The sequence below is a fragment of the Massilia frigida genome (genome assembly GCF_011682175.1).
Classification (GTDB): domain Bacteria; phylum Pseudomonadota; class Gammaproteobacteria; order Burkholderiales; family Burkholderiaceae_D; genus Telluria_A; species Telluria_A frigida.
This window is the reverse complement of record NZ_WHJG01000005.1, coordinates 1-229789: the sequence shown is the minus strand read 5'-3', so window position 1 is coordinate 229789 and position 229789 is coordinate 1. Positions and strand designations below refer to the sequence as shown.

205 protein-coding genes, 3 tRNA genes and 5 pseudogenes (1 of these 213 cut by a window edge) are annotated in these 229789 nt (G+C 63.5%); 79 read left to right on the top strand and 134 right to left on the bottom strand.

Annotated features, from left to right (window positions below; translation table 11 throughout):
- Both F2P44_RS07635 and F2P44_RS07630 read right to left on the bottom strand, forming a co-directional pair.
- Positions 1-2347 carry the 5' portion of a ligand-binding sensor domain-containing diguanylate cyclase gene (locus tag F2P44_RS07635; RefSeq protein WP_167086102.1) on the bottom strand. It extends 659 nt beyond the left edge of the window, so 2347 of the gene's 3006 nt are visible here — the first part of the coding sequence; its start codon is at positions 2345-2347; the stop codon falls past the left edge of the window.
- 239 nt (positions 2348-2586) lie between these two features.
- A complete protein-coding gene (locus tag F2P44_RS07630; RefSeq protein ID WP_167086101.1) occupies positions 2587-4452 on the bottom strand; it encodes a phosphoenolpyruvate carboxykinase (GTP) in 1866 nt (621 codons plus the stop codon).
- Between the two features lie 376 nt (positions 4453-4828).
- On the opposite strand from F2P44_RS07630, the gene F2P44_RS07625 reads away from it, so the two are divergent.
- Positions 4829-5821 (top strand): D-2-hydroxyacid dehydrogenase family protein, encoded by a 993-nt coding sequence (locus F2P44_RS07625; RefSeq protein WP_167086100.1) that lies wholly within the window; start codon positions 4829-4831, stop codon positions 5819-5821.
- Positions 5822-5927: 106 nt separating this feature from the next.
- Here the strand turns inward: F2P44_RS07625 and F2P44_RS07620 are convergent, their stop codons facing one another.
- On the bottom strand, positions 5928-6692 hold the full coding sequence (locus F2P44_RS07620; protein WP_167086099.1) for an L-asparaginase: 765 nt from the start codon (positions 6690-6692) through the stop codon (positions 5928-5930).
- A 151-nt stretch (positions 6693-6843) separates the two neighbouring features.
- On the opposite strand from F2P44_RS07620, the gene F2P44_RS07615 reads away from it, so the two are divergent.
- The gene (locus F2P44_RS07615) at positions 6844-7329 is read left to right on the top strand and encodes an asparaginase domain-containing protein (RefSeq protein WP_126074765.1); all 486 of its coding nucleotides are present in this window, start codon (positions 6844-6846) and stop codon (positions 7327-7329) included.
- A 45-nt stretch (positions 7330-7374) separates the two neighbouring features.
- Here the strand turns inward: F2P44_RS07615 and F2P44_RS07610 are convergent, their stop codons facing one another.
- The 3 genes from F2P44_RS07610 to F2P44_RS07600 form a co-directional block, all read right to left on the bottom strand.
- A complete protein-coding gene (locus tag F2P44_RS07610; RefSeq protein WP_167086098.1) occupies positions 7375-8271 on the bottom strand; it encodes a recombination-associated protein RdgC in 897 nt (298 codons plus the stop codon).
- 147 nt (positions 8272-8418) lie between these two features.
- Entirely contained in the window at positions 8419-9492 is a 1074-nt protein-coding gene (gene dinB, locus F2P44_RS07605) for a DNA polymerase IV (protein ID WP_167086097.1), read from the bottom strand.
- 244 nt (positions 9493-9736) lie between these two features.
- Positions 9737-10414, bottom strand: a complete 678-nt coding sequence (locus F2P44_RS07600) for a TetR/AcrR family transcriptional regulator (RefSeq protein ID WP_370662645.1) — start codon at positions 10412-10414, stop codon at positions 9737-9739.
- 298 nt (positions 10415-10712) lie between these two features.
- Here F2P44_RS07600 and F2P44_RS07595 point away from each other — a divergent pair, with 298 nt between their 5' ends.
- Together F2P44_RS07595 and F2P44_RS07590 are read left to right on the top strand one after the other, a co-directional pair.
- Positions 10713-11624 (top strand): lipase family alpha/beta hydrolase, encoded by a 912-nt coding sequence (locus F2P44_RS07595; protein WP_167086096.1) that lies wholly within the window; start codon positions 10713-10715, stop codon positions 11622-11624.
- Positions 11625-11634: 10 nt separating this feature from the next.
- On the top strand, positions 11635-12552 hold the full coding sequence (locus F2P44_RS07590) for a lipase secretion chaperone (RefSeq protein WP_167086095.1): 918 nt from the start codon (positions 11635-11637) through the stop codon (positions 12550-12552).
- Between the two features lie 109 nt (positions 12553-12661).
- Here the strand turns inward: F2P44_RS07590 and F2P44_RS07585 are convergent, their stop codons facing one another.
- The 5 genes from F2P44_RS07585 to F2P44_RS07565 form a co-directional block, all read right to left on the bottom strand.
- Positions 12662-14482, bottom strand: a complete 1821-nt coding sequence (locus tag F2P44_RS07585) for a S8 family peptidase (RefSeq protein ID WP_167086094.1) — start codon at positions 14480-14482, stop codon at positions 12662-12664.
- An 808-nt stretch (positions 14483-15290) separates the two neighbouring features.
- Positions 15291-17498 (bottom strand): TonB-dependent receptor, encoded by a 2208-nt coding sequence (locus F2P44_RS07580; protein ID WP_167086093.1) that lies wholly within the window; start codon positions 17496-17498, stop codon positions 15291-15293.
- A 208-nt stretch (positions 17499-17706) separates the two neighbouring features.
- Complete coding sequence (locus F2P44_RS07575) at positions 17707-18582, bottom strand: helix-turn-helix domain-containing protein (RefSeq protein ID WP_167086092.1); 876 nt, start codon at positions 18580-18582, stop codon at positions 17707-17709.
- Positions 18583-18730: 148 nt separating this feature from the next.
- Positions 18731-19567, bottom strand: a complete 837-nt coding sequence (locus F2P44_RS07570) for an alpha/beta fold hydrolase (protein WP_167086091.1) — start codon at positions 19565-19567, stop codon at positions 18731-18733.
- Positions 19568-19651: 84 nt separating this feature from the next.
- On the bottom strand, positions 19652-20932 hold the full coding sequence (locus F2P44_RS07565) for a glycerate kinase type-2 family protein (protein WP_229423433.1): 1281 nt from the start codon (positions 20930-20932) through the stop codon (positions 19652-19654).
- Positions 20933-21035: 103 nt separating this feature from the next.
- Between F2P44_RS07565 and F2P44_RS07560 the strand changes: the two genes are divergently transcribed.
- The 5 genes from F2P44_RS07560 (at position 21036) to F2P44_RS07540 (ending at position 25302) form a co-directional block, all read left to right on the top strand.
- Complete coding sequence (locus F2P44_RS07560) at positions 21036-23168, top strand: S9 family peptidase (protein ID WP_370662644.1); 2133 nt, start codon at positions 21036-21038, stop codon at positions 23166-23168.
- Positions 23169-23325: 157 nt separating this feature from the next.
- A tRNA-Val gene (locus F2P44_RS07555) sits at positions 23326-23401 on the top strand.
- A gap of 48 nt (positions 23402-23449) precedes the next feature.
- A tRNA-Asp gene (locus F2P44_RS07550) sits at positions 23450-23526 on the top strand.
- A 70-nt stretch (positions 23527-23596) separates the two neighbouring features.
- A complete protein-coding gene (locus F2P44_RS07545) occupies positions 23597-24682 on the top strand; it encodes a hypothetical protein (RefSeq protein ID WP_167086089.1) in 1086 nt (361 codons plus the stop codon).
- The gene (locus F2P44_RS07540; RefSeq protein WP_167086088.1) at positions 24673-25302 is read left to right on the top strand and encodes an ABC transporter ATP-binding protein; all 630 of its coding nucleotides are present in this window, start codon (positions 24673-24675) and stop codon (positions 25300-25302) included. Before F2P44_RS07545 ends, F2P44_RS07540 begins: the two co-directional genes overlap by 10 nt.
- A 37-nt stretch (positions 25303-25339) precedes the next feature.
- Here the strand turns inward: F2P44_RS07540 and F2P44_RS07535 are convergent, their stop codons facing one another.
- Complete coding sequence (locus tag F2P44_RS07535) at positions 25340-26509, bottom strand: GGDEF domain-containing protein (protein WP_167086087.1); 1170 nt, start codon at positions 26507-26509, stop codon at positions 25340-25342.
- A 258-nt stretch (positions 26510-26767) separates the two neighbouring features.
- Between F2P44_RS07535 and F2P44_RS07530 the strand changes: the two genes are divergently transcribed.
- On the top strand, positions 26768-27250 hold the full coding sequence (locus tag F2P44_RS07530; RefSeq protein ID WP_054265216.1) for a cyclic nucleotide-binding domain-containing protein: 483 nt from the start codon (positions 26768-26770) through the stop codon (positions 27248-27250).
- On the top strand, positions 27247-28365 hold the full coding sequence (locus F2P44_RS07525) for an AI-2E family transporter (RefSeq protein WP_167086086.1): 1119 nt from the start codon (positions 27247-27249) through the stop codon (positions 28363-28365). Before F2P44_RS07530 ends, F2P44_RS07525 begins: the two co-directional genes overlap by 4 nt.
- Here the strand turns inward: F2P44_RS07525 and F2P44_RS07520 are convergent.
- The 24 genes from F2P44_RS07520 to F2P44_RS07405 form a co-directional block, all read right to left on the bottom strand.
- Positions 28334-31198: an EAL domain-containing protein gene (locus F2P44_RS07520; RefSeq protein WP_187363260.1), complete on the bottom strand. Its 2865-nt coding sequence runs from the start codon at positions 31196-31198 to the stop codon at positions 28334-28336. The genes F2P44_RS07525 and F2P44_RS07520 overlap by 32 nt on opposite strands.
- A 217-nt stretch (positions 31199-31415) precedes the next feature.
- Positions 31416-33695, bottom strand: coding sequence for a YgiQ family radical SAM protein (locus F2P44_RS07515; RefSeq protein WP_167086085.1), 2280 nt, complete (start codon positions 33693-33695; stop codon positions 31416-31418).
- Positions 33696-33865: 170 nt separating this feature from the next.
- Positions 33866-34240 (bottom strand): DUF4404 family protein, encoded by a 375-nt coding sequence (locus tag F2P44_RS07510; protein WP_167086084.1) that lies wholly within the window; start codon positions 34238-34240, stop codon positions 33866-33868.
- A gap of 10 nt (positions 34241-34250) precedes the next feature.
- On the bottom strand, positions 34251-34463 hold the full coding sequence (locus F2P44_RS07505; protein WP_167086083.1) for a VF530 family protein: 213 nt from the start codon (positions 34461-34463) through the stop codon (positions 34251-34253).
- Positions 34464-34589: 126 nt separating this feature from the next.
- A complete protein-coding gene (locus F2P44_RS07500) occupies positions 34590-34973 on the bottom strand; it encodes a DUF2493 domain-containing protein (protein ID WP_167086082.1) in 384 nt (127 codons plus the stop codon).
- Complete coding sequence (locus F2P44_RS07495) at positions 34966-35457, bottom strand: DUF4279 domain-containing protein (RefSeq protein ID WP_167086081.1); 492 nt, start codon at positions 35455-35457, stop codon at positions 34966-34968. Before F2P44_RS07495 ends, F2P44_RS07500 begins: the two co-directional genes overlap by 8 nt.
- Before the next feature lie 22 nt (positions 35458-35479).
- A complete protein-coding gene (locus F2P44_RS07490; protein ID WP_167086080.1) occupies positions 35480-35965 on the bottom strand; it encodes a hypothetical protein in 486 nt (161 codons plus the stop codon).
- Positions 35966-36055: 90 nt separating this feature from the next.
- On the bottom strand, positions 36056-36331 hold the full coding sequence (locus F2P44_RS07485; protein ID WP_167086079.1) for a hypothetical protein: 276 nt from the start codon (positions 36329-36331) through the stop codon (positions 36056-36058).
- Positions 36332-36343: 12 nt separating this feature from the next.
- On the bottom strand, positions 36344-36991 hold the full coding sequence (locus tag F2P44_RS07480) for a hypothetical protein (RefSeq protein ID WP_167086078.1): 648 nt from the start codon (positions 36989-36991) through the stop codon (positions 36344-36346).
- A 169-nt stretch (positions 36992-37160) separates the two neighbouring features.
- Entirely contained in the window at positions 37161-37799 is a 639-nt protein-coding gene (locus F2P44_RS07475; RefSeq protein ID WP_167086077.1) for a hypothetical protein, read from the bottom strand.
- Positions 37796-38299 carry a hypothetical protein gene (locus F2P44_RS07470; RefSeq protein WP_167086076.1) on the bottom strand — a complete coding sequence of 168 codons (504 nt, stop codon included), beginning with the start codon at positions 38297-38299 and terminating at the stop codon, positions 37796-37798. Before F2P44_RS07470 ends, F2P44_RS07475 begins: the two co-directional genes overlap by 4 nt.
- Positions 38283-38861, bottom strand: coding sequence for a 2OG-Fe(II) oxygenase (locus tag F2P44_RS07465; RefSeq protein ID WP_167086075.1), 579 nt, complete (start codon positions 38859-38861; stop codon positions 38283-38285). Before F2P44_RS07465 ends, F2P44_RS07470 begins: the two co-directional genes overlap by 17 nt.
- A gap of 10 nt (positions 38862-38871) precedes the next feature.
- Positions 38872-40146 carry a tetratricopeptide repeat protein gene (locus F2P44_RS07460; protein ID WP_167086074.1) on the bottom strand — a complete coding sequence of 425 codons (1275 nt, stop codon included), beginning with the start codon at positions 40144-40146 and terminating at the stop codon, positions 38872-38874.
- Between the two features lie 33 nt (positions 40147-40179).
- Positions 40180-41415: a hypothetical protein gene (locus F2P44_RS07455; protein WP_167086073.1), complete on the bottom strand. Its 1236-nt coding sequence runs from the start codon at positions 41413-41415 to the stop codon at positions 40180-40182.
- Positions 41416-41539: 124 nt separating this feature from the next.
- A complete protein-coding gene (locus F2P44_RS07450) occupies positions 41540-43669 on the bottom strand; it encodes a M3 family metallopeptidase (RefSeq protein ID WP_167086072.1) in 2130 nt (709 codons plus the stop codon).
- 117 nt (positions 43670-43786) lie between these two features.
- Positions 43787-45922 (bottom strand): M3 family metallopeptidase, encoded by a 2136-nt coding sequence (locus F2P44_RS07445; protein WP_229423432.1) that lies wholly within the window; start codon positions 45920-45922, stop codon positions 43787-43789.
- A 145-nt stretch (positions 45923-46067) separates the two neighbouring features.
- Positions 46068-46271 (bottom strand): SlyX family protein, encoded by a 204-nt coding sequence (locus F2P44_RS07440; protein WP_167086071.1) that lies wholly within the window; start codon positions 46269-46271, stop codon positions 46068-46070.
- 28 nt (positions 46272-46299) lie between these two features.
- On the bottom strand, positions 46300-47169 hold the full coding sequence (locus F2P44_RS07435; protein WP_167086070.1) for a DUF4214 domain-containing protein: 870 nt from the start codon (positions 47167-47169) through the stop codon (positions 46300-46302).
- 46 nt (positions 47170-47215) lie between these two features.
- A complete protein-coding gene (locus tag F2P44_RS07430; RefSeq protein ID WP_167086069.1) occupies positions 47216-48850 on the bottom strand; it encodes a DUF4214 domain-containing protein in 1635 nt (544 codons plus the stop codon).
- A gap of 240 nt (positions 48851-49090) precedes the next feature.
- The gene (locus tag F2P44_RS07425) at positions 49091-51646 is read right to left on the bottom strand and encodes an Ig-like domain-containing protein (protein ID WP_167086068.1); all 2556 of its coding nucleotides are present in this window, start codon (positions 51644-51646) and stop codon (positions 49091-49093) included.
- 263 nt (positions 51647-51909) lie between these two features.
- Positions 51910-54357: an Ig-like domain-containing protein gene (locus F2P44_RS07420; protein ID WP_167086067.1), complete on the bottom strand. Its 2448-nt coding sequence runs from the start codon at positions 54355-54357 to the stop codon at positions 51910-51912.
- A 165-nt stretch (positions 54358-54522) separates the two neighbouring features.
- On the bottom strand, positions 54523-54996 hold the full coding sequence (locus F2P44_RS07415) for a cache domain-containing protein (RefSeq protein ID WP_229423431.1): 474 nt from the start codon (positions 54994-54996) through the stop codon (positions 54523-54525).
- 88 nt (positions 54997-55084) lie between these two features.
- Positions 55085-57145, bottom strand: a complete 2061-nt coding sequence (locus tag F2P44_RS07410; RefSeq protein ID WP_167086066.1) for a UvrD-helicase domain-containing protein — start codon at positions 57143-57145, stop codon at positions 55085-55087.
- A 96-nt stretch (positions 57146-57241) separates the two neighbouring features.
- Positions 57242-58234, bottom strand: a complete 993-nt coding sequence (locus F2P44_RS07405; RefSeq protein WP_167086065.1) for a zinc-binding alcohol dehydrogenase family protein — start codon at positions 58232-58234, stop codon at positions 57242-57244.
- 100 nt (positions 58235-58334) lie between these two features.
- On the opposite strand from F2P44_RS07405, the gene F2P44_RS07400 reads away from it, so the two are divergent.
- Positions 58335-59255, top strand: a complete 921-nt coding sequence (locus tag F2P44_RS07400; RefSeq protein ID WP_167086064.1) for a LysR family transcriptional regulator — start codon at positions 58335-58337, stop codon at positions 59253-59255.
- Here the strand turns inward: F2P44_RS07400 and F2P44_RS07395 are convergent.
- Entirely contained in the window at positions 59252-59788 is a 537-nt protein-coding gene (locus F2P44_RS07395) for a DUF1003 domain-containing protein (protein WP_167086063.1), read from the bottom strand. The two genes, F2P44_RS07400 and F2P44_RS07395, sit on opposite strands and share 4 nt — an antisense overlap.
- 144 nt (positions 59789-59932) lie before the next feature.
- Here F2P44_RS07395 and F2P44_RS07390 point away from each other — a divergent pair, with 144 nt between their 5' ends.
- Complete coding sequence (locus F2P44_RS07390) at positions 59933-60418, top strand: SRPBCC family protein (protein WP_167086062.1); 486 nt, start codon at positions 59933-59935, stop codon at positions 60416-60418.
- Between the two features lie 153 nt (positions 60419-60571).
- On the opposite strand, the gene F2P44_RS07385 is transcribed toward F2P44_RS07390, so the two are convergent.
- A complete protein-coding gene (locus F2P44_RS07385) occupies positions 60572-62014 on the bottom strand; it encodes a dihydrolipoyl dehydrogenase (RefSeq protein WP_167086061.1) in 1443 nt (480 codons plus the stop codon).
- 173 nt (positions 62015-62187) lie between these two features.
- Between F2P44_RS07385 and F2P44_RS07380 the strand changes: the two genes are divergently transcribed.
- Positions 62188-63099: an ArgP/LysG family DNA-binding transcriptional regulator gene (locus F2P44_RS07380; RefSeq protein ID WP_167086060.1), complete on the top strand. Its 912-nt coding sequence runs from the start codon at positions 62188-62190 to the stop codon at positions 63097-63099.
- 454 nt (positions 63100-63553) lie between these two features.
- Here F2P44_RS07380 and F2P44_RS07375 read toward each other — a convergent pair whose 3' ends face one another.
- Both F2P44_RS07375 and hemE read right to left on the bottom strand, forming a co-directional pair.
- Positions 63554-65575: a primosomal protein N' gene (locus tag F2P44_RS07375; RefSeq protein WP_167086059.1), complete on the bottom strand. Its 2022-nt coding sequence runs from the start codon at positions 65573-65575 to the stop codon at positions 63554-63556.
- A 752-nt stretch (positions 65576-66327) separates the two neighbouring features.
- Positions 66328-67413 carry a uroporphyrinogen decarboxylase gene (gene hemE, locus F2P44_RS07370; RefSeq protein ID WP_167086058.1) on the bottom strand — a complete coding sequence of 362 codons (1086 nt, stop codon included), beginning with the start codon at positions 67411-67413 and terminating at the stop codon, positions 66328-66330.
- A gap of 129 nt (positions 67414-67542) precedes the next feature.
- Between hemE and F2P44_RS07365 the strand changes: the two genes are divergently transcribed.
- From F2P44_RS07365 to F2P44_RS07340, 6 genes are all read left to right on the top strand, one after another.
- A complete protein-coding gene (locus F2P44_RS07365) occupies positions 67543-69492 on the top strand; it encodes a S9 family peptidase (protein ID WP_167086057.1) in 1950 nt (649 codons plus the stop codon).
- Positions 69489-73628, top strand: coding sequence for a DEAD/DEAH box helicase (locus tag F2P44_RS07360; protein ID WP_229423430.1), 4140 nt, complete (start codon positions 69489-69491; stop codon positions 73626-73628). The genes F2P44_RS07365 and F2P44_RS07360 overlap by 4 nt, the downstream gene beginning before the upstream one ends.
- A 79-nt stretch (positions 73629-73707) precedes the next feature.
- The gene (locus tag F2P44_RS07355) at positions 73708-74193 is read left to right on the top strand and encodes a hypothetical protein (protein ID WP_167086056.1); all 486 of its coding nucleotides are present in this window, start codon (positions 73708-73710) and stop codon (positions 74191-74193) included.
- Between the two features lie 115 nt (positions 74194-74308).
- A complete protein-coding gene (locus F2P44_RS07350) occupies positions 74309-76210 on the top strand; it encodes a DUF885 domain-containing protein (RefSeq protein WP_167086055.1) in 1902 nt (633 codons plus the stop codon).
- Between the two features lie 10 nt (positions 76211-76220).
- On the top strand, positions 76221-77009 hold the full coding sequence (locus F2P44_RS07345; RefSeq protein ID WP_167086054.1) for an alpha/beta hydrolase: 789 nt from the start codon (positions 76221-76223) through the stop codon (positions 77007-77009).
- Between the two features lie 128 nt (positions 77010-77137).
- On the top strand, positions 77138-77845 hold the full coding sequence (locus F2P44_RS07340) for a hypothetical protein (RefSeq protein ID WP_167086053.1): 708 nt from the start codon (positions 77138-77140) through the stop codon (positions 77843-77845).
- Here F2P44_RS07340 and F2P44_RS07335 read toward each other — a convergent pair.
- Both F2P44_RS07335 and F2P44_RS07330 read right to left on the bottom strand, forming a co-directional pair.
- Positions 77799-78362, bottom strand: a complete 564-nt coding sequence (locus F2P44_RS07335; RefSeq protein ID WP_167086052.1) for a DinB family protein — start codon at positions 78360-78362, stop codon at positions 77799-77801. The genes F2P44_RS07340 and F2P44_RS07335 overlap by 47 nt on opposite strands.
- A complete protein-coding gene (locus F2P44_RS07330) occupies positions 78355-78840 on the bottom strand; it encodes a hypothetical protein (RefSeq protein WP_167086051.1) in 486 nt (161 codons plus the stop codon). The genes F2P44_RS07335 and F2P44_RS07330 overlap by 8 nt, the downstream gene beginning before the upstream one ends.
- A gap of 296 nt (positions 78841-79136) precedes the next feature.
- Here F2P44_RS07330 and F2P44_RS07325 point away from each other — a divergent pair, with 296 nt between their 5' ends.
- A complete protein-coding gene (locus F2P44_RS07325; protein WP_167086050.1) occupies positions 79137-80870 on the top strand; it encodes an extracellular catalytic domain type 1 short-chain-length polyhydroxyalkanoate depolymerase in 1734 nt (577 codons plus the stop codon).
- A 12-nt stretch (positions 80871-80882) separates the two neighbouring features.
- On the opposite strand, the gene F2P44_RS07320 is transcribed toward F2P44_RS07325, so the two are convergent.
- Positions 80883-81827: a hypothetical protein gene (locus F2P44_RS07320; protein WP_167086049.1), complete on the bottom strand. Its 945-nt coding sequence runs from the start codon at positions 81825-81827 to the stop codon at positions 80883-80885.
- Positions 81828-82097: 270 nt separating this feature from the next.
- Here F2P44_RS07320 and F2P44_RS07315 point away from each other — a divergent pair, with 270 nt between their 5' ends.
- Positions 82098-82643: a hypothetical protein gene (locus tag F2P44_RS07315; protein ID WP_167086048.1), complete on the top strand. Its 546-nt coding sequence runs from the start codon at positions 82098-82100 to the stop codon at positions 82641-82643.
- A gap of 53 nt (positions 82644-82696) precedes the next feature.
- On the top strand, positions 82697-83344 hold the full coding sequence (locus F2P44_RS07310) for a hypothetical protein (RefSeq protein WP_167086047.1): 648 nt from the start codon (positions 82697-82699) through the stop codon (positions 83342-83344).
- Positions 83345-83381: 37 nt separating this feature from the next.
- Here F2P44_RS07310 and tatC read toward each other — a convergent pair whose 3' ends face one another.
- The 31 genes from tatC to F2P44_RS07155 all read right to left on the bottom strand — a co-directional run bounded on the left by tatC (position 83382) and on the right by F2P44_RS07155 (position 114341).
- The gene (tatC, locus tag F2P44_RS07305; protein WP_167086046.1) at positions 83382-84137 is read right to left on the bottom strand and encodes a twin-arginine translocase subunit TatC; all 756 of its coding nucleotides are present in this window, start codon (positions 84135-84137) and stop codon (positions 83382-83384) included.
- Positions 84138-84623 carry a Sec-independent protein translocase protein TatB gene (gene tatB / locus F2P44_RS07300; RefSeq protein WP_167086045.1) on the bottom strand — a complete coding sequence of 162 codons (486 nt, stop codon included), beginning with the start codon at positions 84621-84623 and terminating at the stop codon, positions 84138-84140. It lies immediately after the preceding gene.
- Positions 84624-84671: 48 nt separating this feature from the next.
- Positions 84672-84890, bottom strand: a complete 219-nt coding sequence (gene tatA / locus F2P44_RS07295) for a Sec-independent protein translocase subunit TatA (RefSeq protein WP_167086044.1) — start codon at positions 84888-84890, stop codon at positions 84672-84674.
- Between the two features lie 87 nt (positions 84891-84977).
- Complete coding sequence (locus F2P44_RS07290; RefSeq protein WP_167086043.1) at positions 84978-85349, bottom strand: histidine triad nucleotide-binding protein; 372 nt, start codon at positions 85347-85349, stop codon at positions 84978-84980.
- A 42-nt stretch (positions 85350-85391) separates the two neighbouring features.
- Entirely contained in the window at positions 85392-85730 is a 339-nt protein-coding gene (locus tag F2P44_RS07285) for a phosphoribosyl-ATP diphosphatase (RefSeq protein ID WP_167086042.1), read from the bottom strand.
- On the bottom strand, positions 85727-86170 hold the full coding sequence (gene hisI / locus F2P44_RS07280; protein WP_167086159.1) for a phosphoribosyl-AMP cyclohydrolase: 444 nt from the start codon (positions 86168-86170) through the stop codon (positions 85727-85729). Before hisI ends, F2P44_RS07285 begins: the two co-directional genes overlap by 4 nt.
- 12 nt (positions 86171-86182) lie before the next feature.
- Positions 86183-86944 (bottom strand): imidazole glycerol phosphate synthase subunit HisF, encoded by a 762-nt coding sequence (gene hisF / locus F2P44_RS07275; protein WP_167086041.1) that lies wholly within the window; start codon positions 86942-86944, stop codon positions 86183-86185.
- Positions 86945-86960: 16 nt separating this feature from the next.
- The gene (gene hisA / locus F2P44_RS07270; protein ID WP_167086040.1) at positions 86961-87737 is read right to left on the bottom strand and encodes a 1-(5-phosphoribosyl)-5-[(5-phosphoribosylamino)methylideneamino]imidazole-4-carboxamide isomerase; all 777 of its coding nucleotides are present in this window, start codon (positions 87735-87737) and stop codon (positions 86961-86963) included.
- Positions 87738-87777: 40 nt separating this feature from the next.
- Positions 87778-88416 carry an imidazole glycerol phosphate synthase subunit HisH gene (gene hisH / locus F2P44_RS07265; protein ID WP_167086039.1) on the bottom strand — a complete coding sequence of 213 codons (639 nt, stop codon included), beginning with the start codon at positions 88414-88416 and terminating at the stop codon, positions 87778-87780.
- Positions 88417-88493: 77 nt separating this feature from the next.
- Positions 88494-89084 (bottom strand): imidazoleglycerol-phosphate dehydratase HisB, encoded by a 591-nt coding sequence (gene hisB, locus F2P44_RS07260; protein WP_167086038.1) that lies wholly within the window; start codon positions 89082-89084, stop codon positions 88494-88496.
- 11 nt (positions 89085-89095) lie between these two features.
- On the bottom strand, positions 89096-90190 hold the full coding sequence (gene hisC, locus F2P44_RS07255; protein WP_167086037.1) for a histidinol-phosphate transaminase: 1095 nt from the start codon (positions 90188-90190) through the stop codon (positions 89096-89098).
- A gap of 148 nt (positions 90191-90338) precedes the next feature.
- Positions 90339-91154: a DNA-methyltransferase gene (locus tag F2P44_RS07250; RefSeq protein ID WP_167086036.1), complete on the bottom strand. Its 816-nt coding sequence runs from the start codon at positions 91152-91154 to the stop codon at positions 90339-90341.
- Entirely contained in the window at positions 91151-92473 is a 1323-nt protein-coding gene (gene hisD / locus F2P44_RS07245) for a histidinol dehydrogenase (RefSeq protein WP_167086035.1), read from the bottom strand. Before hisD ends, F2P44_RS07250 begins: the two co-directional genes overlap by 4 nt.
- Positions 92474-92484: 11 nt before the next feature.
- Positions 92485-93156, bottom strand: coding sequence for an ATP phosphoribosyltransferase (gene hisG / locus F2P44_RS07240; RefSeq protein WP_167086034.1), 672 nt, complete (start codon positions 93154-93156; stop codon positions 92485-92487).
- Positions 93157-93167: 11 nt separating this feature from the next.
- A complete protein-coding gene (gene murA / locus F2P44_RS07235; protein WP_167086033.1) occupies positions 93168-94418 on the bottom strand; it encodes a UDP-N-acetylglucosamine 1-carboxyvinyltransferase in 1251 nt (416 codons plus the stop codon).
- Between the two features lie 14 nt (positions 94419-94432).
- Positions 94433-94669, bottom strand: coding sequence for a BolA family protein (locus tag F2P44_RS07230; protein WP_167086032.1), 237 nt, complete (start codon positions 94667-94669; stop codon positions 94433-94435).
- 25 nt (positions 94670-94694) lie between these two features.
- Complete coding sequence (locus F2P44_RS07225; RefSeq protein ID WP_167086031.1) at positions 94695-95459, bottom strand: ABC transporter permease; 765 nt, start codon at positions 95457-95459, stop codon at positions 94695-94697.
- Positions 95456-96385, bottom strand: a complete 930-nt coding sequence (locus F2P44_RS07220) for an ABC transporter ATP-binding protein (protein WP_167086030.1) — start codon at positions 96383-96385, stop codon at positions 95456-95458. The genes F2P44_RS07225 and F2P44_RS07220 overlap by 4 nt, the downstream gene beginning before the upstream one ends.
- A gap of 150 nt (positions 96386-96535) precedes the next feature.
- Positions 96536-96832: an STAS domain-containing protein gene (locus tag F2P44_RS07215; protein WP_054265272.1), complete on the bottom strand. Its 297-nt coding sequence runs from the start codon at positions 96830-96832 to the stop codon at positions 96536-96538.
- 1 nt (position 96833) lies between these two features.
- Positions 96834-97472, bottom strand: coding sequence for an MlaC/ttg2D family ABC transporter substrate-binding protein (locus F2P44_RS07210; protein WP_167086029.1), 639 nt, complete (start codon positions 97470-97472; stop codon positions 96834-96836).
- Positions 97473-97541: 69 nt separating this feature from the next.
- A complete protein-coding gene (locus tag F2P44_RS07205) occupies positions 97542-98396 on the bottom strand; it encodes an MlaA family lipoprotein (protein WP_167086028.1) in 855 nt (284 codons plus the stop codon).
- Between the two features lie 4 nt (positions 98397-98400).
- Positions 98401-98868: an outer membrane lipid asymmetry maintenance protein MlaD gene (mlaD, locus tag F2P44_RS07200; protein WP_167086027.1), complete on the bottom strand. Its 468-nt coding sequence runs from the start codon at positions 98866-98868 to the stop codon at positions 98401-98403.
- A 50-nt stretch (positions 98869-98918) separates the two neighbouring features.
- Positions 98919-99698 (bottom strand): lipid asymmetry maintenance ABC transporter permease subunit MlaE, encoded by a 780-nt coding sequence (gene mlaE / locus F2P44_RS07195; RefSeq protein WP_167086026.1) that lies wholly within the window; start codon positions 99696-99698, stop codon positions 98919-98921.
- Entirely contained in the window at positions 99695-100498 is an 804-nt protein-coding gene (locus tag F2P44_RS07190; protein ID WP_167086025.1) for an ABC transporter ATP-binding protein, read from the bottom strand. Before F2P44_RS07190 ends, mlaE begins: the two co-directional genes overlap by 4 nt.
- Positions 100499-100869: 371 nt before the next feature.
- Complete coding sequence (locus tag F2P44_RS07185) at positions 100870-102333, bottom strand: glutamate synthase subunit beta (protein WP_167086024.1); 1464 nt, start codon at positions 102331-102333, stop codon at positions 100870-100872.
- Positions 102334-102387: 54 nt separating this feature from the next.
- Complete coding sequence (locus tag F2P44_RS07180; RefSeq protein WP_167086023.1) at positions 102388-107136, bottom strand: glutamate synthase-related protein; 4749 nt, start codon at positions 107134-107136, stop codon at positions 102388-102390.
- A 226-nt stretch (positions 107137-107362) separates the two neighbouring features.
- The gene (locus F2P44_RS07175; protein WP_167086022.1) at positions 107363-108064 is read right to left on the bottom strand and encodes a transposase; all 702 of its coding nucleotides are present in this window, start codon (positions 108062-108064) and stop codon (positions 107363-107365) included.
- Positions 108065-108244: 180 nt separating this feature from the next.
- Positions 108245-109165, bottom strand: coding sequence for an ADP-ribosylglycohydrolase family protein (locus F2P44_RS07170; RefSeq protein ID WP_167086021.1), 921 nt, complete (start codon positions 109163-109165; stop codon positions 108245-108247).
- A 63-nt stretch (positions 109166-109228) separates the two neighbouring features.
- Complete coding sequence (locus tag F2P44_RS07165; RefSeq protein ID WP_167086020.1) at positions 109229-109912, bottom strand: response regulator transcription factor; 684 nt, start codon at positions 109910-109912, stop codon at positions 109229-109231.
- Between the two features lie 44 nt (positions 109913-109956).
- Positions 109957-111144: a PAS domain-containing sensor histidine kinase gene (locus F2P44_RS07160; protein WP_229423429.1), complete on the bottom strand. Its 1188-nt coding sequence runs from the start codon at positions 111142-111144 to the stop codon at positions 109957-109959.
- Between the two features lie 89 nt (positions 111145-111233).
- Positions 111234-114341 (bottom strand): DEAD/DEAH box helicase, encoded by a 3108-nt coding sequence (locus F2P44_RS07155; RefSeq protein WP_167086019.1) that lies wholly within the window; start codon positions 114339-114341, stop codon positions 111234-111236.
- A 420-nt stretch (positions 114342-114761) separates the two neighbouring features.
- On the opposite strand from F2P44_RS07155, the gene F2P44_RS07150 reads away from it, so the two are divergent.
- The 4 genes from F2P44_RS07150 (at position 114762) to F2P44_RS07135 (ending at position 116980) form a co-directional block, all read left to right on the top strand.
- Positions 114762-115232: a YegJ family protein gene (locus F2P44_RS07150; RefSeq protein WP_167086018.1), complete on the top strand. Its 471-nt coding sequence runs from the start codon at positions 114762-114764 to the stop codon at positions 115230-115232.
- A gap of 93 nt (positions 115233-115325) precedes the next feature.
- Entirely contained in the window at positions 115326-115913 is a 588-nt protein-coding gene (locus F2P44_RS07145; RefSeq protein WP_167086017.1) for a hypothetical protein, read from the top strand.
- Positions 115914-115977: 64 nt separating this feature from the next.
- The gene (locus F2P44_RS07140) at positions 115978-116448 is read left to right on the top strand and encodes a hypothetical protein (RefSeq protein ID WP_167086016.1); all 471 of its coding nucleotides are present in this window, start codon (positions 115978-115980) and stop codon (positions 116446-116448) included.
- 106 nt (positions 116449-116554) lie between these two features.
- Positions 116555-116980 carry a Na+/H+ antiporter NhaC family protein gene (locus F2P44_RS07135; RefSeq protein ID WP_167086015.1) on the top strand — a complete coding sequence of 142 codons (426 nt, stop codon included), beginning with the start codon at positions 116555-116557 and terminating at the stop codon, positions 116978-116980.
- Between the two features lie 169 nt (positions 116981-117149).
- Here F2P44_RS07135 and F2P44_RS07130 read toward each other — a convergent pair whose 3' ends face one another.
- Positions 117150-118154: a serine hydrolase domain-containing protein gene (locus tag F2P44_RS07130; protein ID WP_167086014.1), complete on the bottom strand. Its 1005-nt coding sequence runs from the start codon at positions 118152-118154 to the stop codon at positions 117150-117152.
- Between the two features lie 163 nt (positions 118155-118317).
- On the opposite strand from F2P44_RS07130, the gene F2P44_RS07125 reads away from it, so the two are divergent.
- The 4 genes from F2P44_RS07125 to F2P44_RS07110 all read left to right on the top strand — a co-directional run bounded on the left by F2P44_RS07125 (position 118318) and on the right by F2P44_RS07110 (position 122184).
- Positions 118318-120669 (top strand): Tex family protein, encoded by a 2352-nt coding sequence (locus tag F2P44_RS07125; protein WP_167086013.1) that lies wholly within the window; start codon positions 118318-118320, stop codon positions 120667-120669.
- Positions 120670-120676: 7 nt separating this feature from the next.
- Complete coding sequence (locus F2P44_RS07120) at positions 120677-121135, top strand: GNAT family N-acetyltransferase (protein ID WP_167086012.1); 459 nt, start codon at positions 120677-120679, stop codon at positions 121133-121135.
- A 136-nt stretch (positions 121136-121271) separates the two neighbouring features.
- A complete protein-coding gene (gene grxD / locus F2P44_RS07115; protein WP_099873017.1) occupies positions 121272-121583 on the top strand; it encodes a Grx4 family monothiol glutaredoxin in 312 nt (103 codons plus the stop codon).
- A complete protein-coding gene (locus F2P44_RS07110) occupies positions 121576-122184 on the top strand; it encodes a UbiX family flavin prenyltransferase (RefSeq protein ID WP_167086011.1) in 609 nt (202 codons plus the stop codon). Before grxD ends, F2P44_RS07110 begins: the two co-directional genes overlap by 8 nt.
- Positions 122185-122239: 55 nt before the next feature.
- Here F2P44_RS07110 and F2P44_RS07105 read toward each other — a convergent pair whose 3' ends face one another.
- Together F2P44_RS07105 and F2P44_RS07100 are read right to left on the bottom strand one after the other, a co-directional pair.
- Entirely contained in the window at positions 122240-122410 is a 171-nt protein-coding gene (locus F2P44_RS07105; RefSeq protein ID WP_167086010.1) for a hypothetical protein, read from the bottom strand.
- Between the two features lie 335 nt (positions 122411-122745).
- Positions 122746-123153 (bottom strand): hypothetical protein, encoded by a 408-nt coding sequence (locus F2P44_RS07100; RefSeq protein WP_054265286.1) that lies wholly within the window; start codon positions 123151-123153, stop codon positions 122746-122748.
- A 480-nt stretch (positions 123154-123633) separates the two neighbouring features.
- Here F2P44_RS07100 and F2P44_RS07095 point away from each other — a divergent pair, with 480 nt between their 5' ends.
- The 10 genes from F2P44_RS07095 to F2P44_RS07050 all read left to right on the top strand — a co-directional run bounded on the left by F2P44_RS07095 (position 123634) and on the right by F2P44_RS07050 (position 134048).
- On the top strand, positions 123634-124032 hold the full coding sequence (locus tag F2P44_RS07095) for a MerR family transcriptional regulator (protein ID WP_054265287.1): 399 nt from the start codon (positions 123634-123636) through the stop codon (positions 124030-124032).
- Between the two features lie 93 nt (positions 124033-124125).
- Positions 124126-125310 carry an isovaleryl-CoA dehydrogenase gene (locus tag F2P44_RS07090; RefSeq protein WP_167086009.1) on the top strand — a complete coding sequence of 395 codons (1185 nt, stop codon included), beginning with the start codon at positions 124126-124128 and terminating at the stop codon, positions 125308-125310.
- A 209-nt stretch (positions 125311-125519) separates the two neighbouring features.
- Positions 125520-127346 carry a bifunctional isocitrate dehydrogenase kinase/phosphatase gene (gene aceK, locus F2P44_RS07085; protein ID WP_167086008.1) on the top strand — a complete coding sequence of 609 codons (1827 nt, stop codon included), beginning with the start codon at positions 125520-125522 and terminating at the stop codon, positions 127344-127346.
- Positions 127339-128538 carry an acetyl-CoA C-acyltransferase gene (locus tag F2P44_RS07080; protein ID WP_167086007.1) on the top strand — a complete coding sequence of 400 codons (1200 nt, stop codon included), beginning with the start codon at positions 127339-127341 and terminating at the stop codon, positions 128536-128538. The genes aceK and F2P44_RS07080 overlap by 8 nt, the downstream gene beginning before the upstream one ends.
- A gap of 92 nt (positions 128539-128630) precedes the next feature.
- Positions 128631-129299 carry an SDR family oxidoreductase gene (locus F2P44_RS07075; RefSeq protein ID WP_167086006.1) on the top strand — a complete coding sequence of 223 codons (669 nt, stop codon included), beginning with the start codon at positions 128631-128633 and terminating at the stop codon, positions 129297-129299.
- Between the two features lie 19 nt (positions 129300-129318).
- Positions 129319-130446, top strand: a complete 1128-nt coding sequence (locus tag F2P44_RS07070) for an acyl-CoA dehydrogenase family protein (RefSeq protein WP_167086005.1) — start codon at positions 129319-129321, stop codon at positions 130444-130446.
- 3 nt (positions 130447-130449) lie between these two features.
- Entirely contained in the window at positions 130450-131004 is a 555-nt protein-coding gene (locus F2P44_RS07065) for a GNAT family N-acetyltransferase (protein WP_167086004.1), read from the top strand.
- Positions 131005-131035: 31 nt separating this feature from the next.
- Positions 131036-131704 carry a hypothetical protein gene (locus F2P44_RS07060; protein ID WP_167086003.1) on the top strand — a complete coding sequence of 223 codons (669 nt, stop codon included), beginning with the start codon at positions 131036-131038 and terminating at the stop codon, positions 131702-131704.
- 125 nt (positions 131705-131829) lie between these two features.
- Positions 131830-132810 carry an MORN repeat-containing protein gene (locus F2P44_RS07055; RefSeq protein WP_167086002.1) on the top strand — a complete coding sequence of 327 codons (981 nt, stop codon included), beginning with the start codon at positions 131830-131832 and terminating at the stop codon, positions 132808-132810.
- Positions 132811-132998: 188 nt separating this feature from the next.
- The gene (locus F2P44_RS07050) at positions 132999-134048 is read left to right on the top strand and encodes a zinc-binding dehydrogenase (protein WP_187363266.1); all 1050 of its coding nucleotides are present in this window, start codon (positions 132999-133001) and stop codon (positions 134046-134048) included.
- A 50-nt stretch (positions 134049-134098) separates the two neighbouring features.
- On the opposite strand, the gene F2P44_RS07045 is transcribed toward F2P44_RS07050, so the two are convergent.
- Positions 134099-134626: a CPBP family intramembrane glutamic endopeptidase gene (locus F2P44_RS07045; RefSeq protein WP_223165008.1), complete on the bottom strand. Its 528-nt coding sequence runs from the start codon at positions 134624-134626 to the stop codon at positions 134099-134101.
- Between F2P44_RS07045 and F2P44_RS35055 the strand changes: the two genes are divergently transcribed.
- From F2P44_RS35055 to F2P44_RS07035, 3 genes are all read left to right on the top strand, one after another.
- Positions 134625-134972 (top strand): hypothetical protein, encoded by a 348-nt coding sequence (locus F2P44_RS35055; protein ID WP_223165007.1) that lies wholly within the window; start codon positions 134625-134627, stop codon positions 134970-134972. The genes F2P44_RS07045 and F2P44_RS35055 overlap by 2 nt on opposite strands.
- A 222-nt stretch (positions 134973-135194) precedes the next feature.
- Entirely contained in the window at positions 135195-136208 is a 1014-nt protein-coding gene (locus tag F2P44_RS07040) for an MORN repeat-containing protein (RefSeq protein WP_167086000.1), read from the top strand.
- A 13-nt stretch (positions 136209-136221) separates the two neighbouring features.
- Positions 136222-136743 (top strand): alpha-ketoglutarate-dependent dioxygenase AlkB, encoded by a 522-nt coding sequence (locus F2P44_RS07035; RefSeq protein ID WP_370662643.1) that lies wholly within the window; start codon positions 136222-136224, stop codon positions 136741-136743.
- 4 nt (positions 136744-136747) lie between these two features.
- Here the strand turns inward: F2P44_RS07035 and F2P44_RS07030 are convergent, their stop codons facing one another.
- The 11 genes from F2P44_RS07030 to F2P44_RS06980 all read right to left on the bottom strand — a co-directional run bounded on the left by F2P44_RS07030 (position 136748) and on the right by F2P44_RS06980 (position 148170).
- On the bottom strand, positions 136748-137302 hold the full coding sequence (locus F2P44_RS07030) for a type II secretion system protein (protein ID WP_187363258.1): 555 nt from the start codon (positions 137300-137302) through the stop codon (positions 136748-136750).
- A complete protein-coding gene (locus F2P44_RS07025; protein WP_370662642.1) occupies positions 137289-137672 on the bottom strand; it encodes a type IV pilin protein in 384 nt (127 codons plus the stop codon). Before F2P44_RS07025 ends, F2P44_RS07030 begins: the two co-directional genes overlap by 14 nt.
- A gap of 5 nt (positions 137673-137677) precedes the next feature.
- On the bottom strand, positions 137678-138148 hold the full coding sequence (locus F2P44_RS07020) for a type IV pilin protein (protein ID WP_370662641.1): 471 nt from the start codon (positions 138146-138148) through the stop codon (positions 137678-137680).
- Complete coding sequence (locus F2P44_RS07015) at positions 138145-140127, bottom strand: secretin GspD/PilQ domain-containing protein (protein ID WP_229423428.1); 1983 nt, start codon at positions 140125-140127, stop codon at positions 138145-138147. The genes F2P44_RS07020 and F2P44_RS07015 overlap by 4 nt, the downstream gene beginning before the upstream one ends.
- Positions 140124-140657 (bottom strand): flagellar biosynthesis protein FlhF, encoded by a 534-nt coding sequence (locus F2P44_RS07010; RefSeq protein ID WP_167085998.1) that lies wholly within the window; start codon positions 140655-140657, stop codon positions 140124-140126. The genes F2P44_RS07015 and F2P44_RS07010 overlap by 4 nt, the downstream gene beginning before the upstream one ends.
- On the bottom strand, positions 140654-141268 hold the full coding sequence (locus F2P44_RS07005; protein WP_167085997.1) for a type 4a pilus biogenesis protein PilO: 615 nt from the start codon (positions 141266-141268) through the stop codon (positions 140654-140656). Before F2P44_RS07005 ends, F2P44_RS07010 begins: the two co-directional genes overlap by 4 nt.
- A complete protein-coding gene (locus F2P44_RS07000) occupies positions 141256-141807 on the bottom strand; it encodes a hypothetical protein (protein WP_167085996.1) in 552 nt (183 codons plus the stop codon). Before F2P44_RS07000 ends, F2P44_RS07005 begins: the two co-directional genes overlap by 13 nt.
- Before the next feature lies 1 nt (position 141808).
- Positions 141809-142615, bottom strand: coding sequence for a hypothetical protein (locus F2P44_RS06995; RefSeq protein WP_167085995.1), 807 nt, complete (start codon positions 142613-142615; stop codon positions 141809-141811).
- Positions 142602-144299: a GspE/PulE family protein gene (locus F2P44_RS06990; RefSeq protein WP_167085994.1), complete on the bottom strand. Its 1698-nt coding sequence runs from the start codon at positions 144297-144299 to the stop codon at positions 142602-142604. The genes F2P44_RS06995 and F2P44_RS06990 overlap by 14 nt, the downstream gene beginning before the upstream one ends.
- Positions 144296-145486, bottom strand: a complete 1191-nt coding sequence (locus F2P44_RS06985; protein WP_167085993.1) for a type II secretion system F family protein — start codon at positions 145484-145486, stop codon at positions 144296-144298. The genes F2P44_RS06990 and F2P44_RS06985 overlap by 4 nt, the downstream gene beginning before the upstream one ends.
- Before the next feature lie 155 nt (positions 145487-145641).
- Positions 145642-148170, bottom strand: coding sequence for a M4 family metallopeptidase (locus tag F2P44_RS06980; protein WP_167085992.1), 2529 nt, complete (start codon positions 148168-148170; stop codon positions 145642-145644).
- Positions 148171-148920: 750 nt separating this feature from the next.
- Here F2P44_RS06980 and F2P44_RS06975 point away from each other — a divergent pair.
- Entirely contained in the window at positions 148921-149580 is a 660-nt protein-coding gene (locus F2P44_RS06975) for a hypothetical protein (RefSeq protein ID WP_167085991.1), read from the top strand.
- Positions 149581-149586: 6 nt separating this feature from the next.
- On the opposite strand, the gene F2P44_RS06970 is transcribed toward F2P44_RS06975, so the two are convergent.
- The 3 genes from F2P44_RS06970 to F2P44_RS06960 form a co-directional block, all read right to left on the bottom strand.
- Entirely contained in the window at positions 149587-150639 is a 1053-nt protein-coding gene (locus F2P44_RS06970) for a S66 peptidase family protein (protein WP_167085990.1), read from the bottom strand.
- A gap of 48 nt (positions 150640-150687) precedes the next feature.
- On the bottom strand, positions 150688-153516 hold the full coding sequence (locus F2P44_RS06965) for a TonB-dependent receptor domain-containing protein (RefSeq protein WP_167085989.1): 2829 nt from the start codon (positions 153514-153516) through the stop codon (positions 150688-150690).
- A gap of 125 nt (positions 153517-153641) precedes the next feature.
- Positions 153642-155363 carry an ABC transporter substrate-binding protein gene (locus F2P44_RS06960; protein ID WP_167085988.1) on the bottom strand — a complete coding sequence of 574 codons (1722 nt, stop codon included), beginning with the start codon at positions 155361-155363 and terminating at the stop codon, positions 153642-153644.
- A 151-nt stretch (positions 155364-155514) separates the two neighbouring features.
- Between F2P44_RS06960 and F2P44_RS06955 the strand changes: the two genes are divergently transcribed.
- From F2P44_RS06955 to F2P44_RS06945, 3 genes are all read left to right on the top strand, one after another.
- Positions 155515-156753, top strand: a complete 1239-nt coding sequence (locus F2P44_RS06955) for a spore maturation protein (RefSeq protein WP_167085987.1) — start codon at positions 155515-155517, stop codon at positions 156751-156753.
- A gap of 14 nt (positions 156754-156767) precedes the next feature.
- On the top strand, positions 156768-158225 hold the full coding sequence (gene dacB / locus F2P44_RS06950) for a D-alanyl-D-alanine carboxypeptidase/D-alanyl-D-alanine endopeptidase (protein ID WP_167085986.1): 1458 nt from the start codon (positions 156768-156770) through the stop codon (positions 158223-158225).
- A 165-nt stretch (positions 158226-158390) separates the two neighbouring features.
- A complete protein-coding gene (locus F2P44_RS06945) occupies positions 158391-159776 on the top strand; it encodes a Fic family protein (protein WP_229423427.1) in 1386 nt (461 codons plus the stop codon).
- Positions 159777-159826: 50 nt separating this feature from the next.
- Here F2P44_RS06945 and F2P44_RS06940 read toward each other — a convergent pair whose 3' ends face one another.
- The 19 genes and pseudogenes from F2P44_RS06940 to F2P44_RS06860 form a co-directional block, all read right to left on the bottom strand.
- Positions 159827-160228, bottom strand: coding sequence for a GNAT family N-acetyltransferase (locus F2P44_RS06940; protein ID WP_223165006.1), 402 nt, complete (start codon positions 160226-160228; stop codon positions 159827-159829).
- A gap of 75 nt (positions 160229-160303) precedes the next feature.
- Positions 160304-160915: a M15 family metallopeptidase gene (locus tag F2P44_RS06935; protein ID WP_167085985.1), complete on the bottom strand. Its 612-nt coding sequence runs from the start codon at positions 160913-160915 to the stop codon at positions 160304-160306.
- Positions 160916-160995: 80 nt separating this feature from the next.
- Positions 160996-161790, bottom strand: a complete 795-nt coding sequence (locus F2P44_RS06930; protein ID WP_167086152.1) for an N-acetylmuramoyl-L-alanine amidase — start codon at positions 161788-161790, stop codon at positions 160996-160998.
- 63 nt (positions 161791-161853) lie between these two features.
- On the bottom strand, positions 161854-162759 hold the full coding sequence (locus tag F2P44_RS06925) for an N-acetylglucosamine kinase (protein ID WP_167085984.1): 906 nt from the start codon (positions 162757-162759) through the stop codon (positions 161854-161856).
- Positions 162756-164318 (bottom strand): glycoside hydrolase family 10-like protein, encoded by a 1563-nt coding sequence (locus F2P44_RS06920; protein WP_229423426.1) that lies wholly within the window; start codon positions 164316-164318, stop codon positions 162756-162758. The genes F2P44_RS06925 and F2P44_RS06920 overlap by 4 nt, the downstream gene beginning before the upstream one ends.
- Before the next feature lie 85 nt (positions 164319-164403).
- Positions 164404-165528 carry an acyltransferase family protein gene (locus F2P44_RS06915; RefSeq protein ID WP_167085982.1) on the bottom strand — a complete coding sequence of 375 codons (1125 nt, stop codon included), beginning with the start codon at positions 165526-165528 and terminating at the stop codon, positions 164404-164406.
- A gap of 10 nt (positions 165529-165538) precedes the next feature.
- A complete protein-coding gene (locus F2P44_RS06910) occupies positions 165539-166813 on the bottom strand; it encodes an MFS transporter (RefSeq protein WP_167085981.1) in 1275 nt (424 codons plus the stop codon).
- Positions 166814-166879: 66 nt separating this feature from the next.
- Positions 166880-167761 carry an N-acetylmuramic acid 6-phosphate etherase gene (locus F2P44_RS06905; RefSeq protein ID WP_167085980.1) on the bottom strand — a complete coding sequence of 294 codons (882 nt, stop codon included), beginning with the start codon at positions 167759-167761 and terminating at the stop codon, positions 166880-166882.
- 24 nt (positions 167762-167785) lie between these two features.
- Entirely contained in the window at positions 167786-168874 is a 1089-nt protein-coding gene (locus tag F2P44_RS06900; protein ID WP_167086151.1) for an IS630 family transposase, read from the bottom strand.
- 230 nt (positions 168875-169104) lie between these two features.
- Complete coding sequence (locus F2P44_RS06895) at positions 169105-169620, bottom strand: hypothetical protein (protein ID WP_167085979.1); 516 nt, start codon at positions 169618-169620, stop codon at positions 169105-169107.
- Entirely contained in the window at positions 169617-171374 is a 1758-nt protein-coding gene (locus F2P44_RS06890) for a TIGR02594 family protein (RefSeq protein WP_167085978.1), read from the bottom strand. The genes F2P44_RS06895 and F2P44_RS06890 overlap by 4 nt, the downstream gene beginning before the upstream one ends.
- An 8-nt stretch (positions 171375-171382) precedes the next feature.
- The gene (locus F2P44_RS06885; protein WP_167085977.1) at positions 171383-171934 is read right to left on the bottom strand and encodes a hypothetical protein; all 552 of its coding nucleotides are present in this window, start codon (positions 171932-171934) and stop codon (positions 171383-171385) included.
- A 3-nt stretch (positions 171935-171937) separates the two neighbouring features.
- Entirely contained in the window at positions 171938-174769 is a 2832-nt protein-coding gene (locus F2P44_RS06880; RefSeq protein WP_167085976.1) for a type VI secretion system Vgr family protein, read from the bottom strand.
- Between the two features lie 93 nt (positions 174770-174862).
- Positions 174863-175258 carry a hypothetical protein gene (locus F2P44_RS06875; RefSeq protein WP_167085975.1) on the bottom strand — a complete coding sequence of 132 codons (396 nt, stop codon included), beginning with the start codon at positions 175256-175258 and terminating at the stop codon, positions 174863-174865.
- Positions 175246-176037 carry a polymorphic toxin type 44 domain-containing protein gene (locus F2P44_RS06870; RefSeq protein WP_167085974.1) on the bottom strand — a complete coding sequence of 264 codons (792 nt, stop codon included), beginning with the start codon at positions 176035-176037 and terminating at the stop codon, positions 175246-175248. The genes F2P44_RS06875 and F2P44_RS06870 overlap by 13 nt, the downstream gene beginning before the upstream one ends.
- On the bottom strand, positions 176034-176594 hold the full coding sequence (locus F2P44_RS06865; RefSeq protein WP_167085973.1) for a PAAR domain-containing protein: 561 nt from the start codon (positions 176592-176594) through the stop codon (positions 176034-176036). Before F2P44_RS06865 ends, F2P44_RS06870 begins: the two co-directional genes overlap by 4 nt.
- A gap of 273 nt (positions 176595-176867) precedes the next feature.
- Positions 176868-177004: pseudogene (locus F2P44_RS36805) on the bottom strand (IS630 family transposase); the annotation flags it as partial.
- 122 nt (positions 177005-177126) lie between these two features.
- Positions 177127-177261, bottom strand: a pseudogene (locus F2P44_RS36540) (IS630 family transposase); the annotation flags it as partial.
- A gap of 43 nt (positions 177262-177304) precedes the next feature.
- Positions 177305-178045, bottom strand: a complete 741-nt coding sequence (locus tag F2P44_RS06860) for a GntR family transcriptional regulator (protein WP_167085972.1) — start codon at positions 178043-178045, stop codon at positions 177305-177307.
- 339 nt (positions 178046-178384) lie between these two features.
- Between F2P44_RS06860 and F2P44_RS06855 the strand changes: the two genes are divergently transcribed.
- On the top strand, positions 178385-179623 hold the full coding sequence (locus tag F2P44_RS06855) for a D-amino acid dehydrogenase (protein WP_167085971.1): 1239 nt from the start codon (positions 178385-178387) through the stop codon (positions 179621-179623).
- On the opposite strand, the gene F2P44_RS06850 is transcribed toward F2P44_RS06855, so the two are convergent.
- The 3 genes from F2P44_RS06850 to F2P44_RS06840 form a co-directional block, all read right to left on the bottom strand.
- Entirely contained in the window at positions 179620-179931 is a 312-nt protein-coding gene (locus F2P44_RS06850) for a hypothetical protein (protein ID WP_167085970.1), read from the bottom strand. The genes F2P44_RS06855 and F2P44_RS06850 overlap by 4 nt on opposite strands.
- Entirely contained in the window at positions 179928-180512 is a 585-nt protein-coding gene (locus tag F2P44_RS06845) for a zeta toxin family protein (protein WP_167085969.1), read from the bottom strand. Before F2P44_RS06845 ends, F2P44_RS06850 begins: the two co-directional genes overlap by 4 nt.
- Positions 180513-180665: 153 nt before the next feature.
- Positions 180666-180881 (bottom strand): hypothetical protein, encoded by a 216-nt coding sequence (locus tag F2P44_RS06840; protein ID WP_167085968.1) that lies wholly within the window; start codon positions 180879-180881, stop codon positions 180666-180668.
- A gap of 150 nt (positions 180882-181031) precedes the next feature.
- Here F2P44_RS06840 and F2P44_RS06835 point away from each other — a divergent pair, with 150 nt between their 5' ends.
- From F2P44_RS06835 to F2P44_RS06790, 10 genes are read left to right on the top strand one after another with little or no spacing between them, the layout of a single operon-like run.
- Positions 181032-181457 (top strand): YchJ family protein, encoded by a 426-nt coding sequence (locus F2P44_RS06835; protein WP_167085967.1) that lies wholly within the window; start codon positions 181032-181034, stop codon positions 181455-181457.
- Between the two features lie 12 nt (positions 181458-181469).
- Entirely contained in the window at positions 181470-183077 is a 1608-nt protein-coding gene (locus F2P44_RS06830) for a carboxyl transferase domain-containing protein (protein WP_167085966.1), read from the top strand.
- Positions 183078-183086: 9 nt separating this feature from the next.
- Positions 183087-183872, top strand: coding sequence for an enoyl-CoA hydratase/isomerase family protein (locus F2P44_RS06825; protein WP_167085965.1), 786 nt, complete (start codon positions 183087-183089; stop codon positions 183870-183872).
- Between the two features lie 4 nt (positions 183873-183876).
- Complete coding sequence (gene bioA / locus F2P44_RS06820; RefSeq protein ID WP_167085964.1) at positions 183877-185226, top strand: adenosylmethionine--8-amino-7-oxononanoate transaminase; 1350 nt, start codon at positions 183877-183879, stop codon at positions 185224-185226.
- Between the two features lie 3 nt (positions 185227-185229).
- On the top strand, positions 185230-186411 hold the full coding sequence (gene bioF / locus F2P44_RS06815; RefSeq protein ID WP_167085963.1) for an 8-amino-7-oxononanoate synthase: 1182 nt from the start codon (positions 185230-185232) through the stop codon (positions 186409-186411).
- A 1-nt stretch (position 186412) separates the two neighbouring features.
- Positions 186413-187219 (top strand): dethiobiotin synthase, encoded by an 807-nt coding sequence (gene bioD / locus F2P44_RS06810; protein ID WP_167085962.1) that lies wholly within the window; start codon positions 186413-186415, stop codon positions 187217-187219.
- Between the two features lie 16 nt (positions 187220-187235).
- On the top strand, positions 187236-188270 hold the full coding sequence (gene bioB / locus F2P44_RS06805) for a biotin synthase BioB (RefSeq protein ID WP_167085961.1): 1035 nt from the start codon (positions 187236-187238) through the stop codon (positions 188268-188270).
- Between the two features lie 36 nt (positions 188271-188306).
- Entirely contained in the window at positions 188307-190349 is a 2043-nt protein-coding gene (locus tag F2P44_RS06800) for an acetyl/propionyl/methylcrotonyl-CoA carboxylase subunit alpha (RefSeq protein ID WP_167085960.1), read from the top strand.
- A 28-nt stretch (positions 190350-190377) separates the two neighbouring features.
- Entirely contained in the window at positions 190378-191307 is a 930-nt protein-coding gene (locus F2P44_RS06795; protein ID WP_167085959.1) for a 2-hydroxyacid dehydrogenase, read from the top strand.
- A 24-nt stretch (positions 191308-191331) separates the two neighbouring features.
- Entirely contained in the window at positions 191332-192243 is a 912-nt protein-coding gene (locus F2P44_RS06790; RefSeq protein ID WP_167085958.1) for a hydroxymethylglutaryl-CoA lyase, read from the top strand.
- A gap of 4 nt (positions 192244-192247) precedes the next feature.
- On the opposite strand, the gene F2P44_RS06785 is transcribed toward F2P44_RS06790, so the two are convergent.
- Positions 192248-193144, bottom strand: a complete 897-nt coding sequence (locus F2P44_RS06785; protein WP_167085957.1) for a LysR family transcriptional regulator — start codon at positions 193142-193144, stop codon at positions 192248-192250.
- Positions 193145-193255: 111 nt separating this feature from the next.
- Between F2P44_RS06785 and F2P44_RS06780 the strand changes: the two genes are divergently transcribed.
- On the top strand, positions 193256-193771 hold the full coding sequence (locus F2P44_RS06780) for a cupin domain-containing protein (protein WP_167085956.1): 516 nt from the start codon (positions 193256-193258) through the stop codon (positions 193769-193771).
- Between the two features lie 76 nt (positions 193772-193847).
- On the opposite strand, the gene F2P44_RS06775 is transcribed toward F2P44_RS06780, so the two are convergent.
- A tRNA-Pro gene (locus tag F2P44_RS06775) sits at positions 193848-193924 on the bottom strand.
- Positions 193925-194000: 76 nt separating this feature from the next.
- On the opposite strand from F2P44_RS06775, the gene F2P44_RS06770 reads away from it, so the two are divergent.
- On the top strand, positions 194001-194663 hold the full coding sequence (locus F2P44_RS06770; protein WP_167085955.1) for a hypothetical protein: 663 nt from the start codon (positions 194001-194003) through the stop codon (positions 194661-194663).
- Between the two features lie 126 nt (positions 194664-194789).
- Here F2P44_RS06770 and F2P44_RS06765 read toward each other — a convergent pair whose 3' ends face one another.
- The 4 genes from F2P44_RS06765 to rsmI all read right to left on the bottom strand — a co-directional run bounded on the left by F2P44_RS06765 (position 194790) and on the right by rsmI (position 198327).
- On the bottom strand, positions 194790-195794 hold the full coding sequence (locus F2P44_RS06765) for an alpha/beta hydrolase (RefSeq protein ID WP_167085954.1): 1005 nt from the start codon (positions 195792-195794) through the stop codon (positions 194790-194792).
- A 53-nt stretch (positions 195795-195847) separates the two neighbouring features.
- Entirely contained in the window at positions 195848-196645 is a 798-nt protein-coding gene (locus F2P44_RS06760; protein WP_167085953.1) for an alpha/beta fold hydrolase, read from the bottom strand.
- Positions 196646-196750: 105 nt separating this feature from the next.
- Positions 196751-197206: a MarR family winged helix-turn-helix transcriptional regulator gene (locus F2P44_RS06755; protein WP_167085952.1), complete on the bottom strand. Its 456-nt coding sequence runs from the start codon at positions 197204-197206 to the stop codon at positions 196751-196753.
- 215 nt (positions 197207-197421) lie between these two features.
- A complete protein-coding gene (gene rsmI, locus F2P44_RS06750; protein ID WP_167085951.1) occupies positions 197422-198327 on the bottom strand; it encodes a 16S rRNA (cytidine(1402)-2'-O)-methyltransferase in 906 nt (301 codons plus the stop codon).
- Positions 198328-198339: 12 nt separating this feature from the next.
- On the opposite strand from rsmI, the gene F2P44_RS06745 reads away from it, so the two are divergent.
- From F2P44_RS06745 to F2P44_RS06725, 5 genes are all read left to right on the top strand, one after another.
- The gene (locus F2P44_RS06745) at positions 198340-199659 is read left to right on the top strand and encodes a penicillin-binding protein activator (protein WP_229423425.1); all 1320 of its coding nucleotides are present in this window, start codon (positions 198340-198342) and stop codon (positions 199657-199659) included.
- A 1-nt stretch (position 199660) separates the two neighbouring features.
- Positions 199661-200020, top strand: a complete 360-nt coding sequence (locus F2P44_RS06740; RefSeq protein ID WP_167085950.1) for a YraN family protein — start codon at positions 199661-199663, stop codon at positions 200018-200020.
- 56 nt (positions 200021-200076) lie between these two features.
- A complete protein-coding gene (locus tag F2P44_RS06735) occupies positions 200077-200673 on the top strand; it encodes a phosphoheptose isomerase (protein WP_054265336.1) in 597 nt (198 codons plus the stop codon).
- On the top strand, positions 200666-201307 hold the full coding sequence (locus F2P44_RS06730) for a BON domain-containing protein (RefSeq protein ID WP_167085949.1): 642 nt from the start codon (positions 200666-200668) through the stop codon (positions 201305-201307). The genes F2P44_RS06735 and F2P44_RS06730 overlap by 8 nt, the downstream gene beginning before the upstream one ends.
- A 133-nt stretch (positions 201308-201440) precedes the next feature.
- Positions 201441-201965 carry a peroxiredoxin family protein gene (locus F2P44_RS06725; protein WP_167085948.1) on the top strand — a complete coding sequence of 175 codons (525 nt, stop codon included), beginning with the start codon at positions 201441-201443 and terminating at the stop codon, positions 201963-201965.
- 40 nt (positions 201966-202005) lie between these two features.
- On the opposite strand, the gene F2P44_RS06720 is transcribed toward F2P44_RS06725, so the two are convergent.
- A complete protein-coding gene (locus F2P44_RS06720; protein WP_229423435.1) occupies positions 202006-202854 on the bottom strand; it encodes a DUF3034 family protein in 849 nt (282 codons plus the stop codon).
- 236 nt (positions 202855-203090) lie between these two features.
- On the opposite strand from F2P44_RS06720, the gene F2P44_RS06715 reads away from it, so the two are divergent.
- A complete protein-coding gene (locus F2P44_RS06715; RefSeq protein WP_167085947.1) occupies positions 203091-203681 on the top strand; it encodes a sigma-70 family RNA polymerase sigma factor in 591 nt (196 codons plus the stop codon).
- Positions 203678-204382: an anti-sigma factor gene (locus F2P44_RS06710; protein WP_167085946.1), complete on the top strand. Its 705-nt coding sequence runs from the start codon at positions 203678-203680 to the stop codon at positions 204380-204382. Before F2P44_RS06715 ends, F2P44_RS06710 begins: the two co-directional genes overlap by 4 nt.
- Before the next feature lie 58 nt (positions 204383-204440).
- Here F2P44_RS06710 and F2P44_RS06705 read toward each other — a convergent pair whose 3' ends face one another.
- From F2P44_RS06705 to F2P44_RS06695, 3 genes are all read right to left on the bottom strand, one after another.
- A complete protein-coding gene (locus tag F2P44_RS06705; protein WP_167085945.1) occupies positions 204441-204872 on the bottom strand; it encodes a group I truncated hemoglobin in 432 nt (143 codons plus the stop codon).
- 84 nt (positions 204873-204956) lie between these two features.
- Positions 204957-207242 carry a PAS domain S-box protein gene (locus F2P44_RS06700; protein ID WP_167085944.1) on the bottom strand — a complete coding sequence of 762 codons (2286 nt, stop codon included), beginning with the start codon at positions 207240-207242 and terminating at the stop codon, positions 204957-204959.
- Positions 207243-207393: 151 nt separating this feature from the next.
- Positions 207394-207819 carry a PaaI family thioesterase gene (locus tag F2P44_RS06695; protein ID WP_167085943.1) on the bottom strand — a complete coding sequence of 142 codons (426 nt, stop codon included), beginning with the start codon at positions 207817-207819 and terminating at the stop codon, positions 207394-207396.
- Positions 207820-207893: 74 nt separating this feature from the next.
- Between F2P44_RS06695 and F2P44_RS06690 the strand changes: the two genes are divergently transcribed.
- Entirely contained in the window at positions 207894-208514 is a 621-nt protein-coding gene (locus tag F2P44_RS06690; RefSeq protein ID WP_223165005.1) for a DUF1287 domain-containing protein, read from the top strand.
- Here the strand turns inward: F2P44_RS06690 and F2P44_RS06685 are convergent.
- Positions 208498-210087: a mucoidy inhibitor MuiA family protein gene (locus F2P44_RS06685; RefSeq protein WP_167085942.1), complete on the bottom strand. Its 1590-nt coding sequence runs from the start codon at positions 210085-210087 to the stop codon at positions 208498-208500. The two genes, F2P44_RS06690 and F2P44_RS06685, sit on opposite strands and share 17 nt — an antisense overlap.
- Before the next feature lie 260 nt (positions 210088-210347).
- Here F2P44_RS06685 and F2P44_RS06680 point away from each other — a divergent pair, with 260 nt between their 5' ends.
- Complete coding sequence (locus tag F2P44_RS06680) at positions 210348-210749, top strand: hypothetical protein (RefSeq protein WP_167085941.1); 402 nt, start codon at positions 210348-210350, stop codon at positions 210747-210749.
- Positions 210750-210808: 59 nt separating this feature from the next.
- Here F2P44_RS06680 and F2P44_RS06675 read toward each other — a convergent pair whose 3' ends face one another.
- Positions 210809-211750: a LysR family transcriptional regulator gene (locus F2P44_RS06675; RefSeq protein WP_167085940.1), complete on the bottom strand. Its 942-nt coding sequence runs from the start codon at positions 211748-211750 to the stop codon at positions 210809-210811.
- Between the two features lie 126 nt (positions 211751-211876).
- Between F2P44_RS06675 and F2P44_RS06670 the strand changes: the two genes are divergently transcribed.
- Positions 211877-212845 carry an MBL fold metallo-hydrolase gene (locus F2P44_RS06670; protein ID WP_167085939.1) on the top strand — a complete coding sequence of 323 codons (969 nt, stop codon included), beginning with the start codon at positions 211877-211879 and terminating at the stop codon, positions 212843-212845.
- A gap of 68 nt (positions 212846-212913) precedes the next feature.
- Here F2P44_RS06670 and F2P44_RS06665 read toward each other — a convergent pair whose 3' ends face one another.
- Together F2P44_RS06665 and F2P44_RS06660 are read right to left on the bottom strand one after the other, a co-directional pair.
- Positions 212914-213186, bottom strand: coding sequence for a hypothetical protein (locus F2P44_RS06665; protein WP_167085938.1), 273 nt, complete (start codon positions 213184-213186; stop codon positions 212914-212916).
- Positions 213183-213887 (bottom strand): alpha/beta fold hydrolase, encoded by a 705-nt coding sequence (locus tag F2P44_RS06660; RefSeq protein WP_223165004.1) that lies wholly within the window; start codon positions 213885-213887, stop codon positions 213183-213185. Before F2P44_RS06660 ends, F2P44_RS06665 begins: the two co-directional genes overlap by 4 nt.
- Before the next feature lie 215 nt (positions 213888-214102).
- On the opposite strand from F2P44_RS06660, the gene F2P44_RS06655 reads away from it, so the two are divergent.
- Genes F2P44_RS06655 through F2P44_RS06635 form a run of 5 tightly spaced genes read left to right on the top strand, consistent with a single transcriptional unit; the run spans position 214103 to position 221050 of the window.
- Positions 214103-216517 (top strand): TOTE conflict system archaeo-eukaryotic primase domain-containing protein, encoded by a 2415-nt coding sequence (locus F2P44_RS06655; RefSeq protein ID WP_167085937.1) that lies wholly within the window; start codon positions 214103-214105, stop codon positions 216515-216517.
- 37 nt (positions 216518-216554) lie between these two features.
- The gene (locus tag F2P44_RS06650) at positions 216555-217217 is read left to right on the top strand and encodes a TnsA endonuclease N-terminal domain-containing protein (RefSeq protein ID WP_167085936.1); all 663 of its coding nucleotides are present in this window, start codon (positions 216555-216557) and stop codon (positions 217215-217217) included.
- A complete protein-coding gene (locus tag F2P44_RS06645) occupies positions 217214-219124 on the top strand; it encodes a TnsB C-terminal domain-containing protein (RefSeq protein ID WP_167085935.1) in 1911 nt (636 codons plus the stop codon). Before F2P44_RS06650 ends, F2P44_RS06645 begins: the two co-directional genes overlap by 4 nt.
- Positions 219117-220031 carry a TniB family NTP-binding protein gene (locus tag F2P44_RS06640; protein ID WP_167085934.1) on the top strand — a complete coding sequence of 305 codons (915 nt, stop codon included), beginning with the start codon at positions 219117-219119 and terminating at the stop codon, positions 220029-220031. The genes F2P44_RS06645 and F2P44_RS06640 overlap by 8 nt, the downstream gene beginning before the upstream one ends.
- Positions 219989-221050 (top strand): TniQ family protein, encoded by a 1062-nt coding sequence (locus F2P44_RS06635; protein ID WP_167085933.1) that lies wholly within the window; start codon positions 219989-219991, stop codon positions 221048-221050. Before F2P44_RS06640 ends, F2P44_RS06635 begins: the two co-directional genes overlap by 43 nt.
- A 48-nt stretch (positions 221051-221098) precedes the next feature.
- On the opposite strand, the gene F2P44_RS06630 is transcribed toward F2P44_RS06635, so the two are convergent.
- From F2P44_RS06630 to F2P44_RS06605, 6 genes are all read right to left on the bottom strand, one after another.
- A complete protein-coding gene (locus F2P44_RS06630) occupies positions 221099-222487 on the bottom strand; it encodes an ATP-binding protein (RefSeq protein ID WP_167085932.1) in 1389 nt (462 codons plus the stop codon).
- A gap of 665 nt (positions 222488-223152) precedes the next feature.
- Positions 223153-224841 (bottom strand): hypothetical protein, encoded by a 1689-nt coding sequence (locus F2P44_RS06625; protein WP_167085931.1) that lies wholly within the window; start codon positions 224839-224841, stop codon positions 223153-223155.
- 72 nt (positions 224842-224913) lie between these two features.
- On the bottom strand, positions 224914-225909 hold the full coding sequence (lipA, locus tag F2P44_RS06620; protein ID WP_167085930.1) for a lipoyl synthase: 996 nt from the start codon (positions 225907-225909) through the stop codon (positions 224914-224916).
- On the bottom strand, positions 225906-226652 hold the full coding sequence (lipB, locus tag F2P44_RS06615) for a lipoyl(octanoyl) transferase LipB (protein ID WP_167085929.1): 747 nt from the start codon (positions 226650-226652) through the stop codon (positions 225906-225908). Before lipB ends, lipA begins: the two co-directional genes overlap by 4 nt.
- Before the next feature lie 157 nt (positions 226653-226809).
- Positions 226810-227139, bottom strand: a complete 330-nt coding sequence (locus tag F2P44_RS06610) for a type II toxin-antitoxin system YafQ family toxin (RefSeq protein ID WP_167085928.1) — start codon at positions 227137-227139, stop codon at positions 226810-226812.
- Positions 227111-227395, bottom strand: a complete 285-nt coding sequence (locus F2P44_RS06605; protein WP_167085927.1) for a type II toxin-antitoxin system RelB/DinJ family antitoxin — start codon at positions 227393-227395, stop codon at positions 227111-227113. Before F2P44_RS06605 ends, F2P44_RS06610 begins: the two co-directional genes overlap by 29 nt.
- Before the next feature lie 257 nt (positions 227396-227652).
- Here F2P44_RS06605 and F2P44_RS06600 point away from each other — a divergent pair.
- The 3 pseudogenes from F2P44_RS06600 to F2P44_RS06590 form a co-directional block, all read left to right on the top strand.
- A pseudogene (locus F2P44_RS06600) lies at positions 227653-228521 on the top strand (TauD/TfdA dioxygenase family protein).
- Between the two features lie 24 nt (positions 228522-228545).
- A pseudogene (locus tag F2P44_RS06595) lies at positions 228546-229139 on the top strand (type 2 periplasmic-binding domain-containing protein); the annotation flags it as partial.
- Positions 229105-229661 (top strand): annotated as a pseudogene (locus F2P44_RS06590) (ABC transporter ATP-binding protein); the annotation flags it as partial. The pseudogenes F2P44_RS06595 and F2P44_RS06590, both read left to right, overlap by 35 nt.
- Positions 229662-229789: the final 128 nt, after the last annotated feature.

Here is a 229789-nt window from a genome sequence, read left to right as displayed (position 1 = left end):
CCAGATCCTGGTTCGCCTCGGCCAGTTGGGCCGTGCGCTTGGCCACTTCCGCCCTCAGTGCCGCCTTTTGCCGCATCAGGCGCCGCTCGCGCCGCTTTACCCATGCCGCGATGAGCATGCCGGCGGCGCCGAACAGCATGATCTTGAATAGCCAGGTCTCGCTGAAGTAAGGCGGCACGGTCAGTTCCAGCCTGGCGCCCGGCCCCCACTCCTGGGACAGGTAGCGCGCCTGCACTTCAAAGCGACACGTTCCGGGCGGCAGATTGGTATAGATCGCCGCGGCGCGCTGGCCGGCATCGATCCAGTCGGCATCGGGTCCGCAGACGCGATACCGGTAGCGCAGCAGCCTGGCCTGGCGGAAATCGATCGTGCCGAAATCGATGTCGAGATCGCGCACGCCCATGGGCAAGGCCATGCCGGCGCTGGCGCTGCCGGCACGGGCCAGGCGGATGGCCCGGATCGCCACCCGCGGTACGCGCTGCGGGCGTTCGCGCAGGTCGATGCGGGCCACGCCGTTGAGCGTCGCCAGCAGCAGGGTGTCGCCGAGGACCAGGGCCTTGCCATTGCCGCCATAATTACAGCAGCGCACCCTGGAGGACCCGAGCCGGTCGCCATGGTCCTGCAACAGGATTTCGATATGGCGCAGCTGGCCTCCCGCCAGCGTCGCGCTGGCCAGTTCTCGCAGCGGAAAGCGATACACGCCGTCGGCGTGGACCACCAGCAGCGAATCCCTGTGTTGCACCAGGATCGAGGCGCTATCGACCGGCAATCCCGGGCGCCGCTCGATATGACGCCAGATGCCGCCGACGCGAAAGAACATGCCCTGGTCCAGGCTGCCGACCGCCATCGTACCGTCGGATAACTGGGCGATGGACGTGATGAAGGTGGTGCCCAGGCCGCTGTCGCGCACGCGCGCGAAGCGGGCGCCATCCTGCCGGAACAAACCGTGTTCAGTGCCCACCCACAGGCGCGCGTCCCAATCGGCCAGCACGAAGCGCACCATCTGTTCATCCAGGCCCGACTGCGCGCCCACGGCGACCGCCTGGTCGTCCTCGATCCGGAACAGGCCGCCGGAACTGGCGACCCACACCACGCCGTCGGGGCTTTCCTCGATCCCGTTCACCTGCAAGCCGGCCAGGGCGGCAAACTCCACCCGGCCGCCGCCGTCGGCGTCGATCCGCACCAGGCCGCGAAAAGTGCCCAGCCAGCGGCGCTGGCGCGCGTCGATAAAGCCGGCATAGCCCTTGGGATCGGGCAAGGCGGCAGCGTCGGCGACGGGGGTGAAACGTTCGCCGGCGAGGTGGTCGAAGCCGCCGTTGTGCCCGACCAGCACGCCATCGGCCTGGGCCGCCAGGCTCCATACGCGCGCATCGCGCAAGCCCTCCTCGGTCGACAGGCGATCGACCCGGTCCGGCCACATATGGCGCAAGCCCTGCTGCTGGCTGCCCAGCCACAGGCTGCCGTCGGCACCGGTGCGCACGCTGATGATCGCCGCAAAACCGCCGGCCGTGCCGGCATCGAGGCGCTCGGCCGGCGCCCCGTCGCGCACCCTGAACAGCGCCTTGTCGCTGCCGAGCAGCAGCGCGCCGGCGGCGTCGACGGCCATGCTGGTCAGGTTCGGCGGCAGCGGATCGGACTGCAGCGGCTGCGCCTCCAGCACGCCGTCGCGCAGGCGGAATAATCCCTTGCTGCTGGCCAGCCACAGCGCACCGCGCGCCCAGACCATGGCGCCCACGACAGCCTCGTCCAGCTGGGCAAAATGAAAGTGCTGCAAGTGGCCGCCACTGTGGCGCGCCAGCACGCCATGGGCGCCGGCGATCCAGAGCGCGTCCCCCTCCGCGGCCAGGGCGGTGGCGGCGCCCGCCCACCCGGGCACCGGCAGCATGGCCTTGCCCCGCTCGTGCAGCAAGACGTCGCCGGCCAGCCACAAATGGCCGTCGGCGTCTTCCACCAGATCGCGCACCCGGCCCGGCGCGGCGCCGGTCATGGCTTGTTCGGTGAACTGCCCGGCTTCCCAGCGCAGCAGATTGCGGCGGGTGGCAATCCACAGGCGCTGTGATTTCCCACGGTAGAGCTTGCTAACCCAACGGCTCGCCATGGCCGGGGTGTTTTCGCGGTTGAAATTGTCGAAGCGGGTGCCATCGAAGCGCGCCAGGCCGTTTTCGGTGGCGACCCAGAGATAACCGTCGGCGTCATGCGCGACGTCGTACACCGAGACCTGCGGCAGGCCGGCCTCGGTGCTCCAGCTTTGGTATTGAAAGCGGCGCAGCGGCATCTCGCCGGCCACGGCCCGGGGTACTGTCCAGATCAAGCCCAGTGCTAGCAGGCTGCTCCATAACCATCGCATGATGTGTCCCGGCAGAAAAAACGTGCCGCATTGACAGTATTTCTATGAAGAAAATATAAAATCCCATCGGCAAATAAGTGTACTCCCGATCGGGTCGGTTTTCGCCTATTTGTCGGCCCGCGAGGCCGCACGACAACACCTCGCCGCGACGCAGCGGATCGATGGACGAAAAAAAGCGGAGGTGCCGCCCGCGTGATTCACGCGCGCGCCACCTCCGCCTTGGGACTACGCGGCCGCGCTCAGGCGGACAGGCGTTTTTCCAGCTCGGCCTTGGTCGCTACCAGTTCTTGCGGCAGGTGATAGGCCAGCTTCTCGAACAGCTCATCGTGCAGCTTGAGCTCTTCGTTGAAGGCGTCCTTGTCGATCGAGGTGATGGTATCGAACTGCGCTTGCGTGAAGTCGATGCCGTCCCAGTTCAGGTCACCGAAGTTCGGGGTGGTGCCGAACACGTTCTCGGTGCCGCCCGCCTTGCCTTCGATGCGTTCCAGCATCCACTTCAGCACGCGCATATTGTCGCCGAAGCCAGGCCAGACGAACTTGCCGTCGGCATCGGTACGGAACCAGTTCACGCAGTAGATCTTCGGCAGCGCGGCCGGGTTCATGGCTTCGATCTTCTTGCCCATGTTGAGCCAGTGCTGGAAGTAGTCGCTCATGTTGTAGCCGATGAAGGGCAGCATCGCGAACGGATCGCGGCGCACGATGCCCATCTGGCCGGCGGCGGCGGCGGTGGTTTCGGAACCCATGGTCGCGGCCATGTACACGCCTTCCACCCAGTTGCGCGCTTCGGTCACCAGCGGCACCGTGGTCGAACGGCGGCCACCGAAGATGAAGGCCGAAATCGGCACGCCCGCAGGGTCGTCCCAGGCCGCATCGATCACCGGGTTCTGGGTCGCGGCCACCGTGAAGCGCGCGTTCGGATGCGCGGCCTTGGCGCCGGACGCCGGGGTCCAGTCCTTGCCCTGCCAGTCGATCAGGTGCGACGGCGCTTCCTTGGTCAGGCCTTCCCACCAGACGTCGCCATCGTCGGTCAGCGCGACGTTGGTGAAGATGGTGTTCTCGTTCATCGAGGCCATGCAGTTCGAGTTGGTGCGGGTGTTGGTGCCCGGCGCCACGCCGAAGTAGCCGGCTTCCGGATTGATTGCGTACAGGCGGCCATCGGCGCCCGGCTTGATCCAGGCGATATCGTCGCCGATGGTGGTCACTTTCCAGCCGCCGAAGCTTGCCGGTGGAATCAGCATGGCGAAGTTGGTCTTGCCGCAAGCCGATGGGAAGGCTGCCGCGACGTAGTGCTTCTTGCCTTCGGGCGACTCGACGCCGAGGATCAGCATGTGTTCGGCCAGCCAGCCGGTGCCGCCGGCCTGGGCTTCCTGGTGGCCCATGTTCGAGGCGATACGCAGCGCGAAGCACTTCTTGCCCAGCAGCGCGTTGCCGCCGTAGCCGGAACCGTAGGACCAGATTTCGCGGGTTTCAGGGTAGTGCACGATGTACTTGGTCGGATTGCACGGCCATGCAACGTCTTTCTGGCCAGCCGCCAGCGGTGCGCCGACGGTATGCACGCACGGCACGAAGTCGCCGCTGGTGCCCAGCACGTCGTACACAGCCTTGCCCATGCGCGTCATGATGCGCATGTTGACCGCCACGTAAGGCGAATCGGACAGCTCGACGCCGATGTGGGCGATCGGCGAACCGAGCGGACCCATCGAGAACGGCACCACGTACAGGGTGCGCCCGGCCATGCAGCCATCGAACAGGCCGTTCAGGGTGGTGCGCATTTCCGCAGGGGCCATCCAGTTGTTGGTCGGGCCGGCCTGCTCTTTGGTTTCCGAGCAGATGTAAGTGCGGTCTTCCACGCGTGCCACGTCCGACGGATCGGAACAGGCCAGATAGGAATTCGGGCGCTTTTCAGGGTTCAGCTTTTTCATCGTGCCGGCGGCCACCATCTCGGCGCACAGGCGGTCGTACTCATCTTGCGAGCCATCGCACCAATAGATGCGGGCCGGCTTCGTCAGGGCAGCAATTTCGCTGACCCAGTTGATGAGCTTTTGATGTTTGATGTAAGCTGGGACGTTCAGTGTTGCAACGCCACCCATAAGGGGCTGATTCATAGTACCTCCAATGCCAATAAGAATTCTTTCTTGTCCCGGCACGGCAGGATCGTCGTCAGCGTTTCAGCTTGCGCTCAAGAATCCATTCCCTAAGAAAGGTTCGGCGATACGGCGGTCATGTCGACAACCTCGATGACAGCAAGGTTGGTGGAACGGTAGTGCGGGGACTTGAGACGCTCCGGGACTGGTCAAAACACGGTCCGGGGAGGGGGCAAATCCCGAATTTAGGGGGCGATTGTACACCTGCTATTACCTGTTTTAAATGCTCCAGGCTCAAAAATGTAGGAATAATAGTTGAGTAAAGTAGTAGGCTATTCCGAATATTCTGTATTGTGTTATTTACCTACGAAGATTTATTTAACTTCTGCCATCTCCCATGAAAATAGCTATTCTTGACGACTATCAGGACGCCGTCCGCCAGCTCGACTGTTTCAAACTTCTCGACGGTCACGATGTCAAAATTTTTAACAGTTCGGCCCGTGGTACAGGCCAGCTGGCCATCCGCCTGGCCCCTTTCGACGCGCTGGTGCTGATCCGCGAACGCACCGTGTTTCCGGCGGCATTGCTGGAAAAACTGCCCAATCTCAAGCTCATTTCGCAGACCGGCAAGCTGGCCGGCCACGTCGATGTGGCGGCCGCCACGGCGGGCGGCGTTGCCATCGCGGAAGGGATCGGCTCGCCGGTGGCCCCGGCCGAACTGACCTGGGCCCTGATCATGGCGGCCAGCCGCAAGATCGTGCCTTACGCGAGCAACCTCAAGGACGGGCTGTGGCAAACCGCCTCGGTCAACCCCGTGCTCAATGGCGTGGGCCGCACGCTCAAGGGCCGCACCCTGGCGATCTGGAGCTACGGCAAGATCGGCCGCATGATCGCCGGCTACGGCAAGGCCTTCGGGATGCAGGTGCTGGTCTGGGGCGGCGAGGCCAGCCGCGCGGCGGCGGTGGCCGACGGTGTCGAGGCGGCGCCAACGCGCGAAGCCTTGTTCGAGCGCGCCGACGTGCTCAGCCTGCATTTGCGGCTGGCCGACGCGACCCGCGGCATCGTCACCGCCGAGGACCTTGCGCGCATGAAGCCGGACGCGCTGTTCGTCAATACCAGCCGCGCCGAGCTGGTCGCAACGGACGCGCTGGAAGCGGCGCTGCGCCTGGGACGGCCGGGCAACGCGGCCATCGACGTGTTCACCAGCGAGCCGCTGGCACCGGATGCGCCGCTGCTGCGCATTCCGACCGTGCTGGCCACGCCGCACATCGGCTACGTGGAAAAGGATAGCTACGAGCTGTATTTCCGCACCGCGTTCGAGAATGTGCTGAACTTCGCGAACGGCGCGCCGTCTAATATTTTGAACCCGGAAGCGTTGCGGAAATTGTGATGCCGCCGCCGTTCCCGCCGAGTCCCGCCTTGGCGCGGGAAGTCGTTTCTGGCAATGCCAGGAACGACGGGGCAAATTCAATACATACTGCGTCGGCCCTGCCGTGTTACGACGGTTCGCGCAGCTTGCGCTCGCCGGTGATGTCGATCGGCGGCGCTGGCATGACATGCGCGCGCGTCCACAGGCCGGCCCAGCCGGGCGGCCAGCCCAGTGCCGGGCCTTCGTAGGCCGGCAGGCTGGCGCGCACGGCTACCACCGGCACGGGCGGGGCATCTTGCAGGCCGCCGGCGCCGGGGCGCTCCATGTTCAGGCTGTACATATAGCCTGGCAGCAAGAGTTTGCACGCGCCCTCGAACCATGCGCTGTGGTCTTCGTCGCGTCCGAGCGCCTGCGCCAGTCCATGCGGGTCGAAGCGCGCCAGCGCGGTGACCAGTTCGTCGGTGCTGGCGCCGGGCAAATCGCCCCAGCCCATCACCGGGTTGACGTTGTAGTCGGCGCCGGAGCCGTACCAGCCTTCGCGCCAGGGGCGTTGCATCCAGTCGCGCTGGCCGGTGAACAAATGCCAGCGCCAGTGCAGGCCCGATGGCTTGGGCCAGGAATAGAGATACAGTTTTTCGTAGCCGGCCTGGTGCAGGGCGCGCACCATGGCCATCAGGCGCGCGTGCGGCATGCGGTCGGGCGGAGCGCGGCGGAACAGGATCGCTTCGCCATCGGCGTGCTGCACATCGTCGGTGGACAGGTTCAGGTCGAGCGTGCGTGCTTCGCTGCCGAAACGCGCGGAGATCCAGCCGGTGAGCAGGTTGACGTGCGTGATGACGCCATAGCCACGATGGCGATGGAAAATAACAGTTCCTGGAGCAAGGGCTTTCATGGCTTCTTGGTGGACAAAAAAATGAATGGTCTCATGCACAGACAACGCTGCTAACGCAGCGGCAAGTGGCGCCGCCCGCTTTGCGCGCTTCGACATCGCCGACACTACACGTTATCATACGGCACCTTCTTCTTACGAATCCCAGATCATTATGAGCTTGCGCATCATCGCCACCGGCGGCACCTTCGATAAACATTATGATGAACTGACCGGTAAGCTCGGCTTTGCGGAAAGCCATCTGCCCGCAGTCCTGGCGCGCACGCGCATGACGGTACCGGTTGAACTGGAGCAGCTTCCCCTGCTCGACTCGCTCGACATGCAGGATGCCGACCGCGCGCGCGTACTGGCCAGTTGCCAGGCGGCGCCGGAAAAGGCGATTGTGATCGTGCACGGCACCGATACGATGCCGGAAACGGCGGCCGTGCTGGGCGCCGCCGCGCTCGGCAAGAGCATTGTCTTGACGGGCGCAATGATTCCGTACGAGATAGCGAATTCGGATGCGCTGTTCAACCTCGGCTGCGCCAGTGCCGCCGCGCAAATCTTGCCGCCGGGGGTGTACGTGGCGATGAACGGGCAAATTTTCACCTGGGATAACGTGACCAAGAATCGCGCGGCCGGGGTGTTCCAGCCGCTGTAGCCGGTCCCGATGGATGGGCCGCCGGGGCGGCCCGCCAGCAGCGCCTTACGCCTTCGCTTCGCCGCCCAGCGCTTCCACCACTTCGCTCATCAGCTTGGCCAGTTCACCGGTCATCAGCATCATGTCGTTGTCGAAGCGCTCTTCATCGTTACGCGTGCTCGTGTCGCTTTCCTTGATGACGTCCAGCGGCTTGATGCCCTTGATCGCCAGCGATTCGGTCAGCACGAAGGAAATCTTGTCGTCCCACGTCATCGCCAGGCGCGTGCACTGCTTGCCGGCCGCGATGTGACGGCGGATATCGTCCACTTCCAGGGCATGCTTCACATAACGCACGGCGGCCTTGCTCTCGCCGGTGGCGCGCAGTTCGGTATCCTGGTCGATCGTGAAGCCGACCGGCGCTTCGTCGGATTCCAGCCAGGCGGTCATCACGGCCACGGGCGAGCGCTGCACGCGCAGGCTTTCCAGCGGCATGCGGTCGACCGCCTTGAGCAGCAGCTTGATGACTTCGTCGGCCTTGGCCGGACTGGCGGCATCGACCACCAGCCAGCCGTTGACCGGGTCGATCCAGGTGAAGGTATTGCTGCGGATGCTGAAAGCGCGCGGCAACAGTTCATCGGCCACGCGTTCCTTGAGTTCCTTCATGGCTTTCTTGCCCGGAGCGAAGCCCTGGGCTTCTTCCAGCTCGGCCGCCTTGGCCTTGGCCACCTGGTTGATCACCGACGATGGCAGCAGCTTCTTTTCGGTGCCCAGCAAAATCAGCATCTGCTTGTTGACGGTGTGAACCAGCATGCCGTTGTTGCGCGGCGAATCCCAGCCCTGGCGCAGCAATTCGTTGCTGGTGGCCGGAACAAAACTCATGGGCGCCAGCGCCGCTTCGAGTTGCTCAGGAGTGAATGCCCACGGTGCGGGAAGGCGGTAAATCTGAAGATTCTTGAACCACATTGTGCTTTACCTTGTTTGAGTCAATATTTACAGCGGGATGAAGCAGGAAGGCGCGGCGAGCCGCTTTCACCTCCTGCGTAACGGCCTGCCCCGGGGGCAGGACTTGCGTCGTCCGCGACAAATCATCTGTGCGAAGGGAACGACATTTTACACGTCCGCATCGGCGAACAGGCTTAACTGTTCGAGGTTTTCGGCCTCGCCCAGGCGCACGCCGACGCCCAGCAAGCGCACAGGCTGCTTGCCGCGCGCATAGCCGGTTTCCATCAGTCTGGCGTATTGGCCCATGTGTGGCGCGGTGCCAACACATTCCACGGTGGTCTGGTGAAAATCGGCGAATTTGAGTTTAACGAACAGCTTTTGCACGCTTTTCTGGGCCCCGGCACGGGCAATGCGCGCGTTCAGGTTGTCGAACAGTTCCGGCAGCAGGCCGATGCAGGCCGTCAGGTCCGGCAAGTCCGGCGTGTAGGTTTCCTCGACGCTGACCGACTTGCGTTCGCGCTCGTTGCAGACGGCGCGGTTGTCGATGCCGCGGCACAAGTCGTGCAGCCGGGTACCGAAGCTGCCGAAATGGTGTTGCAGTTCGAGCAGGGTCCAGCTGCGCAGGTCGGCGCAGGTTTGCACGCCCAGCTTGTTGAGTTTGGCGGTGGTGACCTTGCCGACGCCGTGCAGTTTTTTGACCGGCAAGGCGGCGACGAAGGCGTCCACCTCGTCCGGGCGCACCAGCCACAGGCCGTCGGGCTTGTTCCAGTCGCTGGCGATCTTGGCCACGAACTTGTTGGGCGCCACGCCGGCCGAGGCGGTGATGCCGACGGTCTCGAAAATACGCTTGCGGATTTCCTGCGCGATCAGGGTGGCGCTGCCCTTGCAGTGGGGCGAGTCGGAGACGTCGAGGTAGGCTTCGTCGAGCGAGAGCGGCTCGACCAGGTCGGTGTAGTCGCCGTAGATGGCCAGGATCTGGCGCGAGGCGATACGGTATTTTTCCATGGCCGGCGGAATCACCACCAGCTCCGGGCACAGCTTGAGGGCCTGGGCGGTGGCCATGGCCGAGTGGATGCCATAGCGCCGCGCTTCGTAGTTGCAGGTCGCCACCACGCCGCGCTGGCCCGGCTGGCCGCCAACGGCCAGCGGCACCTCGCGCAGGGCGGGATTGTCGCGCATTTCGACGGCTGCGTAGAAGCAGTCGCAGTCGCAATGGATGATTTTTCGGGCTGGGGCGTTCACGCGGGCTGGTGTGCCCGTTGAGGGCAACTACTGTAATTGCATACAGTATTCACTGAAATGGGATTTGTTGCAAGTTGGAAGGATGCGCAGGCGCGCCAGCTCGGCGTTTGCGCTAGCTCGTCGCTCCCCCTAGCTCGTCGTTCCTGCCATTGGCGGGAACGACGGGGGCTACATTTGTGTTCCCGCCGACTGCACCCTTGGCCCGGGAAGTCGTTTCTGGCAATCCCGGAAACGACGGGGGAGCCTAACTCAGGTGGCTGCGGATCATCGCCAGCGTGCTATCGGCAAAATCATCCACATGCACCTTGGCCGCCCGGTACTTCCAGCGCTTGATATACCAGTCCTGGAACATGGCCACGATATGCGCCGCCAGCAAATCCGGCCGCCCGGCCGGCACCGGCGTGAGCTGGCCGATCATGTCGGCAATCTCGGCCTGGATCGACAGCTCGGAATTTTTCGCCATGCCGCGCTGCTCGAAACTGAGCACGCGCGAATCCATGTACACGAAGTAAAACCACGGCTGCAAGATCTCGGACAGGTAAATCGTCGCCCGCACCAGCGATTCGAGCCGTTCCAAGGGCGCCTGCACATGCTGGAACATGCGCGGCAATTCCTGGCTAGCATGGCGCACCACATCCTCGATCATTTCCGCCAGTTGATCCTTGCTCTCGATGTAGCCGTACAGCCCGCCCATCGACAAGCCCGTCTCGCGGCACAGGTCGCGCAAGCTCATCGCACGAAAGCCGACCTCGTTGGCGAGGCGGAACGTTGCGGCAAAGATTTTTTCCATGTTTTCCAGCGCCGGCTTGCGGCGCTTGACGCCGATTCGCTCGGCATGGCGGTCGATAATGTAGGCCCAGATGGTGTCGCCGTTGAGCGGCGTCATCTTTTCAAACTGGGCAAAGTCAAAGCGGGTGGACACCAGCGTTCCCATATGTGCATCTACCGCTAGAGTTGGTTTCGGGAATGATTATAGCTCGTTAAAACCACACATCAATTCAAAGCGCAAAACAAGCCCTCCAGATGCTGCACTGCGCGATGCTTTATCCAAAGGCCGGTGCTACATTAAAAAAACCGAGCGCTCGCTCTAATTCGTATTTTTCTCTTGCAACAGCCGCAGCAAGAGCGTGTGCCCGGTAGCCGGAGGAATGCCCAGCTCGCACTGTGCAACTCCTGTTCCAGTAGTCGACTTCAATCAAAAACCATTATGGAGACACAATATGAAGAATCGCTTTTGGAAGTGCCTGTCCGTTTTTCTCATCGCCATCCTCGTCGTTCCCACCCAGGCCCTGGCTGCGGGTTACACGCAAACCAAGTACCCCATCGTGCTCGTGCACGGCCTGTTCGGCTTTGAAAAGCTGGGGCCGATCGAATATTTCTACGGCATCCCGTCGGCGCTGCGCAGCGGCGGGGCCAAGGTCTATACCGTCACCGTCTCGGGCGCCAACAGCACCGAAGTACGCGGCGAACAATTACTCTCGCAAGTAAAGCAGATCATGGCCGCCACCGGCGCCGCCAAGGTCAATTTGATCGGCCATAGCCATGGCGGTCCGACCGTGCGCTACGTCGCCTCGGTGGCGCCCAACCTGGTCGCCTCGGTCAGCTCGGTGGCTGGCGTGAACAAGGGCTCGGCGATCGCCGACATCCTGACCGGCAACGCCCCCAACGTGGGCAATGCGCTGGCCAACGCGGTGGCCGCGGTGATGGACTTCCTGTCCGGCCGCTCGGGCTTGCCGCAGGATGGCGAAGCCGCGCTCAAATCGCTCACCACGGCCGGCTCGCTCGCCTTTAACACGCGCCACCCGCAGGGCGTGCCGACCACCGCGTGCGGCGAAGGCGCCAACCATGTCAACGGCGTGTATTACTTTTCGTGGAGCGGCGCCAAGCCCTACACCAATATGTTCGACGCGATCGACCCGTTCATGGCGCTCACCGGACTGGCTTTCGGCGGCAAGAACGATGGCCTGGTCAGCAGCTGCTCGAGCCGCCTCGGACGCGTGATCCGCGACGACTACGCCATGAACCACCTCGATGAAGTGAACCAGTTCATCGGCATCGTCAACCTGTTCGAAACCAGCCCGGTGACCGTGTTCCGCCAGCAAGCGAACCGCCTGCAGGCACTCGGCCTGTAAGGAGCCTGCCATGAGCGCACGCACGCAATGGAAAAGGTTGGGCGCCGGCGCCCTGGTGGCCGGCGCGCTGTACTACGCCTATCCGAAGCCGGAGGTGGCCGCCGTGGCGGCAACGGTGCCGCACGCCGACCCGTTCGCGTTCGTGCGCTCGATGGAAGGCACCAGGCCGGACGGCGCGGTGCGCCAGAGCGCCGAAGGCCAGCTGGTGGTCGATGCCGAACTGGGGCATCTGTTCGACTACTATCTGGCCGGCCTGGGCGAAAAGGATTTGCAGGCCATCCGCGCCGAGATCGAGCGCGAGCTGGACCGGCGCCTGGCGCCCGGCCCGGCGGCCCAGGCCAAGCGCTTGCTGGCCAGCTATCTCGATTACAAGCGCGCGCTGGCCGATGCGGAAAAGTCGCTCGCGCCCGTGGCCGACCTGGCCAAGGCGGCGCGCGCGCGGCTGGAACTCAAGCAGCGCCTGCGCCCGCAGTTTTTCAGCGCCAGCGAGGCGGCCGGCCTGTTCGGCGCCGGCGACACCTACGATGCCGATGCGCTGGCGCGCCTGGACCTCGACCAGAACGGGGCGCTCACGCCAGAGCAGCGCGCGCTGCAGCTGGCGGCGCTCGACCAGCGCATGCCGGCCGCGCTGCGTGAAGACCGCGAAGCGCCGACCAAGGTGATCCGGACCGAAGCGTCGGTGCAGAAGCTGCGCGAGCAGGGTGGCGGCGACGACGAGGTGTACCGGCTGCGGGCGGCGGCGTTTTCGCCGGAGGCGGCCGGCCGGCTGGCCGAGCTCGATCGGGAGGAAGGCGCATGGAAGGGACGCATCAAGGCCTACCTGGCGCAGCGGGCCACGCTGGGCGCGGTGCCGGAAGCGATGCTGCAAAAGGTGCGCGACCAGCATTTTTCGGCCGATGAGCAGCGCCGGCTTGGCGCGTACGAGTAAGCGGGAAGCCTCAGGCGCAGGACTTGGACGACCGATGTAAAAAGGGGACGAATGGCAAGCCAGTCGTCCCCTTTTTCATGCAGCGGCCAGGCCGCTGCATGCAGTTACATTACCACGACAGTTTCAGCGTGTAGGCGCCGCTGGTGGCACCCGTGCCGCCGCTGTAGTACTTCACGCGCACATAACGGGTGAGCGTGGTGGTACCGGTGTTGGTGGTGGTCAGGCTGTCGGCCACGCCGGCGCCGTTTTCGCTCATTGCCACCTGCGTCGTGCCCGTGCTGTTGTAGGCATACAGATCGTAGTCGGCGCTGCTGCTGCCGATGGTCATCGTTGCCGACAGCGTTTTTCCGGCTGGCAGTTGAACAGCGAAGTAGTCAGAGTCGGTGCTCGAACCCATGTTGCCCTTGACCACAGTGCCGCTGACCGTCACCGCATTGGCCGAACCATACGCGTTGTTGGATTCGGTTTCGTTGATGGTCGTGCCTGCCGGTGGCGTGGTGCCGCCAGCCGACTTCACGGCCGCCAGCGCATCGACGATACCCGTGCCGCAGCTATTGCAGGTGCCCGGGAAGGCGCGTGCGGTCGACTTCAGCTTGCTTTCGATGTCATCCGGGGTCAGGGCCGCATTTTTCGACAGCATCAGCGCGGCAACACCTGCCACGTGCGGGGTCGCCATCGAGGTACCGGCGTAGCCGGCATAGCTGTCTGCGCCTGGCGCGCCGCTGCCGGCGTTCAGGGTCGACAGGATCAGGGCGCCGGTGTCGCCACCAGGGGCCGCCACGTCGATCAGGTTGCCGTAGTTCGAGTACGAAGCACGTCCGCCCGCCTTGGTGGTGGCGGCAATCGCTACCACACCCGAGCAGTTCGCCGGGCTCGCGTTACTCACGTTCATGTTGTCGTTACCCGCTGCGACGATCACCACGGTGCCGCGCGCACGGGCGCCGTTGATGGCGTTCTGGGTCGTGGTGTCGCAAGCGCCACCGCCGCCGAGCGACATATTGATCACGCGCGCCTTGTTGGCATTGGCCGGCACGCCGGAGACGGTACCGCCCGAGGCCCAGGTGATCGCATCGGCGATGTCGGAGGTGTAGCCGCCGCATTTGCCCAGTACGCGCAGTGGCAGTACCTTGGCGTTGTAGGCGACACCGGCGACGCCGAGGCCATTGTTGGTCTTGGCGGCGATGGTGCCGGCCACGTGGGTGCCGTGCCAGCTCGAGGTCTGTGCCCGCAGCGGCTCGCCGTTGCCGCACGCGCCCGCGGCGACGGCGTCGCCCGGATCGCTGGCATCGCTGTCGCGGCCGTTACCGTCGTTCGAGATGGCGGTGTCGGTAATGAAGTCGTAGCCTTGCACGAACTGGCCGGCCAGGTCGGCGTGCGGACGGAAGCCGGTATCGATGACGGCGACGACGATGCCGGTGCCGGTGGCGAGATCCCAGGCTGCCGGCAGGCGCAGGCCGCCGGTGCTGTCACCGTAGTGCCACTGCTCCGAGTAACGCGGATCGTTCGGGGTGAACATGGGGTGCATGATGCGGTCCGGCTCAGCGTATTCGATGCTGGCATCGCGCTCCATCAAGTCCTTGGCGATGGCGGCCACATCCTTCACATCCATTTTCTTGTCGAGCTTGAGAATCTGGGCGCCGTTGGCGGTGGTGTGCAGCGCCTTCATGGTCAGGCCGAACTGCTGGCCGGAACGCTGGACGATTGCCAGACGGGCCTGGCTCGGACCTGCCATGAGGGCGGCGCCCGGCACGACAGGGCCGGTTTCCTTGTACTTGACGATCATGCGGTCGGTGCTCGTGGCTGCAGGCTGGGCCTTGGCAGTCATGTCCACATCACCCACGCTGGCGTGCGCGAAGACCGGGCCGGCCGTGATCACGGCGGCGACGCAAAATTTCAAAAAGGATGGGTACTTCGATTGCGAATGCTTCATTGTCGTTCCTTAAGTTTTCCGATGAACATTTTATAAAGGGATAAGTGGCAGCGATTAGCCGTCGCCTTCCCATTGTCTCCACGTTGTTCTGCAACGCAGCCCCGCCTTTGTTAGCGAGCGTTGTACATTACTTCGATTCATGACCAATTTTGGAAATTTCCAACAGGATTCGGCTGTTTCGCAACACAAAAAGCCAAAAATTTTTCCCGCGGCAAAGTTAATTTGGCAATGTTGGTCATTTTCCAAATGCAAGTTTGTTCATATTTGTTTATTTCTGAACATTCGACTGTAAATTGTCTAAAAATGAACAGTTTTTGACAAGCAATGAACGTTGTCATTCTCGGAAAAAGGACGAGATCGGATGTAGATTCAGAACAATTTCCTGTGCTACCGTGAATATGCTGTAGACAGTCGGAATCGTCTGAAAGTTCGGCTGGATGCCTATACAGGATGCGGTTTTTTTGCCGCGATCAGAACGCCGCTACGCAGGCGAAAAAAAGCCACGAGCATGCGTGGCAAAGTTTTTTTCACTTTGTATTCCCTCGTGCGGCAAGCCCTTGGCATGAAAAACGGGGACGTTCACGCACAAGCTCATCCTGCATGTCGGCGTCATGTCCGACATGCTGACCTGCCACCGGCCTACTTCAGCTCAACCTTCGAGCTGACAGCTGGGCAAGAAATCATCCTATCTAAGGTAAGTATTGTCTGAGGTGGCGGTCATATGTCTGGCCCACGAGCTCATCATGATGGGAGCCGCGGGCGAAAAAAAGCCGCGATCGCTCGCGGCTTTTTTACTGCCAGGCAGCTTTTAGAAGTTGCCCTTGAACTGCACGCCCCACAGGCGCGGCTCGTTGGTAAAGCCGGTCAGGTTGTTGAAGTCGATGCCGCCGACAATGCGCTCGGTACCGGTGATATTGCGGCCATACGCGGCCACTTCATACTTGCCGCCATCCCAGGTATAGCCCACGCGCAGGCCGCCTTCGACCAGCGGCTTGCCGGTGAATTCCTTCGCTTCGTACAGGAAGAAATTGATCTTGCTGCGGTACGCCCAGTCGGTGAACACGAACAGTTGGCCTTCGCCCACTTCCATCGAGTAGCGCGCGGTGCCGTTCACGATCCACTTCGGTGCCTGCGGCAATGGATTGCCGTCGATGACGACACGCCCGGCCGCATTGACCGGATTGGTGATCGTGCACTGCGCGCACTTGTTGACCGACAAGCTGCCGTCGCGGATTTCAGTGAAGTTATAGCTGCCGCCGGCCGATACCTTGAAGTTACTGGTGACAAAGCCCTCAAAATCGAGCTCGGCGCCACGGCCGTTGGTCTTGGCCGCGTTGATCAGGCGGTTGACGTTGGAGTTGCCGCCAACCACAGTGAGCTGCTGGTTCTTGACCCGGTAGTCGTACAGGCTGAAGGCCACGCGCGCGCGCCGGTTCAGCAAGTCGGCTTTCACGCCCGCTTCCACCGAGGTGATGGTCTCGGCGGCGGCCACGGTGATCGGCACCGATGCCGAGGCCGTTGCGATACTCGGCGCGCGGAAACCGGTGGCCATGCGGGCGTACACATTGACATCCTTGTTCAGCTTGTAGGTGCCGCTCAAGTCCCAGTTGGCCTTGTTGCTGCTCTCGCCGACCGCAGCCGGTCCGATCTGCGCCACATTGATCGCCGACACGGTATTGAAATCTTTCTTGTCGTTGGTGTAGCGCAAGCCGCCGCGTACCGTGAAGGCATCGCTGATGGCGTAGTTGACCGAACCGAAGGCCGCCCAGGCGGTATTCTTCTGGTGGCTGGCCAGGTGCGAAGTTTGCGCGCCGGTCGTGCTGTTGTAGTTGTTGCTGAAACCGTTGGCGTCTTCGTTGTAGTAGTACACGCCAGCCTGCCAGTTGATCGGACCGCTGTTCTTGGACTCGACCCGGAATTCCTGGCTGTATTGCTTGACATCGGCGATGCCGCCGGCGGTTTCAACCTGGAACGGGATCATGCCCGGGCCGGCCGGTACGCCGCCATCGATGTCGCCACGGCTCAGGTAGTGGTCCACGCCTTCGTAGCCCGTGATCGAGTACAGCTTGAGCGCGCCCAGGTCCCACGACAGGCGCACATTGGCGCCGTTGGTGCGCAGGGCCTGGAAGTTCAGGCCGTTGTTGGCGATCTGGTCGGCGTCGAAGCCGTCAACCAGCTGGTTCGTGCCTTTTTTGATGATATTGGCGCGGAACAAGCGCGAGCTGCCCGTGGTCGAGCGCTGGTGCACATTGAACAGGGCATTGAAGCCGGCGCCCGGGTTGTACAGCACTTGCAGGCGTTCGGCGTGCTCGTTGTAGCCTTCGAGCGCCTTGTCCTGGCCGGTGAAGGTGTTGTCGACGAAATCGTCGCGGTGCTGGCGCAGGGTCGAGAAGCGCGCTGCCCATTCTTTGCTCAGCGGAACGTTCACGGCGCCGTCGAGGTTGACCGTGTTGTGGGTCGCGACGGACGCGTTGTAGTAGCCGCCGAATTTATCGAGCTTCGGCTTTTCGGATTCAAACTTGACCACGCCAGCCGGGGTGTTGCGGCCGAACAGGGTGCCCTGCGGGCCACGCAGCACTTCCACGCCGGCCAGGTCGAAAATCGGGAAGCCTTTCAGGATCGGATTCTCTTGCACGACATCGTCGTAGATCAGCGACACCGGCTGCGATGCGAAGGTGTTGAAGTCGGTATTGCCGTAACCGCGGATGTAAAAGCGCGGGAAGGTGCGGCCGTTCGACGATTCCACGTTCAGGCTCGGCACTTTGCCGGCCAGCACGCGAATATCCTGGCCGCCGGAAACGATCACGTCGAGCTTCTCGTCCTTGAGCAGGCTGACGGAGACCGGCACTTCCTTGATATTCTCGGTACGGCGCTGGGCGGTCACGGTGACGGTTTGCAGTTCCGGAGCCGCCTGGGCCTGGGCCATGGCCGACGCGATCGGCAGCAGTGCGGTCAGGGCCAGCACGGCGCCGTGTGCGCCGATAACGCGCTTGTGCATCTTGGACATCTTGATCATTCGAGTTCCCTGGAAAAAGTTGATGAAGCGTACGACGAAGGTATTCTTGTCTCCTGCTCTACTCTTTTTCTGGACGTTCTCGCATGCAGCAAACGCGCGCGGCGATGGACGCCGTCGGCACTGCATCTTGTCGATGTCTATAGGTTGCCGACCTGGTATGTCTGAAGCCGGTATTTTCTGTCATCACCGCTGTGAATGGCAAGGAAGTTCAAGTCCTGAGTGACCTTAACGCAACATTTTTTGCAACAAACCACGCTTTGCTGGCTTCATCGGCGGGAAAGAACGATTCGATCCGCAATTCATGCACCGTGACATCGTGCGGCGTGCCCATGGTGGTGATGGTGGTAAACAGGTTCAGTTGCACCTCATCCTTGCGGATCGTCAGCGGCAGGAAGGGCAGCGCGCGCCGGTCGAGGTTGGGCGCGTGGGCGGCCGTGCCGATGGTATCGATACCGGGCAAGGCGGCCAGTTCGGCCAGCAGGGCGGCCGCTTCGCTGCCGGGGCCGTCGCCCATGGCTTCGCGCTGGATCCAGTGCAGCGCGTCGGCGCACACGGCTTCCCAGTTGACCAGATACTGGCGCAGGCCGGCCGGGTCGAGCATCAGCTTGAGCACGTTGACGGCGCCGTTGCCGGGAATGGCCTGGCCGGCGGGCAGGCCGAGCAGCCAGCCGAAGAGCGAGGCGGCGGGTTCGTTGTGGAGCTGGAGATGCCACAGGCGGTCGACCACCAGCGCCGGATACGGCGCCTGCTGCGCCAGCATGAAGTCGAGCGCTTGCCGCACCGGAGCCAGTTCGGGGTCGGACAGCGTACGTTCCTGATAGGCGGGAGCGAAGCCGGCGGCCAGCAGCATGATGTTGCGCTGCCTGAGCGGCACGTCGAGCGCGACGCCGAGCTTGAGGATCAGTTCCTTGCTGGGATGCGCGCGCCCGCTTTCGAGGAAGCTGATGTGGCGCTGCGAGACCTCGCTGACGGTGGACAGATGCAGCTGGCTGTAGCCACGCTTGCCGCGCCAGTAGCGCAGCGCCGCTGAAAAATCACCGAAGTACTGATCGCGCGAGGGGGTCGATTGGCTAGGTGTTGTCATGGCGTTTTCCTGTTCAGCCGCATTGAAATATCTCGCTAAAAGCCGTCGCTCCCCCCGCTCCGTCGTTCCCGCCTCCCGCCCCCGTCGGTTCTGGCAATGCCAGAGACGACGGGGGCGGGCGCGGGGGCGGGAACTACGGGACAGCAAATCAGCGCCCCGCAGCACCGATAAACCCCATCAAATCCGCATTCACCCGCTCCGCATGCGTCACGAACATCCCGTGCGCCGCGTCATCGTACACCGCCAGGCGCGCCCCATTTATCAAGGCCGCAGTGGGCTGCGCGGTCAGCGCCAGCGGCGCACTGACATCGAGCGCCCCCGCGATAATCAAGGCCGGTACCTCCACCCGCGCCAGCTCCGCGCGCATGTCCGCATGCTGAACCGCCACGTGGCAATCGTGCAGCGCCTTGTGCGAGCATGCCAGCGCCATCTGGCGCAGCCATCCGATCATTCCCTGCGAGGCATCCGGCGTCAGGAACGGCACCGCGTTCTCGTCGATCCAGCGCGGGAAATCGCGGTTCAGCTGCTGCTCGCGAAAACCCTCGAACAGCGCCCCATCGAGGCCCCCGGGATTATCGTCAGCGCGCATGATCATCGGCGTCATGGGTCCCATCAACACAATCCGCGCCACCCTTGCGCTGCCAAACCGGCTCAGATAGCGCACCACCTCATTGCAGCCCATTGAATGCGCGACCAGCGTCACGCCGCGCAGGTCGAGCGTGTCGATCACGGCGGCCAGGTCGCCGGCCAGGGTATCGAAGTCGTAGCCCTTGCCCGGATCGCTGGAACGGCCATGTCCGCGCCGGTCGAACGCAATGCAGCGCAGTCCTTGCCGTGACAACGCCATCATCTGGTAGTTCCATGCATCGGACGGCAGCGACCAGCCGCCCACGAACAGCACCGGCGCGCCAACGCCCCAGTCGCGGTAAAACAAGTCGACGGCATCGGTGGTGCGGATAAAGCCGGGGGCGGTGGAATGGGTCATGGCGGGTCTCCTTGGTTGGGCAGCGGGATACGTTGAAACCATTGTGGGCTGCCCGCGCCGGCGTGGCGATTACCTCCCAGGTAATCAATCCGCCGGCGCCCCGACCAGAATCGCGCGGAAGTCGTTGACGTTGGTGCGCGTCGGCCCGGTCACCACCAGGTCGCCCAGCGCCGCAAAAAAGCCGTAGCCATCGTTGTCAATCAGCCGCGCGTTCGCATCCACCCCGGCCAGCGCGGCGCGGGCCAGTGACTGCGGATCGAGCAGCGCCCCGGCGTTGTCTTCGGTGCCGTCGATGCCATCGGTATCGCACGCAATCGCATGCACGCCCGCCATGCCTTTGAGCGCGATTGCGAGCGCCAGCAAAAACTCCGCATTGCGCCCTCCCCGCCCGCCGCCGCGCAGCGTGACCGTGGTCTCGCCACCCGACAGGATCACGCACGGCGCGGGCAGCGGCTGCCCATACGCGGCCACCTGGCGCGCAATGCCGGCGTGGACGATGGCCACGTCGCGCGCCTCGCCCTCCATGCACCCGCTCAGGATCAGCGGCGTGTAGCCGGCCGCACGCGCCGCGCTGGCCGCCGCGTCGAGCGCATGCTGGGCGCCGGCGATGACGACCGCCCGGTTGCCGTGCAGGCGCGCATCGTCGATCGCCGGCGCGGCCAGCGCACCATCGTCCAGCACCGCGCGCACCGCGGGCGGGATGGCGATGCCGTATTTACCCAGCACCGCCAGCGCATCGGCGGCGCGGCTGCCATCGGGGATGGTGGGCCCGGACGCCACCACCGCCGGATCGTCGCCCGGCACGTCGGACACCACCAGCGTCACCACGCGCGCCGGATGGCAGGCCAGCGCCAGGCGTCCTCCCTTGATCGCGGACAGGTGGCGCCGCACGCAATTGATCTCGCCGATCGGCGCGCCGCTGGCCAGCAAACGGCGCGTCAGTTCGCGCTTGTCGTCGAGCGTGATGCCGGGCGCCGGCAGCGACAGCAGCGCCGAGCCGCCGCCGGACATGAGGCACAGCACCAGGTCGTCCTGGCCCAGGCCGCGCACCAGGGCCAGCATGCGCTGCGCGGCCGTGGTGCTGGCCTCGTCGGGCACCGGATGGCCCGCTTCGATCACCTCGATATGCCTGGTCGGCGCCCCGTGGCCGTAGCGCGTGACGACCAGGCCGGCGATCTCGCCCTGCCAGTGCTGCTCGACCGCCTGCGCCATGCGCGCGGCAGCCTTGCCGGCGCCGATGACGATGGTGCGTCCCTTGGGCGCGGGCGGCAGGTGGGGTGCCAGCACGGCAAGCGGATCGACCGCCGCCAGTGCGCTATGAAACAGGTGCAGGAGCAAGCCACGCTGGGCGTTGATATCGTTCATGAAGGTCCTCGGTGGGCCGGTCATAACACCGCATCGAAATCGCTATGTTTTTTGCGGTCGCCGGCCTATGATATTGACACAAAAGTATCTTTCAGGAGTGTTCGTGCCTTCCCAAAAAATCCCCGCCATCCTCACCGCACTGATGATCGCCCTGACCAGTACTCTCCCGGCCTTCGCCGCCGACAGCCCGGCGCCCCCCGTGGCAGCCACCGCCGCGTGGCAGGAAACGCGCCACGGCGAGGTCGTCACCGACGACTACCGCTGGCTGCAAAAGAAGGAAGACCCGAAGGTCATCGCCCACCTGAACGCCGAAAATGCCTACACCGAAGCGATGGCGGCCGATATCGCCCCGCTGTCGGACAAGCTGTTCGCCGAGATCAAGGGCCGCATGCAGGAAGTGGACCTGTCGGTCCCTGCGCGCGTCGGCAAATACTACTATTACAACCGCTTCGAAGCGGGCAAGCAGTATCCGGTCAACTGCCGCCGCCTGGCCGGCGCCAACCTGGCCTACGACGACAAAGCGCCCGAAGAAATCCTGCTCAACCAGAACGAGATGGCCGAAGGCCAGAAGTTCTTCGCCGTTGCCGGCAGCTTTGTCAGCCCGGACGCTTCGCTGCTGGTGTACACCACCGACACCACCGGCTACCGCCAGTTCGAGCTGCACGTCAAGGACCTCAAGACCGGCAAGCTGCTGGCCGACAGCGTGCCGCGCGTGACCTCGGTCGCGTGGGCGCTTGACAACAAGACCATTTTTTTCACCCAGGAAGACGCCACCACCAAGCGCTCCGACCGCCTGTTCCGCATGACGCTCGGCAGCCAGCCGGTCGAGGTGTACCACGAGCCGGTCGAGCAATTCAGCATGCAGGTGGAAGCCTCGCGCGACCGCAAGTTCATCGTGCTCGATATCGGCGCGACCGATACCAGCGAGGTGCGCCTGCTGCCGGCCGGCCAGCCAAAAGGCGAATTACGCTCGGTGCTGGGTCGCGAAAAAGGCCACCGTTACGGTGTCGAACACCGCAACGGCGAATTGTTCATCTCGACCAACAAGGATGCGAAAAACTTCCGCGTGGTGCGCGCGCCATTGGCCACGCCTGGCCCCAAGTTCTGGAAAGAGCTGGTCAAGCACGACCAGGCGGTCATGGTGCGCGAAGTCGACGCTTTCCGCGACTTCCTGGTGGTGATGGAAAAATCGAATGCGCTCAACCGCGCGCGCATCTACAGCTTCAAGACCAAATCGTGGAAGACGGTGCAGTTCGACGATCCGGTCTACATGGCCGCGCGCACGCGTACCGCTGCCTGGGACGCTACCAGCTACCGCATGGCGTACCAGTCGCCGGTGACGCCGCCGACCGTGCTCGATGTGGACATGGCCAGCGGCGCGCGCACCGTCCTCAAACGCGTCGAGGTGGTGGGCGGCTACGATCCGACCCTCTATGAAAGCAAACGCCTGTGGGTGACCGCGCGCGACGGCGTCAAGGTGCCGCTGTCGGCCGTCTACAAGAAGGGCGTCAAGTTCGACGGCAGCGCACCGCTGCTGCTGGGGTCCTACGGTTCGTACGGCATTCCGACGGATGCGAATTTTTCGATCAACCGTCTCAGCCTGCTCGATCGCGGCGTGATCTACGTGCAGGCGCACATCCGCGGCGGCACCGACATGGGCGAAACCTGGCACGACGACGGCATGCTGATGAAAAAGAAGAACACCTTCTACGACTTCATCGACGCCGCCGATTACCTGGTCAAGGAAAAATGGACCAGTCCGAACCGCCTGATCATCCAGGGCGGCAGCGCCGGCGGCCTGCTGATGGGCGCCGTGGTCAACATGCGCCCGGAGCTGTTCCACGGCGTGCACGCGGCCGTGCCGTTCGTCGACGTGATGAACACCATGATGGACGCCACCCTGCCCCTGACCACCGGCGAGTACCTCGAATGGGGCAACCCGACCGAGAAAGCCGCCTACGACTACATGCGCAGCTATTCGCCGTACGATAACATCGAGCGCAAGGCCTATCCGGCCATGCTGGTGACCACGGGCCTGAACGACAGCCAGGTGATGTACTGGGAGCCGGCCAAGTACGTCGCCAAGCTGCGCGCCTACAAGACCGACACCAATGCGCTGCTGCTCAAGACGAACATGGGCGCCGGCCACGGTGGCGCGTCCGGGCGTTACAACGCGGTCAAGGAAGGTGCCTTCAACATGGCGTGGATGCTGTCGCAGTGGGGCATCAAGGAGTAATCGGCCCGTAACCCGGGGTACGAGGCGCTGGCGATCTTGCTGGATTTTTTACTTTTTTCACAAAACCCCTTGCGCACTTTCCGAACTCTAGCTATGATTCGTGCCTCTTCAGACGTGGTGACAAACGTCGGATGCAGTCTCTGAGGTAAGCGAATTTGGGTGCTTAGCTCAGTTGGTAGAGCAGCGCCCTTACAAGGCGCGGGTCGGGAGTTCGAGCCTCTCAGCACCCACCACCATCAGAGACGGTGCATCATGATCAGCAGTACCGATCAGAGTAACACGGAGTGGTAGTTCAGTTGGTTAGAATACCGGCCTGTCACGTCGGGGGTCGCGGGTTCGAGTCCCGTCCGCTCCGCCAGCATCAAAGAAGGGCCCGATTCGTCGGGCCCTTTTTCTTTTCTCTTTTCTTGTTCACCTTCGGAACCGCCTTGGCCCACGCCTACGTCACGTTTCGCCGTCGCCTCGCCATCCACGCGTTCCAGCGTTTTGCCGCCAGCCTGAAAAGCTCGGCCGAGATCATGCTGCTGGTGTTCGCCCAGGTTCTCATCGGCCTGTTCGCACTGGTCGCCCTGCCCCCCATGTATGCCGCCTCCCAGAGCGCCCTGCAAGCGCTTGGCCTGCTCGTTGCGCACGGCCTGGCGATGGCCCTGCCGGCGGTCCTGCTGCGCAAGCGCGTGCTGCCGCTCGACGTGGTGTACTGGGTGCGCCGCCTGCCGGTGCCGCCGGCCACGCAACTGGCGGCGGACGCGCTGGTGGCCGGCATGATGGTCGGGCCGCTGGCGCTGCTGTACGCGGTGTCGGCGACGGTCTGGCTGTGGCAGCGGCCCGACTGGCTGCTGCCGGTGCGCGGCGTGCTCGGTACCCTGTTCTCGCTGATGCTGACCTATGCCTGCGCGGTGGCGGTGCTGTCGCTGCGCGCGCGCCGTGCCCCATCGAGCGCGCGCTGGCAGCGCCGCCTGGCAGCGCCGCCGGTGCGCTACCAGGCGCGCCACTGGCGTGCGCGCGTGCTCATGCTGTGGCATCGCTTGTTCTGGCTGCCCTTCTGGCGCAACGAGAACATGGTCGGGCGCCAGCAAACCCTGTTGCTGGCAGCGGCCGTGGGCGCGGCGCTGCCGTGGATGCAGGCGCCGCCCGGCATCGTGCGCGCGCTGCTGGCGCTGGCCACCAGCGCGCTGATGGTGCTGCTCACCGACCGTGGCGACAAGGCCGTGCGCGAGCAGCTCGCCGCGCTGCGCCCGCTCATGGCGGCCTGGCCGCTGCAAGAGCGTTCGCTGGCGCTGGCGGCGCGCGCGTTTGCGCTGCTGCCCGCACTGCTGGTGCTGGCGCTCGTGTTCGCCGGCGGCGCGCCGCATGGCCTGTGGGGACGGCCGGCCGGCCGCGCCTACCTGATCCTCGGCTGCGTGGCCCAGCTGCTGCTGGTGGCGATCCCGCGTTTTACAGCGCGCGGGCGGGTCGGCCTGGTGGCGGTTCAGATTCTGGTATTGACTGCGGTAGGGAGCGAATTATGGGAGTAGAACAGCAGCCGGTGCTGCGCATCGAGGGGCTGCATTTTCATTTCGATACGCGCCCGGTGTTCAGCGATTTTTCGGCGGCGATCGAGCCGGGCATCACCTGGCTGCGCGGCGCCAACGGCATGGGCAAGACCACCTTGCTCAAGCTGGTGGCCGGCACGCTCACGCCCAACCGCGGCAGCATCGGGCTGGGCGGCATCGATTGCGCGGCGCAGCCGCTGGCCTACCGGCTGGCGACGTTTTACTGCGGCGGCGACTTGCCGGACTTGCCGTGGCTGACCGTGCAGGAATTCCTCGACCTGCATCTGGCGCTGTATCCGGATGCCGAAGCGCGCCAGGTCGAGCGCCAGCTGGACGCGTTCGGGGTCACGGGCACGCTGGAACAGGCGCTGTCGACCTTGTCCCTGGGGCAGCACAAGAAGGTGCAGCTGTCGCTGGCGCTGGCCTTGCCGGTGCGCTTGCTGCTGCTCGACGAGCCGTTCAACGGACTCGATGCGGCGGCCGTGGAGTACTTGCGCGGGCAGCTGGGCGAACGCGGGGCACGGCAGGATGCGTGCGTGCTGCTGACCAGTCACCTGGAGCCGCTGGTGGAGGTGAAGCGGATGCTGGATCTGGATCGCTAGCCCCGTCGTTCCTGGCATTGCCAGAACCGACAGCGGGTCAGGCGCACTGCTGTATCGGCCGCACCGGCTGCCCCACCTCGACCCGGTTGCGTCCCGCGCTCTTGGCCACGTACAGCGCATGATCGGCGCGCGCCAGCGCCGCGTTGATATGCTCGCCCTGTTCGATCGATACCACCCCGATACTGACCGTCATCGCATACGCGTCTTCCAGGGATGGCAAGCGCGCCGCGAGCACCGCGAGGCGCAGCCGTTCGGCCGCCTGCAACGCGCCCGTCAGGCAGGTTCCCGGCATCACCAGCGCAAACTCCTCGCCACCGAGCCGGCCCATGATGTCATGCTCGCGCAAGGTGGACTGCGCGGTGGCGCTGAACACGCACAGCGCATCGTCGCCGGCGGCATGCCCGAAGCGGTCGTTCAGGCACTTGAAGTGATCCAGGTCGAGCATCATCAGCGCGACCGGGCTGCGAAGGCGCGCGGCGAGCAGGCGCGCACTCGCGGTCCGCTCGAAAAACGCGCGCCGGTTGACCAGCCCCGTGAGGCTGTCGATGGTGGCCAGCAGCGCCATCGCGCGGTCGTCCTTCTCCTTGCACAGCAGCAGAAAGCCGAAGCCGTTCACGATCATCAGGAGGTAGCCGGCGATGTACGCGACACTCTGCAGCACGCCCGGCGTACCGCCGCCGAGCACCATGCCGGCGGAACTGCAGCAGGCGCGCAGCGCCATCGCCACCGAGAACACCAGGTTGTTGGCGCCGATGATGCGCTGCAGGTCCGAGGCCGCGCGGCCCGGACGCAGCAGCGCGGCCGCCATCGCCCCGCTGAACAGGGCGATCATCAGCGACAGCATCACGCCCAGCTCGCGCGCGCCGGCGCCGCCCAGCGGCGCCAGATGGTACAGCAGCAGCGCCATGGCCGTGAACGGATACAGCAGGCGCCGCCAGCGCTGGTAGCCCAGGAAATCGCAATAGGCGGCCGCTTCGACCGCTATGCCCAGCATCAGCACCGTGGACACGCCCATGCCCATCCACAGCGGCGCACCGTCGGTCTGCAAGTAGGCCAGCAGGTTGGCCGCACCCTGCACCAGCTTGGCCCACTTCCACTTGCGCATGGCCGGATGGACTGTACCGGAACGCGCGTAACCTGCCATCAGCATGGCGAAGGCAATATTGCCCACGGCCATGACCAACGTGAAGGTTTTGATATCGATCACAGCGCTTTTCCTCGTGGATAAAACACGGCCGCCGCCGCAGGCGACGCATCAGCAGGCCCGCACGACAGAGAGTACGTATTGAAATGTTAAGTTGTATTACTGCAAGGCATCATATTACACTAGTTATCGCTGCGGTTCTTGCTGTGGCAAAATTATGGTAAACACGGACGACAGCAGTCCCGGCGGCAAATCTGCTGCACACGCCAGTTGCATGGCGCATAATCGAGCTCGTGCGTGTTATCCCCCTCTGGAGTTAATTTGATCTTTGGTTTTCTGAAATCGCCGCCGCTGTCGCCCCGCCTGCACCGCCTCAAGAGTTCGGTCCTGTTCAATTCCCTGACCCCGCTCGAACTGAAGATCGTCGATGGCCTGATGCATGAGCGGCGCTACCTGACCGACGAAATCGTGTTCGACCAGGGCGAGGAAGGCCAGGCCCTGTACCTGGTCACGTCGGGCAAGGTGGCGATCAGCCGCGCCAAGGGCAGCGCCTTCATGGTGGTGTCCGAACTCGGGCCGGGCAGCGTGTTCGGCGACATGGCGCTGCTGGACGATTCGCCGCGCACGGCGCAGGCGCGCGCCATGGAAAACTGCGAGCTGGCGGTCTTCTTCCGCGCCGATTTCCTGGGCTTGATGGAAACCGACGCCGTGATCGGCTACAAGATTTCGCTGACCCTGGCGCGCCTGGTCGGCCAGCGCCTGCGCGACTGGATGGGCGGCAGCCCGCAGGTGGAAGCCTTATGAACTCGCGCGATCGCGCCGGGCCCGTGGTCTGGTGCGGGATCATCGCGGTCACCTGCCTGCTCCTGATCCTGCTCGAACACACGCTGTGGCTGGCCATTCCCTTCATCTTCGGCACGGTCCTGTACTACATCCTGCTCGCGCCCATGCAGCGCCTGATCCGCGCCGGCGTCGGCCAGGACCTGGCCGCGCTGACCGTGGGCGGCGGCTTCGTGGCGGTGCTCTCGCTGGTGCTGGTGCTGGTGTTCTCGTACGTGGCGGTGCCGGAGGAATCGTGGCAGGCGCTGCTCGGGCACTACCTCGAAGGCGGCGTGACGTTTGTCCGCAACACCATGCAGCTGCTCGAGAAAAAATTTCCGGTGTTCGAACAGATGCACCTGACGCGCCTGGTGAACCGGCGCTTCAAGTCCTTCACCGACAATTTCGCCCAGCAGCACCTGGCCGGGCTGCTGGTGGTGATCGCCGGCTGGCTGCCGTCGCTGCTGCTGGCGCCCTTCCTGACCTTTTTCTTCCTGCGCGACGGCGCCAGCTTCAAGCGCTTCCTGGCGCGCGCGGTGCCGAATGCGTTTTTCGAGAAGACCCTGTTCCTGCTGCACGAAGTCGACCAGACCGCGCGCCGCTACTTCCAGGGCCTGATCAAGCTGACCGTGATCGACACCATCATGCTGGCGCTCGGGCTGTGGATGATCGGGGTGTCCTCGCCGCTGGCGCTGGCGCTCATTTCGGCGGTGCTGGCCTGGGTGCCCTTTGTCGGCTCGGTGGCCGGCTGCATCATGGTGGTGGTGGTGGCCGCCACCGACGCGCCCTCGAATGCGGTGATCGGCTACGGCGCGATCGGCGTGTTCGTGGCGGTGCGCCTGCTGGACGACTTCATCTTCATGCCGCTCACCCTGGGCCGCAGCCTGCAAATCCATCCGCTGATGACGGTGCTGATGATCTTCGTGGGCGGCTCGCTGGCCGGGGTGGCCGGGCTGATGCTGGTGCTGCCGCTGCTCGGCGTGGTGATGGTGGTCGGTGAAACGCTGGGCTGCCTGGTGACCAATGCGCGCCGGCGCGCGCGCCACCGCAACGCCATGGCGCTGCGCGTCAGGCAGGCCAGCGTGGGGCTGTCGAAGTAAGATCCGCGCCGGCGGCCAGGGCGCGCGTTTGCGCCATGAGCATGGCGTCGAATTGCGCGGCCGGGACCGGGCGCGCGAACAGGTAGCCCTGGCCGTAGTCGCAACCGGCCGCCAGCAGCAGGTCGCGCTGCTCGTGGGTCTCGACGCCTTCGGCGATCACCCGCAGGCCGAGCTTGTGGGCCATGACGATGATCGCTTCCGACAGCGCCATGTCGCTCGACTCGGGCGCCAGGTTGCGGGTGAAGGAGCGGTCGATTTTAAGATAGTCGATGTCGAATTTTTTCAGGTACGACAGCGAGGAATAGCCGGTGCCGAAATCGTCCAGCGCCACCTGGATGCCGGCGTCGCGCAGTTGCAGCAGCTTGTCGGTCACGCCGCTGCTGGCGTCGAGCAGCAAGCCTTCGGTGATCTCGACCACCACCGCCTGGCCGGACAGGCCCAGTTCGCGCAGGTGCGCCAGCCAGCCTTCGTAACCCTTGCCTTCGCGCTGGAATTCGAGCGGCGACTGGTTCACGCTGACCTGGAACTCGGGATGGTGATCGCGCCGCCAGCGGCTGGCCCAGCGCGCCGACTCCATGAACACCCACTCGCCGATCTCGATAATCAGGCCGCTCGACTCGGCCAGCGGAATGAACTCCAGGGGGCTCACCAGCCCGCGCTGCGGATGCTCCCAGCGGATCAGGGCCTCGGCCTTGTGGATCTTGCCAGTGCGCAGGTGCACGATGGGCTGGAAGTACACGCGGAACTGTCCGCCCTTGAGGGCACTGCGCAAGTCGTTGGTCATGCGCATGCGGTTGATGGCCGCCACCTGCAGGGCCGGGGTGAAGTAGCTGAAGCGGTTGCGGCCCGCGTTCTTGGCCGCATACATGGCCTGGTCGGCGTGCTTGAGCAGGTCGTCGATATCGCGCGCGTCGTCCGGATACAGGGTGATGCCGACGCTGGCCGAGATATACGCCTGCTCCTGGCCGAGCGTGAACGGCGCCTGCAGCACGTCGAGGATCTTTTGCGCGATCACGCCCACGCTGCCGGTTTCGCCCAGCTGCGGCAAGATCACGGTAAATTCGTCGCCGCCCAGGCGCGCCACCGTGTCCGACTCGCGCACGCAGCCGCTGATGCGGCGCGCGGCGTCGACCAGCAGCACGTCGCCCTGCTGGTGGCCGAGCGTGTCGTTGACTTCCTTGAACTGATCGAGGTCGATGAACAGGATCGCGATGCGGGTGCCCTCGCGCCGGCAGCGCAGGATGTCGTGTTCGAGGCGGTCGTGGAACATGCGCCGGTTGGGCAGGCGCGTGAGCGGATCGAAATTGGCCTGCTGCCAGATCAGCGCTTCCGAGGTCTTCTTCTCGGTCACGTCCTCGATCATGCACAGGTGGTGCGCGCTGGCGCTGGCGCTGGCATTGGGGTCGATGGCGGCGATCGACATGTCGACCCAGACCACGCTGCCGTCGGGGCGCAGCAGGCGGCGCGCGCTCTTGAAGCCGGCGATGCTGCCGGCGCCCAGCTGCACCATGCGCGCCGCTTCGGCGGCCACGTCGTCGGGATGGGTGATGTCGTCGCAGCGGCCGCGCTTGAGGTCTTCCGAGGAGCGCCCGGTGATCTCGGCGAAGCGCGGGTTGATGTCCTTGAACTGGCCGCTGGCCGAATCGATCAGGGCGATGCCCATCGGCGCTTCCTCGAACATGGTACGAAAGCGCAGTTCGCCCTGGCGGATGCTTTCCGCGGCGCGGCGCCGTTCGCGCGCCAGCAGCGACACGTGCACGGCGGCGCCGCCGACCAGCAGCAGGCCGGCCGCCAGCAGCGCGCGGTACAGCCAGGTCAGGTAGCTGGCGGCGGGGTCGGTGCTGTACATGAAGCCGTCGAAGGAGGCGCCGCGCGGCAGCATGCCCAGGTCGGCGTAGATATCGGCGATGTGGCGCCAGCGGTCCGGATTCATGTAGCCGATTTCAACCAGCACCGGCTGCACCAGCGGTTCCATCTGGCGCGCCTCGAACAGCAGGTGCTGGCGGTCGTGGCGGCGCGTATACTTCGACAGGATCAGGTCCGCGATCTCTTCCTGGTTGGCCATGGCATAGGCCCAGCCCTTCATGCTGGCGGCGCGGAAGGCGCGCACGCGCCCGGGGTGGGCGGCGATCTGGCGCTCGTTGGTGAACAGGTTGTCGCCGTAAAAATCGATGCCGGCCGCGCGCGGGCTGTGCACGTCGTAGGCAAAGCCGATGCGGTCCAGGTAATCGGGTTCATTGGTCAGGTAGGCCGAGTAAGCCTCGACCTTGCCCTTGGCCAGGTCGTCCGGATTGAAACTGTGGTCGACGCGCACCAGGCTGCTGACGGGGACGCCTTCCTTGTTCAGGTAAGCGATCAGTTCGTCGGCCTGGGTGAGTTCGTCGATGAGCGAGCCGATCATCACGCGCTTGCCCTTGAGATCGCGCACATCGGGCGTGCCGCTGCGCTTGCCTACCAGCAGGACGTAGGGCGAATGCTGGAAGATCACCCCCAGCACCACCAGGGGCTTGCCGGCCAGGCGCGCCAGCAGCAGGCTGCTGTTGCCGACCCCGAATTCGGCCTTGCCGGCGCTGACACTGCGCTCCGGCTCGTTGCCATCGCTGCCTTCGGCGATGTGCACGTCGAGGCCGGCGTCGCGGTAATAGCCTTTTTCGAGGGCGGCGTAATAGCCGGCGAATTGGAACTGATGGGTGTGTTTGAGCTGGAGCGTGATTTTGTCGAGTGCCCGCGCGGGCAGGCTGATGCACATGGCGAGCGCCACGGCAAACGCAACGGCTTTCGGCGCGGACGCGAAAGCCGTCGACGCGCGGCGGGCCAGGGGGAGTCGGATCATCAGTCGGTCACACCGCTAGGTGTGCACTAAAGCAACGTATGAATACGATTGTACTGACCTTCCCGGTCGCGGCAGCGGAAAATGCGCACTGTGTGCGTGGCACAACAATCCGTGTTGCAAACGCGACGGCCTGCGTAAGCCGAATGCTCTTGACTTAAGAGCCGTCGCCCCCCGCGCCAGGGGGGCGACGGGGGTTAATTGCCGGTGCCGGCGGGGGTTATTTGCGGCGCGCCCCGGCCTTGGCCACAGGCGCGGCCTTCGGCTTGGTCTTGATCGTCGCCAGGATCGATGGACGCACCTTCGATTCCGGGGCGATGAAGGGCGTCGGCGCCAGCGCGCGCTCGGTCTTGCGCTTGGGCGCGGCCGCAAACTTGTCGAGCGTGCCGGCGCCCGAGGTCTGCCGCTTGCGCTCGCCCGCCGCCAGGCCGCCGTCTTCCGACGCCTGCCAGCTCGGCACCAGGTGGCGGTCGCCATTGCCGATCAAATCGCCACGGCCCATCTTGACCAGCGTTTCGCGCAGGATCGGCCAGTTGGCCGGGTCCTGGTAGCGCAGGAAGGCCTTGTGCGAACGGCGCACCTTGCCGCTCTTGGCCGTTTCCACGATCTCGGAATCGGCCGTCACCTTTTTCAGCGGATTCTTGCGCGAGTGGTACATGGTCGTGGCCATCGCCATCGGGGTCGGCATGAAGGTCTGCACCTGGTCGAGCTTGAAGTTGTTTTTCTTCAGCCACAGCGCCAGGTTGAGCATGTCTTCGTCCGTCGTGCCCGGGTGAGCCGCGATGAAATAAGGAATCAGATACTGCTTCTTGCCAGCTTCCAGCGAGAAACGGTCGAACATTTCCTTGAATTCGTCGTAAGCGCCGATGCCGGGCTTCATCATTTTCGACAAAGTACCTTCTTCGGTGTGCTCAGGTGCAATCTTGAGCAAGCCGCCCACGTGGTGGGTCACCAGTTCCTTGACGTATTCCGGCGAACGCACGGCCAGGTCGTAGCGCAGGCCCGAGCTGATCAGCACTTTCTTGATGCCAGGAATGGCGCGCGCCTTGCGGTACAGGGAAATCAGCTTGCTGTGGTCGGTACCGAGGTTGACGCAGATGGTCGGGTAGACGCACGACAGGCGGCGGCACGACACTTCGATTTCCTTGTCCTTGCAGGCCAGCCGGTACATATTGGCGGTCGGGCCGCCCATGTCGGAAATGGTGCCGGTGAAACCCTTGGTCTTGTCGCGGATATGCTCGATTTCGCGCAGGATGGACGGCTCGGAGCGGCTCTGGATGATGCGCCCCTCGTGCTCGGTAATCGAGCAGAAGGTGCAGCCGCCGAAGCAGCCGCGCATGATGTTGACCGAGAAGCGGATCATGTCCCAGGCCGGAATCTTGGCCTTGCCGTAGCTCGGGTGCGGGGCGCGCGCGTAGTTCATGTCGTACACGCCATCCATCTCGTCCATGGCCAGCGGCAGCGGCGGCGGGTTGAGCCAGACGTCGCGTTCGCCGTGCGCCTGCACCATCGCGCGCGCATTGCCGGGGTTCGATTCGAGATGGAACACGCGCGAGGTGTGCGCGTACATCACCGGGTCTTCCTTGACCACGTCGTAGGATGGCAGGCGCACCACGGTCTTGTCGTGCTTTTCCTTGGCCATGGCCAGGCGTTCTTCGCGCGACATGATGCGGATCGGCTTGACCACTTCCTTGGGCTGGGCATTGTCGGTGGCGCAGGCGGACTTGTCTTCCTGGGCCATCGCGTAAGGATCGTGGTGGGCGTCGACCTTGCCGGGCACGTCGACCCGGGTCGAATTGTGCACGCCCCAGTCGTCGCCGGGCAGCCAGCCGGAGGGCACCATGAAGGCGGTGCCGCGCAGGTTGCGGATATCCTTGATGTTTTCGCCGGCCGCCAGGCGGTGGGTCAGGTCGACCAGGGCGCGTTCGGCGTTACCGAACAGCAGCATGTCGGCCTTGGAATCGGGCAGCACCGAGCGCCGCACCTTGTCGGACCAGTAATCGTAGTGGGCGATGCGGCGCAGCGACGCTTCGATCGAGCCGATGATGACCGGCACATCGGGGAAGGCTTCGCGCGCGCGCTGGGCGTACACGGTGACGGTGCGGTCCGGGCGCTTGTTCGGCTCGCCATCGGGCGTGTAGGCGTCGTCGGAGCGGATCTTGCGGTCGGCCGTGTAGCGGTTGACCATCGAATCCATATTGCCGGCGGTGACGCCGAAATACAGATTGGGTTTACCGAGCACGCGGAAAGCTTCGGCCGAGAGCCAGTCCGGCTGGGCGATGATGCCGACCCGGAAGCCTTGCGCTTCGAGCAGGCGGCCGACCAGGGCCATGCCGAAGCTCGGATGGTCGATGTAGGCGTCGCCCGTGACGAGGATGACGTCGCACGAATCCCAGCCCAGGGCGTCCATTTCGGCGCGGGACATGGGAAGGAAAGGCGCGGCGGGTGCGCGGCTAGACCGTTTCGGGACGGTCGCAAACAGGTTTGTTGGGGAGTTCATTGGGCGGTATTGTACCGGAAAACCTTCCGGAGCAACTTGCCTCCGCCCTTTTTCGAGGGCGATTGCAACGAAAAAACGTCTTATGTTTCAACAACTTGTGACGTTTGTGCCACATTTACAGGCAGCTGCCGGGGCTGGAGCAAGGCCCGCAAGCAGCGGGGCCTGGCTACTTAGATACCCATGTTTGACAGCATCCGGCCCAGCTCGCGCAGGGCGGGCTCCAGGCGCGGGTGTTCGGCAGCGAATTTGGCAGTGATTTCCTGGGTGCGCTCGGCCAGCCCGTAGGTGGTGGTGTCGGCCGGTTCGGCTGGCAGGTAAGCCGCCGGGTCGTGCGCCGTAGCGGACGCTTCGGCTTGCTCGGCAAGCGCATCCTCGCTGATGGCGGCCAGGGCAGCGGAAGCACGCTTGTCCAGCAGGGCCTGGATGTCGCCGTCGAGCTGCATCAGCAAGCCTTGCAGTTCTTCATCGACCTGATCCGTCTGCGCCAGGCTGGCATGCAGGGTTTTCAGGTGCGACTTCAGGTTCGCTGTGTCGTCGTTCAACATGTCATCCTCGTTAGTTGTCAAAAGTGGTCGCCAGATACAGTTCTTCCACCCTGGTCCGCGCCCATGGCGTCTTGCGCAGGAATTTCAGGCTTGACTTGATGCTCGGATCGCTGATGAAACAATTGATGTCGATCCGCTTGCCAAGCTCATCCCAGCCGTAATGCGCGACCAGCCGGGTCAACAGTGATTCTAAGGTAATACCGTGTAAGTCGTGAACACTCATTGCTGCGCTTGATCCTATGGGGGTGGGGGGGGAAAGGCCATACCGTCCTTATACACCCAAATGGCGGCGTAATCCATCGCGCAGCGCGGCCAGCTTGAGCGTCTTGCGGACCGTGGCGCGTGCGCATTACTCGCGGAAAATGCGCACCTCGGCAGAGCGCCGCTGCGCGAGCTCCACCATGTGGACGGTGCCGCGCGCGCAGCCAGGCTTGCCGTAATCCGCGTGGAAAGCCAGCACCAGGTCGATGCCGGTGTCGAGCATGCGTTGGTTCAGGCCACGCCAGGCTTCGCCGGGAAAGGCGCGCTGGTCGGCGCGGTTCTTTTGCATACGCTGCACGGTCAGGCCCAGCCCGGTGGCGACAGCCATCGCGCAGGCATCGGCGCCCGGGGTGTCGCCGGTGACGATCACGCTGTGCGGCGGCAGTGGCGACAATGCGCGCCGTATCGTGTCGGGGTTGTCCCAGGTGGTCGAACCCGTGACCAGCACGCGCAGGACGGGCCGCTCAGACACAGGTAAAGTTAAACATGAGCTTCAAATCGAAGCGCTTGATCAGCTCGGTTGTCGACTTCCCGGTGGCAATCATCGGGTATGGTACTTCCGAAAGGCATCCCAGGCACAAATCGGCCGAGTCGGCTTGTGCGATCACCCCGCGCAGGAAATCGGCGTGGGGAGTCAGGGTTTCCAGCAGCCAGTCGACATGGTCGTCGAGCGGCAGGCTCCTATCCAGGGGCGAGGAGAGCAACCACAGATCGTGCTTGTTAAGGCGCTCTGAACGAGGATAGCGCGGCTGGCCAGCCAGACGCAGCATTGTCGGCACAAGGCCGGTGACCGCATTGATCTCGTCATGCAACTTGCCCGCCCCAAAGATGCGCAGCGCCGCGTCATATCGGAAGTAGCGCGAGGTATGGCGCTCCCATTTCTCCATGGAGACGCGTTCCTCGCGCTTGTGGATACGGCTCAGTTTTCGCTTGAGCGACGCGCGCACATGGGCCATCGTGTTTCCTCGCAAGGCACTCTTATTTACTGAACAACCATTCGCCGCCGGCCTGGCGCTGCACTTCGTGACGCGACTTGCCCGACTCGCCGCTGCTGTCGGAAACGTACACCACTTCAAAGCGCAGGGCGTTCTTGGCCGGCATGTCCCAGCCATGGATGCGCACCACCGTGGCGCATTCGCCCTTGGTGTGGCGGCGCATGGTTGGCAGCGGGCCACCGATGTAATTGTTGTTCGGATAGGTCTTGCCCGGCGCCGCGTACACGTTGAGCGCGCTGGCGTCGTAACCACCGAGGCAGGAATTCGCCTTCAGGAACGGTGCAATGGTCGGTGCCGCTTCCGCGACGGCCTGCTGCAGCGCCTTGTTGGTGGTTTTTACTTGCAGTTCCGCATCGATCTTGGCCGCTTGGGCATCGGTGATCGACGCCAGCTGCGGTCCTTTTGCCTGCGACGTCGCGGCTGCGCACAGCAGCAGGGGAAGAAGGAGCATGTTGGTATGGCGGCGCATGATACCTTTGTCGCAATGATGTTTGGATTGCATTATCTTAACATTAATCAAATCGAGAGAATGGCTGGGTCAACCATGGATGCGCAGCGATCAGCGACGACACAGGCGCGCCAGCAAAGCTGCCACACCCCACCAGACGGCGGCCCAGAACAGCACCACGCAGACCCATCCCGGCACGGATGGCGCGGCCCAGCCGCCGGATGCGCCGTTACCGAACACCGGCAGCCTGAGCGCATCGAGCACGAACAAGGGGCCGTAGATGGTGGCGGCGATGGCCGGCCCCAAGGTGCTGGTACCGGCCCAGATCCAGGCGATCGTTGCATGGACGCCCGCCAAGCCGACGAACAGCACAGTACGCGGTTGCATGATGTTTACTCGTCAGGATGGCTCAACCGGGCGCGGGCCGGAGCGGCTTGCTTGCGCTTCGGCGGCAACGGCCAGCCGTTCAAGCAAACGCAACTGTGCGTTGAGGTGGGCGCTCTGCGACTCCAGCAGCACCATCATTCTGTTCTGCGGCGAATTTTTGCCGTTCGCGCGCTTGATAAAGTAAATGTACACGCCAATTAACAGCAGCATCGGCCCCCAGCTGTACAGAAAATCAAGAATTTGGGACGTCACCGATGGCGACTGCTTGCGGTGCGGCTTGATCGCCTCGGCCGAGATGATGCGAATTTCCTGCGATGCATATGCCTCTTTCTCGCGCGCAGCAAGATCGCGGATGCGGAACGCGACCTCCCCGGACGCTGGCACGACAAGCTCATCGACAGACTGGGTCACGGTATCGACGAGGACGTGGTTGGCGTCAAAGTATTTCACTTCCAGCATGATGTCCCGGACGCCGTCGGCCGACCCATTCTTCAGCGTTGCCAGGGACGTGACCATGCGCGGTCCATCCGACACCTCGAACGAGGTATTGCTGACCGCCAGCTTGTTGACCACGGCCGGGGAAGCGTCGTCGTAGCCGCAAGCAAACGCCGACGCCGGGAAGGCCAATATGCAGGCCAACCGTGCGATAAATATTTTCATGGTACTTTCAGGTGAAGTGTATCAAGGGGACGAGCGGCGCAGTTGACGGTTCTGGCCTGCGCCCTGGCCACCATCGCGCTCGTTGTAAAACAGGCGCATCTTACGCTACCCGGAAACGCCGCCAGCAGCGGATGAACCGTGCCGCATTGCTCCCAGGCTTCAGAATGGCTCAGTCGTCAGCCGGCTGCGCAGCGCCGCGTACCCGCGCTTCGGCGACCAGCGCCAGCCGCTCAAGCATGCGCGCATGCGTGCCGAGGTGGGCCGTCTGCGTTTGCATCAGCGCCAGGGCGGTGGTGGTGGCCGACTGCTTGCCGATCAGGCGTTTCATGAAATAGATCAAGAAGCCCAGCAATGCCAGCAAGGGTAGCCAGACAAGCAGGAATTCCCGCATGAATGGGCTGAGCGCGGATTTTTCCGGAGGCGGACTGATCGCCTCGGCGGAGACCACGCGCACTTCCTGCGACACGTACGACGCCGCCGGCTGGGAAAGCCGCTCGCGCATGCGGAACGCCACCTCGCCGGCTGCTGGCGCAATCACGTTGTCGACACAGCGCGTGAAGGTATCGACCAGCGCATGCTTGGCGTCGAAGTATTTCACCTCGAACATCACTTCCCTGACCCGGTCGGCGGACGCATTCTTCAGCGTACCGAGCGTGGTGGCGGTACGCCCATCCTCGGACAAGCTGAACGTCGCCTTCTGCACCGCCAGCTGCGCAAGCGGCACCGGGGTGCTGCCGTCGCGGCCGCAGGCGAACGCGCTTGCGGACATGGCCAGCAAGCACGCGGCGTGCGCGATCGGTTTTTTCATGGTGCTTCCAGGTGAGGTGTTTCAGGAAGGCGGACAGCGCACTCGACGGGGCTGGCCTGCGCCTTGGCCACCATCTCGCCCGCTGCAAAACAGCCCCATATCATCACGCCCAGCAAGCACCCCGCCGGCAGCAGGTGCGCCGCGCCGTACAGGGTGGCGCGCCAGCCACGCACGATGCGCCTGGGCGAAAACACCTTGATGCCGGGGGCGGGAAACTGTCCGCTGCGCAGGCTACGGTAACCGGGCACGCCCAACACCAGGCCCGCCAGCACCGCAAACAGCAGCGGCAAGCCCACGAAGAGGCCGTAGTTCAGCACCACGATGCCATTGACGCCGCCGATGTCGCGGCACCTGGCCGTCGCGGAGAACGCCGCCAGCCAGGGATAAAACCACAACTGGGCCGCCAGCAGCAGCGCGAGCGCCGGGGGCAGGATGATCAGCGCGAGGCGCAGCCGCTCGGCGCGCGTGTATTGTTCTGCAAATTCAGGTGTTTCCAGCATGTTCCTTATCCTGTGGCGGGTTGGCCGGGCGGTACATGACGTCCGAGCGCAGCACATACTTGACGCCGCCGGCCAGCGCGGCGCCCTCGTGCCAGGTGTCGTGCACGAACAGCAGGGCCGACCCGGTCCTCGGCGTGACGCGAAACTCCTTGAAGACCGTGTCGCCGCCCTCGTAGCCCTGGTTCAGGTACACGAGGAAGGTCAGCTTGCTGCTCAGTCCATCTTCGCTCCACGGGCCATCCTTGTGCATCTTGAAGCGCTGGCCCGCCGCATACTTGTAGAAGCGCAGCTCGCGCGGCAGCCCGAGCGCCGCCTGGCCGTCGAGTCCGGGCAGGCCGGCCGCCGCCAGGCGCTGCCACAGCAGGGCGATCCAGTCGGGCGCGTCGAACTGGGCGCGCTCGTTGTTGCGGATCGTCGGCATCGGCCTGGCGCCTTGCGCCGTGCGGACCGCGGCCGCCGCGAAACCGCGCGCCTCGGCCAGCGCGATCAGCTCGCCGCACTCGCGCACATCGAGAAAACCATCGATGGACCACACCGCCGGCGCATGGGTGACGACCTGCATGGGGCTCGGTTTACCTCTTCTTGCGCGCAGCGCGCGGCGCCGGACGCGCGCACTTGTCGTCGAAGACCGAGGCCTCGACCACGAAATCGCGCGCATCCGCATCCTTGGGCATGGACGTGCGCAAGTGCGCGGCGATGGCCCTCACTTCCGCATCCAGCGCGCTGGCGCCGCCGCACCCGGCAACCCGGCGCTTGATGGTGGCGGCCAGCATGGCCGAGCGCCCGTGCTTGACCGAATTGGGCATGGTGACGCGCCGGATCGCCAGGATTTCCTCGTAGCGCAGCAAGGCCGCCGGGTTCTGGTCCTGATGCTCGTGCATGCTGCCGATATCGTTGATGACGGCGACCGTTTCCTCGGATTGCGCACCGAAGGTTTGCACGGCCTGCGGCAGCATTGCCTCGAACAGTTCCTGGGCGCGCTTGTGGCCGCGCTCCGCGCTGTAGCTCATCGCGTGCGCGGCGCGCACTTCCAGCGTCACCGGGTCGGCCATGCCGAGCGTGGCGCCGTACACCGCGATGGCGCGCTCGTACCATTCGCGCCCGGTCCGGTTGTCGTTCTCGCGCATATAGCTGCCGCCAAGGTTTACGTAACTCATGCCGACCTGGTAGCTGTCCTCGCCATGGACCTTGCGGCGCAACGCCAGCGCTTCGGTCAACAGGCGGCGCTCGCCGGCCACGTCGCCCCTCAGGCCCAGCATGCGTCCGAGCGCGTCGGCCGCATCGGCTTCGAGCTGGGGGTTGGCGTTCTTGCGTGCCTGCGCCTGCACCTCGGCCATCTCGGCCTGGACGCTGCCGAATTCCTTCATCTGCATGCGCTGCTCGGCGCTGTCGAGCATGGCCTGGGCGGCCTGGTTCGATTCCTTGCCGTACCCGGCCCGGCAGGCTTGCACGGCGGCGGCATAGCCGGTGCGGCCAGCCACCGGGTCGCCGCTGTCGCTGGCGCGCTGGGCGTCGAGCCCGTACGCGTGGCACAGCACTGCGGAAGCATCGTGCGTGCGGGTTTTCTCGGCGCGGGCACCGGCGATGGCTTGCTGCAGGGCCGCCGTCGAGGCGGGGGCCTTGCCTTCGTTATCCAGCGCCAGCGCATTGCAATACAGGCGCTGCGGCCCGAATTCGAGCGCGTCGGCATCGCTACAGCAATCGGCGCCGCTACAGCGCGGGCCGCCCTCGCCCGGCTCTTCGGTCAGTTGTACGTCGGGTGGGCGCACCGGTGTGGTGGTACAGGCCGCCAAGCCAAGGGCGCACAGCAGGACGGACGCGAGCGGGAGAAAGCGAGGTGTGAGCATAGAGGCAACGTTCGGAAAGAGGGACGTGCCTGATTATAGAGCATGGTCGCTATACCAATTTTTATCAAGGAAGCTGGGGCGTACCGGCGCTTGCTTCAGGTGGCCGATGAGGCGCTCGACATGGCGCACCTCGTCGATGCCCAAAAAACCATAACGCTGCAAAGTGTTCCCGCTCCTGGACATCACCTCCGATGCGGCTTCCAACAGGAGGTCGCCGCTGTCGTCGCGCCCGCCGATGCAGTCGGCATGCACCAGGCCGGCCGGTGCGTAGGTACGCGTGACGAGCGGACCGCTGGCGTCGATCGTCAGGGCCCGTCCGGTGGTAATGGCATGCACCACGCTGAGCGCAGCCTTGCGCATCTTGAACGGCTGATACAGGTGGTAAATACCAATCGATAGAAACATCAACGGCACGCACAGCATCATCAATGGGGCGATGTCTCCCGGCCGATTGCTTGCCCACATTGCCGGGGCCAGAAACCCGGTGAGAACCAGGCTAAAGAGCGTCCACACGATAAAAAAGGATTGCTCCGCCAGACCTCTTTTCAGATAACTGTTAGGGATGGGCTGCGCGGCCCAGACCAGCCGTTCGTCCGGCGCCATTTCCGCGCGCAGCGCCTGGCGCAGCTTGTCCGGCAAGGGCCCGATGTCCGGCGTGATGAGGCACTGCTGGAAGCTGGCATGCGGCGTGTTGGGCGCGAGCGGCAGCGTCTTCGCCAGCGCCGCGATGAGTCCATGCACGCGCCGCACCCCGGCAATGCCGAGCATGCCGTAGCGGTTCGTCGTATAGCTGTCACCGTCGTATTCGTGTTCGGTTTCCAGTATCAGGTCGCCCCAGCCGCCGGCATGCTCGGTGCGTTCGATTTGCTGCAGCTGCGCGGGGCGATACAACCTGATCTTTTCGGGATCGTCGCCGCCCAACAGGATGACGCGCTCGCTGGTGATGGCGTACACCACGAAGCGCGCCTGTTCCTTGAGATCGGAGGGCGAGCGCAATCCACGCACGCCAATCAGCAGGAACGGCACGCCGATCAGCGGCAGGAAATCGAAGTCGAGGCCGTACAAGATGAGCGTACGGGCGAGGCCGCCGACAATCCACAGCAGCCCGCAGACCACCATCGCTGCAAACACCACACGGACCTGGTATGCCTCCCGCTTCATATAGTGCTGGGCAATCGGCTGGCCGACCCAGACCAGGCGCTCGTCCGGTGTCAAGGCCGCTTGCAGGCGCTGTTGCAGGTGTTTTGACAATACCGCGATATCGGTCAATCTGGCTCCTTGGAGGAAATCGGTGCCACCATTATCGCGCATCGCCGCATGCGGCCGCCAAAGTGCCGGGGATGAAAAAAATGCCGTCCTGGGCGAACGGCATTCTAGAGAAGTCCAGCCAGGCTTACCTGGCGTTCAGTCCGCGCCGTTCCAGCAGCGGTTCGATGGTCGCATCGCGGCCGCGGAAGTTGCGGTACATCTGCATGGCATCGAGCGTGCCGCCTTTCGACAGCAGCGTCTTGCGGAAGTGATCGCCATTCTTGCGCGACAAGCCGCCGTTTTCCTTGAACCATTCGACGGTATCGGCGTCCAGCTTTTCACTCCACAGGTAACCGTAATACCCGGCCGAATAACCGCCCGAGAACACGTGCGAGAAGTAGGTGGAGCGGTAGCGTGGGGGCACCGGCGCGAAGTCGACGCCGGCGTCCTTCATCGCGGCCGCTTCAAAGGCCAGCACGTCGGTCGGGATGTGGGCCGCGTCCAGCTGGTGCCAGCGCTGGTCGAGAATGGACGAGGCCAGGTTCTCGGTGGTGCGGTAGCCTTCGTTGAACTGCTTCGACCCGATCACCTTGTCGAGCAATTCCTTGGGCATCGGCTCGCCGGTCTTGTAGTGCTTGGCGTAGTTGCCGAGCACTTCGGGCCAGAGCGACCACATTTCGTTGACCTGCGACGGGAATTCAACGTAGTCGCGCGGCACGGCGGTGCCGGCAAAGCGCGGATAGCTCACGTCCGAAAACATGCTGTGCAGCGCGTGGCCGAATTCGTGGAACAGGGTGCGCAGTTCGTCGTAAGTCAGCAGGGTCGGTTCGCCCGCGGCCGGTTTGGGGATGTTCAGGTGGTTGCCGATGACCGGGCGCGTGCCCATCAGGTGCGACTGCGGCACGTAGGCATTGGCCCAGGCGCCGCCGCGCTTGTTCGCACGCGCGTACAGATCGGCCACGAAGATCGCCAGCGGCTTGCCATCGGCATCGATCACGTCGAACACACGCATGTCGGGGTCGTACACCGGCAAGTCCTTGCGCTCCTTGAAGGTGAGGCCATACAGCTGGCCGGCGGCATAGAACACGCCGTTGGTGAGCACATTGTTCAGTTCAAAATACGGACGCAGCTGGCTCTGGTCGAAATTGAAGCGCTGCGCGCGTACCTTGTCGCTGTAGAAGGCCCAGTCGTGGGCGGCCAGCTGGAAGCCGCCCTTGCCGGCGTCGATCATGGCCTGGATGTCGGCCGCTTCCTTGCGCGCATTGGCCACCGCCGGCTTGACCAGCTCGGCCAGCAGCTTGTTGACGCTGCCGGTATCTTTCGCGGTCTGGTCGTCCAGCACGTAGGCGGCATGGTTCGGATAGCCGAGCAGGGCGGCGCGCTCGGCGCGCAGTGTGGCCAGGCGCAGCACCACGCCGGTATTATCGAACTTGCCGCCGTGGCTGCCGCGCCCCATGGACGCTTCCTGCAGGCGCTGGCGCACGGCGCGGTTGGTCAGCACCGCCATGGCGGCCTGGCCCGTGGTGTTGGTCACCGCGAGCATGAACTTGCCTTCCAGGCCGTTCTGGCTGGCATTCGCGGCCGCCGCATCGATGGCCGCTTCCGGCATGCCATCGAGTTCCGCGCGGCTGTCGACCACCAGCGCGGCAGCCTTGGCCTCGCCCTGCACGTTCTGGCTGAAGGTGGCTTGCAAGGTCGCCAGTTCGGCGTTGTAGGCCTTGAGCTTGCGCTTGTCGGCCGCGTTCAGCCTGGCGCCGGCACGGATGAAATCCTTGTGATAGCGCTCCAGCAGGAACGCCGCTTCGGCGTCGAGCCCGAGCTTGTCGCGCTTGGCGTACAGCGTTTCGATGCGCTCGAACAGTTTCTGGTTCAGGCTGATGGCGTCGCGGTGCGCCGCCGCCTTCGGCGCCAGGGTGAGCTCAAGGGCCTTGATCGCGTCGTTGCTGTTGCCGGCCCCTAAAATGGAGAAGGCCCCGCTGACGCGGTCGAGCAGCGTGCCGGAACGCTCCATCGCCACGATGGTGTTCTCGAACGTGGCCGGCTTGCGGTTATTGGCGATGGCATTGACCTCGGCGGCCTCGCGGCGCATGCCTTCGGCAAAGGCCGGGACGAAATGCTCGATCCGGATCTTGTCGAAGACCGGATAGTTGAAGGGCAAGCTGCTGGCTTTGGCGAACGGGTTGGACGCAGCCAGCGCGGCGCTGGCCGGCGCGGTGAAGGCGGAGCTGGACACGGCCAGGCTGGCCGCGATGATCATCAGTTGGGGACGGTTCATGGTGTTGTGCAAATCGAGGAGGGGAACGGATGGTGCGGCGCCGTCGTTCCGGCGCCAGGGCGGCGCGGAACGACGGTGTGACGGTGATGGCACTGGCTTGGCCAGCGCGGCCTGGTCTTAGTTGACGGTCAGGCCGCGGCGGTTCAGCAAGGGCTCGATCTTCGGATCGCGGCCGCGGAAATGACGGAACAGGTCGAGTGCGTCGACCGTGCCGCCGCGCGAGAGCAAGGTGTTGCGGAAATGGTCGCCATTCTTGCGCAGCAAGCCGCCATTTTCCTTGAACCATTCAACCGTGTCGGCATCCAGCTTTTCGCTCCACAGGTAGGAGTAGTAGCCGGCCGAGTAACCGCCCGAGAAACTATGCGAGAAGTAGGTGGTGCGGTAGCGCGGCGGCACCGGCCCGAAATCGACACCGGCGTCTTTCAGCGCGGCCGCTTCAAAGCCGAGCACGTCGGTCGGAACCTGCGCCGCGCTCAACTGATGCCAGCGCTGGTCCACCAGCGAGGCCGCCAGGTATTCGGTGGTCAGGAAACCCTGGTTGAATTTCTTCGCTTCGATGAACTTGCCCAGCAATTCCTTGGGCATCGCTTCGCCGGTCTTGTAGTGCTTGGCGTAGTTGGCCAGCACTTCCGGGTCGATCATCCACATCTCGTTCACTTGCGAAGGGTACTCGACGAAGTCGCTCGGCACGTTGGTACCGGAGAAACGCGGATATTTCACGTTCGAGAACATGCCGTGCAGCGCGTGGCCGAATTCGTGGAAGGCGGTCTTGACTTCATCGACCGTCAGCAAGGTCGGCTCGCCGGCTGGCGGCTTGGGAATATTGAGGTGGTTGGCAATCACCGGATGCGTGCCCAACAGGCCCGACTGCGGCACATAGGCATTCATCCATGCGCCACCCTGCTTGTTGCTGCGCGCGTACATATCGGCCAGGAAGATGGCCAGCTGCTTGCCGTCGGCATCGAACACGTCGAACACGCGCACGTCCGGGTTATACACCGGCAAGTCCTTGCGTTCCTTGAAGGTCAGGCCGTACAGCTTGCCGGCGGCGAAGAACACGCCGTTGACCAGCACGTTGTCGAGCTCGAAATACGGCTTGAGCTGTTTCTCGTCGAAATTGAAGCGCTGGGCCCGCACCTTGTCGCTGTACATGGCCCAGTCGGCTGCGCCGACCTTGACACCGCCTTTTTCCGCATCGATGACTTTCTGGATATCGTCCGCTTCCTTGCGCGCATTGTTCACGGCAGGCTTGGCCAGTTCGGCCAGCAAGGTGTTGACCACGCCGGTCGTCTTGGCGGTCTGGTCTTCCAGCGAATAGTCGGCGTAGGTCGGGTAGCCGAGCAGGGCGGCGCGTTCGGCGCGCAGCCGGGCCAGCTTGACCACCACCTGGCGGTTGTCGAATTTGCCGCCATGGCTGCCACGCGCCAGCGACGCGGCCATCAGGCGCTCGCGCACCGCGCGGTTGGTCAGCACCGCCAGCGGCGGCTGGCCGCTGGTGTTGACCAGCGCGACCAGGAACTTGCCTTTCAGCTTGCGCTTCGTGGCCGCATCGGCGGCCGCGCTGATTTGCGCATCGCTCATGCCGGCCAGTTCCTCACGGGTATCGACCACCAGCGCCGAGGCGTTGATTTCCCCCAGCAGGTTCTGGGTGAATTTGGTCTGCAGGCTGGCGATTTCGCCGTTGAATTTTTTCAGCTTGTTCTTGTCGGCCGTCGACAACTGGGCGCCGGCGCGCACGAAATCCTTGTGATAGCGCTCCAGCAGGTAGGCCGATTCCGCATCGAGGCCCAGCTCGGCGCGCTTGTCGTACAGCGCCTTGACGCGCTGGTACAGCTTGGCGTTGAGGAAGATCGCGTCGTTATGCGCGGCCATTTTCGGCGACATGGCGCTGTCGATGGCGTCCAGCGTCGGATTGGTGTTGGCGCCCTGCAGGGCGGCGAAGACGGTGGCCACGCGCGTCAGCAACTGGCCCGAACGCTCCATCGCCACCACGGTGTTCTCGAAGCTCGCTGCCTCGGCATGGTTGGCGATGGCATCGATCTCGCGCAACTGCGCGCGCATGCCGGCCTCGTAGGCAGGGCGGAAATGATTATCCTTGATCTTGTCGAAAGCCGGGTACTGGAACGGCAAGGTGCTGGGCTCGGCAAACGGATTCGATGCGGCCAGTGCGCCAGCGGGAGCGGCTGGGGCGGCAAAGGCGGTGGTGGCCAGCGCCAGGCTGGCGGCGACGATAAGCATGTGGGGACGGGTCATGGCATCTTTCACGAGCGCTAATGGAAGCTGCCGACGGATAGCCGGCAGCGCATGAGCGCACGATCATAGCAGCATGCTCACACGCCTGTCATCCGTGAAGATGTATGCATATGCCGGTATGGGCACAGGTATGGACGCGCCAAGCCTAGTAGTGCGGCGGACGGTCGTTGACCGGATTCGGCCCCGACTGGGCATTGTTGCGGATGTGTTCAGCCAGCTTGGCCACCATCGCGTCGAGCTGGTCGATGCGGCGGCCCTGCTGGTACACCATCTGGTTCAGGGATTCGACCAGGTCTTCCTGGTGCGCGAGCTTGATCTCGATATCGACAAAACGGTCTTCCTGGCTCACGGCGGCGTCCTTGGGGGCAAAGCCGCCATTATGCCAGTCCGTGCTCCCAGGCCGGCGGTACCCCCACCAGCGCCAGCGGCGGCGGCGCGTCGGGCGATGCGGGCCCGTCCAGCGTGCTGTGCAATTCGCCCGACATCACCGCCAGCATGGTCTTGATCACCGCGTGAAACGCCTCGACATCGCTGGCGGCGGTCACCGTGGCCAGCATGGTGCGCACCATCGAGGCGGCCAGGGAAGTGCCGTAGCCGGCGATTTCGGACGGGCGGTCGATCGCCAGGGTGAAGTCGGACGCCACCGCCAGCGTATTGCCGATGCGCTGGGCGTCGAGCAAGCCCTGCGGCGTGAGGTTGCCGAGCGCGCCGGACATGATCGACATGGCGGCATTCGCGCGCGAGAGCGCGCCACTGTCGATGGCCTCGCTCCAGAACGCCAGGCCGGCCTCGGCCGGGCTGCGGCCGAGCACGTTCTTGAACACGGCGCTCACAAACTCGGCGGTGCCGTCCGGATACAGCGTATCCGATTCGGGGCTGGCGCTGAAACTGTCGATCAGCTTGTGCAAGCCGGGATTGGTGGCGTAGGCGGCGCTGATGCCGGCGATATCGTGCGGCGCGCCCAGTTTGGCCAGCTGGTCCTGGAAGCTCTGCATGCCGGCATAGTCGGCGGCGCGCCCGAAATAGGCCACGTACAGGGCTTGCACGACCGCGTCGTATTCGACGTTGACGGTGCTGTCGCTGAACTTGAAGCGCTCGACATTGGACAGCAGCTGCAAGCCGCCGATGGCGCCGCTCTTGGGCAGCACGGCGTAGCCGCCGGCGCCGGTGGTGATGTTGTAATCGGCCCGCAAGCCGGCAAAACCGACCGTGTCGACGCCGCTGCCGCCGTTGATATCAACCAGCATGATCCATTCCTTCGCTGTTCACGCGCCATCTTGACGCCCGGGTTAACTATACCAGCGTCGGCTCCCAGTTCTGGAAACCGACGCCAACCAGGTCGGCGTGGGTGAGCGGCAGGTCGTCATGCAGGGCGTCGGGCAGGTCGCCGGTGGTACGCGGCGCGCCGCTCATGGCGCCCAGGGTGGCCTTGATGGTGCTCTGGTAGGCGCTCAGGTCGGTGCTGGCGGTGACCGCGTCGAGCATCGCGCGCACCGAGGCGGCCGCCGCCTTGGTGCCGTAACCGGAGACCTCGGCCGCGGTATCGATGGACAGGGTGAAACCCGAGGCCACGGCCAGCTTGTTGTTGATCAGCTTAGCGTCGAGCAAGCCCTGGCTGGTCTTGTTGGCGAGCGCGCCGGACATGATCGACAGCGAGGCATTCGCCTTGGACAAGCCCTGGTGGTCGATCGCATCGGTCCAGAAGCCGAGGCCGGCGGCGGCCGGGGCGCGTCCGAACACGTTCTGGAAGATGCCTTTCACAAACGCGGCGGTATCGCCCGGATACAGGGCGGCCGATTCGGCGCTGCCGGCGAAACTGTCGATCAGCGCATGCAGGCCGGCATCCTTGGTGTAGGCCGCCGCCAGCGCACTCATGTCGCGCGGCGCGCCCAGGGCGGCCAGCTGGCTCTGGAAGCTCTGCATGCCGTTGTAGTCGGCGGCGCGCCCGAAATAACCCACGTACAGGGCTTGCACGACCGCCTCGTAGTCGAGCGACACGGTGCCGTTAGAGAAGTGCAAGGTTTCGATATTGGTCAGCAGGTCATAGCCTTCGTCGCCGGCGTGGTCGGACACCACATAGCCGGCCGCGATGCGGGTCACGTCGTAATTGGCGCGCGGGCCGACGTAGTACGCCATGTCGATGCCGGCGCCGCCATCGATGTCGTCGTCGCCGCCCGCCCCTTCGATCACTTCACCGATATACGTGCCGGTGAGGCGCTCGGCGATGTCGCGCCCGGTGTAGTAAGGCGTGCTGGCGCCCACGCCATAGGTTCCGCCCAGGCCGTCGCGCCCGTACAGCCAGTTGAGCGCGGCGATATCGTAGGGGCTGTAGGTCTGGTAGGGGCCGCCCACCGGATCGTAGGACATCAGGGTGTTGGCGGTGTGGTCATCGTCATAGGGCAGCTTCTTGTCGCCGTCGAAGGGATGCTTCAGGCCCAGCATGTGGCCCAGTTCGTGCAGCAGGGTTTCGTAGCCGGCGCCGCCCGGGCGCAGGTCGGCGTTTTCGGCGCGGAATTCCACATTGTCGAGGTAGACATAGGCCTTGGCGGTGAAATCGCGCACCGTGGTGCCGAAGCTGGGCGGGGTGTAGCTCGTCATCCAGCTGCACAGGCCGGTGGTATCGGTGTCGGCGATATCGATCGCGGCCATGTGGATCTGGGCGCGGCTGCCGTCGGTCGTTTCGGTAAACCCGATCCCGGTCAGCGCGGTGATATACGACAGCGCCGTGCGCGTCGCCATTTGCTGGGCCATTGAAAACGCGGCCTGCCCGCCGCGCGACGCTTCATTGCCGCTGCTCACGGAAAAGGTGTAGCTCAGCGAGCGCGTGCCGGTGCCCAGAAAGTTCCAGCCTGGCCCCGAGCTGAGCAGGGCGTCGATGTTGTTGAAGCCGGATTGGCGGACGATTTCGATATCGGTAACGATGGTCATGCGGATACTCAGGAAAGGGGGTGAATTGGCCGGATTGCGTGCGGCGAGCGCAGGGCGCTCTGGCGGGAAGCAGGCCGATAATCTTACCGGCAATTACCGCAAGTATCTCAAAGGCAAGTATTTACGTCAAACGCAGTTACAAATCAGGCAGGATAGTTTGCCAATAAACCACAAAAAACGGGCGCCTTACCCGGCAAGGGGTAAGGCACCCGTGGTGGCGGTGCCGGGAAATGGCGCGCGTTACAGTAGCGCGTCGATCAGGCCGCCATGCTGCACGCCGACCAGGGCCAGCGCGACCTCGGGCAGCCCGGCCTCGGCCGGCGCGCTATCGAGTTCCATCTTCGCCGATCCGGTCTGGGCGGCGTTGGCCAGCGATGCGAGCGTGCTGGCGATGGTGGCCTGGAAGGCCGCGATATCGGTGCTGGCCGTGACGCTGGCCAGCATGGCGCGCACGGTGGCGGCGGCATTCGCGCCGGCGTAAGACGTCATTTCGACGGGCTGGTCGATGGCCAGGGTGAAGTCCGAGGCGATGGTGATCTTGTTGTTCACCAATTTGGCGTCGAGCAAACCCTGGGTGCTGGTGTTTTCCAGCGCCCCGGCCATGATCGAGAGCGAGGCATTGGCGCGCGACAAGCCATCGTGGTCGATCGCATTGGTCCAGAACGACAGGCCGGCGGCGGCCGGGGCGCGCCCCAGCACGTTCTGGAACACGGCCTTGACGAAGGCGCTGGTGGCGCCCGGGTACAGGGCGGCCGATTCGGCGCTGGCGCCGAAGCTGTCGATCAGGCTGTGCAGTCCGGCATCCGTGGCGTAGGCGGCGGTGACGGCCGAAAACGTCAGCGGCGCGTGCAGGCCGCCCAGCTGGCTCTGGAAGGCTGCCAGGCCGCCGGCATCGGCCGCGCGCCCGAAATAGGCCAGGTACAGCGCCTGCACCACGTCGTCGTATTCGAGCTGGAGGGTGGTGTCGCCGAACTTGATCGACTCTATATTGCGCAGCAAGTCCATGCCGTCGGCGCCGCTCTTGCCGGTGACTACGAAACCGCTGCTGTCGCGCACCACCTCATAGTTGCCGCGCAGGCCAGGGTAGCTGGCCGTGTCGGTGCCGCTGCCGCCATCGATGACATTGTTGCCCGGCGTGGACAACAGCGAATCGTCGCCCGCGGTGCCGGTGACCGCGATCGCCGCCACCGTGCCGAGCGCAAACTGCAAGTGCTTGGGGGCGATGCTGGTGTTGCCGGCCTTGTCGACCGAGCTCACGGTCACGTCGTAGTTGCCGTTGGCCAGGACGCTGCCGCCCAGGCTCCACTTGCCGTCGGCAGCGACCGTGCCTTCGCCGATGAGCTCGCCGGCATTGCTCAGGCGGATCGTGCTGCCCGCTTCGCCGGTGCCGCTGAACATGACGGCGCGGCTGGCCGGGACCACCACGCCGGCGGTCGGCGCCACCGGTGCATGCGTGTCGACGCTGAACACCAGCGCGGCGCTCGGGGCCGAGACATTGTTGGCCGCATCGGTGGCGCGCGCGGTCAGGGACAGGTTGACGCCGTCGGCCAGGGCCGAGGTGGCGACCGACCAGGCGCCATTGGCGCCGGCGGTGGTGCTGGCGACCAGGGTGGCGCCGCTGTACACCTTGACCGTGGCGTTGGCTTCGGCGCTGCCGCTGACCAGCGGCTTGTCGCCGGCCACGTAGCCGTTCGGGTTCTTGCTGACGGTGAGCGTGGGCGCGGCCGGCGCGCCGGTGTCGGCCACCGGCGGGGTGACGACGGGCGGAGCCACCACCGGCGGCGCGACCACCGGCGGGGTCACCACGGGCGGGGTCACCACCGGCGGCGTCACCACCGGCGGGGCCACCACCTGGCTTGCCTGCACGCTACGGTCGTCGAACTTGAGCACTTCGACAGAGCTCAGGGTATCGGTGCCGTCGGCGCCGCTGACGCGCACCTTGCCACCGCCCAGGTCGGTGACCGTGTAGGCCGCGTACTTGCCGCGAAACACGGCGGTATCGGTACCGGCGCCGCCGTTGAGCACATCGTCGCCGCCATCGCCTTCGAGGCGGTCGGCGGCGGCGCTGCCGGTCAGGCTGTCGGCGCGATTGGTGCCGGTGATGAAGCGCCCGCCCCCGGTCGAGTTGATGCCGAGCGCGCCGCGCAGGCCGTCGCCGCCATACAGCCAGTTCAGGGCCGCGATATCGTACTGGCTGAAGTTGGCATACGGACCGCCCTTGCCGGTGTACGACATCAGCGTATTGCTGGTGTTGTCGTCGCCGCCCGGCAGCCTGATGCCGCCATCGAACGGGTGCTTCAAGCCCAGCATATGGCCCAGTTCGTGCAGCAGGATCTCCAGGCCGCCCGAGCCGGGCGCCAGGGTGGCGTTCCCGGGGTCGGCAGCGGCGCTATCGTCCAGATACACATACGCCCCCGCGTAGAAGCTGAGCAGCGTCTCGCCCGAGTTGGAATAACCGGACTTCCAGCTGCACAGGCCCGCCGTGTTCCCGCCCATGTCCTTCGAGCACAGATGGACGTTGGCAGCGGCGCCATTGGCCGTTTCGGCGAACACGATCCCGGTGATCGCGCTCAGCGTCGCCATCGCCGCCCGCGTGCCGGCTTGCTGGCCTGCGCTGAATGCCGTCAGTCCTAGCGCCGCGTCGTTGCCGCGCTCGTTGTGTGAAGCAATCGAAAACGTGTAGAAGATGGTGTTGGCGGCGGGCGTCACAAAGTTCCAGGCGGGTCCACTACTGAGCAGGGAGTCAATGTGGTTCAGGCCGGAGAGGGGGGTGTCGAGATCGGAGATGATTGCCATGCGGGTATGCTCATGTTTGGAATTAGAAATGTTTCCAAACGATGCCCGATGATCAATGTAATGCAACTGGCAGACAGCGCTGGAATGTTGCCGCGTTTTGCTCGACAAGCGCCGCAGTATTCCAAACTTGGGTATTGACGTCAAATATATTTCAAATTTGGCATGTCAGTTTCCCTATTTCCCGGGCAAGCACAAAAAAACGGGCGCCTTACCCGGCAAGGGGTAAGGCGCCCGTGGTGACGCAGCCGCGAAGCGGCCGTGCTTTACAGTACCGCGTCGATCAGGCCGCCATGCTGCACGCCAACCAGGGCGACCAGGGTGTCGGCCGGGCCGGCGCCGCTGTCCACGCTGTCGTGCTGCATCATCCCGCTCCCGGTCTGCCCGCCGATGCCGGTCAGGGTCGCCAGGGTGCTGGCGATGGTGGCCTGGAAGGCCGCGATATCGGTGTTCGCCGTGACGCTGGCGAGCATGCTGCGCACGGTGGCGGCGGCATTGATGCCGACATAGCCGTTCAGTTCGGCGGGATTGTCGATGGCCAGGGTGAAATCCGACGCGATGGTGATCTTGTTGTTGACCAGCTTGGCGTCGAGCACGCCCTGGGTACTGGTGTTTTCCAGCGCGCCGGCCATGATCGAGAGCGAGGCATTGGCGCGCGACAAGCCGGCATTGTCGATCGCATTGGTCCAGAACGACAGGCCGTTGGCGGCCGGGGCGCGTCCGAAGATGTTCTGGAATACGGCCGTGACGAAGGCGCTGGTGGCGCCCGGGTACAAGGCGGCCGATTCCGGGCTGGAACCGAAGCTGTCGATCAGGCTGTGCAGCCCGCTATCGGTGGCATACGCGGCGGTGACGGCCGAGAACGTCAGCGGTGCATGCAGGCCGCCCAGCTGGCTCTGGAAGGCCGACAGGCCGCCCGAATCGGCCGCGCGCCCGAAATAGGCCACGTACAGCGCCTGCACCACGTCGTCGTATTCCAGCTTGAGGGTGGTGTCGCTGAACTTGATCGACTCGACATTGCGCAGCAAGTCCGTGCCGTCGGTGCCGCTGTGGGCGGTGACCACGAAACCGCTGTTGTCGCGCACCACGTCGTAGTTGCCGCGCACGCCGCCGTAGTTGACCGTGTCGGTGCCGGCGCCGCCATCGATGACGTTGTTGCCGGCCGTCGGCAGCAGCACATCGTTGCCGGAAGTGCCGCTGAGCGCGCCCGCCACCCCGACCGAAAACAGCAGGTGGCTGGTGGCGGTGGTGTTGTTGTCGGCCTTGTCGAGCGAACTCACGCTCACGTCGTAGCTGCCGCTGCCCAGCACGGCGGAAGCCACGCTCCAGTGGCCGTCCGATGCGACCGTGGCCTGGGCGATGATGGCGCTGGCATTGGTCAGGCGGATCGTGCTGCCGGCTTCGCCGGTGCCGCTGAACAGGGCCGAGCCGCTGGCGCCGACCACCACGCCGGCGGTCGGCGCCACCGGCGCATGCGTGTCGACGCTGAACAGCAGCGCGGCGCTCGGGGCCGAGACATTGTTGGCGGCATCGGTGGCACGCGCCGTCAGGGACAGGTTGACGGCGTCGGCCAGGGCCGAGGTGGCGACCGAATACGTGCCGTTGGCGCTGGCGGTGGTGGTGGCGACCAGGGTGGCGCCGCTGTACACCTTGACCGTGGCATTGGCTTCGGCGCTGCCGCTGACCAGCGGCTTGTCGCCGGCCACATACCCATTCGCATTCTTGACCAGGCTCACCGTCGGCGCGGCCGGCGCGGTGGTGTCGGCCGGCGGCGGGGTGAACGCCTGCACGCTCTGGTCGTCGAATTTCAGCACTTCGACCGAGGTCAGGGTATCGCTGCCGTCGGCGCCGATGACGCGCACGCTGCCGCCGCCCAGGTCGGTGACGGTGTAGGACGCGTAATTGCCGCGGAACACGGCGGTATCGGTGCCGTTGCCGCCGTTGAGCACATCGTCGCCGCCAACGCCTTCGAAGCGGTCGTTGCCACTGGCGCCGGTCATGGTGTCGGCGAAACTGGTGCCGGTGAGATAGCGGCCGCCGCCGGTCGAATTGATGCCGAGCGCGCCGCCCAAGCCGTCGCCGCCGTACAGCCAGTTCAGGGCCGCGACGTCGTACGGGCTGAAGTTGGAATACGGGCCGCCCTGGCCGGTGTACGACATCAGCGTATTGCTGGTGTTGTCGTCGCCGGTGGGCAAGGTGGCGCTGCCCTCGAAAGGATGCTTCAGGCCCAGCATGTGGCCCAGTTCATGCAGCAGGGTCTGGTAACCGCCACCGCCGGGCGTCAGGTTGGCATTCTCGGCGGAGAACTCGACGTTGTCGAGATAGACATAGGCTTGCGCATCGTAGCTGGTCAAGGTGCTGCCGGAGTAGCCGTAGCTCGAATTCCAGCTGCACAGGCCGCTCACATTATTGCCGCTGATATTCACCGCCGCCAGGTGCACATCGGCCGCCGTGCCGTTGGCCGTTTCGGTGAAGGTGATGCCGGTCAGCGCCGCCAGGGCCGCGAACGCGGTGCGCGCGTTGGCTTGCTGGGAAGCGGAAAAGGCAGTCTGGCCGCCCTGGCTTGCTTCATTGCCGGACGCGACAGAGAAGGTGTACAGGATGGTGTTGCCGGCGGGCGTCAGGTAATTCCAGTCAGGCCCCGTATCGAGCAGGGCATCGATGTGGGTCAGGCCGGAGGTGGGGGTTACGGTGATGTCGGATACGGTCGCCATGCTGTGTGCTCGTCATTGGAAGTGAAGGGAATCCAAACGACGCGCAAGCAGGCCAGGCTGGCGGGCAGGCGGATTTGGAAGGTGGCCGCGCTTGTGCCCGGCCGTGAATTCAGTATTTCAAAGTCGGAAGTTGCCGTCAAACAAAATCTGAATCGTGCGCACAATTTATCGCAAATAAACACCACCGCAGACGATCACATCGTCGCTTGGCTGGCAATACATTGCCTTCGGTTCAATCTTCCCGCTGGGCGGATTGGTGAACTTATATTCTTGCCAAAAAGAAGGATTCTTTTTCGCCATCTCGACCCGTTCGCGCACGAACGCCTTGCCGTCGATATCCTTCAACTCCATCAAATTCTTGCCCAGCATTTTTTGATTGGCGCCGTGCGCGAGCACCACGCCATCGAAGCCGTAGGCCACCATGTACAGGTCGCGGCTGGTGAAGGGCCCATCCTTGCGGTTGATCTCGGTGTAGGTCTTGTCCTTGCCGTTGGCCTTCATGTACGCAATGGTCTTCTTGACCATGGCTTCGGCTTCCGGCCTGGTGGCAAACTCGTCGGCGATGGCGGGCGCGGCCATGGTCCAGGCCAGCATGGCGGCGACGGTGGCGCTGCGCGGTGCGGTAGTGAATGTCGACATGAAATTCCCCCTCGGCAAAGTGCGCCACGGCGCCGCGTCGAAACATGCTAGCGCGCATGTTCAGCGTTGCCGAGCATGACACTACGCGCTATGTTTTCGGTGTTGCAAGCAAGGCTTTCAGGCTGGCCAGGCGATCCTTGGGAGAGACCGTTTCCGCCTCGGTCGGTGCGGCGGTGCCGACGTCGAGCGCCATCTCCTTGATGAAGCGCGACACATCGCAATGAACTTGCTCGCCGGCACGCTTGCGTTTCTTGCACCAAGTGATATACAAGGTGCGCTGGGCGCGCGTGATGCCCACGTACATCAGGCGCCGTTCTTCCTGGATGCGCGCGCCGATGGTTTCCACCGACGCGTCCGGGTCGCCCTTGTGCGGCAAGATGCCCTCTTCCACGCCGACCAGGAAGACGTGCGGAAACTCCAATCCCTTGGAGGCGTGCAGGGTCGACATGCGCACCGCGTCCGGCTCCTCGTCCTTGCCTTCCAACATGGACATCAAGGCCACCATCTGGGTCAGTTCCAGCAGGTTTTTTTCCTCGCCGGATTTATCCTTGCCGCCGCAGCCGCGTTCCTTGAGCCAGTTGGTAAATTCGAGCACATTGAGCCACTTGCTTTGCGCGGCGCGGTCGTCAAAGGTGTCGTACAGATAACTCTCGTAAGCGATTTCCTTCATCATGTCGTCCAGCACGGCGGCCGCGTTCTCGCCGCTGCCGGACGGGCCGGGGCGGCTGGCGCGCGCTTCGAGCTGGTTGATGAAGTTGCAAAATGCGCGCAGCGGCAACAGCTGGCGGTCCGGCAGCTTGGCTTCGATGCCGCCCTTGAAGGTGGCCTCGAACAGCGAGCAATTCCACTGCTTGGAAAACGCGCCCAGCACTTCCAGGGTGGCCATGCCGACCCCGCGCTTGGGCGTGGTGACGGCGCGGATGAAGGCGGGATCGTCGCCCTCGTTGGCGATCAGGCGCAGGTAACTGATGATGTCCTTGATTTCGGCCTTGTCGAAAAAACTCTGGCCGCCGGAAATCGTGTACGGAATGCGTTCCTTGCGCAGGCATTGCTCGATCACGCGCGCCTGGTGGTTGCCGCGGTACAGGATGGCGTAATCGGACCACTTGTTCTTGCGCTGGAAGCGGTCGGACGAAATCATGATCGCCACCTGCTCGGCTTCCTGGTCGTCGGTCTGCATGCCGAGCACCGTGATCGGCTCGCCCAGGCCGTGTTCGGACCACAGGGCTTTTTCGAACAGCTTGGGATTGTTCGAGATGACCGCGTTGGCCGCCTGCAAGATGCGGGTGGTGGAGCGGTAATTCTGTTCCAGCTTGATGACGCGCAAGTCGGGAAAATCGTCGCCCAGGGTTTTCAGGTTTTCCACCGAGGCGCCGCGCCAGGCGTAGATGGCCTGGTCGTCGTCGCCGACGGCGGTGAACATGGGTTTCTTGCCGATGCCCGTGACCAGCAGCTTGACCAGTTCGTACTGGCAGGTGTTGGTATCCTGATACTCGTCCATGAGCAGATAGCGCAGGCGGCGCTGCCACTTGTCGCGGATCGGATCGTTGTTGCGGAACAGTTCCACCGGCAGGCGGATCAGGTCATCGAAATCGACCGCCTGGTAGGCCGCGAGCGTGGCCACGTAGCTGCGGAACACGCGCGCGGCCTGGGCTTCGTCTTCATCCTTGGCGTGCTTGACCGCGTCTTCGGGATCGATCAGGGCGTTTTTCCACAGGGAGATGGAATTCTGGATGCTGCGGATCAGTTGCTTGTCGGTGGTGATGGCCAAATCCTGGACCAGGCCGAAGCAATCGTCGCTGTCCATGATGGAAAAACGGTCTTTCAGACCCACGCCGGCCGCTTCCTGGCGCAGGATTTTCACGCCGAGCGAGTGGAAGGTGGAGACGGTGAGCTGCTTGGCCTGGCGCGGCTGCTTGAGCAGCTTGGCGATGCGCTCCTGCATTTCCAGCGCCGCCTTGTTGGTGAAGGTCAGGGCCGCGATGGTGCGCGGATCGTAGCCGCGGTCTTCGATCAGGTGCGCGATTTTCTGGGTGATCACGCGCGTCTTGCCCGAGCCGGCACCGGCCAGCACCAGGCAAGGGCCGTCAAGATACATGACCGCTTCGCTCTGGGGAACGTTCAGGCCGAAATTGGGGGTGGAGGACATCGGGCGGGGCAATCTGGTGGGGGACGACCGGCCATTGTAACGTACGCCTCATCTGTCGTTCCCGCGCAGGCGGGAACGACGGGGGGACGCTACGGCTTAAAACCCCGACAACACAATCTTCCCGATCGTCCTGCCCGCCTCCAGCGCCGCGTGGGCGCGTGTCAGGTTGGCCGGGTCGATCCTGCCGCCGTTTTCCCCCACCGTGGTGGTCAGCACGCCCGCGTCGACCAGCGCCGCCACTTCATTGAGCAGCTTGTGCTGCTCGATCATGTCGGCCGTGCCGAACATCGAACGGGTGAACATCATCTCGAACACCACCGTCACGCTCTTGGCGAACACCAGGTCCATCGGCAGTGGCCGCTCATTGCGCACGATTGCGCAGATCTTGCCCTGCGGCGCGATCGCCGCCGCCATCGCCGCAAAGTGCGCGTCGATATCGTTCAGGCACAAGATGTAATCCACTTCCGCCAGCCCCAGCGCGGCCAGCTGGGCCGGCATGTCGCCCAGGTGATCGATCACATGGTCGGCCCCGAGCGCCCTGCACCACTGTTCCGACGCCCGGCGCGAGGCCGTTGCAATCACGTTCAGCTTGGCCAGTTTCTTGGCCAGCTGGATCGCGATCGACCCCACCCCGCCCGCGCCGCCGATGATCAGCACCGACTTGCCCTCGTCCGCCCCGCTGCGCGACACGCCCAGGCGCTCGAACAGCGCTTCCCACGCGGTGATGCTGGTCAGCGGCAGCGCGGCGGCGTGCTCCACACTCAGGCTGGCCGGCTTGCGCCCCACGATGCGCTCGTCGACCGCATGAAACTCGCTGTTGGCGCCCGGACGCACCACGCTGCCGGCGTAATACACCGCATCGCCCACCTTGAACAGGGTCGCCTGCGGGCCGACGGCGCTGACGGTACCGGCCACGTCCCAGCCGACCAGGCGCGGTTCGCCATCGTGAGCGGCCGCCTTGCGTTGCTTGAAGTCGACCGGATTGACCGAAATTGCCTCCACTTTCACCACCAGGTCGCGCCCTTGCGGCTGTGGCACAGGCAATTCGACGTCGTGCAGGTTTCCGTTAATGACGGCAATGGCTTTCATGTTGTTTCCTTGTTTGGTTGACAGATGAGCCAGTGTAGACCGTGCCGATTCGATTGATAATTGGCATAATGATTGAATATCTCTTCACCAAAACAGAACAATGAACCTCGACCTGACCGATGTGGCGCTATTCGTGCGGGTCTGCGCCACCCGCAACCTGTCCGCTGCGGGGCGCGAGTTCAGCCTGTCGCCAGCGGCCTCCAGCGCACGCATGGCCCAGCTGGAACGCCAGCTCGGCGCGCGCCTGCTGCACCGCACCACGCGCCAGATCGCCCTGACCCAGGATGGCGAAACCTTCCTCGAACGCGCCGTGGCCCTGCTCGACGCCGCCGAGCAGGCGCGCGCCTCGGTCGGGGCCGGGCGCGAGCCGCAGGGTTTATTGCGGGTGGCGGCCTCGGTCTCGTTCGGACGCCTGCACCTGATGCCGTGGCTGCCCGCCTTCATGGAACGCTATCCCGGCCTGCAGCTCGACCTGCGCCTGTCGGACCGGGTGATCGACCTGGCCGCCAACGGCATCGACGTCACCATCCGCAACGGACCGCTGCACGATTCGGCCCTGATCGCGCGCGTGCTGGCGCCCAGCCGCCTGCTGCTGGTGGCCTCGCCCGCCTACCTGGCGCGGCACGGCACGCCGCAGCGCCCGCAGGAACTGGCCGATCACCAGTGCCTGGTGCTGGAAGGGGTCAATCCATGGAATTTCAGGGATGCCGACGGTAGCCTGATCAGCGTGCGGGTGGGAGGAAGGATGCGCAGCGATAACGGCGAAGCGATGCGCGACGCTGCCCTGGCCGGGCTGGGGATCGCGCTGCAATCGACCTGGGCGGTGTACCAGCAGCTCAAGAGTGGCGCGCTGGTACCGCTGCTGGCGGCGTATCCGATGGCCTTGAATTCGGTGGTGTCGGCCCAGTACCTGAACCGCAATTTCCTGCCGCCCAAGACGCAAGCCTTCATCGATTATTTCGCCGCACGCTTCGGCCCCGCCCCGTACTGGGACGAGGGCTTGCCGGGGATAGGCAATTAAGTGGTGACCTTGTTGTCCTGGCACAGGGCGTTGAGCAGGCGCAGCTGTTCATGCTGCATCTCGACCAGCTGCAGCTTGAAGGCATCCATTTTTTCGTGCAGGGCGATGATTTCCAGCTCGGCCTTGAGGTTGATCTCGTAATCGTTCTGGGCGTTCAGGCGGTCGATTTCGCCCTGGCGGTTCTGCGACATCAGGATCACCGGCGCCTGGATCGAGGCCAGCATCGACAGGAACAGGTTCAGCAGGATGTAGGGGAAAGGGTCGAACGGCTTGGCGCCGCCGCGCGTGAGCAGGAAGGAATTGAGCACCACCCAGGACACCAGCACCAGCGCGAACAGCATGATGAAGGTCCAGGAACCACCGAAGCGCGCCACGGCGTCGGCCGCGCGCTGGCCGAAGGTGGCGTCGTCCTCCGGATCGGGTTGGCTGGGGGTCAGTGCGCGCCGTTCGGCGATGTGCTTGGCCACGGTATCGTCGCTGCGTTTTTGCAGCGCTTCGATGTGCGCCAGATAGTCCTTGCGGGTGGTCCTCATGCTGTGTTCTTCACTGGTGGTGCGGACGGATTGTCTGCTCGATAAGCAGTGTATCCGCAAGTCACTTTCCAGCGCGCACAGATCGCTTGCGTTACCATCCCGGTATCCGGGCTGCAATGCCCTTCACCGACGAGTTAAAGCACCATGAAATTTGAACATCTGATTGAAATTAACGATCCCCTGAATCCGCTGATCGACACCCTCACGCGCGAGCAGCTGTGGCGCGGGCTGGTGCTGTGCGCGGAAATGCCCATGCTGTTCGTGCCGCATTTGGACGAGTGCACGATCGACGAGCGCGACAGCGGCAGCTTCCGCCGCAGCCGGCGCTTCGGCGAACTGGTGGTGATCGACCGCGTGCTGCTCACGCCGCTGCAAGAGGTACGCTACGAGGTGCCCGAGCAGGGCGAGATTGCCGCGTCGAGCCTGACCGTGACGATTGAGACGCCGGCCGAGCACACCATGTTCGTGCGCTTCAAGTACGACGACGGGCACGATGCCGAGACCGACAAGGCCAATGCCATGTACGACGAATACAAGAAGTCGGCCTACCAGGAAGCCGATATCGACACGATCCGCATCGTGCGCGAGATGGCGGGCGCGGGGCGGCTCGACGCCAGTTACCTGAACTAAGCCAGGCCGGCGCCACCGAAACATGTCTTCACCGGGGTCAGACCCCTCACTGGCAACACCGGGCGATACCGGGCAACACCGGGGTCAGACCCCTCACTGAAAAACCGGGGTCTGACCCCTCGGCCGCCGGCCAGGAAACACCCGCCTTCGCGCTTACACGCCGGGGGTGTTGTCCGGCGCGCTGCTCGCTTTCGGGGCGCCTTTTTCCAGCTCCGCCGCCAGGTCGCGCAGGGCGGTGCGCACGCCTTCTTCGATCACCGGATGGTAGAACGGCATGTCCAGCATCTGCGCCACCGTCAGGCGCGCCTGGCAGGCCCAGGCCAGCAGGTGGCCCAGGTTCTCGGCGCGCGGCCCGATCATCTCGGCGCCCAGGAAACGGCAGGTGCCGTACTCGCCGTACACCCGCAGCATGCCGTGGTTTTGCAGCATCACCCGGCTGCGGCCCTGGTTCTCGAACGATACCTTGCCGATTGCGAACTTGGGCTTGCCTTCGGCGCACAGTTCCTGGTAACTCGCGCCCAGGGTGGCGATCTGCGGCTCGGTGAAGGCAATCGTCAGCGGCGTGCGGCGCAGGCCGGGACGCACGTCGGGATAGCGGCCGGCATTGTCGCCCGCGATCTTGCCGTGGTCGGCCGCTTCCGGCAACACCGGGCGCTCGTTGTTGGCGTCGCCGGCGATGAAAATGTGGCTGGTGCCGCACTGCATGGTGGTGGCGTCGAACAGGGGAATGCCGCGCTCATCCAGTTCCAGGCCGGTGGTTTCGATGCCGATCTGGTCGACGTTGGGCGTGCGCCCGGCCGCCACCAGCACATACGCGAAGCGGTCGGTATGCTCGGCGCCGGCGGCGTCGCGCGTGACCAGCACCACTTCCTCGCCCTGCTGTTCGGCGCTGACGATGCGCTGCTGGAAGCGCAGGTCGAGCTCGCGCGCCAGGGCCTTGGCGGCCACGTGCAGCACTTCCGGGTCGCTCAGCTGCGCCACGCTGCCGCCGCGCGCGAATACGCTCACGCGCACGCCCAAGCGATGCAGGGCCTGGCCCAGTTCGAGGCCGATCACGCCGGTACCGATCACCGCCACGGAGGCGGGCAGGTCGGTCCAGTCGAACACATCGTCGCTGACGATGACGCGCTCGCCCACATCCTTGAGCTGAGGCAGCATGACCGGGGTGGAACCGCTGGCGATGACCACGCGCGCGGCCTCGATGCTGGTGTGCTGGTCCACCTGCAGCGATTGCGGTCCGGTGAAGCGGGCGTGGCCGCGCAGCTTGTCGTGGTCGGGGATGCTATCGACGCTCTCGAGCACGAAGCCGACGAAGCGGTCGCGTTCGCTGCGCACGCGCGCCATCACGGCCTTGCCATCGATGCGGACGGGGCCCGGATGCACGCCGAACCGGGGCGCCAGCGCCAGCATGTGGGCCGCCTCGCTGGCGGCGATCAGCAGCTTGCTGGGCATGCAGCCGACGCGGGCGCAGGTCGTGCCGTAGGGGCCGCTTTCGATGAGGACCGCGGTTTTCCCCTGGGCGCGCGCGGCGCGGTAGGCGGAAAGACCCGCGGTACCGGTACCGATGACGGCGACATCGACGTGTAACTTGTTCATGGCGGACTCTTCTTCAACTTGAGGTACAACATGGGATGCGGGCGGGTGCCGTTTTCAGGCGTCAACGATACGCCAATTTTCACTTTACCGTGGCGCATCGCTGTTGCGCGTTGGCAGCACTGGCCTAAGCGTATTAGTATTGCTCATCAAATCACCATGGAACAGCGCTACTGATGAGTAATCTCGACTATCGCGGCCTGGCCGTGCTCGACGCGGTGGCGGCGAGCGGCAGTTTCGACAAGGCAGCGCTGCTGCTGGGAATGAGCCAGTCGGCGGTATCGCAGCGCATCAAGGCGCTGGAAGACGCGTGCGGGCGCCTGCTGGTGGTGCGCGGCACGCCCTCGGTGCCGACCGGGCTGGGGCAGCGGCTGGTGGTGCATTTCCGCCACGTCAAACTGATGGAAGCGGCGCTCGACATCGACCTCGGGCGCGACACCAGCCTGCCGGCGCTGGCCCTGGCGCTGGACGCCGACAGCCTTGCGACCTGGTTCGCGCATGCGCTGCCGCCGCTACTGGCGCCGCCGCGCTGCCAGTTCGATATCCAGCTGGCCGACGGCGAGCGCGCGCTGCGGCTGGTGCGCGAAGGCGCCGTGTTCGCCTGCGTGGCCGAGACCGACGAGGTCGGCGGCGACGCGGCCGGCACCACGTCCACGCCGCTGGGGCTGCTGCGCTACACCTGCGTTGCCACGCCCGCGTTTGCGGGGCACTGGTTCGGCGACGGCTTCATTGCCGAGGCGGTGGCGCTGGCGCCGGCGGTGGTCAGCGAGCGCAAGCAACTGGCGCGCTTCCTGGCGCAGGAATTCGAGGGCGAGGTGGTGTTCCCGCACCACACCATGCCGGTCTCGCCGGCGCTGGAAAACTGCATCCTGCACGGCGTGGCGTACGGCCTGATGCCCGAGCTGAGCGCGCTGAGCCGGATTGCCTCGGGCCAACTGATTGATCTGGCGCCGGGGCGGACCTGGAGCACGGCGCTCTCGTGGCACGCCTGGAACATCGACACCCCCTTCACGCACGCCCTGACCGAGCACATCGTCACCAGCGCCCGCCGCTACCTGCCCCAGCCCACACCGGGGTCTGACCTCTGATTAGCAATTTATTGCTCAGCAGCCCCAAACGCTTAACCGGGGTCAGAGCTCTGACTAGCAATTAGTTTCGCGGTAGAACAAATCGCCGGGTAAACCAGACGGCTCCTGAGCCAAAGCTGCCCTACAGACTTCAAAGTCATCGAAACCGTCGTGAAAGACCATCAAATTTGCAACCACCAACATTTTTGTTGCTAGTCAGAGCTCTGACCCCGGTGTGGGAACTTGCATAACCGGGGTCAGAGTTCTGACTAGCAATTAGTTTCTGTGTGAAACAAATCGACGGATAAACCAGCCGGCTCCTGCGCAAAGCTAGCCTACAGACTTCAGAGTCGTCGAAACCGTCGTGAAAAACCATCACCTTTGCAACCACCAACATTTTTGTTGCTAGTCAGAGCTCTGACCCCGGTGTGGAATTGCTAATCAGAGGTCAGACCCCGGTTGGGGGGAAGTTGCTTCAGATATCGAGGGGGTCGACTTCGAGCGACCATTTGACGCGGCTTTTCATGGCGCGCAACAGGGCCAGCCATTCTTTGAGGAAGGCTTGCAGCGCCGGCCGCGAGGGACTTTCGACCAGCAGCTGCGCACGGTCGACGTTGTGCACGCGCGTCATCGTCATCGGGATCGGGTCGTTCAGCGTAATGCCGTCAAATACCAGCGCGTCGCGCGCACTCTCTAAAAAACCAATCGCCGTTTCCAGCTCGGGCGCCTCGGCCCGCAACAGGGCCTGGTACAGATACGGCGGCAGCGCAGCCTGGCGCCGCTCCGCCAGCAAATCAGTGGCGAAACGGTCGTAGTCGTGGTTCACCACCGCCGAATACAGCGGATGGCTGGCGTAACGTGTCTGGATCAGCACTTCGCTCACGCTGCCGCCCTCCGTGCGCGCCGCCCTGCCCGCGCGCCCGGCCACTTGCATCAGCTGCGCGAACAGGCGCTCGCTGGCCCGGTAATCCTGCGAAAACAACGCCGTGTCGGGATTGAGAATCCCCACCAAGGTCAGTTTCTTGAAGTCGTGCCCCTTGGCGACCATCTGGGTGCCGATCAAAATATCGACTTCGCCCCGGTGCACCGTGTCGAACGCGGCCTGCGCACTGCCCTTGAGGCGCGTGGAGTCGGCGTCGATGCGCAAAATGCGCGCCTGCGGAAAAACCTGCTGCAAGCCTTCTTCGACCCGCTGGGTGCCGCGCCCGAGCGGTTGCAGGTCGACGTTGCCGCAGGTCAGGCAGTGGCGCGGAATGCGCAGCTCCAGGCTGCAGTGGTGGCAACGCAGCCGGTGCTCGGGCTTGTGCAGCACCATGAAGGAGGTGCAGCGGGTGCAGTTGCTGATCCAGCCGCACGATTCGCAACAGATCACGGGCGCGTACCCACGCCGGTTCAGGAACAGCAGCGATTGTTCGCCGCGCTCCAGGCGCTGGCGCAGCGCCGCCATGAGATGGGAGGTGATGCCGTCGACCGGTTTGTCGCGCTCCATGTCGAGCAACTTCACGCGCGGCAGCACCGCATCCTTGACGGCGCGCTCGCGCAGTTCGAGCTTGCGATAGCGCCCGGAGCCAGCATGATGCCAGCTCTCCAGCGAGGGCGTGGCCGATCCGAGCACGATCGGAATGCCCAGCTGGCGCGCGCGCCACACCGCCAGGTCGCGCGCCGAATAGCGCAGCCCTTCCTGCTGTTTGTACGAGGGGTCGTGCTCTTCGTCGATGACGATCAGCTTCAGCTGCGGCAGCGATGCCAGGATCGCCAGGCGCGTGCCGAGGATGATGCGGGCCTGCCCCTGGTGCGCGGCCAGCCAGTGCAGCATGCGCTCGCCCTCGGACAGGCTGCTGTGCAAGGTGGCCAGCATCACGCCGGGAAAGCGCGCGCGGATATTGCCTTCCAGCTGAGGCGTGAGGTTGATCTCGGGGACCAGGATCAGGATCTGGCCACCCTCTTCGCGCGCCAGTACCTCGGCGCAGGCCTGCAGATAGACTTCGGTCTTGCCGCTGCCGGTCACGCCGTACAGCAGGATCGGGGTGAAGCCCTGCGCGCCGCCGATGGCGTCGGCCGCTTCCTGCTGCGCGCCGTTCAGCAGCGGCATGTCGAGCGGGGTGTGGTCGTGCGCCGGCGCGCTCTTGGCCAGCTTTTTCAGGGCGCGCTCCAGCGCCACGGTGGTGAGCACGCGCAGGTTCTTGGGCAGCCCGGGCAAGGCCACTTCGCCAAGCGGACGCTGATAGTAGTCGGCGGCGAACGCCGCCAGCGCGATCCATTGCGGCGCCAGGGGAGAAAGCTGGCTGCGCACGGCCAATGCATCTTTGAGCTTGTCGGCCGGGACCTCGGTGTGGTGTTTGACCGCGACGATGAGCCCGACTACCTCGCGGCGGCCAAAGCTGACCAGCGCCAGCTGGCCCACCAGCGGCTCCTCGCCGGCGGCGCACGGCCAGCGGTAATCGAAGCAGCTGGTGAGCGGCGTGTCGAGCGCGATGTTGAGAATGCAGTACGCCATCAGGGTCGGTGTCGGTCGGGGTCGGCGGGTGTCAAAAAGAGGATCGTCAGGGATGTCCAGGACATCGTTTCAAGCAGCTTCAGCTTGTGGACAACTTTGTGGACAAACAATTTGTGCGAGGCCAAAAGCTTTGTGCTTGCACAATAGATGAGCCTAAGAACTGAAAATCAAAGAAATTTAATCCTTTTAAATCAATCACTTGGAAAATCCGCCTTGGGAGACGGGGAAAACCGGGTTTTACCGGCGTTCTGTGCATAAGTAAGTCGGCGACGGGGCAAAATGTAGTCGTCTCGCCAGCCTGGCGCTGTGTATAAGCACAGCCCGCCGTCGGCTCGCGCGGGCCTCCGGACTGCCTCCCGGAAACTACAATTTTGCCCTACCGACACAGTGCCGCGCCATTCCGCCGTGCGGCACACACTTCATGTAAAACCTTCACATTTCCGCTAAGTCGCGGTAAACGCGGGACTTTTCCTTTTTATCCACACTGCCTGTTGATAACTTTGTGGACAATGCTGGAAAAACCGCGTTTTCCCTCTGTATCTTGTCCACATTCGCGCTCTGCGGCTCGACAGGCGAATTTTATAATTCCTTAAAAATCAATCACTTGCAAGCATCAGAAACTTTTCCGCAGCGCCTGTTTTTTAATCAGGGGTGTTTTGGAAAATTGTGAATAAGTGGGATATTGTCGTTTAGAAAACAGGTTCTGCGGGGTAGCGAAACCACCTTGCCAGGGTGGCATCGCTGTAGCCAGACTACAGGCCGGCGCGTTGCTGGCGGCTGAAGCTGTGGACGGCCTCGACCATGGCGCTGACCGACTCGGGCGGGGTGAATTGCGAGATGCCATGACCCAGGTTGAACACGTGACCTGAGCCGTCGGACGGCTTGCCGTAGCTGGTCAGGGTACGCTCGACTTCGGCGCGGATCTGTTCCGGGCTGGCAAACAGGATCGCCGGGTCGAGGTTGCCCTGCAGCGCCACCTTGTGGCCGACCAGCGCGCGCGCGCGGCCCAGGTTGACGGTCCAGTCCAGCCCGACCGCGTCGGCGCCGATGTCGGCGATCTGGTCCAGCCACAGGCCGCCGCCCTTGGTGAAGACCACCGCCGGGATGCGCACGCCGTCTTTCTCGCGCTTGAGCTGGCTCATCACTTGCTGCATGTAGTGCAGCGAGAAGGTCTGGTAGGCGCCGTCGGCCAGCGCGCCGCCCCAGGAGTCGAAGATCATCACGGCCTGGGCGCCGGCATCGATCTGGGCGTTCAGGTAGGCCGCCACCGCGCTGGAATTGGTGGCCAGGATGTGGTGCATCAGGTCGGGGCGGTTGTACAGCATCTTTTTGATGGTGTGGAATTCCTTGGAACCGCCGCCTTCAACCATGTAGCAGGCCAGGGTCCATGGGCTGCCGGAAAAGCCGATCAGCGGCACGCGGCCATTGAGGGCGCCACGGATCTGGGTGACCGCCTTGAATACGTAGTCGAGCGAGTCCAGGTCGGGCGCACGCAGGGCCATGACATCGGCTTCGGTGCGCAGCGGACGCTCGAACTTGGGGCCTTCGCCATCGACGAAGTACAGGCCCAGGCCCATCGCGTCGGGCACGGTGAGGATGTCCGAGAACAGGATCGAGGCATCCAGCCGATAGCGGTCGATCGGCTGCAGGGTCACTTCAGTGGCGTAATCGGGGTTCTTGGCCAGGCCCAGGAAGGAGCCGGCCCGCTCGCGCGTGGCGCGGTATTCCGGCAGGTAGCGCCCCGCCTGACGCATCAGCCACACAGGGGTGTAATCAGTCGGTTGGCGCAGCAGCGCGCGCAGGAATGTGTCGTTCTGGAGCGGGGCGAATTGGGGCATGGGAGACCGTCGAAAGCTTGGAGAAAGGCGCTATTATCGCATTCCCGCGCCGCACGCCGCGCACCGCCATTTGCATGGGGTCGGGGTATTATCTATCATGCCATACCACCGCCAACCCAGTGAATCCCCATGACAGCTTCGACCAGCCCACAGAGCGCCCCTTTCGGCCTCTGGCCTTCCCCTATCAGCGCCGCCACCGTGGCCGCCGGCGCCACCCCGCTGGCGCAGCCGCAGGCCGATGGCCTCGACGCTTACTGGCTGGCCGGACGCGCCAGCGAAGGCGGGCGCACCACCCTGCTGCGCCAGCGCGGCGCCGAACTGGTCGAGCTGACCCCGGCCCCGTTCAATGTGCGCAGCCGCGTGCACGAATACGGCGGCGGGGCCTACCTGGTGGCGGCCGGCACGGTGTACTTTTCTCACTTTGCCGATAACTGTATTTACGCGATCCGCCCCGGCCAGGCGCCGCAGGCGCTGACCCGCCCGGGCAGCGCGCGCTACGCCGACTTTGCGCGCGACGCGCCACGCGAGCGCCTGATCGTGGTGCGCGAGGACCATGCGCAAGCGGGCGCGCAGCCGGTCAATACCCTGTGCGCGGTCGGCGCCGACGGCAGCGAAACCATCCTGGCCCGTGGCAGCGATTTTTACGCGGCCCCGCGCCTGTCGCCGGACGGCCGCTCGCTGGCCTGGCTCAGCTGGGACCATCCGCGCATGCCGTGGCAGGGCACCGAACTGTGGCTGGCGCAGGTCAACCCGGACGGCTCGCTGGCCTCGGCCACGCTGGTCGCGGGCGGCCCCGAGGAAGCGCTCTGCCAGCCCGAATGGTCGCCGGCCGGCGTGCTCCATTTCGTGTCGGACCGCAGCGGATGGTGGAACCTGTACCGCCTGGCCGAAGGGGCAGTCCAGCCGCTGTGCGAGCGCGCCGCCGAATTCGGCACGCCGCACTGGAGCTTCGCGGTATCGATGTACGGCTTTCTCGGCAACGGCGACATCGTCTGCACCTATATTGAAAACGGCGTGAGCCGGCTGGCCCAGCTCACCCCCGACAGCGGCAAGCTGACCCCGATCATCAACCAGTACGAAGAAATCCGCGAGCTGCGCGTGGGCGGCGGCGCGGCGCTGATCCTGGGCGGCTCGCCCACCATCGCCCTGGAACTGGCGCGCATCGACCTGGCCAGTGCCAGCACCGACGTGCTGGCGCACTCGATCAGCGAGCTGCCGGCCGCCGGCTACCTGTCGGTCCCGGAGAGCATCAGCTACGCCAGCGGCGGCAACGCCCAGCGCACCGCGCACGCCTTCTATTACCCGCCCTGCAACGCCGACGTCACGCCCGATCCGGCGGCCAAACCGCCGCTGATGGTGATCAGCCACGGCGGCCCGACCGGCATGGCCGCCAGTACCCTCAAGCTGGCCACGCAGTACTGGACCAGCCGCGGGTTCGCGGTGCTGGACGTGAACTACGGCGGCAGCAGCGGCTTCGGACGCGCCTACCGCGATGCGCTCAAGGGCCAGTGGGGCGTGGTCGACGTCGACGATTGCGTGGCCGGCGCGCGCTACCTGGCCACGCGCGGCCTGGTCGACCCGCAACGCCTGGTGATCCGCGGCGGCAGCGCCGGTGGCCTCACCACCCTGTGCGCCCTCACCTTCCACGATGTGTTCAAGGCCGGCGCCAGCTACTACGGCGTATCGGACCTGAAAGGCCTGGACGACGATTCGCACAAGTTCGAGTCGCACTACAACGAATACCTGATCGCCCCAAAGCCGGAATCGGAAACGCTGTACCTGCTGCGTTCACCGATCAACCATACCGACAAGCTGACCCGTCCGATGATCTTCTTCCAGGGCCTGGACGATAAGGTCGTGCCGCCGCAGCAGTCGGAAGTGATGGTGAGCGCCCTGCGCGCGGCCGGCGTGCCGGTGGCCTACATGACGCTGGAGGGCGAAGGGCATGGCTTCCGCAAGGCCGACAGCATCGTGCGCACGCTGGAAGCGGAGCTGTATTTTTACCTGCGCATCTTCGGCTTGACCGCACCCGGCCAGGCGGCCGTGGTGGCGATCGACAATCTGCCCGGAGCTGCATGAGCGGGCAAGACATGGCGATAACGCGGGACCAGTTCGGCCGGCTGGACATGGTCGAGCAACATATCGCCGCCATGCTGGCCATGGCGGGCGAACCGATGGGCCGCATCCGCCTCCAGGAGCACCTCGCCAGCGCCGGCATCCCCGTCGCCAACGAGCGCATGGTCGACGCGATGGAAACCCTGCGCGCGCTCGGCGTGGCGGGCGAGTTGCAGCACCGCGGCTGGATCGTCACGCCGGAAGTGAGCTGGATGGCGCTGAGCGCCGCACTCAACGCCGGCACCTTCGGCCCGCTGGCCACCGCCTACGACAACCTGACCCCGCTGCGCCGCAACTGGGAAGGCTTCGCCATCCTGCGCAGCTACCGCCAGGGCGTGGCGCTGCTGCGCATCGCGCTGGCCAGCGGCCAGGGTCCGGCGCTGGTGGCGCCGCTGCTGGCGGCCTGCATGAACTGCCACGAAGCGGGCTACCTGCACCCGCTGGTCGACATCTGCGCGCGCCCGTTCGAGCCGGAGCTGTTCGCGCGCATCCACCCGCAGCTGCGCGACGAGGTGCTGCGGGTGCTGATGGAGAATGCCCAGCGCGAACCGGCCAGCGCGCCGCAGTTGCGCGTGTTCGCCGAACGCCACCTGGCGCAGGGCGCGTCGTCGATGGCGCTGCGTACCGTCATGGCCGAACACCTGATCCTGTGCGGCCGCCTGGACGACGCCTCGCACCTGCTGCACGACATGGACGATTCGATGGCGCTGTTCTACCGCAGCGTGATCCTGATGCTGCGCGAGCACCACGCCGAGGCGCTGGCCGGCTTCGAGCAGGCGCTCAAGGCGCTGCGGCGCGAAACCGGCAAGCGCAAGATGACCTTTCCCGGCATCGGCGGCCACCTGTACGTGCTGGCGCTGCTGCGCAGTCCCGATCCGAAACACCACAAGGCGGCCGAGGCGTATCTCGACATCGTCACACGCACCGTGCAAAGCCACGACACGGCGGTCTACCAGCAACTGAACATGCTGCGCCAGATCCGCGGCGGCACGGTCGACGCGCAAGTGCTGCCCACGCGCAGCTGGGAAAGCGCGCTGCAGCCGTTCATGTTCCGCGCGCTGCTGCATTACTGGCTGGCGTTGCCGCAGCTGGACGGCAAGCGCGCCCAGCTCGAACAGATGATGACGCAGGCGACCGAGGCCGGCTTCGGCCTGGTGGCGGCGCAGCTGGGCGCCCTGCTGGGGCGCATCGGCGCCGTCTCGCGCGAGCAGGAAGCGATCGCCCTGCGCCAGCGCCTGCGCTTTGCCGACATGAGCGGCTGGTTCGAGCGCGAGGAGCCGTGGGAGCGCCAGCTCAATGCGCTGATCAACCTGCAACCAGCGGTGAACGTGGAAGTGGTCAAGGAAGCGCGCCTGGTATGGGGCTTGCGCTTCGATCCGCTATACGGGGTGCAGGATATCGAACCGCGCGAACAGAAGCGCGACGCCCAGGGCGGCTGGAGCCGCGGCCGCGCCATGGGCCTGAAACGCCTGTCGGACGATGCGGCCAGTTTCGATTTCCTCACCTCGCAAGACCTGCACGTGGTGGCGACCTTGAACGCCTATAAATACTACAGCGGCGGCGGGGTGCGCTACGAATTCGACATGGACAAGGCGGTGGCCGCACTGATCGGCCATCCGCTGCTGTTCTGGATCGACGCGCCCGGCACGCGCGTGGAACTGCTGCCGGGCGAACCGGAACTGATGATCAAGGCGCGCGCCGGCAATGTGACCATCACCCTGCAACCGCCGATTCTGGACAACACCGACGACGTGTGCGTCACGCGCGAAACGCCAACCCGCCTGCGCGTGGTGCGCATCAGCGACGAACACCGCCGCATCGGTGCCATTGTCGGCAATGGGCTGGTGGTGCCGCTGCACGCGGAAAAGCAGGTGCTCAAGGCGATCGGCGCGATTTCGTCGATCGTCACGGTGCAGTCGGACATCGGCGGCAGCGCCGCCGACATCGCCCGGGTCGACGCCGACAGCCGCCTGCACGTGCACCTGCTGCCTTACCAGCATGGCTTGAAGATGCAGGTGCTGGTGCGCCCCCTGCCCGACGCCGGCGCCTACTACCCGCCCGGCTCGGGCGCCGACAGCGTGATCGCCGACGTGAATGGCGCGCGCGTGGAAGCGCGCCGCAACCTGGACGCCGAGCGCGAGGCCGAACGCCAGCTGGTCGGCGCCCTGCACGTGCTGGAACAATCCGAATCGGACCATGGCGAATGGCTGCTGGCCAACCCCATCGAATGCCTGGAGCTGCTGGCCGAACTGCAGGAACTGGACCCGGCCAAGGTGCGGCTGGCCTGGCCCGAGGGCGAGCCGTTTCGCCTGGCGAAAAAAGCCGACTCCAAGTCGGTGCGCCTGTCCATCAAGCGCGACAAGGACTGGTTCGCCGCCAGCGGCGAGGTGCAGGTCGACGAAAACCGCATCATGGACTTGCGCACCCTGCTCGATATGCTCAGGGAGAATGGCAGCCGCTTCGTGGCGCTGGGCGACAACCAGTTCATGGCCTTGACGTCCGAACTGCACCGGCGCCTGATGGAGCTGTCGGCCTTCGGCACGCCGAGCGCGGACGGGGTCAAGGTGCATGCGCTGGCCAGCTTCGCGCTGGAAGACCTGGCGCAGGATGCCGGCAGCGTCGATACCGACCAGGGTTGGCGCGACCATCTGGCGCACATGGAGCGCAATGCCGCCTTCGTGCCGCAGATGCCGAGCACCCTGCAAGCCGAGCTGCGCGACTACCAGGTCGAGGGCTACGAGTGGCTGGCGCGCCTGGCCCACTGGGGCGTGGGCGCCTGCCTGGCCGACGACATGGGCCTCGGGAAAACGCTGCAGGCGCTGGCGCTGCTGCTCTCGCGCGCGCCGCAAGGCCCGGCGCTGGTGATCGCGCCGACCTCGGTGTGCATGAACTGGATCAGCGAGGCGGCGCGCTTCGCGCCAACCCTCAACGTCAAGCTGTTCGGCAGCGGCGACCGTGCCGCCATGCTGGCCGAGGCCGGGCCGTTCGACCTGGTAATCGCCAGCTACGGCCTGCTGCAGCTGGAAGCGCCGGCGTTCGCCAAGGTGCGCTGGAACAGCATCGTGCTCGATGAAGCGCAGGCGATCAAGAATACCGCGACCAAGCGCTCGCAGGCCGTGATGGCGCTGCAGGGCGAGTTCCGCATGGTGGCCACCGGCACGCCGCTGGAAAACCACCTGGGCGAATTGTGGAACCTGTTCCGCTTCATCAATCCGGGCTTGCTCGGCACCAGCGACCAGTTCAACCTGCGCTTTGCCGGGCCGATCGAACGGGCCCAGGACAAGCGCGCCGAAGCCGGGGCGCGCCTGCGCCTGCGGCGTTTGATCCAGCCGTTCATCCTGCGCCGCACCAAGGCGCAGGTCTTGTCGGAACTGCCGCCGCGTACCGAGATCGTGCTGCCGGTCGACCTGACCGAGGAAGAAACGGCGCTGTACGAATCGCTGCGGCGCGACGCCATCGCCAAGCTGGCCGCGCTCGAGGCCCCCGAGAGCCAGAAGTCGATCCAGATCCTGGCCGAGATGATGAAGCTGCGCCGCGCCTGCTGCAATCCGGCGCTGGTGGCGCCCGAACTGGGCCTGCAAAGCAGCAAACTGACCGTGTTCGCGCGCCTGTTGGGCGAGCTGCTCGACAACCGCCACAAGGTGCTGGTGTTCAGCCAGTTCGTCGACCACCTGACCCTGATCCGCAAGCATCTCGACGAGCGCGGGATCAAATACCAGTACCTCGATGGCTCGACCCCGATGCAGGAGCGTAAAAAGCGGGTCGATGCGTTCCAGGCCGGTGTCGGCGATGTGTTCCTGATCAGCCTCAAGGCGGGCGGGGTCGGCATCAACCTGACGGCGGCCGATTATGTGATCCACATGGACCCGTGGTGGAACCCGGCGGTGGAAGACCAGGCCTCGGACCGCGCGCACCGCATGGGCCAGCAGCGCCCGGTGACCATTTACCGGCTGGTGGCGCGCCACACCATCGAGGAAGGCATCGTCGAGCTGCACAAGCACAAGCGCGACCTGGCCGACAGCCTGCTCGAAGGCAGCGACGGGTCGGCGCGCATGGCGCCGGGAGACATGCTGCGCATGCTGCAGGAGGGGCTGCGCTGAGGCTAGACAAGCTTGGAGTAGCGTCTGGAGCAATTCCATGACATCATGCGTTTCTATTAACCAATATTGAATTGAAGCCATGGAAGAAGAAATCGAATCCAATGCCGCGTCAGGTGCAAACCTCCTCGGTGTCAAGTCCTGGTTTGCCTACGCCCGCGTTGGCCTGCTGGCCCTCGTGCTGTTCGGCGTGGCGCTGCCGACGGCATTCCAGATCGGCACCATCTCCGCCCTCGTGGTGTTCATTGGCTCGGCGCTGTTTGTCGGCTACCGTATCCTGCTGCTGCGTAGCGTGCAGGTGTACTACGACGATACCGGTGTCTGGGTGTATTCGGGCGTACTGCCATGGAAGAAGGGCCGCCACGGCGTCCTGTGGCGCGACGTGGACAGCGCCACCTACATCCAGAGCTTCTGGAGCTGGAGCACACGCTCCTACTCGGTGCGCGTAGGGCACCGCTTCACCAAGGTCAGCGAAATTAACGAGACCAACATCGCCAACGGTCAGGAGGTCGCGGGCCGGATCAACGGACTGCACCAGGAGATGCTGCGCTCCGGCCGCGCAAGCTGAGTCGCAGCCGTTTCCATTTGTGACAAAGGCGCCCCGGCGGGGCGTTTGATGCTAATCTGACGCCCGCCGCATGCCTGCGGCTGCCCCCGCTTCTGTAACTACAAGGCCAATCACAATGATCAAAACCAAAATTGCACTGGCTGTTTTCTTGACCTGCTTCGCGCTGGCGCCCGCAGGCGCTGCCAAGCCGAAAAAACAGTCCAGGGCCCACGCCACCAAGCCGGTAAAAGCCGCCAAATCGTCCACATCCGTCAAACCGGCCAAGCCATCCAAAGCCGCGGCCAAGGCCGCCGCCATCGCCGCCCCGGTCGCCGCCGCTGTCAGCGCGCCGGCCGCCGGCACCGAACGCTCGCAGGACCGCCGCTTCAATACCGTCAGCATGCAATTTCTCGGCGCGCTGTGGCGCATCGATCCGGAAAGCGCGATCTATTCCGGCAAATACGATGGTGCCGCCAACCTGACCATTCCAAGCGCGGCCACGCGCGCCGCGCAACTGGCGTTTGCCGACGAGTGGCTGCAAAAGCTGGCCAAGATCGATGTGCGCCAACTGTCGGTCCGGCAGCGCACCGACCATGTCCTGCTGGTCAACAAGCTCAATGCCGACCGCTTCTACCTGACCACCCTGCGCGAATTCGAGTGGAATCCGGCGCTGTACAACATCGCCGGCCCGATCGACCTGATTCTCGGTTCCGAATACGCGGCCAAGCCGCAGCGCCTGCGCACCCTGCTCAAGCGCCTGGCCAATGTGCCGGCCTATTACCAGGCGGCGCAGGCGAGCATCGTCAACCCGACCCACGAACACACGCAGCTGGCATTGCAGCAGGCGCCGGGCACCATGACGGTGCTGGCGGACCTGGGCAAGGCGGCCCAGGAATCGATCCTGAACCAGGCCGAAAAAGACTTGTTCGCGCGCCGCATCGCGGCCGCCGGCGACGCCCTGATCGGCTATGTCGACTTCCTCACCGAGCTCGATCAAACCCAGCAGGCCAGCAACACGGCGCGCTCGTTCCGGATCGGCAAGGCGCTGTATGAACAGAAGTTCGGCCACGATATCCAGGCCGGCGTGAGCGCCGAACAGATGTACCAGAAAGCGCTGGCCGCGCGCGAGCAGCTGCTGGCGCGCATGGACGTGCTGTCGGATGATCTGTGGACCAAGACCATGGGCGGCGCCGCCAGGCCGGCCGACCGCATCAAGAAAATCGGCATGGTGATCGACACGCTGTCGGCCAGGCACGTCTCGCGCGAAGAGTTCTTCCCCGAGATCCGGCGCCAGATCCCGCTGCTGCAAGACTGGGTGGTCAAGAACAAGCTGCTCACGCTCGATCCGAAAAAGCCGCTGGTGGTACGCGAAACGCCGCTGTACCAGCGCGGCGTGGCCGGCGCCAGCATCGATGCGCCCGGCCCGTATCGCCCGCAGGACCGCACCTTCTACAACGTCACTCCGCTCGACGGCCTCACGCCCGAACAGGCCGAGAGCACCCTGCGCGAATACAACCACTGGATTTTGCAGATCCTGAACATCCACGAAGCCATTCCGGGCCATTACGCGCAGCTGGTGTACGCCAACAAGTCGCCCTCCCTGGTCAAATCGCTGTTCGGTAACGGCGCCATGATCGAAGGCTGGGCGGTGTACGGCGAGCGCATGATGCTCGAATCGGGCTATGGCGAGAACACGCCGGAAATGTGGCTGATGTACTCGAAGTGGAACCTGCGCGTGGTCACCAACACGATCCTCGACTACAGCGTGCACGTGCTGGGCATGAACGAAGCCGAGGCGATGGACATGCTGACGCGCCAGGCCTTCCAGACGCGCAGCGAGGCGGGCGAGAAGTGGCACCGCGCCCAGGTCAGTTCGGTACAGCTGACCAGCTACTTCAGCGGCTACAGCGACATCATGGACCTGCGCGAGCAGCGCAAGCAGGCGCTCGGCGCCAGGTTCGACCTCAAGCAGTTCCACGAACAGTTCCTCGGCTACGGCAGCGCGCCGGTGAAGATGATCAAAGAGCTGATGCAATAAGGAGAGCGCGATGCGTTATGTGTTTGGTTCGATTCTTGCGGCGCTTGCGTTGTACCTCGTCGCTTGCGTCGGCCTGTACTTCGCGCAGCGCTCGCTGATTTATTTTCCCCAGCCGCGCCGGTTTGGGGCGCCCGGTTCGCTGATCCAGCTGCCGGTGCCCGGCGCCACGCTCGACGTGACGGTGCGGCCCGACAGCGGCCCGCGCGCGCTGATTTACCTGGGCGGCAATGCCGAGGATGTCTCGGCCAGCCTGCCGCAGCTGTCGGACACCTTTCCCGGACAGGCGCTGTACCTGCTGCATTACCGCGCTTACGGCGGCAGTACCGGCAAGCCCACCGAGGCGGCGCTGTTCGCCGATGCGCTGGCGCTATTCGACATGGTCCAGGCCAGCCATCCGCAGGTGACCGTGATCGGGCGCAGCCTGGGCAGCGGCGTGGCGGTGCATCTGGCCAGTCTGCGGCCGGTCGCGCGGCTGGTGCTGGTCACGCCCTACGACAGCATCGCCGGCATCGCCGCGCTGCAGTTTCCGTGGTTTCCCGTGACGCAGATCCTGAAAGACAGATTCGACTCGGGCGTGTACGCCGCCAGCGTGAGCGCGCCGACCACCATCGTCGCGGCCGACAACGACGAGATCATCCCGCGCGCCAGTTCGCAACTGCTGCTGACGCGCTTCAAGCCGGGCGTGGCGCACTATATCAATGTGCCGCAGACCGGCCACAACACCATTGCGGACAGCCCGCTGTATAACCCCAGCCTGGCCGGCGAAGCGGCGCCGCAGCCCGCCATGAAGGTCAACTAGACGCTGCGGGAAGCGGCTGTGGTATTTGGCGCGTGTTGGGATGAAGTTGACTATAGGCAAGTTACTTGCCTATATGCATCGTTACAATGTGTGAAGTTTCTGTTTAACTTCACGCAAAGGACACTGCCATGACGCCAGGCCCCAACCCCGCCGTGCTCATCGCCCTCACTGCCATGGCCCTGGCCGGCTGCGCCAGCAAGCCGCCGCCTGGCGCCGACACGCCCGCCCCCATCAAACCGCCCAACAGCCAGCTGGAGCATTGCCAGCGCTCGCTGGGCACCCTGACCCTGGTCGAGCAGGAGCGTCGGCCGTGGCTGAACCGGCTCGGCAGGGACGCCGACCTGCCCGCTCCCCTGCCGCTGCTGCGCCTGATGGTACGGGCATCGAACTGCTTCACCCTGGCGGACCAGGCTTCCACGCCCAGTGAGCGCCCACTGACCAGCGCCGATTACACGGCCACGCCCTCGCTCAGCTTCGGCGACGAGGCCCCGGCCGCGCGCATCGGTTCGCTGCACGATGGCGCGCCGCAGCCATCGACCCTGCTGACATTGACCGACAACCGCTCGGGTGCCGAGCTGGCGGCGGCCCAGGGCAGCGCCAGCCACTGGCGCTTCGGCGCGGCGGGCGGCTTTTTCAACGGCGGCTTCGCCCAGGCGGACGGCTACACCAGGACGCCCCAGGGCAAGCTGCTGATGGCGGCCCTGATGGATTCGTACAACCAGGTGGTGCGCTCGCTCAGGCGCCACGCCGCGCGCGCCGCGGCCGGGCGGCTGGCCGACGCCGGCGGGTTCAGGCCGGCGCGGCCGGCGCGGCCGGATCCCCGACGTTCTCAATAAGCATCAGCAGGTCGGTCACGCCCAGGTCGGCGCCAGCCTGCGAGAGCAAGGTGCTGGCCTGTCCGCGATGATGGGTCTGGTGATTGAAAAGATGCAGCAACAGGTCGCCGAAACGCTTCTGCGACGCAATGCCCTTGGTGCTGGCGTAGTGCAGCACATGCTCCAGGTCGGCGTCGGCCAGCTGGGCGGTCAAGCTGCCGATCAAGCCGTCGAGCATGCGCCGGTGCTCTGCCAGCACGGCCAGGTCGTCGCTGTAGATGGCGTTCAGCGCGCTGGGGGGCGCCAGCGCCTGCGCCGCCTCGAGCGCGCCGGAGCGCGCCGGATGGCTTGCGAAGCGCCGCAGCCAGATGGTGTCGGCCGCCACCAGGTGGTTCAGCGTGCCGAGCAGCGAGCCGAAGAAGGCGCCACGGTTAGCCGCCAGTTCGTGGGCCGGAAGGGTGGCGGCGGCGTCGTACAGTTTCTGGTTCATCCAGGTGTTGTAGGCGGCCATCAGCCGCAGGTGGGACAGTTCAGACATGGTAGCCTCGCGTGCGCAAGTGGTGGAGAACGGCGCCGTGGCCACTGAGCAGCACCGACAGGCGGATCACGCTGCCGCTGCGAAATGTGAGCACGTACATGGCGCACCAGGCGCGGTAGTGCACGCTGCGCAGGTCGCGCCACAGCTCGTGGCGCTTGCCGCCCCACGGCGTGATGAACAGGATGCCGGCATCGTCAACCTTGCCGCGCGTGACGATCCCTTCGCACAGGCAGTACACGCCGCCGATGGCCAGCGCCACCGCCAGCGCGATCAGGGCGGTATAACTGTCGTGCTCGCGCGACAGCGCTACCCAGGCCAGCACGGCCACGCCCAGCAATTGCAGGATGCCGAGCCGCTCCACGAAAGGCGCGAACTCCAGGCTGCCGTCGCCGGCGCCGGTGCGCAGGCGCGCGGCAATCCAGCGCACGGCGAACCAGGCGGCAAGGGCAGCGAAAATACCTGCGGCAAGGACCGACACGCGCTCTCCTCAAGGGGCGCGGCCGGAGGGCCGCGCGGCTTGTCATTGTGCCTCACATCGCGCACGCTTGCTGTAGCCCCTGTGCAATTACGCACAGGCATCGTGCCGGAACGCGCGGACGCGCCGGGCATGTGCCTGATGCCGCTACGGTAGAATTATTTCCGGCTGTTACTTCCCGTGAACCGTCCCGATGGCTGGCCGCCCCGCGCGGCACCCCCTCCACGCCTACACCCGAGCTCTTCCCTGCAAGCACCCGCAGCCTTCCCGTATTTTCAAGATAGAAAAATGGAGACATCATGGCAATCACCACCTCGTTCGGCCGCTGCGCGGCTACTTTCATGCTGTGCCTGCCGGCGGCCGCGCTGGCCCAGGTGCAAGCCGGTCCCGGCACCTGGAGCGGCAACCAGACCTGGGGCGCGGACAGCGTCAACGGCGGCAACCTGGGCGGCTATTTCTACTGGCCGGCAAGCCAGCCTGTGCTGGGCGGCAAGCGCGCCCTGGTGCTGGTGCTGCACGGCTGCCAGCAAACCGCTTCCGGCGACGTCATCGATTCCGGGTCCGACAAGGGCTTCAACTGGAAAGGCGTGGCCGACCAGTACGGCGCCGTGATCCTGGCGCCGAATGCGACCGGCAATGTGTCCGGCAGCCATTGCTGGGATTACAGCCTCACCAACCACAACCGCGCCAGCGGCCACGATGGCGTGCTGCTGAACCTGGTAAGCCGCTTCCTGGGCGATGCGCGCTATGCGATCGACCCGAACCAGGTGTACGTGACCGGCCTGTCCTCGGGCGGCGGCCAGACCATGGTGCTGGGCTGCCTGGCGCCGGACGTGTTTGCGGGCATCGGCATCAACGCGGGGCCGCCGCCCGGGACCACCATCATGCAGATCGGCAGCGTGCCATCGGGCTTCAACGCCAGCACGGCGGCCAACAAGTGCACGGCCATGGCCGGCGCCCAGCAAGGCAAGTTCGCCACCCAGCTCGCCAGCGTGGTGTGGGGCAGCAGCGATTACACCGTGGCCCCGGCCTACGGCCCGCTCGACGCGGCGGCCATGCGCATGGCATACGGCGGCAGCTTTGCGCGCGGCGCGACCGCGACCGTGGCGGGCGGCGGCAGCAATACGCCCTACACCGACAGCAACGGCAAGCTGCGCACCTCCGAGATGGCGGTGACCGGCATGGGCCACGCCTGGCCGGCCGGGCCGGGCGGGCAGAACAACCATTTCGTGGATGCCACCAAGGTCGATTACCCGGCCTTTGTGATGGATTTCTGGTTCAAGAACAATCTGCGCGCAAGCCGCATCGCCGCGCCCGTGATGACGGCCTGCAAGGCGAGCGTGGCCGGCAACGCTGTCACCGTCAGCGGCGCCGCCGTGGATGCCGCCGGCACCATCAGCAGCTACCGCGTGGTGCTTAACGGAAGCACCGCCGTCAACGATGCGGCGGCCGGCAGCGGCGCCAGTTTCAGCATCGGCTATGCGCTGGCCAACGGCTATTACAGCGGAACCGTCACGGCCACCGACGCCGGCACCGGGCAAACATCGGCGCCCTGCACTCTGCCGCAATTCCTGGTGGGACCGGCGCCGGCGCTGCAGCCGCCGGCCGGCCTGAAGGCCGGGCACGCCAGCGCCAGCAGCATCGCGCTGTCGTGGAGCGCGGCCACTGGCGCGGGCGGCTACAACCTGTACCGCAACGGCAGCAAGGTCACGCCCACGCCGGTGAGCGGCACCAGCCATACCGATACCGGACTGGCGGCGTCCACCGCCTACACGTACCGGGCGTCGTCGGTGGCGAACGGGGTGGAAAGCGAGTTGTCGGCCAGCGTGAGCGCCAGCACCAGCAGCGGCTTTAGCTGCAGCACTGTCACGGCCAGCAACTATGCCCACGTGCAGGAAGGCCGCGCGCATGACAGCGGCGGCATGGCACTGGCGAATGGCTCGAACCAGAGCATGGGACTCAATAATCTGTTCTACACCCGGACGCTGGCGCAAACCTCGGCCGCGCATTATGTGATGGGCAACTGTCCCTGAGGGCCGCCGGCGTCAATGGTTCTTGGCCAGGTTCTTGCCTTCGACCAGGACGTAAGTCTTGCCATCGTAGGCATAGCGGGCGCAGCCGTCCAGGCGGGTGATGTCCGACGCCAGCCGCGGGCCTTCCCCGCCCTTCCGGCGCACGTCTTTCTTGCTATCTTCCTGGCCCCGGAACTGGAACACGAGATCGTTGTACGCCGCGCCGCTGGCGGACAGGGCGAAGCGCCAGCCCGAGGTGACGTCGTAGCAGGTTTCGGTGTCGGCCGGTTGGCAGGCCAGCGCGCTCGCCGATACGGCGATGCCGGCGCCGGTGAGGTCGTGCATGGTCTGCGCGCCCAGGTCGTACAGGGACAGGTAGCGGTCGACATAGCCTTGGAAGGCGCCGCCGTACAACATGGCCAGTCCCGTTTTACCGGGCGCGAGCCGCATGAATTTCGCCGTGCCGATGCGCTCCCAGCTACCCAGGCGCGCGATGTTGGCGTGGTGCCTGAGCAAGGTCCAGCGGCCATCGGCCTTGCGCAGGATGAAGACATTGAGCAGCCCGCCGTCGGTATGCACGCGGATGCCATCGCGCTCGGCCCGCACCACCAGCGCGTTGGCTACCAGCGCGGCGTCGCCGTTGGGCAGGAAGGCATGGGCCACCGGTTCGATGGTGTACATGCGCACGCCCGGCTCGTCGGGCTCGCCCAGTTCCATCGGCGCCTCGTTGGCGGCCGGATTGAAGTTCTCGCCAAAGATGGCATGCATCAGCACGGCCCGCTCGCGCAGGGCGGCGGCCCGGGCTTCCAGTTGCTCCGGCGTGGGCGGGAGTGGCGCGGGCACGGCCGTGACAGTGCCGCCCTCCTCCTTGCCCGCCAGCGCCGGCGCGGCGGCGGCCGGCAAGGCAGCCTTGCGCTCGCCGCAGGCAGCCAAAAGGACGGGAAAAAGGATACTCAGAAACAGCGCGGCTGGACGCATCGGATCGCAAACGAAACAGTAAACAAGCCATCTTACCTTACCGCTTGCCAAGCTGTTTCAAACCATTACGGCGGCAAGCGATACCCGCGTGCATCAATGCGGCCTTGCCCGCAGCTTGTTTGGCGCAGGCCGCGCCGATGGCCGATTCAGGCCGGTGACGATTGATGCATCTCACGGGCGCGCCGGCTGCGGCTCCTAGGCTGGAAGTGTCGGCGCGGCCGTCGTCGTTGCGGCGGCGGCCCGCCTCCGACTTCATGCCAAGGAGCCATCATGTCTACTCGTCTTCCACTTCCCCGCACGCGGCTGGGCGCGGCACTCGCCCTGATTGCACTGGCCCTGCCCGGCCTGGCGCTGGCCAGCAGCAACTGGTCGTCCGTGGGATCGACCGGCACGCCGGACGAACTGTGCACCGGCCGCGTATCGTTCAACAACAATGACGCCGGCCTGGTCAGCGGCGCCACCGCCCTCAGCTGCACCATCCGCTACCAGGTGCACGATACCTGGGACGGCAACGGCATCCTGGGCGTGTATTCGGGCGCGCGCTTCACCGACAACGGCATCTATTCCGAGGTGCGCACGCGCCTGCGCGCGCACAACACCGCCACCGGCGTGCTGACCACGCTGGCGACCTTGTCGAGCAACAGCTACGCGCCGGCGGCGACCCCGCAAACGCGCTACCTGACCAACTGCGTCGCGCTCAACTTCAACGCCAACAGCTACTTCATCGAGGTCGACCTGGTGCGCACCGCCGCGCCGGCGGGGGCCATTCCCGGCTTGCCGGTGCTGGGCCAACTGCGCTTGCTGCGCTGCCAGTAACGCCATCGCGGATGCGCGGCCATGCCGGCTCCACACTGTCCAGAGGAAGACCAATGAAGCGACTCATTTCCGAAACGATGCTGCTGGCAGCGCTGGCCGCGCTGGGCGCTTGCGGCGGCGACGATCAGCCGCCGCCCAAGCCGCCGCAGGCACTGCCGGTTGCCGCCGCCGCACCGGCGCCCGAAGCGGCGCGGCCGCTGCCGGCGCCAGCGCCAGCGCTGGTGCGCCCGCCGCCGGCGCCGCCGAGCACGCCGCCGCCGAACGATCTCAGCCAGCTGCGCCAGGAAGTGGCCGGCCTGCGGCGCGAAGTGGCCGAGCTGCGCATGATGCTCACGCGCGCACCCGGCGCCAGCGCGCCCCCTGCGTTGGCGGCGCCGCAAGCGCCCGAGACGCCGGCGGTGGCGCCGTCCGAAACCATGTTCCGTGCCGAGCAGGTCGATCCGGCGTGGAGCATGTATGCGACCTCGGCCGTGCGCGCGGCGCTGGCGCGCGCCAATGCCGGGCTCGAATCTCAGGTGCGGCGGCTCGAATGCCGCAGCAAGACCTGCCGCATCGAAATCAATCCGACGAGTGCCGATCTGCTGGAAAGTTCGATGGCGGCCGTGCTGGCCAATGTGGGGACGGCGATACCGAATATGACGGCGACCCAGGTGGGCAGCGATGACGGCAGCGAGGCGACGGTGCTGTACCTGACGCGCTAGCCCCGCCTTGGCGCGCCGCCTTGGCGGCCGGTGACTGTTACACCGGCTCTTGCGGTGCCTGGGTGGCGCGCACGAAGGCCGGCGCCACCAGCAGGCCCAGCTCGAACAGCAGCCACATCGGTATGGCCAGGGCCAGCTGGCTGACCACGTCCGGCGGCGTGACGATGGCCGCGATCACGAAGGCGCCGACGATGGCGTACGGGCGGATTTCCTTGAGCTTGGCAACGCTGACGATCCCCATGCGCACCAAAATCACCACCACCACCGGCACCTCGAAGGTCGCGCCGAAGGCCAGGCACATGGACATGACGAAATCGAGATAGTTCTCGATATCGGGCGTGACCGCGATCGAGGTGGGGGAAAAGTCGGAAATGAACTTGAATACGCGCCCGAACACGAAGAAGTAGCAGAACGCCACCCCGCCCATGAACAGGAACGAGGACGACACCACCAGCGGCAGCACCAGGCGTTTTTCGTGCTGGTACAGGCCGGGGGCGACGAAAGCCCAGACCTGGTAGAACACCCACGGCAGCGCCAGGATCAGCGACAGCACCAGGGTCACCTTCATCGGCACCAGGAAGGGTGAAATGACGCCGGTGGCGATCATCTTCGAGCCGACCGGCAGCGAGGCGATCATCGGCTCGGCGATGATGTCGTAGATATGGGCGGGGCCGGGCCAGATCATCAGCGCGACGCAGACGATGGCAACCCCGATGGTGGCCTTGACCAGGCGGTCGCGCAATTCGACCAGATGAGAGATAAAGGTCTCTTCGCCCGCAGCTTTGTCTGTCATTTAAAAGAACGAAGAGGTGTTGGAGGAACGCGGGCGGAATTTTTTCACGCGCGCGGCACCCGACATGATGTGGGCCTTGCCGCCGTGACGCTGCTTGTACCAGCCCGGCACGGCCGAGTTGCGCACCAGCTTCTTGCGGCGGAAATCGCGCGCCTTGCGTTCCAGGTCGCTCATGGTCGCGCTCGGCGCCGTCGACGAGGGCAGGTCGCGCCAGGCGGCATCGACATCGTCGATGTTCTGGGCGATGGTGTTTTCGACGCTATCCTTGATCGACTGGGCCGTTTCCTGCACTTCCTTTTGCAGGTTGCGCAGTTCGTCGAGCTCGATCTCGCGGCTCACCTCGGACTTGACGTCGTGCAGGTAGCGCTGGGCACGGCCATACAGGGTCCCCGCCATGCGTGCCACTTTGGGCAGCTTTTCAGGGCCGATGACAACAAGTGCAACCACGCCAATGATGGCGAGTTTAGATAATCCAAGATCGATCATGGCGTCTGGAAGTGTCTGTCAGCGGGCGTGCGCGGGCACGCACGCTTATCAGAACTTCGTTTTCTCTTTCGCTTCGGCGTCGATGGTGGTCTTGTCCACGACCTGGCCCGGCGCGGACGGCTTGTCGTCCTCGCCACGCACGCCATCCTTGAAGCCCTTGACGGCCTTGCCAATATCACCACCCATATTGCCGAGTTTCTTGGTGCCGAACACCAGCACAACGACAAGCAACACGATCAGCCAATGCCAAACACTCAGTCCACCCATCATTTTCTCCTCGCGAGGCGCGCGCGCCCGAATTCGTGAAAGCTTACGCCGGTATTCTACGCGATGCCGGGGGTTCCTGCCTGATTGTCAGCGCTGGCCGGGCCACGGGCGCGGACCGCCGTACATATGCAGGTGCAGGTGATAGACCTCCTGGCCGCCGTCCGGACCGCTATTGATGAGGGTCTTGTAGCCGCCGCCCGGCTTGCCGTCGGCGTCATAGCTCACTTCACAGCCATGCTCTTTGGCCAGCCTGGGCGCCAGCGCCAGCATCTTGCCGAGCAGCGCGACATGGGTTTCGTTGCATTCGGACAAGGTCGCGACGTGCAGCTTGGGAATGACCAGCAGGTGCACCGGCGCGGCCGGGTGGATATCCTTGAATGCCAGCAACTCTTCATCTTCGTAGACTATGCTGGAAGGAATTTGCTTGGTGGCGATTTTGCAAAAAAGGCAGTCGGTCATGGCGGGTTTCCGTGGGCGTTGGGGGTGGGCGCTGGCCGCGTTTCAGCTGGGGCGGGCGGCTTTTTCGGCGAGGCCGGACAAGCCTTCGCGGCGCGCCAGTTCATCGAGCACCTGCTGCGGGGCCAGATCGAACTGGGCCAGCAGCACCAGCGAATGGAACCACAGATCGGCGCATTCGTACAGCACCTTGGACGCGTCGCCATCGACACGCGCATCTTTCGCGGCCATCACCAGCTCGGTGGCTTCTTCGCCGATTTTCTTGAGGATCGCATCGTCGCCCTTGGAAAACAGGCGCGAGACATAGGAAGTGGCCGGATCGCCGCCGTTTTCCAGCTTGCGCGATTCGATCGTTTGCGCCACGCGGGCGAGGGTCTGGCTCATGGTGTGTTCTTCTTGGGATTGGTGTAGATCGTTTCCGGATCCTGCAACACCGGATCGGCGACCTGCCAGTCACCGCTTTTGGCGTCGCCGTCGAACTTCTGGAAGAAGCAGGAATGGCGCCCCGTATGGCAGGCGATCGAACCGGCCTGCTCGATTTTCAGCAGGATCACGTCTTCGTCGCAGTCGAGGCGGATTTCGCGCACCTTCTGGATGTGGCCCGACTCGTCGCCCTTGTGCCACAGCTTCTTGCGCGAACGGCTCCAGTACACCGCCTCGCCCAGTTCCACCGTGCGCGCCAGCGCGTCGCGGTTCATCCAGGCGAACATCAGCACATCGTTCGAGCCGACTTCCTGGGCGATTACCGGCACCAGGCCGTTTTCGTCCCACTTGACCTTTTTCAGCCAGCTGAAATTGGCCGCACTACTTGTTACGGCAGGCATGATCATGTCGGTCTACTCCAAACGCATGGGAATGCCCTGCGCGGCCATGAAGCGCTTGGCTTCACCGACCGTGTGCTGCCCATAGTGAAAAATACTGGCTGCCAGGACCGCATCGGCCTTGCCGATCTTGATGCCGTCGGCCAGGTCCTGCAAACCGCCCACGCCGCCGGAGGCGATCACGGGAATGCCGATCGCGTTCGACACGGCGGCCGTCAATCCCAGGTCGAAACCGACCTTGGTGCCGTCGCGGTCCATGCTGGTGAGGAGAATTTCGCCGGCGCCCAGGCGCTCCATGTTCATCGCCCACGCGACCGCATCGAGACCGGTGGCGCGGCGGCCGCCGTGGGTGAACACTTCCCACTTGCCGGGCGCGGTCTGCTTGGCGTCGATGGCCACCACGATGCACTGCGAGCCATGCTTTTGCGAGGCCTCGAACACCAGCTCGGGATTGGTCACGGCCGAGGTGTTCATGCTGACCTTGTCGGCCCCGGCGTTGAGCAGGCGCCGCACGTCGTCGACCTTGCGCACGCCGCCACCGACGGTGAGCGGGATGAACACGGTGGAAGCCACCGCTTCGATGATGTGCAGGATCAGGTCGCGGTCGTCGGAGGACGCCGTGATGTCGAGGAAGGTGATTTCGTCGGCGCCCTGCCCATCGTAGCGGCGCGCGATTTCGACCGGGTCGCCGGCGTCGCGCAGCTCGGTGAAATTGACGCCCTTGACGACGCGGCCATCGGTCACGTCGAGGCAGGGAATGATGCGTTTTGCGAGCATGGTGTGTTCTTCCGGCTTACGCCAGGTCGCCTTCGGTGAGTTCGTCGGCGCGCATCTGGGCTTCGGCCAGGTTGATCGTGCCCTCGTAGATCGAACGGCCGCAGATCACGCCCTCGATGCCTTCTTCCTGCACCGCGCACAGGGCTTCGACGTCGCCCAGGTTGTGCAGGCCGCCGGAAGCGATGATGGGAATGCGCACGGCCTGGGCCAGCTTGACGGTCGCTTCGATGTTGATACCGCCCATCATGCCGTCGCGGCCGATGTCGGTGTAGATGATCGATTCGACGCCGTAGGCTTCGAACTTGGTAGCCAGGTCGATCACTTCGTGGCCGGACATCTTGCTCCAGCCATCGGTGGCGACCTTGCCATCCTTGGCGTCCAGGCCGACGATGATGTGGCCCGGGAAGGCGCCGCAGGCATCGTGCAGGAAGCCGGGATTTTTCACGGCGGCGGTGCCGACGATGATGTAGGTGATGCCGTCGTCGAGATAGCGCTCGATGGTGTCCAGGTCGCGGATGCCGCCGCCCAGCTGGACGGGGATTTCGTCGATATCGTTATCGACGGCGAATTCCTGCACCACCTGCAGGATGGATTTGACGGCGGCTTCGTTTTTCGGCTTGCCGGCGAAGGCGCCGTTCAAGTCCACCAGGTGCAGGCGGCGCGCGCCCTGCTTGAGCCAGTGCAGCGCCATTTCGGCGGGGTCTTCGGAGAAGACGGTGGCAAGTTCCATATCGCCCTGTTTGAGGCGAACGCAGTGACCGTCTTTCAGGTCGATGGCAGGAATGAGCAGCATGATCGGTTATCGCTTATCGCTTGGTTGGGTGGGTGGTGAATCAAGGATTCCAGTGAACGAAGTTCTTGTACAGCTGCAGCCCCGCGCCGGCGCTTTTCTCCGGGTGGAACTGGGTCGCGAAAATATTATCGCGGGCGACGGCGCAACAGAAAGGCGCGCCGTAATCGGTTTCGCCGGCGGTGAGGCTGGCGTCGTCGGGCTGGACATAGTAACTGTGCACGAAATAGAAGTAGCTATCGTCGAGGATACCCTGCCACAGCGGATGCTGGCGCACTTGTTTCACGCGGTTCCAACCCATCTGCGGCACCTTGAAGCGCGAGCCGTCCGGCTGCAGGCGGCCATCGAGCTGGAAGCGCACCACTTTGCCGGGCAACAGGCCCAGGCCGGGGGTGTCGGCTTCCTCGCTTGAGTCGAACAGCATCTGCTCGCCCACGCACACGCCCATCACGGGACGGGTCTTGGCGGCGCGCAGCAGGGCTTGCTCGACGCCGGACTGGCGCAGGCTGGCCATGCAGTCGCGCATGGCGCCCTGGCCGGGCAGGACGATCCGGTCGGCCGAATCGATGGCGGCGACGTCGCCGGAAATAAGCACTTCAGCTTCGGGAGCGACGGCGCGCAGGGCTTGCGCCACCGAGCGCAGATTGCCCATGCCGTAATCGACCACAACAATTTTATTCATAGCAATTCAGTTTTGCTGTCATTCCCGCCTGCGCGGGAATGACAGGATAGAGGGGGCCGCATACGTATCGGACGACGTTACAGACTACCCTTGGTCGAAGGAATCGTCCCAGCCGAACGCGCATCGAGTTCCGCAGCCATGCGCAGTGCGCGGCCGAAGGCCTTGAACACGGTTTCGCACTGGTGGTGGGCGTTCTCGCCGCGCAGGTTATCGATATGCAGCGACACCAGCGCGTGGTTCACGAAACCCTGGAAAAATTCATGCGCCAGGTCGACGTCGAAACTGCCGATCATCGAGCGCTTCCACGGCACGTGCATTTCCAGGCCCGGACGGCCGGAAAAATCGATCACCACGCGCGACAGCGCTTCGTCCAGCGGCACGTAGGCGTGGCCGTAACGGCGGATGCCCTTCTTGTCGCCGATCGCCTTGGCCACCGCCATGCCGAGCGTGATGCCGGTGTCTTCCACCGTGTGGTGGGCATCGATATGCAGGTCGCCCACGCATTCGATATCGAGGTCGATCAGGCCGTGGCGCGCGATCTGGTCGAGCATGTGGTCGAGGAAAGGCACGCCCGTGTTGAGCTTTTGCTGGCCGGTGCCATCGAGGTTGATCGCGACGCGGATTTGCGTCTCGTTGGTGTTGCGCGTTATGTCTGCGGTGCGGGTCATGGGAGGCTCGGTTAGTGCGAAGTCAGCGATGCCTTGATGGCATCCAGGAAAACAGCATTTTCTTCAGGTGTGCTCACGGTCACGCGGATGCATCCGCCCAATCCGCATATTTTACTCACATTTTTAACCATCACCTTGTCGGCGTCGAGCCGTGCGCAGGAGGCGTCGACATCGGGCAGGCGCACCAGCAGGAAGTTGGCGGCCGACGGAAAAACGGTCACGCCGGGCAGCGCGGCCAGGTCGGCCGCCAGCTGTTCGCGCGCGGCGATGAGCAAGGTCGCCTGGTCGTTCAGCACCTCCAGGTGATCGAGCGCGAATTCGGCGGCGATCTGGGTGAGCACATTGATGTTGTAGGGCGGGCGCACTTTCTCGAACTGCGCCAGCAGCTTGGGCGCGGCGCTCATGTAGCCCAGGCGGATGCCGGCCAGGCCCAGTTTCGAGACGGTGCGCATGACAACCATGTTCTCGAACTCGGGCAGGCGCTCCATGAAGGAGGTGCGCGCGAACGGGCCGTAGGCTTCGTCGACGACGACCACACCGGTGTCACCCACGGCCTGGATGATCTCGACCATCTCGGCCGGGTCGAACAGGGTGCCGGTCGGGTTGTTCGGATAGGCCAGGAATACCAGGGCCGGCTTGTGCTCGGCGATGTTGGCGAGCATGCTGGCCTTGTCGAGTATCATGTCGGCGCGCAGCGGCACGCCGACGAATTCGGCACCGGCCAGCATGGCGGAGCGCGAAAACATCACGAAGCCGGGCGTGGGCGCCAGGATCACGGGACGGCGCGCGCCGCCGGAAACAGCGGTGGCCATGATCGAGATCAGTTCATCGGAGCCGTTGCCGAGGATGACGTCGTAGCCATCGGGGATGCCCAGGCGGGCGCAGATCTTGTGCTTGAGCGTGGCGTTGCTGGGCAGCGGGTAGCGGTTCAGGACCGCGGCGGCCAGGCGATGGCCCAGTTCTTCGCGCAGGTGGGCAGGCAGCGAGTAAGGATTCTCCATCGCGTCCAGTTTGATGTAGCCATCGGCGTCGGGGACGACGTAGGCCTGGTCGGCCTGGATCTCGGGACGGATCGTGTTGGCGATCAGCGTGTCGATGAAACTCATGCTGCTTTGCTCCTTGGTTGATAGGTTGCTGCAAATTGCCCGTCGTTCTTAGCTCCGTCGTTCCCGCGCCAAGGCGGCACTCGGCGCGGGAACCACGGAGGTAGAGGCTGGAACGACGGCGCTGGCGGTGGCGGTGGTGGCAACGACGCTATGCATTTTCAGCCTGCACAGTCTTCTTGGCCGGCTTGCGCTTCTTGACCATTTCCTGCTCCGGCGGCGACGCCAGTCGCGCTGCGATAATCTCGCAGTACGCGGCATTGAGCTCGAAGCCGACAAAATTGCGCCCGCAGCGCTTGGCCGCCATGGCGGTGGTGCCGCTGCCCATGAACAAATCCATCACCACGCCATCCGGCGGGCACGATGCCTTGACCATGCGCTCGATGATCTCGAGCGGCTTCTGTGTGGGGTGGTCGGCGCGCTCCGGGTGTTCGCGGTGCAGGCGCGACACGCTCCACAAATCCTTGGGGTTGTAGCCCACTTCGAGCCACTTGGCGCCGACGAAAATCGAGCGCGAGCGGGCCTTCTTGGTGACCGCGTCATACGGGATGCGCACCGCGTCCAGGTCGAAGTAGTAATCCTTGCGGTTGACGAAGAACCCGATCGTGTCGTGCACCGAACTGAAACTGCGCACGCTGCCGCCCATCGACGGCACCCGGCGGTCCCAGATAATCTCGTTCATCATCGTCATGCGCTGCTTGAGCATGACGAAAATCTCGGGCGAAAAGCGCCACGTCAAAAAGATGTACAGGCTGCCGTTGGGTTTGAGCTTGGGCAGCGCCTTCGAAATCCATTGCTCGGTCCACGCCAGGTAATCGGCCACGCTTTGCTGGTCGGAGTCGTTGCCGTAGTCCTTGCCGAGGTTATATGGCGGGTCGGTCAGAATCAGGTCGATGGAACCGTCCGGGATGCGCGCCAGTCCGGCCAGCGCATCCTCGCAAAATACCTGATTGAGCCAGTCGCTCATGCCGCCGGTCGCAATCTGAGTTCGGCGCTGCGGGCGTGCGCCTGCAAGCCTTCGCCATACGCCAGTTCGGCCGCGACCTTGCCCAGCGTTTGCGCGCCCGCTTCGCTCACGAAAATGACGGAGGAACGCTTCTGGAAGTCGTACACGCCCAGCGGCGACGAAAAACGCGCGGTGCGCGAGGTCGGCAGCACGTGGTTCGGACCGCAGCAGTAGTCGCCCAGCGACTCGGACGAAAAACGCCCGAGGAACATGGCGCCGGCGTGGCGGATGCGGTCGGCCCACTGCTGCGGGTCCTCGGCCGAAATTTCCAGGTGCTCGGCGGCGATGGCGTTGGCGATGTCGCACGCTTCCTGCATGTCGCGCACCTTGACCAGCGCGCCACGGTCGGTCATCGAGGTGCGGATGGTGTCCGCGCGCGGCATGGTCGGCAGCAGCTTGTGGATGCTCGCTTCGACGCGTGCGATGTAGTCCGCATCAGGGCACAGCATGATCGCCTGCGCCAGTTCGTCGTGCTCGGCTTGCGAAAACAGGTCCATCGCGACCCAGTCCGGGTCGGTGCTGCCGTCGCACAGCACCAGGATTTCGGACGGGCCGGCGATCATGTCGATGCCGACGGTGCCGAACACGCGCCGCTTGGCCGCGGCCACGTAGGCGTTGCCCGGACCGACGATCTTGTCGACCGGGGCGATGCTGGCGGTGCCGTAGGCCAGCGCGCCGACTGCCTGGGCGCCGCCGATGGTGATCACGCGCGTCACGCCCGCAATCGCGGCGGCGGCCAGCACCATCTGGTTCTTCACGCCGTCCGGCGTCGGCACCACCATGATGATTTCAAGCACGCCAGCCACCTTGGCCGGCACCGCGTTCATCAGCACCGACGAGGGATACGCGGCCTTGCCGCCCGGGACGTAGATGCCGACCCGGTCGAGCGCGGTGATTTTCTGGCCCAGCACCGTGCCATTCGGCTCGGTGTAGGTGAAGCCGCGCAGTTCTTCTTTTTGCCGCTCGTGGAACACGCGAATCCGTTCGGCCGCCGTTTCCAGCGCCGCGCGCTGGGCTGCCGGGAGCGAATCCAAGGCGGCCTGCAGTTCGGCTTGCGGCACGTCGAAGGCGGCCATGCTGGCGGCGCCGCCGGGAATGCGGTCGAACTTGTTGGTGTATTCGAGGACGGCGGCGTCGCCACGATGTTTGACGTCATGCAGGATCGCCGCCACCGATTTTTCAATCGCTTCATCGGTGGACGCTTCGAAGGCCAGCAGGGTATCGAGGCGTTGTTTGAAGTCCGGCTGGGCCGAATCGAGGTGGCGGATCTGGATGGTCATGGTGACTTGGCTTAGTTATTGAGTTTCGAGGCGCGTTCAAAGGCCTCGAGGATCGGTTGCAAACGCGCGCGCTTGAGCTTGAGCGCGGCCTGGTTCACCACCAGGCGCGAGGAGATGTCCATGATCTCTTCGACTTCGACCAGGTTATTGGCGCGCAGCGTGCTGCCGGTGGAAACCACGTCGACAATCGCGTCCGACAGGCCGACCAGGGGCGCCAGCTCCATCGAGCCATACAGCTTGATCAGGTCGACGTGCACACCCTTGGCGGCGAAGTGCTCGCGCGCGGTCTGGACGAACTTGGTGGCCACGCGCAGGCGCGCGCCCTGGCGCACCGCCTTGTCGTAGTCGAAGCCGGCGTTGACGGCGACCGACATGCGGCATTTGGCGATATTCAGGTCGATCGGCTGGTACAGGCCTTCGCCGCCGTGCTCCAGCAGGACGTCCTTGCCGGCCACGCCGAAATCGGCGGCGCCGTACTGCACGTAGGTCGGCACGTCGGACGCGCGCACGATGATGACGCGCACGTGCGGATCGTTGGTCGCCAAAATCAGCTTGCGCGAGGTCTCCGGATTTTCGGTGACGGTGATGCCGGCCGCCGCCAGGAGCGGCATGGTGTCGTCGAAGATGCGGCCTTTCGACAGCGCCAAAATCAGGGAGTTGGCCGGATTACTGAATGTACTCATCGATGTATTCTTTATTTGATGCGGACGATATCGGCGCCCACCGCCGACAGCTTCACTTCCATGCGGTCGTAGCCGCGGTCGAGGTGATAGATACGGTCGATGATGGTGGTGCCTTGCGCGGCCATGGCGGCGATCACCAGCGAGGCCGAGGCACGCAGGTCGGTCGCCATCACGGGCGCGCCCACCAGCCGGTCCACACCCTTGACGTGGGCGGTGTTGCCCTCGGTCTGGATCGAGGCGCCCAGGCGGTTCATCTCCTGCACGTGCATGAAGCGGTTTTCGAAAATCGTCTCGGTGATGCGGCTGCTGCCCGAGGCGATCGTATCGACGGCCATGAACTGGGCCTGCATGTCGGTCGGGAAGCCCGGATATTCGGTGGTGCGGAACGAGACCGGCTTGGGACGGCCGCCCATCTGCGCGCGGATCGAAGCGGGACCCATGGTCATCACCAGGCCAATCTCGCGCAGCTTGTCGAGCGCCACGTCGAAGTAGTCGGTGCGGGTGTTCTTGAGCAGGATGTCGCCGCCGGTGGCCGCAACGGCGCACAGGAAGGTGGCCGCTTCGATGCGGTCGGAGATCACCGCGTGTTTGGCGCCGTGCAGTTCGGCCACGCCCTGGATCACCAGGCGGTCGGTGCCGATGCCCTCGATCTTCGCGCCCATGGCGACCAGCAGGTTGGCCAGATCGGTCACTTCCGGCTCGCGCGCGGCGTTTTCCAGGATCGTTTCGCCGTCGGCCAGGGTCGCCGCCATCAGCAGGTTCTCGGTGCCGGTGACGGTGATCATGTCGGTGCGGATGCGCGCGCCCTTGAGCTTCTTGCACTTGGCGTAGATGTAGCCGCCTTCGATGGTGATCTCGGCGCCGAGCGCCTGCAAGCCCTTGATGTGCTGGTCGACCGGACGCGAACCGATGGCGCAGCCGCCCGGCAGCGAGACCTTGGCTTCGCCAAAGCGCGCCAGCAGGGGGCCCAGGACCAGGATCGAGGCGCGCATGGTCTTGACCAGCTCATAGGGCGCTTCCAGCGTGGTGATGGCGCTGCCGTTGAGGGTAACCTTTTCGTCGTCCTGCGACACCGCCAGGCCGGTCTGGGCCAGCAGCTTGAGGATGGTCTTGACGTCGTGCAGGCGCGGCACGTTCGACAGTTCAAGGTCGCCCGAGGTGAGCAAACCGGCGCACAGGATCGGCAGGGCCGCGTTCTTGGCGCCCGAAATGACGATTTCCCCTTCGAGGCGCTTGCCTCCGACCACTTGGAGCTTGTCCATGCTTATGTATCCTTTTATCCTTGGTATTCTTCAGGGGTGAGCGTTTTCATCGACAGCGCGTGGATTTCTTCGCGCATGCGCTCGCCCAGCACAGCGTAGACAATCTGGTGGCGCTGGATCGGGCGCTTGCCGGCAAACGCCGGCGAAACGATGACGGCGGTGAAGTGCTGGCCGTCGCCCTCCACTTCAAGGTGGGTGCATTCGAGACCGGCGCTGATGTAGCCGTGGATGAGTTCTGGTGTGGTAGCCACGATGATTCCTCTGAAGAATGACGCATTAATGGCGCAGGTTGTAGCCGCGCTTGAGCAGGTTGATGGCGATACCCGCGAGTACCGCGAAAAAGGCCGACACGATCGCAAGACTGGTCCACGGCGACACGTCGGACTGGCCGAAGAAGCCGTGACGGAAGCCGTCGATCATGTAGAAAAACGGATTGAAGTGCGACACGGTGAGCCAGAATGGCGGCAGCGAGTGAATCGAGTAGAACACGCCGCTCAAGAAGGTGGCGGGCATGATCAGGAAGTTCTGGAAGGCGGCCAGCTGGTCGAATTTTTCGGCCCAGATGCCGGCAATGACGCCCATGGTGCCGAGAATGGCTGCGCCCAGCAAGGCGAATGCGAGAATCCACAGGGGCGCCGCGAACGACAGCTTGGCGAACCACACGGTGGCGATGAACACGCCCGCGCCGACGGTCAGGCCGCGCACCACGGAGGCCAGCACGTAGGCCGACAAAATCTCCCAGTGCGACAGCGGCGGCAGCAAAATGAACACCAGGTTGCCGGTGATCTTGGACTGGATCAGCGAGGACGAGGAGTTGGCGAAGGAATTCTGCAACACGCTCATCATCACCAGGCCGGGAATCAGGAAGGCGGTGTAGTTCACGCCGCGCACGTTGACGTGCCCTTCGAGCACGTGGCCGAAGATCAGCAGGTACAGCATGGCCGTCAGGACCGGCGCCGCCACGGTTTGCGTGGCGACCTTCCAGAAGCGCAGCATTTCCTTGTAGAGCAGGGTCTGGAAGCCCACCGAGAACATGTTCATAGTGCGCCCTTGTCCATAATCTGCAGGAAGATGTCTTCCAGGTCGGCCTGCTGCAGCTGCATTTCGTCGATGACGGCGCCGGATTCGCGCAGGCGCGCCAAGATCTGTTCGACTTCGCCGTATTCGTTCACGCGCAGGCTGTACTTCATGCCGCCGCCATTGCCATTACCATTGTCATGCTCGTCGTGCGACACCAGGTGGCGCAGGTCGTCCGGCAGACTCCCGCTGGCCAGGTGCACGATCAGCTGCGAACCGGAGATGCGGCGGATCAGGGCCGACATGGTGTCGAGCGCGACCACCTTGCCGCCCTTGAGCATGGCCACGCGCTGGCACATGGCTTGCGCTTCTTCCAGGTAGTGGGTGGTCAGGACCACCGTGTGGCCTTCCTTGTTCAAACGCGAGATGAACTTCCAGAGCGTCTGGCGCAGTTCGACGTCGACGCCGGCGGTCGGCTCGTCGAGCACGATCACGGGCGGCTTGTGGACCAGGGCCTGGGCCACCAGCACGCGCCGCTTCATGCCGCCCGACAGCGCGCGCATGTTCACATCGGCCTTGTTGGTCAGGTCCAGGTTGCCCATGACCTCATCGATCCACTTGTCGTTGTTTTTCAGGCCGAAGTAGCCCGATTGCAGGCGCAAGGTTTCGCGCACCGTGAAGAAGGGATCGAACACCAGTTCCTGCGGCACCACGCCAAGCTTCTTGCGCGCTTCACGGAAATCGGTGATGACATCGTGGCCGTGGATGGCGACCGTGCCCGCATCGGGGCGGATCAGGCCGGCGATGGTGGAGATCAGGGTGGTCTTGCCGGCACCGTTCGGGCCGAGCAGGCCGAAGAACTCGCCTTCTTCAATCGTCAGGGAGACGCCACCCAAGGCTTTGAGGGCCTTGTAGCTTTTCTCGACGTTGGTAATCTGAATCGCTGTCATGCGTCTTTTCTGAGTGAGCAAATGTCTATACAGCATGCACGGACATTGCGGGGTGAGCCGTCAATTATAGGGGAAATCGGAGGAAACAGAGTTGCCCGGAGTTACAGGCAGGGGGAGTGGGGAGGCGGATCCGTCTCCCCGAAGGCAAGATCAATGGTGGTGCAGCTTGGCGGGAGTGTCCACCAGGAAGGCATCGACGCCGTACAGCGCGGCCAGGCTTTTCAAGCTGTCCGGAAGATTGACATAGGACAGCACCACGCCGGCAGTGCGCGCGGCGCGCTGCCAGGCGAGCAGGACCGCGACCGCGGACGAATCGGCGACCTTGACGGAGCCGAAATCGAACACGGTCTGGCCTGCCTTGATCGCATCGAAACCCTGGACCAGTGCCGCCTTGGCGTTGTGCACGGTCAGGGTATCGATGTTCTCGAGCTTGTTGGTTTGAACCATCTTATTTGATTGGCTTGGCCAGCGGCTTGCTTGCCAGCTTCTTGTTACGCTCGGCCAGGGTCTTGATCAGGCCATCGATGCCGGACTTGTTGATTTCCGATGCGAAGGTACCTTTGTAGGTTTCCACCAGCCACGCGCCGAGCACGTTGATGTCGAAAATTTTCCAGCCGGTCGGGCTCTGGGCCAGGCGGTAGTTCAGGGTGACTGGCTCGCCGCGCGCGACGTTTACTTGCGAACGCACTTCGACTTCCTTGTCTTCCGGCGCTGCGCGCAGCGGCTTGAACTCGACGGTTTCATTCTTGATCTGCGACAGCGCGCCCGAGTACGTGAAGATCAGCAGGGTGCGGAACTCGTTCGAGAGCTGCTTTTGCTGTTCCGGGGTGGCATCGCGCCAGGCACGGCCGGCGGCCAGCTGGGTCATGCGCTGGAAGTCGACGTGCGGCAAGATCTTGCTTTCGACCAGGTCCATGACCTTTTTCTGGTTGCCGGCCTGGATATCCTTGTCGGCCTTGGCGGTGTCGATCACGTCGGCGCTGATGCGTTTGACGAGCACGTCCGGCGCTTCAGACTGGGCGGCAGCGGTAGCGGTGGTGGCGATGGCCACGGTTGCGAGGGCGATCAGTTGTTTAATCAGTTTCATAAGCTCTTTTCGATAAGGTTGTGTTCAGACCGGCTGGACCGTGCGATGACGGTCCAGTTTAGCGGTTAACTACTTCGAGGGCGTTTCGGATGACACAGCCGGTGCGGCAGGGGCGTCGGCAGCCGGCGCGCTAGGCGACGCGGTATCCGACGCGTCGTCGGCGTAGGCGGCGCTGATGCTCTTCGCGCTAGGCTCGGCATTGGCCTCTTTCAGGGCCTTGCGCGAGCTTTCGCCATCGAATACCTGGCCCTGGCGGCGCTGCAGGAAACCGTCACGGATGAATTCGTAACGGTCGAGTGCGGCTTCTTCCATCAGGTTCGAGGCGTCCAGGATGCTGGCGCGGCCATCGATCACGCGCAAGGCGGTGCCGATGGTGCGGGTCGAGGTCGGATCGACGTAGGACCAGCCGTTGGCGGCCATATCCACCGGCAAGCCGCTGGTGTCGCGCACCGTGGACGGTCCCAGCAGCGGCAGCATCAGGTACGGGCCGCTTGGCACGCCCCAGTAGCCGAGGGTCTGGCCGAAATCTTCATTGTGCTTTTTCAAGCCCGCTTCGGAAGCGATGTCGAACAGGCCGCCGATGCCGAAGGTTGAGTTGAGGGCAACGCGGGTCCAGTCGGACATGCCTTGCTCGCCCTTGCCTTGCATCAAGTTATTAGCGCCAGTCCAGACATCGGACAAGTTGCCGAAGAAATTGTTCACGCCGGTCTGCACGAACGATGGCATGACCTTCTTGTAGGCGGAGGCGACCGGTTTCAGCGCGGCCTGGTCGATCGCGTCGTTAAACTTGAACACCGTGCGATTGAACGGTTCGAGCGGGTCGCGCGGGTGATTGGTGGCGCAACCGCTCAGGGTGGCAATGGCCACCAGGGCGGCAGCGCTGACGCGCCAGTTCAGGGCGCGGTTCGGCTTCGGTAAAGTCATTGCTCTATTCCTTTCCGTCGGCCGCCTTGCTGTAGATGAACTGATTAATCAGGTCTTCCAGCACGGTGGCAGATTGGGTACTGTTAATCCGGTCACCATTGACCAGCTTGTTGGCATCGTCGCTACCTGCTTGAATACCGATGTATTGTTCACCGAGCAGGCCGGCCGTCAGGATTTTCAAAGAGCTATCTTTTGGAAAGTTGTAGCCCGTCTCAAGCTCCAAGATTACCAGCGCCTGATAGGTTTTGTCATCAAACTTGATATCGCCCACGCGCCCCACCACCACGCCGGCGCTTTTCACCGGCGCCTGCGGCTTGAGGCCGCCGATATTGTCGAACTTGCCCGTCACCAGGTAGGTCTTGCCGAACGACAAGGTGCTCATATTACCGGCCTTGAGGGCCAGGAACAGCAGCGCTGCCAGACCCAGCAGAACAAACAGGCCGACCCAGACGTCGATGGATTTACGTTGCATGTGATTTCCTAACTCTTGTTATGCGGCTGCGTTGCGCCAGATTCATCTATTTAGTTAAACATCATCGCGGTCATCACGAAGTCCAGACCCCAGACGGTCAGCGACGCGATCACGACGGTACGGGTGGTGGCGCGCGACACATCTTCCGGCGTCGGCTGGGCTTGGTAGCCCTGGAACAACGCGGTAAAGGTGACGGCGATGCCGAACACGAAGCTCTTGATGATGCCGTTGACGACATCGTGCTGCACATCCACGTTCGCTTGCATCTGCGACCAGAAGGCGCCTTCATCGACGCCGATCAGCTGGACCCCGACCAGATAGCCGCCGACCACGCCGACGGCGCTGAAGATGGTGCCGAGGATCGGCATCGCAATGACGCCGGCCCAGAAACGCGGCGCCAGCACGCGCTGCACCGGGTTAATCGCCATCATTTCCATGGCAGACAATTGCTCCCCGGCTTTCATCAAGCCGATTTGCGCGGTCAGCGAGGTACCGGCGCGGCCGGCGAACAGCAGGGCGGTGACGACCGGCCCCAGTTCGCGCACCAGCGCCAGCGCGACCACCTGGCCGAGCTTCTGTTCGGCCCCGTAAGGGGTGAGGGTGATGTAACCCTGCAAGCCGAGCACCATGCCCACGAACAAGCCGGAGACGATGATGATCACCAGCGAATAGTTGCCGATGAAATGAATCTGTTCGGAAATCAGGCCGGGACGGCGCAGTGCGCCAGGGGTCACGCCGAGCAGGGTGAAGAAGGAGCGCGTCGCGAAACCGACGCTGGCGATGTTTTCGCGCACGGAACGGCCGACCGACGCGAGCATATTAGCGATCATGCGCGCTCTCCCAGACCGAGGTCCTCGGCCAGCGACTTGCCCGGGTAATGGAAGGGCACCGGGCCATCGGGGGCGGCGTTGACGAATTGCTTGACATAAGGGTCTTCGGAGATGCGCATGTCGGCCGGCGTCCCCTGGGCGACAATCTTCCCTGTGGACATAAAGTAGACATAATCGGCGATCGCAAAGCATTCGTGCACATCGTGCGACACCAGGATCGAGGTGGAGCCGAGGGCATCGTTGAGCCGGCGGATCAGGTTGGCGGTGACGCCCATCGAGATCGGGTCGAGGCCGGCGAAGGGTTCGTCGTACATGATCAATTCCGGGTCGAGCGCGACGGCGCGGGCAACGGCCACGCGGCGCGCCATGCCGCCGGAAATCTCGGCCGGCTTGAGTTTGGCGGCATTGCGCAGGCCGACCGCGTTGAGCTTCATGAGCACCAGGTCGCGGATCAGTTCCTCGGGCAGGTCGGTGTGCTCGCGCAGCGGGAAGGCGACGTTTTCGAACACGGTCAGGTCGGTGAACAGCGCGCCGAACTGGAACAGCATGCCCATCTTGCGGCGCAGGCGGTACAGGCCGTCGGTATCGAGTTGGTGGACGGTTTCGCCGGCGACAGTGACCGTGCCTTTTTGCGGGCGGATCTGGCCGCCGATCAGGCGCAGCACCGTGGTCTTGCCGCAGCCGGAGCCGCCCATGACGGCGACCACCTTTCCGCGTGGGAAGTCCATCCGGAGGTTCGACAAGATCGAACGGTCACCGTAAGAAAAATGTAGATCGCGGATTTCGACAAGATTAGACACGGCGCTGTTCATATTTGGGAATGCCGTATTGTAGTGCAGAAAGGGCAATCTCTGCTGGCGCCCCCCCGATCGACAATGGCTACGCGAGGTGAGAATACAACACTACTGAACGGCGGGTCAGATATTTCAGCGCGTAAGTGCTTGATTTTGTTGGGATAGGAATGGCGAGGGGATTGGTGTGGTGGTGGATTTATTTCCGCCTCTCAACAATGCGTTTATGTAACTTTACATTACTTCATGCATATAAGGGCGGTAAAACAGGCGTAAAAAGAGACACTTTTTCACGTCGTCCCCGCGCCAAGGCGGCACTTGGCGCGGGGAGTCGTTTCTGCCAGTGGCAGGGACGACGGTGCTCTCGATGCGAATGATATTTAGCGCGGCAGGACCGATTCGCCCATCAAAAACTCGTCGACGGCGCGCGCGCACTGGCGGCCTTCGCGGATCGCCCACACCACCAGCGACTGGCCGCGCCGCATGTCGCCGGCCACGAACACTTTCGGCACCGATGTCGCATAGCAGCCATCGCCGTCGGTCGTCGCCTTGGCATTGCCACGGGCATCTTTTTCCACGCCGAAGGCGTCCAGCACCTGTTGCACCGGCGAGACAAAGCCCATGGCCAGCAGCACCAGGTCGGCTTTCATCTCGAATTCGGAATTCGGCACTTCGATCATCTTGCCGTCTTTCCACTCGACGCGGCAGGCGATCAGCTTGTCGACCTTGCCGCCCTTGCCTTCAAAACGCTTGGTGGCCACCGCCCAGTCGCGCTCGCACCCTTCTTCGTGCGAGGACGAGGTGCGCAGCTTGGTCGGCCAGTACGGCCAGACCAGCGGCTTGTTTTCCTGCTCCGGAGGCTGCGGCATCAGTTCAAACTGCGCCACCGACAGCGCGCCGTGGCGGTTCGAGGTGCCGACACAGTCGGACCCGGTGTCGCCGCCGCCAATCACGACCACGTTCTTGCCGCTGGCCTTGATCTGGTCCTTGAGCTTGTCGCCGGCGTTGACCTTGTTTTGCAGCGGCAGGAAGTCCATCGCGAAGTGCACGCCCTTGAGCTCGCGCCCCGGGACCGGCAAGTCGCGCGGCTGCTCGGCGCCGCCAGCCATGATGATGGCGTCGAAATCCTTTTCCAGGTCTTCCGGGAAAATCGTTTCCTTGGCCCAGTTGTTAACAGTGGCCGGGAAATCCTTGCCGACCAGCACGCTGGTGCGGAAAGTCACGCCTTCGGCTTCCATCTGCTTCACGCGCAGGTCGATGTGGGTCTTTTCCATCTTGAAGTCGGGGATGCCGTAGCGCAGCAGGCCGCCGATGCGGTCGCTCTTCTCGAACACGGTGACGGCGTGGCCGACGCGCGCCAGTTGCTGCGCCGCCGCCAGGCCGGCCGGACCGGAACCGATGATGGCCACTTTCTTGCCAGTCAGCTTTTCCGGCGGCTGCGGAACGACCCAGCCGTGCTCCCAGCCGGTATCGATGATCTTGTGCTCGATCGACTTGATGCCGACCGGATCGTTGATGATGCCCAGGGTACAGGCCGACTCGCACGGCGCGGGACAGACGCGGCCGGTGAACTCGGGGAAGTTATTGGTCGAGTGCAGGTTTTCCAGCGCGGCGCGGTAGTTGCCGTGAAAAACGAGATCATTCCAGTCCGGGATGATGTTATTGACAGGACAGCCGCTATTGCAGAAAGGGATGCCGCAATCCATGCAGCGCGCCGCCTGCACCTTGGCTTGCGGATCGCTCAGGTGCAGCACGAATTCCTTGTAGTTCTTGACGCGCGCCGCAGGCTCGAGATAGCCCTCGTCCTGACGCTTGAATTCCATGAAGCCGGTAATTTTACCCACGATGTTTTTCCTTGTGTTCTATGCGGCGGGCCTCATGTGCCCGCCGGGGCTGTCTTAGGCAGCGATCTTGGCGACGGCGTCGATCTTGTCGTTCGCTTCTTCCATGCTGCTGTTGTGCAATTCTTCCAGCGCCCGTTTGTATTCGGTCGGGAACACTTTGACGAACTTGGCGCGTGCTGTCGCCCAGTCGTCCAGCAGGTTGCGCGCGCGGGTCGAGCCCGTGTGCTTGAAGTGGCGTTCGATCAGGCGCTTGAGGATGGCTTCGTCCGATTCCGGGTCGCTGGCGCGGCTCTGGCTGTGCCAGCCGGCGCGGTCGCCCTGCTCCTTGGTGCTGAGCACGCGTTCCAGGTTGACCATGGCGGTGTTGCATTTCTTCTCGAAGTCGCCCAGCGGATCGTAGACATAGGCCACTCCGCCCGACATGCCCGCCGCAAAGTTGCGGCCCGTCGCACCCAGCACCACGACCGTGCCGCCAGTCATGTATTCGCAGCCGTGGTCGCCGCAGCCTTCGACAATCGCGGTGGCGCCGGAGTTGCGCACGGCAAAGCGTTCGCCCGCTACGCCATTAAAGAAGGCTTCGCCGGCAATCGCGCCGTACAGCACCGTGTTGCCGACGATGATGTTGTCAACCGCCCAGCCGCGGAACTCGGTATTCGGCCGCACGATGATGCGCCCGCCCGACAAGCCCTTGCCGACGTAATCGTTGCCTTCGCCCACCAGGTCGAGGGTGATGCCAGCCGCCAGGAAGGCGGCGGCGGACTGGCCGGCCGTGCCTTGCAGCTGGATGTGGATGGTGTCGTCCGGCAAACCGGCGTGCCCGTAGCGCTTGGCCACTTCGCCCGACAGCATGGTGCCGACGGTGCGGTTGACGTTGCGCACCGGCGAGATAAAGGAGACGCGCTCGCCTTTTTCCAGGGCGGCCTTGGCTTGTGCGATGAGCTTGTGGTCCAGGGCTTTTTCCAGGCCATGGTCTTGCTCTTCCACCTGGCGCACCGCGCCGCCCACCGGCACCACTGGTTGGTAGAAAATGTTGCTGAAGTCCAGGCCACGCGCTTTCCAGTGGCTGATGGCTTTCGATTTGTCGAGCAGGTCGACCCGGCCGATCAATTCATCGTAGCTGCGGATGCCGAGCTGGGCCATCAACTGGCGCGCTTCTTCGGCGACGAAGAAGAAATAGTTGACCACGTATTCAGGCTTGCCCGAAAACTTGGCGCGCAGGACAGGATCTTGCGTGGCAACGCCGACCGGGCAGGTGTTCAGGTGGCATTTGCGCATCATGATGCAACCTTCAACCACCAGCGGTGCCGTGGCGAAACCGATCTCGTCGGCGCCCAGCATGGCGGCGATGACGACGTCGCGTCCGGTTTTCATCTGGCCATCGGCCTGCACGCGGATACGGCTGCGCAAGCCATTCAACACCAATGTTTGTTGCGTCTCTGCGAGACCCAACTCCCACGGCGTGCCGGCGTGCTTGACCGACGACAATGGCGAGGCGCCCGTGCCGCCGTCATGGCCGGCAACGACAACGTGGTCGGCCTTGGCCTTGGTGACACCGGCGGCAACCGTGCCGATACCCACTTCCGAGACCAGCTTGACCGAGATCGAGGCGCGCGGATTGGCGTTCTTGAGGTCGTGAATCAGTTGCGCCAGATCTTCGATCGAATAAATATCGTGGTGCGGCGGCGGGGAAATCAGGCCCACGCCCGGCACCGAGAAGCGCAGGCTGGCGATGTATTCGGTCACTTTGTGGCCCGGCAGCTGGCCGCCTTCGCCAGGTTTGGCACCCTGCGCCATCTTGATCTGGATCTGGTCAGCCGAGTTCAGGTACTCGGCGGTGACGCCGAAGCGGCCCGAGGCGACCTGCTTGATACGCGAACGCAGGGAATCGCCTTCCTGCAAAGGAATGTCGACCACCACGTTTTGCTCGCCGATGACGGAGGCCATCGTTTCGCCCTGCTTGATCTTGATGCCTTTCAATTCCTTGGTGTAGCGGAACGGATCTTCACCGCCTTCGCCCGTGTTCGACTTGCCGCCGATACGGTTCAGGGCGATGGCCAGGGTGGCGTGGGCTTCGGTGCTGATCGAACCCATCGACATGGCACCGGTGGCGAAGCGCTTGACGATTTCCTTGGCCGGTTCGACTTCATCGAGCGGAATGGCTTTGGTCGGATCGAGTTTGAACTCGAACAGGCCGCGCAGTGTCAAATGACGACGGCTCTGGTCATTGATGATTTGCGCGTATTCCTTGTAGCTCGAAAAATTGTTGCTACGGGTGGAGTGTTGCAGCTTGGCGATCGCGTCAGGCGTCCACATGTGTTCTTCGCCGCGCACGCGGAAGGCGTATTCGCCGCCGGCGTCCAAGGCGTCGAGCAACAGGGGATCGTTGCCGAAGGCCAGGGTGTGCAGGCGCAGCGCTTCCTCGGCCACTTCGAACACGCCGATGCCTTCGACGTTGGACGAGGTGCCCTTGAAGTATTTGTCGACCAGCGATTTATTCAGGCCGATGACTTCGAAGATTTGCGCGCCGCAGTACGACATGTAGGTCGAGATGCCCATCTTGGACATCACCTTCATCAAGCCCTTGCCGACGGCCTTGGTGTAGTTATAGATGGCGGTGTCGCCGGACAGGTCGCCGCTCATGCCCTGCGCCAGTTCGACCAGGGTTTCCATCGCCAGGTAAGGGTGGACGGCTTCGGCGCCGTAGCCGGCCAGCAGGGCGAAGTGGTGGGTTTCGCGGGCCGAGCCGGTTTCCACGACCAGGCCGGTGGAGGCGCGCAAGCCGCGCCCGACCAGGTGCTGGTGCACGGTGGAGGTGGCCAGCAGGGCCGGAATGGCCACCTGTTCGGCCGAGACGGCGCGGTCGGACACGATCAGGATGTTGTGGCCGGACTTGACCGCATCCACCGCTTCGGCGCACAGCGAGGCGAGCGAGGCTTCGATGCCTTCCTTGCCCCAGGCGACCGGGTAGCAAATGTTCAGCTCATACGACTTGAACTTGCCGCCGGTGTGGGCGCTGATGTTGCGCAGGCGCGCCATGTCGTCGAAACCGAGCACCGGCTGCGACACTTCGAGGCGCATCGGCGGGTTGACGTTGTTGGTATCAAGCAAGTTCGGCTTGGGGCCGATAAACGACACCAGCGACATGACCATGGCTTCGCGGATCGGATCGATCGGCGGGTTGGTGACTTGCGCGAACAGTTGCTTGAAATAGTTGTACAGCGGCTTGAGCTTGTTGGACATGACCGCCAGCGGCGAATCGTTGCCCATCGAACCGGTGGCTTCTTCGCCGAGCACGGCCATCGGCGCCATCAGGAATTTCAGGTCTTCCTGGGTGTAGCCGAAAGCTTGCTGGCGGTCGAGCACGGACGCCGGGGCTTTTTCGCCCTGGGCAGGTACGCCAGGCTGGGCGCCATCCTTGGCGCGGTTGTGGCCGAGCTGGCTTTCCTTGAGCTTGATTTCGTTGAGCTTGATGCGCACCGAATTGATCCATGCCTTGTAGGGCTTGGCGTTGGCGTAGGTATCTTTCAATTCCTTGTCGTCGATGATGCGGCCCGCTTCCAGGTCGATCAGGAACATCTTGCCCGGTTGCAGGCGCCACTTCTGGATGATTTTCGATTCCGGAATCGGCAGCACGCCCGATTCGGACGCCATCACGACCAGGTCGTCGTCGGTGACGATGTAGCGCGCCGGACGCAAGCCGTTGCGGTCCAGGGTGCCGCCGATGTGGCGGCCGTCGGTGAAGGCCATGGCGGCCGGGCCGTCCCACGGTTCCATCATCGCGGCGTGGTATTCGTAGAAGGCGCGGCGGTTGTCGTCCATCATGGTGTGATTTTCCCAGGCTTCCGGGATCATCATCATCATGGCCTGGGCGATCGGGTAGCCGGCCATGATCAGCAGTTCGAGGGCGTTGTCGAAGCAGGCGGTGTCGGACTGGCCTTCATAGATCAGCGGGAACAGCTTTTGCAGGTCGTCGCCCAGCACGGCCGACTTCATCACGCCTTCGCGCGCGCGCATCCAGTTGAAGTTGCCTTTGACGGTGTTGATTTCGCCATTGTGGGCGATCAGGCGGTAGGGGTGGGCCAGCGGCCATTCCGGGAAGGTGTTGGTCGAGAAACGCTGGTGCACCAGCGCCAGCGCCGAAATGCAGCGCGGATCTTGCAAGTCCTTGTAATAGACACCGACCTGGTCGGCCAGCAGCAAGCCTTTATAGACGATGGTGCGGGCCGACATCGATGGCACGAAGAATTCCTTGCCGTGCAAGAGCTTGAGCGCCTGGATCGCGTGGCCGGACGATTTGCGGATCACGTACAGCTTACGTTCGAGCGCGTCGGTGACCATGATGTCCGGGCCGCGGCCGATGAAGATCTGGCGGATCACCGGTTCCTTGCCGCGCAAGGTAGGCGACATCGGCATGGTGTCGTCGAGCGGCACATTGCGCCAGCCGAGCACGACCTGGCCTTCGATGCGCACGGCGCGTTCAATTTCTTGCTCACAAGCGATGCGCGATGCGTTTTCTTTCGGCAGGAACACCATGCCGACGCCGTATTCGCCCGGCGGAGGCAGTTCCACGCCCTGTTTCGCCATCTCGTCGCGGAAATACTGGTCCGGGAGCTGGATCAGGATGCCGGCGCCATCGCCCATCAGCTTGTCTGCACCGACGGCACCCCGGTGATCGAGGTTTTTCAGGATCAAGAGGCCCTGCTCGATGATGGAATGGCTCTTGTTGCCCTTGATGTGGGCGATGAAACCGACGCCGCAGGCATCGTGTTCATTGGACGGATCGTACAAACCTTGGGCAATCATGCGCATTCTCCACAGCTTTTGAAAGTCGAAGACCAAGATTAGTGCAATGCAGCAGAATCAGCAATAGGATTAATTAGGGTCGGAGTCGAATTAATCGCCACCGCGTCGCTTCGTAAATTAAATAGGGACATAGTCGAGCGATTGACGGGTTTTATGCGTTGAGCTTAGGTGCAACAAGGGGTTTTGACGTTTTCGGCAGGCCAAAAAAAACGCCCACCGGGCGTTTTCAGGGGGCGGGAGCCTTGATTTTGAACGGTCGCCCCCGCTTGGCGGGCAATACCTGGCGCTTGGCGCGGTGTTGCAATTCTGTCTTGAAGGCATCGGAACCGAGCGGCCAGCCCTTGAGCACGGCGGCATTGATCTGGTCGAGCTGCTCGCGCGTCAGGGTTGGCCGGCTCAGCTCGATGTAAGCCGCTTCGCGCTGGAAGGGGGTGTTACCCAGCGCCCAGTAGAGCGCGTGGTCGGTGATCAGGCTGTCGGGCTGGGCGCCGGCATGGTGGGCGTAGCTCGACCAGGGGTAATTCACGGGATCGGACACGAGCTCGTTGCGCACCGGGTTGTGTTCTATATAGCGGCTGCACAGCAGGAAGTAGGCGGCGGCGTCGATCAGCGAGGTTTTGAAACGGCCCTGGAACAGGCTGCCGCTGCGGCCGTACTTGGCGTTGAACCAGGGAACGTAGTAGCGGCCGACCCGCTGCATGGTTTGCGCCAGGCCTTCCACCGTCGATGGGGAGGCGAGCAGGTGCAGGTGGTTAGGCATCAGCACGTAGGCGTGGATGGCGACTTTGAATTCCTTGGCGCTTTCTTTCAGCCAGCCGAGGAAGCGCTGGTAATCCTCGCTTTCGCGGAAGATCAGCTGGCGGTCGTTGCCGTGCTGGATGATGTGGTGCGGCTGGTGGGGGAGGACGAGACGGGGAAGACGGGCCATGGCGGTATGAAAAAGGAGAGGACCCTACCATTTTACTGGACATGGCATGACTCTGTCCCTCATTAAAAACAGGCTCATGCTTGCGCGAGGCGGCTATGTCCCTAATTATGAGATGCGGCGGCTGGACACCCTGCCTTGGCCTAAGTCCCGCTCGTCTCGACGCGGCAGGCACCTGTCTATTCAGGCAGGCTCGTTTATGTCAAACAGCAGTTGGCCAATATGTCGGATGTAGCTTCTTTTTTCCAGCAAAAATGGGGGAAGCCGTTTTTCGCCATTCGCGGCTCCCCACATTGCCCCTGCCATCGCCGCGATCGTGTCGACGTCGCCGCCACAGTCAATCGCGAAGGCCATCATTTCCTCAAAGGGTGAGTGACGAAACCGCAAAGCGATATAGATTGCCGTGAGACAGGACGTCTCGGCTGTCATTCCATTACCCAGTTTGCCAACGATGAAGCGGGGCGTATCGGCAAGCTTGCCGCTATTGGAGAAGCATTGGAGGAAATCCAGCTTGCCTGCCAGTCGTGGATCGGCACAGTGGCTGGTTAACAGCGTCAGCGCGTCGGCCGTGCTTAGCTGGTGCAAGAGCGCATAGCATGCGAGCGCAACCAGCACCGCGCCTTCGATCCCGAGGGGGTGCGAGTGCGTAATGCGTGCGCTTTCGCTGGTGGCGTGCAGCATGGCGCTGAAGTCGCGCGCATAAAAGAGGGCGATGACGGGAGCACGCATTGCGGCGCCGTTCCCATACGATCCCTGGGAAAAAACCGATCTTGACGCGAGCTGCCAGTCTTGCCCGCGTTTAATCCGTTTCAATATCTTGGCGGTACCCTGGCCATAGCCCCTGCTCCAGGCATAGCCTTTCGCAAACCGGGAGGCAAGGTCGGCAAGATCCAGTTCTCCCCGCGCCAGCAAAGATTCAGCAAGATCGAGCGACATCCGGGTATCGTCAGTCCAGCGCCGCTCACCAGCACGCGTGCGGCCGATTGCGCGCCAAAGTGCCTGTTCCAGAAAGCCGCCCTCGTACGGAGCGCCCAAGGCGTCGCCACTGGCCAGGCCCAACAAACATGCGGAAAAATAATCAGAAGAGAGTTTCATTGCCAGCATCCAGGGATCGCCTGTTTCCTGATGATGCCAGGGAGGACGATCCTCACCCCGCGGTGCAATTCCTTACGCCAGGGTGAAACCGGCCGAGAGGCTGTAGCCTTCGCCGTAGGCGCTGCGCAGAGGCAAATCCTGGCCCAGGCCCGAACGGGCTTTCTTGCGCAGGCGGTAGACCAGCATGTCGACCCGGCGGCTGGCGTCGGGATCGTCGCCGCCCATGCCGGCCACGATCACCTGGCGTGGCACAGGACGGGTGTTGAGCGTGAGCAGGTGCAGGAAATTGCATTCCTTCTCGGTCAGGTCGACCACCGCCCCCATCAGTTCGAGCTGGCGCGCGCTGACGCGCAAGGTCCACTTGCTCGGCAGCTGGGCCGCCGGCTCGGGCGGACGCACGCGCCGGTCCAGTGCCTCGATATGGGCGGCCAGTTCCGGAAACTTGATCGGCTTGGTCAGGTAATGGTCGGCGCCCAGGCGCAGGCCGAGAATGCGGTTGTCGAAGGCGACGCGCCCGGTCAGCACCAGCAGGCCGATTTCCGGATACAGCTGGCGCATGCGCGGAATGACATTGAAACCATCTTCATCCGGCAAGCCGAGATCGAGCACGACCACGGCGGTCGGGGTCTTGGTCAGCGCGGCCCACATGTCGGCGGCGGTGGTCGCAACCATCACTTCATGGTTGAGTTCCGTCAGAAACTCCGCCATATCGCCGGCATAGTCGCCGTTGTCCTCAACAATCAATATCTGCGTCATGGGTTGGCCATTTTCTTCATTTCATTACCCCGTGCATCGATTCCTTACTTGCGCGCGGCGCCTTCCCTTGTGTGTTGATTAGCGGAATTATCACTGCTGCACTCTTCTGGCGCAACTCTTTTCCCTGCGGCGCGTTGCGCCGGGAGCCAGATTTTGAACAAGGCGCCTGATGGTGCCACATTTTGAACACCGATGCTTCCCCCATGTACCTCGATCACCGAACGCGCCATGTACAGGCCCAAACCGGAACCCTGGCCCACGGCATTACTTCCCCGATACCCCTTGCCGAAAATCGCGCCGGTTTCCGCGTCGGGCACGCCCTCGCCGTGATCGCGCACGGACAGTTCGATGCCGTCCGCCGTCGCGTGACCGGCCAGGATGACCGGCTGGCCGGGCGGCGCGTATTGCAATGCGTTATCCACAAGCACGTTCAACGCCAGGCGCAGGCCGGTCGGCTGGGCCCGGATCAAGGGCGGCAAGCCGCTGCACTCGACCAGCGCAGTGCCGCCCACCGCGCCAATCCGGGCGGCCGCTTCCTGCAACAGCAGCTCAGGCGCGACACTGTCCGGCGGGCGCGTACCTCCGATTTCGTCCATGCGGTCGGGCGACAGGTACTCGTCAAGCATGCCGGTCAGGCGGTCCACGGCTGCCTGGATCTTGCGGTAGCGCAGCCGGGTCGGCTCGTCGGCCTTGGCCCCGGTCGCTTCGAGGCGCTGGATGGCGCCGTCGATGGTCGACAAGGGCGTACGAAATTCATGATTCAGCATACTCGCGAAACGGCGTTGTCGCTCGGCACGCTCACGTTCGGCGCTGGTATCGATCATCACGCCGACCAGGACGCTGGGTTTGCCGTTGGAATCCGTCAACAAAGTGGAACGCACGTCGAGCGGGACCGTGCTGCCATCCGCACGCAGCTGGTCGAAGTGGCGCACCAGCGCGCGCCGGCTTTGGTCGCCTGCCGCAAAACGCGCCAGGCGCTCCGGCAATCCCGCGCACAAGGTAGCCAGCGGCGACGCCGCGTCGTGGCTGGAAAGTTGCCTAATGAAATCTCTGGGCGCATATCCCAGCATGTCACGGACGGACGGGCTGATGTACGACAGCGCCCCCGATGCACAATCGACGATCCAGGCGACGTCGCCACGCAACTCGGCGATGGCACGAAACTGTTCCATGAGCACAGTGTCGCCGGTCGGCATGATTGCCTTGCTTGCCTCACTGACACCGATATGCATGGAACGCTTTCCTTACCTGTTCAACAGTCACACTCCGCTAGTATATCGCCAACGTTGCAGGAAAGTATATGAACGCACACCAGAGGCCGCTACTCCTCCAGCGGCGCGAAAATGGCTTGCAGATCTTCCTGCGTCAGGCTCATTTTTTGCGACTCGCCCTCGGCCAGGATGGACTGGGCCAAGTCGGATTTCTTTTGCTGCAGCAACTGGATCTTTTCTTCCAGGGTCCCCTTGGCGATCAGCTTGTACACAAATACGGGCTTGTCCTGTCCGATGCGCCAGGCACGGTCGGTGGCCTGATTTTCGGCAGCCGGGTTCCACCATGGATCGTAATGGATGACGGTATCGGCCGCGGTCAGGTTCAGGCCGACACCGCCCGCTTTCAGGCTGATCAGGAAAATCGGCACCGCACCCTGCTGGAAGGCGGCGACCTGGGCCGCGCGGTCCTTGGTGTCGCCGGTGAGCAAGGCGTACGGAATGCGGCGCGCGTTGAGCTCTTCCTCGATCAGCGCCAGCATGCTGGTAAATTGCGAGAACACCAGGATCTTGCGGCCTTCTTCGAGCAAATCGTCGACCATCTGCATCAGGTCGATCAGCTTGGCGGAACCGCTGTCTTTCTTCTTGGCAGGCAGGGCTTTCACCAGGCGCGGATCGCAGCAGACCTGGCGCAGCTTGAGCAAGGCTTCGAGAATGACGATCTGGCTGCGCGCCACGCCTTTTTTGTCGATCTCGTCGCGCACTTTCTTGTCCATCGCCAGGCGCACGGTTTCGTACAGGTCGCGCTGGGCGCCCGACAACTCGACCTTGCGCACCATTTCCGTCTTCGGCGGCAATTCCTTGGCGACATTGTCCTTGGTCCGGCGCAGCAGGAAGGGACGGATGCGGCGGTTCAGCAGCGCGCGCCGCAGTGGGTCGTCCTGGCGCTCGATCGGGTGGCGGAACTGGCTGTTGAAGGTTTTTTCATCGCCCAGCAAGCCCGGCAGCAGGAAATGGAATTGCGACCACAGCTCGCCCAAGTGGTTTTCCAGAGGCGTGCCAGTCAGGCACAGGCGGTGGCGCGATTTGAGCAAGCCGGCGCTCTGGGCCGCCTTGGAGCGCGTGTTCTTGATGTAATGCGATTCGTCGAGGATGACCAGGTGGAACTCATGCTCGCGCAGTTTTTCTTCATCGCGCGGTAACAGGGCGTACGTGGTCAAGACCAGATCGACTTCCTCGATCTTGTCGAACTGTTCCAGGCGCTCCTTGCCTTGCAGCAGCAGCACGCGCAGGTCGGGCGCGAAGCGGGCCGCTTCGTCCTGCCAGTTGGTCATCAGGCTGGTGGGCGCGATGACCAGGGCCGGATGGGTCAGGCGGCCGGCTTCCTTCTCGATCAGGATGTGGGCCAGGGTTTGCACCGTCTTGCCCAAGCCCATGTCATCGGCCAGGATGCCGGCCAAGTCGTACTCGCGCAGGAATTGCATCCAGGCCAAGCCATCTGCCTGGTAGTCGCGCAGGGTCGCCTGCAGCCCCACCGGGGGCGCCACTTTTTGTACGGAACCGAACAAGCTCAGCTTACGGCCGGTTTCGCGCAACTGCTCGCCGCCGAACCAGCGCAAAGCGGTTCCGCGTGCCAGTTCTTCGAGCCGGCCCGCATCCAGGGTCGAGAGCCTGACCTTGTTTTTGATCTTGTCGCTGAAATAAAGTTCACCCAGCGTGTTGAGAATCGGCTTGAGACGGCCCCAGGGCAGCGCCACGCGCAGGCCGTCGGGCAGGGTGGCCAGCATCTGGTCGCTATCGCCGTGGGCGGCCAGGACCTCGGGATCGAAGTCGCTCGGGGCGCTGCGGATCAGCTGTACCAGCACCGGCAGCAGCGCTACGCGTTTCTGGTTGACCACGATGCCCAGCTCCAGCTCGAACCAGGCGTTGCCCGCTTCGGCCGGCTCGTCGATCTCGGCATACCAGTCTTCGACCGCGACCACGTCGTAGCGGTATTTGCTGGATTTCTGCACATGCCAGCCGGCTTCGATCAGGCCGGCCAGGTCGCCTTCGGCAAAGCGCAACCAGTGCGCCTGGCTTTCCAGCTGCTGGGCGCCGGCCAGGGCGTTGAGCGGCGGCGTGCCCGGTTTGCGGAAACCCAGGGCGGTCAGTTCGTCCAGCGAGGCGGCCTCGGCCTGGATATCGCGGGCGATGACTTCGGTCACGTCGCCCACCTGGCGCACCACGCGCTGGGCCGGGTCGAAGGCGACGCGCTCGCCGTCGTAATCGAAGGACAGCACGGCGTAATCGTGCCAGCGCTGGTGCGGGCCGTCGGCCAGGGGCACGCTGTCGAGCAGCAAGTGCGGACGCGGCTTGACGTCGTCGCGCAGGCGCTGGATCAGCGGCTGCGGCAGGGGCATCAGTTGTTGCAGGCCATGGGCCAGCAACAGTTGCGACACGCGTTTTTTATCGTTGCCGCTGAGCGCAGGGGCTTGCGCCACCAGCGCCTGCAAGTCGACCAGGGAAATATCGACGCCGCCGCGGTTGAGCGCAAGCGCGCCGCAGGACAAGTTGTCGATATACCACGGCGGATCGGTCGGCAGCATGTAATCGATCTGGTCGGCGGCGGTGTGGGTCGCGCCGCTGGCGGGCTGGACTTGCCAGCCGAGGCGCGCGGTACGGCCTTCCTCGCGCCAGACCAGGTTGGCCTCGCGCACGGGGCCGGCCTGGAGCGGATAGATCAGGCCATTGGCCATGTCGGCCCAGGAATTGGCCCACAGCAGTTTGTCTTGTTCCAGCAACATTTGCAGGAGGATGGCGCCGACCTTGCCTTTCGGCTCGGTCGCGCTGCCACCCTGCGACGCGGCGCCGCTGCGCATGGCGATGAAGAAGCGCACCAGGTCTTCATCGTCGCCTTCGAGGTAGGCGGGCGGGGCCGAGAGCAGGGAAAACACTTCGCTGACCGGGCTGGCGGCCGCCACTTCCCCGTTCGGGCGCAGGCGGGCCTTGCACAGGCACAGGGCGACGTGGCGGCCACCGCTGGTGGGGGCCAGGACATAAACGAACTTGTATTGGGCGACTTTGGGATCCTTGACCTCCAGGTCGAGCTTGGGCTGCGGGTGGGCGGCAGCCTCGACCCGTTGCAGCCAGCTGGCGATTGGCGCCGGCAAGGCCGACGCATTGGCGTGCGGCGTAGCGGTGGCAGGGCGTCCTTCGCGGGGTTCGTCGCGCGTTAAATCCATCGTGTGCATGTGTTCTGTAGGGGCAATATCGAAGACGATAACACCCGATATTATCCGACATAAAGACGCTTGTGTTCTGTTCTCTTTCGCACGCAGGCGAGCTTGTTTGTACGCGTCGAGGGTAAGGGTATGGTGTTCATGCTACGAGGGTAGGCGCTGGCGAGAGAGCGGGAAGTCGCCGTCGCTTCGTCGAGGTATGGGTATTTTCTGATGCATCACGAATCAAGAACCAGGGAGAGTCTCAAAAAGTAGTGCCGTCGGCGGATTCAAAACAAGGAATGGGGCGAGCGTTGCCGTGCGAAGCGGAAGAGGTTTTTCGGCAACTATATTGCTATTTATTCATTATCTACATAGAATAACCGCCTCGGGCAACGGATAATTATCCCGTTGCGATCACTCTTCCCCTTCCCCTGGAAAATCATGAAACTGACCGCCGCTCTCGCTTTTTTGCTGCTTGCCGCCACTGCCAATGCCCAGATCGGCGATCGTGTGGTGATGATCAAAAACGAAAGTCCAGTGATGGCCGCTGCCATCACCAAGGCGCATGCTTCGCTCGACACCTTCCTCGCCACGCATGCCAAGCCGCCCGCAGGCGCGGATATGTTCCGCCTCAAGGTGAAAATTACCGACGAAAATGGCAGCGAGCATATGTGGGTCATGCCGTTCAAGCAGACCTCAAGCGGCTTCAGCGGCACCATCGCCAATGATCCGGAAATCGTGGAAAGCGTCGAAAACGGCGAAGAAATCACCTTCAAGCGCGCCGACATTTCGGATTGGGGCTACGTCCAGAACGGCAAGCAAAAAGGCAGCTTTACCGTCTGCGCCATGTTCAACACCATGCCTGCGAATGTGGTCAAGCAGTACCGCGAGCAGCACGGTTTTGAATGCTGATCTGAATTCTTGCTGCTCAGCGCAATCGGAATGCCCTTCTGCTCCACCCGGCAGGTTTGACCGGTGAGAATAGTTGATCTATTCATACGTCAAATGAAACAGCCGGGGGCGATGAGTCCGGCTGTGTTCATCGCCGGCTTCCTCATCATCGACATGAACGTCGCGTGGTCTGGCGGCTATTCCGCAGTGTTAGGGATTATTCCAGTGCCCCAGATCGGGGTGCTGCTGGCTGCGGGAAGCGCGATCACCCTTCTCATCCGTGCAATTGCTCTGTGCTATCAACGCAAGTTCGGCTCCCTGTGCATCTTCGTCATTTGCGTCGCGGCGCTCCTTGCTTATTGTGACGAAGACAGACGACAACGGGTGGCCAAAGGCCACCGTGATGCCCTGAACGCGGTCAATGCCATGTTAAAAAATCCTGATAAAGAACATATCTGGTATTTGAAACCCGAGTTGAAGCAAGAGCTTCGCGCCATCGTCGACGCATCCGCTCCAGAAGCCCACTACAAGAGCAGCTTCCACCAATTTTTCACTTACCGGTATAGCGTACAAGACCGCAACGGCAAAGCCTTGGACATCACGGTTTTCATGTTGAAAGATGAAACGCAATTCAGAGTCGACCGCTCGGACATGGCGACGACTGGTCAGGCAGCGCCGAATGGCGGCAGTTCCGATCCATAGAGACGAGTGCTTCAACAGCATTTGGCCTTGAGCCCCATCCCGATTTTTGCAAAGGGTGACACCTATGAACCAGTTCAAATATATTTATCAACGCCACGACGGCGCGACATGCTTCGATAGATATTTCGCCTATCTGGGCACCATCCAGCAGGACATGCCGCCCGCGCTTGCCTCGTTTTCCATGGATCCGGACCGCTATGCGCTCAACTCTGATGTTACCCTCCACGATTCGTGGCTGGAGTCGCTGAACGTGGAAAAAGAGTACGTGGGCACTGAGCAAGGGCCATCGACGGTCAAACTAAAGCTGCTGCACTCATCCCATGAATCAGTCATCAATCTGGTGTACACCGATGTGCTGGGCATGAACTCGTCTTTACAGCCCAGCCAATGGCCCCTTCAGCCCGCGGACCTGCTTGTTCATGAATTCTGCATGCTCGAAGCCGGAATTTTCCGCCATTTCATTGAATTTGACAGGGATATGTGGGTAGAAATTTTATTCCGAAGCTTCGATTTCACGGTACTTTCTCGTCATTGATTTGACTTGCACCTAGTGCCAATACGTTGACAGCGGGTGGACAGAAAATCCGCGATTGGGCTGCGCTGGCGTTTGCGGTCGGAGACTCGCATCCCTATGCTAAAAAATGAAAAACCATCTATTTAAGCCGGGTTTCCGAATTTCATTCACGGATGTCATCGTCATTATCCTTGGCATCTGTGGTTCGGTTGTGGGTATGCGAATTGACACTGGACTAGGTTTGCCAATCGCGCTCGTCGTTGGGCATTTTTTCGCTTTTTGCAATGTGTTTCGTCTCCCTCGCAAGCTTGAGCTGATCTGGGCCGCATTTTTCTTGATTGTGGCAGGTACGACCATTGTCTGGCAGTCGCCAGGTTGGTATCCTGCATCGGCGCTATCGATCATTTGCGCAGTCGTACTTGTTGGTATTCATATGAGGCAGCCGTCCTACCACGGAGCAGGATGGAAATATCTGAATCCACAACTGCCTGCATGGTGGGAGGCCAGGCGCCGCGATACCAGCGAGTCCGGCGAGGGAGCCAATAGCGTATAGGGCCAGCCGGAATAGCGCAGACGATGCCGACGTTTGACATCGTTCGCTTGCATTCCATCCCGGACTGGCTGATCCACGGTTTAGCCGGTTCCGGACAACCCGGCATTCTCTCCGTCACCGGCCGCACATCGCGCGTCGAAAAAAACGATCCGTCGGCAAGTTCGGAACCTCACGCCAGCGCCGCCAGCATGCGCTCCATGTCCGGTTCCGCGCTGTCGCAGTTGGCCAGACAAATCACTGACAACCGCAGCGCCGGCACCCGCATCAGCAGCGTATCGAAACCCCACAAGCCGCCGCTGTGAAAAACCACATCGGTGCCGTTGCGCTCGATGAGCTCCAGCCCGAAACGATACGGCAGCACCGTTCCATCCGCCATCGGCGATGGCTGCAGCATCGCATGCAAAATACTCCCGCGATCAGCCCACTGGCGATGCCATTCGCGCTCCCACAGCACCAGTTCATCGGTGCTGGCATACACGCCGCCGTCGCCCACCGTGTTCGCATTGCCGAGATGCTGCTTGAAACCGCGCGGCCGCGCCGCATCCGCCTCGTAACTGAACACGCGATGCGCAATCACATTGCTGCGGTCATCATCAAAACCCATGCGCTCGATACCCAATGGCTCGAATAAGGTCTCCCGCGCAAAACGCGCCGTGGACAAGCCACTCAAGCGTTCAATCAAGGTCGCAAGCAGGATGTAATTGCTGTTGCTGTAACCGTACGCCGTCCCGGTGGGAAAAACGACCGTATCGACACAGGCAATCAGTTTCAGGATCAGCGCATTGTTAAAATAATCGGCCTCGTTCCGGCCCAACTGGCACTCCAAAAACTGAAAATAATCGGGAATGCCGCTGGTGTGATTGAGCAGCGAGCGTAAAGGAAACGCCTGTTCCATCCGCGCCAGTTCCGGCAGATGCAGGCACACATCGTCATCGAGCCCGATCCGCCCGGCGCGCACCAGCGCCAGCACGCAGGCCGCCGTAAACTGCTTCGATTCCGACGCCAGATAATAGGCCGACTTTCCCGACAGCGGCACCGCCAGTTCCAAGGAAGCCAACCCGTGATGCAGCTCGCATACCACCGCATTTTCCTGCAGCACAAGGGCACTGAAACCCGGCCCATCGGCCGGTAATGTCGATTGAAGTTCAAGAAAATACTGACGCAATTTTTCCATCGTTATTTAAGCTGACAAACATGACGAGAGAGGCAATGTACACTGCGCAGTATCAACCGGCCAAACCAGCGGCCGCCCTGCACACCGTTCGAGCACTGTCAAGACTGGCGCATTCGCCGCGATTGCGTATCATTCCGTGCTTGACTCACCAGGATGTTCACCCATGCTCCCAACTATCGAACAACGCCTCGCCATAGAACTTGCCGCCAAACCTGTCCAGGTTGCCGCCGCCATTGCCCTGCTGGATGAGGGTGCCACCGTTCCCTTCATCGCGCGCTACCGCAAGGAAGCGACCGGCGGGCTGGACGATATCCAGTTGCGCCTGCTGGAAGAACGCCTGCGCTACCTGCGCGAGCTGGAAGACCGGCGCGCCGCGATCATCTCGTCGATCACCGAACAGAACAAGATGACGCCGGCCCTGCTCGACGCCGTCACCCACGCCGAAGACAAGACCCGGCTGGAAGACCTTTACCTGCCCTACAAGCAAAAGCGCCGCACCAAGGCGCAGATCGCGATCGAAGCGGGCCTGGCGCCCCTGGCCGACAAGCTGCTGGGCGACCCGAGCATCGCGCCGGAAGAAGAAGCCGCCAACTACCTGCGCGAGGCCTTCACCAGCGACGACGGCAACAACCCCGGCGTAGTGGACACCAAGGCCGCGCTGGACGGCGCGCGCCAGATCCTGATGGAGCGCTTCGCCGAAGACGCGACCTTGCTGCAATCGCTGCGCGAATACGTGCGCGAACACGGCATCGTCGAATCGAAAGTCGTCGAGGGCAAGCAGGATGAAGGCGAAAAATTCGCCGATTACTTCGACTACTCCGAAACCATTTCCACCGTACCCTCGCACCGTGCGCTGGCCCTCTTGCGCGGGCGCCGCGAAGGCATGCTGGACGTGATCCTGCGCCTCGACACCGAAGCCGAAAAGCCGAAATGGGACGCGCCGCACAACCCGTGCGAAGGCCGCATCGCCGCGCGCTTCGGCATCAAGAACCTGGGCCGCCCGGCCGACAAATGGCTGGCCGACACGGCCCGCTGGACCTGGCGCGTGAAGAGCTTCATGCACCTCGAAACGGAGCTGATGGGCGCCCTGCGCGAACGCGCCGAACTCGATGCCATCAACGTCTTCGCACTGAACCTGAAAGCGCTGCTGCTGGCCGCACCGGCCGGCCCGCGCGCCACCATGGGCCTGGACCCTGGGCTGCGCACCGGCGTCAAGGTAGCCGTGGTCGACCCCACCGGCAAGGTGGTCGACACCGCCGTCATCTATCCGCACCAGCCGCGCAACGACTGGGACGGCTCGCTGCACGTGCTCGGCGCGCTGGCCGCGAAACACAATGTGTCGCTGATCTCGATCGGCAACGGCACCGCCTCGCGTGAAACCGACAAGCTGGCGCAAGACCTGATCAAGCAGCGCGCGGAACTCAAGCTGACCAAGATCGTCGTCTCGGAAGCCGGCGCCTCGGTCTACTCGGCATCCGAATTCGCCTCGCGCGAACTGCCCGACATGGACGTGTCGCTGCGCGGCGCGGTGTCGATCGCACGCCGCCTGCAAGACCCGCTGGCCGAACTGGTGAAGATCGATCCCAAGTCGATCGGCGTGGGCCAGTACCAGCACGACGTCAGCCAGACCCAGTTGGCGCGCTCGCTCGACGCCGTTGTCGAAGATTGCGTGAACGCGGTCGGAGTGGACGTCAACACCGCCTCGGCGCCGCTGCTGGCGCGCGTATCCGGCCTGTCCTCCAGCGTGGCGCAGGCCATCGTGACCTACCGCGACCTGAAAGGCGCCTTCACCTCGCGCGCGGACCTGAAAGCGGTGCCGCGCCTGGGCGACAAGACCTTCGAGCAGGCGGCCGGCTTCCTGCGCGTGATGGGCGGCGCCAATCCGCTCGACGCCTCGGCGGTGCACCCGGAATCGTATCCGCTGGTGGAAAAAATCCTGGCCGATATCAAGAAGGAGATGAAGGCCGTCATCGGCGACGCCTCGCTCCTCAAGACGCTCAACCCGGCCAAGTACGCGGATGAAAAATTCGGCGTGCCGACCATTACCGACATCCTCAAGGAGCTGGAAAAGCCGGGCCGCGACCCGCGCCCCGAGTTCACCACCGCCACCTTCAAGGAAGGCGTGGAAGAGATCCGCGACCTGCGCCCGGACATGATTTTGGAGGGCGTGGTGACCAACGTGGCCGCCTTTGGCGCGTTTGTCGACATCGGCGTGCACCAGGATGGACTGGTGCATATCTCGGCGCTGTCGAACACCTTCGTGAAGGACCCGCACACGGTGGTCAAGGCTGGCCAGGTGGTGCGCGTGAAGGTGATGGAAGTGGACGAGAAGCGCAAGCGCATCGCGCTGACCATGCGCCTGACCGACAGCGCGCCGCAAGCCGGCTCCAAACCCGAGCAGCGCGGCGACCGCACCGACGGCAAGCGCCTGGCGCAGCACCAGCAGAAGCAGGACCGCGCGCCGGCGCCGGCCGGCGGCAGCATGGCGGCGGCCTTCGCCAAGCTGCGCGGGTAAGCCATCCATGATCGCCATCGCCGCCTGCGATCCGGACAGCCTTGATGCCCGCATCCTGGTCGAGGAACTGTCGGCGGCGCTGGCGGCCATCACGGGCGACAGCGGCAAGGCCTCGTTCTCGGCCGACGATGCCCGGGTGGCGCGCTCGCTGTTCGTGGTGGCGCGCGGCGCGGCCGGACAGCTGCTCGGCTGCGCGGCACTGCGCCCGCTCGATGGCGACGTGGGCGAGGTCAAGCGCATGTTCGCGCGCCCCGGTGCCAGCGGTGTTGGCGCGGCCTTGCTGGCGCACCTGGAGCAGGCGGCGCAGGGGTTCGGCTACCGCCAGCTGTGGCTGGAAACGCGCAAGGTCAATACGCGCGCGCTGGGTTTCTATGAAAAACACGGTTACGCCACGATTCCCAATTACGGTAAATACGTGGGGCGCGATGATGCGGTTTGCCTGGGCAAATTGCTGAAAGCGGACTAGCCGCCTTCTTTTTCACTTCCTACGCCAAAGTAACTAGCCGCCACCTACATCGAACGCCGCCGGTCCCCAAACGTCCGCCCCCCGCCGTTTTCTTATAAAATGGCGGTATCTAACCTATTTCCCACCGAGGCAAGCCATGAGCGACGTAAAAACCTGGATCAAAGAAACCGTAACCGCCACCCCCGTGGTGCTGTTCATGAAGGGAACCGCGCAGTTCCCGCAATGCGGCTTTTCCGGCCGTGCCATCCAGATCCTGAAAGCCTGCGGCGTCGAGAACATCGCCACCGTCAACGTGCTGGAAGATCCGGAAGTGCGCCAGGGCATCAAGGACTTCTCGAACTGGCCGACCATTCCCCAGCTCTATGTCAAGGGCGAATTCATCGGCGGTTCCGATATCATGAATGAAATGTTCGAGTCCGGCGAACTCAAAGCCCTGCTCGATGCCTGATGCTCCTGCGCGGCGCCTGGTTGTCGCCATCACCGGCGCCACCGGCGCCGTGTACGGCGTGCGCCTGCTCCAGCAACTGGCTGCCGCACAAGGCATCGAAACCCACCTGATCGTCTCCGACGCCGCCGTCCTGACCCTGCACCAGGAATTGGGCATGCAGCGCCGCGAGGTCGAGGCGCTGGCCCATGTGGTGCACAAGAACCGCGATGTGGGCGCCTCGATCGCCAGCGGCTCGTTCCAGTCCGACGGCATGGTGATCGCCCCCTGCTCGATGAAAACCCTGGCCGCCGTGGCCCTGGGCCTGTCCGACAACCTGATCGCGCGCGCCGCCGATGTGGTGCTCAAGGAGCGCCGCCGGCTGGTGCTGATGGTGCGCGAAACCCCGTTCAACCTGGCGCACCTGCGCAATATGACGGCGGTAACGGAAATGGGGGGAGTGATCTTTCCACCGCTGCCGAGCTTTTATCACAAGCCGGACAGCATCGACGCCATGGTCGATCATACGGTGGGACGGGTCATGGACCTGTTCGGCGTGGTGCACACGCTGGCGCCGCGCTGGGCGGGCATGAAAGCCGCTTCGGACGCGCAAGCGGACACCTGAGGCGTGCAGGCAGCCACGCCAGCCTGGCGCCGGCGCTGCCTGGCGCGGGAAGTGCTCAGCGCTTGTCGAACTGCCAGCTGTCGGCCTTTTTCAATTCCTTGGCTTCCTCGACCATGCGGCGATGCTGGATGCGCTTGCGCATCACTTCCGCATGCTGCGCCGCAGTCATCGGGGGAACGGTCATCAGGTCCTTGAGTTGCGCGGTGTTGCTGTAGTTACTTTTCATAAGGCGGCTGAATCCTCGGCTTGGTACATAACGGGATGACAAGACTGCAAGTGCTGCTGCGATTATGAGCCACTATTCCGGTTTTGTGCGGCACAATATATATGCATTCCACCAGGAAACTTTACCCGTGCTCTGACCATTGTGCATGGATTTTATGGCGCTATCATGACAAATCATAAAGATCCGTCGAGTTTGTAGAGGCCAGGGGTGAGGTGGAGGGGCAACGCGGCGCGCAAGGCGCCCGTGGTCCGCCATCCGCCCGAAAGCGGGCGTTTCGGCATGACAGGAAATAGATATATATCAACGCTAGAATTGCCGATATAGGCGCTAAATAGCTACTTTTGGTAATTAATGCGTACCAGCATGCGAATGAATTCGCGCGCAATTTGTCGATGATGCTCGTCCAGGCGCTGTAAATCGGCGATTAATTTCACGTCGGCCGATTCAAAACGCGATAAACCGGCCGCGCCGTCGCCGTTGGCGGCTGCACTTTCGTCGCCGCCAAAGCGCAACCATTCCGCCGGCACGCCCAGCCATTGCGCGATCATGCGCAGCTTCTCTTGCGTGGGAATCGCCTCTCCCACCAGCCATTTGCGGGCAGCGTGGACCGTAATCGGCCGTCCATCGAAGCGAATGTTAAATTCCCGCGCCAAGCGTGTGGGACTGTCGGGTGAGTAATGGGCGTTCTTTAGTGCCTGCTGCAGGCGTTCACTAAAGCTTTCCCGTTCGTTGGATGAATTCATGGGTGGCACTATTTCACGCAACGGCATGAAAGTCAGTCTCTTCACGGTTGAGACCAATTGTGACAAGTTGCCTTCCGGATGTAACAATTAGGCAGGCATTGCATGGGTCCGGGATGCGTCGGCGGGCGTGGGGAAACATTGATTCATGAACAATGATTTTCGCCTTCCGGTCGGCGGGAACAGTCACCTGGTCGAGAAAACCAGTGTAGATCGCGCCTGCGCAGCCTCCCCCGCGCACGATGACGCGGTTTGTGCTGGATCAGACGCATGCCCATGAGCCCGGTATAGCAATCCGGCGCAAAACGCGGCTACGGACCATCGGCAGGGCTACCGCTGGCAAGGCGGGGACGGTATTTTTCGCGGTCAGGATGGCGGCAGGCACGCTACAATAGGTTGACGTTGACGTAAACGGAAGTTACCGCAGGCGATTTCCGCGCCGTCTCCTCCCACCGCCGCTTCTTATTAGTTGATGAGCCATTGATGTCCCTACGTACCTATACCATCGCCGAACTGGCGCGCGAATTCGACATTACCGCGCGCGCCATCCGCTTCTACGAAGACCAGGGCTTGCTGCGCCCCAGCCGCGAAGGCGTGGGCGGACGCAACCGGGTCTACACGGCGCGCGACCGCACCCATCTCAAGCTGACCCTGCGCGGCAAGCGCCTCGGCCTGACGCTGTCGGAAATCAAGAGCATCGTCGACATGTACGAGTCGCCCAAGGATACCGCGGCCCAGATGAACCGCTTCCTCGGCGTGCTGGCCCACCAGCGCGAAACGCTGGAGCGCCAGCGCGAGGATATCGACATGGCCCTGGCCGAAATTGCCGCCCATGAAGAAGAGTGCCGCCGCATGCTGGCCGAAACCACCGCCAACGCCTGAGGCCGCAAAAAAGCGGCACTGCTTGACGTTTACGTTAACGTCAAACATGCGTATGATGAAGTCTTCCCATTCCGACCCCGCGAGGACGACACCATGCTGCATCTTCCAGGCTTGACCTTTGACCATGGCGAAGACATCGCCGCGCTGCGCGAAGCAGTTCAACAATTCGCCACGGTAGAGATCGCTCCCCGCGCGGCGGAAATCGACCGCAGCGACCAGTTCCCGATGGACTTGTGGCGCAAGATGGGCGACCTGGGCGTGCTCGGCATCACTGTCGACGAGCAGTACGGCGGCGCCCAGATGGGCTACCTGGCCCACATCGTGGCGATGGAAGAAATCTCGCGCGCGTCGGCCTCGGTCGGCCTGTCGTACGGCGCCCACTCGAATCTGTGCGTCAACCAGATCAAGCGCAACGGCACCGAAGAACAGAAGATGAAGTACCTGCCCAAGCTCATTTCCGGCGAGTACATTGGCGCCCTGGCCATGTCGGAGCCGAATGCAGGATCGGATGTGGTCAGCATGAAACTGCGCGCCGACTTCAAGGGCGACCGCTGGGTGCTCAACGGCACCAAGATGTGGATCACCAATGGCCCCGACGCCGACGTGCTGGTGGTGTACGCCAAGAACGACCTGGAAGCCGGCCCGCGCGGCATGACGGCCTTCATCATCGAAAAAGGCTACAAGGGTTTCTCGATCGCGCAAAAGCTCGACAAGCTGGGCATGCGCGGCTCGCACACGGGCGAACTGGTGTTCCAGGATTGCGAAGTGCCGGCCGAAAACGTGCTGGGCGGCCTGGGCAAGGGCGTCAATGTACTGATGTCGGGCCTCGATTTCGAGCGCACCGTGCTCTCGGGCGGACCGCTGGGCATCATGGCGGCCTGCATGGATGCGGTGGTGCCGTATGTGCACGACCGCAAGCAGTTCGGCCAGCCGATCGGCGAATTCCAGCTCATGCAGGGCAAACTGGCCGATATGTACTCGACCATGATGGCGTGCAAGGCGTATGTGTACGCCGTGGGCCAGGCATGCGACCGCGCCAAGACGCCGGAAGCGATCCGCAACCTGCGCAAGGATGCCGCCGGCACGATCCTGTACAGCGCCGAGAAAGCCACCTGGATGGCGGGCGAAGCGATCCAGACCCTGGGCGGGAATGGTTATATCAACGAGTATCCGGTCGGACGTCTGTGGCGCGATGCGAAGCTCTACGAAATCGGCGCAGGCACCAGCGAAATCCGCCGCATGCTGATCGGGCGGGAGTTGTTTGCCGAGACGAAGTAAGCCTACCGTCGTTCCCGCGCAGGCGGGAACCCAAGTTTGTTCCGTAGGCGATGGCTAAGCAAAGAGACTTGGGTTCCCGCCAAGGCGGCCGCCTAGGCCGGGAAGTCGTTTCTGCCAATGGCAGGAACGACGGGTAATGGTACGGGCACAGCTATAACGACGCGACCATATAGAATAGTCTTCCCACAAAAGACTGATCGAGAAGCCAGATGACACAAGTTGCGTTCCCCAAGCTGCTGTCTTCGCAGATTGCTTTCGACATCGCCCGCACCATCCTCGACGGTTTCGACAAGCACTACCGCCTGTTCCGCCAGACCAGCCAGGTCGCCAAGCGCCATTTCGAAACCGGTTCCTGGGCCGTGGCCCAGCAGGCGGCGCGCGAGCGCATCGGTTTCTACGACCAGCGCGTGCAGGAATGCGTGCAAGCACTCGAAGATGAATACGACAACGGCGAACTGACCGACGAAGTCTGGCGCGAACTCAAGCTGCACTACATCGGCATGCTGTCCGGCCACAAGCAGCCCGAGCTGGCGGAAACCTTTTTCAACTCGGTCTGCTGCAACATTCTGCACCGCACCTATTTCCACAACGATTTCATCTTCGTGCGCCCGGTGGTGTCCACCGAATACATCGAAACCGACGAGCTGCTGCCGACCTACCGCGTGTACTACCCGGCCAAGGATGGCTTGCGCTTTGCACTCAAGCGCATCGTCACCAATTTCCAGCTCAACTGCAAGTTCGCCAACCTCGACCGCGACATCGCACTGGTCGAAGGCCGCCTCAAGCAGATCTTCGGCAGCGAAGCGCTGGAACCGAACCACCAGATCCAGGTGCTGTCGAGCCTGTTTTTCCGCAACAAGGGCGCCTACATCGTCGGCAAGGGCATCAACGGCAATCGCGAATACCCGTTCATCGTGCCGATCCTGCACAACCGCCATGGCGAATTGATCCTCGACACGGTGCTGTTCGACCACGAACAGATCACCATCCTGTTTTCGTTCACGCGCGCCTACTTCCTGGTGGACATGGAAGTGCCGTCGGCCTACGTGCAGTTCCTGCGCAGCCTGCTCCCGCGCAAACCGAGAAGCGAGATCTACACCATCCTCGGCCTGCAAAAGCAGGGCAAGACACTGTTCTACCGCGACTACCTGCAACACCTGAAACACACCGCCGACCGCTTCGAAATCGCACCCGGCATCAAGGGTCTGGTGATGCTGGTGTTCGCGCTGCCCTCGTTCCCCTACGTATTCAAGGTCATCAAGGATTTCTTCCCGGCGCCCAAGGAAACCACGCGCGCCCAGATCAAGGAAAAATACCTGCTGGTCAAGAACCACGACCGCGTGGGCCGCATGGCCGATACCCTGGAATATTCGAACGTGGCGTTCCCGCTGGAACGCTTCTCGGAAGAACTGATCGCCGAACTGATGCATCACGCACCGTCGCTGGTCGAGTACGAAGGCGACCGCATCATCATCCGCCACCTGTACATCGAACGGCGCATGGTGCCGCTCAACATTTTCCTGAACAAGGCGGAAGTGGCCGGCAACGATGAGTTGATCGAACACGGCGTGCTCGAATACGGCAATGCCATCAAGGAACTGGTGGCGGCGAATATCTTCCCCGGCGACATGCTGTACAAAAACTTCGGCGTCACCCGCCACGGCCGCGTCGTGTTCTACGATTACGACGAAATCGAATACATCACCGACTGCAATTTCCGCAATATCCCGGAACCGCGCAATGAAGAAGATGAAATGTCGGCCGAGCCGTGGTATTCGATCGGCAAGCACGACGTTTTCCCCGAGCAGTTCGGCGCATTTTTGCTGGGCAACGCGAAAATTCGCCTGTATTTCATGAAGCACCACGCCGATTTGCTGACCAGGGATTTCTGGCAGTCGCGCAAGCAGCGCATCATGGACGGCCACATCGAAGACGTGTTCCCGTATCCGCAGCAGATCCGGTTCTGCAACCAGTCGTCCGCCGATAACCCGGCGGTTTATACCCCATCTTATTTGGAGAACTTACACAATGAATGATCCAGTCGTTATCGTCGGCGCCGCCCGCACACCCATGGGCGCGTTCCAGGGCGATTTTTCTTCCAAGTCCGCCAGCGACCTGGGCGCCGTGGCAATCGCCGCGGCGGTCGAGCGTTCCGGCGTCGATGCCAAGCTGGTCGAACACGTCTACTTCGGCAACTGCCTGATGGCAGGCCAGGGCCAGGCTCCGGCGCGCCAGGCGGCCATCAAGGGCGGCTTGCCGCTGTCCGCCGGCGCGGTGACCCTGTCCAAGATGTGCGGCTCGGCCATGCAGGCGGCCATTTTCGCGCATGACTCCCTGCTCGCGGGCAGCGCCGACATCGTCGTCGCCGGCGGCATGGAATCGATGACCAACGCGCCTTACCTGATTCCGAAAGCGCGCGGCGGCTACCGTATCGGCCACGGACAGATGCTCGACCACATGATGTACGACGGCCTGGAAGACGCCTACTCGCGCAACGAGAAGACCGGCGAAGGCCGTTCCATGGGCACCTTTGCCGAAGAATGCGTGGCCAAGTATGCGTTCACCCGCGAAGCGCAGGATGCGTTTGCGATCGCCTCGGTCAAGCGCGCGCAGGAAGCCAACAACGAAGGCTACTTCAAGTGGGAAATCGCGCCCGTCACCGTCACCACCCGCGCCGGCGATTCCGTGATCGACAAGGATGAAGGCCCGGCCAAGGCCAAGCTGGATAAAATCCCGGCATTGAAGCCCGCCTTCAAAAAGGATGGCACGATTACCGCCGCCTCGTCGTCGTCGATCAACGACGGCGCCGCCGCACTGGTGCTGATGCGCGAATCGAAAGCGCGTGAACTGGGCCTGACCCCGATCGCCCGCATCGTCGGCCATTCCACGTTTGCGCAGGAACCGAACCTGTTCACCACGGCCCCCATCGGCGCGCTGCAAAAGCTGTTCGCCAAGACCGGCTGGAAGCCATCGGAAGTGGACCTGTACGAGATCAACGAAGCCTTCGCAGCGGTGCCGATGGCGGCAATGCACGAACTCGACATCCCGCACGACAAGGTTAACATCCACGGCGGCGCCTGTGCGCTGGGCCACCCGATCGGCGCATCCGGCGCGCGCATCATCGTCACCCTGCTGGGCGCCCTGAAGAAAACCGGCGGCAAGCGCGGCGTGGCCTCGCTGTGCATCGGCGGCGGCGAAGCGACCGCGATGGCGTTCGAGATGATGTAGTCATTAGCTCCGTCGTTCCCGCCTGCGCAGGAACGACGGATAGGAGATTAACGGCAAGCTTGCGTTTACCCGAATCCCAACCAAGAAACTCAATGCCAACAGCACTCATCATCGGCGCCTCGCGCGGCATCGGCCGCGAACTGGTGCGCCAGTACCTGGCCGACGGCTGGCGCGTGATCGCCACCGCCCGCAAAAGCGAAGATTGCACGGCCCTTGGCGCCATGGGCGTACATCCGTACCAGCTCGACGTCACCAGCGCCGACTCCATCGCCGCCTTGGGCTGGAACCTGGACGGCGAACTGCTCGACGCCGCGTTCCTCAACGCCGGCGTGTACGGTCCGCGCCACGATGGTTTTCCCACCCAGGCCGACTTCGACGCGGTCATGCACACTAACGTGCTGGCGGCGCTGCGCCTGCTGCCCGTGATCGCGCCGATGGTGGCCGAGGCACGCGGCAAGCTGGCCGTGATCTCCTCGCGCATGGCATCGATGGACGCGCGCAGCAGCGCGTCCGGCACCCTGTACCGCGCCAGCAAAGCGGCCCTGAACTCGGTGCTGGTCGACACCAGCATCCGCTTCGGCCCCAAGGGCGCGACCTGCGTGGCGTTTCACCCCGGCTGGGTCCAGACCGAGATGGGCGGCGCCAGCGCCGACATCACGGTCGAACAAAGCGCGGCCGGCCTGCGCGCCACCCTGGCCAGCCTGAGCGCGGCCGCCAACGGCGCCTTCCTCAATTACGACGGCACGCCAATTTCCTGGTAAGCCCAACTTAGCGAAACCTATGATACTGACCGAAGAACACCAGATGATCCGCGACGCCCTGCGCACCTTTTCGCAGGAGCGCCTTGCGCCCAACGCCGCGCGCTGGGACAAGGAGCACTACTTTCCCAAGGACGAACTGAAGGAACTGGCCGCACTGGGCGCCTTCGGCGTGGCGGTGCCCGAAGAACTGGGCGGCGCCGGCCTCGATTATGTCTCGCTGGCGCTGGTGCTGGAAGAAATCGCGGCCGGCGACGGCGGCACCTCGACTATCATTTCGGTCAACAACTGCCCGGTGTGCAGCATCGCCATGATGTATGCGAACGACGCCCAAAAAGTGCAGTGGCTGCGCCCCCTCGCGCAAGGCAAGATGCTGGGCGCGTTCGCGCTGACCGAGCCGCATACCGGCAGCGACGCCTCGGCGCTGCGCACCACCGCCACGCGCGACGGCGACGACTACGTTTTGAACGGCACCAAGCAGTTCATCACCAGCGGCAAATACGCCGACGTGGCGATCGTCATGGCGGTCACCGACAAGGCGGCCGGCAAGAAAGGCATCAGCGCGTTCTGGGTGCCGACGGCGACGCCGGGCTACATCGTGGCCGGCCTGGAACAGAAGATGGGCCAGCACTCGTCGGACACCGCGCAGATCCTGTTCGAGAACTGCCGCATCCCGGCCGCCAACCTGATTGGCGAAGAAGGCCAGGGCTACAAGATCGCCCTGTCGGGCCTTGAGGGCGGGCGCATCGGCATCGCGTCGCAGGCGGTCGGCATGGCGCGCGCCGCGTTCGAGGCGGCGCTGGTGTATGCGCGCGAGCGCGAAAGCTTCGGCAAACCGATTTTCGAGCACCAGTCGGTGCAGTTCAAGCTGTCCGAGATGGCCACCCAGATCGAGGCCGCGCGCCAGCTGATCCGCCACGCCGCATCGATGAAGGATGCCGGCCTGCCGTGCCTGAAGGAAGCCGCGATGGCCAAGCTGTTCGCCTCCGAAATGGCGGAACGGGTTTGCTCGGATGCGATCCAGGTGCACGGTGGCTACGGCTACGTGAGCGACTTCCCGGTCGAACGAATCTACCGCGACGTGCGCGTGTGCCAGATCTACGAAGGCACCAGCGACATCCAGAAAATCCTGATCGCGCGGGCGCTGTAAGGCATGGTGGGCGATACGATCATCCGGGTGGCGGCCAGCGAGGACCTGGACGCCTTCTTCGCCTACCTGAACGATCACCTGCGTGACAACGGCAGCGGCGCCACGGCGCTGTTCATGCCGATGGCGCGCGCCGCCTCGCGCTTCGGACCCGAGCGCGAAAGTGCCTTTCGCAACGCCACCACGACCGCCCTCGGGCAGCCCGGCTGGCGGCGCCTGTGGCTGGCGCTCGATGCGCAGGGCGGCATCGCCGGCCACATCGACCTGCGTGCGCGGCCTGAAGGCGCCTCCACGCACCGCGCGCTGCTCGGCATGGGCGTGCACCGCGACGCCCGCAAACAGGGCCTGGGGGCCCGTCTGATCGACGTGGCGGCCACCTGGGCCGGCGCCGAGGCGGGACTCGACTGGATCGACCTGGAAGTGTTGTCGGTGAACGTGCCGGCGCGCCAGCTGTACGCGCGCTGCGGTTTCGTGCAGACCGGCGAAATCGCCGACATGTTCCGCATCGACGGCGAGGCGCTGGCCTACACTTTTATGTCACGCAAGATGCACGCGCTCTGATACGCTTGGTGGTTCACACCCACTGCTTGCCATGAAAGCGCCACATGCCGAATGGAAAGCCGGCAAGCGCGAAGGCAAGGGCGCGATCGTGTACACCCTGGACGGAAGCTATGACGGCGAATGGAAGAACGACCGGCCGAACGGCAATGGCGTGGCGCTGTACTCGAGCGGGCGCCGGGTCGGCGCGGTGGTGGCCAGCCAGCCGGTCGACGACGAATCGGGCAAGGTGAGCGCAGCGGCCAAGGCGCCGCCCGAGCCGTCCAGGGAACACGATCTCAAGTCGGAAGGGCCGCGCCTGGGCACGCACATTCCGCACAAGGTGGTCACAGGAGGCAAGGTGCCGTTCAAGGCCTCGTACGAACAGCTGAGCGAGCAGGAACGGGCCATCGTGCGCGGCTGGTATCCCTTGCTCGATCCGGCGGACGAACCGCCGTACCCGCTGCTCGGCAACGGCAACGTGCTTGGCGCGATCCAGAAGATCAATGCGCGCGACCCCGCCTTCGGCCTGTTGAGCATGGTGGTCATGGTCGACAGCGAGGGCAAGGCCCAATCGGTCAATGTGTACGTGACGCCGGACGCCAAACTGTCGGAAATGGCTGGCTTTGTCGCCATGAAAGAGAAATACAAACCGGCACGCTGCTCGGGCAAACCCTGCGCGATGGCATTCCCGTACACCATGGTCTTTAGCCGCAGCTGGTAACGACGGATTGATGCCGGCGCCAGCCGGACAATCTCGTTGGCACTGTGCGGAACCATTTGTCGGTAAATCGCTCAAACTCATCATCCGGGGTAGCTGCTCCCCTCGATCTGATGAAAGAGCCCGACATGCCCTCGCTGCTCCGCCACATCCTGATGCTCGCCCTGGTACTTCCCGTGGTTGCCGGCGGGGCCGAAACATGCAAGCTCGGCTACCCACCAGTCGACAACATCAAGATCCGGTGGCAGGGTCCCTGCAAGGACGGCTATGCACACGGCAAGGGCATCGTCGAGGCACGCAAGGATGGCGAGGTGAGCATGCTGTACGAGGGCATGGTGGAGCGGGGCATGCCCAATGGCAGAGGCTACATCACCCTTTCATCAGGCACGGAATACAGCGGCGAGTTTCGCAATGGCCTGGCGCACGGCAAGGGCGTGTCAGTCGACCAGTTTGGCGCCCGCTACAACGGTGAATGGAAGCACTTCAAGCGCGACGGCAATGGATCGATGGTCTATACCCTGGGCGGCCGCTATGACGGCGAATGGAAGGATGACGATTTTCACGGCCACGGGGTGGCGCTGTATGCGAGCGGGCGCCGTGTCGAGGGCGAATTTATCGACGGCCGCCCAGCCGGCTCGCCCGCGCCGCCAGCGTCGCTCGAATCACCCCGAAAACACAGCCTCAAAGAAGAAGTCCCTCATATCGGCACCAATATCCCGCGCAGGATGGTCGAGGGTTCCGTGGTCCCATTCAACGCCTCGTATGCGCAGTTGAGCGAGCAACAGCGGCGCCTGGTGCGGAGCTGGTACCGCATGCTCGACGATAGCGACGAGCCGCCGTACCCCTTGCGCGGCACCGGGGGCATCTTTCGCACCATCCAGGAACTCAACGCCAGGGATCCGGCTGAAGGCGTGCTGACCATGGTGGTCATGGTGGACAGCGAAGGCAATGCCCAATCGGTGGATGTGTATCTGTCGCCTAACCCGTATATGACGAAACTGGCGGCCTATGTCGCCATGAAGGAAAAGTATCAAGCCGCGCGCTGCTCGGGCAAGCCCTGTGCCATGCCATTCCCTTATGCTATCAAGTTCACGAGCACCTTACTGTGACCGATCCCGGGCCTGCTGAACTACCGGTACAGGCAAGCTGCCACGGATGCTGGGTACCGACGCACTCGAACCACACCTTTATAGTCTTCCCAGCGCTTATTCTCCCGCGCTGCGGTTTGATGTCTCGTTCCATTCCCGGGACGACACCATCCAAGTAACAATTGCTTGAAGGGCCACCTGTGCGCACCATGAAAGCAGCAGTTTTTATCCGCCCCGGTCAGATAGCGCTTGAAGACAAGCCGATTCCGACTGCGGGACCGGGCGAAGCGGTGATCAGGATCACCACCACCACCACGATTTGCGGCACCGATGTCCACTTCCTGAAGGGGGAGTTTCCGGTGGAAGCCGGACGCACCATCGGCCACGAGCCGGTCGGCGTGATTGCCGAATTTGGTGCCGGGGTAACCGGATACGCGCTGGGTCAACGCGTCGTTGTGGGCGCGATCACGCCGTGTGGGCAATGCCACCCTTGTCTCGATGGCCACCAGGCCCAGTGCGGCGGCAAGGCTGCCGGCGGATGGCGATTCGGCAACACGATCGATGGTTGCCAGGCCGAGTATCTGCTGGTACCCCATGTGATGTCCAATCTGGAACCCATTCCGGATGGGCTGACGGATGAGCAAGTACTGATGTGCCCTGACATCATGAGTACCGGTTTCGGCGGCGCCGAGAGCGGCGACATCAAGATCGGCGACACCGTGGTGGTTTTTGCCCAGGGCCCTATCGGCCTGTGTGCGACAGCCGGTGCGAAGCTCCGGGGCGCCAGCCTGATCATCGCGGTCGATGGGGTGGCGGCGCGGCTTGAGACGGCCAGAAAACTCGGCGCCGATGTCGCCATCGATTACACCAAAACCGATCCGCTGACCGAGATCATGCGCCTGACCGGGGGACGCGGCGTGGATGTGGCCATTGAAGCGCTCGGCACGCAGCAAACGTTCGAAAGTTGCCTGCGTGCGCTCAAGCCGGGCGGCACGCTCTCCAGCCTCGGTGTCTACTCCGGAAAGCCGAGCTTGCCGCTCGATGCCTTTGCGGCTGGAGTGGGCGACCACAGGATCATCACCACCCTATGCCCGGGTGGCAAGGAACGGATGCGCCGCTTAATGAACGTGGTCGCTTCAGGCCGGGTGGATTTGCAGCCGATGGTCACGCACCGCTTCAAGCTCGACCAGATCGAGCTCGCCTACGACCTGTTCATGCATCAGCACGATGGCGTCCTGAAGGTGGCGATTACGCCGTAATTCCCGCGACAGTACGTCACGAGCCCATACCATTCCCCGATAAAGCACCGTCACCGGGAAATGGAAGCAGGCCTGACGTGGCGTGCACTTCTCGAAAAAAACGCCACGCACAGGGCCGCAATAATAATGACCGCGTAACTGATCGAACCGTCCGCCACTTCATAGCCATGACGCCCACCAGGAAAGGCGGAACGCGCCGTGGTGCCGACCGCGTGCGCGAGTATCACCGCGAACAAGGAACAACCGGCATGATTGTAGAGCCACACAGTGATCACCCGGAATGCAATCGTTCCCAGCAGTCCCCAGACGATAAGTTGCGGCGATTGACCCATCTTCATCATGGACGGCAGATGCCATAGCGCCCATGGCACACCAATCAGCAGTGCCGTAGCAAGGGGCGAAAAGCGCTTTTGCAATGCATCCGTGGCGTAGGCCGAGTAAGCAATTTCCGCCATTGCCGCACCTGTCGAAAACATGACAAACGCGATCAGCAGGGAAGCTGACAGCGCGAGATGCGTCGACACCGGAACGCCGGCGATGCGCAGCGCTGCATAGGTGATGACATAAAGAGTCGGCATGAGGAGCAGACTCAGAAGCAGCGCCCCCCTTTTTTTTAATGCGGCGGTAGTCCAACAGGCGCCGAACGAATGCCAGCAAGCGCCGCCTGCCGTTCTCAACGTAAATCAATATGCACGCGGCAATAGCAGGGCTCAGCGTCGCGCCTATATCGGTCAAGGGAATGTTATCCGGCAGCGGACTCTCATCCAGAAAGCTGCCGAGTATCCACATCGGCGCGCTGATGGCGATGACGAGAAAAAAGAACGCGGCCGGATGCGTTTTTCTCGTTCTGGTGCATTCATGGGACTGGAAACGCTCGGGTTGAGGCACTTGCTCCGACCTGGCATGGTCGGTGTCACCCGGTGACGATTCCCCTCCAGTCGATTTTTGGCCCGCGATGCATCGTCCTGCAAAGGCACGCAGGTTCCGGTTGACAGCGAGCGAGCACAATTGCTTGTCAGGTGACTCGCCGACAGTAACACACTCGCGCTCAGGAACGCGGCACCCCAGCCGGGCCAGATCGGCGCTGTGCGGAACCATTCGTCAGTACATCAATCGAATAGGTATTCGTCGATGAAGGAGCCTGACATGCCCTCGCTGCCCCGCTTGAACCCGTTTCTCCCCTTGCCCTTGCTCACGCTCGCGTTGCTGCTTTCGCCGGCGCCGCAAGCCAGGGAAGCGTGCGCACTTGCCTTGCGCGGCATCGAAACAGGCGCCGACCTGCGCTGGCGCGGTCCCTGCAAAGAGGGGTTGGCGCATGGCGAAGGCATCATCGAAAAGCATGGTGACGAGCGCAGGCCGTGGCGCTATGCGGGCATGGTGGAGCAAGGCCGGCCGCATGGCAAAGGCTACCTCGCAAGCTATCCCGGTAACGAATACAGCGGCGAGTTTCGTGACGGCTTGCAGGAAGGGCAGGGCGTGTCGGTCAACCTGCTGGGCGACCGTTACCAGGGCGAATGGAAAGCGGGCAAGCGCGAGGGCAAGGGATCGATCGTCTATTCGCTGGGCGGCCGCTACGATGGAGAATGGAAGAACGATCAGATCACCGGTCAGGGCGTGGCGGTGCTGTCGAGCGGGCGGCGCGCGGAGGGCGATGCCATCCCGCGCGCAACACCCAGCCTGCCTTCGCCCATGCCGTCCGGGCAGTTCGGGCAGTTCGGGGCACCGCAGCTGAAGGCCGACGAACCCAGGACCGGCTCGCATATCCTGCACCGCATCGTCGCGGGCGGTCGGCAACCCTACGGCGCATCCTGGGAGCAGTTGACCGAGGAACAGCGCCGTGCTTTCCGCAGCCGCTATGCCCTGCTCGACGAGAGCGATGAGCCGCCTTATCCGCTCGGCGGCATCGGCAGTGTGCTGCGTTCGATTCACGCCGTGACGAATGCGCAAGGCGAGGCGGTCCCAGGCTTGCTCAGCATGATCGTCATCGTCGACAGCGAAGGCAACGCGCAATCGGTCAAGACATTCGCGTCGCCCACCCCCGAACTGTCGGCACTGGCGACGCTCGTCGCGATGAAAGAAAAATACAAACCGGCACGCTGCTCAGGCAAGCCGTGTACCATGGCATTTCCTTACCTGATGGAGTTTACCCACCTGCGGTAGACGATACGCTCCCGTGCAGACGCCCCCGATTCGCCTCAGCCCCGCTTTCATCGCCGATCCCGATGTGCTCTTCGCCGAGTTGATGAGCACCGTCACCTGGGACGAGCGCATGAAGGCGCGCAAGACAGCCAGTTTCGGCGCCAGCTACAACTACTCGCAGATCGTTTACGCGGAGTCGCCCATGCCGCCGCTGCTCGACATCCTCTGCGCGCGTCTTGAGGGCGAACTCGGCTTCCGTCCCAACAATTGCCTGCTGAACTACTACCCCGACGGCAGGTCGTCGATGGGTTTCCATTCCGACGAAACCGATGGCCTCGCCGACGGCACCGGCGTGGCCATCATTTCGCTCGGCAGTGTGCGCGCGATGGCCTACCGCAACAAGCTTGATGCGGCGCTGCGGGTCGACTATCCGCTGCCGAACGGCTCGCTGCTGTACATGTCGGAGCATGTGCAGCAGGAGTGGATGCACGCGATTCCCAAAGACCCGCACGCCGGCGAACGCATCAGCCTGACCTTTCGCGCGATCCGCCGCTAGGCATTCAGCGCGGCGTGCCCGGCTTGGGCAAGACACCGATCCGCAGCGGGCCGCCGTTCTTGCCGTTTTCGCCCTCCTGCGGCGCGATGAACATATCGTGCGGGTACACGAACACCCAGTCCGCATAGCGGCCCTTGTTGCGAAAGCCGCTGTCGTGTTCGTCGAAATTGTCGACCTTCATGGGCGCACGCTGCGACAGCGAATGCACGCCCACGATGCGGCCCTCGACCCTGATCAGGCCCCATTCGGCCTTGCCGGTGAGCGGGTCGGCGTACAGGCGCCGCAGGTGGCGTTTGGCGTTCGGGAAGCGCGGGTCCTTGATCAAATCCTGCAGGGTCAAGGGATACATCTGCGGCCCGGCCGCCGCGCTGTCGTGATAGCGCGCAATCGCAGCGCGAAATTCGTGGCCGATGAACAGCAGCTCGCGCTCCTTGTCGCGCCGCACCGAGGTCGAATACAGCTCGCTGGCGATGCTGCTGCCGATCCCCATGAAGGCCACCAGCAGCAGGGTCCAGATGTACGCGAACCCGCCCGGATACGCGCGCTTACAGCTGCTCATACGGCACACCCTCGCGCGTCTTGCCACGCGCGCCGCTGCGAATGTCGGCCACGCCCGGCTTGTCCGGATCGAGCGACGCCACCGGCTGCCACGTCACGCTCGATTCGGTGATCGGGTCGACCGGCACCGAACGAAAATACTTGTGCGTCACCAGGTCGCTCAGCGAAGCCGGATACACGCCCTTGTCGCCGTAAAATTTGTCGATCCCCAGACGCAGCACATGCAGGTTTTCCTTGAGCGCGACTTCCTTCGACTTGTCGACCGAACCGAAATAGCGCGGCACGGCAATCGTCAGCAAGGTCGCGATAATGGCCATCACCACCAGCAGTTCGACCAGGGTAAATCCCGCGTGTTTTCTTTTCATGTTCATCCCCCTCACCACTGCTTGTGCGGTACGCCGTTCAATCCCACTCCCGCCGAACGCGAGCTGACGTCGAACACGTCCCCGCCCTCGCTCGGATTATCCGGCGGCGACGCATACGAGCGCTTGGCCCAGGTATCGGCGGCGCGTCCCTCGTCCTGGGGCGCGAACGGATCGCGCGGCAGGCGCCGCAGAAAATAGATGTTCTTCTTGGCGGGACTGAGCTGGTCTGGCACGCCCTCGACCAGCTCCTCCAGCTTTTTCGGATAGCCCGAGTCGCCCACCGCGATCTTGATGCGGCCAAGGTCGGCCGCCTTCTTGTACGCTTCGAGCCCCTCGCGGATTTCGATCAGCGCGCTGCGCAGGCTGCGCTCCTTTTCGCGCTGCACCGCCACCTGCGCCATCGGCACCGCCACCACCGCCAAGGTCCCCATGATCGCCAGCGTGATCATCAGCTCGATGAAGGTGAAGCCACGCGCCTTCACTGGATCACCTTGCGCGGCGCATCGGCGCCCGGCGGCTTGCCGGTGCCGGCCGGGCTGTCGCCGGCGGGCGCTTGCGGTGCCGGTTCATCGCTGCCGGTCATGGGCGAAGGCGCCGCTGGCGGCTGCGTCGGCGCCTGCACTGGCGGGGGCGCCTCGGGAGCCTGGACTCCCGGCTGGGGGCCGGCGGCGGGCGATCCGCCGCCCGGCCCCGGCCCGCGCCCGCCCACATTCGATTCGGTACCCGAGTCGAACTGCGCGGTCGTCAGGTCGGGCCGGCGCAGGCTGCGCAAGATCCGCGGCGTGATCGACAACACGATCTCGCTGCGCGAGGTATCGTCCTTCTGGCTGCCGAACAGGCGCTTGAGCACCGGCAGGTCGCCAAACCCGGGCAGCTTGTCGGCGCTGCGCCGGTCCTCGTCGCTGATCAGCCCCGCCAGCACCTGGGTCTCGCCATCCTTCAGGCGCAGCACCGTGCCCGCCGTGCGCGCGCCGATCTGGTAAGCCTGCGTGCCCAATTTGCTGATGATCTCCTTGACCACGGTGCTCACCTCCAGGTTGATCTTGATCGCCACTTCATCGTCCAGGTTCACGTTCGGCTCGACGTCGAGCTTCAGGCCCACGTCGAGATAGTTCACGCTCTCCGAACTGACGCCATTGTTGGTGGTGACGGTGATCACCGGCACGCGGTCGCCAATGTGGATCTTGGCCTTTTCCTTGTTGCGCACGCGAATGCGCGGATTGGCCAGGATATTGCCGTCGGTGTCGACCTGGTTGGCGTTGATGGTGGCGCTGCCGATGGCGACGTTGATGCTCCCACGATTGATGCCGCCAAGGCTGGCGACGGTCAGCGGCGACAGGGATTCGCCCCCGCCGGCCAGGCTCAGGGTCGCCTTGTCGGGCCAGCGGATGCCCAGCTCCATCAGGCGCGTGCGTTTCACTTCCAGCACCTCGACTTCGAGCATCACTTCCGGGTCGGCCATGTCCTGCATGGCGATGATGCGTTCGGCCATCCGGATCATGTCGGGCGTGTCGCGCATCATGATGATGCCGAGGCGGTCGTCGGTGACGATGTCCTTGGCCTTGAGCAGGGTCTTGATCGAGAACGAGACGGTCTTGGCGTCGGCATTGGCCAGGTAAAAACTGCGCACCACCAGCTGCTGGTAATCCTTCACCTTTTGCGCGGTGTTCGGATAGATCGTGATGGCGCGCTCGCCGGTTACGGTTTGTTCGAGCTGGTTGGCCGACAGCAGCATGCGGATCGCTTCTTCCAGGCTGGTATTGCGCACCGAGATGGTGGTGCGCAAGGCCGGATCGACATCGCGGTCGAACACGAAGTTCAGGCCCGAGACCTTGCCCAGGAAGTCGAACACCGAGCGCACCGGCGCGTCGCGAAATTCCAGCGTCACCGGTTTGCGGTAGGCGGCGGCCAGCTTGCCGCCCGCGCCCTTTTTGGCCTGTTCGTCGGCGATGCGGCTTTTCAGCGCCAGCGCGTCGCGCTGGTTGGGACGCTCCTGCAGCACCACGCGCAGCGTGTCGAGCGCCTGCGCCAGGTCGGCCTCGCCGGCGCGCCGCCATGACGCCTCGGCGCCAGCCACCAGCTCCTTGTGGCGCTGCTCCAGCGCGATGGCCTGCATGCCCTGCTGCGCGACCACATTGGCGGGGTCGATCGCCAACACCTGGGCCGACAGTTTTTCGGCCTCGGCGACATTGCCCTGCTGGCGCAGCCGTTCGGCGCGCGTGTTGAAGGCATTGATGATGCTGGCCTTGCGGCTTAACAGGCCAATCCGGTATTCGGCGTTGCCGGGTTCCTGGCGCACGGCTTGTTCCAGCTTGGCCAGGCCCTGTTCGATCTGTCCCTGTTCGAGCAGGGCCTTGCCTTCCTTGAAGGTCTGCGGGCCGGCGCAGGCGCTCAGCGCCACCGCCAGTGCGAGCATGCGCAAGGGCGTTCCCGCCAGTTTCTTCGTCAGTGTGTGATTCAATTCATCTCCCCTACTGCGAGTGTTTGTTGCTTCCGGAGCGGCAGATACGTGAACGTCAGCGTGTCGTCGCCGGCGCTGTCGAAGGTGTAGCTGTCGTCGATCTTGTCGCCCACATAGGCCACCACGTTGCGCTCCTCGACCTGCAGGAAGTAAGCCTGCCTGCCATCGTCGAGAAAGCGTCCGAGCAGGCGGATCGGCAGTTGCGGCGCGCCGCCCGCATTGCCCGGCGCGCTTGCCTGCACCGGCTTGGTGACGGTGCTCTCGGCCGGCTTGAGCGGAACCGCGTCGGCCACCTGCGCCTGCCAGCTCTGGCGCGCAAACGCGTTGCCCAGTTCCTCGTCCTGCGCGCGCGGACGGATTTCCAGCAGCGGCGCCTCCGGCTCGGCTACCGGCGCCTGCACCACCACGGCCGGCGCCGGCACGATGGTACGGGCCTGGGCCGGCGCGATCATGTCGGTATCGTCATCGGGCGCGAAATAACAGGCCAGCAGGGTCGCGCCCAGCGCCACCGCCATCGTCATCTTTTTCATCGGCGTCCTCCTTTTGCCACTGCCGTCCTGACCAGCAGGTTGAAATGCACGCGCGCCTCGACTTCGCCGGTGTCGATCTGCTCGCGCTTGAATGTCACGGAATCGAGCGTCAGGGCCGGCATGGCGTGCAGGGCGCCGACGATGAACGCCTGCACCTTGGCGTAGTCGGCCTTGATCGGCAGCGTGATCTGGTAGCGCATGAAGGCGGCGCCATCCTCGGCCTGCGCCTTGTAGTCGGCCTTGGCCAGCACCACGCCGTTCTTGGCGGCCACGTCGACCAGTTGCTTGAGCAGGTCGGGAATCGTGTCGTGCGCCGGCAGGTAGGCGTAGAAGGCCGCCACGCGGCGCGCGCCGTCCGGCAGCGCCACCCGCTGCTGCGCCGGTTTGGCGCTGCGCGCGGCGGTGATTTGCTGAGCCAGGTCGTGCCGGCGCGCCTGCAGGCGCTGCGACTGCCATGCGCACAGGGCGGCCAGCGCCAGCGCGCAGGCGCCGGCCAGCGCGCCCCAGCCCAGGCGTGCGCCGTGGCGCCGCGCATCCCAGCTGATACGCGCGGCCAGCTGCGACGGTGCGCCCGCCTGCTGTCCGGTGCTGGCGATTTTTAATCCTGCCATTGCGCCTCCAGTTGAAAACGGTAGGGCCGGTTGGGCGCCGCGCCGTTCAATTCATGCTTGACCAGGTACACGGAGGTGAACAGGGCCTGCTCGTTGAGGTAGGCGACGTAATTCATCATGTCGCCCGCGGTTTCGGCTTCGGCCGCGATTTTCAGGCCGCCGGCGGCGTTGCTGCCTTGCGCACCGGCTTCCGGCTTGCTGTTGAGGTCCATGCCGAGCAGCGCGACGTGGATGTCGGCCGGGGCCTGCACGGTCTTCACCAGGCGCGTGACCGGCAAATTAAGCTGGCGCACGGCGTCGCCGATGATAGCCAGCTGGCGGTCCTGGGCGCGCTGGTCGGCTTCCGACAGGCGCGCGCGCGGCGCTTCGCGCGGCTGCACCAGCGCCAGCTGCGCTTCGAGCGCGCCGGCGTGGCGCGCCTGCACCACCCAGTCGACGCCGGCGGCGCCCAGCGCCAGCAGGCCGCCGGCCAGCAAGGCCAGGCGCCAGCCCCTGGGCGCTTGCGCGCCCCGGACGAAATTGAGTTGGGTCAGCGCCATCTCAGCACCTCATCATCGCCACGGCGGCGTAGCCGGGCGCTGGCGCGGGCGGCAGCTTGACCATGTCGAAGTGGTCGGGCAAGGCGTGGGCCGCCGGCCGTTCGTCGAGGCTGACCAGCGCCACCTGGGCGATTTCGCCCAGCTCGGGCGCGCGCAGGGTCCAGCGCTGCCAGGCTTGCGGCAGTTCGCTTTCCCACGGGCCACGCAGGGCTTGCGCCTGCACCGCGTGGATGCGGCCATTGGCGGCAGCGGCCAGCACCAGGCGGCCCGGTTCGACCAGCGCGAACGCCTGCGGGTGGCCGGAGGCGATGGCGCGCCAGGTGATCGACAGCACCGATTCGATCGCCATGCACGGATGGCCGCATTCGCGCGCCACGTCCTGCAGTCCTTGCAGGAAGTCGCGCTCGATGGCGCAGGCCAGGCGCGGCTGGCCGTAGGGCGCGTCGTCGCACACGATCGACCAGGTGCGCGCGGCGTCGCCATAGATGCCGACGAACTGGGCTTGCTGGAAGCGCTCGGCGGAACCCTGGTGCAGCAGCGCGTCGCTCCAGGGGATCATGGCCAGCTGGCACCAGCGCGTGGTCAGCGCCACCGAGACCGGCACGCCTTTCAAGGTCACGCCGGCGGTGCGCAGGTAGGCGCCGAAGGCCGCCAGCGCGCCATCCCATTTGCCGTCGCTGTGGTCGAGGGGAATCCGTACTTCGCTGTGGGCGACGATGCGCTTGCCGCTGCGGACCACGGCGGTGAGCAGGTCGGGCGCCAGGGACACGCACACGGTGCGGCTGGAGAAGAGTTCAGTAAGTGACACGGTTAAGCTCCATCAATGTGGTTTCTCCCTGGCGCACCAGGTCCAGCGCCGCTTCGCGCACCAGGCGAATGCCGGCGCGCGCGGCTTCTTCCTTCATGCGGCTGACCGGGGCACGCGTGGTGATCATTTCGCGCATGGCGTCGTTGAGCATCAGTACTTCGGCCACCGCCTTGCGGCCCTTGTAGCCGGTGCCGCGGCAATGGCCGCAGCCGGCACCAGCCTTGAAGCGCCAGCCCGCCACCTGGGCGGACGTCAACCCGCTGTCGCGCAGTTGGTCCGGGTCGGGCGGCACTTCCACCGCGCAGTGTTCGCAATTGAGGCGCAGCAGGCGCTGCGCCACGATGCCGTTCAGGGCGGCGGCGAAGCTGTAGGCGTCCACGCCCATGTGCAAAAAGCGCCCGACCACGTCGAACACGTTATTCGCGTGCAGGGTGGTAAACACTAGGTGGCCGGTGAGCGCGGCCTGCACCGCGATCTGCGCGGTCTCGTCGTCGCGGATTTCGCCGATCATGATCTTGTCCGGGTCGTGCCGCAAAATCGAGCGCAGGCCGCGCGCGAAGGTCAATCCCTTCTTTTCGTTGACGGGAATTTGCAGCACGCGCGGCAGGCGGTATTCGACCGGGTCTTCGATGGTGACGATCTTGTCGCGCCCCGTGTTGATCTCGGTGATGGCGGCGTACAGGGTGGTGGTCTTGCCCGAGCCGGTCGGGCCGGTCACCAGCAGCATGCCGTGCGGCTTGGCGGCCAGGCGCCGGATCAGCACAATCGCGTCGGCGTTCAGGCCCAGGCTTTCCAGGCGCAGCGACTGGGCCGCCTCGGTCAGCGCGCGCCGGTCCAGCAGGCGCAGCACCGCATCTTCGCCGAAGATATTCGGCATGATCGAGACGCGGAAGTCGATCTCGGCGCCCTTGACGCGCACCTTGAAGCGGCCATCCTGCGGAATACGGCGTTCGGCGATGTCCAGGTCGGCCATGACCTTGATGCGCGAGATGATCTGCTCGGCCATCTGCAAGCCCTGCACCTGGCCGGCCTGCACCAGCACCCCGTCGACCCGGTATTTGATAATCAGCTTGTCGCCGTCGCATTCGAGGTGGATGTCGCTGGCCTGGAACTTGAGCGCATCGTAGATGGTGGAGTTGACCAGCTTGACCACCGGGCTGCTGTCTTCGCTGATGCGCACCAGCGAGATATCTTCGATGCTCTGGTCCAGGCTCTCGACCTGGTCGGCGTCGCCGGCCATGCCGGCCATGGCTTGCTGCACGTTCTCCTGCTGCGCAAGGTAGGCGCTCAGTTCGTCCGGGTGGGTCAGCGCCACGGAAAAGCCGCCGTGCAGGGCAGCGTCGGCCCACTGCAGGGTGTCGTCGGCGAAGGGGTCGCCCAGCACCAGCACGGGAACCCCGGCAGGGCCTTCCATCAGCACGCATTCGCGCTGGGCGCAGTCGGTGTAGGGCATCAGGCCAAAGGCCGGGGTGCCGGCTTGCAGCGCGACGATGGTCCACAGCGGATAGGAAAACAGCGCGGCCAACTGAGCGACAAACACTTCCGGCTCGGCGCCGGTCATCTCTTCGAGCACGGCGAGCATCGGACGGCCCTGGGCCAGCGCGGCCAGGCGCGCCTGCTGCACCAGCGCGGCCGTGAGCGGCGCGCCCAGCGCCGGCTTGTGGGGGAAATCAGGGGCGTTCATGACAGGCTCCCGGCAAGTTCAAAGATGGGCATATACATCAGCACCACCACGCCGCCGATGACCACGCCGATGAAGGTCATCAGCAAGGGTTCGAGCAGGCGCGAAGCCCAGTCCACCCAGCGCGCGAATTCTTCGTCGTGAAAACGGGCCGAGCGCTCCAGCATGTCGCCCAGGCGGCCGGTGTTTTCGCCCACCTTTAGCAAAGATTGCGCGACCGGCGTGGCCAGCTGGTTCTGTTCCAGCGCACTGGAAAACGGCAAGCCTTCCTGCACCGCGCGGCGCGCCGCGTCGAGCTGCTGCTGCTGGCCGGGGAGCAGCATGGCCGAGACCATCGCCAGCCCTTTGGACAGCGGAATGCCGGCATGCAGCAGCAGGCTCAGCGCACGGTAAAAGCGCGCCAGCCGGAATTCGGCCGCGCGCGAAGACAGTACCGGCAGGCGCAGCAGCGCGAGAATCAGGCGCTGGCGGATGGCGGCGTTGCTGACGGCGAACACCAGTGCGCCCACCAGCGCCCCCAGCGCGCCGAGAAACAGGAAGGGATGGGCCGACATGAGCTGGCCGAAGCCGAGCATCATTTTCGAGGCCCAGGGAATGTCGCGCCCCGAGGTTTCGTACACCACGCTGAACTTGGGCACCACGTAGCCGAGCAGGAACAGGGTGACCAGGCTGCCGACCACCAGCAGCATCACCGGATAGATGGCGGCCGAGACCAGCTTCTTGCGGATCGCCTCGAATTGCAGCTGGTAGGCGACAAAACGGCCGAGGGCTTCGGGCAGGTTGCCGGAGCGCTCGGCCGCGTGGACGGTGGCGACGTAGATTTCGGGGAAGATGGCGGGAAAGTCGTTCAAGGTATCCGACAAGCTCTTGCCCTGTTGTAGGGTTTGCAAGATGGCGCCAATGGTGGCGCGCGTGCCGGGCTGGGTTTCCTTGTTGTGCAAGGTGGCGATGGCTTCGGTGAGGTTGAGCCCCGCTTCCAGCAGGGCCAGCAGTTCCTGGCTGAACTGCATCAGGGGAAAAGCGTGCTTGCGGCGCGGCTCGGCCGGCGCCTGCGGGCGCTCGATCGCGAGGACGCGCCACCCCTTGCGCGCGGCGATGCGGATGGCATCGGCTTCGCTGGGGGCATCGATGGCGATATGCTGGCGGCTGCCTGCGGCGGCAGCGGCCTGGACCTGGAGTTGAAACTGCATGGTTGACCCTTTGTACTGATTGACTCCTTGCTTCGCATTCGGCCTGGTTATCCAGGTGACATCAGGGCCTCCTTAAAAGAAAAATAGCCCCGGCCGAAGCCGGAGCTGAAAAAAGAGGACGGACAGCCAGCCATCCTCTTGTGGGGTCACCCGGTTTATTGGGTAAGCAGGCTCACCTTGTCGACGACAAAGGAGGTTTGCAGCGACGAGTCTTCACGCATGGCGAAGGACAGGGTCACGGTCTGGCCTTTGTACGGCAGCAGGTTGAAGGTACGGACCTGGTAACCGGCAGCCTTGTTCAGGTTGGTGTAGCTTGCCAGGGTGCCGAGCACGGTGCCGCCCGAATTCTTGACCGTGACAACCAGCTTGTCGTAGGCCACGTTTTCGGTTTCCGCGGTATCGATATGCAGCGCGAAGCTCAGCGAGGCCGAGGTGGCGGCGGCTGGAATCGCGACCGACTGGGTGATCGTTTCGGTGCGGGTCACGCCATTGCCGCCCAGCCATGCGAAGCGTGTGCCTTCATAGGCGGACTGGCCGCTGAAGGAACCGATGGCGCCGGTGGTGCCGGCCCAGCCGTTGGTGCCCGACTCGAAGCCGCCGTTGACGATGCGCTCGGTGGTGCCGCCGCCGCCGCCGCCCACCGTCAGGGTGGCGTTGGAGCTGGTGGCGGTGGTGGGGCTGGTGGCCGAATCGGTCACCTTGACGCTGAACACGGCGCCGCTGTCGGCGGTTTGCGCGGTCAGGCTGTAGGTGGCCGAGGTGGCGCCGGCAATCGCGTTGCCGTTACGCAGCCACTGGTATTTGTACGGCGCGGTGCCGCCGGTGGCGGTGACCGAGAAGGTCGCGGTCGAGCCAGCGGTGACGGTGACGTTCGAGGGCTGCGAGCTGATCGTGACGCCGCCGCCCGGGATCGTCGTTTCATCGATGTCGGCGCCGACGTTGATCGCGGCGTAGGCACGGGTCACGGCAATGACTTCCTTGCTGTTCGCGCCATACAGTTCCGCGGCCGAGGCGATCACCTTGCTGCGCGCATCGGCGTAGTTGGTCGAGGCGGTGAACTTGGTGGTGTTGGCCTTGAACCAGATGCGGAAGGCCTTGTCGCTACCGATCCCGGTCATCGCGGCCGGGCTCTTGACCAGGTACTGGCTGTAGTAGTTGGACGAGGAGCTGGCGTTCGAGCCTTGCGACAGGAAGTAGAACATGCGGTTGTTCGGGCCGCTGCTGTAGTGGACGTCGATGTTACCGATCGAGCTGCTCCAGGCGTTCGGGCTGGAACCGTCCAGGCTAGGCTTGTACAGATAGCGCAGCGGGTTGCCCGATTTGGCGATTTCCTTGCCGGTCGCCCAGTCGTTGCCGGAGTTGGGGATGACGGTGCCGGTGCCGCCCGCGCGGGCATAGGCTTCCACCATTTCACCGGTGATGTCCGAGTTCGACTCGTTCAGGCCGCCCGATTCGCCGCTATAGGTCAGGTCGGAGGTGGCGTTGGTCACGCCGTGGCCCATTTCGTGGCCGATCACGTCGATCGCGCCCAGGCTGTAGAAGCCGCTGCCGCCGTCGCCGATGAACATGCACTTGCAACCATCGCTGTAGTAAGCGTTGTCATAGTTGGTGTTGACGTGGGCGGCGATGTAGGTCGCGGTGTTGTTGCCGTCCAGGGATTGCCAGCCGAGCACGTTCTTGAGCGTGTCGTAGGTGTTCATCAAGCCCCACATGGCGTTCACGGCCGCGGTCTGGCCGTTGGCATTGGTGGTGCTGCCGCCGTTGTACTGCAGGCCATCGCCCCAGTCGTTGGTGGTGTTGGTGTAGACCAAGCCGGCGCTGGTGCTGTGGTTGGCATTGGTGATCGCCATCATGCCGTAGGTGCCGCCGGTGCCGCGCGACGGATCCTTGAGCGAATAGGTGGTGCCCGACAGGCTGGTGTTCAGGGGAACGGTGCCGTTGTACTGGCTCTTGCCGGTGCCGGCCACGGTTTGCAGCGCGCGCCATTGCTTGATCACGCTGCCGTCGGCGGCGCTGATGACGGTGTCATAGAACACTGGCTTGGTGCCTTCCAGCATGCGCGTCTTGACCAGGTAGGCCAGCGCGTAGTCCGTCACTTCATCGACCAGGTCGGTGGCGTTGAGCTGGGCTTCGGATTTGTTCAGGGCGCCCGGCGCGCGCTTGGTGGTGACGATCGGGTAGATGATCAGTTCGGCGCTTGGCGGGGTCTGGTGCACGCCGTTGGGCGACACTTTCTTGACCACCAGGTCGATCGCGGCGGCGTTCTGGATCTGCGGCACCACGATGAAATTGGCGGTGCGCGCGCGCAGGGCGGCATGGCCGCTACCCTGGCCCAGGCCCGAACGGCGGTCGGAGACCGACTCGCTGACGATCTCGCCGGCATCGTTGGTCACCACCACCGATTCCGACTGGAACACACGCACGCCTTTATAGGTATGGGCGGCGCGGCTGATGCGGGTGCCGATCACGCCTGGGTGCTGCACGGTAATGGAGAAGCCGTGGTCGGCATCGAGGCCGTGGGCGGCGCGGGTGGCAGCCAGCTTGGCGACCAGGGCCTGGCTTTGTTGCGGGGACTGCAGGGCGGTCGGCCCGGCCATGATCGGTGCGCTGGCGAGCGCCTGACCAACCATCATCAAAGGAAGTGCAGCAATCGACGCAGCGAGCAATGTTTTACGAAAGTTCATTATTTCTCCATTGGTAGTTCAGTGAGTGAATGAGATAACTGCTGGCCACGTGTGCTGTGGCGGCCACCCGAGCGCGCCGATAAGTTGGTCCGGTGAACGCGAGAGAATCCACACTATTCCTGTTTCTTAAGCCAAGTCAAAAAAATGGGTGATTTGGTCGTATGCACACCAAATGTTCAGTTTTAGACATTCTTTTCCAGAAACTGAACGGTACTCTGTGCAATTGCCTAAAGAATGTTTTGTTGACGCATATCAATGTGAGGCATTTTTCCTACATAGAAGTGAATTAGAAGGCGTACTCTAAGACGTGCAGAAATGTAACAATTCGCACTGTTAACAAGCTCAATTCGATTGCGTTTTAACGAGGATGCGGTCTACACTCGTTCTCAGTTGCCGGGAAAAACTCTCAGGTGACATGGATTAAAGCGCACGGGGCACACTCCGGATAAAGCGCAATCAGTTAACGGGAAAATCATGACGTCACACTTCACCTTCGCATGGGCATGTTTGTCTCCTCCCCCGGTGCTGTTGCCCAAGCCCGATCCCCAGGGACCTCAGTCGACCTGAACAATTTACCGATGGCGCACATGCAGCAGGAAATAGCAGTCAGGCAGTAGTGCCCAGTAGGAAAGTCCAAGAGAACCCATTCACGGTAACAAAGCGACAAACATGCACCGCAGACAGGGCCTGGTCCCGAGTACGTCGCGCGGCTGGATGGGCGGCGGCTACCCATGTGAGGACCGGAGAGAGATGCTTTCGATCGCGACCAAAGTAGAGCAAATAGTGTCGGAATCGGCGTTCCTGACGGAAGGGATATCGCTCGGACTGATCAATCTGTCGGAACTGGCGCGCCAGTTGCGGCCCCAGCTCGAATCGGACCTGTGGAAGCCGGTGGGGCAGGCGGCGGTGGTGATGGCGCTGCGCCGCTTGTCAGAGCGCTTGCCGCAGGCGGCGCCCTCGCCGCCGATCGTGCTTTCGCCGCGCACCAGCGAGCTGACCACGCGCACCGATCTGACCCTGGTGACGTACCGGCTGTCGGACCACAGCAATGAATGCCAGCGCGAACTGCTGCACCTGGCCGAGCGCCATCCGGGCAGTTTCGTCTCCGTCACGCGCGGGGTGCATGAAATGCTGGTGGTATGCAGCCGGCCCCTGATCCACATGGTGGAATCCGCCTTTGCCAGCGAGCGCCATATTGCTCGGGTGGAAAATCTGACCGCGCTGACCCTGCGCCTCAATCCCGACTCCCTGAAAACCCCCGGCATTTATCATGGCGTGCTGAAAAAACTCGCGTGGAACAAGATCAACGTGGTCACCATGATGTGCACCTTTTCCGAGCTGACCGTGCTGCTGGAGCAGCCGCAGACCGGGCCGGCGTTTTCGGTGCTGTCGCAGATCGTCTCGCACTGAGCCCGCTCAGGAAACCGCGCTTTCCAGCAGGGTCAGCGTCTGGCGCGCCGTATCGAGCCGGGCCATCACGCCCAGCGGCAGGGTGAACTGGTGGCGGATGTGGCCGAACGAATAGCCGCTCACCGCCGGCACCACCAAGGGTTTCAAGTGCAGCTCCAGCGTTTCGTCGAGCGTGAGCGACGGTTCTTCATCTTCCGGCACGCAATGGTCGCAGATGCCGATCATCACCGCCGCCGCATTGCCCAGCCCAACAGCCAGGTCGAGCTGGGTCAGCCAGCGGTCGATCCGGTAGGGCGCTTCATTCACCTCTTCCAGGAACAGAATTGCTTTGCGGAAGTCCGCCGCGTAGGGCGTGCCCGCCAGCGCGCTGACCAGGCTCAGGTTGCCGCCGATGAGCGGGCCGGTGGCTTGCCCGCTGGTCACCGTGCGCAGGGCGAAATGCGGTTCCAGCAGCGCGCGCCGGCTGTTTTCCAGCGCCATCGGGATGGTGTAGCTTTCCTGCGGGTGCATCAGGACCGCCAGCATGTGCTCGGTGGAATAATCCGACACGCCCGACGAGGCCACCGGCCCGTGGAAAGTCACCAGCCGCGCCTGCTTCAAGATGGCCAGCTGTAGCGCGCTGATGTCGGAGTAGCCCAGCAGGATGGTGGGATTGGCGCGGATCAGCGCGTAATCGAGGTGTGCCAGCAGCGAAATGCAGCCCGAGCCGCCGCGGATGCACCAGATCGCCCTGACCTCGGGGTCGGCAAACATGCTGTGCAAGTCGTTGACGCGCTGCTGTACCGCGCCGGCGTAGCCACCGTGCACGGCGCGCAGGTTGGCCCCCAGCCGCACCCGGAAGCCCAGCGCTTCGATCCGGGCCACGGCGTAGGCAATGCCCTCGTCGTTGATGCGTCCGCCCGGCGCAACCAGGCCGATGACGTCGCCGGCGCGCAGGCGCGGTGGTTTGATCAGGCTTCGCGGCATGGGGCGTGGCGCATGGTGGGCTCCGGCTGGCAGCATGACGGCCGCCGCCAGCGTGGCAAAGGCCCGCCGGCTGATCTTGTCGCTACGGGACATGGCTGCTTTCGAGAAGACGGCCCCGTGCCGGGCCGCCCGCCTGGTGAATCAAAGGAACTTGTAATTGGCCATCAGGGTCAGCGAACGCCCGCGCGGATCGGCCACCCGCGGTTCCCATGAACTGCCGGCCCCGGTGTTGCCGTCGTAGGTGATCGCAAATGGCGGGTCCTTGTCGAACAGGTTCTTGATCCCGGCCGTGAAGCTCAGGTTTTTCACGCCAGTGTAGCTCAGGCTGGCATGAAAGATGGAATACGCGTCGACCTTGGCGTTGTAGTTGGACGGCACGATGCGCCCGCTGGCCACGCCCGGCAGCACCTGGTCGGTATAGCCGCTGCGATACACGTTCTGGAACATGGCGCTCCAGTCGCCTTTGGCGAAGGTGACGTAGGCGGTGTGCTTCCACTTCAGGCCCAGGTCGCCGGTGAAGCTGAATACGCCGACTTCATCCTTGCTATACGGCGCGTTTTCCAGGGGCTTGCTCTTTTTCTTGAGCACATAGGACCCATCGATGCCGGCCGCCCAGTTGCCGGCCCACAGCTTGCCATTGGTGCGGGCGCCGATTTCGATGCCGCGCGTAATCGCCGCGCCCGTGTTGAGCCAGCGCCGGTCGATCACGGCCAGGTTGCCGTCGCCATCGCGCCGGAATTGCTCCTTGAATAGATCGTAGTTGGCCAGCATCACCGGCAGATCGACTTCCTTGATGGTCTCGAAGCGCCGCACTTCCCAGATATCCATATTTGCCGAGAAATGCGGGGATGGCTCGAACACCATCCCGAGCGTGCCCTGTTTCGACGTTTCCGGTCCCAGGTTGGGCTTGCCGCCGGTAAAGACGATCGGCGTGATCGATTCGCAGCCGGGCTTGGTGGTGTCGACCTTGCCGCTGGCGCACTTGCCCGGATCGGCCAGGTCCTTGCCGGCGTACGTCGATTCGGTGATCCCGTTGAACAACTGGTTGAACGCGGGCGCGCGGAAACCTTCGTTGTACGATCCGCGGAACAGCAATTGCGTGGCCGGCTGGTAACGGAACGAGACCTTGGGGTTGAGCGTGTTGCCGAAGCCCGAATAATGATCCTGGCGCACCGCCACCGTTACGTCCAGCTGCTTGGCCAGCGGCACCAGCACTTCGGCGTAGATGGCGCGGATGTCGCGGCTCACTTGCGGCAGGACATTGACGTCGTCGAAAGGCGCGTTGAGGATGGCGCGCCGCTCGGAGAGGTTGCGCAGGTCGCCATTGAATTTGTATTCTTCCTTGCGGATATCGGTGCCCAGCGCGGCCATGATGGGGCCGGCCGCCAGCGTGTAGAGCTCGCCAGAGAGCGAGGCATCGAAGGCCGTCAGGGTGGTCTTGCCGCCGTACAGCACGACACCGGCGGCGGACGTGCTGCGGATCAGGTCGAGCGCCTGCTGGGACTGCGTCTCGCCCGCTTTCAGGAAGGGATTGATCAAGCCACTACCGAGTGCAGCCGCCAGCGGGGCCGTGTAGCTGTAACCATTGCCCAGCGTCGATTCCGATTCGCTGGTGGCGCGCGCCAGGCCGACCTTGTAGTCGACTTTGCCGATCTGGCCGTCCGCGCCCAGTTGCAGGCGGCCGGCTTTGCTTTCGGTGGCGATTTCGCGGTCGCCGCAATCCATGCAGCGCCAGCGGTAGGCGATCGGCAAGCCACGGTTGGCCTCGATCGATGGAAATTCGGCCACCAGCGCATTGAACACCTCGTTGTAGGCCGCACCCGTGCTCGGATAGAAGGAGCTGGCCGGAAAGGTGGCCGCGCCCGGCGAGACCTGGTTGGGCGAGAAGCGCTTGGCGACCTCGGTCTTGGCGCCGACCAGCTCGGCAAAGAATTCGTGCCCGCCACGGCGCATGGTGGCGCGCGTGACGAAGTTGCTGTTCTTCACAGGCTGCTGGAGCACGGCCGCGCGTCCGGTATCCCAGGCGCAGCCGAGGCCGCCCGATGGCGTATCCCACAGCTTCTCGTCGTAGGCGCCCATGCCATCGACCGAATTGCAGCCTGCGCCGCCCGGCAAGTCCAGCAGGCTGACGCCGGAATAGGCTTGCGTGGTGCCGCGCCGCACCGGTCCGGTGTTGCTGGAGCGGCTGAAGATGGTGTTGCCCAGGCTGGTTGCAAAGACGTTGGCGAACGGCGCGCCGCGCGTATCGACCGCCACGCCACGCTCGGGCTGGAAGGTGTTGACGAAATCGCGCTGGTCGCCGCGCAGGGCCTTGTTTTCGCCCGTGGAGAGGGCGAACAGCACGTTGAAACCCTGTTCCTGCAAGTCGCCGAAGCCGCCCGTGACCTGGTAACGGGCGATGTTGCCGCCGCCCGCTTCGGTGACGTCGGTAAACGCTTGCGCTTCCAGGCCCTTGTAGTTTTTCTTGAGGATAAAGTTGATCACGCCGCCGATGGCATCGGTGCCATAGATGGCCGAGGCGCCATCTTTCAGCACTTCAACCCGCTCGACCGCCGCGAAGGGAATCGAATTGAGGTCGACCGCCGAGCCTTTCATGCCATGGGTGGCCACGCGCCGCCCGTTGAGCAGCACCAGGGTGCTGTCGGCGCCCTGGCCGCGCAGATTGGCCGAAGACGCGCCATTGTTGCCGCGCTGCGAGCCGGAGGTGACGTCGGCGTTGCTGGCAAGATTGTCGGAACCGTTGCCGTTGATGTTCAGGGTGGCGATCAGTTGCTCGGCGTTGACGATGCCCTGGGCTTCGATCTGCTTGCGCGAAATCACGTCGACCGGGAGCGCACCTTCCCTGGCGATGCGCTTGATGCTGCTGCCGGTGATTTCGACGCGCGCCATCGGCGGCTCGGCCACCTGCGCCAGGGCCGGGCCGGCCATGCACATCAGGGCAACCAGTTGCGCCAGCTTGCTTAACTCCACGGTTTCTCCTTGGTTTTTCTTGGCACGACGTCATCCATCGAACGCACGCAGGCCGGCTAATGAAATTTCCTAAGGCAACTATAACTTCAAGGCATGCTTGCGGCCAGTGCAATATTCACCATGCATCAACGTGCCATTTTACTGGCGCGCTCGCGCTGTTCCGGATCGATATCGAGGTAGCGCCATGTAGTGAATTCGACAGGATGGCGCTTGTAGTTTTTTAGCCACGGATGCTGCAGGTCAGCCGACAGCGGATGGGTCAGCGGCACCCACGGATTGTAAGCGTGGATCAACTGGTTCATTTCGCCATACAGTTTCTGGCGCGCCGGCGAGTCGCCCAGCTGGCGCGCCTGTTCGTAGCGCTCGTTGTAGGCCGGCAAGTTGAAGCGTGCATAGTTGGCGCGGCCACGGTTGGCCCCGTACAGCAATTGGTAAAAATTGTCGCCGTCCGGAAAATCGGCGATCCAGTTGCTCTCGAACATTTGCACCTTGCCCAGGCGCGAAGCCTTGATGATTTCGGTCTTCTTGTCGGTCCGAAATACCACGCGCAAGCCGATGGCGTTCAGGTTCTTGCGCCACAGCTCGTCGCGCAGGCGCCCGCCGACGGTCGCCTCGCTGTGCATGGCCAGGGTCAGCGGCTTGCCGTCCGGACCACGCCGGAACCCGTCCGGGTCGCGCTGGCGGTAGCCGAAGCGCTCCAGCAGCGCCTGCGCCAGCGCCTTGTTGTACGGTACCGGGCTGCGGTAGGCAGGGTCGTAGCCGAGCACGTTCGGCGGCAGCGGCGATTCGGCGCGCAGGGCGAAGCCTTTCTTGAGCAGGCCGATATCTTCCGCGCTGTCGTAACTGAGCGCAATTGCCCGGCGCAGGGCCACCTTGTCCTTGCCGTAGCCGCCCAGCAGCGCGTCTTCCATGTTCATCCACATATAATAAGTCTGGAGCACCGGGAAGCGGTTCAGCGCGATGCCGCGCGCCGCCAGTTCGGGTTTGAGCTGGCCGTTGCGGATCACCATGTCGGTCAGCGATTCCGGCACCTGTTCCAGGTAATCGACCTCGCCGCCCAGGAAACCCAGCATGCGGCCCTGGAATTCCTCGGCGATGCGCGCCTCGACCCGGTCCAGCAGCGGCAGGCGCCGGCCTTGCCGGGTGATGCCCCAGTCGTGGTTGGCCAGCAGCACGATCTTGTCGCTGCGCTTCCACTCGCCCAGGCGGAACGGGCCACTGCCGACCGGATGGTTGCCAGCCTGGCCCGGATAGGCCTCGATCACCTCGCGCGCCACCGCGCCCGTGGCCGGCGTCGCCAGGTAAAACAGGAAATTCTTGTCCGGCGCGGCCAGGGTGATGCGCAGGGTGTGGCGATCGGGCGCTTGCAGGCCGGCGATATCGGTGGCCTGGCTGAAATGGCCCTTGAACGCGCCATCGCCCTTGAGCTTGCCGTCGAACAGGAACAGCCAGGGCGACTTGAGGGCCGGATCGTACAGGCGCTTGAGGCTGTAAACATAGTCGGCCGCCGTCACCTCGCGCCGCGCGCCGCGAAAGGCCGCATCGGTGCTGAACAGCATGCCGGGGCGCAGGCGGAAGGTGTACACCAGGCCATCGGCGCTCACCTCCGGTAGCGCGGCAGCCGCGTTGGCGCGCAGGGCCACCGGACGGGCGTCGTAATCGTAGCGCAGCAGCGGGTCGAACAGGTTTTCCAGCAGGCTCAGGGTGGCGATATCGGACGCCACCGCCGGGTCGAGCCCGGTTTCGCTGGTGGTCAGCAAGGTGTGCAGGACTTTCTCGCTCGCCCATGCGGGGGCGGCGAGCAGCAGGGCGGCCGCGCTGGCGGCAAGAAGGCGGCGAATCGTCATGGCAAGTCCTCGTGGTCCGGTGGGTATGATAGGCCACAGTGATGCCTGCCGGCTTTTTACATCGTCGGGCTGCATGGTTTCCTTAATTCGGGGTAACCTGCGCCTATACTCTCGCTGCAACATCCGCCCATCAACGCGAAACGAATACGATATGGCATTAAATTACATCTGGTCCGGCTTTTTCCTGGTCGGCTTCCTGGCGGCGCTGGCGCAGTGGATTTTCCTGGGCGACACCGAGATTTTCAAGAAGATCGTCGACGGCACCTTCGAGTCGGCCAAGATGGGCGTGATGGATATTGCCCTGCCGCTGGCCGGCGTGATGACCTTGTGGCTCGGCATCATGAACATCGGCGAAAAAGCCGGCGCCATCGGCTGGCTGGCCAAGGTGATCTCGCCCTTTTTCTCGCGCATCTTTCCCGACGTGCCGAAAGACCACCCGGCCACCGGCCACATGGTGATGAATTTTTCCGCCAACCTGCTCGGGCTCGACAACGCCGCCACCCCGTTCGGCTTGAAGGCCATGGAAAGCTTGCAGACGCTTAATCCCGACAAGGACACGGCCAGCAACGCCCAGATCATGTTCCTGGTACTGCACACCTCCGGACTGACGCTCATTCCGCTGGCCATCATGGCCCAGCGCGCCATCCTGGGCGCCAAGGACCCGTCCGACATCTTCATTCCCTGCATGATCGCCACCTACGTGGCGACGCTGACCGGCATCATCGTGGTGTCGATCAAGCAGCGCATCAACCTGCTCAACCGCGTCGTGCTCGGCTGGCTGGGCGGGATGACGGCCGCCATCTGTTCGCTGGTCTTCTTTTTCACCAACTACCTCAGCAAGCCGGAAATCGAACTGGTATCGCGCGTGTCGAGCAACCTGATCCTGTTCTCGATCATCATCATCTTCATCCTCGGCGCCATGCGCAAGCAGGTCAATGTGTACGAAGCCTTCATCGAAGGCGCCAAGGGCGGCATCCAGACCTCGCTGACCATCATTCCCTATCTGGTGGGAATGCTGGTGGCAATCAGCGTGATCCGCAATTCGGGCGTGCTCGGCTTTGTGGTGCGCGGGCTGGAATGGGTGTTCATCAACCTCGGCATGCGCACCGAATTCACCCCGGCGCTGCCGACCGCGCTGATGAAGCCGCTTTCCGGCAGCGGATCGAAGGCGATGATGATCGATGCCATGACCACCTACGGCGTCGATTCCTTCGTCGGGCGCCTGGCCTGCATCTTCCAGGGCTCGGCCGACACCACCTTCTACATCGTGGCGCTGTACTTCGGCTCGGTGGGCATCCGCAAGACGCGCTATGCGATTTCGGCCGGCTTGATCGCCGACTTGGCCGGCATCGTCTCGGCCATCTTTGTCGCTTACCTGTTCTTCGGTTGATCATGGGAATTGCCATGCTGCGTCCACTCGCCCTTGCCGTCCTGCTGGCTTTTAGCCAAGCCGCCAGCGCCCAGTTGCCGGCGCCGGTCAGCCAGTTGCTGTTTGATGCCAACATTCCCGAAGATGCGATGAGCGCGCTGGTGCTGCGCGGCGACGTGGCGCTACTGTCGCACCTGGCCGAGCGTCCGCTCAATCCCGCCTCGACCATGAAACTGGTGACCACGCTGGTCGCGCTCGACCAGCTGGGGCCGGCGTTTCGCGGACGCACCGAGCTGCGCAGCGGCGCCAGCGTAGCCGGCGACGTGCTGCGCGGCGACCTGGTGCTGCGCGGCGGGGCCGACACCGATTTCAGCGGCGAGGTGCTCGAACGCATGCTGCAAGCACTGCGCAACCAGGGCATCCGCAAGATCGACGGGCGCCTGGTGCTGGACCGCCAGCTGTTCAACCCGGCCCGGCCCGATATCGGCGCGCCGCAGTTCGACGAATCGCCCGAGGCCTACACCAACGTGATTCCCGACGCGCTGATGGTCAACAAGAACATGCTCGAACTCGACCTGCGCTCGACGGGCGCCAGCGTGGCGGCGGTGGCCTGGCCGGCACTCGACGGCGTGACCATCAGCTCGGCCATGACCCTGGTCGACGCCGACTGCGGCAGCTGGGCCAACGGCTGGAGGCAAGCGGACGTGCAGCGCGACCGGCTCGGCAAGATCACCGTGCTGCTCAAGGGCAGTTTTCCTAAGCATTGCGCCAAGTCCTACCGGGTCAACCTGCTCGACCGGCAGGATTACCTCGACCGCCTGTTCCGCGCCACCTGGAAAGGCCTGGGCGGCGTGCTGGCGGGCGACACCGTCGAAGCGGCCAGCCCGCCAGCCACGCGCCTGCTGGCCGAGCATGTATCGCGCACCCTGCCCGACATCGTGCGCGACTACAACAAGAGCTCCGACAACACCCTGGCGCGCACCGTGTTCCTGAGCCTGGGCAGCCTGGAAGCCGATCCGGTGGTGGGCAGCCGCGCGCTGGCCACGGTGCCGGGCGAAACCACCGTGGCGCGCGCCGAGCGCACCGTGCGCGACTGGATGCGCGCGCGCGGCATCGACGATACGGGATTAGTGCTGGAAAATGGTTCGGGTCTGTCGCGCATCGAGCGCATCAGTGCGGTGCAGATGGGTGGGGTGCTGCAAGCGGGGCTGCGCAGCAACTGGTCGCCCGAATTCATCAGCAGCCTGCCGATCGCGGCGGTCGATGGCACCATGCGCAAGCGGCTGGCCGACAGCCCGGCAGCCCAGCGCGCGCGCCTGAAAACCGGCACCTTGCGCAATGTGGTGGCGGTGGCCGGTTACGTGCGCGATGCGAACGGGCAGCAATGCGTGGTGGTAGGCATGATCAACAGCGAGCTGATCGGCAACGGCAAGGGCCGCGCCGTGCTCGATGCGCTGGTCGATTGGGTGGCCCGATCCGGCACCGTTAATTAGCCCAAGTGAATTATCTGGAATCACACCGATACTGGCCAATATCGCACCGATACTGATCAAAACCGCACCAATACTTAGAAAACTGCACCGATACTGGAAAATTGCACCGATACTACCGAATCAGCGTAATGTCGGTAGAATCGGTTCACACTACCGAGCCAATCGATGCGCTATAACGGCCGCCTTACCACCGCAGTTCTCCTACAAGTCTTGACTGACATGGCCAAGGCTGGAGATGAGTACGTCTCATCGTCGCAATTGGTTAACGCCACCGGATCAAGCAAGGATGCGGTCAAGCGACTGTTGTCCAAATTGGCATCTGGCGGGCAGGTCGAGGTCGCAGGCAAAGCCCGCGCTACGCGCTATCGCCTGCTCACAACGAACGCGGCTGTTCCCCCTAAACAGGTGGCGACACCATTACTTGCCACAATACAACCAGTCGAGCTTGGCCCCCGCTGGCGCGCGGAAAGCCTTCAGCTCCGGCAACAACTGACAATGCCCTTGGCTGCGCGTACACCCGTCACGTATCGTCGGGAATTCGTTGACGACTACAAGCCCAACAGCACTTTCTTGCTGCCGCCTGAACTCGCAGAAGAACTGCTTGCGCTCGGTCATCTCCCAGGCCAACTTCCCGCCGGCACCTATGCTCGGAAAGTGCTGGAGCAATTACTCATCGACCTTTCATGGTCGTCGTCTCGTCTCGAAGGCAATCGCTACACGCTTCTGGATACGGCAGAGCTCTTCAAAAGCGGCGCTGCCGCTACCGACAGCGATGCTGTCATGCTGCTCAATCACAAAGCTGCCATTGAGTTCATTGTGGATGCTGTTCCCATGCAAGGGCTCAACACCAGCCTGCTTCGCAATGTGCACGCCGTACTCATGCATGACTTGTTAGTTGATGTTGCGTCACTCGGCGCGATTCGCACGAAGGTAGTCAACCTCAGCGGCAGTACCTATATTCCGAACCAAGTCCCGGCGGTGTTGGAAGAGATGTTCGAACGCATTATCGTCAAGGCACAGCACATCAAGAATCCTTTGGAGGCAGCTTTCTTCCTCTGGGTAAACCTGGCGTATCTCCAGCCGTTTGAAGACGGCAACAAGCGGGTGAGCCGGGTCGCCGCTAATATTCCACTCATGCTGTACAACCAGGCGCCACTGTCGTTTCTCGATGTTGACCGTGACGATTATGCGCTGGCGATGATGGGTGTCTACGAAGCGTGCAATGTCTCGATGGCGGTAGACCTCTTCGATTGGACCTATCGACGCTCCCAAGCCAAATACAAGGCTGTATCGGGATCCCTGGATTCACCAGACCCGTTCCGCGTCAAGTACCGCGAAGCACTCAGCGAAGCGGTCGGGTCGGTGGTCCGACGCCGTCAATCAATGGCCGATGCAATAGCTTCCCTGGAATTGCCTGCCGAGGACACGGCAAGGTTCCAGCAATTGCTAGCCAAGGAACTGAACATCCTGGCAGATTTTAACTGTGCGCGTTACCGGCTTGGCATGAAAGAAACGCAAACCTGGATTGACGAGGGACGCCCTGGCCAGTAGCGGTCCGCAGTGCGCCGCCTTGATTGCCGATCCGCTGAGAAGCACTTGTTTCAGTGTTCGCTGCCGGCGTAGATCCACATCGGCGCGGTGCGGCCGGCGCGGGTGAAGCCCAGCGATTCGTAGAAGGCGATGGCGTCGCCGTCGGCCGTCAGCATCTGCTGGTGAAAGCCGGCATAGCGCGCGCACAGCGCCTGCATCATCTGGCGCCCGATACCCTTGCGCTGGTGCGCCGGGTCGACCAGGAAATGCGGGTAGTAGACCACCAGGTGCCCGTCCGAGATGGCATTGCCGATGCCGACCAGCACGCCATTCTCGCGCGCCGTGACCAGGCTGTGCGAGTTGCGCAGCGCCGCCATCAGCTGCGCGGGTTTGTCGGCGGAGGACCACGCGTTGGCGCGGTACAGGGCAATGACTTCGGCGTCGCCGATCTGGTCGTCCAGGCTGATGTTCATGGGCAGGGGCAGCGTGCGCCGGATGTTGAAAGTGCTTTATGGTAACAGCCAGCGCTGCGACGCGCTGGCGCCGCTTTACAGCACGCGCTGGAAGGTTTGCCGCACCCGGTCGCGGTCGCCGCAATCGAAATGCCACCATTCGCTGGCAATGCCCACAAAACCGGCCTGCGCCATCGCCATGCGCAGCAGTTGGCGGTTTTCCACCTGGAGCGGCGTCAGTTCGCCGCGCGCCAGCAGCAGGGCCTCGCGCGCCGGGTGCGAGCGCTCGCTCATGTCGTCGAAGGCGGTGCCCATGTCGAGTTCACGCCCGTGTTCGTTGAGAATCGTGATGTCGAGCGCCATGCCGAAGGAGTGGATGGAACCGCGCTCGGGCGGCGCCAGGTACATGCGCAGGCCGGTGCCGTCGAGCGCATCCCACAGCGCTTCCTGCACCCGCTGCGGGCGCAGCGCGTCGAGGACCAGCGCGGTGCAGCCGGGCCGCTCGCGCGCCAGCCAGGCCACGACCTGCTCCAGCGCTGCCGCCGCGTCGCGGTGCAGCCAGGCGAAGTCGAATGGCGAGTACAGGTCGCGCCCGGTGAAGTTATCGACGCCCGCATAGCGCAGGTCGACGGCAATCCCGGCAATATCCGACAAGTGCCGGAAGTCGGCACTCTGGCCCAGCTGTTCGATCGGCAAGCCCTCGATCATGATGGTGCCCCGCCGATCGTCCCCGCCTGCATGAGGGCGTGGAACACGTCGATGTGGCGCAGGTGCATGGTCTGGTCCGCTTATGCCGCCGGCTTGGCGGCGGGCGCGGTCAGCGCGTCGAGCAGGGACGCCGTTTCGGCATCCGGCGTGCCGTCGATGGTGGCCGGGCGGTATTTCATCTGGAAGGCGCCGATGACGTTGCGGGTCGCTTCGTCGAGCAGGCCGGTCTGCGGCACCGCGTAGCCGACCGTGGCCAGGCGCGCCTGGAACCAGGGCACGTCGGGCAGCAGCAGGTCGTACCCGGGGCGCGCGGCAGCCACCTTGGCGGCGTCGGGCCAGACCGCCAGGCCTTGCTGGGCCAGCTGGAACCACGGGAACATCGGACCCGGGTCCTGCTTGCGCTGGGGGGCGATGTCGCTGTGACCGAGGATGTTTTCCGGAGGGATATTGTGGCGCTTGACGATGTCTTGCAGCAGCACGATCAGGCGGTCCACCTGGGCTTGCGGGAAGGGATACCAGATGCGGCCGCTGGGAGTGTCAGTGAAGCCGGGGTTGACGATTTCGATGCCGATCGAGCTGCCATTGAGCAGGGTGTAGTTTTTCCAGTTCGATACACCGGCGTGGTTGGACTGGCGCGTTTCATCGACCAGGCCGTAGACGATGGGGCTGGTTTCGTCGGTCAGCAGGTAGTGGCTGCTCACCGTTTGCTGGGTCAGGACCTTGATCGATTGCGGCAGGTTAATGGCCGTGTAGTGCAGGATCACGAACTTGACGCGGCTGCTCTGGCCTTTGGCGGAATAAGTGTGGTCGATGGCGGGGCCGGTGGCGCAGCCGGTGAGCAGGGCGATCAGGAGCGTGGCGAGCAGGGTTTTCATCGGCGAATAGAAAGGTAAAAGTTTCACATCACCGTCGCTCCCGCGCAGGCGGGAACGACGGCCTTAAACGACGGGGGCGGTGGTCGCAGCAATCCGCGCCGCTGCATGATGAGCGCGCGCCGTCGTCTGCGTCAAGCTTATCGTATCCGGCAAGCTGGCGCGCATTGTGTTCACAATCAAGGGATGCAGCGCGGCGGCGCGTCCCGCCAGCACCACTGGCCGCGCGCCGAAACGCGCCGTCAAGGCCAGCGCCAGGCGCGCCAGCTCGCGGCCCGCTTGCTCCAGTATCGCGGCCGCCACCGGATCGGCCTGCGCACTGGCGGCCACCGCCAGCGCCAGCCGGCCCACCGCGCCGCGGTCCTGTCCATAGATGAACTGGCGCGACAGCGCCCAATCGTCGCCGCCAATCTGCGCGAACACCGCCTGCGCCATGGGCGACGCCCGCCAGCGGCCCGGTTCTTCATCCTCATTGCGCCAGATGTGGCGCAGCGCCTCGCGCGCGATCCAGAAACCGCCGCCACCGTCGTCGAGCATCACGCCACGGCCGCCCGCGCGCTGGAACACGCCATCGGCATCGATCCAGGCGCCGATCGAGCCGGTGCCGGCATACACCAGGTAACCCTCGCCCGGCGCAAAACTGGCGAGATAGGCAATCTCGATATCGCTGCACAGCACGACCTTTTCATCCGGCAAACCGAGCGGTCCGGCCAGCCACGCTTGCAACTGCGCGCCATCACCGCCGAAGCCGGTCAGCCCGGCGCGCACTGCCTGCGGACGGCCATGGACCAGCACGGTGGCCGCCAGCGCGGCAAAACTGGCTTGCACGCTGGCACGGCCGTCCACGCTGCCCATCTGCAAGGCCGACAAACCGTCCACCTCGCCCTCGGCCACGATGGCGCCGCCAGCCGCCGCCAGCGCCCAGCGCGTGCGGGTGCCGCCGGCATCGATGCCGAGGCCCAGGCCACTCATGGCTTGAGGACCGACAGGCGCTCGCCCTCGTTACCCAGGCGGTCGACCGCGCTGACGAACACGGCGCTGGCCGGGCCGAGTCTGGCGTCGTCCAGCACGGTCCAGTCGGCGCGCGAAGCGGGCACGACCGCAAAGCGCCATTCGCCGCCGTGACGCGACCAGATCGCATAGTGCGCGTTGGACTTGCCGGCCGTCAGTTTCAACGCCACGCCGTTGCCCTCGCGCCGCGCGCTGACCGTCGGCAAGCCGGGCGCGTCGTCGCCCAGCCACGGCGAGGCCGGCACCAGCGCCGGCGCGACGTAGTGGCCGCTCTTGAGTTGCTCGCTGATGCCCTGGCGGTTATCCATCAGCGCCACCATGCTGAAATGCACGTGGCCGCCGGCGCCCGGACGGCTGCGCGTGACGCCGATCTGCTGCACGATTTCGTTGGCCTGGTAGCCCTTGCTGGCAGCCCCGATGCGGCTGGTGAACAAGCCGGGCCAGATATGGCGCCGCTTGCCGTTTTGCCCGACCCAGTAGTCGAGCAGCACGTCGTAGGCTTGCGGGGCCTGGCCGATGGCCCAGTACAGCTGGGGCGAAAGATAGTCGAGCCAGCCGTTGGCGAGCCACAGTTCGGCGTCGGCGTACAGCTTGTCGTACTGGCTGAAGCCGACAATGCCGCGCGGGCGCCGGTCCGGACGGCCGATGCCGAAGGGACTGATGCCGAAACGCACCCAGCTTTTCTCGCGGTGGATGCCGGCGTACATCGCTTCGATCAGCTTGTTGACGTTCTGGCGGCGCCAGTCTGCACGCTCCAGCTTGCCGCCGGAGAGCAGGTAGCGCTGCCAGGCCGGCTGGTCGGGAAACTCCAGTTCGGCCTTGGGCACGTAGGCGCCGTCGAGCGCGGCCGTTTCCGCGCCGCTGGCGCCGGGCGCTTCGATCGGATACGGATAGAAATAGTCATCGAGGTGCACGCCGTCGATGTCGTAGCGGCGCACCACGTCGAGGATCACGTCCAGGGTGTGCTTGGACGCCGACTCTTCGCCCGGGTCCATCCACAAAAAGCGCCCGTAACTCTTCACCGCCGCCGGATTGGCCTTGGAAATATGGTCGTGCGAGGGCGGCGACTTGGCCGTGGCGTGGCGCGCGCGGTAGGGATTGAACCAGGCGTGCAACTCCAGCCCGCGCGCATGGGCTTGCGTAACCCAGAACTTGAGCGGGTCGTACCACGGCTGCGGCGCCTGGCCCTGGGTGCCGCTCAGGTACTCGGTCCACGGCTCCAGCTTGGACGGATAGATGGCATCGGCGCTGGGCCGCACCTGCAACACGATGGCGTTCAGGTTCATGGCCTTGGCGCGGTCCAGGATAGCCAGTGCCTCGGCCTGCTGTTTCTCGGCCGACAGATTGGCGCGCGACGGCCAGTCGATATTGGCCACCGTCGAGACCCACGCGGCGCGAAATTCGCGCGGCGCCAGCGGCGGCACGGTCTCGCTGCCGCCCTGGATAGTGGCCGGGCTGGGCACCACGCCCACGGCCCCGCCCGGCCCCGCCTCCGGCGTGGCCGTGGTACACGCTGTCATCAACCCGCTCAGCGCCATGGCGCCGGCTACCCCTGCTAGCGCGAATGCGCGTCTTGTCCTGTTCGGCTGCAAACCATTCCCCAATTTAAACTTTTACAAACCATTTCTTGCGCCACATCCACCATGCAAGCAAGAACATCGCCGCATTAAACAGCAGAGCATAAAGCAAAGAGCTGTTGACAGGCGACACGCCTAGCGCGCAGACCTGTGCATACAGCCCTTGCGCCAGCGACACACCGCCGACCTCGATCAAGCCCAGCATTTTAGACACCAGCCCGGAAAATGCGAAAATGAATAGCGCATTCATGCCATAAATAATCAGCGGCGTGCTCCAGCGCGCCGCCGCGCTGCGCAGCGGGAGGTGGGGATTGGCGTCGAGCAGCCAGTAAAAGCTGGAAAACACGATCAGCGCCCAGCCCGTCATGAACAGGCAGAACGACGGCGTCCACAGGCTCTTGTTGATCGGCATGAGCACGACGTCGAGCATGGCGCCGATCCAGAGCAGGGCCAGGCCGGCCAGCAGCATCCAGACGGTCTGTTCCGTGCGCGAGTGGCTTGAGAGCAGCCAGCGCCCCGCCAGCACGCCCAGCAGTTGGCTGCACAGGGCGGGGATGGTTGAGAGCAAGCCTTCCGGGTCCCAGGTTTTGGACTGCGGCCACAGGTGGCCGTCCAGCAGCAGGCGGTCGATATACGCGCCGACGTCCTGGCCCGGTTCGAGCACGCCGGCGCCGATGCCGGGCACCGGTACCCACAGCATCAGCACGCTGTAGAACGCCAGCAGGCCGGCGATCCACAGCACTTGCTGGCGCCAGCTGAAATACAGCACGATGGGGGCGGCCAGCAGGGTGCAGATGGCGATGCGCTGCAGCACGCCAGGAATGCGCACGGTGGACAGGTCGAAGCCGGGGACCAGATTCAGCGCCAGGCCGATCAGGAAGATGATGCCCGCGCGCACGGCCAACTTGCGCAGCAGGGTCGGCTTGTCGGCCCCGGCGGCGGCCAGGCGCCCCAGCGAGAACGCCATCGAGACCCCGCCGATGAACAGGAAGAAGGGGAAAATCCAGTCGGTGAAGGTCCAGCCATGCCAGTGGGCATGCGCCAGCTGGGAATACAGCTGGCTCCAGTCGCCCGGATTGTTGACCAAGGTCATGGCCGCGATGGTGAAGCCGCGGAAGGCGTCCAGCGAGGCAAGGCGGGCTGGCGCCGTCATTGATCCGCCATCATTTATCAACCCGCTTGCCAAATTCCGGATCAATTTTCACCAGCGCCGCCATGATGAAGGCGGGAATGGTCATCAGGCACACGTAGATGAAGAAATGCTGGTAGCCCAGGACTTCCTGGATTTTTCCGCTGAACATACCCGGCACCATCATGCCGAACGCCATCAGCCCGGTGCAAATGGCGTAATGGGCGGTCTTGTGTTCGCCGTCCGAGACCATGATCATGTACAGCATCATGGCGGTGAAACCGAAACCGTAGCCAAATTGCTCCAGCGCGATGCTCGATGCGATCAGCACGAAATTTTGCGGCAGGGCAGTGGCCAGGTAAACGAACACGACGTCGGGAAGGTGCACCGCGAACACCATCAGCCACAGGCAGCGCTTCAGGCCCAGGCGCGAAATCAGGTAGCCGCCCAGCAGGCCCCCCAGGGTCAGCGCGACGATGCCGATGGTGCTGTACCCCAGCCCGATCTGCGCGGTCGTCATGCCGAGGCCCCCCTTGATGACCGGGTCCTTCATGAAGGGAATCGCCAGCTTGAGCAATTGCGATTCGCCCAGGCGGAAGGTCAGGATGAAGCCGAGGATCAGCCAAATGTCGCGCTTGCCGAAAAATGAGGCAAAGGTGGCAAAGAATTCGGCCAGCTTGTTGTCGCCCCCAAGCACGGTCTTGTCCTCGGCCGGGCGCTCCAGCACCACGCTGTGATAGGCGAACAGGCCCACGAACAGCGCCGCCAGCACGGAGAACACGACCGTCCAGGCAAAGACGGCGTCGCCGCTGCGGGTGGTCAGATGGCCGGCCAGCATGCCCATGGCACCGCCGCCGGCAATCGTGGCAAGCCGGTAAAAGGTACTGCGCACACCGACAAAGGCGGCTTGCTGGTATTGCTTCAGGCCCAGCATATAAAAGCCGTCGGCGGCGATGTCGTGGGTGGCGGAAAAGAAGGCCATCACCCACAGCACGCCCAGGCTGATCTGGAACCAGCCCGGCAAATGCATGGTGAAACCGACCGCGCCCAGCCCGGCGCCGATGGCCAGCTGCATGTTGACGATCCACCAGCGCTTGGTGCGCACCAGGTCGACCAGGGGCGACCACAGCGGCTTGATGACCCAGGGCAGGTACAGCCAGCTGGTGTAGAAGGCGATATCGTCGTTGCTCACGCCGCGGTCCTTGTACATCAGGACCGACAGGGTCATCACCACCACGTAGGGAATGGCTTGACCGAAATACAGGGAGGGCACCCACAGCCACGGACTTTTCTGTTGCGCAGTTTGCATAATTCTTTCGTGATCATGCAGGCCGGGCGGCCGCCGCTGCCGCCCGCGCAAGCCACGGAAAGGCAGTCAGGCGGCCAGTGCCTGGCGCACGCTGCCGCGCGCACTGTCAAGCAAGACCCTGGCCTGGGCGATACTGGTTTTTTTGATCATGGCCACGATGGCGACCTTGACATGGAAATCGCATTGTTCCAGCACCGCGCGTGCGGCGGCCTCGTCGGCGCCGGTGGCAAACATCGTCAGGCGGACCGCGCGCAGCACCAGCTTGGCATTGGTTGGCTTCAAGTCTACCATCAGGTTGCCGTAGACCTTGTGTAAACGCACCATCAGGGCGCTCGAAAAGGTGTTCAGGGCGATTTTCTGGGAAGTGCCGGCCTTCAGGCGGGTGCTGCCGGAAATGACTTCCGGGCCGGTATCGAGGGTGATGCCGATCTGCGCTTCGCGCACCACCGGCGCGTCGGGGTTGTTGGCGAAGCCGATGGTCAGGGCGCCGGCCGCGGCGGCGGCGCGCAGGGCGCCCATGACATAGGGCGTGGCGCCGGAGGCGGCCAGCAGCAGCACCACGTCGTCGCGCCCCGGGTTGAGCGCGCGCAGGTCGGCCGCGCCCTGGGCGCTGTCATCCTCGGCGCCTTCGACGGCGACGAACATGGCGTCGATGCCGCCGGCCAGCAGCGCCAGCGCGCGTTCCTGCGGCCAGGAAAAGGTGGGATACAGTTCAACGCTGTCGAGCACGCCCAGGCGCCCCGAGGTGCCGGCACCCACATACATGAGGCGCCCGCCGGCATCGATGCGCGGCAGGGCGGCTGTGACGGCGACGGCGATCTGGCTTGACGCGGCCCGCACCGCGCGCACGGCGTGAAACTGGTCGTCGATGAGGGTATCGACCAGTTCGCCGGTGGGGTACTGGTCCAGGTCCGCATGCTGCCGGTCGGGGGTTTCTGTGTTCAACATGGCCGCTCCGCTACTTCGATGCGGCTAGTGTGGTGAGCTAGAAATTCGCAGACAAAATCGCTCTATGCTGGCGAGGATCGCGTCGGCCGGTTTTGTCCAGACGAAGGGCTTGGGTTCGGCGTTATTCAGTGCCAGGTAAGAGCGAATAGCATCCTCCAACTGACGTGTGGAACGATGCGTTCCGCGCCGAATCTGCTTCTCGGTCAAGCTGGCAAACCAGCGCTCGGCCTGCTTGAGCCACGACGCTGAAGCTGGTGTGAAATGGACATGGAACCGGGGATGGCGAGCAAACCAGCTCCGCATTGCAGGAGTTTTATGCGTGCCATCATTGTCCATCACGAGATGGAGGTCCAGGTCAGTCGGGACGGACGCCTCGATAGTACGCAAGAACTTTAAAAATTCGCTGCTGCGATGCCGACCATGTAACTCGCCGATCACCTTGCCGATAGCGATCTCAAGCGCAGCAAAAAGCGTGGTCGTTCCATGCCGCTCGTCATCGTGGGTACGCCGTTCGGCGACTCCTGGTGCCAAAGGAAGAATCGGCTGAGTCCTGTCGAGTGCCTGAATCTGGCTTTCCTCGTCAACGCACAGCACCATGGCCTTGACTGGCGGATCAATATACAGCCCCACAATGTCGCGGGTCTTTTCAACAAACAAGGGGTCGGTGGAGAGCTTGAACGTTTCCTGGCGGTGCGGTTGCAAACCAAAAGCGCGCCAAATTCTGCTGACTGCGGTCTGTGATAGCCTTGCCTCCTTCGCCATCGTCCGGGTGCTCCAATGGCTTGCGTTCATCGGCTGCGTTTCCAGCGTCTTGGCGATCACGGCATCCACTCGCGCATCGTCGATTGTGCGTGGCGCACCAGGGCGCGGCGCATCAAGCAAACCATCGAGCCGCAGTTGCAAGAACCGGCCGCGCCACTTGCACACCGTCTGTTTCGTCACTTTTAACTCTGCAGCGACTGCCTTGTTCTCAGCGCCACTTGAACACGCCAGCACGATCCGCGAACGCAATGCCAGTGCTTGTGCCGTCTTACGGCGCCTGGCCCAAACCGACAACTGATCGCGTTCCGTATCCTTCAACACCAACTCCGCCTTAGGACGTCCTGCTCCCATAACAGCCTCCATGTTGCGCATTGAATGCATACAACATAGTCCATGTAGAAAATTAGTCAATGAATTTTTAACTCAGGACACTAGCCACTGGCCACTGATCGCATGCGGGCCGCGAACATGTGGCCCACGACGGCAGCGCGCCCAGCTTATTCGCGCAGAACAGAACTCTTGGGCAGAGAATTGGGGCTTGTGAGTTCGACCCCGGGAGCATCGCCTGCCGGGACCGGCGCTTAAGGCGCAGCCAGCACAGGCAAGCTGGCCAAGGCCTTGCAGGCGGCGAAATTGAATTTCTTTTGATCCGAGGCATCGCTGAGCGGCAAGCTCGATACCACGACCTTGACATCATCCGCGCCGGAAATGCCGTACAGGCGCAGTTGCGTGCCCTGAACTTCATACGTCAACACGGCATCGAACCCACGCTTGAGGGTCTCGCTGCGAAAGCCGGTCAGGATCTTGCCAAGTTTCTTGTGTTTCGCTTTGTCTCTGACTGCGGCAAGTGCCAGTTCGCTGGTCAATTGCCGCGGCAAATCCGTGGTGCTCAAGCTTGCCAGGCTCAAGGCATAGTCGCCGCAGCTGATCATGTGCGCCGCATTGTCTGCCAACAGTTGCTTCACCGAGTCGGCGTAGGGCAGTGCCGTCTTGCCCGCGATGGCGGCAAGGTGCAAGCCATCGGTCGAGCCGGCCTGGGCTGCAGCACTGCATCCCAGCGTGAGCAACAAGATCGTATGTTTAAGTGTCAGCATCATTGCGTTTTTTCGTTGGCGCCGTCTTTGACCACGGCAATCTGCAGGAAATTCTTGTTGACGTCATCGCTATCCACCGTTTCCGGTTCGCCTTGTGTTTTGGCATATTCTTCGTACGTGACGGGAATATAGAAAGCATGGAATTTCTGATCGAGTTGCACGCCTTTCAGCTTGAAACTGCCCGACACGCCCGTTACCCGATATTTGGACACCTTCAGGCAATCGCCCTGATTGCCGCCCAGGCCGGCAACTCTGCCATCGCTCGTGACGCCATACACGAACGTGACGTGTCCGGTGCCATGCGCCTTGCCCGTGCTGCGGACATAGTTGCGCATGACCATTATCGCACCATACACCGGCTTGCCGATTTTCTTGAACTTCTTGGAACTTGTAGGAAACTGCGACGAGGCACTCTTTTCGTACGGCGCCCCGGCCGTCTTGAGACAGTAATTGGCAAACGCGGCGCACCAAGGGGTATGCACCATCTCCCCGCCCATGCCCATCCGCTTGTGGAAATTGCCGGTCTTGGTAATGACGTCTTCTTCTTTTCCAGCCCATTTCCTGGCTTCTTCGATGGCGACCACCATCCAGGGCGCCGCTTTCTGGTCCACTGGCACGATGGCCAGCGGTTCGCCCTTGCCTTCCTTGCTGCGCGTGAGGGGCGCGCCCGCCGCCGGTGCGCTCGGGGCGGCTGCTTTGCCGCCTTGCGCTGCCGGCCTGGCGGCCGCCTTGGGCGCCGGCCGGGCCGCGCCACTCTGGTGCGTACTCGATGGCGGCCCGTAAATGCCGATGATCTGGCCGACGTAAATCTTGCTGGGGTCTTTGATGGCCTTGTTGTCCTTCATGAGCGCGGCCACGCTGGTCTTGAAGCGCTCGGCCAGGATCGCCAGGGTTTCCTTGCGCGCCACCAGATGGTTGAATGGCTTGCGCGCCGGCGTGGTCACGCTCGCCGGTGGTTTCTTGGGCGCGGTCGGGGCTTCGTAACTGACCAGGTCGTGCAGCAGGACGTAGGCATTGGACACGCCATCCATGACGAATTCAAACTGTTTCTTCCATTCGCCCGCCACGTCGGCAAAATGGATTTCGGCTTTCTTGCCCGGCTCGGTGTGGGCAATCTTGGGCAGTTGGCCGTGCTGGTCGGTCTTTTTCTCGTAAGTCTTGTCGCCGATCTTGATTTGCACCGGTACGTCGGGCTTGGGCTTGGCGCCATCGGAGACGGTGACCGAGGTGGTGCCGATTTCTTTTTCCTTGCGCGTATGCTTCATGCCATGGAAACCTTCTTTCGCTTCCATGGCGTCGAGCACTTCCTCCAGCTTGGCGTCGGAAATGTCGGCAAGCTTGGTCGTAATCGGCAGGCCGGTATGCTTGCCGATGGCGTTGGCGTAGGCGAGCGGATCGTTATTGTCCGAAGCCGGTGCGTAGCCCATCATCATCTTGCCGGGGTGCTGGGGGTCGGGGATTCCGGTCAGCATGGTGTAGATGGTGCGCTGGTTATATTTGCGGCGAAGCAGCTTCTGTTTTTGCAGGCGACCTTCGGCATAGCTCTTGAAAATGAGGAAGCTGCCATTGCTCTTGGTTTTGCCAATGCCGATGGCGCCCATGATCAGCTTGGTGCCGGCGGGGCGCAGATTGCCGGGATTGTTGAAACGCCATGCGATGGTGCCGCCGGTGCGCAGCAGGTGCGTGCCGTCGTCCCCGGCGTAATCGACGGTCAGGATACTGGCATCGTACTTGGCACTGATGAATTCGCGGGTCATGACGCCTCCTATTTCTTCGACTTGGAGGAAACTTCTTTTTTCAGCACTTGCTCGACCGTCAATTTGGCGGTGGCCGGGTAGCTCGTGGCGGACGTCTTCTTGAAGGAGTAGGCCGGGCCGTCGGGATTGTCGTCGCCAGCCTCGGCCAGCTGGTACCAGCGCACCGCGATCGGCGCACGCGCGCCTGGCCGGGTTTCCGCGATCACCAGCTGGACGCCATCGGCACGCGCCACCACGGCCGCATCGGCCACGGTTTGTTCGCCCTGTGAAATGCTGAACCATGTCAAGGCTTGCTCGGTCTGGCTGTCGAGCACGGGGACGTGCAGCCATTCGGCGCCGGCCTTGCTTTCAAAGTAGAACGTCAGGCTGCGCTTGTAGGAGGTGGTGTCCTGGTAGGTGCCATTGATGAGAATGAGTTTGCCGTCAAGGGCCTTCCACTGATGCATGCCTTGCTGTTGCGAACCGACGCTCGTGGCGGCGGGCGCCGCGCAGGCGCCATCAAGCGAGGCCAGGGCCAGGCAGCCGGCCAGTACCAGGGTGTTGAAAATGCTGTTGATCACGATTTATTCCTCGCCTTCGGGATTGGTAATGAGCTTGCCAAGCAGCTTGCTGTTCAGGTGGTACGACGCGTCGACCCCGGTCAACAGCGACGCGTAGGGGCCGAAGTCTTCGCTATCCTCGGCGACGCGCTCTTCATCTTCGTCGTGGTAATACTCATCCTCCATCCGGTCGATCTCCGGCATGGGTTCGCCCGGATCGAGTTCGATGCTGCGCCAGCTATCGTCACCCAGATGCAGGATGAGCTGGTCGTTATCGGCAAACTCGAAGCGCGGCAGGCGGCCATCGGCGGCCAGCATGCCGGCGGCGAGCGCTTTGCCCATCTTGTCCAGGATTTGATAGGGCTTGCCGACCAGGCCCATTGCCTTGACCACGTCGTCGGCACCAGGGAAGGCAAAGCGCAGGCTGTGCGGCCCGAGCTCGGCAGCCGGCATGGCCGCGAACGAGGCGTCCAGACCCTGCGGGCCGGTCGCGGCATGGCTGGCCGCATGCACTTCCCACTTGGCATCGGTGCCATGCTCGATCCCCTTGGCGCTGATGCGGATGAAACTGCCACCGGCGTGCAGCAGGATTTCCTGGTTGGCGCCAATCTCGATGCTTTGTTTGGTGCTGATCAGCTTGAGCACTTGCTCGGCAATGATTTCGACGTTGTCGCTCTGGGCCTGGATTTCGACCTTGCCCTTGGCGGCGAACAGCTTCATGCCCGCCTTGTAGACGAACACGCTGAGTTTGTCGGTCAGGCTGGCAAACAGGCTCTTGCCAGTCGTGATCGACAAATGCTCCCCCGTATTGAGCACGGTGTGGCGGTCGCTCTGGATATGCGTGCTGCGCGCGGTACTGCTGGCAATGCCGGCCGGGCTGGAGAGCACGAGTTGCGGCTCGCTCAGTTCGCCCTGGGCCTGGCCGCCGCCGCAGATGCCGTCGTTCTGGGCCTTCAAGGCGGCGCCAGCGGCGCCCTGATCGACATCGACGCGCTGCGCCAGGTGCAACTGGGCCAGATCGCTCAATTGCTCGTGGCGCTCGCGCGCGGCAGACAGGCGGCCGACCGTCTCGCCCATGTCCTTGGCGTGGCCGGCGGCATTGTTGCGCGGCTCGGTGGTGAGCAGCATGCCCATGCCGGCACGTGCCACGCCCCAAGCGTTGGTGGCCAGTTCCCACCCTTCGCCGCGCTCATCCTTGCGCCCGCTATTGTCTTCTATCCGGGTAATGTGGCCGAGCGAGAGCTGGCTGTGCTGGTGATCGCTCTTGAGCTGGGCCTGAATTTTGTTGTAGGTGTCATCCAGGATCAGGTGGTTGCTGCGCCCGCCTGCGGCATTGCCGGTGTGCGGCCCCAGCTCGCGGCTACGCAGGCCGGTGAGGGCGTGCTGGGTCGGCTGCTGCCATGGCGGCATATGGCGCTCGTTAAACACGCTGCCGGTGACGATGGGGCGGTCGGGCGAGCCGCCCAGCCACTGCACGATCACTTCGCTGCCCACGCGTGGCACGGCCGCAGCGCCCAGTTCGCTGCCAGCCCAGGAACTGGCCACGCGCAGCCAGGCCGAGCTGCGCTCATCGTTGGCACCCTCGCGGTCCCAGTGGAACTGGACGCGGATGCGGCCGTACTGGTCGGTGTGGATGCTGTCCGGACCGTGCGGCCCTACCACGGTCGCCGTTTGGGGCGCCAGGATTTGCGTGTTGTTACTATTAAAGCCGCGCCCCGGACGCCACGGTATCTGCCTGCGGATGCAGCGCATGGTATTGCTGTATTGAGCCGGCTGGGTATTCTGCAAATAATTGTTACGCGCCGTGTGGCGCACTTCGAGCACCAGGAATTGATTCTTGCCGGGGTTGTCGAGGTGGCCGGCGACACTTTCCTGGAAATGGTCGCGCAGGTAAAACCAGCGGCCCGGCTGGAGGTAGCGGTTGTTGCCGCTGCCTTCGAAGTACTTGGCATCGGCTTCCGCTTCTTCCATGCGCAACTGCGCCATGCGATCGGCTTCCTGGCGGCCGTTGAACCCATAGGCCCCGGTATATTCGTAGGACTCCACATGCAGCACGTTGCCCTGCTGGTTCACGGTGGGCATGCTGGCCTGGAGCGGCACAGGATGCTTGAAATTAAAGCCGGACAAGGCGACGCTGGACGGGGCGATGCTGCGCAGCGGCGACCATTGGCCGATCCCGTCTTCTTCGGTGGCGCCGCCATGACGCTGGAAGCGCACCAGGCCAGTGCCGTCGATGGCATCGGCCTGGAGCGAATCGTCCGACAGCACCAGCTGGTGGCCACTGGCGCTGTGTTCGTACCAGTAGTGCCAGCCGGCCGCTTCCCAGCGCCGGTGCAGGTAGTTATGGTCGGTCTCGTCGAACTGGCAGGCATCGGTCATCGGCGGATCTTCACCATGGATGCGGCAATCCCAGTCTGGCAGGGTGGCGTAATCGTCGAAAATGCTATGGGTCTGGTCGTGCAGCGATTTGCCGTGGAACAGGTAGTTGTCCTTGCGCAGGCTGAGATACTTTACCCACGGCCCCAGCAGTGCCTCATAAAAGGCGAAACCGCCATCGGTGGTGACCAGGCGGAAGCTGAACACATAGCCACTGAAATAGCGCAGGCAGCCATCGCCGCGTACCAGCTCGACCGTCATGAGCTTGCCCTGCAAATCCTTCAAGGCAAGCGTTGCGCTGTTCGAGAGCAGTTCAACCCGGTACTCAAAGTCGCGCGAGATGGATTCGACCGCGTCGAGCTGGTTGACCAGCAACAGTGCGCCAATCCCATCATCCTGGGGAAATGACACGCGCAGGATGCGCCGGTGCTGGGCACTGGCGCCTATGAGCTCCTCGATCGACTGGATCACTTTTTTCATCCGATTTTTCCCTGTCAAGTACCTGGTACGACGCGTTTCATTTGATAAAGACGTGCAAAAGTGGCGCAAATCTTATCATACATGCAAAATTATTTAATTGACACCAATGCGCGCCAGGAAATCGGTCTTGACGGCGGTGCTTTTGATGCGGGTATCGGCACCGATGTAGACGTCGACGCGGCTGAACGGCGGCTTGATCTCCACTTCGTCACGGCTGGCCAGCGGCAGGCTCACATTGATGAAATACTCGGCGTGAGGGCGACGGGCGGTGCGAAATTGCCGGCTTGTGCCGGGCTGAATGACGTCCTTGGTAATGTCGTTGTCTTCATTAAAGAAAAAGCCCACCGGCTCGCCGCCGCCTGCAGCGTAGTGCAACACCACCAGGGGAGCGCTGTGCGCAAAGACGGCAAGCGCCAGCCCGAGCATGCCCAGCACCCCAACCCCAGCGAACAGCTGGCCTCGCATCGACGCCTTCTTCATGCCGGACATTCATGCACGCGCTTGGCGACATTGATGCCTTTGCCCCAGGGCATTGGCACCCCGGCGATGGCCTTGAGCAGCACGGCCACGGTCAGCGCCGCCGGCTTGGTCTGCTGGTACAGGGTGACCCCCAGCTTGATGGAAATATGGTCGGGAATATCGTCGAAGGTATTGGCCCAGGCGCCGTTTTCCGGATGGTTCTGGACGGTCGGGCGGCGCAGGGACGACACGTCGCGCATGATGTCGCTGCCGGCCTGGGCCAGTCCGGCGCCACCGAGCAGTTCGTCGGGGCTGAAGCCGCAGGCCGCGCCCACGTAGCCGTAGTGAATGTTTGACCAGATATCGTAAAAATAGTCTTCATTGCCATAGCGCTGCCAGCCGGCGCGGAAGATATTCTGCTTGCGCAGGCGCGCACTTAAGATGGGCTTGTGGTCCCACGGGCGGTTTGGCCCCACCCGTTCGGCCCAGATGGTGTAGGCGGCCAGTTTCTGGCCGGCGCTGATGCTGCCATAGTCAGGTGGACCGCCGATCTTGGCGTACCACGGCATGGCATTCCAGGCCTTCATTTCCTGGGCGATGTCGTAAGCGTTCGCTGCCATCATTTTCTTGCCTTCTTCGCTGAACGGATTGCGCTGCATTTCCGTGATCATATACGCGGCAATCGGCACCACATCGTTGGCGTGGTCGCACACGTGCAGTTTTTTGGCCTTGGCATCGGCCAGCGGGGTGGTGTTGGTGGCCCCCACCAGCCGCATGGGCTTGCCTTGTTTGTCGAGCACGGCGCTCATACCGTGTCTTCCAGATAGATACGGACGTGTTCAGCTTCCAGGGTCTGCTTGAGCAGATGGGTGTGTCCACCGGCGTCCGTGGTGCCGTGTTCGATGCTGCCGTCGTCGCGCTCGATGGCGTAGGCGGCATGGGCCAGCGGCTTGCCATCGCTCACACCCAGCAGTACGTAACGGTCGTCGTACTGGCCGGGCAACCAAGGTGCGTCGGCCACGGCTTCGGGCGCGCCGTCGCCCGTCGCCAGCGCATCGGCAGCCGGCTGGAAGTAAGCCGTCACGAGCGGCGCGCCCGACGGATCGGCAATGCCGTGTATGCCATTGAGGGTGGACGCAAGCGGGCAGCCGCCGCTGGTTTTGTCACCATGCAAAGCCTGTGGCAAGCCGTCCGGCAAGGTGAAGTGATGCTCACCGGCCGTCACCACGCAGTTGTAAGGGCAAGCCATCGGGCTGCCGTGGTGGGCGAGGGCCTTGCCGTGGCTGATGTAGGTGGGGTGGCCCAGCTTGACGCTACCGCCGCAGGCGGCGCTATCGCCTTCACGTATCCAGCCAATGATGTTCATGGTCGTCGCACCGTTAGTGTTTTATTTGCACAAAAATAGTAACTGTTCAGTCCCTATGACAACTAGGTAAAAAGCCACCGTTTTTGCTAAAAAATTGGGCCAATCTCGGCGTCTATGCATCTTTTTTTAAGCAAAACTCGATGGCTTTCGATAGCTCTTCATAGGGGCTGAACAATTATCAAAAATACACATTAATATTTTAGCAGCAAAAATGCACGCATGCTCGTTAACCGTGCAACGTTGATGAAATGACAGGTAATGTCCTTAGAAAATCTAGTGTGGCGAGTTAGAAATTCGCAGACAAAATCGCTCTATGCTGGCGAGGATCAGTCGGCCGATTTTGTCCAGACGAAGGGCTTGGGTTCGGCGTTATTCAGTGCCAGGCAAGAGCGAATAGCATCCTTCAACTGCGGGGGACCTCGAACAACCTGCTGCGCGGCGCAATTTTCGCCCTGCGATGCTCACCGTACCTTCGTACGGATGCGCTTCTCTGACGAAACTTGCACCGCTCGCGACGGTTTTTCGAGGCCCCCTGACGTGTGGAACGATGCGTTCCGCGCCGAATCTGCTTTTCGGTCAAGGTGGCAAACCAGCCCTCGACCTGGTTGAGCCACGACGCAGAAGTTGGTGTGAAATGGGCATGGAACCGAGGATGGCCTGAATGCCAAACGGGCGGCGTTCAGTATGAAAGGGACAAGAACGCGACGGCATCAGGCGACGCGCCGCATCTCCGCCACGAAGTCGTAATGGTCGCTGCGGCAATACGAATGGGTCAGCTCGACCGCCTGGCCCGATTCCAGGTAGCCGACCCGCGTGATGTACAGCACCGCCTGGCCTTCCGGCACGCCGAGCTGGCCGGCCAGGACGGCGCCGGCATTCATGGCGCGAATATGTTGCAGTGCACGCACGGGAGTGTGGCCGGTCGTGGCCAGGTGCTCGTACAGGGAGTTGCCGACCGCGTCAGGGCGGGGCAGCACGCTGGCCGGAATCACGCTGACCTCGTAGGCCATGACCACATCGTCGGCCAGGCGCAGGCGTTCGAGGCGGGCCACGCGGGCATTCGGCGACAGCCCCAGGCTCAGCTGCTCGTCGGCGCTGGCGGCGATCACCGAGCGGCTGAGCCATTGCGAACCGGGACGGTAGCCGCGCTGCTGCAACTGCTCGGAAAAACTCGACAGGTTGGACAAGGGCTGTTCGATGCGCGGCGCCACGTAGTTGCCGGAGCCGCGGCGGCGCACCACCAGGCCCTGCTCGACCAGCTGGTCGATGGCCTTGCGCGCGGTCACGCGCGAGACGTCGAGCTGCTCGGAGAGCAAGCGTTCGGACGGCAGCGCCTGGTCGACCTGGTAGCGCCCGTCGCGCACATCCTGGATCAGTTTGCGCGCCACTTGCATGTACAGCGGGGAATTGTCGTTCAAATCGACCTTGAAATCGGTGTGGGTAGTGCTCATTACGGTTCCGCTCATGGTCATCCTGTGCTGCCGCCGTGCTGGCGTGCGCATCAGTGTAATTGTCATGCCGCCGCCGGTCAGCAGGCGCCGGTATGAAATTATCCACGGCGCGCATACCGGCACGTGATAGCGGCTCGCCATGCATTCTAGCCTGATTGGCCGCCCGGCTCGCGCGCCATTCTGGAAATTTTATGCCATGCTGGCAAAGGCGCCAGACATATTAGCGCATAGACAAGACCCATGAATAGCGCTTATGGGCCCCGGCGCGGGATTGAGTGGCGGGCGCGGCGAGCTGTGCGTAAGCTGCTGCCATGGGCGTAGTGAGCGAGGTGAAGCGGCATGCGGGAAGTCATCGTGATCGGCGGCGGGGTGGTGGGACTGGCATCGGCCTGGTGGCTGCTGGAGGCCGGCTTCGGCGTGACCTTGCTCGAACGCGAGGATACGCTGGGCGCCGGCGCCAGTTTCCGCAATGGCGGCCAGCTCAGCTACCGCTATGTGGCGCCGTTCGCCGATGCCGGGGTGCCGCTCAAGGCGCTGCGCTGGCTGTTGCAAAAAGACGGGCCGCTGCGCTTCCGGCCCGAGGCCGACCGCCGCCAGTGGCGCTGGCTGGCGCGCTTCGTGGCGCACTGCGATGCCGGCATCCATCGCCGCACCACGGCGCGCCTGCTCCAGCTTGGCGAACTGAGCCGCAGCGCGATGGGGCAGCTGGACGGCATCCTTCCTAAAGATGAGTTCGGCTGGCGCGAGGCGGGCAAGCTGGTGGTGTACCGTTCAGGGAAGGCGTTCGATGCGGCTGCGGCGCGCGCCGATGCGGGCAGCGAGGTGCTGTCGGCGGCCGGCTGCGTGGCCGCCGAAGCGGCGCTGGCGGCGGCGCAATCCGTGCTGGCCGGTGGCGTGTTCAACCGGGGCGAAGCGGTGGCCGACTGCCATGCGTTTTGTACCGGACTGGGGCAGCGCCTGCGCGCCCATCCGCGTTTTCGCGGCATCGTGCGCGGCGAGGCGCGCGGATTCCTGCTGGAGAAGGGCAAGGTGAGGTGGCTCGACACCAGCGCCGGCATGCTGGCGGCGGACGACTACGTGCTGGCGGCGGGTATCCGCAGCCGCACCCTGGCGGCCACGGCGGGCATTTACCTGCCGCTGTATCCGCTCAAGGGCTACAGCCTGAGCGCGCCTGTGCGGCCGGGCGACTGCCCGCCGCAGATCAGCGTGACCGACTTCGAGCGCAAGGTGCTGTATGCGCGCATCGGCGACCAGTTGCGCGTGGCGGCCATGGTCGACATGGTGGGGGAGGATGCATCGCTCGACGCGGGCCGGATCGCCGGGCTGCTGCGCCAGGCGCGCGCGGTGATGCCGCGCGCGGCCGATTACGAGACGATGACGGCGTGGGCCGGCCTGCGCCCGGCCACGCCCAGCAGCGCGCCCATCATCGGGGCGACCCCGGTGAGCAATCTGTGGCTCAACGTGGGGCACGGGCCGCTGGGGTTTACGTTTGCGTGCGGGTCGGCCAGCATATTGGCGGAGGTGATGCGGGGCGACGCGCCGCCGATCAGCCTTGATGGGCTGGGGCTACGGGCTTAGGCTGCGTCGCTGAGGATTGGTTTGATGAACCCGTCCCATGATGCTTTTCCAGCCTTCACCGCGTCGATGTAAACGTAAAAAGCCTGGGCTTGCGGCGAGATTGGCCGGCCAAGCGTGGCTGCAATGCGCTCAGCGATATCGGCGTCACCCCATCGGTCCATCATCGTATCCGTTAAACTCGCGCTGTTTTTTCTGCCACTGGCGCGAGAACGTTGCAGTTTTCTGCCAGGTTTGCTCTTGGGTGAGTTGTCCGGCAATCGCGTTGGTTTAGCAGAAAAACGATTTTTCCGAAGAGATGTTTTTTTCATGGTGTTTGCCCCCATAGTGCAGCCGGGTTTGCATCCGAACTATAGCTGTGAACGACTGCCGGATGGGTTGCCACCGCCAGTGCGCCTAACGAGGCCCACTGCGAATCTGTGCCGGTATCGGCGTCCATCCACGCTTTATGGTAGTTCAAAACAGGATCGTTCGCATATCGATCAAAGATCATGCCGAGCGAAATGTACCGTCCTGTTTGAAGGAATCGATCAAGCGCCCGCTGTGTTGCCTGGGTCCGATCCAGCAACATGGCCGTCAAGTGAACCTGATAGCCGTTTTCAATGAGCAAGTTGCGCACAAATTTCAAACGATGCTCCTCATTACCAACGAGCGGAATGACGACGTTCAGCTTTCTGGACATACAATATTCAAGCAGGGATGCGCTCCCTGAAACCGCATTACCAAAAATGAGCAGTCTCGACTCGTCATGCACCAACGCAGCCCCAGCCAGCGCATGGTCGAATTCAGGCAGCTTGCGCTTGGCAAAATCCGAGTCGAGCACCATCGCTCCCAAGCGATCCGAGATCGCGCTGACCAGCGTCGATTTGCCCGACGCCGGCAAGCCGGCCACAAGATAGGCACATGCCCCGGCAAGCGCTTCTTGTCCGTATGGTTTCGAGCCGCCATGTCCAAGGCAAATATCCTCGTCAGAACCGAGCCTGTCGCAAAGGATAAGTTCTTGAACTATCTGCCGGCGCAGGCCATCACGCGCTATATTGCTGCGCTATTGCGGCACGCGGTTGCGCCGGCTCGTCATTGTCGGGGCTTCCATTGCCGCCTCCACCGCGCTCTCCGCGTCGCGAACGCGTTTGCACAATGCGCGAAGATCGAGGGTGCCGCCACCGTGCAGCGTGAGTTCGTGTCTGATATCAAGGCAACCGCCTAAAAACGCCTCGATGCTTTCATGGTCCAGCAGTGGCCTGGCATAGTTATTGGTCATGGGTCGCCTGTCAACGCAAGATGTCAATCACAGCCTTCAAACTTAACAGCGCCGCATGAGCCCAGTCTGAGCGCACGCAAATGTGCGGGACGTGACATCGTCGCCGGCAATATGGCGGATAATTGCAAGATTCCGTTTTTGCAAACAATCATGCCCTCTCCCTCCACCTGCCCCTGCGGCGGCGCCACCTTCGCCACTTGCTGCGCCCCATTCCTCGCGGGCGAGGCGGTGCCGCCCAGCGCCGAAACCCTGATGCGCTCGCGCTACACCGCCTACACCCTGGGCAACGAGGCCTACCTGCGCGCCACCTGGCACCCGAGCACGGTCCCGGCCGGGACGATCGTCGGCGAAAACGAACAAACCCGCTGGCTGGGACTGGAGATTAAATCTGCTTTACGTTTACGTAAACGTCAAGCAAACCTGCTAGAATCGCCGGACGCCGATACCGTAGAATTCGTCGCCCGCTACAAGATTGGCGGGCGCGCGCACCGCCTGCACGAAGTGAGCCGTTTCGTCCGCGAGACCGACGACGGGGTGGCGCGCTGGTACTACCTGGACGGCAGTTTCCCGGACTAAAAAAGGATCGCAATGCCCCATATCGACAGCAAACTCAATCCGCGCAGCGAGGACTTCAAGGCCAACGCCGCAGCCATGCAACGCATCGTCGACGACCTGCGCGCCAAGGTCACCGCGGCCGCCGCCGGCGGTGGCGAGGCCGCCAGCGCCAAGCACGTCGCGCGCGGCAAGCTGCTGCCGCGCGACCGCGTGCAGATGCTGCTCGATCCCGGCACGCCCTTCCTCGAATTTTCCCAGCTGGCCGCGTACGACATGTACGACGGCGCCGCACCGGCCGCCGGCATCATCACCGGCATCGGCCGCGTGTCCGGCCAGGAGTGCGTGATCGTCTGTAACGATGCCACCGTCAAGGGCGGCACCTACTACCCGATGACGGTCAAGAAGCACTTGCGCGCGCAGGAAATCGCCGACCAGAACAAGCTGCCCTGCATCTACCTGGTCGACTCGGGCGGCGCCAACCTGCCGAACCAGGACGACGTCTTCCCCGACCGCGACCATTTCGGCCGCATCTTCTTCAACCAGGCCAATCTGTCGGCCAAGGGCATCCCGCAGATCGCCGTCGTCATGGGGTCGTGCACCGCCGGCGGCGCCTACGTGCCGGCCATGAGCGACGAATCGATCATCGTCAAGGAACAGGGCACCATTTTCCTGGGCGGCCCGCCGCTGGTGAAAGCGGCCACCGGCGAAGTGGTCACGGCCGAAGACCTGGGCGGCGGCGACGTGCACACGCGCCTGTCCGGCGTGGTCGACCACCTGGCCCAGAACGACCTGCACGCCCTGTCGCTGGCGCGCACCATCGTGTCGAACCTGAACCGCGTGAAACCGGCCCAGATGGCGCTGCGCGAATCCGTCGAACCCAAATACGCGCCGCAAGAACTGTACGGCGTCATTCCCGTCGATACGCGCAAGCCTTTCGATGTGCGCGAAGTGATCGCCCGCATCGTCGACGGCAGCGACTTCGACGAATTCAAGGCGCGCTACGGCACCACGCTCATTTGCGGCTTCGCCCATATCTACGGCGTGAAGGTCGGCATCATCGCCAACAACGGCATTTTGTTTTCCGAGTCGGCCTTGAAAGGCACGCACTTCATCGAACTGTGCTGCCAGCGCAAGATCCCGCTGGTGTTCCTGCAAAATATCACCGGCTTCATGGTCGGGCGCAAGTACGAAAACGAAGGCATCGCCCGCAACGGCGCCAAGATGGTCACGGCGGTCGCCACGGCGGCGGTGCCGAAGTTCACGGTCATCATCGGCGGCAGCTTCGGAGCCGGCAATTACGGCATGTGCGGCCGTGCGTTCTCGCCGCGCTTCCTGTGGATGTGGCCTAACGCGCGCATCTCGGTGATGGGCGGCGACCAGGCCGCGTCGGTGCTGGCCACGGTCAAGCGCGACGGCATCGAAGGCAAGGGCGGCCAGTGGTCGGCGGACGAAGAAGCCGCCTTCAAGCAGCCGATCAAGGAACAGTACGAACACCAGGGCCACCCTTACTACGCCACCGCGCGCCTGTGGGACGATGGCGTGATCGATCCGGCCGACACCCGCATGGTGCTCGGCCTGGGCCTGTCGGCCGCCCTCAACGCAGAGATTCCGGACACGAAGTTCGGCCTCTTCCGCATGTAAAGGAATAGCATGGAATATCAGACACTCGCCGTTTCAATCGCCGACCGCGTCGCCACCGTCACCCTGAACCGTCCGGACGTGCGCAACGCGTTCAACGAAATCACCATCGCCGAACTGTCGCTGGCCTTCGATGAACTGGGACGCGGCGACGACATCCGCGCCATCGTGCTCGATGCGAACGGCCCCGCCTTTTGCGCCGGCGCGGACCTGAACTGGATGAAGAAAATGGCCGGCTACTCGCACGCCGAAAACAGCGAGGATGCCGCCAAGCTGGCCGAGATGCTGCGCGCGATCTACCTGTGCCCGAAACCGGTGGTCGCCAAGATCCAGGGCGACTGCTACGCCGGCGGCATGGGCCTGGTCGCCGCCTGCGACATCGCGGTAGCCGTCAACAGCGCCAGCTTCTGCCTGTCCGAAGTCAAGCTGGGCCTGATCCCGGCGACCATTTCGCCGTACGTGATCCGCGCCATGGGCGAAAACGCGGCGCGCCGCTACTTCCTCACGGCCGAAAAATTCAGCGCCCAGGAAGCGCACCGCATCGGCTTCGTGCACGACATCGTGCCGGCCGACGCGCTCGACGCGCATGTGGCGGCGATCGTCAACGCACTGGTCACCAGCAGCCCGAACGCCGTGCGCGAAGCCAAGGTGCTGGTGCGCGAGATCACCGGCAAGGCGGTCGACGCGGCGATGGTGGTCGACACCGCCGAGCGCATCGCCAAGGTACGCGCATCGGATGAAGGCCGCGAAGGCGTCGCGTCCTTCCTCGAAAAACGCAAGCCATCGTGGCTGGTGTGACGTGATGGCGGACATGCCCCAGGATTGGGTAGCGCGCAGCCTGCGCAGCGTGTGGCACCCGTGCACGCAGATGCAGCACCATGCGCATGGTGAAAACAGTGTTCCCCTGATCCCGGTCAGCCATGGGCGCGGTGCGTGGCTGTACGACCATGAAGGCAAGCGCTATCTGGATGCCATCAGTTCGTGGTGGGTCAACCTGTTCGGCCACGCCAACCCGGTCATCAACGCGGCGCTGAAGGACCAGCTGGACCGGCTGGAGCACGCCATGCTGGCCGGCTTCACGCACGAACCGGTGGTGCGCCTGTCGGAGCAGCTGTCCGAGATGACCGGCAAGGTGCTCGGCCACGCGTTCTACGCGTCGGATGGGGCATCGGCGGTGGAAATCGCGCTGAAAATGAGTTTTCATGCGTGGCGCAACGCGGGCCTCGCCAACAAACAGGAATTCGTCTGCCTGCAAGGCAGCTACCACGGCGAAACCATCGGTGCGCTGGCCGTCACCGACGTGGCCCTGTTCAAGGATGCCTACGGCCCGCTGCTGCGCGCAGCCCGCGTGGTGACCTCCCCGGACGCGCGCAATGCGCAAGAAGGCGAAAGCGCCCAGGACGTGGCGCGCCGCGCCGCCGCCGACGTGGAAAAGCTGTTCGAGGAACGTGCCGGCCACATCGCCGCCATCATCATCGAACCGCTGGTCCAGTGCGCGACCGGCATGGCGATGCACGACCCGCTCTACCTGACGCTGGTGCGCGAACTGTGCGACCGCTTCCAGGTGCACATGATCCTCGACGAAATCGCGGTCGGCTGCGGACGCACCGGCACCTTTTTCGCCTGCGAGCAGGCCGCCATCTGGCCCGACTTCCTGTGCCTGTCGAAGGGCATCAGCGGCGGCTACCTGCCGCTCTCGCTCGTGCTCACGCGCGACGAGGTCTACCAGGCCTTCTACAGCGCCGACGTCACGCGCGGTTTCCTGCATTCGCACTCGTACACCGGCAATCCGCTGGCCTGCCGCGCGGCGCTGGCGACCTTGCAGATCTTTAAGGACGACGACGTGTTGAACCGCAACCGCGCACGCGCCACACGGCTCACGACTGCCCTGGCGCCGTTGGCCGAACATGAACGCGTGCGCAATTTCCGCCAGCGCGGCATGATCTGGGCCTTCGATGCGGTCGAACCCGACGCCGCGCGCGCCGCCACCTTTTCGCGCCGCTTCTTTGCCAGCGCGCTGGAAAACGAACTGCTGTTGCGCCCCATCGGCCGCACCGTTTACCTGATGCCGCCATATATCCTCTCCGACGAGGAAAGCGACGGCCTGGCCGAGCGCACCCGCGCCGTGTTCGACACCGTGATCGCGAGCTGACCGATGAAGCTGATTGATGCAATCGAGCGCCAACTGCGCCAGTTGGACGAGCAAAGCCTGACGCGCGAACGGCGCGTGGTCGACACGCCCTGCAAGCCGCGCCTGATGGTGAACGGCCGCGCGCTGCTGGCCTTTGCCAGCAACGATTACCTTGGCCTGGCGGCGCACCCGCGCGTGGTCGATGCGCTGCGCGAAGGCGCGGACCTGTACGGCGCCGGCAGCGGCGCCTCGCACCTGATATCGGGCCACAGCGTGGCGCACCAGCTACTCGAAGAGCGGCTGGCGGACTTCGTCGGACCGCACCTGGAATCGCCGCGCGCGCTGAGCTTTTGCACCGGCTACATGGCCAACCTGGCGATCCTCACCGCGCTCGGCGCCGATGGCGACGCCCAGATTTTTTCCGAGTCGCTCAACCACGCCTCGCTGATCGACGGCGCCAGGCTGGCGCGCGCCGCCGTCAAGGTGTATCCGCACGCGGACCTGGCGGCCCTGGGCGCCCTGCTGGCCGCCAGCAATGCCACCGCCAAGCTGGTGGTCACCGACAGCGTCTTCAGCATGGATGGCGACATCGCCCCCCTGCCCGAGCTGCTGGCGCTGTGCGAAGAGCATGACGCGTGGCTGGTGATCGACGACGCCCACGGCTTCGGCGTGCTGGGCGCGCACGGACGCGGCGCACTCGAACACTTCAATCTGCGCTCGCCGAATATTGTCTACATGGGCACCCTGGGCAAGGCGGCCGGCGTGGGCGGCGCTTTTGTCGCGGCGCACGCCAGCGTGATCGAACTGATGATCCAGCGCGGCCGGCCCTACATCTACACCACTGCGGCGCCGCCGGCGCTGGCGCATGCGCTGATGACCAGCATCGACATCATCGGCGGCGACGAAGGCGCCTCGCGCCGCGCCCACCTGCAGTCGCTGATCGCGGCGTTCGATGAACAGATTGACCTGAAACGCTGGCAGCGCGTGGCATCAAACACCGCGATCCAGGCGATCGTCATCGGCACCAACGAAGAAGTGCTGCGCATCGGCGCCGGCCTGCACGGGCATGGCCTGTGGGTGCCGGCGATCCGGCCTCCGACCGTGCCCGAAGGGACGGCCCGCCTGCGCGTGACCCTGTCGGCCGCACACACGCATGAAGAAGTCGCGCAGCTCGCCGCTGTGCTCAACGACCTGGAAAGGACGTGAGATGAGTCTCAATGATCCCATCGTACCCGTGGTGACCGAACCGGCGCTGGACGCCGAACCGGTGCTGGTGGCCGAACCGCAGCCGTCGCTGGCGGCCGAAGGCCTGCCGTTGCGCTTTTGCTGTTTCGTGACCGGCACCGACACCGAAATCGGCAAGACGCTGGTCTCGGCCGCGATCCTGCACACGCTGGTGGCCGGCGGCGTGCGCGCCTGCGGCATGAAGCCGGTGGCCGCCGGCGCCACCATGCGCGACGGCGAACTGCATAACGACGACGCCGACATGCTGGTCGCCGAGAGCAGCGTGCACCTGCCGGTCAACATCACCACCCCCTACATGCTGCACGAAGCCTGCGCGCCGCACATCGCCGCCCGGCTCGATGGCGTGACCATCGAACCGGTGCCGATCATTGCTGCCTATGCCGAAATCGCGGCCGCCTCGGATGCCGTGGTGGTCGAGGGCGTGGGCGGTTTCCGGGTGCCGTTCTCGGACCATTTCGACAGCGCCCAGCTGGCCGAACAACTCAACCTGCCGGTGATCCTGGTGGTGGGTCTGCGTCTTGGCTGCATCAGCCATGCGCTGCTGACGGCCGAAGCGATTATCGCGCGCGGCCTGGTGCTGGCCGGCTGGGTGGTCAACGAAATCGATCCGGACATGCGCTTCGCCGACGAGAATGTCGAAGCGCTGGCCGAGCGCATCCCGGCGCGCCTGCTGGGGCGCATCCCGCACCTAAATCCGCCGACGGCTGCCGAAGCGGCCAAATTTATTGATCTCGCGGGGCTGCCTGGCTGGCCGTCCGCGCGCGACTGAACCTGAAGGAACCACGATGTCCCAAACCCAAGCTGTCTCTTTCCACCCGCCTGCGGCCGCGATCACCCTGCCGGAAGCGGCCACCTGGCCTCTGGCGGACGTGCTGGCGCTGTTCGAGCTGCCGTTCAATGACCTGATGTTCCAGGCCCAGACGGTGCACCGCAAGCAGTTCCCGGCGGGCGACGTCGAACTGGCCACGCTGTTGTCGATCAAGACCGGCGGCTGCGAGGAAGACTGCAGCTACTGCCCACAGGCGGCGCGCTACGACACCGGCGTCGAAGCCAAGAAGATCCTCGGCATCGAGACGGTGCTCGACGCCGCGCGCCAGGCCAAGGCCAACGGCGCCACGCGCTTTTGCATGGGTGCCGCCTGGCGCAGCCCGAAAGAGCGCGACATGGAAAAGGTCGAAGAGATGGTGCGCGAAGTCAAGGCGCTGGGCCTGGAAACCTGCGCTACCCTCGGCATGCTCGAAGAAGGCCAGGCCGACCGCCTGAAACAAGCGGGCCTGGACTACTACAACCACAACCTCGATACCGCGCCCGAGTTCTACAGCAATGTGATCTCGACCCGCGAATACCAGGACCGCCTGGACACCCTGGGCCGCGTGCGCAGCGCCGGCCTGAAGGTCTGCTGCGGCGGCATCGTCGGCATGGGCGAATCGCGCCTGCAGCGCGCCGGCCTGATCGCGCAACTGGCGAACCTCAATCCCTATCCGGAATCGGTGCCGGTCAATCACCTGGTGCAGGTCGAAGGCACGCCGCTGCACGGCATCGACCCGCTCGACCCGTTCGAATTCGTGCGCACCATCGCCGTGGCCCGCATCACCATGCCGCAGGCGCGCGTGCGCCTGTCGGCGGGCCGCCGCCAGATGGGCGAAGCGGTGCAGGCGATGTGCTTCCTGGCCGGCGCCAATTCGATTTTCTACGGCGACAAGCTGCTCACCACCGATAACCCGGAAGCCGAAGACGACCGCGTGCTGCTGGCCAAACTGGGCCTGGTGACGCGCGCTTCGACCCTGGAATCGGCGCCCAAGGCCAGCTGCGGCGGCTGATCCACCTTTTAGAACAACATCGATCGAGACCCACGCATGTTCACAAAAATCCTCATCGCCAACCGTGGCGAAATCGCTTGCCGTGTAGCCGCTACCGCGCGCCGCATGGGCATCAGGACTGTCGCCGTGTACTCCGAGGCGGACGCGAACGCCAAGCATGTCGCGGTATGCGATGAAGCTGTGCTGATCGGCCCCGCCGCCGCCAAGGAAAGCTATCTGTGCGGCGACAAGATCATCGCCGTGGCGCTGGCCACCGGTGCCGAGGCGATCCACCCCGGCTACGGCTTCTTGTCCGAGAATGCGGAATTCGCCGATGCCTGCGCCGAAGTGGGCCTGGTGTTCATTGGCCCGCCGGCTTCCGCCATGCGTGCGATGGGTTCCAAGTCGGCTGCCAAGTCGTTGATGGAAAAGGCCAACGTGCCGCTGGTGCCGGGTTATCACGGCGACGAGCAGGACCCGGACTTTTTGCAGCAGCAGGGCGACCGCATCGGCTATCCGGTGCTGTTGAAAGCCAGTGCCGGCGGTGGCGGCAAGGGCATGCGTGTGATCGAAAAATCGGAAGACTTCAAGGCGGCGCTGGCCTCGTGCAAGCGCGAGGCGATCAGCTCCTTCGGCGACGACAAGGTCCTCGCCGAAAAATACCTGCTGCGTCCGCGCCATATCGAAATCCAGGTGTTCGCCGATACCCTCGGCAATTGCGTCTACCTGCACGAGCGCGATTGCTCGGTGCAGCGGCGCCACCAGAAGGTGCTGGAAGAAGCGCCGGCACCGGGCATGTCGCCTGAACGCCGCGCCGCCATGGGCGAGGCTGCCGTGGCCGCCGCGCGCGCGGTGGGTTACGTGGGCGCGGGCACGGTCGAATTCATCGCCAACCAGGATGGTTCGTTCTACTTCATGGAGATGAACACACGCCTGCAGGTCGAGCACCCGGTCACCGAAATGATCACCGGGACCGACCTGGTGGAATGGCAGCTGCGCGTGGCCAACGGCCAGCCGCTGCCGAAAACGCAGGCCGAACTGGGCATCCACGGCCACGCGATCGAGGCGCGCATCTATGCCGAGAACCCTGAAAAAGGCTTCCTGCCGTCGATCGGCACCTTGCGCCATATGGATACGCCGGGTGCGGTCAGCTTCGAGCTCGGTGGTACGCCGGGCGGTTCGCCGGCGGCGGTGCGCATCGATTCGGGCGTGCGCGAAGGCGATGCCATCTCGCCGTATTACGATCCGATGATCGCCAAGCTGATTGTCTGGGGTGCGGACCGCACGCAAGCGCTGGCGCGCATGTCGCAGGCGCTGGCCGAGTTCCAGATCGTTGGCCTGGCCACGAATATCGCGTTCCTCAAGCGCCTGGTCGAAGGCGCCGCGTTCGCGACCGCCGACCTGGACACGGGCCTGATCGAGCGCAATGCCGACACCTTGTTCCCGCCGCCCAAAGCGGCTCCCGTCGGCGCACTGGCGCTGGCAGCAGTGGCTTTGACCGGCGCCGAGAAGCAGGCGTCAAGCGGCCAGTCGCACAATCGGTCCGACCCGTGGGGCAATGCGCTCGGCTGGCGCCTGAACAGCGCCTACCAGCGCCAGCTCTCGTTCAGCGACGAGTATTCGGCGGCGAAGGAAAGCAAGGCATACAAGGTCGGCCTGACCTACCGCCCGCACGGATGGGATCTGTCGGTCAATGGCATCGACGCCGAGCTGGCGGTCACCGCGCAAGCGGGTGCCGAGCTGTCGATCAAGCTTGGGGCCACCTCGATCCACGGCGCCGTGCGGCGCGACGGCGACACCTTCCACGTGTTCACGGGCGGACGGCACTTTGTGCTGGTCTACAACGACCCGATGGCGCACGCCGGCGAAGCCGAAGCCGCAGGCGGGCGCCTGACCGCGCCGATGCCGGGCAAAGTGGTGGCGGTACTCGCCACCAAAGGACAGCAAGTCAAGAAGGGCGACCCGCTCGTCATCATGGAAGCGATGAAGATGGAACATACCATCGGCGCGCCAGGCGACGGGCTGGTTGAGGAAATTCTGTATCAGGTGGGAGACCAGGTCGCCGACGGCGCACCGCTGTTGGCATTCAAGGCTGCATAAAAACCAGAAAAACATAGTGGAGACAAGCATGCGCATTCTTCTACATCGGGCCGATGGCGTTACCGGGCCGTGGGTCCGCGATTTTGCCAGCGTGCTGCCGCAAGCCGAGGTAGTGCTCTGGCAGGAAGGCGTTCCTTTCGCGCCTTGCGATTACGCCGTCATGTGGTCGCCCCCGGGCGGGCTGCTCAAGCAGCTGGACGGGGTCAAGGCGATCTTCGTGACCGGCGCCGGAGTGGACGCCATTCTCAAGTTCGGCGATGCGCTGCCGCCGGTGCCGATCATCCGTCTTGGCGACGCCGGCATGGCGATCCAGATGGCCGAATACGTGGCGCACGCGGTACTGCGCTATTTCCGCCGCTTCGACGAATACGAACGCCAGGCGCGGCGCGGTGTCTGGAACCCGCTGCCGCAGTTCGACAAGGCGCAGTTCACGGTCGGCGTGATGGGCATGGGGATGCTTGGACGGCGCGTGCTCGACGCCCTTGCGCACTTCGGTTTTCCGCTGCGCGGCTGGAGCCGCAGCCAGAAGGAGATCGATGGCGTCACCTGCTTTGCGGGCGAGGATGGACTCGATGAATTCTTGCGCGGCACGCGGGTACTGGTGTGCATGCTGCCGCTCACGCCCGACACCACCAACCTGCTGGCGCGCGCCAACCTGTCCAAGCTGCCGGAAGGCGCGTATGTGGTCAACGTGGCGCGCGGCGCGCACGTGGCCGAGCCGGATTTGCTGACCCTGATCCGCGCCGGCCACATCGCCGGCGCCACGCTCGACGTGTTCCGCAACGAGCCACTGCCCGGCCCCCACCCATTCTGGGACGAGCCGCGCATCACCATCACGCCGCATATGTCGGCGATGACCTTGCCCAGCGAGAGCGTGGCGCAGATCGCCGGCAAGATCGGCGCGCTCGAACGCGGCGAGCCGGTGGCCGGCGTGGTCGACCGCGCACGCGGCTATTAACTGTTACACGAACAAGGAACCGACATGAGCACCCTGCCGCAGAAAGTCAAGATCGTTGAAGTCGGGCCGCGCGACGGCCTGCAAAACGAGAAGGAGTCAGTCGGCGCCGCCGTCAAGATCGAACTGGTCGACCGCCTCTCGCGCGCCGGCTTCGCCAATATCGAGGCGGCGTCGTTCGTGTCGCCCAAGTGGGTGCCGCAGATGGCGACCAGCACCGAGGTGATGGCCGGAATCACGCGCCGTGCCGGCGCCATGTATTCGGCGCTCACCCCGAATATGCAGGGCTTCGATGCCGCGCTGGCGGCCAAAGCCGATGAAGTGGTGATCTTCGGGTCGGCCTCGGAAGCGTTCTCGCAGAAGAACATCAACTGCTCGATCGCCGAATCGATCGCGCGCTTCGAGAGCGTGGCCAAGGCGGCCAAGGATCACGGCTTGCGCCTGCGCGGCAGCATCAGCTGCGCGTTCGGCTGCCCGTACCAGGGCGAGGTATCGCTCGATGCCGTGGCCGACGTGGTGGGCCGCATGCGCGAGCTGGGATGCGACGAAATCGACATTGCCGATACCATCGGCGTCTCGACCGCGCGCAAGACCCAGGCGGTGATGCTGCGCGCGGCGCGGGAGTTTCATCTGGACCGGATCTCCGGCCATTTCCACGACACGTACGGGCAGGCGCTGGCCAATATCTACGCCAGCCTGGAAGTGGGCGTATCGATCTTTCATTCGTCAGTCTCGGGCCTGGGTGGCTGCCCGTATGCCATGGGCGCGACGGGAAATGTGGCGACCGAGGATGTGCTGTACCTGATGCAGGGCCTTGGCATCGAGACCGGGATCGATCTCGATATGGTGGTCGATGCGGGGCAGTTCATTTCGCAGCACCTGGGGCGCAAGGGTTCCAGCCGTGCGGGCAATGCGCTGGCGGCCAAGCGCGCGGGGTAATGCGTCAGGTGTGTTGATTGGCGATGAAGTCGCGCAGGAAGGCGATAAACATGCCCACCTTGGCCGGCAGATGGCGCGTGTTCGGATAGACCGCGTACACGCCCTGCTCGGGCAGCGCATACGCGGGCAGTAGCCGCTGCAGACGGCCCGCGGCGACGTCATCGCGCACCAGCCAGTCCGGCAGGATCGCCACGCCGGCGCCGGCCAGCGCGAAGCTGCGCATGCCGGCGGCGTTATCGGTGACGATGCGCTGGCGTGGATGCGTGGTGGCGACGATATCGCCGCTGGCCGTGTGCGTCCAGCTTAACGGCCCTTCAAAACGCGCATGGAAGATGCCATCGAGCGCCTGCAACTGCTGCGGCATCTCGGGCGCCGCGTGGCGCGCGAGATAAGCGGCACTGGCCACGGGCACGCTGGCGAAGCGTTCCATCAGCGCCGCCCGGTACGTCGAGTCGCGCAGGCTGCCCAGGCGCAGGGCCAGGTCGAAGCGCTCCGATACCAGATCCGCCAGACCGGGCGAGGCCGAAAAATCCACTTTCAATCCCTCGTGCCGCTGCGCGAACGCGGCCAGCGCGGGCACCACCATGTGCGCGCCGTATTCGGCGGTCGAGGTCACGCGCAAGTTGCCCGTGAGGGCCGCGTGGCTGCTGCGGGCGGCGTCGATCGCTGCCTCGGCCTGCGACAGCACCTGCACGCAACTGTCGAAGAAGCGCTGGCCGGCGTCGGTGAGGGCGATGCGGCGCGTGGTGCGGGTCAGCAGCGACACACCGAGCTCGCCCTCAAGCTGCTTCAGGTTGAAGCTCAGCATGGCCTTGGTGACGTCCAGGCTGGCCGCAGCCTTCGTGAACGAGCCGGTCTCGACGATGGCGACGAACATCTGCAGCCGGTTCAGGTTCAGCATAAATAGGCCATCGATTGTCAATTCAATTTGACAGTGTATTACGATTGCCGCTGTTTTTCTTCCTGTGGCGCACTCCTATAATGGCTTATCAATTAAGCAAAGGAGAAGCCCATGACGCACCCCATCGTCAACCTCGACCAGCTGGTACCGCAAGACTTTCCGCCGCAGTACGCCCCCACCGGCCCGGCCGCCGAACGGTTTGCGCCGCGCATGGCGATGATTGGCGAACTGATCGGCATGCGCGCGCTGGGCTGCAACCTGACCGTGCTGGCGCCGGGCAAGCGCGCCTTCCCTTTTCATAACCACCGGGTGAACGAAGAGGTGTTCATCGTTGTCCAAGGATGTGGAACGATCAGGATCGGCGCTTCGCGCTTTCCGCTGCGCCAGGGGGATGTTGTCGCCTGTCCGGTCGGCGGGCAGGAAACGGCACATCAAATCATCAATACGGGGGAAGGGGAGTTGCGCTATCTGGCGCTGAGCACGAACATGTCGCCGGAAGTGGTGGAATTTCCCGATTCGGGGAAGTATGCGACACTGCTGCTCGATGCAGGCGGCGGTGCAAACACCTTGCCACAACGGACAGTAGGCCACATTGGCCAATCGGTCGACTACTGGGAAGGAGAATGATGCTGCGAGACAGAACTACGAGAGGGAGATATGACAGGCCGACGAAGTGTTTTTCGTCAGCCTGCATAAGAAATACTGGTCGGAGTACAAGGATTCGAACCTTGGACCCCCTGGTCCCAAACCAGGTGCGCTACCGGACTGCGCCACACTCCGAGGACCAGAATAATAACGGCCGGAATGAACTTGGTCAAGGGACAGGATGAGTTTTTTGCGATTTTCTACAACATAGATGAATTTTTACGCACCTGCACACGGTCCAACCATCAACGACCGGGTGTTGTTCCGGGTCGGCGCCGGCATCGCCGTTTCGATCATGGCGCATGGACTACTGCTGTTCGCGTATCGGCAGGGGGCGATGCCGTCCTGGCGCAGCGAGGCCGATGTGCCACCTGAGGCACTGGTCGTGAGACTGCGCGCGCCTGAACCTGTGCCGGAACCCAGGCCGCAGGCGTTTCCCGTACCCGACGATCTGCCTGTGCCGAAACAGCAACGAAAGCCGAAGACGGCACCGGCCGTCGTAGAGCAAGCTGTACGCAAGGCCAGCCCGGCGAAGGCACGGACCACTGCGCCTGATGTGATCGCGCTACCCGACGACAAGGCCAATGAGCCGGCCCCGCCTGAGGCGTTCACGGTGGCGCCGCCGGCCGGGGCACCGCGCTTCGATCCCGATGCAGCCCGCAAGTTCGCGCGCGAGATCGCCACCAAACCGGACCCGGCGCGCGCGGGGATGGCCGTGGCGCAGATTCCGCCCAAGCCGTACGAGACCGAAACCAAGGCGGCGCGGCTGATCGCAGGGGCCAAGCGGCGCGACTGCAAGGATGGGGTTCCGGGTGGATTGCTGGCGCCACTGGTTCTGCTGCTCGACAAGAAGGATAGTGGCTGCAAGTGGTAGGGGATCGGCAGGGCCTGCAGTCCCGCCGCTCACGGCGCCCAGCGCGCCGCAGGCCGGCTCGGGTCACACCTGGCCTACGGGGACAGCAGGCGCGGGCCAGCACGGCGCAGGCCCGGCCCTGACTGTTTATTTCAGACGCACCTTCAGTTCCTGCGACGCCTGGTCGAGCGCGCTGCGGGTACTTGGCAAGGTCGACAGTGCGTTGAGCAGTCCGAAGTCGTGGATCATGCCGTTGTAGCGCACGCTCTTGACCTCCACCCCGGCCGCGTCGAGCTTGCGGGCATAGGCTTCGCCTTCATCGCGCAGCACGTCGAATTCGGCGGTCTGGATCAGCGTCGGCGGCAGGCCTTGCAGTTGCGCGCTGCTCGCTTGCAGGGGCGATGCGTAGATCTCTTTGCGGGCGCTGGCGTCTTTGGTGTAGTGGTCCCAGAACCAGACCATCAGGTCGCGGGTTAAAAAGTGGCCGTCGGCGAACTGCTTGTACGAGGGCGTATCGAAGTTGGCGTCGGTAACGGGCCACATCAGCACCTGGGCGCGCAGCTTGGGTGCGCCCTGATCCTTGGCCATCAGGCTGACCACCGCCGCCATGTTGCCGCCCACGCTGTTGCCGGCCACCGCCAGGCGCTTGCCGTCGACATTGATCGCGTCGCCATTCTCGGCCACCCAGCGGGTCGCCGCATAGGCTTGCTTGACCGCCACCCCGTAACCCACTTCCGGCGACGGCGTGTAGTTGACGAACACCGCCGCCGCGCCGGAGCCGGCCACCAGGTCGCGCACCAGGCGCTCGTGGGTCGGATAGTCGCCCAGCACCCAGCCGCCGCCGTGGAAGAACATGAAGGCCGGGATCTTGCCCTTGGCCCCTGCCGGCCGCACGATGGTCAGCTGGACCGGCTTGCCGTCGAGAGTGACTGTTTTTTGGCTCACATCAGCCGGCGCCAGCGCCACCTTGCTGCCCGCCTGCGCGCCGACCAGCACCGCGCGCGCCTCGTCGGGCGTCATCTGGTTGAGCGGCTTGCCGCCTTCGATCGCTTTCAGAAATTGCGCGGTGTGGTGTTCGACGCCGGGAAGGCTGGCCGCGTGGGCGGTCGACAGCGAGGCGGCGAGCAGGGTCAGGGCGAGGGTGGCTTTCATGGCATTCCTTTTAGTTGATGGCTATTAAGTAGTTTGCTATATATTGCATCGGCTTATTTGGTTTGTGCGGCGTCTTCGATCAGGCGGGCGACGGCAGCCGGGTTCGAGGTCATCACGACGTGCGAGGCGCCCTTGATTTCAACGGTCTTGCGCGATTTGGCGCGTTCCGCCATGAAGCCCAGGGCGGCGGCCGGGATGTTCTTGTCGCCGGTGCCGTAGATGAAGTACGACGGCAGGTTTTTCCAGGCCGGGGCGCCGGACGCTTCGGTCAGCGCGGCTTCGGCGATCGGACGCTGGGCTATAGCCATCAGCTGGGCATCGGCTTTCGGTACATCGGCGGCGAACTGCTGGTGGAACTTGTCTTGCTGGATGTAGAAGTCCTTGCCGCCGCCGGCGATGGCGACCGGTTCGGCCAGCGCCTGGCCCAGGGTCCCGCCAGGAAAGCGCCCGGACAGTTCGAGTGCCGTTTCACCCTGGTCCGGAGCGAAAGCCGCTACATAGACCAGGCTTTTCACGTTCGGGTTGCCGTTGGCGGCGGTCGAGATCACGGCGCCGCCGTAGGAGTGACCGACCAGCACCACCGGACCCTTGACGCTCTTGACGATGCTTGAGACCACGGCGGCATCGCCCTTGACGCTGCGCAGCGGGTTGGCCGCGCCGATCACGCTGTAGCCATCGGCGCGCAGCTTGGCGGCCACGCCGTTCCAGCTGCCGGCGTCGGCAAAGGCGCCGTGCACCAGGATGACGGTCGGCTTGACGGTGGCGACCGACGCGGGCGCGGCCAGTGCCGGGGCTGCTGCTGCGGCGGCGCTGATCGACAGGGCGAGGGCGATGGTGTGGATGGCTTTCATGGTGGTTTCCTTTTAAGAGATTAAAGTTAGTTCACAATTATATAGCGCACTATATTTTGATTCGACCGGGGCAGGCGATGACTGTCCGCCCTGGCTTGTCAGGTGCTAGGTGTTCTTGTTCAGATTACTGCGCAGTACGTCGAGCTGCTGCTTGATGCTGACGACCTGGTCCAGCTCACAAGCAACGGCACACAACAGTTGCGACGGAAACTTCTTCGCTTCTTCCCGCAGAAGGCTGCCTGCTTCGGTCAGCGAGATGATGACCTGGCGTTCATCGCTGGCGGCGCGGATGCGGGTCAGCAGTTCAGCCTGTTCCATCCGCTTGAGCAGGGGAGTCAGGGTTGCCGAGTCCAGGAACAGGCGCTCGCCAATCTCCGACACCGTCAACCCGTTCTGTTCCCACAGCACCATCAACACCAGGTACTGCGAGTAGGTCAGCCCAAGCTTGCGCAGCAACTTGCGGTACAGCTTGCTCATCGCCAGGGAAGTGGAGTACAGCGAGAAGCACAACTGGCCATCGAGCTGGGGAACGTCGTTATTCGGTGTTTGTTTGTCGTCCATGTGAAGAAGTATAAGTAGCGAACTATCAAATAGCAAGCTATTTATAAAATTGTTTTATTTGCCGCACTCTGGTCGGCGGCCGGCACGCGCGCTGCCCCGCGCCAGCCGCCGGGCATAGTCCCCCGATACGACTTGCACGGCGGATGGCTCGAAGCAGCCCGCGTTCCACTTGGACCACGGCGGCGACGCGAAAGTGCGATTGATCCAGATCAGTCTTACCCGCCCTTGATTTCGAGCGCCCGGTCGTACAGCGCATTCTTCTTGCGCCCGGTAATTTGCGCCGTCAGGTTGGCGGCCTGCTTGACCGAACATTCGGCCAGCAAGATGTTGAGAATGCGCTCGGCCTCGGCATCTTCCGCATCGCCCTCGGCTTGGGCGCCTTCGAGCAGCACCACGTACTCGCCCTTTTCGCGGTGCGCGTCGGCCTTGACCCAGGCCAGCGCCTCCGACAAGGGGCAACGGTGGATTTCTTCAAACAGCTTGGTCAGCTCGCGCGCGAACACCACCTGGCGGGCCGGCTCGAATACGCCGGTCAACGCTTCGACGCAGTCCAGGATGCGGTGCGGCGCTTCGTAGAACACCATGGTCGCGCTCACGGTCAGCAGCTTTTGCAGGGCGGTTTCGCGCTGTTTGGCCTTGGCCGGCAAGAAACCCACAAAATAGAACTGGTCGTTGACCAGGCCGCTGGCCGAGAGCGCCGTCACCGCCGCCGAGGCGCCCGGTACCGGTACCACGCGCAAGCCGGCGCTGCGCACCGCGTCGACGATGCGCGCGCCCGGGTCCGACACGCCCGGCGTGCCGGCGTCCGACACCAGCGCGATGCGCTCGCCGGCCTGCAAGCGCGCGATCAGCTTGTCGGCCACTTCGCGTTCGTTGTGCTGGTGCGCGGCGATCATCGGGCGCGACAGGCCGAAGCGGGTCAGCAGGTTGCCGGTGTTGCGGGTGTCCTCGCAGGCGACCGCGTCGACCAGCGACAGCACGTGCAAAGCGCGCACGCTGATGTCGGTGACGTTGCCGATGGGAGTAGCCACGATATACAGGGTTGCTGTAGGATAGGACTGATGCGCCGCCTCGCCAATGACGGGAAGCTGGGCGATCGGACTGGTCTGGAATTCTGTCATGTGGGAGTGGTAATGCTGATTAAAAGTCTGATGGGCTTGTTCGCCGCTGGTGCGCTCGCGATGCTGAGTGCCTGCAGCACGCCCTGCGACAGGCCGGGGGGATTGTGCGCGCCTATCGAGCCAAACACAAGTGTCGCACCGGCGCAGCCGCGCGCGCCCGAGGTCCAGGAGCCGGTCGTGCCGGAAGCCGAGGTCGAGACCATGCCGGTCGACGCGCCTCCCGGCGCTGTGGCGGCCCACCCGCGCGCGGCGGACCTGCCTACCGCCGTGCCTACCGCCGTGCCTACCGCCGTGCCTGCCGCCGCCGCTCCCGACCCCAAGTCCGCCACCCGCATCGGCCTGCTGCTGCCGACCCGCTCCGACGCGCTCGGTCCGCCGGCGGGCGCCTTGCGCGCCGGTTTCATGGCCGCCTACGAACGCGACCGCAGCGGTTTCGTGGTCAACCTGATCGAAACCGGCGACAGCGCCCAGGAAGTGCTGGCCGCCTACACCGAGGCGCTGGCGCAGAACGATGTCGTGGTCGGCCCTTTGGCGCGCTCGGCGGTGAGTGCGATCGCTGCCGCCGGCGTGGCGGTCAGCAAGCCGACCCTCGCCCTGAATCATCCGGAAGGTCGCGCCACCCACGCGGCCCTGCCGCATAATATGCTGGTCATGGGCCTGTCGATCGAAGACGAGGCGCGCCAGGTGGCGCAGTGGGCCGCCAGCGAGCATCCGGGCGCGCGCGCCCTGGTCGTGTCGGGCGCGAATGCCTGGCAGCGCCGCATCGCCAGCGCCTTCGCGGCCCAGTGGAAGCAACTGGGCAACCAGTCGCAGACGGTGGAACTGGCGGCCTCGAACGGCTATCTGAGCGAATCGGGCATTTCCCAGCTGAAAAGCCGGGTCGATGCCGACCTGCCGACGCTGCTGTTTACCGCGCTCGACGCCGACCAGCTGCGCCAGGTGCGCGCCTCGCTCGGCAGCAACGTGCCGGCCTACGGCACCTCGTCGGTCAATCCGGGCACGGAGCCGGGCACCGCGCTGGCCGAACTGGACGGCGTGCGCCTGCTCGACCTGCCGTGGGAAGTGCAGCCCGACCATCCGGCCGTGATGGTGTATCCGCGCTGGAACGCCAGCCGCCGCACGCTCGACCTCGACCGCCTGTATGCGCTGGGCATCGATGCCTTCCGCGTGGCGCGCGAAATCACCCTGCGCCCGGGCGCGTCGTTCAGCATGGATGGGGTGACGGGACGGCTGTCGGTCAGCTTCGGCAACGGTCCGGCGCGCTTCGAGCGGATCCAGCCGACCGCGGTCTACCAGGGCGGCAGCTTCAAGCCGGCCGACGGCGTGAACTGATATGTGGCCGGCCCGGCTCAGCGGCAAGCAGCGCCAGGGCCAGCTGTGGGAACAGAGCGCACTCGCGTATCTTCAGCGCCAGGGTTTGCGGCTGGTGGAAGCGAACTACCGTTGCCGGGGCGGCGAAATCGACCTGATCCTGCGCGACGGCGAGGCGCTGGTGTTCGTCGAAGTGCGCCAGCGCGCCAACGCCAGCCACGGCGGCGCGGCCGCCAGCATCACCGCCGCCAAGGTCGCCCGCATGGTGCGCGCGGCCCAGACCTATTTGCTGCGCTTTGCGCAGCTGCCGCCATGCCGCTTCGACGTGGTGGCCATCGATGGCGAACAGATGGACTGGCTGCGCAACGCCATCCAGTTGTAAGCAATTTTAATCGTACCTGGCCGGGTTCTCCGGCCGCTGCACTATAATCCCCCACTATGAATACTCAACGCATCCTCGCCCACTTCCACGAAAGCGCCGAACTCAAGATTCAGGCGGCTTCTGCCCTGGCCCAACCTATCTCGCAGGCGATCGAACTGATGTTCTTCGCTTTGTCGAATGGAAACAAGATTCTTGCCTGCGGCAATGGCGGTTCGGCTGCCGACTGCCAGCACTTCGCGGCCGAGCTGGTGGGCCGCTTCGAGCGCGAGCGCTTTCCGCTGCCGGCGCTGGCGCTGACCACCGATACCTCGATCATGACGGCGGTGGGCAACGATTACAGCTACCGCGAGATTTTCTCGAAGCAGGTGCAAGCCTTCGGCCAGGCCGGCGACGTGCTGCTGGCCATTTCCACGTCGGGCAACTCGGCCAACGTGATCGCCGCGGTCGAAGCGGCGCTGGAGCGCGAAATGCGCATCGTGGCGCTGACCGGCAAGGATGGCGGCGCGCTCGGCAAGATGCTCACCGATGCCGACGTGCATATCTGCGTACCGCACGCGCGCACCGCGCGCATCCAGGAAGTCCATCTGGTGACGATTCACTGTATTTGCGACGGCATCGATGTCGCCCTGTTCGGAGGAGATGTGAATGAATGATTCCAGTCTGCGCATACTGCGCCCGCTGGCCAAGGCGGCCGTGTGCGTCGCCTTGCTCGGCAGCCTGCAAGGCTGCATCGGCCTGTTCGTGGGCGGCGCCGTGGCCGGCGCCGTGGCCACGGCCGACCGCCGCACGCTCGGCGCCCAGGCCGACGACAAGTCGATTTCGCTCAAGGCGGAAATGCGCTTGCCGAAAATCACCGGCGAAGATGTGCACATCAATGTCAACAGCTTCAACCGCAAGGTGCTGCTGACCGGCGAAGTGCGCGACGAGGCCATGAAGGCGGCGGTCGAGCGCGAAGTGGCCAGCGTCGATGGCGTGATGATGGTGATTAACGAACTGGAAGTCGGTTCGCCCGCCACCTACACCTCGCGTTCGAACGATGCGCTGATCACCACCAAGGTCAAGGCTAGCCTGGTGGACATGAAAACCATTTCGGCCACTTCGTTCAAGGTCATCACCGAGAACACTACCGTGTTCCTGATGGGCCGCGTGACCCAGCGCGAAGGCCAGGTCGGCGCCGACGTGGCGCGCGGCGTGGCGGGCGTGAAGAAAGTGGTCAAAGTACTGGAATACATCAGCGAAGACGAACTCAAGGCGATTTCGCCACGTTCGACGTCGGTCCAGTTGTAGTTGTAAGTACTTCGGCGGGGGCGCCCAGCCGGGGTGCCAGCCGGGGCGCCGAGCACCGCCCGGGCCGCCTTGCGGGCAGCGTTTCGACAGCGCGGCTATAATGACTTTCCGTACTATTCCAGCACCCACAGTCATGTCCACCCAGACCCCGTCCCGTTCCTCCTGGCTCAAACCGGCGCTTATCGGCGCGGCTGTGCTGGCCATTGCCGCCGCCGGCTATGTCGCGCTGACGCGCGGCATGGCGCCGGACGTGACCTTCCTCGACATCAAGGGCCAAAAGATCAGCTCGCAAAGCTTGCGCGGCAAGGTGTTCATGGTCAATTTCTGGGCTACCTCGTGCGCAACCTGCGTCAAGGAAATGCCGCAGATGGTCGACACCTACAACAAGTTCAAGGGCGAGGGCATGGAGTTCATCGCCGTGGCGATGAAGTATGACGCGCCCAACTACGTGCTTAATTTCACCGAGACGCGCCAGCTGCCGTTCACGGTGGCGCTCGACAGCAGCGGCGATCTGGCCAAGGCCTTCGGCGACGTCACGCTGACGCCAACCACCTTTGTCATCAATAAAGAAGGCAAGATCATCAAGCGCTATGTGGGCGAACCGGATTTCCCGGCGCTGCACAAGCTGCTGCAAGAGACGATTGCGGGTAAAGCCTGATTGGCATCGGATTCGACGACTGCCTGAGGTAGCGTTACCCTCAAAACCCCGTCTGCACCGACAAATACGCGCCGCGCTGGCGCTTCGGATTGAACACCGTAATCTCCCCCAGCACCGCATACGCCGCCGTCACCGACACATGCTTGCTCGGGAACCAGGCCACGAACACGTCGTAATACGCCTTTTCCTTGTCCACCCCCAGGTTGTGCGGCTTGCGCCGGTATTCCACGCCGGCCACCATCTGGCGGTCCACCATGTAGGCGGCCGACACTTCCAGCATCGCCTTGTAGGAATCGCCCTGGTCGCCGCCAAAACCCAGCAAGCCCATCTGATTAGCCTTGGTGGCGCGCACGGTCGCGTTGAGCAGCAGGCTCTGCGCCAGCAACACCTTGCTCGCGGCCAGGTACACATCGGTGCCGCTGTCATCCTTCGCGCCCAGCTGCGTCACATTGCTTACGCCCAGCGCCCCCAGCCCGCCCACGCCCTTGTTGCGCTTGTACAGCGCGCCGACGGCGATTTGCGGCAGCAACACATCCTGCCCGTAGACGGCGTCGCCCGCCAGTTTCACTTTCACCCCCAGGATATCCTGCTTGATGCTGAGCCGGTCGAGCGGCGCCAGGCTGCCCTTGAAGTGCTGCCGCGCCAGCGACAGTTCGACCCGGTCGGCCAGCCCGACGGCCATCCCGGCCGTGTCGAGCGTGTAATCCTGGGTGCGCACGCCGCTGTAGTGCGCGTTCGCGCCCCAGCTGTCGCGGCTGCCGTAGCCAGTGATCAGGGCCCACGGGGAGAGGCCGCCGCCGCCCGCCCCTTCAAGCTGGCTGACGCCGCCCGTCGCGCTCAGCTTGCCCATATCGGGCCGGCCCTGTCCCTGCGCCCCACCCGCCGCCATACTTGCCACCAAGAACAACCCACCCAAACGCGCCCTGTGCATACGCTCTCCTTGAATACGCTGAACGAAGTAAGCCGTCTCCACGATACTGCGTACGCAAGCAGCGCCCGATTGGATTCAACTATTTTGCGGTCATTTGCAAATAAGTTTGTTGTATTCCGATAGGCCTTCGCGATAACCTCACCAAGCCCTCCGCGCCACGCCGCGGCCACCCGAACCCACTTGCAAGGCGCGCTGTGTCCACCGACGTCAACCCGCTCGACCCGCAGCAACTGAGAATCTGGCTCCTGGCAGCCGGCAAGCGCGATGCCCGCGCCTTCCGTTCTCTCTACGATGCAACTTCTCCGAAACTGTTTGGCTTCGCGCTGCGTATATTGCACAAGCGCGAGCTCGCCGAAGAGGTGTTACAAGAGAGCTATGTCGCGATCTGGAACAATGCCGCCAACTACCAGAGCCATCTGGCAGCACCGATGACCTGGATGGCCACCATTGTCCGGAACAAGGCGTTCGACCATCTCAGGCGCAGCGACGCCGCGCTTGAAATCGATGCGGAACAGTTTGATAGTGAAGTCATGCATGCTCTACAGGATCCGCAAGCGACGCCGATCGAGGCCTTGCAAATGAGTGGCGATGCGAAAGCGCTGGCGTGGTGCATGTCCGCGCTGGAAGGGATGCATCGCCAGGTGCTTGCGCTGGCCTATTTCCACGACCTGTCGCACAGCGAAGTGGCCGAGCAGATGAAGCTACCAGTCGGAACCGTGAAAACCTGGATCAGGCGCAGCCTCGAAAAACTGCGCACCTGCCTCGCGCAACGGGAGCAAGCATGAATATCCGACATAACATGGTCCTGCGCCAGAAACTGGCGGCGGAATACGTGCTGGGCACGCTCAAGGGCGGCGCGCGCCGCCGTTTCGAGGGCTGGCTGCACCAGGATGCCGACCTGCGCAACATCACCGCGCAGTGGCAACAGCGCCTGGCGCCCATGGCCGAATTCGCCGGCGACGTGACACCGCCGAAAAGCGTGTGGAGCGGCATCGAACGGCGCCTGAACCTCAAGCCGGGCGCGGCCGCCGGCTGGCGCTTCTGGCTCAATGACAACCTGGCGTTCTGGCGCAGCCTCGGCATGGTCTCGACCGCGATGGCGGCCTTGCTGCTGGTGCTGGTGCTGACCAACCGTCCGCTCGATGCGCCGGTGATTAGCTACGTGGCCACGCTGAGCGACGACAAGGCACTGACCGTCATGGTGCTCACCGCCGACCGCAAGCACCGCGCGCTCGAGGCGCGGGTGGTGGGCGGCGACCAGGTCGCCCCCGACAAGAGCTTGCATCTGTGGGCAGTGCCGAAGTCGGGCAAGCCGCGCTCGCTGGGGGTATTGGCCGACAACAAGGGCAAGTTTGCCTTGCCGGATAATGCGATCAGCGATGATGTGGCGGTGCTGGCGGTGACCCTGGAGCCGAAGGGCGGCTCGCCGGACCCGAACGGACCGACCGGGCCGATCGTGTACAAGGGGAACTGGGTCAGGCTGTAAGCGCGCGCCACGCCACTGCATCGGCAAGCTCGTCCCCGCAGCGGGGTCGAGCGCAGGCCTACTTCGTCACGATTTCCTTCTGCATCGGCGCCAGCCGGGCCACCAGCTTGTTCTGCACGGCCGGCGCGATGCCGTGCTTGTCCATGGCCGCCTGCAAGTGCTCGGCCAGCGCGTTGAACTGGGCGTTGGTGATGTTCAGGCCGTCGTGGATATCCTTCATGTCCTTGCCCTTGTACTTGCACGGTCCGCCGGCCAGTTCGCAGAACTGTTCTTGCAGCCGCATCGCCAGGTTCTTCAGGTCGCTATCCTTGAACGATTCCTTGATGCGCGCATCGGCCGTGATCATCGGTACGAGGGTGTCCACGATCTTCCTGATCCCGCTCTGGCCGCCCAGCCCCTGGTAAGTGCTGTCTTCGGTGGCGGGGCCGTGCGCGCAGCCGGTGGCCAGCGCCAGCGTGCCGATGCAAACAAGCTCAGTCAGCGTTTTCATTCGTTCTCCGGACATGGTTGAAAGAGTATCGAACCTGACAAGCAATCGCGCCCGCCGCAACCGGTGTGCCGCAAAACCGCATCCTTAGCCGGGGCCACGCGCCAGCGCCCGGTCCACCGCGGCGGTGAAGGCATCGAGATCGATCGGCTTGGTCAGATAGGCGAAAAAGCCGGCGGCGATGCTGCGCTTGACGTCGCGCTCCATCGCATTCGCACTGAGCGCAATGACGGGAATGTGCGCGGTGCGCGGGTTGGCGCGCAGCTGGCGCTGCGCCTCGTGCCCATCCATGCCGGGCAGGTTGATGTCCATCAGGATGACTTGCGGCAGATAGCTCTGCGCCAGCGCAATGCCGAGCTCCGCGCTGGGCGCGGAAATGAGCGTCAGGTCGGGGCGGAAGCTGACGATTTCTTCCACCAGCAAGAGGTTGGCGGGATTGTCTTCCACATACAGCAAGGTCGCCAGCGCCGCGTTGCCTGACGGCGCCGGCGGCGGCGGGCGCAGCGCGGCCGCCGCCGCGCCCTGGCTGAGCTGGGAGTTGGCGCTTATCTCGAGCTCGATCCAGAACACGCTGCCGATGCCGGTCGTGCTCGACACGCCCATGCTACCGCCCATCAGTTCGACCAGCCGCTTGGTCACCACCAGCCCGATGCCGGTGCCTTCTTCGTTGCCCCCTTCCTGGCCGAGCCGGTTGAACGGCTGGAACAGGGCGGCCAGCTGGTCCTGACGCAAGCCCTTGCCGGTATCCTGCACCGAAATGCGCACCCGCGCCGCGCCGGCCGGGTTGGCGTTGATCACCACCACGCCATCCTCGCGGTTGTACTTGATCGCGTTCGACAGCAGGTTCAGCAGGATCTGCTTGAGCCGCGTGCGGTCGGCTACCACCACCAGCGCTTCCGGCTTGGGAAACACCATGCGGATGCCGCGCTGGGCGGCGCTGTCGCCGACCATGGCCTGCACTTCGTCGAGCAGGTCGGCCAGGACCACCGCTTCCAGCGATACGCTCAGGGTGCCCGATTCGATCTTGGCCAGGTCGAGGATTTCGTTAATCAAGGTCAGCAGGTGCTGGCCGGCGGTCAGGATGTTGCGCACGAAATTGCGCTTTTGCTGTTCGGTCGAGGGCAGCGTCTCGTTGGCCAGCAACTGGGTGAAGCCGAGAATGGCGTTGAGCGGCGTACGCAGTTCGTGCGACATGCTGGTCAGGAACAAGTCCTTGGCCTGGTTGGCACGTTCGAGCTCGACCTTTTTTTCGTTGAGGGCGCGCTCGATGCGCTTGCGGTCGGTGATGTCGCGGATCGCCGACGAGACCAGGACCCCGTCTTCGGTTTCCAGCGGCGACAGGCTGATTTCGACCGGAAACTCGGTACCGTCGCGGCGCAAGCCGTACAGTTCGAGTCCTGCACCCATCGAACGCGGGCGCGGGCCGGCCGAAAAGCTGGTGCGGAAATGCGGATGCTGTTCGGCAAAGCGCTGCGGGATCAGGATCTCGACCTTCTTGCCGAGCAGTTCGCTGCGCGGATAACCGAACAGCTTTTCGGTCTGGGAATTGACCAGCACGATTTCGCCGTCGCGGTTGACGATGACGATGGCGTCCGGCGCCGATTCGAGCAAGCCGCGGAATTTCTGTTCGGCCTTCTTGCGCTCGCTCACATTGCGGATCGCGCTGATGACGAAGGCGCCGGCGTCGGTGCTGATCGGCGACAGGCTGATTTCGACCGGAAACTCGACCTCGTCCTTGCGCACCCCGTACAGCTCCAGCCCGGCGCCCATGGTGCGCGTGCGCGACTGCTCGAAGTAGTGCGAGCGGTGGGCCACGTGGCCGTGCTGGAAGCGGGCCGGCAGCAGCACTTCGATCAGCTTGCCGTTCAGTTCGCCGCGCTCATAGCCGAACATGCGCTCGGCCTGGGCGTTGGCCAGCACGATGGTGCCGGTCGGGTTGGCCATGATAATGCTGTCCGGGGTCGATTCGAGCAGGTCGCGGAATTTCGCTTCGATCAGCAGCGTGTCGCGCTTGGCTTTCGACTGCGTCATGCCGCGCTTGCTGGAGACGATGTAGGCAATCTTGCCGTGCTCGTCGTAAATCACCTTATTGTTCGAGTCGACGTAAATCAGCGCGCCATCCTTGCGGCGGCGCAGCGTTTCGTAATCGAAGGCGCCGTGCTGCTCCAGCTGGCGCGCCGCTTCCAGGTCCAGCTCCCGCTTGCCCGGCAGCGCGATCAGCTCGCGCAGGTCGCGCCCCACGGCTTCCTCGCTGGTATAGCCGAAGATACGTTCGGCGCCATTGGTCCAGCGCAGCACGGTGTGGCCCGGCGTGGTGACGATCACCCCTCCAGGGGCTTCGGCAAGTATGAGCTGATCGAAGTCGATGGTCATCCGGCATTCTCCGGCTGTGGACAATAACGCCGGGACAGGTCGGAACAGACGGCGTAGCGTCCGGCCATGATGCGCTTTTCCGGAAAATTGTCAAATGGACGCTATCAGAGTTGATACTTCCAGTTAGCAACCATGTACCGGCAGGCCACCCTTATTTCGGATACAAAATCATCTGGGTGCAGCGGAACAGGGCGATGGTCTTGCCGTTCGCTTCATTGGTGACCACCACATCCCACACCTGGGTGGTTTTGCCGAGGTGGACCGCCTTGGCCACGCAGGCAATCGCCCCGTCGCGCGCGGTGCCCAGGTGGTTCGACTTGATTTCGATGGTGGTGAAGCTGTTCGCCCCTTCCGGCAAGTTGGCCACGCAGGCGTAGCCGGCGGCCGTGTCGGCCAGGGTGATGACGGTGCCGGCGTGCAGGAAGCCGTTGGGCGCGAGCAAGTGCGGCTTGATCTCCAGGCGCGCCGCCACTTCGCCGCCGCCGACACGGGTGATTTCCACGCCCATGTAGCCGGGCAGCGTGCCGGCGCCGAAACTGTTCATCGATTCAGGGGTAAACTGCTGCTGCGTGCTCATGGTGTTTCCGTTCGTGATTGAAATAAGCACGATTGTACGTTTTTATTCCCTGCCCGGTTACCAGAGGTCCGATCTTGAAAAAACTTGTTTTAACACTAATGTGCCTGCCCGGGCTGATGGCCATGCCGCTGCCGGCAGCGGCGCAAAACGCCACCCCGGCGCGCCTGGTGGACGCGGCGCGCGCGCAGGTCGGCGTGACGACCCGCTACGACGCGCGCTACGAGCGCATCGCCTTTCCCGGCGGCGACGTGCCGCTTGAGCGTGGCGTGTGCACCGACGTGGTGATCCGCGCCTACCGCAAGGTCGGCGCGGACTTGCAGGAACTGGTGCACAACGATATGAAGAAAGCCTGGGATGCCTATCCGCACCTGTGGCAGCTCAAGCGCCCCGATCCGAATATCGACCACCGCCGCGTACCCAACCTGGCCACCTATTTCAAGCGCCACGGCAAGGCCATGACGCCCTCGCGCGATGGCGCCGCCTACCAGGCCGGCGATATCGTGACCTGGATGCTGCCGGGCAACCTGCCGCACATCGGCATCGTCGCCGCCCAGCGCGGCGGTGGCGGTGTGCCACTGGTGATCCACAATATCGGCAACGGCACCCAGGTCGAGGACCGCCTGTTCGCCTGGCCGCTCACCGGGCACTACCGCTGGCATCCGGCGCACCAGCCGGCGCTCAGCGCAAGCCGCTGACCGAGCCTTCCTTCGGATAGTCGATCCGGTACTCGACCTGGAATTTGGCGGTGGCGCCCGCCGCGAGGGTCTTTTTCCAGGCGACCACACCGCGCCGCTGTTCCCAGGTATCGGTGAACGGTTTCGGATCGAACACCGCCTCGACCTTGACTTCCTCGGCCGTGCTGACGGGCGAGGAATCGAACACCATCAGCTCGACCGGCGTCTTGTGGCGGTTGACCAGGGTGAACACATCGGCGCGCACGCTGCTGGCGCGCCCGCCAAAGATGCCCTTGCTGCCGGTCTTGCCGGCGACCGGATCGAGCGTGACCTTGACCAGGTCGTCGCGCCCGAACGAGAACAGGGCGCGCTCGCCATCCTGCAGGCTCCACCGGGTGGCGCCGATGTAGCCGCCATCGCGGAACAGTTGCATGGTGCCGGCCGGCCACACGCCTTCCGGACGAGCCGCTTCGGCCATGACGATGGCGAATTTTTCAAGGCGCGGCGTCACGCGCAGGTGCTGGGTGACCGGCAGCGCCAGGGTCGACAGCACCACCGAGGTGGAGCGCCCGTCGGCGGCCAGGTTGACCCGGCCCGGCACCTCGAATTCGGTGGCGAACACGCCCTGCATCTCGCTGACCTCCTCGTTGTCGCGCTTGATGGAGCTGCCGGTGACCGTCACCTTTTGCGTCCTTTCCATTGCCATCACCGGCGCCGGTGCCGGCGCGTAGGCCATCATGCCCGCGGGCGCTTGCGGCGGATGGTAGCCCAGCAGCCACGGCTGCGGTTCGCGCCCCGTGGGCGACAGGCGCGGCTGGCTGGTCGACAGGGTCAGCTTGACGTTGCTCCAGTCTTCCCCGGTGCTTTGGGAAATCGTGGCAAGCCGCTCCAGGTCGACCCGCGACGCGGCCGAGTCGAGGCTGGCGCGGTAGCCCGGCTTCCAGCCGGCATTGTCGCGCTGGTAGCTGACCGTCAGGGCGCCGGCCTTGGCGGCGGACAGGCGCACCACGATGCTGCGCACATTCTTGTCGTCCGAATTGAGGCCGGCCAGGTCGCTCTCCATGGCCGCGATTTTCTTGTCCAGCTCGCGCTGCTGCACGGCCAGCTTCTGGATCTTGAGCAGCGCCTCGCTGGCGCCGCGCCCCAGGGTATCGATCACGCCGGCCAGCGCCTTGCCATTGTCCGGCCCCTGGGCCTTGCCGCCATCGGGGACCCCGCCGTTATAGCGCTCCAGGTAGCCCTTGACGATCGCGGCCGACCTGGCCTCGGCGTCGAGCATGGCCTTCTGGTCCTTGAGGCGCTCGATATCGGCCGCCAGCTTAGCTTCGGCCGGGTTGACGGCTGCGCTGCCGGCCGCGTCGCGCGAGACCACGTCGACCACGCGGATGCCGGCAGCGGCCTGCACGCGCACGGTTTCCAGGTTGAAGCTGGCGGGCAGGCCATCGATGACGACCTCGGTGGCGCCGGCGGCGACCTGGGCGGTGCGCACCACGGTGGCGCCGCCGGGATACAGGGTGACGGCCGTGACCGGCGCATTGGCAAGGGCCATGCCCGGGCTGAGCAAGGCGAGGGCGGCGAGGACGGGGTAACGCATGGTGTGCCTTTCAAACAGGAATGGGGAAGAGCGCTTGGTATTGAAACGGTTGGGGGCTGAAAAAAGGGTTAAACCGGCCGATGCAGACATGCCGATGAGCTATCGATAAACATACTAACGCAAGGAAACCAACGAATTGCACCTTTAACAAGCCTCGATGGCCCTCGCGTCATCGTTTCTGTTCTGAAATAATATGACATTCGGACCTCGGACGACGATCACGCTCGTCGCCGCGCCCACCCCATCACCAAGGAAGTTTCATGACCGCGATTTGTCGCCTCACCGCCCTCGCCGCCGCCTGCGCCCTGGCCGTGCACCTGACCGGCTGCGTACAGTTCAGCATGGCCGTGCCAGCGGCGACGAAGGGCAATACCGTCAAACTGTACAACGCCAATTTTGACAAGGTTGCCGTCGGCAGCTTCACGCTTGACGCCGGCAAGGACCCCGGCCTCGACAAGAGCCACAGCATCCGCGCCGGCGTGCTGTCGGCGCCAGGGGGCTCGTTCGCCCAGTACCTGGGCAACACGCTCAAAGCCGACCTGCTGGCGGCCAGCCTGCTCGCCGCAGTCCCGCAGGCCACGCGCGAGTATGAACTGCTGTACAGCGACCTGGTCGGCAAACTGCTCGATGACGACGCATTCCGTGCAGCCATCACCAAGTAGGCGTGTCACAGCGCTGTAAGTCGTCGTAAAAACGCCTGCGCTCGCAGGCGTTTGCGCATTCAGGCAGCGGCGTATTCGTGCGCGGCCAGCGCCCGTTCCCAGTACGGTGGCGTGCCCACATGGTCGCGCAGGTAAGCGATGAACAGTTGCGCCTTGACCGGGTGCGAGCGCCCCGGCAAGCGCACCGCGTGGATACCGTCGCTGACCCTTTCCTCGCCCTGGCTCGCCGGGCCGAACAGCGGCACCAGCTGCCCGGCGACCAGCGCCTCGCTGGCCAGCCAGCTCGGCAGATGGGCGACGCCGGCGCCGCCGACGGCCGCGTCCAGCATGAAGTCGACATCATCGCTGCGCAAGGAACCGCTGACCGGCAAGGGTTTGTCGCGGTTGACGCCATCGAAGCACCACCAGCAAGCCAGCGCGCTGCGGCTGACGTAGTTCATGCAATTGTGATCGAGCAAGTCCAGCGGGGTGGCCGGCGTGCCGTGCCGCGCCAGGTAGGCGGGGCTGGCGCAGGCGATGCGCCGGCGCGGCGCCAGATATGTCGCCAGCAGGTCGCTGTCGGGCAGGGGCCCGAGCCGGATCGCCACATCGACGCGCTGGGCCGACAGGTCGATCACGTCGTCGTTCAGTTGCAGTTCCAGTTCCATCAGCGGATAACGGTGCAGGAACTCGCCCAGGGCCGGGGCGATATGGCGCCGTCCGAAGGCGCGCGGGGCGGTGACGGTGAGCACCCCGCGCGGCTCGGGATCGACCGCGGTGACGGCCGCCTTGGCTTCGGCCAGCTCGGCCACCAGGTGGCGCGCGCGCGGCAGGAAGCGCTCGCCGGCATCGGTCAGCAGCACCAGGCGCGAACTGCGCACGAACAGCCTGGCGCCGACGTCCGCTTCAAGCCAATCGATCCGGCGCGATACCGACGAGACCGCTACCTGCAAGATCTTGGCGGCACGCGACAGATTGCCGGTGTCGACCACGGTCAGGAAACAGTGCAGGGCGTCGAACATGGGAATAGCTCCATTGGGATTGCGTACAACGCAAAGATAGTTTGCACATTGCCATATTGTTCCGCGTTGCGCAACGCTGCATACTGCTGCTTAGCATTTTCCCATCACCCTGTTCCGAAAGACGCCATGACCCAATTTCTCCGCACCCCGCGTACCCTGATCCTGGCGGCCGCCCTTGGCGTTGCCGCCTTCGCCGCCAGCCCTGTCCACGCCGCCGCGCCGATGGCCAAGGTATCGGCGCCGGGCTACTTCCGCATGATGCTGGGCGAGTTCGAAGTGACCGCGCTGTCCGACGGCACCACCGAGCTGCCGGTCAACAAACTGCTCAAGACCGCCCCGGGCAAGATCGACAAGGCGCTGGCCAAATCCTTCCTGGCCAGCCCGGTCGAAACCTCGTTCAACGCGTACCTGATCAATACCGGCGGCAAGCTGGTGCTGATCGACAGCGGCGCGGGCGGCCTGTTCGGTCCGAACCTGGGCAAGCTGGTGGCCAACCTGAAAGCCTCGGGCTACCAGCCGGAGCAGGTCGATGAAATCTACATCACCCACCTGCATCCCGACCACGTGGGCGGCATCGCGAAAGAGGGCGCGGCGGCGTTTGCGAACGCCGTGGTGCGGGCCGACAAGCGTGATGCCGATTTCTGGCTGAGCCAGGCCAATATGGACAAGGCGCCGGCCGATGCCAAGGGTTTCTTCCAGGGTGCGGTCGCCTCGCTCAAGCCCTACATCGATGCCAAGCGCTTCCAGCCGTTCGAGGGCGATACGCAACTGGTGGCGGGCGTGAAATCGAGCTCCACCTACGGCCACACGGCCGGCCACACCAGCTATGTGGTCGAGAGCGGCGGCCAGAAGCTGGTCCTGATCGGCGACCTGATCCACGTGGGCGCGGTGCAGTTCGACGAGCCGTCAGTGACGATTGCCTTCGATTCGGACGAGAAAGCCGCCCTGGCGCAGCGCCTGAAAACCTTCAGTGCCGCCGCCAAGGACGGCGCTTTGGTGGGCGCGTCGCACCTGCAATTCCCGGGCATCGGCCATGTGCGCAGCGCAGGGAAATCGTACCAATGGGTGCCGGTCAATTACACGCAAGTACGCTGAGAACAGGGTAGGCGCGGGCGGGCCGCACTGGGCCCGCGTTTGCAAAAATACGAAGCGCTTCTGGAAAATCAGCCGGCACTGCCGGCTTTTTTCACGAGTTCAAATTCATGCGCAAGCAAGTACAGTCCACTGCACGCCCATTCCCCCGGCCCCTCTTCCCACCAGTTGGTGACGCTCGCCTTGTCGTCCTCCGGGAATTCCTCGATGGGGTACTCGCTGTTCAACATCGCCAGCGTATGCGGCAACTCACAGAGGGGAAGCATATCGAGCAGTCCCTGGTCGATTTCAAGGACGCGCACGATATCGCCAATCGCCACCTCATTGCCATGCCGGTCTTTCATTGTGTGCTTTCCGTGACCAGCGCGGCCACAAAGTAGTTGATCGTTGTTGCCGCTTGCTCGGGTACGCTTTGCAGCAACAGATGCGGCCCCCGCAGCGCTACCAGACGCCAGTCCGGGCACAGCGACGCCAGCAGACGTGCGGCCGCGGCAGGAACGATCCAGTCACGCGTTGCTTGCAGATACAGCACGGGAACCGCGATGCTGCGCGCGCGCGCCGTGTAATCGACCGCCATCACTTCCCGCAAACGCCCGCGCAGGCGCGCTGGCGGCACCTGGTCGAGCGCGCGGCGCAAAGCCCGGCGCAACGCCAGGGGCGCATCGAAGCCGAGCAGGAAGGGAGCGATCAGGGGAGTCAGCGAAGACGACATGGGCAGCACGCTGACCAGGGGTCGCAACGGTGCCAGGAGCGGGCGCGGAGTGCGCGCAAAGGTGCAGCACAGCACCAGCCCGACCAATCCGGGCGGGCGCGACGCTGCCAGCGCGATGGCGACCGGGCCGGAGAAGGATTCGCCGATCAGTACAAAAGGGCGGTCGAACGGCAATTGCGCACGCGCATGCTCGGTCAGGCCGGCATAACCGAGCGCAAGCGCGGGGGGATAGGAGATGACGATGGCCTCAAGCTGGTCCCCGAGCGCGGCAATGAAGCCGGCAAACAGGTCGCCGCTTCCGTCCATTCCCGGAAGCAGCACCAAGGTCAGCACTGGCCGAACTTACGCGCTGATCGCCACTGTGAACAGTTAGAAGATAACGAGACAGTTAGCACGTTTTGCCGTATATTTGACCAGAAGTTAGTGAGACAAGAATCAGAAGTTATTGAGACAATTCTCGTCGAGCAATTTCGCGCTGAAGTATTCATCCCCTTGTCATCATTCAAGGGGAAGGACTTTCAGTTTCATGGTCGCATACCATATGCCGTATGTCAAAAATCGAAGCGGAAGTTTTACAATTACGTGCAGAGAATTTAGTGCTGAAAGCGCTGCTCTCTACGCATGGCATCGCTCTGCCACAGCAGGCGTCCGAGCAAGCGGCCCAATACACGGTCCCACCGTCGAAGGCTGGCGCCTTGCCTCCAGGCGCAAAGGTCAAACTCTTCCGAAAACTCTTTCACGGCAGGGACGACGTCTATCCTATACGTTGGGAAGGGCAGCAAAGCGGCAAGGTCGGATACTCGCCAGTTTGCGCCAACGAATGGCGTAGAGGCGTTTGCGAAAAGCCGAGAATCAAGTGCAGCGATTGCAGCCATAGCCTTTACGTGCCCGTAACAGACCACGTTATCGAGAGCCACCTGAGGGGTAACATCACTGCCGGCGTCTATCCGCTACTTGTGGATGATCGCTGCCATTTTCTCGCCATCGATTTTGACGACGACGATTGGCGCGAAGACGCGCGGGCGGTCTTGCAGACATGCATACTCAACGAGCTGCCTGCTGCGCTAGAAATCTCGCGCTCTGGTAACGGCGCCCACTTGTGGCTGTTCTTTTCGAACCCGACCCCGGCGCGTGACGCTCGCCGGCTCGGCACCGCCTTGATTAGTGCAACTTGTGCGCGAACCAGGCAATTGAAGCTGTCGTCTTACGATCGCCTATTTCCGAACCAGGACACGATGCCAAAAGGCGGGTTCGGCAATTTGATCGCGTTGCCACTACAAAAACACCCTCGTGAACTTGGGCGAAGCGTCTTCGTCGACTCGAACCTGCAACCCGTACCCGACCAATGGGTATTCCTAGAAAGCATCGTGCCGCTGCCACAAGCGCGTATCGAGGTGGCACTTACCAAGCTTGTAGGCGACCGGCATCCTCTCGACATCGCCTATGCAGACGTGCCGGACGAACATGCGGATACGCCGTGGGTGCGCGCCGCCAAGCCGGATGTCAAGCTCTCGGACACGATGCCAAAAGCGGTATGCGCGACGCTCGGCAATCAGCTGTTTATTGAAAAGGCAGGGCTGCCACAATCACTGATGAACCGTCTTATCAGGTTGGCCGCATTCCAAAATCCGGAATTCTACAAAGCGCAGGCGATGCGCATGTCAACGTGGAATATCGCCCGGATCATTGGGCGAGCTGAAGACCGCCAGAAGCACTTGGCTTTGCCACGAGGTTGCCTGGGCGATGTCAGATCACTTCTTTCCGTTAACAAAATCGAGTTGAGGTTAGATGACGTCCGCTCGATGGGCCAACCTTTGCATACGCCGTTTTCTGGCAAGCTACGACCGGATCAACAGGAAGCGCTGGCCGCGATGATGAAGCATGACTTCGGTATGTTGGTTGCCCCGACGGCGTTCGGCAAGACCGTAACGGCGGCTGCTGCTATCGCTCACAGAAAGGTCAGCACCCTCGTGCTGGTGCACCGAGCCGAATTGATGCGTCAATGGCAGGAACGACTTGGAAGCTTTCTGGAATTGAAGGGACAGAAGATCGGCTTGATCGGTGCCGGCAAGAAGAAGCCGACCGGTATGCTCGATATCGCTGTGATCCAAAGTCTGGCACGACGCGACGATTTGCCAGAGCTGCTTAGCCAGTACGGTCAGATCATCATTGACGAGGCACACCACCTATCGGCGCAGTCATTTGAAGCGGTCCTCAATGAAGCCAATTCGCGCTATGTATTGGGGCTGAGCGCCACGCCGGTTCGTAGCAACGGTCACCACCCAATAATTTTCATGCAGTGCGGGCCGATACGACATGTAGCCAAGCGTCCGACCCATGTACCAAAAGAGCTGGTCGTTCATGTTGGCCACCTTCCGACGCCGCCGATCCCGCCACATGCGAGCATCCAAGAAGTGATCCGGCTGCTGGCGGAAGACAGCGGTCGCAATGCCCGTATCGTCGCAGATGCGACCACGGCGCTGAACGCCGGCCGCAAAGTACTGTTGCTGACCAAGCGCACCGAGCATCTTGATCTCCTGTACGAGCTTTTGAAAGATATCCCCCAACAACGCTTCTTACTGCATGGACGGATGAAAACGAAGGAGCGCCAAGTGGTCATTGAGGCCCTGGCCAATCTGCAGGACGATGCACCCCACATCCTGCTGGCGAGTGCGCAGCTGGTCGGCGAGGGCTTCGATCATGCTCCACTCGACACCTTAATTTTGACGCTGCCGATTTCGTGGGAAGGCACGTTGCAGCAATATGCGGGTCGTCTACATCGGGAGCACTCCAGCAAGACGGAAATACTAATCCACGACTACGTCGAGCTGGACAACCCGCAGCTTTCGCGCATGTGGGAAAAACGACAACGCGGGTATCGGGCAATGGGATATCGCGTCGAGACGAATCAATTTCAACCTGCCTTTGGCCGACAAACCGAATTGTTGGGAATGCCAAACTAATCGGATCGATTGAGTTCATTTTTGGGAATCGCTTTTCATGCCAGTGCGCAAAATACCAAAAAACCACCTGTGCGTGACCGGCAAGTTCGCCAGCCGAAAAAACGGACAGATGGGTGGCTTCGAGTCTCTCTTGGAGAAGGAATACATGCTACTCATGGACTTCGACGATATGGTCGAAGGATTCGAGGAGCAGCCGGTTAACATCCCCCTTCCAGGCGTGGCAAAAGGCTACACGCCCGACCTCTTGGTGCGCTTTCGGCCCGACCCCGTCACCGGTTGCGTGCGCCCTCCGCTCCTGACCGAGGTCAAGCACTCGGACGATCTGAAGAAATACGCTGAAAAATATGCCCCGAAATTTGCAGCGGCTACGCTGTACGTACTAGAGCGCGGTTGGGACTTCGGCATCACGACCGAGAAGGAGATTCGGACTCCCCGCCTGGCAAACATCAAATTTTTGAGGGAATACCGCAACATCAATCCTTCAGAAAATGATTGCGCCCGAATCATTGCATTGACGCGCGCCACCGATGGGACTGTATCGCTGCCGCGCCTGCTGGCGGAACTAGCGCTCACCGACGAGGACCAACTCTACTGGATGCCCGTCGTATGGAATATGGTGCTGACGAAAAGACTGATCGTCGATCTCGACTGCGCGATTAGCGACGGCGTCATCCTCAATCTCCCGGAAGGGTTGTCATGAGCGAGAAAGAGCGGACCCAGCTATGGATAACAGAAGGCGCCACCATCACCAACGACGGTCAAGAGTACATCGTTGTGGCCATACCGGATGTCAACATGGTCCTTGCCAAAGAGGTCGGTTCCGGCCAAAAGGTACTGATGAAAATGGGCGATATCGGACCGCCGAAAGTCATCGGCACCACCACCACGACGCCGACGGCCAAATTGGAGCTATGGGAAATTTCACAAGACGATTGGAAGGTTGCTGAAGAACGGCGGCGCCACATCGAACCACTTCTGAACACGCCTGCGCGCCAGTGGGCCAATGCGCTGGCCGACAAGATCGCCGTGGAAGCCGGCGTCAGCCGCGCCACCTTGTACCGCTGGGTGGCAACGTTCAAGCAGGCCAAGCTGTTGTCCTCCCTATTGCCGAACTATCGGGCCAGGGGCGGCGCAGGAAACACCAGGCTGTCGCCGGAAGTCGACGCCATCATTGTGGAATGCCTTGAAAATTTTCACGACACCGAACAGAAAACGTCGGTCGCCGCCACCGTCGAAGAAATCAGACGGCGGTGCTCAAATGCGAACCTGCGCCTACCGGCGCACAACACCATCAAGGCGCGCATCGAGAAATCTAAGGGCCGCGAGCGAACCGCCAGCAGAAAAGGCGAAGCCGCCGCGCATGATCAACACGATCCCATAAAAGGCGTTATCGGCGACGCCGACTGGCCCCTCGCCCTCGTGCAAATCGATCACACTTTGCTCCCCGTGATCATCGTTGATGACGTGCACCGTAAGTCAATTCGGCGGGCGTGGATCACACTTGCGATTGACGTCAACAGTCGGGTTTGCCTTGGCATGTATCTCACGTTGGATGCGCCGTCCGCCATGTCGGCCGGCATGTGCATCTCTCACGCGATCATGCCTAAGGAAAAATGGATGTCGCGGCTCGGTGTCACCTCGACGGACTGGCCATGCTGGGGCGTCATGGGCATCCTGCATATGGATAACGCCCGTGAGTTTCGAGGAGACATGCTTCAGGTGGCATGTAATGAATATGACGTCGACCTTCATCTGCGCCCGGTCAAGAAGCCGCGTTACGGCGCCCACATCGAGCGGCTCATGGGCACCGTGTCGGAGGGACTAAAGGCCGTCAAGGGCGCCACATTCTCTGGTCCGGACGAGAAGGGCACCTACGATTCCGAGGGCAATGCCTGCATGACATTCGGCGAACTGGAAAAATGGTTGGTTCTTTTTTTCGCCCGCTACCACCGCAAAGTTCACGCGGGGATCGGTACCACGCCACTGACAAAATGGCGCGATGGTTTGCTCGGCACCAAGGGTAAGCCTGGACGCGGGCTCCCGGCGCGACGACTTGACGAAGAAAAACTTCGCATCGATTTCATGCCGTTCATCGAACGTACGATTCAGAACTACGGCGTTCTGATTGATGACGTGCACTACTATCATGACGTTCTGCGCCCTTGGATCAACACGCCCCACCCGGAATTTTCGCGGCACCGGCGCAAGTTCCGGTTCCACCGGGATCCGCGCGATATCAGTCAGCTGTATTTTTTCGACGAGATCGCCAAGCGCCACTTCGCGATACCCTATCGCGATGTCAGCCTGCCGCCGGTCAGCATATGGGAGCTACGCGAGGCACATCGGCGTGCCGACCAAAAGGGCATTCCACACGAGAACGAGAAGGCCGTCTTCGCGCTACTCAACGAACAACGTGAGCTCGAAGCCGATGCCGCCGAGAAGACAAAATCGGCACGGCGAGCCCAACAGCGGCGGGTCGAGCACGATCGAGCCCGCAAGGACAAAGTCGATAGCCTGCCGCAAGTATCCAACCCAATACCATCGGCCATGCCCTCAGCTGTGCGCGGCTATAACCCTGATGCCATTGAGCCGCTAGACGATGAGTAATCAATCTTTGCCAGCTGAAAATGCATACACGCACCTCAACGAGCGTGCGCGCGCCCTCGCAGACAAGTCAGACGATGCGAGGATCTACGCTATTCGCGAGGGCGCCTGGCTGGGGTACAAGGATGCCAAGCGCATCATCGGGCGCATGGAAGAGCTCTTGGCGTATCCACGCATCACGCGCATGCCGAACCTACTTCTGGTTGCGCCTTCCTTCAATGGGAAAACATCAATTCTGCGACGCTTTGTGTCCGAGCATCTTCCTGACCTCGATCCTGCAGGCGAAGTCACAATTTGTCCGGTGGTTATGGTGGAGTCGCCGCCGAAGCCGGACATTTCTGACTTCTACACGCGCATACTGGACGCGCTGATGACGCCGTACAAACCCACAGCGTCGGTTCAGGAAAAGTACTCGCAAATAAAGCGCCTGTTCCGGCAGATGGACGTGCGCATGCTGATCGTCGATGAAATCCACCACCTTATCGCCGGCAGCCTGAATCGGCAGCAGGAATTTCGCAATGCGCTAAAGAGCCTGGGCAATGAAACAATGGTATGTATAGTCGCGGCCGGCATCGAGGATGCTTACAATGCGTTTAATACGGATCCTCAGATGTCCAGCCGCTTCACGCCGGAAGAGCTTCCATTATGGAGGCCGAATAACGAATTTGGAGCGCTGCTCGCGACGCTCGAATTGCGCATGCCACTAAGGTCGCCGTCGAACCTAAAAGATCCAGCGACAATGCTGGCGATACACACGCGCAGCGAGGGCACGCTCGGCGATATGTGCGATTTGGTGAAAGAACTTGCGGTTGATGCGATTCGCGGCAAGGCGGAGCGTATCACTGTGGCGCAAATTGGTGCTCTGCCATGGATACCTCCGTCAAAACGAAAGCAACACAAACGACTGTAGCGGGTGCCAGACTAGCCGCTGATCGCTTATGGCCAATCCGCTACAAACCACTGCCTGACGAGTTACTTTCGAGTTGGCTCGTCCGCCTGGCGCATGGGCACGGTTTAAAAGTCCAGACATTCTGCAATGCTATATTTGGCGAGCGACTTCAAATATGGAATCGCGACATTGATCGAATAGCACCTCCGTGGTTATTGAATGAGCTGAGCCTTCGCACCGGCACCCCCTATTCGGTCGCTGCTGACACAACATTGCGCACTTATGAAGGAGTGCTCTATCGCAAATTTAGGTCGGCAGGGCCACTTCACTGGATACTGGTGCTACAGATGTATCATCGAAAGCGCTTGGGATTTGGGCTCCAGTTCTGTCCGAGATGCTTGGCAGACGACGAAACGCCGTACTTCAGGAAACGCTGGCGCGTCGCGCTACTCACTGTCTGTAGTGTCCACAAGACCATGCTCTTGGATCGTTGTCCAAATTGTGCAGCAGCGGTCGCTGCTCATCGGATAGACTTCCATCGATTTGATCCAGTGGAAAACACGCCAGTGTCGTTCTGCCATCAATGCAATTTCGACATGCGGACTGCGTCAGCAGCCGAGCCGATCTTCTACGATGGATCCTCATTTGCCCTCCTGTTGGCAGCCGGTGATCGAATCGACGGTGATGCGGGGGGAGAGTGGGCACTAGATCGGTTTGCCGTACTGCACCAACTATGCAGAACAATGACTGCCCGCTATAAACATGTTGGGCTGCGAAACTTCGTACTAGGACAAATCGGCGTTCCGGATATCGCGCTTTCCCAAGGTCATATTTCCTTCGAAATGCGGCCAGTTGCAGAGCGGCACCATTTGCTTTTGCTAACGGCTTGGCTGATGGCTGACTTGGAGCCGCGGCTCCGCGCTGCGTGGCAGCGGCGAGCTGTACGCTATAGCGTGCTGACAAAGGACTTTCCTGAACGCCCAGATTGGTATGGGCGAATCGTTGCAAAATTCGAGAATTGGAGAGATCGTCTCCAATGAAACGAGGAACTTTGCACGCTGGTGCGCTGACTTATCAGGATTTCAGTCTCAGATTACCTTTTTAATCTGCCATGCAGCTTTGTTGCCATTTCGTCCTGGCACTTGCTCCAATTGATCACGGTCACGAAGTCTATAAAAGACTTCCTTCATCGTATTTTCGGACTTGATCCCTGTTATCTCTCGACCAGTGGCGTTAGAGATTTCGGCATTACTTTTTAGGAACTCCATAACGAGTTGCTCAGGGGACCCGAGACTTTCGTGGCGAAGTATGACGACGACAGAATTTTCTCTTTCTTCTATTAGCGGCCTCTTCAAACGTAATTTATCCATGGCTTCGAAAGTAGTTCTTAATCCTTCACCAACATCCTTATTTGGAGGATTTTTAAACTTACTTACTAAGCGAACCAATTTTGGGTTGCGCGCGAACTGAGTTTTTGTGATTAACTCAACTGTCACGTGGCCGGGTAATCTACCTGGGCTTTCAATTTCAATTCGATTATCAAAAATTCTTACTTGAACGTCCGCAGCAATACTGTAATCTCGATGTAGTACCGCATTTGTAAGAACCTCATGCAAAGCTTCTTCCGGGTAAATGATTTTCTCCAATCCATTCGGACCCAATTTCTTTATTTCTTCAATCAACATCTTGCACTGATCAACCGCGTCATAAACGAGCGAATAGATAGGACCCTCTATTGTTAAAGGATCAAATGCTAGAAAATCACGTTCACCTTCGTTCTTCGTTTGATATCGCAAAATTTTTATAGCAGATCTCTTAGGAAGAGTTGCTTGTGGGAGATCACTGTAGAGTAATACACCTGCAACAGAGAGTCTGTCTCCAATTAATACTCGTTGTTTTTGCAACCAATGAACTGGATCAGTCGAAGGTACAACAGTTGTGATGAATTCAAGTGTTATCAACGAATTCTCAACCTCGTCAAGTTGAGCGTTGGTCAACTCATCTTCGAAGGACTTGATACCTTTATCGTATTTTAAGCGATCAAGTGCACCATCCGCATCAACCGGAAGATTTTGTGAACCTCTACGCACATAGGCCTTTCCATTTGATGCAAAAACTATTTCTTGGGTTTTGAAAACCGTCACATGCAGGACTACGCCAGGCGCGCCATTGCATTTTAAGAACTCCGCAATATAATGGTTTCCAATCGGATACAATCGTTCTATCACTTGTAAATGGGCGTTCGCTGCCTCCTGGTCCGCAAACGCGTCCCACACTCGAACCTTACCGGTTTCTCCTTCCAACTCTTCGATACCGATAAATATTTCACCACCACTATTTTTACAAAATGCAGATACCGTATTGGTAAGTTTCCCAGGGCCGATATCGATACTTTTCAAATCACTAAAGTGCGACTCTTCGATAGCTAATAGTGCCTGATATTGTTCGTTGCTTAATGTTTTTAGAGGGATTGACATATTTTTCGGCCACTAGGTAAATGAATGCGCATAGTCCAACGCTCCTATATCGTACAGGGTACCACATCCCATCTGTCGAAAATAATCGGTGGCCCTAGATTATCGCCCTGCCACCGCTGAAGGTTGTCACCGGTGGGGTTGTCACCGGTGGGGGTTGTCACCGGTGGGGGTTGTCACCGGTGGGGTTGTCACCGGTGGGGTTGTCACCGGTGGGGGTTGTCACCGGTGGGGGTTGTCACCGGTGGGGTTGTCACCGGTGGGGTTGTCACCGGTGGGGTTGTCACCGGTGGGGTTGTCACCGGTGGGGTTGTCACCGGTGGGGTTGTCACCGGTGGGGGTTGTCACCGGGTGGAGGCATGCGGCCGGCAAGCGGTTTGAATTTGGCATACGCACCCGGAAGAACATCCCTCGAGGGGCTTCATGGCGAGATGACAAGTTTCCTCCTCGTCCTAATCGGAAATAGCGGCGATTTTCCCAACATAGGAGGTTGGCTCGCGAAAAACGGGGCGCACTAATCTTGGATCCCGCCAGTGAAAGTGCATGATCAACTTTCGGAAAGCTGCGCGCATGCCAGACATCACCGAGTTAGTTTCCAATCAGGAACGAAGTTGAGAACGGCAACTTGCATGGGAGGACGGATCGTGTTGGCAGCTTCGGCAGCAAAATTAGTGCTCCGATGCGTCGAAGACCCAAGCAATTAGCTCAGAAATGCTTGAACCGTCTGACGCGGGAGAAAATGCATAATCGCCAGCCGCGCATCGAAGTGTCACGTCAATTTCGTCGGCGCGCTTCCCGTTGGTCGTGTAGAGCTTGAAATAGCTCGGCAAGGACTCGATGACTACGATACTGATATGTTCTCGTTTATTTTTCACCGCAAATGCTGAAGCACGTCGGAGGCGAAGCATGCCATCCGCCTCTTCCACGAAAAGCCGAGCGTCGATTTCGCCGTCATCATTCGACAACGCAGTAATCGGCAGAGTCCAGCCATCTTCGTCGCTATTCGTGAGCAATTCAATGTCGAAGCCGTTCAGCCTCTCGAGTTCGTCTACGGCATCGCGCAAAAAAACAGGCGGATGACGTTTGTCTAAGTTTCCCAACACCACGGCGAGATCGACAGGGCGGATTCGCTGCTCGGATCCTGGCTCGCCAACGGATGCTCTGTCGACGCTCGCGCCAGCTCTCCCTAGTGCACCGCTATCAGGTACAGAATCTATTAGCGCCTTTGCCTTCCAAACCGCCTTATTTTTTAAATCTGGAAAACGAGGCTCAAGACGAACCGGTCCAATTTTCGCCGCGAGACGGTTCGACGCATCCTGCTCAACGATAGACTGCTCGGCCGAGTCCGGAGCAGGACGACGTTGAGGTCCCGTTGACTCTTGGCGATCGTTGGATTGGTTCGGAGCACGAGAGCCAGGTTGAGCACCATGAATCTTGTAACTCAACGAACGAAATGGAAATGGATGCGAGCACGAGCGTAGGCTGTAAACGAGAAATGTCGCGTTCGCCTGACCGCCGAGACTCAGCCACTTTCCGGACGCGATTAGCGTGGTGTCGCCCTCAAAGGGAAAAAGCGCTTGCGGATAAACATGCTGATTAGCGAGGGATGCCTTCAAGGCTGACGTGCCAACATGCACTGCAGCCCTCCATGCCATTGGATCCAGGTGCAGACGTCCAATGTCGGCGGCTGATGCACCAGAGATTTTCTCGGCTAAATGAAGAACAAGGCACCGGCTTACGTTGTCAAATCGTTCGTGACCATACAGAGACTTGCGTTGCAACGGCGGCAGAAACAGCTTGGTGATTAGGTTGCTTGACGATCCAAAATAAAATCGGATCAGTTCGATACAGGGAATGAGAATGCGGCGGCCCCCATCCAGCTCGACCATCATACAATACGAGTGCGTGCACTGCAGATGCCAAGGATGTTCGGACAGCGGGACAAGAAAGCCCTTATCGTCCAAGTTCAGGCCTGCCTTGACCAGATGAACTGTCGTGTCGTCGATTCGCAAACCTGGAAATTGCTCGAGCTGATATTCGGGAGCTGTCGCCAATTTCCCGTCGCGCCAGATGTCTCCGATGCGAAGCACCGCCAACGTTCCAACCGAAACCCAAACCTTGCGCTGGAATCGGGCAGGTGCAGTTGAGTCGGGGGAAAGCAATATCGTTGGATCGACGGTAAAATTGGGATCGAGTATCCGCGACAGGTGTATGAGCAGTGAGGGCTGGGTACGTCGAATAGCTCGGTTCGGGAAGGCCAGCTCGCCAAACCAATCTATTCGCCAAAATTTCCCGTCCTGAGGAAATACAGAGACAGAAGGCAAGCTATTGCTTACAAACGGTTTTTTCCGATCCAAGCCAGTCCGCCACCGTCAAATTATCTCAATAACTTCTGAACTGTCGCATTATCTGCTGGTCAGTCTCATTATCTACTGGGCGTTCACAGCCACACCCGCGTTATGGGCCTGCTCGTCCGCATGATACGAGCTGCGCACCATCGCGCCAACCGCCGCGTGCACGAAGCCCATCTTGTAGGCTTCTTCCTCGAACATCTTGAACACGTCCGGGTGCACATACCGGCGCACCGGCAAGTGATCGCCCGACGGCGCCAGGTACTGGCCAATGGTCAGCATGTCGACGTTGTGGCTACGCAGGTCGCGCATCACTTGCAGGATTTCTTCGTCGGTTTCGCCCAGGCCGACCATGATGCCGGACTTGGTGACCGCGTTCGGATACAGCGCCTTGAAGTCGCGCAGCAGTTCCAGCGAGTGCGTGTAGTCGGAACCAGGACGGGCTTCCTTGTACAGGCGCGGCACGGTTTCGAGGTTGTGGTTCATCACGTCCGGCAAGCCGTCGGCGAAGATCGCGAGCGCCTTGGCCAGGCGGCCGCGGAAGTCGGGCACCAGCACTTCGATGCGGGTTTTCGGCGACAGCGCGCGCGTTTGCTTGATGCAGTCGACAAAGTGGCCGGCGCCGCCGTCGCGCAAGTCGTCGCGGTCGACCGAGGTGATCACCACGTACGAGAGGCGCAATTCGGCGATGGTCTTGGACAGGTTGTGCGGCTCGTTCACGTCGAGCGGGTCGGGACGGCCGTGGCCGACGTCGCAGAACGGGCAGCGGCGCGTGCACTTGTCGCCCATGATCATGAAGGTGGCCGTGCCCTTGCCGAAGCATTCGCCGATGTTCGGGCAGCTCGCTTCTTCGCACACGGTCACCAGGTTGTTGGCGCGCAGGATGTCCTTGATCTCGTAGAAGCGCGACGAGGCCGAAGCGGCCTTGACGCGGATCCAGTCCGGCTTTTTCAGGCGCTCGACTTGCCCGATCGGCACGATCTTGATCGGAATGCGCGAGGTCTTGCTGGCGCCTTTTTGCTTGTCGCTGGCGTTGTAGACTGGGGCGATGCTGGTATCGGAATCAGAAGTCATTTGGCTGCTTGCCCGTGGGGCTCTGTGGTGTTATTCGATGCGTTGTTATGCGATTCGTTGTGCGGTGCGCCGCCCGATCCGAGCTGCCGCACCAGTTCGCGCGCCAGGGCTTGCTGCACGTCGGCCAGCGCGGCCTCGGCGCCCATGCTGCGCATGTCCACCGTTTCCAGGCCCGCATAGCCGCACGGGTTGATCCAGGAAAACGGCGCCAGGTCCATCGCCACATTGAGCGACACGCCATGGTAGGTGCAGCCATTGCCGCGCACTTTGAGGCCGAGCGCGGCGATCTTGGCGCCTTTGCGCGGCCCGCCGGCGATATAAATGCCGGGCGCGCCGGCGATGCGCTCACCAGCCAGATTATACGCCCCCAGCACATCGATGATCGCCTGCTCGATTTTTTCGACGAATTGTCGGGCGTACAACTTGCCGCCCGGCTTGTTGCGGCGCAAGTCCATCAGCAGGTAAATCACCACCTGGCCGGGGCCGTGGTAAGTGACTTCGCCGCCGCGGTCGGTCTGCACCACGGGCACGCCATGGGCAGGCGTGCCGGCGCCGGCCAGCAGGTGGGCACGGTCGGCGCCCAGCCCCAGCGTGAACACAGGCGGATGCTCGACGATCCACAGTTCGTCGGTGGTGTCGGGGTCGCGCGCGTCGGTAAAGGCACGCATGGCGGCAAACACCGGCTCGTAGTCGGCACGGCCGAGGTCGCGGATGATCGCCTGCGCAGGGCGGATGGGGAGCATGGGGTCGTCAATCGGGGCTAAGGGGGCCCCGCCATTATAAGCGAGGGCTCAGCCGGATGCTGCTCAGAGGCCGCATTAGCATAGTGACATTCGTCGCCTATGCCGCGTTCGCTCATTTGGTATCGATGTCTGGAACAATGCCGATGTATATTTGTAGTTAGCCAAAGATTTCGGCGTGCGTTCCACAACGCGAAAAAACCAATGATGGGCATTTCCCAGAGTCGTCGAGCAGATACACAAGCAGGAAGTCGCCGCCAATATGACATTCCCGGTGGCGTTCCCACTTGCCGCTGAGTGAATGATCATGCCATTGAGCTGGAAGCGGCCCATCGTTTGCGATCAGAAGCATCATCGCTTGTTTTAGCCGCGTCATGTCATACCGGCCCGAATGAGGCAGCGCCGACCAGTCTTGAAGGAAGCGCTTCGTGTAGCCCGATTGCCGGGGCAGTGTCGTCCGCCTATTTGCCGCTGGCTTTTTCAAGGTCATCGAAGAGCTCGGCGGCGGTGGCAAAGCGGGCGCGCCTGCTCTTGATAATCTCCTCGGCCTCGGCCATTGCCGCAAGCGTGGCGGCGTTAGGTGTCCTGGAACTGAACGGCAGCGTCTTGTCGTCGATAACATGGTTCAGGAACATGCGCACCGCATCGGGAAGGGTTAAGCCCATCGCCGCCAGTGTTTCGGTCGCCTGCGCCTTGGTCGTTTGGTCCACACGGACGCGTATTGTGGTCGTCGTTGAAGCGGTCATGATGACTTCCCTGATTGTGCATCTCAAGACCATGTTATCGCGCGCGGAGCGTCGCCGCAAACTGCGATTCGATTGAACGCCAGCCCATCTATCCAAGTGCAGAAAGCCAGATGACCGCCTTGATCCCGAACAAAGCAATCGCTCGGCGATATTGATCGCAGCGTGCCACCAGCCGCATTAGCATAGTTGAAATGCTTCGTTGCTCCGCCAGACGGGCGCCGATAAGCTGGGTGCTCGACCATCACCCGTTCACCGCCATGGCCGCCGTCCTCGACACCCGTTTCGACATGCAGCCGTTCGACGCTGCGCTGGGCGCGGCCATCACCGGACTCGACCTGTCCGTCCCGCTGAGCCGGGAAGACTTCGCCCTGATCCACCGCGCCCACCTCGACCACCATGTGCTGGTGTTTCGCGGCCAGCACATCACGCCGGCCCAGCAGGTGGCCTTCAGCCGCCGCTTCGGCCCGCTGCAAATCCATGTGCTGCGCCAGTTCCAGCTGCCCACCCAGCCGGAAGTGCTGATCATTTCCAACATCAAGGAAAACGGCCACCGCTCGGCCTGGGCGACGCCGGCCATTTCTGGCATTCGGACCTGTCGTACAAGGCCGTGCCCAGCCTGGGCTCGATGCTGCACGCGCAGGAGTTGCCGCTCAATGGAGGCGACACCCTGTTTGCCAACCAGCACCTGGCCTGGGACAAGCTGCCCGGCTACCTGCGGCGCGCCATCGAAGGACGCAGCGCCGAACACAGTTACCTGGCCAAGTAGGCCGAACTGCAAAAGCGCAGTCCGTGGCGCCCCGACCTGACCCGCGCCCAGATCGATGAAGTGCGGCCGGCCGTGCATCCGATCGTGCGCACCCATCCGGACACCGGGCGCCGCGCCCTGTTCGTCAGCGAGCACTTCACCACCCGCGTAACCGGCTTGCCCGACAGCGAAAGCGGCGCCCTGCTGGATGATTTGTTTGCCCACAGCACCCGGCACGACTTCATTTACCGCCACCAGTGGCAGGCGCACGACATGCTGTTCTGGGATAACCGCTCGGTCATGCACCTGGCCGCCGCTTGCCCCGACCACCAGCGCCGCATGCTGTACCGCACCACCATCGAAGGCAATGCGCCGTTCTGACCCACGCCGATATAGGAAACCACCATGAAGCTGTTGAACAAGGCCGCATTCGCCATCGCGTGCGCCGCCGCACTGGCATCGAACCCGGCCCGGGCCGAAGGCCGCATCCGCATCGCGAGCAGTTCGGCATCGTGTACCTGCTGCTGAACGTGGCGCAGGACCAGAAGCTGATCGAAAAGCATGGCCGCAAGCAGGGCGTGGAGATCGACGTCGACTGGGTCAAGCTGTCGGGCGGGGCCGCGATCAACGATGCGCTGCTGTCGGGCTCGATCGACATCGCCAGCGCCGGCATCGGGCCCCTGCTCACCGTCTGGGACCGCACCGCCGGCAAGCAGAACGTGAAGGGCCTGGCGTCGCTGGGCAACTTCCCGTATTACCTGATCAGTACCAATCCGAACGTCAAGACTATCGCCGACCTCAGCGAGAAGGACCGCATCGCATTGCCGGCGGTCACGGTGTCGGTGCAGGCGCGGATTTTGCAGATGGCGGGCGAAGCAGTGGGGCACGGCCGAGTTCAAAAAGCTCGACCGCTTCACGCAAGCCTTGCCGCATCCGGACGCGGCCGCCGCGATCATCGCCGCCCAGAGTGAGCTTCGAGGTGCACCGGGGCGACCGCCTGGTGCTGCTGGGGCCGTCCGGCTGCGGCAAGTCGACCCTGCTCAAGGCGATCGCCGGCTTCATTAGGCCGCGCGCCGGCAGCCTGACCCTGGACGGCCAGCCGATCCTGCGCCCCGGGCCGGACCGCTTCGTGGTGTTCCAGGAATTCGACCAGTTGCCGCCGTGGAAATCAGTGCTGGGCAATGTCATGTTTCCGCTGCTGGCCGGCGGCGTGAGCAGGGCCGAGGCACGGGCGCGCGCCCTGCACTGGATCAACAAGGTCGGCCTGTCGCCGTTCGCCGACGCCTATCCGCATACCTTGTCGGGCGGGATGAAGGCGCGCGTGGCGATTGCGCGGGCGCTGGCGATGCAGCCGGCCATCCTGCTCATGGACGAGCCGTTCGCCGCCCTCGAGGCGCTCACGCGCCGCAGCATGCAGGAGCAATTGCAAACCTTGTGGGAAGAAGTGCGCTTCACGAGGTGGGCAACCGCATCGTGCTGCTGTCGCCCCACCCGGGCCGCGTGCGCGCCGAGCTGAACAGTCAGTGCGCCAGCAAAGCTGGCAAGAAGTAGTTGGTGAAAGTCCAATACGGAGAAGAAATGGCGAATTACTCTGGCCCCGAGTCATGCGTTGCACACCGCGAGGTGTGGGGCGAAGCGTTGACAGGGGA

Bases quoted from the DNA above. Each gene is read 5' to 3' on its own strand.
- F2P44_RS07630 (WP_167086101.1), bottom strand. From the start codon at position 4,452: ATGAATCAGCCCCTTATGGGTGGCGTTGCAACACTGAACGTCCCAGCT.
- F2P44_RS07625 (WP_167086100.1), top strand. From the start codon at position 4,829: ATGAAAATAGCTATTCTTGACGACTATCAGGACGCCGTCCGCCAGCTC.
- F2P44_RS07620 (WP_167086099.1), bottom strand. From the start codon at position 6,692: ATGAAAGCCCTTGCTCCAGGAACTGTTATTTTCCATCGCCATCGTGGC.
- F2P44_RS07615 (WP_126074765.1), top strand. From the start codon at position 6,844: ATGAGCTTGCGCATCATCGCCACCGGCGGCACCTTCGATAAACATTAT.
- F2P44_RS07610 (WP_167086098.1), bottom strand. From the start codon at position 8,271: ATGTGGTTCAAGAATCTTCAGATTTACCGCCTTCCCGCACCGTGGGCA.
- F2P44_RS07595 (WP_167086096.1), top strand. From the start codon at position 10,713: ATGAAGAATCGCTTTTGGAAGTGCCTGTCCGTTTTTCTCATCGCCATC.
- F2P44_RS07590 (WP_167086095.1), top strand. From the start codon at position 11,635: ATGAGCGCACGCACGCAATGGAAAAGGTTGGGCGCCGGCGCCCTGGTG.
- F2P44_RS07585 (WP_167086094.1), bottom strand. From the start codon at position 14,482: ATGAAGCATTCGCAATCGAAGTACCCATCCTTTTTGAAATTTTGCGTC.
- F2P44_RS07580 (WP_167086093.1), bottom strand. From the start codon at position 17,498: ATGATCAAGATGTCCAAGATGCACAAGCGCGTTATCGGCGCACACGGC.
- F2P44_RS07575 (WP_167086092.1), bottom strand. From the start codon at position 18,582: ATGACAACACCTAGCCAATCGACCCCCTCGCGCGATCAGTACTTCGGT.
- F2P44_RS07570 (WP_167086091.1), bottom strand. From the start codon at position 19,567: ATGACCCATTCCACCGCCCCCGGCTTTATCCGCACCACCGATGCCGTC.
- F2P44_RS07565 (WP_229423433.1), bottom strand. From the start codon at position 20,932: ATGAACGATATCAACGCCCAGCGTGGCTTGCTCCTGCACCTGTTTCAT.
- F2P44_RS07540 (WP_167086088.1), top strand. From the start codon at position 24,673: ATGGGAGTAGAACAGCAGCCGGTGCTGCGCATCGAGGGGCTGCATTTT.
- F2P44_RS07525 (WP_167086086.1), top strand. From the start codon at position 27,247: ATGAACTCGCGCGATCGCGCCGGGCCCGTGGTCTGGTGCGGGATCATC.
- F2P44_RS07520 (WP_187363260.1), bottom strand. From the start codon at position 31,198: ATGATCCGACTCCCCCTGGCCCGCCGCGCGTCGACGGCTTTCGCGTCC.
- F2P44_RS07515 (WP_167086085.1), bottom strand. From the start codon at position 33,695: ATGAACTCCCCAACAAACCTGTTTGCGACCGTCCCGAAACGGTCTAGC.
- F2P44_RS07510 (WP_167086084.1), bottom strand. From the start codon at position 34,240: ATGTTGAACGACGACACAGCGAACCTGAAGTCGCACCTGAAAACCCTG.
- F2P44_RS07505 (WP_167086083.1), bottom strand. From the start codon at position 34,463: ATGAGTGTTCACGACTTACACGGTATTACCTTAGAATCACTGTTGACC.
- F2P44_RS07495 (WP_167086081.1), bottom strand. From the start codon at position 35,457: ATGGCCCATGTGCGCGCGTCGCTCAAGCGAAAACTGAGCCGTATCCAC.
- F2P44_RS07490 (WP_167086080.1), bottom strand. From the start codon at position 35,965: ATGCGCCGCCATACCAACATGCTCCTTCTTCCCCTGCTGCTGTGCGCA.
- F2P44_RS07485 (WP_167086079.1), bottom strand. From the start codon at position 36,331: ATGCAACCGCGTACTGTGCTGTTCGTCGGCTTGGCGGGCGTCCATGCA.
- F2P44_RS07480 (WP_167086078.1), bottom strand. From the start codon at position 36,991: ATGAAAATATTTATCGCACGGTTGGCCTGCATATTGGCCTTCCCGGCG.
- F2P44_RS07475 (WP_167086077.1), bottom strand. From the start codon at position 37,799: ATGAAAAAACCGATCGCGCACGCCGCGTGCTTGCTGGCCATGTCCGCA.
- F2P44_RS07470 (WP_167086076.1), bottom strand. From the start codon at position 38,299: ATGCTGGAAACACCTGAATTTGCAGAACAATACACGCGCGCCGAGCGG.
- F2P44_RS07465 (WP_167086075.1), bottom strand. From the start codon at position 38,861: ATGCAGGTCGTCACCCATGCGCCGGCGGTGTGGTCCATCGATGGTTTT.
- F2P44_RS07460 (WP_167086074.1), bottom strand. From the start codon at position 40,146: ATGCTCACACCTCGCTTTCTCCCGCTCGCGTCCGTCCTGCTGTGCGCC.
- F2P44_RS07450 (WP_167086072.1), bottom strand. From the start codon at position 43,669: ATGAACCGTCCCCAACTGATGATCATCGCGGCCAGCCTGGCCGTGTCC.
- F2P44_RS07445 (WP_229423432.1), bottom strand. From the start codon at position 45,922: ATGACCCGTCCCCACATGCTTATCGTCGCCGCCAGCCTGGCGCTGGCC.
- F2P44_RS07435 (WP_167086070.1), bottom strand. From the start codon at position 47,169: ATGCTGGTTGATATCAACGGCGGCAGCGGCGTCGACACGGTCGGTTTT.
- F2P44_RS07430 (WP_167086069.1), bottom strand. From the start codon at position 48,850: ATGACCATCGTTACCGATATCGAAATCGTCCGCCAATCCGGCTTCAAC.
- F2P44_RS07425 (WP_167086068.1), bottom strand. From the start codon at position 51,646: ATGGCAATCATCTCCGATCTCGACACCCCCCTCTCCGGCCTGAACCAC.
- F2P44_RS07420 (WP_167086067.1), bottom strand. From the start codon at position 54,357: ATGGCGACCGTATCCGACATCACCGTAACCCCCACCTCCGGCCTGACC.
- F2P44_RS07415 (WP_229423431.1), bottom strand. From the start codon at position 54,996: ATGTCGACATTCACTACCGCACCGCGCAGCGCCACCGTCGCCGCCATG.
- F2P44_RS07410 (WP_167086066.1), bottom strand. From the start codon at position 57,145: ATGTCCTCCACCCCCAATTTCGGCCTGAACGTTCCCCAGAGCGAAGCG.
- F2P44_RS07405 (WP_167086065.1), bottom strand. From the start codon at position 58,234: ATGAAAGCCATTGCCGTCATTAACGGAAACCTGCACGACGTCGAATTG.
- F2P44_RS07400 (WP_167086064.1), top strand. From the start codon at position 58,335: ATGAACCTCGACCTGACCGATGTGGCGCTATTCGTGCGGGTCTGCGCC.
- F2P44_RS07395 (WP_167086063.1), bottom strand. From the start codon at position 59,788: ATGAGGACCACCCGCAAGGACTATCTGGCGCACATCGAAGCGCTGCAA.
- F2P44_RS07390 (WP_167086062.1), top strand. From the start codon at position 59,933: ATGAAATTTGAACATCTGATTGAAATTAACGATCCCCTGAATCCGCTG.
- F2P44_RS07385 (WP_167086061.1), bottom strand. From the start codon at position 62,014: ATGAACAAGTTACACGTCGATGTCGCCGTCATCGGTACCGGTACCGCG.
- F2P44_RS07380 (WP_167086060.1), top strand. From the start codon at position 62,188: ATGAGTAATCTCGACTATCGCGGCCTGGCCGTGCTCGACGCGGTGGCG.
- F2P44_RS07375 (WP_167086059.1), bottom strand. From the start codon at position 65,575: ATGGCGTACTGCATTCTCAACATCGCGCTCGACACGCCGCTCACCAGC.
- hemE (WP_167086058.1), bottom strand. From the start codon at position 67,413: ATGCCCCAATTCGCCCCGCTCCAGAACGACACATTCCTGCGCGCGCTG.
- F2P44_RS07365 (WP_167086057.1), top strand. From the start codon at position 67,543: ATGACAGCTTCGACCAGCCCACAGAGCGCCCCTTTCGGCCTCTGGCCT.
- F2P44_RS07360 (WP_229423430.1), top strand. From the start codon at position 69,489: ATGAGCGGGCAAGACATGGCGATAACGCGGGACCAGTTCGGCCGGCTG.
- F2P44_RS07355 (WP_167086056.1), top strand. From the start codon at position 73,708: ATGGAAGAAGAAATCGAATCCAATGCCGCGTCAGGTGCAAACCTCCTC.
- F2P44_RS07350 (WP_167086055.1), top strand. From the start codon at position 74,309: ATGATCAAAACCAAAATTGCACTGGCTGTTTTCTTGACCTGCTTCGCG.
- F2P44_RS07345 (WP_167086054.1), top strand. From the start codon at position 76,221: ATGCGTTATGTGTTTGGTTCGATTCTTGCGGCGCTTGCGTTGTACCTC.
- F2P44_RS07340 (WP_167086053.1), top strand. From the start codon at position 77,138: ATGACGCCAGGCCCCAACCCCGCCGTGCTCATCGCCCTCACTGCCATG.
- F2P44_RS07335 (WP_167086052.1), bottom strand. From the start codon at position 78,362: ATGTCTGAACTGTCCCACCTGCGGCTGATGGCCGCCTACAACACCTGG.
- F2P44_RS07325 (WP_167086050.1), top strand. From the start codon at position 79,137: ATGGCAATCACCACCTCGTTCGGCCGCTGCGCGGCTACTTTCATGCTG.
- F2P44_RS07320 (WP_167086049.1), bottom strand. From the start codon at position 81,827: ATGCGTCCAGCCGCGCTGTTTCTGAGTATCCTTTTTCCCGTCCTTTTG.
- F2P44_RS07315 (WP_167086048.1), top strand. From the start codon at position 82,098: ATGTCTACTCGTCTTCCACTTCCCCGCACGCGGCTGGGCGCGGCACTC.
- F2P44_RS07310 (WP_167086047.1), top strand. From the start codon at position 82,697: ATGAAGCGACTCATTTCCGAAACGATGCTGCTGGCAGCGCTGGCCGCG.
- tatC (WP_167086046.1), bottom strand. From the start codon at position 84,137: ATGACAGACAAAGCTGCGGGCGAAGAGACCTTTATCTCTCATCTGGTC.
- tatB (WP_167086045.1), bottom strand. From the start codon at position 84,623: ATGATCGATCTTGGATTATCTAAACTCGCCATCATTGGCGTGGTTGCA.
- tatA (WP_167086044.1), bottom strand. From the start codon at position 84,890: ATGGGTGGACTGAGTGTTTGGCATTGGCTGATCGTGTTGCTTGTCGTT.
- F2P44_RS07290 (WP_167086043.1), bottom strand. From the start codon at position 85,349: ATGACCGACTGCCTTTTTTGCAAAATCGCCACCAAGCAAATTCCTTCC.
- F2P44_RS07285 (WP_167086042.1), bottom strand. From the start codon at position 85,730: ATGAGCCAGACCCTCGCCCGCGTGGCGCAAACGATCGAATCGCGCAAG.
- hisI (WP_167086159.1), bottom strand. From the start codon at position 86,170: ATGCCTGCCGTAACAAGTAGTGCGGCCAATTTCAGCTGGCTGAAAAAG.
- hisF (WP_167086041.1), bottom strand. From the start codon at position 86,944: ATGCTCGCAAAACGCATCATTCCCTGCCTCGACGTGACCGATGGCCGC.
- hisA (WP_167086040.1), bottom strand. From the start codon at position 87,737: ATGCTGCTCATTCCTGCCATCGACCTGAAAGACGGTCACTGCGTTCGC.
- hisH (WP_167086039.1), bottom strand. From the start codon at position 88,416: ATGAATAAAATTGTTGTGGTCGATTACGGCATGGGCAATCTGCGCTCG.
- hisB (WP_167086038.1), bottom strand. From the start codon at position 89,084: ATGACCCGCACCGCAGACATAACGCGCAACACCAACGAGACGCAAATC.
- hisC (WP_167086037.1), bottom strand. From the start codon at position 90,190: ATGAGTTTCATCGACACGCTGATCGCCAACACGATCCGTCCCGAGATC.
- F2P44_RS07250 (WP_167086036.1), bottom strand. From the start codon at position 91,154: ATGAGCGACTGGCTCAATCAGGTATTTTGCGAGGATGCGCTGGCCGGA.
- hisD (WP_167086035.1), bottom strand. From the start codon at position 92,473: ATGACCATCCAGATCCGCCACCTCGATTCGGCCCAGCCGGACTTCAAA.
- hisG (WP_167086034.1), bottom strand. From the start codon at position 93,156: ATGAGTACATTCAGTAATCCGGCCAACTCCCTGATTTTGGCGCTGTCG.
- murA (WP_167086033.1), bottom strand. From the start codon at position 94,418: ATGGACAAGCTCCAAGTGGTCGGAGGCAAGCGCCTCGAAGGGGAAATC.
- F2P44_RS07225 (WP_167086031.1), bottom strand. From the start codon at position 95,459: ATGAACATGTTCTCGGTGGGCTTCCAGACCCTGCTCTACAAGGAAATG.
- F2P44_RS07220 (WP_167086030.1), bottom strand. From the start codon at position 96,385: ATGACAGCGATTCAGATTACCAACGTCGAGAAAAGCTACAAGGCCCTC.
- F2P44_RS07215 (WP_054265272.1), bottom strand. From the start codon at position 96,832: ATGGTTCAAACCAACAAGCTCGAGAACATCGATACCCTGACCGTGCAC.
- F2P44_RS07210 (WP_167086029.1), bottom strand. From the start codon at position 97,472: ATGAAACTGATTAAACAACTGATCGCCCTCGCAACCGTGGCCATCGCC.
- F2P44_RS07205 (WP_167086028.1), bottom strand. From the start codon at position 98,396: ATGACTTTACCGAAGCCGAACCGCGCCCTGAACTGGCGCGTCAGCGCT.
- mlaD (WP_167086027.1), bottom strand. From the start codon at position 98,868: ATGCAACGTAAATCCATCGACGTCTGGGTCGGCCTGTTTGTTCTGCTG.
- mlaE (WP_167086026.1), bottom strand. From the start codon at position 99,698: ATGATCGCTAATATGCTCGCGTCGGTCGGCCGTTCCGTGCGCGAAAAC.
- F2P44_RS07180 (WP_167086023.1), bottom strand. From the start codon at position 107,136: ATGATTGCCCAAGGTTTGTACGATCCGTCCAATGAACACGATGCCTGC.
- F2P44_RS07175 (WP_167086022.1), bottom strand. From the start codon at position 108,064: ATGGCCCGTCTTCCCCGTCTCGTCCTCCCCCACCAGCCGCACCACATC.
- F2P44_RS07170 (WP_167086021.1), bottom strand. From the start codon at position 109,165: ATGCTGGCAATGAAACTCTCTTCTGATTATTTTTCCGCATGTTTGTTG.
- F2P44_RS07165 (WP_167086020.1), bottom strand. From the start codon at position 109,912: ATGACGCAGATATTGATTGTTGAGGACAACGGCGACTATGCCGGCGAT.
- F2P44_RS07160 (WP_229423429.1), bottom strand. From the start codon at position 111,144: ATGCATATCGGTGTCAGTGAGGCAAGCAAGGCAATCATGCCGACCGGC.
- F2P44_RS07155 (WP_167086019.1), bottom strand. From the start codon at position 114,341: ATGGATTTAACGCGCGACGAACCCCGCGAAGGACGCCCTGCCACCGCT.
- F2P44_RS07150 (WP_167086018.1), top strand. From the start codon at position 114,762: ATGAAACTGACCGCCGCTCTCGCTTTTTTGCTGCTTGCCGCCACTGCC.
- F2P44_RS07145 (WP_167086017.1), top strand. From the start codon at position 115,326: ATGAAACAGCCGGGGGCGATGAGTCCGGCTGTGTTCATCGCCGGCTTC.
- F2P44_RS07140 (WP_167086016.1), top strand. From the start codon at position 115,978: ATGAACCAGTTCAAATATATTTATCAACGCCACGACGGCGCGACATGC.
- F2P44_RS07135 (WP_167086015.1), top strand. From the start codon at position 116,555: ATGAAAAACCATCTATTTAAGCCGGGTTTCCGAATTTCATTCACGGAT.
- F2P44_RS07130 (WP_167086014.1), bottom strand. From the start codon at position 118,154: ATGGAAAAATTGCGTCAGTATTTTCTTGAACTTCAATCGACATTACCG.
- F2P44_RS07125 (WP_167086013.1), top strand. From the start codon at position 118,318: ATGCTCCCAACTATCGAACAACGCCTCGCCATAGAACTTGCCGCCAAA.
- F2P44_RS07120 (WP_167086012.1), top strand. From the start codon at position 120,677: ATGATCGCCATCGCCGCCTGCGATCCGGACAGCCTTGATGCCCGCATC.
- grxD (WP_099873017.1), top strand. From the start codon at position 121,272: ATGAGCGACGTAAAAACCTGGATCAAAGAAACCGTAACCGCCACCCCC.
- F2P44_RS07110 (WP_167086011.1), top strand. From the start codon at position 121,576: ATGCCTGATGCTCCTGCGCGGCGCCTGGTTGTCGCCATCACCGGCGCC.
- F2P44_RS07105 (WP_167086010.1), bottom strand. From the start codon at position 122,410: ATGAAAAGTAACTACAGCAACACCGCGCAACTCAAGGACCTGATGACC.
- F2P44_RS07100 (WP_054265286.1), bottom strand. From the start codon at position 123,153: ATGAATTCATCCAACGAACGGGAAAGCTTTAGTGAACGCCTGCAGCAG.
- F2P44_RS07095 (WP_054265287.1), top strand. From the start codon at position 123,634: ATGTCCCTACGTACCTATACCATCGCCGAACTGGCGCGCGAATTCGAC.
- F2P44_RS07090 (WP_167086009.1), top strand. From the start codon at position 124,126: ATGCTGCATCTTCCAGGCTTGACCTTTGACCATGGCGAAGACATCGCC.
- aceK (WP_167086008.1), top strand. From the start codon at position 125,520: ATGACACAAGTTGCGTTCCCCAAGCTGCTGTCTTCGCAGATTGCTTTC.
- F2P44_RS07080 (WP_167086007.1), top strand. From the start codon at position 127,339: ATGAATGATCCAGTCGTTATCGTCGGCGCCGCCCGCACACCCATGGGC.
- F2P44_RS07075 (WP_167086006.1), top strand. From the start codon at position 128,631: ATGCCAACAGCACTCATCATCGGCGCCTCGCGCGGCATCGGCCGCGAA.
- F2P44_RS07070 (WP_167086005.1), top strand. From the start codon at position 129,319: ATGATACTGACCGAAGAACACCAGATGATCCGCGACGCCCTGCGCACC.
- F2P44_RS07065 (WP_167086004.1), top strand. From the start codon at position 130,450: ATGGTGGGCGATACGATCATCCGGGTGGCGGCCAGCGAGGACCTGGAC.
- F2P44_RS07060 (WP_167086003.1), top strand. From the start codon at position 131,036: ATGAAAGCGCCACATGCCGAATGGAAAGCCGGCAAGCGCGAAGGCAAG.
- F2P44_RS07055 (WP_167086002.1), top strand. From the start codon at position 131,830: ATGCCCTCGCTGCTCCGCCACATCCTGATGCTCGCCCTGGTACTTCCC.
- F2P44_RS07050 (WP_187363266.1), top strand. From the start codon at position 132,999: ATGAAAGCAGCAGTTTTTATCCGCCCCGGTCAGATAGCGCTTGAAGAC.
- F2P44_RS35055 (WP_223165007.1), top strand. From the start codon at position 134,625: ATGAGGAGCAGACTCAGAAGCAGCGCCCCCCTTTTTTTTAATGCGGCG.
- F2P44_RS07045 (WP_223165008.1), bottom strand. From the start codon at position 134,626: ATGCCGACTCTTTATGTCATCACCTATGCAGCGCTGCGCATCGCCGGC.
- F2P44_RS07040 (WP_167086000.1), top strand. From the start codon at position 135,195: ATGCCCTCGCTGCCCCGCTTGAACCCGTTTCTCCCCTTGCCCTTGCTC.
- F2P44_RS07030 (WP_187363258.1), bottom strand. From the start codon at position 137,302: ATGAGCAGCTGTAAGCGCGCGTATCCGGGCGGGTTCGCGTACATCTGG.
- F2P44_RS07025 (WP_370662642.1), bottom strand. From the start codon at position 137,672: ATGAACATGAAAAGAAAACACGCGGGATTTACCCTGGTCGAACTGCTG.
- F2P44_RS07010 (WP_167085998.1), bottom strand. From the start codon at position 140,657: ATGAAAAAGATGACGATGGCGGTGGCGCTGGGCGCGACCCTGCTGGCC.
- F2P44_RS07005 (WP_167085997.1), bottom strand. From the start codon at position 141,268: ATGGCAGGATTAAAAATCGCCAGCACCGGACAGCAGGCGGGCGCACCG.
- F2P44_RS07000 (WP_167085996.1), bottom strand. From the start codon at position 141,807: ATGGCGCTGACCCAACTCAATTTCGTCCGGGGCGCGCAAGCGCCCAGG.
- F2P44_RS06990 (WP_167085994.1), bottom strand. From the start codon at position 144,299: ATGAACGCCCCTGATTTCCCCCACAAGCCGGCGCTGGGCGCGCCGCTC.
- F2P44_RS06985 (WP_167085993.1), bottom strand. From the start codon at position 145,486: ATGCAGTTTCAACTCCAGGTCCAGGCCGCTGCCGCCGCAGGCAGCCGC.
- F2P44_RS06980 (WP_167085992.1), bottom strand. From the start codon at position 148,170: ATGAACTTTCGTAAAACATTGCTCGCTGCGTCGATTGCTGCACTTCCT.
- F2P44_RS06975 (WP_167085991.1), top strand. From the start codon at position 148,921: ATGCTTTCGATCGCGACCAAAGTAGAGCAAATAGTGTCGGAATCGGCG.
- F2P44_RS06970 (WP_167085990.1), bottom strand. From the start codon at position 150,639: ATGTCCCGTAGCGACAAGATCAGCCGGCGGGCCTTTGCCACGCTGGCG.
- F2P44_RS06960 (WP_167085988.1), bottom strand. From the start codon at position 155,363: ATGACGATTCGCCGCCTTCTTGCCGCCAGCGCGGCCGCCCTGCTGCTC.
- F2P44_RS06955 (WP_167085987.1), top strand. From the start codon at position 155,515: ATGGCATTAAATTACATCTGGTCCGGCTTTTTCCTGGTCGGCTTCCTG.
- dacB (WP_167085986.1), top strand. From the start codon at position 156,768: ATGCTGCGTCCACTCGCCCTTGCCGTCCTGCTGGCTTTTAGCCAAGCC.
- F2P44_RS06945 (WP_229423427.1), top strand. From the start codon at position 158,391: ATGCGCTATAACGGCCGCCTTACCACCGCAGTTCTCCTACAAGTCTTG.
- F2P44_RS06940 (WP_223165006.1), bottom strand. From the start codon at position 160,228: ATGAACATCAGCCTGGACGACCAGATCGGCGACGCCGAAGTCATTGCC.
- F2P44_RS06935 (WP_167085985.1), bottom strand. From the start codon at position 160,915: ATGATCGAGGGCTTGCCGATCGAACAGCTGGGCCAGAGTGCCGACTTC.
- F2P44_RS06930 (WP_167086152.1), bottom strand. From the start codon at position 161,790: ATGAAAACCCTGCTCGCCACGCTCCTGATCGCCCTGCTCACCGGCTGC.
- F2P44_RS06925 (WP_167085984.1), bottom strand. From the start codon at position 162,759: ATGAGTGGCCTGGGCCTCGGCATCGATGCCGGCGGCACCCGCACGCGC.
- F2P44_RS06920 (WP_229423426.1), bottom strand. From the start codon at position 164,318: ATGACAGCGTGTACCACGGCCACGCCGGAGGCGGGGCCGGGCGGGGCC.
- F2P44_RS06915 (WP_167085982.1), bottom strand. From the start codon at position 165,528: ATGACGGCGCCAGCCCGCCTTGCCTCGCTGGACGCCTTCCGCGGCTTC.
- F2P44_RS06910 (WP_167085981.1), bottom strand. From the start codon at position 166,813: ATGCAAACTGCGCAACAGAAAAGTCCGTGGCTGTGGGTGCCCTCCCTG.
- F2P44_RS06905 (WP_167085980.1), bottom strand. From the start codon at position 167,761: ATGTTGAACACAGAAACCCCCGACCGGCAGCATGCGGACCTGGACCAG.
- F2P44_RS06900 (WP_167086151.1), bottom strand. From the start codon at position 168,874: ATGGGAGCAGGACGTCCTAAGGCGGAGTTGGTGTTGAAGGATACGGAA.
- F2P44_RS06895 (WP_167085979.1), bottom strand. From the start codon at position 169,620: ATGATGCTGACACTTAAACATACGATCTTGTTGCTCACGCTGGGATGC.
- F2P44_RS06890 (WP_167085978.1), bottom strand. From the start codon at position 171,374: ATGACCCGCGAATTCATCAGTGCCAAGTACGATGCCAGTATCCTGACC.
- F2P44_RS06880 (WP_167085976.1), bottom strand. From the start codon at position 174,769: ATGAAAAAAGTGATCCAGTCGATCGAGGAGCTCATAGGCGCCAGTGCC.
- F2P44_RS06875 (WP_167085975.1), bottom strand. From the start codon at position 175,258: ATGTCCGGCATGAAGAAGGCGTCGATGCGAGGCCAGCTGTTCGCTGGG.
- F2P44_RS06870 (WP_167085974.1), bottom strand. From the start codon at position 176,037: ATGAGCGCCGTGCTCGACAAACAAGGCAAGCCCATGCGGCTGGTGGGG.
- F2P44_RS06865 (WP_167085973.1), bottom strand. From the start codon at position 176,594: ATGAACATCATTGGCTGGATACGTGAAGGCGATAGCGCCGCCTGCGGC.
- F2P44_RS06860 (WP_167085972.1), bottom strand. From the start codon at position 178,045: ATGAGCACTACCCACACCGATTTCAAGGTCGATTTGAACGACAATTCC.
- F2P44_RS06855 (WP_167085971.1), top strand. From the start codon at position 178,385: ATGCGGGAAGTCATCGTGATCGGCGGCGGGGTGGTGGGACTGGCATCG.
- F2P44_RS06850 (WP_167085970.1), bottom strand. From the start codon at position 179,931: ATGAAAAAAACATCTCTTCGGAAAAATCGTTTTTCTGCTAAACCAACG.
- F2P44_RS06840 (WP_167085968.1), bottom strand. From the start codon at position 180,881: ATGACCAATAACTATGCCAGGCCACTGCTGGACCATGAAAGCATCGAG.
- F2P44_RS06835 (WP_167085967.1), top strand. From the start codon at position 181,032: ATGCCCTCTCCCTCCACCTGCCCCTGCGGCGGCGCCACCTTCGCCACT.
- F2P44_RS06830 (WP_167085966.1), top strand. From the start codon at position 181,470: ATGCCCCATATCGACAGCAAACTCAATCCGCGCAGCGAGGACTTCAAG.
- F2P44_RS06825 (WP_167085965.1), top strand. From the start codon at position 183,087: ATGGAATATCAGACACTCGCCGTTTCAATCGCCGACCGCGTCGCCACC.
- bioA (WP_167085964.1), top strand. From the start codon at position 183,877: ATGGCGGACATGCCCCAGGATTGGGTAGCGCGCAGCCTGCGCAGCGTG.
- bioF (WP_167085963.1), top strand. From the start codon at position 185,230: ATGAAGCTGATTGATGCAATCGAGCGCCAACTGCGCCAGTTGGACGAG.
- bioD (WP_167085962.1), top strand. From the start codon at position 186,413: ATGAGTCTCAATGATCCCATCGTACCCGTGGTGACCGAACCGGCGCTG.
- bioB (WP_167085961.1), top strand. From the start codon at position 187,236: ATGTCCCAAACCCAAGCTGTCTCTTTCCACCCGCCTGCGGCCGCGATC.
- F2P44_RS06800 (WP_167085960.1), top strand. From the start codon at position 188,307: ATGTTCACAAAAATCCTCATCGCCAACCGTGGCGAAATCGCTTGCCGT.
- F2P44_RS06795 (WP_167085959.1), top strand. From the start codon at position 190,378: ATGCGCATTCTTCTACATCGGGCCGATGGCGTTACCGGGCCGTGGGTC.
- F2P44_RS06790 (WP_167085958.1), top strand. From the start codon at position 191,332: ATGAGCACCCTGCCGCAGAAAGTCAAGATCGTTGAAGTCGGGCCGCGC.
- F2P44_RS06785 (WP_167085957.1), bottom strand. From the start codon at position 193,144: ATGCTGAACCTGAACCGGCTGCAGATGTTCGTCGCCATCGTCGAGACC.
- F2P44_RS06780 (WP_167085956.1), top strand. From the start codon at position 193,256: ATGACGCACCCCATCGTCAACCTCGACCAGCTGGTACCGCAAGACTTT.
- F2P44_RS06770 (WP_167085955.1), top strand. From the start codon at position 194,001: ATGAATTTTTACGCACCTGCACACGGTCCAACCATCAACGACCGGGTG.
- F2P44_RS06765 (WP_167085954.1), bottom strand. From the start codon at position 195,794: ATGAAAGCCACCCTCGCCCTGACCCTGCTCGCCGCCTCGCTGTCGACC.
- F2P44_RS06760 (WP_167085953.1), bottom strand. From the start codon at position 196,645: ATGAAAGCCATCCACACCATCGCCCTCGCCCTGTCGATCAGCGCCGCC.
- F2P44_RS06755 (WP_167085952.1), bottom strand. From the start codon at position 197,206: ATGGACGACAAACAAACACCGAATAACGACGTTCCCCAGCTCGATGGC.
- rsmI (WP_167085951.1), bottom strand. From the start codon at position 198,327: ATGACAGAATTCCAGACCAGTCCGATCGCCCAGCTTCCCGTCATTGGC.
- F2P44_RS06745 (WP_229423425.1), top strand. From the start codon at position 198,340: ATGCTGATTAAAAGTCTGATGGGCTTGTTCGCCGCTGGTGCGCTCGCG.
- F2P44_RS06740 (WP_167085950.1), top strand. From the start codon at position 199,661: ATGTGGCCGGCCCGGCTCAGCGGCAAGCAGCGCCAGGGCCAGCTGTGG.
- F2P44_RS06735 (WP_054265336.1), top strand. From the start codon at position 200,077: ATGAATACTCAACGCATCCTCGCCCACTTCCACGAAAGCGCCGAACTC.
- F2P44_RS06730 (WP_167085949.1), top strand. From the start codon at position 200,666: ATGAATGATTCCAGTCTGCGCATACTGCGCCCGCTGGCCAAGGCGGCC.
- F2P44_RS06725 (WP_167085948.1), top strand. From the start codon at position 201,441: ATGTCCACCCAGACCCCGTCCCGTTCCTCCTGGCTCAAACCGGCGCTT.
- F2P44_RS06720 (WP_229423435.1), bottom strand. From the start codon at position 202,854: ATGGCGGCGGGTGGGGCGCAGGGACAGGGCCGGCCCGATATGGGCAAG.
- F2P44_RS06710 (WP_167085946.1), top strand. From the start codon at position 203,678: ATGAATATCCGACATAACATGGTCCTGCGCCAGAAACTGGCGGCGGAA.
- F2P44_RS06705 (WP_167085945.1), bottom strand. From the start codon at position 204,872: ATGAAAACGCTGACTGAGCTTGTTTGCATCGGCACGCTGGCGCTGGCC.
- F2P44_RS06700 (WP_167085944.1), bottom strand. From the start codon at position 207,242: ATGACCATCGACTTCGATCAGCTCATACTTGCCGAAGCCCCTGGAGGG.
- F2P44_RS06695 (WP_167085943.1), bottom strand. From the start codon at position 207,819: ATGAGCACGCAGCAGCAGTTTACCCCTGAATCGATGAACAGTTTCGGC.
- F2P44_RS06685 (WP_167085942.1), bottom strand. From the start codon at position 210,087: ATGCGTTACCCCGTCCTCGCCGCCCTCGCCTTGCTCAGCCCGGGCATG.
- F2P44_RS06680 (WP_167085941.1), top strand. From the start codon at position 210,348: ATGACCGCGATTTGTCGCCTCACCGCCCTCGCCGCCGCCTGCGCCCTG.
- F2P44_RS06675 (WP_167085940.1), bottom strand. From the start codon at position 211,750: ATGTTCGACGCCCTGCACTGTTTCCTGACCGTGGTCGACACCGGCAAT.
- F2P44_RS06670 (WP_167085939.1), top strand. From the start codon at position 211,877: ATGACCCAATTTCTCCGCACCCCGCGTACCCTGATCCTGGCGGCCGCC.
- F2P44_RS06665 (WP_167085938.1), bottom strand. From the start codon at position 213,186: ATGAAAGACCGGCATGGCAATGAGGTGGCGATTGGCGATATCGTGCGC.
- F2P44_RS06655 (WP_167085937.1), top strand. From the start codon at position 214,103: ATGTCAAAAATCGAAGCGGAAGTTTTACAATTACGTGCAGAGAATTTA.
- F2P44_RS06650 (WP_167085936.1), top strand. From the start codon at position 216,555: ATGCCAGTGCGCAAAATACCAAAAAACCACCTGTGCGTGACCGGCAAG.
- F2P44_RS06645 (WP_167085935.1), top strand. From the start codon at position 217,214: ATGAGCGAGAAAGAGCGGACCCAGCTATGGATAACAGAAGGCGCCACC.
- F2P44_RS06640 (WP_167085934.1), top strand. From the start codon at position 219,117: ATGAGTAATCAATCTTTGCCAGCTGAAAATGCATACACGCACCTCAAC.
- F2P44_RS06635 (WP_167085933.1), top strand. From the start codon at position 219,989: ATGGATACCTCCGTCAAAACGAAAGCAACACAAACGACTGTAGCGGGT.
- F2P44_RS06630 (WP_167085932.1), bottom strand. From the start codon at position 222,487: ATGTCAATCCCTCTAAAAACATTAAGCAACGAACAATATCAGGCACTA.
- lipA (WP_167085930.1), bottom strand. From the start codon at position 225,909: ATGACTTCTGATTCCGATACCAGCATCGCCCCAGTCTACAACGCCAGC.
- lipB (WP_167085929.1), bottom strand. From the start codon at position 226,652: ATGCTCCCCATCCGCCCTGCGCAGGCGATCATCCGCGACCTCGGCCGT.
- F2P44_RS06610 (WP_167085928.1), bottom strand. From the start codon at position 227,139: ATGACCTTGAAAAAGCCAGCGGCAAATAGGCGGACGACACTGCCCCGG.
- F2P44_RS06605 (WP_167085927.1), bottom strand. From the start codon at position 227,395: ATGACCGCTTCAACGACGACCACAATACGCGTCCGTGTGGACCAAACG.